We start from the raw sequence: 217,913 nt of genomic DNA on the forward strand, positions 1-217,913 counted from the left end.
ATGAGTCTGTCGAGATTTATAACGGTCAGCGGCCACACCTAGCGCTGAAATACAAAACGCCCAATGCAGTGCACTGGGCGTTTGAGATGAAATAAGTGTCAATCTATTTTAGGACTAGACAGTCTCTTAACTTAATTTCGACCACTTTTAGACTAGCTGTTTTGACTAGTTGTTTTAACCACTGAAACACGCTTTTTAGACGCAGCATTAGCGCATAGATTGATGCCCAACCAACCAATGTTATATCATAACTAAAATATCTTATTGAGCGGCATAGCAAACGATGGTGTCAATGTGCAGCGACCCAGTGTTATCCGTGCGTGATCTGCGCATCAAAATCGGCCAGCTACAGGTTGTTGATGGACTCTCGTTTGATGTCATGCCCGGCGAGCGTGTTTGCCTCTTGGGCGCTTCTGGCTCAGGCAAATCGTTCACAGCTAAAGCAGTGCTCGGCTTGCTGCCACCCAATGCTAGAACTCAGGGAAGCATACGTATTCAAGGCCAAGAGGCGATTGCAACACCTGCCACACAGCGGCCGAAAAACTCACGGGTGTCGATGGTGTTTCAGGATTCGCTCTCGGCACTTAATCCCTTAGTTTCTATCGGTTCCCAGCTGCGAGAACCCTTTTTGCGCCACCATGGCCTATCGCGCTCTGCCGCGAATGACGCCACAGTGGCACTACTCGCGTCACTGGACCTTCCAGACCCTCAACGGTTAATCAAGCGCACGCCAGCAGAGCTTTCTGGTGGGCAACGCCAACGGGTCTGTATTGCCTTGGCTATGGCTTGTAAAACGTCGCTAATGGTTGCCGATGAACCTACGACTGCGTTGGACGTCGTCACTCAAGCCCAGGTACTGCGCGCCTTACATCAACATACCGACAGCTCAGCATCTGCGCTGCTATTCATTACTCATGATCTACACGCGGCAGCACAGCTATGCCAGCGGGCAGTCATTATTGAACGGGGCATGATGATCGAAAGCGGTGAGTTAGACACCCTAATCACCTCCCCGCAGCACCCATTCACTCAAGCGCTCGTAGCGGCGGCGCATAATGTGCAACCGCCTGAAGTAGTCCCAACTGACTATTTGAAGAGTGCCTAAATGCAGAGCCATCCACTTTTCAAGTGCCAGGAAGCCTTCCTCTCAGCAAACGGGCTCTATAAAAGCGTCTCGTTACCCCGCACTGTTTTTTGGCGGGCGGGTGAACGCAAACAAGTCATGAATAACATCAACCTGACGCTTTATCCGGGTGAACGGGTGGGGCTAGTAGGTTTGTCAGGATCGGGGAAAACGACATTACTGCGCTCGCTGTTAGCGATTGAAGCGCCCGATACTGGTTCGATTACTTGTCTGCATAAAACGGTACGTCCCGCCTCCACGGCCAAGCTTAGATGGTACCGTCGGGCTGTTCAGTATATTCCCCAAGACCCCGGCGCCTCCCTTGATCCTCGCATGAGTGTTCGAGCGCTAGTGGCCGAGCCATTAATAAGGCTGAACGTTGATTGCGCCCCGGGAGAACGTGCCAGAGAAGCGCTGGAGCTAGTTGGCTTGGATGCACGTTCTTTGAACCGATTGCCTCATGAGCTTTCCGGCGGCCAGGCTCAACGGGTCGCCATTGCCCGTGCGATTGCTACGCGTCCACGCTTTTTGCTCGCCGATGAGCCACTGAGCGGCCTAGATCTACCGGTGCGCGCGCAGGTGATTAGTGTGCTGAAAAAGCTATGCGATGAAAGCGGCACAGGGCTATTGATGGTGTCCCATGATTTATCGGTGGTCACCCAATTGTGCCAACGCACGCTGGTCATGGATGACGGCAAAATAGTTGAAGACCGTTCAACGGCAGCGCTTTGGCGCACACCCCATCACCCGACTACGCGCTCGCTAATCAATGCCGTTGCGCAACTACCTACTTGTGCGCATCCAAACTGCAATGCAGCTGAGTTAGAAGCACTTTAATAACGTATCTGTGACTTTTTTATTTTTTCTACGCATTTTTCCTGCCCGTCACTTCAACCGGAGTTGTTACGATGTTACCCCGTCCGCTGCGCCTTTCCCTGCCCATTGCCCTTGCCGCCCCGTTACTGCTTGCCGGTTGTTTTGATGAACAGCGTGACACCACACCTTCAGAGGCTGGTGAACGAATCAGCCTAGCGATGCTGCAGCCACCTCGCTCGGGATTAACGCCACTTTCCGATGATGCTTTCAAACTGTCGCGCTGGAGCACGGCGGAAACGCTCATTCGGTTGGATGCCAGCAGCGACCCACTGCCCTTTCTAGCCACCGAGTGGGAGCAACTCGATGGCCATACATGGCGGTTTGTGATTCGCGATGGAGTCACCTTTCATGATGGCACGACACTGACAGTTAGCGACGTAGTGAACGCTCTCACTGCGGCCACCCAGGCCGCCCCGAAACCACGCATTTTAGATGGCGTGAACATGGCCATCGAAGCCGATGGTGATAATGCGGTGATTGTGCGCACCGATACCAATGACCCGCTGATTCCCAATCGCCTTTCAAGCCCCCAGCTAGCGATTTTAGCCGCCAGCGCCTATGGCGAGGATGGCCGGGTTAACCCCATCAAAGCAGGTACCGGCCCGTTCGTATTAACAGAGATCAACAGTACTAGCAGCGCACATCTAGACCGCTTTGATGACTACTGGGGCGAGCCCGCCAAAGTGGCCGGTATTGATGCTGATTATGTCCCCGACGGCACCGCTCGGGCGGCAGCCTTAAGAACCGGTGTGGCCGATGTGGTTGAAGCGATTCCGGTGTCTCAGGTGGCGCTGCTTGACCCTGAGTTAGTCCACGAAGTGCCCATGCCACGCACCAATACGCTTTACCTGAATACCGAATCAGGCCCAATGACCGACCCCGGCCTGCGCGCAGCCGTTCGTGAAGCAATAAACCGCTCCGCTATTGTAAATACCGTTTACGAAGGGCGCGCGGATATCGCTGAAGGGTTACTCGGCCCGGCACTAGCGTGGGCAAGCGACTACCGCACCCCGCTTGAAGATCGCACTGCACCCACCGAGCCAAACGGCACTGACATCACCCTGGCGACTTTTACTGACCGCGCCGAGTTGCCCGAAGTGGCTGTACTGCTTGAACAGCAGCTGACCCGTGCGGGCTTTAACGTGAACCAAGAAGTGCGTGAGTACGCGCATATAGAAGCAGACGCCTTAGCCGGTGAGTTTGACGCCTTTATTCTTTCGCGTGCCACCGTCCTCGATTCAGGCGACCCGGTGGCCTATATGTTCAGCGACTTCGCTTGTGCGGGCTCTTTCAACATCGCCCAGCTATGTGACCCCGCCGTCGATGAAGCGTTAGCCAATGCCGCCATGCTGCCCACCGGAAATGAGCGTCGTCAGGCAATTAGCGAGGCGGAAGCGGCTATTTTACGCACCGATGCGGCTATTCCGATGCTCCACGAGCGCGTTATTCAGGGCGAGTCGGCGCGGGTCTCTAACGCCGAGCGTGACCCCCGCGAACGTGCGCTGATCACTGAACAGACAACCATCGACGCCGACAGTGACTCCTAAGGGTACGCCACGCATGACAACCGCAATACCGCTGCGCCTATGGCGCAGCTTGCGTATCACGCCCTTTATTCCGCTGCTCTCACGTTTGGTTACACTAGCCAGCGTGGTGGTGCTGGTGGGACTACTGCCGTGGTTATCCGGCCGGGACCCTGCACTGAGCATTTTGCGGGCACGCTCTGCCGAGCAGGAAGCCACCCCCGAAGCCTTAGCAGCCATTCGTGCTCAGTTAGGCTTGGATCTTGGCCCCTTCGAGAAGCTACAGAGCTGGCTGGTGGGCCTGCTGCATGGCGATGCAGGCAATTCCTGGATCTCCGGCGCACCCGTGCTACCGGGTATGTTAAAAAGCGCCCAGGTATCACTTACGCTAATGACCTTTGGCATGCTGGTAGCGGTGGTTACCACTACGCTGATCTGCATCCCCGTGGTACGGCGTGGTTTGCGAGGTCAGGTCAGCCGCTCTTCCGGCGCGATTGGCGCAGCATTGACGGCCCTGCCTGAGTTTCTACTCGCCTCACTACTCCTAGTGGTGTTTGCGGCATGGCTAAACTGGCTACCGCCTTACGGTTGGCGAGGTTTTAGTTATGCCCTATTGCCCGCCTTTGCGCTTGGCCTTCCGGCAGGCGGTCTGTTGGGCCGCTTGTTTAGCGATGGCCTTGCGGCCACCTTCAGCGAGCGCTGGGTCGCTACCTGGAACGTAGCAGGCTTTTCACGCTGCCGAATTGTCATGGCCGCACTACGACGCACCTTGCCCAGCCTGATGCCTCAGGTCGGCATGGTGATGGTGGGGCTGACGGGAGGAGCCATTGCCGTCGAACAGGTATTCTCTATTCCAGGCCTGGGTCGAGCAACGCTTGGCGCAGCATCGGCCCAGGACCTTCCCGCGCTACAAACCGGCATTCTGATTCTGCTGATTATCGCCATTATATTAGGCAGCTTGGCCAATATTGGTCGCGTGCTGTTACTGGGCCGTGCTTTTCAGCTTGGGGCTCTGCCCGTGGCGCATAGCGAACAAAATATCCAACGTAGGGCATGGGTCGTGCCCGCCATCGCGATGCTGCTGCTCTTTGTGCTAATCGTAGCGGGGATGGGGCGTGACCCGTTTAGCTCCGCGTTTATGCGCTTAGAGTCACCAAGCTTTGCGTTACCATTAGGCGCCGACGGCACTGGGCGCGATATTTTGGCGCGAGTAGCTCACGGAGCGCTGTCCACCATGGGCATGGCAACGGTCGTCGTATTCTTTTCGCTAGTCATAGGGCTACTGATTGGACTAGCCCCCAAGCTAGCCACTGGCCCTATTGAAATCACCAAGGCAACGCCACCCACCATTGCGGGGTTGATTGTCGCGGGGCTAATAGGGCCAAGTGCTAGCGGCGCGATCATTGCGGTAACAGCCGTCGCTTGGGCTCCGCTTGCAGCGCACACAGCGGCACTGGTGGCGGAAGTGAAAGCCCAGCCCCACGTTCGCATTACGCCGATGCTAGGCGTGGGGCATTTACGCTTAATGAGCCGCTACATCTTGCCGGCGGTGCTTGGCCCCGTGTTTCGCCACGCCATGCTGCGCCTACCCGGCGTGGCGCTGGCCTTGGCGGCACTTGGCTTTCTCGGCCTGGGCCCCCGCCCGCCTTCGCCGGAGTGGGGGCTGATCCTTGCCGAAGGCATGCCCTATATTGAGCGAGCCCCCTGGGCAGTGCTGATTCCGGCGCTAGCACTGATTTTGCTATCGGTACTGGCGGTGTCACTTTCAAGTATTGTGGGCTTGCGCAAGCTACCTCGCTAAGATCATCAAGCGCAAAAATAGAAGACGTAAACAGCCCCAAACAAAACGGGCAGCCATTTGGCTGCCCGTTTTGCTTTAATCCAGTTAAGCGGTGTTACTCTTCGTCAGTCGCCAACTGCATATGTTTTTGCAGGTAGTTCTGGATACCCACTTTATCGATCAGACCAAGCTGCGTTTCGATATGGTCGATATGGCTTTCTTCATCGGCAAGCAGGTCGCGCAGTAGATCACGAGTCACGTAATCTTTAACGCTTTCACAATAGGTAATCGCTTCGATGTAGTCGTTGCGGCCGTCATGCTCGATTTTCAAATCACTTTCGAGCATTTCTTTTACATTTTCGCCGATATGCAGCTTACCTAGATCTTGAAGATTAGGAATGCCTTCAAGGAACAAAATACGCTCAATTAGCTTATCGGCGTGCTGCATCTCCTCAATGGACTCATCGTATTCCCACTTGGCAAGCTCTTTAAAGCCCCAGTCTTTGTACATTTTGGCATGCAAAAAATACTGGTTGATGGCTACCAGTTCATTGCCGAGGGCGATATTGAGATGCTGAATAATCTTGGGATCACCTTTCATGACGTCACCTTTCTTAGTGTGCGATTACGCTAACTAGAGAGTATAGGCCATAAATAGGCTTACTCCCAACGATGCTGGGAGTATATAGAAAATGACTAAAAACTCAAAAAAATCATATATTTGCTAACGATAAATTTAACAATAGTGATTCGCGTCACACAGCGTAAGCGAGACTCATATCCGCTTCGCAACGAGCCTCCTGAACCGCTTCGCGGGTTAGCGATTTAGCAAAACAAGCGCATTTTCCGCACTGGGTTCCGCAACCTGTGGCCTCGCGTACTTCTCGCCAGCTGCGCGCTCCATCGCTAACGTGCTGGCGAATCTGATGGTCGGTTACTCCCTTGCACACGCAAACGTACATGGCAACACCTCATAAAGATCATGAGATGAATGTAAATGATTCGCATACATCTTTTCAAGTAGAAATGGATGCTTTTTGGTATCCATTCATCTTAATAAAAATGAGCCATATGATAACGCCTTGTCATAGCAATATTTTTAGCAAAACAGGCGGTAAAATTATTTTTTCGGTAGCACCACGGTTTGCGTATTCGAGGCGATATCTGGCCAACTTCTGCGCTGCCGATCAAACAAAACCCACCAGTAACCAATGCCAAACGCGGCCAGGGACAGCCAGGCAGTCACACAGCGAATTAGGCTTTGCTTAAGAGTAATCGCATGACCATCGGTGGTTTGCACCCGCAGCCGCCACGCCTGCATCCCTAACGTCATGCCACCACGCCGCCACGAGTAGATAAAGAATAGCGTGACAAAGAACAGCAACATCAGCCTAAGGCTCCAGATATCAAACGGAGTTGTGCCTATCTCGTCAGCCTGCTGCCCCAACACAAAGCGAAAAAAAGCCAGATGAGCTACTGTCACCATGATCCAAATGGCTGTGACCAAAAATCCGTCGTACAGCATCGCGCCTAAACGGCGGCTTAACCCAGCAGGCCAGACGCTATCTAATTGGGTAAAGCGCCGGGGGCTCGTCACCTTGCTCGTCACTATGCTCATCCTCATTCACGTGTCGCCGCCGCAACTAGCCGTTGCGGTGTAAGAAATAAATACCTACCGCCGCACAGGCAAGAGTTGGCACCAACACCGCCCACACAGGCGAAAAACCAAAAATGGTTGATGCAGGTGCCAGCAAGTCTTGTACATACTTAAATACAAGGCCGGTCACCACGCCATAAAACACTCGCGTACCTGCGGCCACCGTGCGCAATGGGCCAAACACAAAGGAAGCGGCGATTAATACCAGTGACCCCATCGTTAGCGGCATCAGCACCTTTTGCCAGAAATAGAGCAGCGGTTGGTCAGCTTGGAGGTTTTGGCTTTGCAAAAAGTTGGCGTACGCCCACAGCTCACTAGGCGCTTGGCTCTCGATATCACGCAGCAAACGTTCCAATTGGGTGGGCGTTAACGCTGTATCCCAACCCGCGTGTTGCTGATACTCCGACTCTGTATGGTCATCAAAAATACGCGTAGTGGTAACATCTTCCAGCTGCCATGCCCCCTCTTCCCAATGCGCACGATTCGCATGGGTAGCCTCAATTAGCCGACGCTCATCAAAACGATAGCGTGTTAAATCCAGCACCACGTTATCCGCACGAATAGCGCCAAAGCGATACACGCTTTCTCCTTCAAACTGCCAACCACTTCGGCTAGTTAGCAGTGCCCCTTCCCCCTGGCGCTGCTCTAAACGCCATGCCTCGGCAAATTGCTCCGTACGGGGAGATACAAATTCGGCGACCAGCAGTACCACCACGACCACTAATAGCACCGGCTTCATGACACCCCAGACAATCCGCGCAAGCGATCGGCCAGCGGCACGCATGACGGTTAACTCGTTGCTGGATGCCATGCTCCCCATGCCAATCAGCGCGCCAATCAACACCGCCACCGGAGCGTATTGATAGAATCGCCAAGGCAGACGCATGCCCAGATAAATCAACACATCTAACGCGGTATAGTTACCTTGGGTGTCGCCTAAATCACCGATATAGGCGATGGTGATGTCCAAGCCAAGCAGGACGAACTGGACGACAATGATGGCCGCCAACACATTGCGGGCAATATAACGATCAAGACGATCAGCAAGCATGAATTAGCCCCTTCATTAGCGCATTCCTTTACGTTGCGAGTGCCATAGCAGCAGGCAGCCAAGCGCCAAGAACAGCCCGTGTACCGGCCAAACCCCCAGCGCAACTTCCAGCACGCCCTTACCGACCGCATCCACCGCGGCCAATAGCAGGCTTAAATAAGCGACGTAAAGAAAAACGGCAGGCAGTAGTTTGGCAAACCGCCCCTGACGAGGGTTTACTCTGGAAAGCGGCTGGGCTAGTAATGCCAAGACAAACACCATTAGCGGCAACCCCGCTCGCCACTGAAATTGCGCTTGGGCACGAGGACTGGGGTCGTTCCAAAGTTCAGTCGTGGTCGCGTACTCTAATGAATCCAGCTCTTGTCGATTCCGACTCAAGCCCAGGCGCAATGTGTAGCGCTCAAACGTTAACCGTTCGGCAGCTTGTTTACCTGGCGTTACACCATAGCGCTCGCCATCCTCCAGTACTAGAAAACGGCTGCCGGTTTCCAAACTGGTTTCTTGATAACCAGAACCTGCCCGGGTCACGTAGCTATGAGTCTTTTCCGCCCCAGCTACGGGCTGCTCATGAACCAGCACCTCCTGCATTTCAGTGCCATCGCTGCTGAAATCGCTGATGTAAGCGGTACGCCCTCCACCGAAATCCTGGAAACGCCCAGGTGCCAGTACTGACACATCCAATCGACTGCGCTGCTCTTCAAGCGCGGCCTCAGTTTGTAACGCGCCCGCAGGTGTTAGCCACAAACTACAAAGCCCCACCAGCACTGCCACGACCGAAGCAGGCAACAGCGTTACTCGCAACAGCCGCATAGGGCTCATACCACAAGCCACCATCACGGTAATTTCACTATTCATATAAAGCTGACCATAGGCCAGCAATATCCCCAGGAAAAAAGATAGCGGTAGAATCAGTTCCATAAATCCAGGCAGGTGAAAAACCATTAGGCTGCCTAAGATAGTGACCGGAATGTCGCCCTCTGCCGCATCAGAGAAATAGCGAATAAAACGGCTGCCCATGATGACCAGCAGCAAAATTCCAGCCACCGCTGACATCGTCAGTAATACTTCGCGAGTTAAGTACCGAAATAAAATCAACGCACTCTCCGGCTAGTAGCGCAGGTTGCAATGCAATGCGCCCATGGCTTGGGTACACTAATCAAACTGCTATCAAAAATTTGTTATCAAAAACCGATTATCAAAACCTAAGTAACGGGGCATTATCCCGAATCACTCGATGCTTGTCTTGTTGGAGACGTCATGGAATTTTCCGTTCAGACCGCGAACCCAGCCAAAGCCGAAACGGCTTGCCTCGTTTTGCCTGTCTTTAAAGGTAGCGACTTATTGCCCGCCGTCGCCAAATTAGATGACGCGAGCGAGAGGCTAATTGGCCAGTTGCTTGACCGTGGCGACTTTGATGCCTCGCTGGGCAATGTGCAGCTTGTCCCCTTTGCGCCGGGCTTAGGCGCCGAACGTTTATTGCTCGTTGGCTTGGGCGAACGTGCCAAATGCCAGGAAGCGGCGTTTATTAAAGCCTTAGACGCCGCCATGGCAGCGTTGACCAAACTGCCCATTGATGAAGCTAGTGCTACGTTTACAGACGTTCCTCTAGAAGATCGCGACACTGCTTGGAAAGCTCGTAAAACACTCGAAGCAGCTCAACGCGCTATTTATCGCTTTGACCAGTTCAAATCATCTCCCGCAAAAGCCCCCAGCCTGGCCAAGCTGAACCTGATTGTCAGCGATGCCGACGAAGCACCAATGGCCAAACAAGGGGCAACACTGGGCACTGCCATTGGCCAGGGTATCAACCTCACCCGCACCTTGGGTAACTTGCCGGGCAACGTCTGTACACCGCGCTATTTAGCCGAACAAGCCGAGCAGTTGGGCCGCGATTCCCAAGGCGCCCTCGAGGTTGAAATTTTAGATGAAGAGGCGCTGGAAGCGCTGGGTGCTGGTTCACTGCTTTCTGTTGGGCGCGGTAGTCAAGAACCAACACGCCTGATCGTGATGAAATACCAGGGGGCGGAAGATTCTGAAGAAGCGCCCCATGTGCTAGTGGGCAAAGGCATTACCTTCGATACCGGCGGTATTTCGTTGAAGCCCGGCGAAGGCATGGATGAAATGAAGTTCGACATGGGCGGTGCGGCGAGCGTATTCGGCACCGTAAAAGCAGTGCTCGCCATTAAGCCCAAGCTAAATGTGGTGTTTATTGTTGCTGCTGCTGAAAACATGCCTGACGGTGCGGCCACCAAACCCGGCGACATTATCAAAACCCTGAAAGGATTGACGGTTGAAGTGCTCAACACCGATGCCGAAGGCCGCTTGGTGCTGTGCGATGCGCTTACCTACGCAGAGCGTTTCACCCCGGCCAGCGTGGTTGATATTGCCACCCTGACCGGTGCTGTCATTATTGGCCTTGGCCACCACGCAACGGGCCTGCTTTCCAACGATGATGACCTGGCACTTGACCTGCTGGACGCTGGCGAAGCGGCTTGGGATCGTGCTTGGCATCTGCCGCTATGGGATGAATATCAGGAACAGCTAGATTCCAATTTTGCCGACTTGGCCAATATTGGTGGCCGCCCGGCAGGCACCATTACGGCAGCCTGTTTCCTATCGCGCTTTGCCAATCACTTCCCCTGGGCGCACCTGGATATTGCCGGTACCGCCTGGCACTCCGGCAAACAAAAAGGCGCTACCGGCCGCCCGGTTGGGCTGCTAACCCAGTACTTGCTTGATCGTGAGGCCGATGCACAAGTAGAAAATAGCGATGGTTAACATCACAATCAGACGATCAACGGTTGCCTTTCGTTGACGTAAACGTTACATCTAAGGGCATTAGCGTGCGTGCTGCTTTCAGGGCGCACGCTACACCATATAAACACTAACACTTGCCCTTCGGGGCCAGGCTATAGCGGAGAGAATACGCCGTGCCCACAGCTTCAGATACCCAACATGAATCACATTTTGAAATACTGCCGTCCAACCAACCGATGGCCGATGAGATTCGTGACAACATTCTGCAGAATCCAGGTTTTGGCAAGCATTTCACTGACCATATGGCCCACGTCCGCTGGACAGTCGACGCTGACTGGCACGGCCATCAAGTGCGTCCCTATGGTCCGTTAACCCTCGACCCAGCGGCCTCGGTGCTGCACTACGGTCAGGAGATTTTCGAAGGCATTAAAGCGTATCGCCATGCCGATGGCTCTATCTGGACGTTCCGCCCAGAGAAAAACGCCGAGCGTTTTCGCCGCAGCGCCCGCCGATTAGCGTTGCCGGAGCTTTCCGATGAAGATTTCATCGGTTCACTGAAAGCGTTGCTGTCCCAAGACCACACCTGGGTACCTACACCTTCCAGCGATGCCGACGAGTGCAGCCTCTACCTGCGTCCATTCATGATCGCTTCCGAAGCCTTCCTAGGCGTACGTCCTGCCCATGAAGTGGATTACTACGTGATCGCCTCACCGGCGGCGGCTTACTTCAAAGGCGGCATTGAGCCGGTGTCTATCTGGCTCTCTTCCCACTACAAGCGCGCAGCCCCTGGCGGCACCGGCTTTGCCAAGTGCGGCGGTAACTACGCAGCCTCTCTGGCAGCCCAGAAAGAAGCCGCCGCGAATGGCTGCAGCCAGGTAGCGTTCTTAGACGCCGCTGAAAACAAGTGGATTGAAGAGCTGGGCGGTATGAACCTGTTCTTCGTTTATAAAGATGGTCGCTTAGTGACACCCCGTCTCACCGACACCATCCTTGAAGGCGTTACCCGCAACTCAGTGCTTACCCTGGCAAAAGATGCGGGCCTAACACCGGAAGAGCGTCCCATCAGCATCGATGAATGGCGCGAAGGCGCTGCGTCTGGCGAGATTACCGAAGTGTTCGCCTGCGGCACAGCAGCGGTAATTACCCCAGTCGGCGAACTGGTCACTGAAAACGAGCGTATTCGTTTACAAGGCGATGGCAACAACGAAATTGCCAAGCGCATCCGTAAAACACTGCTTGATCTGCAATATGGCCGCAGTGAAGATAAATACGGCTGGCTCACCCGGTTGGTATAGATCAGTTGGTATAAAGCAACTGGTATAACCTAGCTCCCTACCGCCGCTAGCCGCGGTGGTAGGGACGGGTTTTGAAAAAAGCGGGAACCGCTGGAGCCTTTAATGGCACGTATCGATTTTTATATTCTTCCCGACACTACCCTGGAAGCGCGTCTGCAGTTTGCTTGCAAGCTAGCCGAAACTATTCACCGCAAAGGCTATCGGTTGCACCTGCACTGCGAAGATAAAGCCCTGGCCGAACAGGCCGACGAGGCCCTTTGGCAGTTCCGTGAAGATGCCTACCTCCCCCACGCATTGGAAGACAGCGATATGGCCGCCAGCGTGCCGATAACGCTAGGCTGGCAGCAACTCCCGGTGCCAACGCAAGAAACCGCTCTACTGAACTTGCACCCCGACATTCCCGACGGCGTGGAGCGCTACGCCCGCATTGCCGAAATTATCAATCAGCACCAACAAGTACTGGTCGCCAAACGTGCCTGCTGGCAACGCTATAAAGAAATGGGTCATGAAGTGGTGCCGCATAAGTTGGGGTAATCTTTCTACCATCTGGCCACTGATGCATAACCACTTACACTAGCGCCATACATAACAACAACTCAGCGGAAGAGTCACTCAATGCGCTTTCCCACTCGGCTTGCATCCATCCAATCTTCCCATGCTTTTTTAGCGCGCGCCCCGTTGGCGGTGATTGTCATTGCCCAGCTGTTTGGAACATCGCTCTGGTTCAGTGTTAACGGCGTTGGGCTGGCGCTTCAACAGGCTGTTGGCTTGAGTGAAAGCGACCTGGGGCTGCTCACCATTGCAGTGCAAGCAGGTTTTATTACCGGCACGCTGTTAATTGCCACCACCGGCCTTGCCGACCGCGTACGCGCCAGCCACTTGTTCGCTATCTCTGCGGTAGCAGGCGCGCTGATTAACGCCGCGTTTATTGGTGTCGCCGAGAGCGTCAGCTTAGCGGTAGCAGCACGCTTTTTGGTCGGGCTGTGTCTTGCCGGTATTTATCCGCTCGGTATGAAATTGGTGGTGAGCTGGACACCCAACAACGCAGGCTCGGCGCTGGGCTGGTTGGTCGGCATGCTGACACTGGGCATTGCCTCGCCCCACTTATTGCGCGGGCTAACGCTGCACTTGCCATGGCAATGGCCACTGTTGCTGTCCTCTGCCCTGGCACTGCTCGCCGCACTGATGATTTTTAAACTAGGCGTGGGTTCACACCTGCCTGCCACAGCCAGCGGCGGACGCCCCTGGGCAGGACTGGCTGCCTTCAGGCAAAAGAACTTTCGCGCCGCGGCGCTGGGCTACTTTGGTCACTGCTGGGAGCTATACGCCCTATGGGCGCTGGTGCCTTTTTTAGTTGCTAGAGAGCTGGAACGCCTAAGCGCAGCGCCGGGCCTTCAGCCATGGCTCAGCTTTGCGGTGATTGCGTTGGGCTTACCTGGCTGCGTTTGGGCTGGCCGCTGGAGCCGCCGAGTGGGCAGTGCGCGAGTGGCCGTTGTGGCGCTAGCGACCTCCGGCACGCTTTGTTTGCTCTATCCACTCTTAGGTGGCACTTCACCCTGGCTACTGCTAACCCTGTTAGGGATTTGGGGTATTAGCGTAATTGCCGATTCCGCGCAGTTTTCCGCGCTGGCGTCAGCCGCCGCCCCACCTGAGCGCCTCGGTGCAGCACTTGCCATGATGAATGCTATTGGCTTTGGCCTAACGATTCCTTCTATCGCTCTAGTCACTGCCCTATGGGCCAGCCAAGGTCCCTGGGTGATCTGGTGGCTCCTGCCTGGCCCAGTGCTTGGATTAATCGCCATGCGTGGGCTCTCTTCAAGTAAATGATTAACGCGTGTTCTTGGTAAGGTGGCCGCCCTAACACCGACACCACAAAGGTTTTCCTATGGCCCACACTGCCCACTGGGTGCCGCTTAACGTTAAGCACCACGGCGGTTTGATGTGGCAACGTTTTACTGCCTACCACTTTGCTCAGCACATTACCCAGGCAAGCCTAGCAGAGGGTGAATTACGTCATGCGGCCGCCAGCTTTCCTATTGGGTTTACCCAAACAGCATCAGGCTGGCAGGCCGTCGCACTACTGGGGCTGCGCGATGAGCAAAATCTCATCGTCGATAGCCAAGGGCGCTGGCGCGCGGCGTATGTGCCCGCCGCCCTGCGAAGCCACCCCTTCGGGCTGCATGCTGAATATCCTGAAAAGCTATGCATCGACCAACATTCACCCTTTGTGGTGGCGCGCCTGGATGCCGAGCCTTTCTTTAACCAACACGGCGAGCTAGCCAGCTTCCCCCAACAAGTACTGGCTTTTCTCCAGCAGCGGGAAGCAGGTTGCCAGCGAGTTGCACAGCAGCTTGATGCATTGGCCAATGCCAAGCTGCTCACGCCTTGGCAGCCAGAAAGCTATCAAGGCAGCGCGCCGCTATATCAAATTGATGAGCCCGCTTGGAAGGCGCTATCCGCTGAACAAATGGGGCTTTTCTGGCAATTGGGTGCCGTTCCTTTAGTGTACGCTCAGCTCATATCCCAACGGCAGCTTGGCGTACTTCGCAGCCTCCTTCAGCGGCCGACAACATCGCCGCCAGAAGCAAACGCTTCCCGCCCCCTTTCCGAGTGGCAAGAAGCGTTTAGCAGCGAAGAACGCTATCAATGGCCGGATCCCTCTTAATTGGGTGCCAAGCACCGACGTTATTCAGGAACGTGAATGTCTTTTAATGTTGATACGCGGCCACGCAAACGGCTATTACTAAGCAGCGTGGCCGCTGCGTTTTTGCTGGCAAGTCCATTACTGGCCGCTCAAACGGCGCTTGATGAACCGCTTCCTGAGGCTGCGCCACTGCCCGCCTCATCGCTGGAAGGCCCGGCATTTTCGCCGGAACTAACGCAACTATTAACGCGCTTTCGCTGGCAAACGGGTCAGCCAATGGAAGCCACCCCTGCGCTAGGTGCGCTACGCCAAAAAATCCAACAGGCGCTAGAGCAACAGCCTCGAATTCTGGCACAACGCTCGCGTGAGCGTGAGTCGGTGCTGCAAATTGACGAAGTGCGCGCCGTGCGTCGCCCTCAGGTAAACGCTGGGCTTGAGTACCGTAACGACTTGCAGCGCACTGAATCACTGCCCGACCGCGGCTCACGTGTTGACGCGGTCATTACGCTCAGCCAGCTGTTGGTAGATTTTGGCGCCAGCGGCGAACGCATCCGCGCGGCCGACCTTAGCGCTGAAGCGGCTTACTGGCAGTCCCACGCCAGTGTCGAAGAAGAAGTCCTCTACGCCTTGAATGCCTACTTGGATGTTGCCCGTGTTAGCGCTCAGCGCCAGCTAGCTGAGCACAATCTGCAGCAGCATCAGCGCATTTTTGAAGACGTTCAACTTCGCCGCGAGGCAGGCGCCGGTTCGCGAGCCGATGTACTGCGTGCCCAGAGCCGCTTAAGCGACGCCAACTCGCGGCTAATCTCTTTAGAAGGTGAGTTAGCCAGGGCGATTAACGTCTACCAAGAAGCGTTCTTTACCCAGCCCGACGAGCTGGCCTTGCCCCAAGGCGGGGCGCTACTAAGCGAGACCAGCGCCGACCAACTGCTGGATAACGCCCTTGCACGTAACGCCTCGCTGCGTAGCCAAACCCTGGCCAGCGAGGCCAGCGAAGCCGACGCTCAAGCTACCCGTAACGCCCGCTTGCCTAGCCTGAGCGTAGCCGTGGAAGGTCGTCAATTCGATGTGAATGAGTTCAACGAATCGGATAATGACGTGGCGCTGCTATTTAATCTTGATTACACGCCCTATAGCGGCGGCGCGACCTCATCGCGCATTGCCCAAGCGGTTGAACGTCAGCAGCAGAGCCAATTTGAACGCCAAGCCTTGCATCGCGAGCTGGAGCGGGAAGTGCGCTCTGCCTATACCGACACGCGCACCCGCCTAGCGGAGCTTGAAGCGCAAACCGCCACGCTTGCCGCTGAAGAAGAAGCGCTACTGGCCTACCGCGATCAGTTCGCCGTAGGAAGAAGCAGCATTAACGATTTGTTGGACGCCCAGCGGGATCTGTTCCAAACCGCGCTAGAGCTGATTAATCGCCGTGTGCGCTGGGAGCAAGCTAGCTTTCAACAGCTCGCGGTAACCGGGCAGCTACTCGATGTGATGGAGATTTACCTTGAACGCCGCTAATCCCCACACGGATGCCCTTGAGCAATGCCTGACCTTTGTGGCGGCTCGGCTTGAGCTGCCGGTCTCAGAAGCTGCTATACGCGCCCAACGGGTAGGCGCAAACACCCCGCTCACCCCCGACGGCTTTATTGATGCTGCCGAGCGTCACGGCATGGTCGCGGCGCTGGGTGAACATGCGCTGGCAACGCTAGGTAACTCGCTGCTGCCAGCGGTCGCGCTGCTAAAAAACGGGCGCGCCGTGGTGATCATTGAGCGCATTGATGATGAGCGTTTTGCGCTGTTCGATCCGGCATTAGGCAAACAGCCGGTCGAAACCGCGTTAAGTGCCCTTCAAGCAGAGTACATCGGCCATCTGATTGCAGTGCGTGCCCGCTACCGGCCGGTAACGCTGAATAGCGAGCCAGCCATACAAGGCGGCCACTGGTTTTGGAGCGCACTCTCGTCTAATCGTTGGGTGTACACCCAAGTGGTGATTGCCGCTGCGCTAACCAACTTCCTTGGGCTAGCCACCTCACTGTTTATTATGGTGGTTTACGACCGCGTATTGCCCAACGAGGCCATTGAATCGCTCGTCGCGCTAACCGTGGGTGTGAGCATCGCATTGCTGTTTGATTTTGCGGTAAAAACGTTGCGCCAACTGTTTATTGAACGGGCGGGACAAGAAGCTGACCTGCGCATGGGCAGGCGCATTTTTGACCATGTGCTCAACCTACAAATGAGTGCCAAGCGGGGCTCTACCGGTGGGTTTGCCAATACCCTGCGAGAATTTGAGTCGCTGCGCGATTTCTTCGCCTCAGCATCGCTGGTAGCCCTCGTCGATTTGCCGTTTATTTTCCTGTTTATCGGCGTGATTTATCTGATTGGGGGCCCACTCTTTATGGTGCCGCTGATTGCCGTGCCGTTGGTACTGCTGATTGGCCTGGCGGTGCAGCCATTTCTTAAACGCCTTTCCGGCCAAGCCTTTGAAGAGAGCCGTTCCAAGCAGGGCGTGCTGATTGAAGCGGTAGCCGGGCTGGAAACCATTAAAGCCAGTGGCGCTGCGCCAATGATTCGTCAGCGCTGGGAAGAGAGCGTTCAGCAGCAATCTAACGTGGGTCGTAAAGGCCGTGCTATTCAACAGTTTGCTCTTAATGCCACCGCGTTCGCCCAGCAGGCCGCTCAGGTGAGTATTGTGGTGTATGGGGTGTTTTTAGTCGGCGACGGAGTGATTTCCATGGGCGCAATGATTGCCTGTGTGATTCTCACCGGACGGGCACTCGCGCCGCTGGCGCAGCTGGCTCAAACCATGACCCGCATTAACCAAGCCCGCACCTCTTACCGTGCGCTCGACCAACTAATGAATATGCCTTCCGAGCGCCCCGCTGGCCGTCACTACTTAAGCCGCTCTTCTCTGGAAGGCAAAATCAGCCTGCAAGATGTGAGCTTCCGCTACCCAGAGCAAACCACTGCGGCACTGGCCAATATCAACCTGACCATCGAGCCTGGAGAAAAAGTTGCGCTGTTGGGCCGTGTGGGCTCTGGGAAAAGCACCCTAGCGCGGCTACTGCTCGGCATTTACCCGCCCGAAAAAGGCGCGGTACTGGTAGACGACACCGATATTCGCCAAATTGACCCTGCGGATTTACGTCACAATATTGGTAGCGTGTTGCAGGAAGCGTGGCTGTTTTCTGGCACCGTTCGCCAGAATATTGCGATTGGTGCCCACCACCCTACCGATGAACAAATTCTCCAGGCCGCCAAACTGGCCGGTGCCCACGACTTTATCGCTCGCCACCCCCAGGGCTACGACATGCCTATTGGTGAGCGCGGCGAAGGGCTTTCCGGTGGCCAGCGACAACTTATCTGCCTTGCCCGCGCGCTGCTGGGTGCCCCGCCGATGCTACTGATGGATGAGCCGACCAGCGCAATGGATATTCAAACCGAAAAAGAGGTGATCTCACGGCTAAAAGCCGCTAGCCAGTCGCAAACTCTGGTCGTCGTAACGCACCGTACCAGCCTACTAGCACTGGTTGATCGGGTGATTATTGTTGATCAAGGGAAGATTATTGCCGATGGCCCCAAGACCCAGGTGATGCGCCCCGTTGAAGCAGCACCTCACCGCGCGCGTGAAGGAGCAGCATTGTGAGCAGCCCGACGTCCCAGCTTGATTTTGAACACTTTGTTCGCCACGGCCGCGCCAAGCGCCCGATTGGCAGCAGCTTACTCCTGCTCACCATTATTGGCTTTTTACTGATTGGCTTCTTGTGGGCTTATCTCACGGAGGTGGACGAAGTGACCCGAGGGCAAGGCAAAGTCGTGCCCTCGCGCAGCCTGCAAGTAGTAGAAAGCCTGGAAGGCGGCGTGGTGACCGAGATTAACGTACGCCGTGGGGATACGGTCGAACAAGGCGACACGCTGATGGTGCTTAGTGGCGGCACGCTGGAAGGTGACTACGAAGAGAGTTTACAGCGCCTGCGTTCGTTACAACTGCGCTTGCAACGCCTGGAAGCCGAAATCAACCAAACGCCGCTGGCACTCGATGATGCACTCAGCCAAGGCGCACCTAGTGTGGCTGCGAGCGAAACCCGTCTGTTTCATGGGCGGCAGTTGGAGCTAAGCGCCGAACTTCAAGTATTAGAACAGCAGGGCTATCAGCGCAGTCAGGAGAAAGCTGAGCTCGAAGCCGCGTTAAGCACCGCCCGTTCCGGCGTACAGCTGGCCGAACGAGAGCTGGCCATCATTCAGCCACTGGCTCAGCGCGGTATTGAACCAGAAACCTCGCTGCTGCGAGTGCGTCAATCACTCAACGAGCTGCGCGGCGAGGTAGCCCGTCAACAAAGTGCCGTTGCCCGCGCTGAATCTTCCATCGCTGAAATTGAAGACCGCAAAGCAGCCGCTCGCAATGCCTTTGAAGCCGATGCACTCACTCAGTTGGCCGAAGCGACCTCACAGGTCGCAGAGCTACAAAAGACGCTTCCCGGCCGAGCAGACCAGGTGGCACGCACCACCATCCGCTCGCCAGTCGCGGGGGTCGTGAATCAAGTGCATATTAGCACCGTAGGTGGCGTAGCAGGCTCCGGTGAGCCGCTGGTAGAAGTCGTTCCTGCCGATGACGCCTTGGTCGTAGAGGCGCATATTCGCCCCTCGGATATCGCCTTCCTCTACCCCGGCCAGCCAGTAAAGGTAAAACTAACGGCCTACGACTTTGCCCGTTACGGCGGCCTGGATGGCGAGCTGGTCACTATTGGCGCCGACGCTGTTCAGATGCCCGAAAGCGGTGAGTTGATGTACCCCGTTGAGGTGCGCACCGACGGCTATCTCTTCGACGCTGACAATGAACCGCTGACCATAATTCCTGGTATGGTGGCGGAAATCGATATTCTCAGCGGTAAGCGCAGCGTATTGGACTATCTCATGGAGCCCGTGGTGAAAGTACGCGACCGCGCCCTACGCGATTAACCGCTGTGCGGTTTCATCAACGCCCCTGACGCCAGGGGGTCGTTCGCGGTATACTTGCCACCATTTTTTTGCAAGCCGTGAGCCGACTCCCCATGGAAAAGACCTACCAACCCGAACAGATCGAAACCCGCTGGTACGAACGCTGGGAAGCCGACAACCGCTTCGCCCCAACAGGCCGCGGTAAGCCGTTTTCGATCATGATTCCGCCGCCTAACGTGACCGGCAGCCTGCACATGGGCCACGCGTTCCAGGACACCATTATGGATACCCTGACGCGCTGGAAACGGATGCAGGGCAACAACACCCTGTGGCAGGTAGGCACCGACCACGCCGGAATCGCCACGCAAATGCTGGTTGAGCGTAAAATTGCCGCGGAAGAAGGCAAAACTCGCCACGACCTGGGCCGCGATGCGTTTATCGACAAGGTATGGGAGTGGAAAGAGGAGTCCGGCGGCCACATCACCCGCCAGTTGCGCCGCATGGGCGCCAGCGTTGATTGGTCCCGCGAGCGCTTCACCATGGATGACGGCTTCTATAAAGCCGTGCAAGAAGTGTTCGTGCGCTTGCACGAAGAAAAGTTGATCTACCGTGGCAAACGCCTGGTGAACTGGGACCCTACCCTGCACACCGCCATTTCCGACCTAGAAGTGGAAAACAAAGATCAGCAGGGCAGCTTCTGGCACTTCCGCTACCCACTAGCCGATGGCGTCAAAACCACCGATGGTAAAGATTATCTGGTCGTGGCAACCACTCGCCCCGAAACCTTACTAGGCGATACGGGTGTCGCGGTTAACCCAGACGATGCTCGCTATGCCTCGTTGGTCGGCAAATTTATCGAATTGCCGCTAGTCGGCCGCCGCATTCCTATCGTTGCCGATGAACACGCCGATATGGAAAAAGGCTCCGGCTGCGTGAAGATCACCCCGGCCCACGACTTCAATGACTACGAAGTCGGCAAGCGCCAGAACCACTTGTTGATCAATGTGTTCACCAAGGATGCCACCATCCTTGAGCGCGCTGAAATCTTCGACCTAAAAGGCACTCCCCAGCCCGACGAAGACGCCAGCCTACCCACCAAGTACGCAGGGTTGGACCGTTTTGAAGCGCGTAAGCAGATTGTTGCCGATATGGACGCCCTGGGCCTTTTGGAACAAGTGGAAGCAGTCAACAACACCCTGCCCTATGGCGACCGTTCTGGCGATGTAATCGAGCCGTTGCTCACTGATCAATGGTTCGTTGCGGTAGAAACGCTAGCCAAACCCGCCATTGAAGCGGTGGAAAACGGCGATATCCAGTTCGTGCCGAAGAACTACGAAAACATGTACTTCGCCTGGATGCGCGACCTGCAAGACTGGTGTATTTCTCGCCAGCTGTGGTGGGGCCACCGCATTCCCGCTTGGTACGACGCGGAAGGCAATGTGTACGTTGCCCGCAGCGAAGAGGAAGCTACCGCGAAATATTTAGAGGAATTGTCAAAAACCAGCGGCAGTCACTCTTTAGCCATAAACTATCTTAAGAACAACAACCTACTAGTTGATGGAAAAGTTACAGAAAAGGGAATAACACAGTTAACCGATACTTTCGGAATTAACAGACTGCACCAAGACGAAGACGTCCTCGACACCTGGTTCAGCTCGGGCCTGTGGACGTTCGGCACGCTAGGCTGGCCGGAAAAAACCCCAGAACTGGAAACCTTCCACCCCTCCAGCGTGCTGGTGACCGGTTTTGACATTATCTTCTTCTGGGTCGCTCGGATGATCATGATGACCCTCAAGTTCACTGGCGAAGTACCGTTCAAAACCGTTTATGTACACGGTTTGGTACGCGACGGTCAGGGTCAGAAAATGTCAAAATCCAAGGGCAATGTGCTGGATCCCATCGACCTGATTGACGGCATCAGCCTGGATGCGCTGCTGGAAAAGCGCACCGGCAATATGATGCAGCCGAAACAGGCCAAAGCCATTGCCAAAGCGACCAAGGACGAGTTTAAAGATGGCATTGAAGCGCACGGCACCGATGCCCTGCGCTTTACGTTCCTTTCCCAGGCAACCACCGGGCGCGATATCAAGTTTGATATGAACCGCCTGGATGGCTACCGCAACTTCTGCAACAAGCTGTGGAACGCTTCACGCTACGTGCTAATGAATGCCGAAGGTGAAGATTGCGGCACAGAGGGTGGCGACGTTGAGCTTTCACTGGCCGACCGCTGGATTATTTCCCAGCTGCAGAAAACCGAAGCCCAGGTCACCAAAGCGATGGACGAGTACCGCTTCGACCACGCCTCCCAAGCGCTGTATGAGTTTGTCTGGAACGAGTACTGTGACTGGTACCTGGAGCTTTCCAAGCCTGTTTTATGGGACGAAAGCGCCAGTACGGAAGCCAAACGTGGTACGCGGCGAACTCTGGTGCGCGTACTGGAAGTGATTCTGCGCCTCGCCCACCCGATGATGCCCTACATCTCAGAAGAGATCTGGCAGCGCGTTGCGCCGCTGGCAGGCACCTTCGTCGGTGATGGCGCGTCGATCATGCTCCAAGCTTGGCCGGAAGCCGACGAAAGCAAAATCGACGAACAGGCCACTCGCGATATCGAATGGCTAAAAGGCGTGATTATCGCGGTGCGTAACATCCGCGCCGAGATGAACATCGCCCCTGGCAAACCGCTGGACGTACTGCTCACCAAAGGCAAGCCGGAAGATGCCCAGCGTCTGGAAAGCAATCGCCACTTCCTCGCCAAGCTGGCCAAGTTGGAAAGCGCCACCTGGCTATCCAACCCAGACGACGCACCGCTCTGCGCAACACAGCTAGTGGGCGATATGGAAGTGCTGGTACCGATGGCGGATCTAATCGATAAAGACGCCGAACTCAAACGCCTGGCCAAAGAAATTGACAAGCAGGATAAGTTGATCGGCGGCATCGAGAAGAAGCTCGGCAACGAAGGCTTTATCGCCAAAGCCCCCGAAGCCGTGGTGGAAAAAGAGCGTGGCAAACTCGCTGAATTCCAAGCTGCCAAAAAGCTGCTGGAAGAGCAACAAGTGAAGATCGCGGCGATGTAAGTCAGCGCTGACGGCAGTATCTCAACGGCACCTATTGGGTGCCGTTGTCGTTCATACACCTCTCTACTGACCGCCGCGGCCCCCATCGTCATCGTTTTTTATGACGAACCGTGTAAGGTTGGTCATGATTCTGCCACTGAGTACCAACACTGAACGCTCAGCCCCCGTTTCTCACACTACGGAATGCTCTATGCCCACACTCTCTGAGGCTCGACTGCAGGCATTAGACAACACTCTGCAACAGGCGGAGATCGCTTACCAATCGCTTTCACCGATGGCGGACACTGGGCTTGCCCACGATCATGTGTGGGTGCATCGCGATGGCGATGATTGGGTCGCACGGCTGCCCAAGCAGAGCCAAATGAACTTGGCCCCGGCCGATAACTTGGCATATGAAGCTGCGTGCTACGAACGCGCCAGCGAGAGTGGCCACGTGCCCCGTTTGCATGGCATCTTACCTGTGAGCGACGCCTTACCCCGTGGCGGGCTGCTGGTCGATGCCATTGAGGGACGTTTAGCGCAGCTGCCGGACGATTTACCACGTATCGCAGAGACCCTAGCAAGCCTACATCGCTTACCGCTACCTGAGCATCCCAAACCACTACTAGCGCCTGCCGACTCATGGCAGGCCATGTGTGAGGAAGTTAGCCGCCAGGCTGAGTGGCTGGAAAAAGCCGACTTGGCGCCCAATGTCATTGCCCGTGTTCGCGATGAGCTAGAGGCACTGCCCACCACGCTGCCCGATGCCGAGCGCTGCTTGATCAGCTTTGATACCCACCCTGGAAATTTTCTGATCACTGCAGATGGTAGCGCGATGCTGGTGGACTTAGAGAAGTGCCGCTACGGTCTGCCAGGGATCGATTTAGCCCACACCTCGCTTTACACCTCGACCACCTGGGACGTTAACAGCCAGGCAGTGCTTACTCTGGAAGAGGTCGTCGCTTTTTATCAGCGTTGGCAAGCGCATGCGGGTAAATCACCCAGCGCGGAAACGCTGGTCGCCTGCCGACGTGCCACTTGGCTGTGGTCATTAACATGGTGTGCCAAGTGGCGCGCCCAGTATTTGCAACGTAAAGATACCGAGCACCGCGGCCAGGATTGGTCAGCAGAACTCACCGATGCTGACGTCATTGCCCATGTCCGCGACCGGGTCGAGCACTATTTATCACTGCCGATAATTGAGCATGTCCATAATGAACTTCTCCACCTAAAAGAATCTCTATAACCAACTGATTTTACAAGGTGTACCATGAAACCACGCCCCCCCCTAACGACCGCTATCGCCACTGTCATGTTGTCACTGGCGCTGCCCGCCATGGCTGCCCCAGATCCCAATAATTGGAATGCCGTACTGCAAGCCGCCGAGGGTCAAACCGTTTACTGGAACGCCTGGGGCGGTGACAGTCGCACCAACCGCTATATCGCTTGGGTGTCCGAGCAAATGCAGTCCACGTATGGCGTCGATGTAGAGCACGTAAAGTTAGATGACACAGGTAGCGCCGTTGCTCGTGTACTGGGTGAAAAGCAGGCTGGTAACATGGATGATGGCCGCATCGACCTGATCTGGATTAACGGCGAAAACTTCGCCGCCATGCGCGACCAGGACCTCTTATTTGGCCCCTTTGCCGAATCTCTGCCTAACTTCGCCTTGACTCACCCAGACGAAAACCCAGAAGTGGTGACCGATTTCACGCTGCCGACTGAAGGCTATGAGTCTCCTTGGGGAAAAGCGCAAATCACCTTCTACTACGACAGCGCTCAAACCGAAACACCGCCACAAAGTATTGCGGATCTGCTGGAGTGGGCCAAAGACAACCCTGGCCAGTTCAGCTATCCACGTATTCCCGATTTCACCGGCAGCACCTTTTTAAAACAGGCGTTAATTGAATTATCTAATCAAAATGACGCCCTTTACGCACCAGTGGTTGAAGCGGAGTTTGCGGAGATCACCGCGCCATTGTGGGATTATCTAGATGAGTTACACCCACACCTATGGCGCAGCGGCCGCAGTTTCCCGGAATCAGGCCCTAACCTGCGCGCATTGATGAGCGATGGCGAGCTCAGTTTAGCCTTCTCCTTCTACCCGACAGATGCCGCTGTCGCGGTGATGGAGTATGAACTTCCCGAGAGTGTGCGCAGCTACGTGCTGGAAGACGGCACCCTAGGAAACGTTCACTTTGTCGCTATTCCCTATAATTCTCCCCATAAAGCAGGCGCGATGGCGCTGGCCAACTTCCTGCTCTCACCTGAAGCTCAAGCCCAAAAGCAGTCGCTTAATATGTGGGGCGATCGCACCGTATTGGCAGTCAGTCGGTTAGATGAAAACGACAAGGCACTCTTCGAACAAGGGGAAAGCCATCCATCTGCGCTGCCTGCCGATGCCCTTTCCAATACCCTAGCCGAACCTCATCCCAGCTGGATGACGGCGCTACAGGATGCGTGGCTTCAGCGTTATGGCGTTAATTAATTGATCCTGCGGCTAGCCCCTATACTGCTTATTGCACTTTTGGTTATTCCAGTAAGTGCGGGGCTTGGCATGGTGTTGTTGCCTGCCTTTGGCTATTTACCGGTGCTCGGGGAGAACACATTTCATCTGGAAGCATGGCAAGCCCTATGGGCGCACGCTGGTCTCCACCGCTCCGTACTGCTGAGCTATTTTAGCGGTCTGATCACCGCCTTGGTGGCACTGTTCATTGTGGTGCTGTTTCTGGCGGCTAGCCAAGGCACCTGGATTGACCGTGCCATTCGGCGACTGGTCTCACCGCTACTGGCCATTCCCCATGCAGCCGTGGCCTTTGGCTTAGCTTTTTTGATTGCGCCCTCCGGGTTGCTGGTGCGCTGGGCGTCTCCTGGGCTCACTGGGTGGGAGCGCCCACCTGATCTGCTGATCATCAACGACCCGTTAGGGCTGGCGCTAATGGCGGGTTTGATACTCAAAGAAGTGCCCTTTTTGCTATTGATGAGTTTAGCTGCGCTACCCCAGCTGCGTCCTGAACAACGAGTCACCCTGGCGCGCTCGCTGGGCTACGCGCCCGGCATTGCCTGGCTGAAATGCGTTTTCCCTGCACTTTACCCACTGATTCGCTTGCCGGTTTATGCCGTAATTGCCTACGCCACTTCGGTGGTGGATATGGCGTTGATTCTTGGCCCCACCCTGCCACCCACGTTGAGCATTTCGGTGCTCACTTGGTTTAATGACCCCGATTTAAACCGTCGCTTTATGGCGTCTGCCGGTGCTGTGCTGCAGTTCGGCGTTACCCTGGCGGCACTACTGACTTGGTGGCTTGGCGAACAAGGAATCAAACGTCTCTGCCAACGCTGGTTGGCCAACGGCTCGCGGGCATCAGGGGCAACGGCGATTGCGTTTGGCGGCCGTGCTTTGCTGCTAGCTGTCACTTTGCTAGCGGTCAGTGCGCTGGCCGGGTTGGCACTGTTTTCAGTAGCGGGCTTTTGGCGCTTTCCGGATACGCTACCGGGTACATTCACACTGGATCATTGGCAGCGCATTCTGCCCAGCGTGGCAACACCGCTGATCAATACGCTGAGTGTGGGGCTAACCGCGACGCTAATCGCCGCGGTACTGGTCGTGGCAACATTGGAGCATGCAGCGCGCTGCCACTTGCCCGCATGGCGTGCTCAATGGCTACTTTATTTACCGCTCATTGTGCCGCAAGTGGCCTTTCTGTTTGGCTTAGTGGTGGCCGCTGAAAGCGTTGCCATTCGACCTCAGCACGCGTTAGTCGTAGCCGGTCACCTGCTGTTTGTAGTGCCATATCTCTATTTATCGCTGTCAGAAGCCTACCGGCGGCTGGATCCACGCTGGTTTCAGGTGGCACTATCGCTGGGTGTGCCCCCCTGGCGCGCTTTCTGGCAGGTACGGCTGCCACTGTTATTGGCCCCGCTACTCACCGCCTGCGCAGTCAGCTTAGCCGTCAGTATTGGCCAGTATTTGCCAACACTGCTGCTAGGGGGTGGTCGCATCCCCACCATCACTACCGAAGCTGTTGCCATGGCATCTGGCGGCAATCGCAGGCTAGTGGCGGTATTGGCGCTGTTGCAGGCGCTACTGCCGTTTATTGGCTTTAGTCTGGCACTCATGATTCCCCGCCTTGTATGGGCAAAACGCCGCCAAATGCGAGGAGTTGCATGACCCCAAACCTTCAACCGCTGCACATCAAACAGATGACGATCACGCTGGCAGGCGAAACACTGCTGGCAATGCACCGTGACATAGCGCCTGGCGAAGTATTAACCGTGATGGGCCCTTCAGGCTCAGGCAAGTCTACCTTGCTGGCCTATTTGGCGGGCTTTTTGTCGCCGGCCTTTCAGGCTCAAGGTGAACTCTATCTGGGCGATAAACGCCTGGATACCCTGCCCGCCGAACAGCGTGGCATTGGCCTGCTGTTTCAGGATCCGATGCTATTTCCCCATTTAAGCGTGGCGGGGAATTGTCGCTTTGGCCTGCCACACCATGCCAACGACAAACGCCAGCAGGTCGCCCAAGCGCTGGAACAGGTGGGGCTGACGGGCTTTGAAAACCGCGATCCGGCGACCCTTTCCGGCGGCCAGCAAGCTAGGGTGGCGCTGATGCGTCTGCTGCTTTCACAGCCCCGCGCGGTGCTGCTGGATGAGCCGTTCTCCAAGCTGGACACCACACTGCGCCAGGAAATGCGTACGCTAGTGTTCGGCCAGCTTCGCGAAGCGGGCTTACCCACCCTGCTGGTTACCCATGATGAAGCCGATGCCAATGCTGCCGGAGGGCCAATCATTGCCCTTGGTTAACCCTGGCGTGGAATCGCCTATGCTTAGCATTGTGATACCAGTGCTGAATGAGTCTGCAGGGATTACAGAGGCGCTAGCCGCGCTGCAGCCACTGCGAGAGACCGGCACAGAAATCATTGTGGTCGATGGAGGCAGTACCGATGACAGCGTGGCGTTAGCCACTCCGCTAGCGGATACGCTACTGACGAGCGCCCCTGGTCGGGCACAGCAGATGAACCTGGGCGCAGCACACGCGCGCTCAGCAGCGCTGCTATTTTTACATGCTGACACTCGGCTTCCCGAAGAGGCAAACAAGCTGATCTGCCAAGCGCTGAACACGAATTGCTGGGGGCGGTTTGATATTCACCTTGAGGGAAAAAGCCGCTGGTTGCCGCTCGTTAGCTTGCTGATGAATCTACGCTCGCGGCTGAGCGGCATCGCCACTGGCGACCAAGGCATGTTCCTTCGCCGCGCTACTTTTGAAGCGGTCGGCGGCTTTCCCGAACAACCGTTAATGGAAGATATTGAGCTAAGCAAGCGGCTAAAGGCAGTTTCTCGCCCCGCCTGCCTACGTAGCAAAGTGATAAGCTCAGGCAGGCGCTGGGATCAGTTCGGCGCCTGGAAAACGATTTGCCTGATGTGGCGACTACGTTACCGCTACTGGCGCGGCGTCAGCGCCACCCAACTGGCCAAGGAGTATCGCAATGCCCGCTAAGTCAGCCGTGCAGCCCCATCTACATCTACTGGCCAAAGCGCCACTGCCGGGGCAGGCGAAAACGCGCTTAATTCCTTGCCTAGGGCCAGAAGGTGCGGCGCAAGCCCATGCCACCATGGTTCGTCACTGCGTTGCCACCGCCTGCCAAGCACTGGGATCGCAACACGTCACGCTATGGACCTCCTTAGAGCATCAGCATCCGTTGTTTGTGGAGCTGCAGGCTCACTATGGCATTTCGCTCGCCATTCAACGGCAGGGCGATGTGGGAATGCGCGTCCGGCATGCACTGAATAGCACACAAGGTCCGTCGATGGTGATGGGCACTGATTGCCCGAGCATCACCGTTGCCATGCTTAGGCAGTGCAGTGCAGCGCTTAAAAACGTGCCCGTGGTGATTTTACCTGCCGAAGATGGCGGCTATGGGTTGATCGGCACTCATGACGATCATCCTAGCCTCTTTGAGGGCATTCCTTGGGGTACCGAGCAAGTGCTCCAAGTCACTCGTCAGCGGCTTGCTGCACTGACATTAGACGCCATCTTTCCCGACACCATGTGGGATATTGACCGCCCAGAAGACTGGCAGCGCTGGCAACAAACGCTGAAGCACGCAAACAGCCTGTAAGGATTCCGCTCTTTACGCCACTGTTACTGAACGAATGTTCTGCTTCTAACACCACCTTGCCCCAACGGAGCCTGCCATGAACCGCCAGCGCCTGCTGATTATCACCCTGCTGCTACTGGCCGTGTTTGGCTTTTACGTGAGCGGTGCCCATACGTTTTTCACCTTGGAAACCCTGCAAACCTATCGCAGCGATTTCCAGGCTGCATTTCAGCAATCCCCTTGGCAGGTTGCGGGCATTTTCTTTGCGGTGTATGTGGTCATGACGACACTATCGCTACCCGGCGCGACACTCCTCACACTGCTGGGTGGTGCACTGTTTGGTCTCGGTTGGGGGCTGTTAATTATCTCCTTTGCCAGCACCATCGGCGCAACGCTAGCCTTTTTACTCTCGCGGTTCCTGTTTCGACAGCCGATTGAAAAGCGTTTTCCGCGCCAGTTCGATACGGTGAATCGTGGCGTTGATAAAGATGGTGCGTTTTATCTCTTCACCCTTCGCTTAGTGCCGATATTCCCTTTCTTTATGATCAATCTGGTGATGGGCTTAACGCGGCTTAAAACAGTCACCTTTTATTGGGTAAGCCAGCTAGGCATGCTGCCCGGCACGGTGGTTTACGTGAATGCGGGCGGCCAATTGGGGGAACTTGAAAGCCTGGGCGGGATTATTTCTCCTGGGCTTTTGGCCTCGTTTGCGCTGCTGGCCGTATTCCCTTGGATAGCTCGCCGTATTGCGCTACAGGTGCAAAAGCGCAATGCCTATCGTGGTTTTAAGCGCCCATCCCGGTTCGATTACGACATTGTGGTCATCGGCGGCGGCTCGGCGGGTCTGGTCACTAGCTACATCGGCAGCGCCGTAAAAGCTAAAGTAGCGTTGGTAGAAAAGCATAAAATGGGCGGTGACTGCCTGAATACCGGTTGTGTACCTTCAAAGGCGCTAATTCGTGCCGCCCGTGCTGCTCACGACATGCGTACAGCACACCGCTTTGGCGTTAACGCTGGCGAGCCGGAGATTGATTTTGCCAAGGTGATGAAGCACGTACATCAAGCCATTACTGATATTGAACCCCACGATAGTGTCGAGCGTTACACCAAACTGGGCGTTGAGGTGTATCAGGAACACGCCACCCTGACATCTCCTTGGGAAGTTAAGGTCGGTGATAAAACCCTGACCGCCCGCCATATTGTGCTAGCCACTGGCGCACGACCCCGCGTGCCATCGCTTCCTGGCATCGAGCATGCACCACTGCTCACCTCAGAAAACCTGTGGTCACTCACGGAACTGCCTAAACGCTTGGTCGTACTCGGCGGCGGGGCAATTGGCTGCGAGCTCAGCCAGAGTTTTGCCCGCTTGGGCAGTCAGGTCACCTTGGTGGAAGGTATTCCACAGTTGCTAGGCCGAGAAGACCAAGACGTAGGCGAACACGTGGCGCGCACGCTCACCCAGGAAGGCGTTAACGTAATGACCGGCGCTAACGCCTTGGAAGTAAGCCAAGATGGCCCCGGACATCAACTGGTGGTAGAGCACAATGGCCAGCTCATCACCATCGAATTTGATTATTTGCTTGTCAGCGTTGGCCGCCAAGCCAATGTTGAAGGATTGGGGCTGGAAGCGCTGGGAATCACTACTACCAACGCTGGCACGCTGGAACTCAACGAGCGTCTGCAAACTCGGCTGCCCAACATTTGGGCCTGCGGCGACCTAGCAGGCCCCTACCAACTCACGCATGCCGCTGCCCATCAGGCGTGGCACGCAGCCGTTAATGCTCTGTTTGGTGAATTAAAAAGCTTCGCTGTAGATTATCGCTTTATGCCTGCTGTCACCTATATTCAGCCGGAAGTAGCGCGGGTCGGGCTCAACGAAAAAGAGGCCATCGCTAAGGGCGTGGCGTTTGAAGTCACCCGCTATGCCATGAGTGAAAGCGACCGCGCCATTGCCGAAGGCGCGACTGAAGGATTTATCAAGGTGCTTACCGTGCCCGGTAAAGACAAAATCCTTGGCGCGACCATCGTGGCTGAAAACGCCGGAGAATGGTTAGGAGAGTTCACCATCGCCATGAAGCATGGCCTGGGGCTTAACAAGCTATTGGGCACCATTCATCCCTATCCCACCCTTGGCGAAGCTGCCAAGGCCACCGCTGGCGTGTGGAAAAATGCCCACAAGCCCGAGCGTATTCTCACCCTATTGGAGCGTTATTTCCGCTGGCGGCGTGGTACGGAAAAATGATCTCCCCATGAAAAATCTCGTGCTGATTGGCGCGGGCCATGCCCATGCCTTCGTGCTGGAAGCCTTTGCTCAGCACCCAGATCCGTCAATCGCTATCACCGTGGTTAGCGACAGTGCGCTGTCAGCCTATTCTGGCAGCGTACCAGCGTGGCTGGCAGGAGAATGCACGCTACGCGAAACACAAATTGATGTAGCGGCGCTCTCTCAACGGGCAGGCGCTCGCTTAATCACTTCGCCTGCAGTGGCTCTCGATCCCACTAAGCGCCAGCTAGCGCTAGCGAACGGCGAGGCGATCCATTTCGATGTAGCCTCATTTAACGTGGGCTCCACGGTAAGGTTGCCTGAACAGCCATTTCTCGAAAAACATGGCAAACAAAACCCCTATTTGTTGGCGATGCGACCGCTCAGTTCACTGCACCACCGCTGGCAAGCGCTGAGAGAGAAAGTCGACCAGTGCCCTCAGGGGTCTACACAGCGGGTAGTAAGCGTAGGCGGTGGCGCGGCAGGCTGTGAGACCTTAATGAGTGTGTTGGCGCAGCTTCGTCAACAACGTTCAGACATTACTTGGCAGGGCGCGCTTGTCAGCGCATCAACAACACTGTTACCCGGCGCGGGTTGGCTACCTCGTTGGTTAACCCAACGTGCTCTGCGCCGGGCTGGCGTTACGGTGCTGCACGGTGAACGCGGCCAGGCGCTAATAGCTGGTGGCGTCCACACCTCTAAAGGCGAACTGATTGACGCGGATATCGTGCTGTGGGCTACCGGTGCCGTTGGCCAACCTTGGCTGCAAGACACCCCACTGCCGCTGGAGAAGCGGGGATTCATCCAGGTGAATAAGACACTTGAGGTAGCGGGCCAGCCGGGGCTTTTTGCCGCGGGTGACTGTGCAGCGTTCAATCAACCACGGCACTCCTCTCCACGGTCCTCTTCTCCACTGCTCTCTTCTCCACTACCCAAGGCCGGAGTTTACGCCGTGCGCCAGGGGCCAGTGCTGGCGGAGAACCTGCGCGCCGCCTGTCACAATGAACCGCTGGCCGACTGGAAGCCACCAAAACGTGTCCTGGCTCTAATTGGCACTGGCGACGGCCATGCGATTGCCAGTAGAGGTGCCATCGGTTTCTCAGGCCGCTGGGTATGGGAATGGAAAAAGCGGATTGATGCGCGCTTTATTGCCCGCTTCAACCCGCCTTTTAAGCACTAGATAACTGCGATCAGATGCTAACTGAAGGCTTAGTTTGCTTCGCGCCAGCCGCCTAATACACGGCTATCTGGTCCAAAAAACACTAGCCGATCATGGTCGATGAGGTAGCGATAGGCCGTATCGAGCATATCTGTTACCTGCTTGGCGTCTTCCATATTGGGGCAAGCCATGCGTGTCGAGGCGAGCTGGCTAAACTCGATACGTTGATTTTCACCCAACTCCACACTGCCGGTAAATCGGTTACAACCATCCGAACCGCTCACGCTGCCGTCGCGTCCAATTTGAAAGAATGGCGTATTGGGTAACGATACCCGTTCATCGGTACCTACTAGCAGTAAATTCCAACGCTGATCGACTATCGCGCCTGACAGCGACGCGCTTTCCGGCGCTGCCGTGCTCTCTTGCTCTGGTGTACTGCTACAGGCACTGATTAATAGCGCGGTAGCGACACCGGCTAGCATTGCTCCAAATTTGACCGTCACTGCCTCATGCTCCTTATTGACAAATTACCAGCTTCCGCTGTTTTCCATTGACGCCCATGGCTCCTGAGAGGGCAACGCATCGCCTTTTTGCAGTAGCTCGACAGAAATACCGTCAGGCGACTTCACGAACGCCATATGCCCATCCCGCGGCGGGCGGTTAATGGTAACGCCGTTATCTTGAAGCTTTTTGCATAGCGCGTAAATATCGTCAACGCGATAGGCCAAATGCCCGAAGTTGCGCCCGCCGGTGAGCTCTTCTGGATCCCAGTTATAGGTTAACTCAAGCTCTGGTGCCGCTAAGCGTTCGGAGCGCGCTTCATCTTCCGGCGCGGCGAGAAAGACCAGCGTAAAACGGCCCTTTTCATTTTCTTTGCGACGCACTTCTTTCAACCCTAAAAGATCGCAGTAAAAATTCAGCGATGCATCTAAGTCGCTTACCCTTACCATGGTGTGCAAAAACTGCATGTCATTCTCCCTCCATCATTACTGGGTATATTCGCTAAAGATAGCGGGGGTGCTGTCGTTGCGGGTCCAGCTGAGAACAGCGTAATCATCCACTCGGCCGGTTTCCATGCCCGGAGAGCCATGCGGCATACCTGGCACTGTTAACCCGATAACGTCTGGCTGCTCTTCTAACAGCCGCTTAATATCTGCAGCGGGTACATGGCCTTCTATCACGTAACCATCAACGATGGCTGTGTGGCAAGATGCTAGTTCTGCAGGAACGTTATTGGCTACTTTGACTGACCGGAGATCGCCGTCACGGTGATGGTTTACAGTAAACCCGGCTTCTTCAAGATGGCTGACCCATGCACTACAGCAGCCACAGTTAGGATCGCTGTGCACATCAATCGTAGGCGCTGCCAAAGCGCTTAGCGAATAGGCAGCAAGAAGACTGCCCACCAGACCTTTAACTAGACGATTTCGTGACATTTAAAAACCCTCTTCACCGACATGTACAATAATACCTAGCTTACTTGGAATACGGGGCCACCCCAAGGAGACCTACGTGGATTCAGTCACACAAGCAGCCCTTGGGGCCGCCATAGGTGGTGCAATATTAGGTAAACGACTGGGTCGCAAAGCCATACTGATGGGTGCACTGCTCGGCACGCTGCCCGATCTAGACGTGATGCTTGATTATGGCGATGCAGTGGCTAATGTGACTGAGCACCGCGGTTTTAGCCACTCCCTATTTGTGCTGACTGGCTTAGCCACGATATTGGCGCTGCTGTGCCAGCGTTTCATACCTGCGCGTGATATCAGCCTGGGGAGATGGTGGTGTTTTTTCGTTCTCTGTCTGACAACCCACCCGGTACTTGATTCATTTACTACTTACGGCACTCAGCTGTTCTGGCCATTGGATATGCCACCCATAGCGTGGCCTATCGTGTTTATTATCGATCCTTTTTACACCCTACCGCTGCTGGTTGCGTTAACCATCGCCATTGCCGCCAAAAAAGTGCGCAGAGCTTGTACAGTTGGCTTAGCGGTCTCCAGTATATATTTGCTACTGGCGGCAGGCGCGAAATGGAGCGTTGAACAACGCTTAACCCCAGCACTAGCGGACGCTGGCTTACAGGCAGCGCCGGTATTAATTCAACCAACGCCGTTTAATATTGCACTGTGGCGCGCAACGGTTATTGACGGAGATCGCTATTTTGAGAGTTTGATCAGCGTATTTGATAATCAGGACGCACCAACGCTTGAAGCTATAAAGCGCAACGTCGTACTTGAGGAAAGCGTGCTAGCCAGCCCACTTGGCCAACGGCTGACATGGTTTACTGGCCCCTTTCTACGCTATGACACGCTGTTGATCGATGGCCAGGAAACGCTAATCGCCACCGATATTCGCCTTGGCTTTCCAGGCTTTCATCCGTTCAGTTTTACCCTGGCAACGTGGAAAGATGGTTCTTGGCACCCTGCCGACATAAGCGAGCAACTAGAAACCTCCCGAGAGCCCAGACTGGAAATACTTTCAAGGCTCGCTGCCAGGGCTATCGGTGATAACACCGCACTGTGTGCCAGCGACTTTATTGAAGCACAATGGCGTGCCGAGCCTTCGCTTTACCGTTGCTGACACATCAGTGGACTCAAAAGACCGTACCAACTAAGGAGCGATGCCCTGACCACAGCCTTTGTACTGTTCCCCGCCGATTGTCAGCGTGACTCGAGCGGGATACGGCTGGCCTTTCATGTCATCAAAACAGGCGCCTGATTCAATGCGTACGCGGAAAAACTCCTCTGCGTTGGCATTTTCAATCACCACTCTGCCCGCCTCATTGTCCATGACGCTTACCATATAGGGCATGGTTTGCGTCTCGCTGCCGTAGTTCGTTGTCCAAGTCATCACCGGAGCATCATGAGCTAGCTCAATCGACCAGCCCGGCTCATTGCCACGCCCTAGAAACATCACGCCAGGATGGTCAGCGCGGGTTGCTGCGGCTCGGCGCTGCCCCTGTTGGCATTGCAACTGACCACGCGGTGTTTCAACCTGCGCTTGATCGCCACGATTCCAGAAGCTGATCTCACCATCTTGATAGCGCGCACCGCTTGCCACAATCGCTTCCGGTAAACGCCAGGCACCATGTAGTGACCAAAGGCGCAGGTTATCGTCGTTCACCGCGGTGACCAAGTTCTGGTTTGCGGGCTGACACTCCCAAGCGTCAAAATGGGCCGCGCTGCCTGGAAATAGCGTAGCAGGCAGTAGCGGTGCGCTGCTGTGTACGGTTGTTTTGGACACTCCAGCAGCAGAATTAGCAGGCGTTGTCCCAGTACTTGCACAGCCCGTCAATGCAAACGTGGCCGTTAACGCAATCAAACCGGTTAACCGATTAGGTGAGTAAGTCATGCATTCTGCTCCCTGTTGTCATCACTGTTGTTACCGTTACCGCTATCGATGTTATGCCTTTTATCATCATAGGCACCGTCAATGGCGTCTAGTTAACGCTCGGCGTCGCTCTTCTTAATAAATAAATTTCACTTCAGTTAGCGACGCTTAAATGCTTTTAAGTCCTGCGGGTCAAAACTGTCAACCTGGGCTGGCAGCCCCAGCTCTTCGCGCTTTAACTTTATCTGCATTTTTTCAGCTAGGCGTTCAGAATCATCATCGGTAGTACGGCCGTTAAGTTCAGCGAGCTGCGTCATGCCTTGATGGTAAAATGTCACAATATCCAGCGCTACACGATTATCTTCCTCCACGCCGCGGCGCAGTGGCTGTAGGTAGCCACTAATCTGAGAAAGGTGGTGTTTGAGCTGCCATACATAGCGCATTTCAGCCATCCATGGGCGATCCTTAAGCACCGCAAACAGTACGCTGGTGGCCAACAAGCCAAGGAAGACCCCCAGCCCATTGAGCCATAAGGTGCTGCCAAAAGCGGAAGTTAACAGCATCGAGAACAGTAACCCGAAGACAATTAATTGCCCTGCCATGGCAATACTGATCATTCGTGCCTTGCGCTGGTAACTACTGGGATTATGCTGCTCAAGGGTGAAAACCATGGCCAACCTCATCATAAAAAGTAGTCTCTTATGATACGGGGCTGGCCAGGGCAAACAAGAGATTATCCAGCTGCTGGAAGATGACTGGGTTAACTCATTCGCTCAGCAGCGGTTTTTAGCAATCGTTCCGTGGTTTCCCAACTCACACAGGCATCGGTCACCGATACGCCGTAGCGCATCGCGTTAGGCGACAGCGCTTGCTTACCTTCAAACAGGTGACTTTCGAGCATTAGCGCCACCAAGTTGGCATCGCCTGCCTTGCGCTGTGCCAACACGTCGAGCAGCACTTCGCTTTGGCGTCGGTGATCTTTTCGCGCATTGGCGTGGCTGCAGTCCACCATTAAGCGAGGGTTCTGTCCGGCGTCTCGTAGGGTATTCACCGCTGCTCGCACATGATGCGCCTGGTAGTTTGGCTCGCCATGACCACCTCGTAACACCACATGCGTATTGGGGTTACCAGCCGTTTCCTGCATGGTCGGGCGTCCTTCATTATCCATGGCGAAACGCTGGTGGGAATGAGCCGCTGCCTGCATGGCATCAATGGCAACCTGAACGTCGCCGCTCGTCGCATTTTTGAACCCCACTGCGGCCGCAAGATCACTTGCCAGCTCTCGGTGTAACTGCGACTCAGTGGTACGAGCACCAATGGCGACCCAGCTCAACAGATCATCTAAGTAGGGGGCTAGCATTGGCTGTAAAAGCTCTGTGGCCACCGGCAGCCCCCGCGAAGCAACCGCGTGCATAAGCTCACGAGAGAGAGCGATGCCTTTTGACATATCACCACTACCATCTAGCCCAGGGTCGTATGCCAACCCCTTCCAGCCAACGGTGGTGCGCGGCTTTTCTACGTAAACACGCATGACCGGTAATAGTTGCTCGCTAACTTCTTCGCTTAGCGCAGCCAACCGATCGGCATACTCTAACGCTGCTTCTGGATCGTGGACGGAACAGGGGCCGACAATCACTAATAAGCGCTTATCTTGACCATTCAGGATGCGCTGAACCGCTTGGCGCTGATAGGCAATTTGCTCACCTAGTTGGCTATTGATAGCGACACTGCGGCGTAGCTCTGCCGGCAAAGGCAATGGCTGCGATGAGCTTGAGGGGCCATTCGTTAATGACGCTAGGTTTGACAAGGTTGTGCAAGCAGGGCTGACATGGGCATTCATAATTTAACTCTCCGGAAGCGTGTGACATCGTGATAACAACAACTTGCCACCCTGGCTTGCACGGTCGGAGGTGGCAGCTTGCACCGACCGCGCGTCGCTAAATCGCCAGCCATAGCCATAACCGATATAGTTGGCAATATTGGCGAGCAGATTAGCGAGAGAGTTTGCGCGGTACATCATGATGCAGCTCCTTGATGAAATGTCTGTGAAACCTGACTAGTTAAGCTAAATAAACAGTTAAAACAAAAGAAGCCTCGGTTGGGCTACCAACCGAGGCTTCTTTGCATGCGGCAGGCAACCTAGTCGGTGTGCCTGATGGCGCGACGCTACTGGTCGGCCAGGAGCACACCGTGGCTAAACCAATAGGCAGCATAAAAGAATGCAGCAACGCACGCCCAAGCACTCGCCGCCGATACCGGCCTTGCTTGTGTGTGGCAAATGCATTGTGCTGTGTGCATGGCTACATCCTAATTTAGGATTCTAATTCACGTTGCGCATCGAAAACGATGACATCTGAGTGTTTAATCCTGCCTGCATAGAAACAAAATGGCAACCATCAGCCGCCAAATGCTTGTATCCAACCAATCGTTGCGGGCAGTGCACTCATGCTGACCAGAACCACAACGCCGAGCACAATAGAAAGTAAACCTGATTCATCTTTGAAGTTGTCGTCATGGTGGGCCATGAAAGCCTCCTTTTTTATCGGTATCGGTTATCGGCACATGCCGTGCGTCAGTTATCGGCCGATCATTTTAGTGAGGGCGAGGAGCGTAGGCAAATACATCCGAGAACATTCTCTCACTACTGATGTTTTTTCGCTCGAACACATCAACACAGGCGTAAACCATCCCCGGCGAGCCTGATAGGAAGATATCACAATCGCTGGGCGTCAACTGAGCCCTTGCAAGTTCGCTCTCAAGGGCACTTTCCAGCACTAGGTCAACGCGTCCTTGATGGTGTGATATGCGTTCACCAACCGCCAGCGGCTCGGTAAGCGGAAACTCTGTTACGGCTTGAAAAGCAACATTGGCATACTCTTGTGCCCATTCGCAGGCCAAGTCTTCGGCATACAGATCGCGGTGCTCGCGGTTTGCCCACCATAGCGAAATAGGCCTAGCGGGCTGCTGCCGTAACGCTGCTTCTACAATGGCTTTCATCTGTGCAAAACCGGTGCCTGCCGCGATCAGCAGTAGCGGGCGCTCGCTTTCGGCGTCCAGCACACAGTCACCACTGGGTAATCGTACGGTCAACTGGTTGGCCACCTGCAACAACTCTCTCAGACGAGCTGAGTTGTCCCGTTCAGGCCAGTGTTGAATATGCAATTCGATAATGCCATCGCCACGTTCAGCGCTGGCAATTGAAAACGGCACCCAGGTGTTATCGTCTAGTTTCAGCTCTAAATACTGACCAGGCGCATGCTGCATGGCTTCTGGCCGCCCTTCCAGAGTCACCCCAAAGACGTCGGGATTTAAATCCTCAACGGCGGTTACCTGGCAGGTTAACGTCTTGCAAGTTGACGTGCTTGCGCTCATGAAAGCCTCTTTATGAAGAATCGTCCGACCTGCGCCACTGGGTTAGCCGTGGCGAGGTGTGGGTAACGGGATATCAATGCCCAGCTCGTCCCAACGCTCGTCAACGCGGGTCTTTATCGAATCGTCCATCACGATGGGTATCCCCCACTCTCGATCCGTTTCTCCTGGCCATTTATTGGTGGCGTCGAGCCCCATTTTAGACCCCAACCCGGACACCGGAGACGCAAAGTCGAGGTAATCAATGGGAGTATTTTCCACCATCACGGTATCCCGTGCTGGGTCCATACGCGTGGTAATTGCCCACATCACGTCTTCCCAGTTACGCGCGTCGACGTCGTCATCCAGTACAATGACAAACTTGGTGTACATAAACTGACGCAGAAAGCTCCAAACCCCCATCATGACGCGCTTGGCGTGACCTGGGTACTGCTTCTTCATGGTCACGACGGCCATCCGATAGGAGCACCCTTCCGGCGGCAGGTAGAAGTCAACAATCTCCGGGAACTGCTTACACAGGATCGGGACAAATACCTCGTTAAGCGCGACGCCTAGAATAGCTGGCTCATCGGGGGGGCGGCCGGTATACGTGGAGTGGTATATCGCGTCCCGCCGCATCGTCATTCGCGTGACGGTAAAAACGGGGAAGTGATCGACTTCGTTGTAATAACCGGTGTGATCGCCAAATGGCCCTTCCGCTGCCATATCGTCGGGATAAATAAACCCTTCAAGAATGATTTCTGCAGATGCAGGCACTTCCAGGTCAGCATGGCCGCACTTAACAAGCTCTGTGCGTGAACCACGAAGAAGCCCAGCAAACGCATACTCGGAGAGAGAGTCGGGTACCGGAGTGACGGCGCCTAAAATCGTTGCAGGGTCTGCCCCCAGCGCCACCGCCACAGGAAATGGCTCACCGGGATGCGCTTTTTGAAACTCAAGGAAATCCAGCGCACCGCCTCGATGGGAGAGCCAACGCATAATCAGGCGGTTTTTAGCAATTTTCTGTTGGCGGTAAATACCGAGGTTTTGACGCTTTTTATGCGGGCCTTTGGTAATCACCAATGGCCAAGTCACTAGCGGCGCCGCATCGCCAGGCCAGCAGTGCTGGATCGGCAAACGATCTAAGTCAACCTCATCGCCTTCAAACGATAGCTCTTGTACCGGGGCCCGCTTAACGATTTTTGGCCCCATACTTAGCACTTGCTTGAAAATCGGCAGCTTGTCCCAGGCGTCTTTTAGCCCTTTGGGCGGATCGGGCTCTTTTAGAAACGCCAGTAGTTTACCCACTTCGCGCAGCGCCTCTACCGAATCCTGCCCCATGCCCAGCGCAACCCGTTTAGGCGTACCAAAAAGGTTGCCCAGCAGCGGCATGTCATGACCCTTCACATTCTCGAACAACAGCGCGGGGCCGCCAGCACGCAATGTTCGGTCGCAAATTTCGGTAATTTCCAGATAAGGATCAACTTCTGCTTTAATTCGCTTAAGTTCACCCTGCGCTTCAAGTGCCGCAATAAAATCGCGCAAGTCGTGGTACTTCAAGGCACTCTCCTCAAGGCACTTCTCCGGCTGTCAGACGTTTATCGCTAGTGCTTGGCCGTAATGCAGCGCCTAGCGGCGCTTCATTGCTTCAAAGAACTCCAGATTCGTCTTGGTATCCTTCAGACGATCAATCAGGAACTCTGTAGCAGCCGTGTCTTCCATCGGGTTGAGCAGCTTGCGAAGAATCCACATGCGCTGCATTTCATCTTCAGACGCCAATAGGTCTTCACGCCGAGTACCGCTGCGACGGATATTGATCGCGGGGAACACGCGTTTCTCAGCCAGCTTGCGGTCAAGGTGCGCTTCCATGTTGCCGGTGCCCTTGAACTCTTCGAAAATAACTTCGTCCATTTTCGAACCAGTATCGACCAGCGCAGTGGCAATAATCGTCAGGCTACCGCCCTCTTCGATATTACGCGCGGCACCGAAGAAACGTTTTGGCTTCTCAAGAGCGTGAGCGTCCACACCACCGGTTAGCACTTTGCCGGAGCTGGGCACTACGGTGTTGTAGGCACGTGCTAGACGAGTGATGGAGTCAAGCAGAATCACCACGTCCTTCTTGTGCTCTACTAGACGCTTGGCTTTTTCGATAACCATTTCTGCAACCTGCACGTGGCGGGCGGGTGGTTCATCGAAGGTAGAGGCAACCACTTCGCCACGCACGGTGCGTGACATTTCGGTCACTTCCTCAGGACGCTCATCGATCAGCAATACAATCAGATGGCACTCAGGATTGTTGCGCGTAATGGACGTCGCGATGTTCTGTAGCATCAGTGTCTTACCCGCTTTAGGCGGTGACACCAACAGACCGCGCTGACCTTTACCAATCGGCGCAGTCAGGTCAATGATACGCGCGGTAAGATCTTCGGTAGAGCCATTACCAATCTCCATGCGCAGCCGGTCGTCTGGGAACAGCGGCGTTAAGTTCTCAAAGAGAATCTTATGCTTGGCATTTTCCGGACGATCAAAGTTGATCTGGCTAACTTTGAGCAGGGCAAAGTAGCGCTCACCTTCTTTAGGCGGGCGGATTTTGCCGGAAATGGAGTCGCCTTTACGCAGATTGAAACGACGGATCTGAGACGGCGATACGTAGATATCATCCGGTCCAGCGAGGTACGAGCTGTCAGCGCTACGCAGGAAGCCGAAGCCATCCTGAAGGATTTCCAGCACACCATCGCCATAAATATCCTCTCCACTTTTAGCATGCTTTTTGAGGATGGCGAAAATGATGTCCTGCTTGCGCGAACGGGCTAAGTTGTCGATACCCATCTCGCGGGCGATATCGAGCAGCTCGGGAACGGTTTTTTGCTTGAGTTCAGTGAGATTCATCGGTGTGTTAGAAAGTTGCTCATGAAAGCTGGGCGACAAGCGCCGGGAATAAGACAGGAGGCGTGACCTAAAAGTAGGGCTAAGCGCCGAGTGATGCGTTCAGAACCCCATCTAGGCACACGCTCAGATACTGAAAGCTAGGCAGTCTTGAAGTAAATGCCAATAAAGGAGTAACGGCATCAACGACTGCTTAACGTGAGGGTGCTAATAAACTAGTTAATCTGATCGGCACAGAAAATGCTGTTTCAGCGGGTTATCTGACGACTTGGACATCTGGCTGATGCCATTGGATACGTACTGCTCGGAATACCCGAGTAATACGCCTGTTTAATAGGCAAACAAGTTAACTCGGATCAAGCCAGTAGTTCGATGGTAGTCAAGGCCCGCGATAAACGCAAGTGTTTGACAATTGACAATACTAATAAGGCACCGCAACCTTGGCATAGCCACTAGGAAGGAACGCCCATGCCCAAGGAAATTTCACTCCCTCTCACCGCGCCGTCGGCTGAACTGGATCACACTGAACCGCAGCGCTTAGCCGCCATCGACCTGGGTTCTAACAGCTTCCACCTGCTGGTCGCTAACTATCAAAACGAGCGCCTTCAAGTCGTTGCCAGGATGGGTGAAAAGGTTCAGTTAGCCGCTGGGCTAGACGAGAACGGCTATTTAAACGAGGCAGCCATGCAGCGCGCGTTGGACTGTCTAGGCCGTTTTGCACCCTTTCTCAACGACATTGAGGATGCCAATCTGCGCATTGTCGGTACGAATGCGTTGCGCGATGCCTATAACAGCCAAGCGTTTATCGAGCGTGCCGAAGCGCAGCTTGGCCACGCCATCGAAATTATTGCTGGCCGCGAAGAGGCCCGGCTTATTTATTTAGGTGCCGCCCACGCGCTAGCCGAAACTGGTCGCCGCTTAATTGTTGATATCGGCGGCGGATCGACGGAATTTATCATTGGCGAAGCCTTCGAGCCCAAAGCACTTGAGAGCTTACGCATGGGCTGCGTCACCTTCAGCAGCCGCTTTTTTCCTGATGGCGAACTTAGTGAAAAGCGTATGCGTCGTGCTGAGCTGTCTGCCCTGTCAGAACTGGCCAACATTCAGCGTCCCTACCTACGCCTTGGCTGGGATGACCCGGTGGGCTCCAGCGGAACGATAAAGGCTGCCGCAAGCGTGTTATATGCTTACGGCGATTCGCCCCAAGAAGGTGTTATCACCCGTAGTGGATTGAAAAAGCTGCGTGAACGCCTACTAAAATGCAAACAGCTGGAGAAAGTTGAGCTAGATGGTCTAAAACCTGACCGAGCAAAAGTCTTTCCGGCAGGTATCGCCATTTTAAACGCTATTTTTGAAGCCTTTAATCTTTCCCAAATGCGCTTTGCAGACGGCGCCCTGCGCGAAGGAGTGCTTTATGACATGGCGGGACGGAATAGCGCGGAAGATACCCGTTCTAAAAGCCTAGATGCATTGAAGCGGATTTATGATGTTGACTCTCGGCAGGCAGAAAATGTCGCCGACACGGCCCTTCGCTTATTCAATAAAGTAAAAAAAGCCTGGGGGCTAACTCAAGAGCAAGGCCATTATCTTGTCTGGGCAAGTCATGTACATGAAATTGGCTTGGCTATCTCTCATAGTCAATTCCATCGCCACGGCGCCTATTTGCTAGAACATTCCGACTTGGCTGGCTTTTCACGCCCTGAGCAGCGCCTACTGGCGTTTTTAGTGCGCGCCCATCGACGCAAGTTTCCAACTAAAGAGTGGCAGGCACTGCCTGCCTCACACCAGGAAGGTTGTGCCAAACTTGCTCGCCTGCTGCGCCTTGCCGTGCTTATTAATCACTCCCGGTCTGAAAATCCCCCGCCGCTACCAGAGATTAACGCAGAGGGTGAAGCACTGCTGATGACGCTACCACCTAGCGACGAACCGACGCTGTTAAGTACCGATATGGAGCAGGAACAGGCCTATATGACAGCGGCTGGGTTTACGTTTTCGGTGGTGTAGCTGTAGAGGCAAGAACAACGCCTTCAGCCTGCCACAATACGTTGGCAGGCGGCTGGATAACGCCCAAGCATGACTTACCTTCCATTACTACAATCAAACGCTCACGCTCCCAGGGCGGCACTCCCCGCTCTTGGAGTAAGCGTTTAACGTCGCGCCGTCCGCGCTCTTTTAACGCAACCACTTCACCACCACGTCGCCAACGCAAGGTTACGCGGCGCGGCGGCGCCAGCGATACTTCCAACCGGCCCAAAGGGGTTAGCTGCCCTGGCGCGCCCTCCCATTCGGCTTCCCACTTAGGCAGCGGCTTAAGCGGCCTCATGAGATAGAGATGGCGTTGCCAAATCCGCGCGTCTACTCCTGGCCATTCAACCTTCACCTGGGCGTCGTTCACTGCGCCTAACTGCGCTAGCAGGCTTTCGAGGCGTTTTTGAGGGGGTGTTGGGAGCGCTAGCTGCTTACAAAGCGTACGCACCAGCAGCCGCTGGCGAGGTAAGGAGCGTTGACTAAGCAGCGTAGCATCCATGCAGTACTCTCCGCGCATCAGCGTTGCCAGCTCTTCCGCGGCATAGGCCGCCAACAGCTGGTCTGCCTCACCGGCATGCTGGGCACTGTTGGCAAGGGCCCGTGCAGCGCCAGGCCAACGTAGCTGTAATGCTGGCATCACTTGATGGCGTAAGCGATTACGATCAAACGCGATGTCTCGGTTTGTCGGGTCTTCGCACCAACTGATTGATAATCCATGCGCGGCATCAGCCAACGTCTGTCGGCTGACACTCAACCAGGGCCGCAGCAGAGTGAGCCCCTGCCACTCGCGGCGAAAAGGCATGCCCGCCAAGCCACGCACACCACTGCCGCGCAACGCGGCCAGCAGTAGCGTCTCGGCTTGGTCATCTTGGTGCTGGGCTAGCCATAGCGTATCGCCAGCGGGAATATGCGCCATGAACGCCTGGTAACGCGCTCGCCGCGCCGCCCCCTCTACACCTTCGCCCTGAGCGTCCACAGCAACGTTTGCCGTCACTAGTGATACACCAAGCGTATCGCACAGCGTTTGACAATGCGCTTCAAAGGCGCTGGCTGCCGCCTGTAGACCATGGTTAATATGAATCGCCCGCAGCGGACGACGTGCATCCCGGCAAACCTGAGCGGACAGCGTCAGCAGCAGCGAAGAGTCTAGCCCACCGGAAAGCGCTATCCAAATAGTACGCCCCGGCGGGGTCTCCGCCAGGGCGTCATTCAGTAAACGTAACAGCGGCTTAGGCGGCTGGGGCGCCATAGCTCATTAACCGCTTATAGCGGCGCTCCAGTAACGCATCGCTATCAAAGCTTTGCAGACGCTCCAGACTATTAGCCAAAGCCTCTTTAACGCGCTCAGCCGTCGTTAGTGGATGGCGATGAGCACCACCTAGCGGCTCTTTAATCAGCTCATCAACAAAGCCAAGCTCTTTGAGGCGCTCAGCAGTAATACCCATGGCTTGAGCGGCGTCAGATGCTTTTTCAGCGCTCTTCCAAAGAATAGACGCACAGCCTTCCGGAGAAATAACCGAATAGGTGGAGTACTGCAGCATATGCAGCTCGTCGCACACACCAATCGCCAGCGCGCCACCAGAACCACCTTCCCCCACTACGGTGGAGATAATCGGTGTTTTCAGGCGTGACATCACCGCCAAATTATACGCAATGGCTTCCGACTGACCGCGCTCTTCCGCATCGATCCCTGGGTAAGCCCCAGGCGTATCGATAAACGTTAGGATGGGCATTTTAAAGCGTTCGGCCATTTCCATTAGGCGACAGGCTTTACGGTAGCCTTCTGGGCGCGGCATGCCAAAGTTGCGACGTACTTTCTCTTTAACATCGCGTCCTTTTTGATGCCCAATGACCATCACCGGCTGATCATTCAGACGCGCGACGCCTCCGACAAGGGCTGCATCATCGGCAAAGTTGCGGTCGCCGTGAAGCTCATCAAAGTCAGTAAAAATATGCTCAAGATAATCCAGCGTATAAGGGCGCTGCGGATGGCGAGATATCTGGGAAACCTGCCAGGGCGTTAAATCCTTGAAGATCGATTCGGTTAACTTACGGCTTTTCTCTTCCAGCCGAGATATCTCATCGGAGAGATTAACCTGGCTATCGGAGCTGACCAAACGCAGCTCCTCAATTTTTGCCTGAAGCTCGGCAATGGGCTGTTCAAAATCGAGATAGTTAGGATTCATCGGCTCTGCCTGTAAGCTGCCTATAAAAAAAGAAGCCTTGTCGAAACGGGCATGTATGAGGGGCATTATCGCACCCTGAACCTGCCACGCAAGGCAGTACCCTTTCAATTAGCGTGCCGCACCGCCATTTAGCACTCAATTTGACGGTGGCACGCGCACGTTTGTAGCGTTTGTTAGCGGTAACGTAGCTGAACGCCAACCTGCCCCTGCACATCACGAAGGGCCAACAGCAGGTCGTCGCTGGGAGCTACTTTCCATTCATCAGCCAGCGCCAGCCAGCCAACCGCTGCTGAGTGGCGATACTGTAGCCGTACCGGCAACCCGCCGGTATCGCGGTATGGCGCAAGACTCTCACGCAGGCTATCGACTAAACGCCCGTTGATCTGTTCAGCATCTAATGCTAATTCCACTGCTTCGCCATAGCGAATCCGCGCGGTCACCATCGGCGTAACGTCTTTACCCCGCAAGCGCAAACCGCCGGAGAAGTCATCGTTGGATACTTCACCTTCAACGATAATCACTTGGTCAGATTCGATTTGGCCTCGCAGTTGATCAAATAGCTCGCCAAATAGAGAGGCCTCGATACGCCCGGTGCGATCATCCAGCGTGATAAACGCCATGGTATCGCCACGTTTGGACTTCATGGTGCGCATGGCTACCACTAAGCCAGCCACCCGCTGCGGCTCACGAGAGGCCTTCAAATCACTAATGCGAGTAGAGACAAAGCGCTTTAGCTCACGCTCATATTCATCAATGGGATGGCCAGTCAGATAGAGACCCAGCGTATCTTTTTCACCAGAAAGACGCTCACGATCTGTCCATTCACGGGCGCTCTGATACTCAGCATAAGGATCCGTTTCTTCCTCTTCCGCTGTAAACGCATCGCCAAACATATCCAGCATACCCAGATTTTGGTTGGCATGGTTTTGAGCAGCCGCTTTCAAGGCGTCTTCCATCGCGGCGGAAAGCACCGCCCGGTTAGGGCCAAGATTATCCAGTGCGCCAGAGCGAATCAGCGCTTCTAGCGTTCGCTTGTTCATCCGTTTTGGATCAAGGCGGCGACAAAAATCGAAAAGATCTTTAAATGGACCATCGGTGCTACGGGCTTCAACAATCGCACCAATCGGACCTTCACCCACACCGCGAATGGCACCCAGGCCGTAAACCACGCGCCCTTCCGTATCAACGGTGAACTTGTAGCCACCGACATTAACATCCGGCGGTGTGACGGTAAGCTTGAGGTGGCGGCACTCCTCAATTAGCGGCACCACCTTGTCCAGGTTATCCATTTCCGTTGACATAACGGCGGCCATAAACGGGCCAGGATAGTGCGCTTTCAACCAGGCGGTTTGATAAGACACCAAGGCGTAAGCAGCAGAGTGCGATTTGTTAAAACCGTAACCGGCGAATTTCTCAACAAGATCAAAGATATTGCCAGCAAGATCTTTATCAATACCGTTGGCGGCACAGCCTTCCATAAAGCCTGAACGCTGCTTAGCCATCTCTTCGGGCTTTTTCTTACCCATGGCGCGGCGCAGCATGTCTGCCTGCCCCAAAGAATAACCGGCCATTACCTGAGCAATCTGCATGACCTGCTCTTGGTACAAAATAATGCCGTATGTCGGGCTAAGTACCGGCTTTAACAGGTCATGCTGATAATCTGGGTGGGGATAAGAGACTTCGGCACGGCCGTGCTTACGATTGATAAAGTCATCAACCATGCCGGACTGCAGCGGGCCTGGGCGGAATAGCGCCACCAGGGCGATCATATCGTCGAGGGAGTCTGGCAGCAGGCGCTTAATCAGCTCCTTCATACCACGAGATTCCAACTGGAAAACGGCGGTGGTTTCCGCGCGTTTAAGCATCTCAAACGTTTTGCTGTCGTCCAGCGGGATAGCGTCGATGTTAAGTGGCGCTTGACCGTTTACCCCCCGCACTTTATCGACCATTTCCAGTGCCCAGTCGATAATCGTCAGCGTCCGCAAGCCCAAAAAGTCGAACTTTACTAGCCCAGCGTCTTCGATGTCGTTTTTATCGAACTGCACCACCAGGCCAGAGCCATCTTCATCGCACAGCAGCGGCGAGAAATCGGTCAGTTTGGTGGGCGCAATAACGACGCCCCCCGCGTGCTTACCGGTCCCCCGGGTGGTGCCCTCTAGCTTGAGAGCCATTTCCCAGATCTCTTCGGCTTCGTCGTCATTGCCGATAAACTCTTTCAGTGCCGGTTCTTGCTCTATCGCTTTGGCAAGCGTCATACCCACTTCAAAGGGGATCAGCTTAGAAAGCTTATCGCCTAAGGAGTAAGGCCGCCCCTGAGCGCGCGCCACATCGCGCACCACCGCTTTTGCAGCCATGGTGCCAAAGGTGACAATCTGAGATACCGCATTGCGGCCATAGCGGTTAGCTACATACTCAATCACTTTGTCGCGTTTTTCCATGCAAAAATCGACGTCAAAGTCGGGCATGGAGACACGCTCAGGATTAAGAAAGCGTTCGAACAGCAGATCGTAGCCAATGGGGTCAAGATCGGTAATTTTTTGCGCGTAAGCCACTAATGAGCCCGCACCGGAACCACGCCCTGGGCCGACTGGCACGTTGTTATCCTTGGCCCACTGGATAAAGTCCATCACGATCAGGAAGTAACCAGGAAAGCCCATTTGGATAATAACGTTCAGCTCAAACTCAAGCCTGTCACGGTAACGTTGATCAATCTCGCGATATGCGTCGCTATCGCGGGGGTACTGTTCAACAGGGAACAGAAAATCTAACCGTTCAGTGAGGCCGTCATGGGAGACTTTGCGGAAAAACTCATCCTGAGTCATCCCTTCGGGAATTTCGAACTCAGGTAGGAAAATTTCGCCCAACCGTACATCAACGCTACACCGCTCGGCGATCATAACGCTGTTCTCAAGCGCCTCAGGAATATCAGCAAACAGTGCTGCCATCTCCTCAGGGCTTTTTAGGTACTGCTCTTCGGTGTAGCGTCTTTCACGGCGCGGGTCATCCAAGGCCTTGCCTTCGCCGATGGCAACGCGGGTTTCGTGTGCCCAAAAGTCCTCCCGCTCTAAAAAGCGCACGTCATTGGTCGCTACCACTGGGGTATTCGACTCAATCGCCAGCTTCACACTCGCGTGAACGCAATCTTCTTCAAGCGGCCGCCCGGTACGGATTAACTCCAAATAAAAACGGTCTGGAAAGGCGCGTTGCCACTCTTCCAACAGCTCCCGAGCTTCGCGCTCATGATCAGACAGCAAGTGACGACCTATCTCGCCTTCACGTCCGCCTGATAGCGCAATTAGTCCTTCGCTTTGCGCTAGCACCCACTGTTTGTCCAGAATGGCTCGCCCTTGGCGCTGGCCATCGGTCCACCCCTTAGAAATCAATTCGGTGAGATTGCGGTAACCAACATCGTTCATCGCCAGCAGCGTAATGCGATACGGATGGGCCTCATCATGGGGGTTGTACAGCCATAAGTCGCTACCGATGATGGGCTTGAGACCAGCGCCCTGCGCCGCTTTGTAGAACTTAACCAAACCAAACAAGTTAGCTTCATCGGTTAAGGCCAGAGCCGGCATCCCGCGCTCAGCGGTGGTACTGACCAGTGACTTGAGTTTTACCAAGCCATCAACCAGGGAGTATTCACTGTGCAAACGTAGATGAACAAACGGAACCGTCATGGGACTCTCAGCAACAAAGCTAGATAAATAGAAAATGCTTACAGCAGCGCTAACTGACGCTGAACCGGCGCAAAGCTCCGGCGGTGTTCGGCAAGTGGCCCGTGGGCAGACAATGCCGCTAAATGTTCTTTCGTTGGATAACCTTTATGGCGGGCAAAGCCATAATCAGGATAGCGCAGATCAAGCTCAGCCATCTGAGCATCTCTGGCCACCTTGGCCAAAATTGACGCAGCGGCGATCGCAGGATGGCGGGCATCACCTTTTACCACCGCTTGCCCAGGAAGCTCGTGCCCGGGCAACCGATTACCATCGACCAATAAATATTCAGCCGCGGGTGTTAAAGCATCAATGGCACGCCGCATAGCAAGATGAGTGGCATGGTAGATATTTAGCTGATCAACCTCAGCAGCACTGGCCTCGGCCACAGCAAACGCTAGCGCACGTTCGCGAATCTGCACATCCAGCGCTTCGCGTTTCTTAGCAGTGAGCTTTTTTGAATCCGTCAGCCCTTCAATAGGGCGACTAGGATCAAGAATCACCGCCGATGCCACAACACTGCCAATCAGAGGCCCACGCCCAACTTCGTCAACGCCCGCTAAGAAGTCACCACGATAGTCGATCACTAAGGGGGGATAGTCAGTCGGCTTAACGGCCATGATGATTCCCTTCTTGGGAAGCTATTTCGTTGCTATCCAATGGCTGGCCCGCCACCATCGCGGAAATTGCTTGTGCCGCCCGTTGGCTGGCATTGCGCTGTAATGCACGATGCATATCGGCAAAGCGTGCCTCCAGGGCGTTACGTTCTTGGGCATTATTAAGCATTTCATCGAGCCGATCAGCGATCGTTTCTGGTGAGGCAGCGTCCTGAATCAGCTCGGGCACAACGCCCTCTTGAGCAATCAAATTGGGTAGTGAAATCCACTCGGTTTTCACCAACCGCTTTGCCAGCCAGTGGGTCGTCGGTGCCATTTTATAAGCCACTAGCATTGACCGATGACATAGCATGGCTTCTAGCGCGGCGGTGCCCGAAGCCAACAACACAGCATCGCTGGCTACCATCGCCTCGCGAGCCTGCCCGTCCAAGAGCATGACACGCTCGCTTAACGTGGGGTAGCTTGCCAGGAGCTGGGTGATTTCTTGATAACGCTGGTGGGTCGCTGCGGGAATGACCACATGCAGCGCTTCATTACGCTGACAGAGCAGCTCAGCAGCGCGTAAAAACGTATCACCAAGAAAGCGTATTTCATTACCCCGGGAACCAGGCAATATTGCCAGAACAGGGGCTTGAGCAGGCAATGCGAGTGTTTGGCGAGCCGCTTGGCGATCATTCTCAAGCGGTAATTCATCCGCTAATGGATGACCAACAAAGGCGACCGGTACCTGGTGCTGATGGTAAAAGTCAGCCTCAAACGGCAGTAGCGTCAACATGCCATCAACCGCCTTGGCGATCTTTTTCACCCGCCCTTGCCGCCATGCCCATACCGAAGGGCTGACATAGTGAGCTGTCTTCAATCCGGCGGCACGCAGCTGTTTTTCAAGGCCGATATTAAAGTCAGGCGCGTCAATGCCAATCATAATATCCGGCTGCCAAGCGAGCGCTTCTTCACGCAGAGTGCGGCGCACGCGAATGAGCTCTGGCAAGTGCTTGATGACTTCAACAAGACCCATCACCGATAATGTTTCAAGGGGAAAGCGGCTCGTCAGACCCTGCGCTTCCATGCGAGGCCCGCCCAGCCCACGAAACTCAATGTTGGGGTGGCGCAGCTTCAGCTCGTGCATCAACCCTGCCCCAAGGATATCCCCGGAGAGTTCGCCTGCAACAATATAGACGCGCTGAAATGTCATGATGACGGGAGAAGTAGTGGCATTTGAATCCATCGTTGATGTCAGCTAGACATCAATGTCATTAGCGGACGATACCGCGCGTTGACCGCTCAATAGAGTCGGCAAACGTGGTGACTTCGGGCAGATCGAATCGGCTGCGCATTTCGCTAACCGCCTGTTCGACAGTTAAGCCCTGGCGGTATACCAGCTTGTAGGCACTGCTTAATGCATTAATCGCGTCTCGACTAAAGCCACGGCGCTTCAAACCAACAAGATTAAGGCCTCGCGCTTCAGCAGGGTTGCCATTGATCATCACATAGGCGGGCGTGTCTTTGGTAATAATCGACCCGCCTCCGGCCATCGCATGTTCACCAAAGTGACAAAACTGGTGAACAGCCGCTAGGCCACCCAAAATGGCGTGATCACCGAGAACCACATGACCTGCCAAAGTAACTTGGTTAGCTAGGATACAGTCGTTGCCAATCACACAGTCATGACCGACATGAACATACGCCATAAATAGGTTACGCGAGCCAATAGTAGTTTCGCCGCGATCCTGCACGGTACCACGATGGAGGGTAACGCCTTCACGGACAACGTTATCATCCCCCATCACCAACCGTGTTGGCTCGCCCGCGTATTTCTTGTCTTGGCAGTCTTCTCCTACCGAAGCAAACTGAAAAATTCGCGTACGTTCACCTAGAACGGTAGGCCCTTTAATAACCACGTGGGGGCCTATCACAGAGCCAGCGCCAATCGTGACGCTTGGCCCAATAACACTAAACGGGCCAACCTCAACGTCGTCAGCAAGCTGCGCTTTGGGATCAACCAGTGCAGTAGGGTGTATCAAGCGACCTTCCTCTCAGCACAAATAATTTCCGCCTCACAGGCTAATTCACCATTAACCGAGGCACGGCAGGCGAACTTCCAAATACCACGTTTCCCACGGATGACATTGGCTTCCAGGACTAACTGGTCTCCCGGCATAACAGGGCGTTTGAAGCGCACATTATCGCTTCCTACTAAATAGTACACATAGCCGTCAGCGGGCAGCTTATTGACTGTTTTAAACCCTAAAATACCGCACACCTGAGCCAGCGCCTCTAAGACTAAAACACCTGGCATAATGGGATGGTGCGGGAAATGGCCATTAAAAAACGGCTCATTAATACTGACATTTTTGTACGCAACGATGGATTCACCCACGGTTAATTGCGTTACTCGATCCACCAGCAAAAACGGGTAGCGATGAGGCAAGTATTCGCGAATTTCGTTAATATCCATAACCATCGTAACGACCTCTAAAATGACAAAAGGCCTGAATCATATCAGGCACGCGCCAGCAAAGTTGCTGGTTAAAAAACAGTGAATTATAACCTGCTGCTATGCAGCCTCAAGCTAGCTGTATCTATATTGCTGGCATAATTCTACTTGCTGCGATGGCTTTTCTCTAAACGAGATAAACGCTTGGCTATTTCATCTAGCTGTTTAAATCGCACCGCATTCTTGCGCCATTGGGTATTACTCATGGCACCAGTACCCGAAGAGTAGACACCTGGCTCATGAATCGAATTGGTCACTAGACTCATCCCCGTTACCTGCACACCGTCACAAATAGTAAGGTGTCCGGACAGTCCAACGCCCCCTCCGAGCATGCAGTGTTTACCCACTGTCGTGGAGCCAGCAATACCAACACAGCCCGCAAGTGCACTGTGATCACCAATGATTACGTTATGCGCAATCTGTACCTGGCTATCGATTTTTACGTCGTTGCCAATGACGGTGTCTCCCAACGCGCCACGGTCAATGCTTGAGCAGCTGCCGACTTCAACATCATCGCCTAGCACAACCCCGCCTAATTGAGCGATTTTGTGCCATCCTGCCCCGTCATGGGCAAAGCCGAAACCATCACCACCAATCACACAGCCGCTTTGCAAAATCACTCGCTTGCCCACAACAACACCGTGGCAAACAGTAACGTTGGCGTGTAGCCGAGTATCATCGCCAATCACACTATCGGCACCAATCACACTGCCAGCACCAACAACTACACGCTCACCTAACACAACGCCTGCCTCAATCACTGCATGTGCTTGAACAGAAACACCTTTGCCCAACATAGCGTCATCCGCTACAACAGCTGTAGGGTGAATACCTGTAACATCCCGAGCAGGTAACGGATCAAATAGCTGGGAAAGCTTTGCGTAACCTAAGTAAGGATTAGCCATCTCTAAACGCGGAACAGGGCAATTCTTGCCATGCTCAGGATGAAGCAGCACCGCCGCTGCTTTTGTGGTTGCTAGATCTTTTAAATACGCACGATTAGCGAGAAATGCGACTTGATCAGGCGCTGCCTCTTTAAGCGTTGCAAGACCCCGAATCGGCTGTTCGGCGTCGCCTTCAAAATCGACGTCCAAGTGACGTGCAATATCCGCAAGGGTAAGGTGATGAGGAGCGTGCGTCATAGAAGCCCAGAGAAACATGGGTGCGGGCTAGCCCGCACCAACAGTCCTAAAATTAGTTTAGCGAATCAAAAATCTGTGTGACTTCATTAGTCACATTAGGCAGGTCAGTTGATGAGTGCAACACCCCTTGAGGTTCTACCAGAACATCAATGTTGTGGCGCTCTAGCACCTGCTCTACCGCTTGTTCCAGCTTGGGCTCAGCGCCTTCAAGAAACCGCTGCTCAGATGCTTGCTGCGCTTGGATCACTTCACGGCGCAGCTGCTCAAAGCGGCTACCCTTTTGCTGAAGCTCAGCAATGAGCGGATCTCGCTGAGACTGAGACATCGTCTCACCTTCACGCTGTAAACGCTCTTGTAGGCGTTGAAGCTCTTCGCCCAACGCTTGAGCCTCACGCTGCTGGTTACCGATTTGGCCTTCCAGTTGGCTCAACGATGACTGAGCCGACTGTGTATTCATCAACGCGGCGCGCCAATCAAGCACTGCCACTTCAGCGGCAACGGCGTAGGCGGGTAGCGTCATTGCACCAAGTAGGCACACAGCTGCTGTCAGTTTACGCATCGTGTTAACTCCTTTTTATTAGGTAGGTACCAACGTATCCCACCATGTTAGAACGTTTGGCCCAGCGAGAACTGGAAGAACTGAGTATCGTCACCGCTTTTATCGCTTAACGGCTCTGCCACGCTGAAGGTCAACGGGCCTACCGGCGTTAGCCACGAAAGGCCGATACCAACGCTGTAACGCAAGTCACCCAAGTCGACTCCAGAACTGCATTGCTGGCGCCCAACATCTGCTTCCTGCACATCATAGCAAGAACTCAAGAAGGTATTACCCGCGTCGAGGAAGAGCGACGGTTGAATCGCACGCTGATCTTCCACAAAGGGCATTGGGAAGAGCACTTCTGCCGACCCTTCTACCAATATATTGCCACCCAACGTACGGTCACGACCACCATCTCGAGTCGGCGTTGTACGCTGTCCCAGGGTGTTTGAAGTAAAACCACGTACTGAACCTAAGCCACCCGCATAGAAGTTCTCATAGAACGGATAAGGATCATTGCTACCCAGCGTGTCGGCATAGCCTAGATTACCGGTAAACTTCAACGCCCAGGTCTGGTCATCATTGATCGGGAATAGCTGCTGGGCACGAGCACGCAGCTTGTAGTACTCCGCATCACTACCAGGGACACCTGTTTCTAGCGATACACGCTGATAGTTACCCGCTGTTGGCATAATGCCACGGTTCAAGTTATTACGTGTCCAGCTCGCAGTCAGCTTCAGGCTTTGTGCATTATCGCCTTGATCTTCGACGTAACGAATAATTTCTGAGGCAGAGTCGTTGTAGGTTTTAACCGTGATTTCTTCAAGACTGGCGCCGAAGTTCAGACGGGAAAGCTCGCTGATGGGATAACCGAAGTTAATACCAGCGCCGTAAGCATCGGTGGAGAACGTCGAAATATCGGAGTCGCCGTAATCAGTTTCCCGATAAAAGAGATTATAACCGCGCGAAATACCATCCAGTGTCCAATAGGGATCCGTGAAAGCAAAGTTAACACTGGTAAACGTATCACTACGTTGTGCACCTACGTTGACGCGGTTCCCGGTGCCCAGGAAGTTATTTTGCGCCAGACCAACGCCGTAAATCACACCTGCGCTTTGTGAAAAGCCGACACTGGCAGAAACTGAGCCAGACGGCTGCTCTTCAACGTTATACGTTACGTCTAGTAAGTCAGGCTGTCCCGGGACCGGTTGCGTATCAACCTCTACTTGGCTAAAGAAGCCAAGACGCTCTAAGCGTTGACGCGACTGAGTAATCGACTCAGTCGAGGCAGGTGCACCTTCTAACTGGATCATTTCGCGACGCAATACTTCGTCTTGCGTTGTGGTATTGCCGAAAAACTCAATGCGACGTACATAAGTTCGCTGACCAGGGTTGACCGCGATCACTAAATCAACCGTTTCACCATCACCGGCCATTTCAGGGATACCTTGAACTTCAGCAAACGCAAAGCCTTCCGCACCAAGTCGCTGGCGAAGCGCTTCAGTAGACGCATTAAGATCGCCACGAGAGAACGTATCACCACGGCTAATGGTCAGTAGTTCGTTCGCTTCGTTTTCGCTGATTTGCAGATCACCTGCAAAACGAATGTCACCTACTTGGAACTGATTGCCTTCATCAATATTTAATGTGATGAAAATTTCTGACTTTTCGGGACCAATCGATACCTGCGTTGAGGTGACATCAAAATTAACGTAACCACGATCCAGGTAAAAAGAGCGTAGTCGCTCAATGTCACCTGCAAGCGCTTCACGAGAGTAATCATCCTTAGAGAACCAACCAAAAACACGCCCTGGCCGATCATTTAGCTCGAATACGTCGCGCAGCGTCTCGTCGTCGAATGCCTCATTACCAACAATATTGATCTGTCGGATTTTAGCGACTTCGCCTTCATTAACATTGATATTAACCTGGACGCGGCCCTCATCAATTTCATCAACTTCAACATCGATGCCTGCGCTGTAGCGTCCCTGAGCTTGATAAACCCCTTCAAGCTCACGTTGAATCTCTTCCAATGTGGAAAGCTGAAGCACCTGCCCTTCGGAAAGGCCTGATTCGCGTAGGCCATTGCGCAGATCCTCATCAGAAATCTGCTGATTCCCTTCGATGTTCAAGCGCGCGATGGTCGGCCGCTCAACCACCTGAATAACCAACACATCCCCCTCTCGCGCGAGGGAAACATCTTCAAACAAGCCTGTGGCAAACAAATCTCGCGCAGCAGCAGCAAGCTGCTGTTCGCTAACGCGATCATTGGCATTGACGGGAAACGCATTAAAGACCGAGGCGGCAGATACCCGCTGCAGTCCTTCCACACGAATGTCGGAAACATCAAAGGATTGTGCTTGGGCACTGCTGGTACCTACCAGCAACAATGCCGCCATTCCAAGGGTCTTGATTTTCATGCAGTCAGTTCGCTCGCGTTGGTCTGCCCATCATTCCAGATAGGCACCATATACATTTGTGCAGGCAGATGACAAGGCATCCAGCGCCCTACACGCGTCATTACCACAGGCGCATCAGATCAAAATAGAGAGCCATTAACATTAGGGTGCCTACCATGGCAAGCCCAATACGCAACCCTACTGCTTGCGTTTGCTCAGAGACCGGCCGCCCACGCACGACCTCTATAAAATAATAAAGTAAATGCCCACCATCGAGCACAGGTATTGGCAGTAGATTAAGCACGCCAAGGCTGATGGAAAGATACGCTAGAAAGCCTACGAACGCTTCCATCCCCGCACGAGCAGAGTCACCTGATATCTGCGCGATGGTAATCGGCCCCGAAAGGTTCGACGGTGAAATAAGCCCCACCAGCATCTTACGGATAGCATCTACCGTCAGTAGCGTCATCTCACCTGTACGTGATAACGCCTGACCTACCGCTGCTACAGGCCCGTAACGAATTTCACGTTGAAACTCTTCAGGCCATGTTACCTGCTGCGCTCCGGCACCAATGTACCCAACCTCACCGCCACTCTCCAGCGTATTACGACCAGGCGTTAAAGAGAGGCTGCCCTGCTCATCACCACGCTGGTAACTCACCACTAGGGTTTGGCCTGCACTCTCACGAATAATCGAGACAAACTGCATCCAATCATCAATTGGCTCGCCATCCAGTGACAAAATACGATCACCTGCCCGCAGGCCAGACTGTGAAGCCGCCTGGCCATCAATCACTTGGCCTAGCACCGCGGGTACGTTGGGGCGCCAAGGAGTAATACCCAAACTCTGCATTGGCTGGGGCGGGTCCTGGCGAACCATGTAGTCAACAACAGGAAGCTGATAAACCCGTGAGGCATTCGCCCCTTCAGGCTGCGCTTCAAGCATCAAGTCACCATTAAACCCGATCATGGAGACAAGCTTTAAGTTAATCTCTTCCCAGGAGCGCATAGCATCCCCCTGGATAGAGGTAATCTCTGCACCGTGAGAAAGCCCTGCCTCTGCCGCAGGAGAGTTAGGAGCAACATCGCCCACTACTGGGGCAACGGTTGTGGTGCCAGCAACAAACAGTGCCCAATAGGCCACAATCGCGAGTAAAAAATTTGCAATCGGGCCAGCAGCAACAATAGCGATACGCTGCCACACATTTTTACGATTAAATGCTTGATCTAATTGCTCTTCAGGTACAGGCGCTTCACGCTCGTCAAGCATTTTCACATAGCCGCCTAGCGGTATGGCCGCCACCGCAAACTCTGTGCCGTGACGATCAACGGTCGACCACAGCGGCTTACCAAAGCCAACCGAGAAGCGCAGCACCTTTACACCGCAGCGCCGCGCCACCCAAAAATGGCCAAACTCGTGAAAGGTTACCAACAACCCCAGTACCACGATCACCGCTAATATGTTCTGAATCAGGCCCACTCTTCGCTCCTTTACATAACTCGCTGATCAACGATGGCTGATGCCAAGCGAATTACTAGCATACTATTAGCGCCGCCTGCTCCCGTGCCCACTGATCTGCAGATAATATCTGCTCAAGCGTGTCCGCACGTCCTTCAAACGGTAGAGCCATCACTTTTGCCACTACATCAGCAATCGCGCTGAAGCCAAGCTGTCCTTCCAGAAAAGCTTCCACGGCGACCTCATTCGCCGCATTCAAAATCGCCGGTGCAGCGCCGCCCTTGTGCATAGCATCGCGGGCGAGCGACAAGCAGGGGAAAAGCGCTTCATCAGGGGCTTCGAAATCCAGACGCGCCACCTGAAAAAGATCCAACGTCTCAACACCCGCATCAATCCGTTCCGGCCATGCCAATCCATAAGCAATAGGCGTACGCATATCAGGATTACCCAGCTGCGCAATCACCGAACCATCATCATAGGCAACCATAGAGTGAATAACGCTTTGCGGATGAACTACAACCTGTATCTGATCAGGCGTTGCATCAAATAGCCAGCACGCTTCGATAAGCTCTAAGCCTTTATTCATCAACGTCGCGCTGTCGACGGAGATTTTGCGCCCCATTGACCAGTTAGGATGATGACAAGCCTGCTCGGGGGTCACATTAGCGATATCTTCTGCCTGCCAGCCACGAAAAGGGCCGCCAGAGGCGGTGAGCAGCAGCTGGCGAACACCGTGCTGACGCAATCCACCTCTATGCTCGGTAGGTAGACATTGGTAAATAGCATTATGTTCGGAATCAATCGGCAATAAAGTTGCACCTGAGCGAGCAACAGCGTCCATAAACAGGGCGCCACTCATCACTAAAGCTTCTTTATTGGCCAACAGTACGCGCTTACCTGACTCGGCAGCTGCTAGCGCAGGTAGCAGGCCCGCTGCGCCAACAATAGCGGCCATAACGGTATCCACCTGCCTGTCTCGTGCCACCTGGCAAAGCGCCATAGCCCCTGAAAGAACATTGGTAGTGAGGCCTGATGTTAAAATTGCTTGCTGCAACCAGGCCGCATCCTCAGGATCATCTAACACAGCAACAACTGGACGATGAACACGACATTGCGCTAAGAGCGCTTCTTTTGAGGTATGAGCCGTTAAGGCATAAACGCTATAACGATCTGGATATTGAGCAATGACATCAAGAGTACTTTTACCAATTGAGCCTGTTGAACCAAGCACTGTAATACGTTGAACAGCTGGTGGGCTCATAGGACGCTCACCTGGAGATGGATCACCTGCAGATAGAACAGCGCAAAAATAGGCACTGCTGCCGTCAAGCTATCAATACGATCCAATACGCCACCGTGGCCTGGCAAGAGCTGGCTTGAATCTTTAATATCCCGATAGCGCTTAAGCATACTTTCGAGAAGATCACCAAGCACTGAAACTAGCGTAACCAATCCGGTAATCACTACCAGTGCAACACCGCCCATAAGATTAATGGGCTGCCACACAGCGAACACAATCGCTAGCAATAGTGTGGCCGCAAGGCCGCCATAAACACCTTCCCAGGACTTACCTGGGCTCACTTTTGGAGCAAGCTTATTTTTCCCCCAACGCCTGCCAGCAAAGTAGGCGCCAATATCAGCGGTCCAGACCAGCAATAGCACAAACAGCAGCCATACAGCACCACTATCGCGGAGCACATTGAATCCTACCCAGCACGGCAGCAGCACCCACACACCCATGAGCAACCGACGAGAAGTGGCTTGCCATTGGTTGGCAGTATCAGGGTAGTGAGTCACCCAATAAAGATTAATCACCCACCCCACAGCTGCCAGCCAAAGCGGCCAAGCGGCTAGCGCTGCCTCTGCCAGCCACATCGCCAGCATTAATACTCCCATAACAACCACCAGGAAAAATCGCGCTCCCTGGCGGGCTACACCGGCTAAGTTGGTCCACTCCCAAGCACCTAGCAGCACAATTAGTGCTGTAAACAGTGCAAAGGCTCCACCTTGTAGTCCGAACAAGCCGATCAGCGTCAGGGGCGCTAACCAAGCTGCTGTAATCATCCGCTGTTTAAGCACCTTGCGCCTCTATTTGTGCGTCGGTCATACCAAAACGACGGCGACGTAGGCAAAAGTCGTCCAGCGCTTCATCAAGCGCCGCCCCGTTGAAATCTGGCCAGAGCAGTGGCGAAAAATGCAGTTCTGCATAAGCCAACTGCCATAACATAAAGTTAGATAGCCGCTGCTCCCCGCTGGTGCGGATGCATAAATCTACCGGCGGTACATTGTGCGTATTCATTGCCGCATCAAGACGCGCCTCATCAATATCGGAAGCCACTAACTCACCTGCGGCTACTTGCTCCGCCAACTGCCTAGCCGCTCGCGCAAGGTCCCATTGGCCACCGTAGTTGGCCGCAATCACCAGATGCATGCCAGTATTCTCTGCGGTTAACGACTCGGCACGCTGAATATGCTTTTGGATCGCATAGGAGAAACCACGCTGTTCGCCAATAATTGACAGGCGAATATTACGCTCATTGAGCTTTTTGACTTCACGCTTAAGCGCCATCAAAAAAAGCTCCATCAAGGCATTCACCTCAGCTGCTGGACGCTTCCAATTTTCACTAGAAAAAGCAAAAAGACTCAGTGTCTGAACGCCTCGCTGCGCAGCGCGTTCAATAACCGCCCGCACGGCTTCAACACCGGCTCGGTGACCGCGTACTCCGGAAAGCCCACGTGCACGCGCCCAGCGGTTATTACCATCCATAATAATAGCAACATGGGATGGCGGTGCCTCCTCGGATCGAGAAGGCGGTGTGCCATCCTGCTGCGCTTGGGGAAGCTGCGGAGACGTCATGGGTTCTCGCACCAAAGATCAGTCATAGTAAAGCCAAGCGATGGCCCACGGGCAGCCAAGCTCCCCGTGGTTGATTGAAAGCAGGTAGCTATTTTTACACTAATAACTATACCTGCATGAGATCTTGTTCTTTTGCGGCAAGCGCTTTATCAACCTCAGCAATATACTTATCCGTCAACTTCTGGATTTCGTCTTCGCCCTGGCGCTGATCGTCTTCAGTAATTTCTTTATCCTTCAGCAAAGACTTAAAATCACCGTTGGCATCACGACGTACGTTACGCACCGCCACGCGCGCATGTTCAGCTTCGCTACGCGCCTGCTTGATGTAACCTTTGCGCGTTTCTTCGGTCAGCATCGGCATCGGCACACGAATGACATTACCGGCGCTGGCAGGATTGAGCCCCAGATCAGAGGTCATAATTGCCTTTTCAATCTTAGGCACCATGCCCTGCTCCCAAGGCGTCACTGTCAGTGTACGAGCATCTTCCACGTTAACAGAAGCCACTTGATTTAGCGGCACCTGGCCACCGTAATAATCAACGGTAACAGCGTCGAGAATACTGGGATGAGCACGCCCCGTACGGATCTTGTTGAAGTTACTGTGCAGCGCTTCAACGCTTTTCTTCATGCGAGATTCTGCATCTTTCTTGATGTCATTGATCACGATATTACCCTCTGTCTATCAGCGTGCCTTCCTTGCCCCCTACTACCAAATTCAGCAGGGCACCAGGCTTATTCATATCAAATACCCGCACCGGCATATTATGGTCACGTACCAGGCAGATTGCGGTCAAATCCATAACGCCCAATTTTTGGTCTAGGGCATCGTCGTAGGAGAGCTGGTCGTACTTCACGGCATCGGGATGCTTAACCGGATCTTTATTGTACACGCCGTCCACTTTGGTGGCTTTGATCACCACGTCAACATCTACTTCAATACCACGTAAGCAGGCTGCAGAGTCGGTCGTAAAGAAAGGGTTACCCGTACCAGCTGAAAACAGCACCACGTCTCCGGACGTTAAGTAGCGGATGGCGGTGCGGCGGTCGTAATGCTCCACCACACCACTCATGGGAATCGCTGACATTACCCGCGAGCGAATATTGGAGCGCTCAAGTGCATCCCGCATTGCTAGCGCATTCATCACTGTTGCCAGCATTCCCATGTGGTCACCCGTCACCCGATCCATGCCGGCTTCATTAAGCGCCGCGCCACGAAATAGGTTTCCACCACCAATCACGATACCCACCTGAACGCCAATACCAACCAATTGGCCGATCTCTAGTGCCATACGATCCAGCACTTTCGGATCAATACCAAAATCGTGCTCACCCATTAGCGCTTCGCCAGACAACTTCAGCAAAATACGTTTGTATTTTGATTTCGACTTTTCAGCCTTGCTGGCAGCAACTGCGGGGGCGGACTCTTGAACTTCACGTGACATGGCATCTCTCCTGAGGCAGACCTGAACACAGGCGGGCGAGACGACCCCAGTTTTTCACAGGGGCCGGATACACAAAAGCGTGCGCTCGCGCGCACGCCATCTTCTTTCTGAAACCTCTGACCTTAGCGACGGCCAGCCTGTTCCATAACTTCTTTAGCAAAGTCGACTTCTTCTTTCTCGATGCCTTCGCCCACTTCAAAGCGAGTGAAGCTAACCACTTCGCCACCCGCCGCTTTCACGAACTCGGCAACGGATTGGTTCGGGTCTTTAACGAACGGCTGTTCGGTCAGGCTGTTCTCGGCCAAGTACTTTTTCAGACGGCCTTGAACCATTTTCTCAGCGATCTGCTCAGGCTTACCGGCCATGTCCGGCTGGGCCAGAATAATCGCTTTTTCTTTATCCAGCTCTTCCTGCGGCATATCTTCTGGGTGCGCAACCGACGGATTGATCGCTGCTACGTGCATAGCAACGTCTTTAGCAGCTTCCGTGTTACCACCTTTCAGAACGGTCAAGACGCCGATACGGCCGCCGTGAACGTATTCGCCTACAAGGCCACCTTCAACAGCGTTCACAACAACGGCACGACGCACACCGATATTCTCGCCGATTTTCTGTACCAGCTGCTCACGAGTAGACTCGAGGTCGCCAGCCATTACCGCTGCAACGTCTTCATTTTTCGCCGCAAAGAACGCATCCGCGATCTTGTTGGTGAAAGCGATGAAGTTGTCGTCACGGGCAACGAAATCAGTTTCGGAGTTGATCTCGACCATTACGCCGTAGCTGCCGTCTTCTGCTACGCGAGTAACAACGGCACCTTCTGCAGCGGTACGACCCGCTTTTTTCGCGGCTTTAAGGCCGGAGCTTTTACGCAGGTTCTCGATTGCAACTTCGATATCACCGTCGGCTTCAGTAAGTGCTTTTTTACACTCCATCATGCCAAGACCGGTACGTTCGCGCAGTTCCTTAACCTGAGAGGCGCTGATAGCAGCCATGAGTTTTCACCTCGGAAATGGTTCTAGCTGAAAGTTAAACGCGCTACAGAGTATAGGCTCGGTAGATGACCGTTGCGTATCACTTTGTAGAGCATTCGCCGGCATTAAGCGTCCGGCATAATCGGCCCACTTGAGCGAACTCAAAGCGGGAAAAAGGGGGCATAAGGCCCCCTCTTAAACATGATGCGGCTTATCTGGCCGCCGCACCACTGCAACCGTTACTCGGCAGCAGCGTCAGTGTCGGCAGAAGCGGCTTCTTCAGTCACTTCAACAAACTCTTCCGGACGACCTTCTTTTGCACGACCACACGCGTCAGCAATTGCTTTCACGTAGATCTGAATAGCGCGGATGGAGTCGTCGTTACCCGGGATAACGTAATCAACGCCATCTGGGTTTGAGTTGGTATCTACCACACCAATAACCGGGATACCCAGTTTGTTGGCTTCGTTGATCGCGATGCGCTCGTGGTCAACATCGATAACGAACAGCGCGTCAGGAAGGCCGCCCATGTTCTTGATACCGCCGATAGAACGCTCAAGCTTCTCTTGCTCGCGAGTTGCCATCAAGACTTCTTTCTTGGTCAGCTTCTCGAACGTGCCGTCTTCGCGCATGGTTTCAAGATCACGCAGACGCTTGATGGACTGACGAATGGTCTTGAAGTTAGTCAGCATACCACCCAACCAGCGATGGTTGACGAACGGCTGGTTAACGCGGTTTGCTTCTTCTTTGATGATCTTGCTAGCGCTGCGCTTGGTGCCAACAAACAAAATTTTGTTGTTGGATGCCGCCATCTTCTCAACCACGTCGATCGCTTCGTTCAGCGCCGGCAAAGTGTGCTCGAGGTTGATGATATGAATCTTGTTGCGCGCGCCGAAGATGAACTTGCCCATCTTCGGATTCCAGTACTTGGTTTGGTGACCGAAGTGAGCGCCTGCTTTCAGCAGGTCACGCATATTAACGTGAGACATGATAAAACTCCTGAAACTCGGGTTAGGCCTCCACGCACCCCATGGATCCGACCAGTGGCATCGTCAAACGCTGCCAGCGGCACCCGGGACCATGTGCCGGTGCATGTGTGTTTTCAAGGCTTGCTGTTTAGTAACACAGATTTCTGCATTACGTTTAAATAGCCTTTCTGCAGATGACCAACTGAAAAAGAAGCATCGGATGGCGATTGCAGGAAAGCGCGCGGCTTTATACCATAGATCATTACCAAGATGAAGTCACAGCGCATGTAACGGTCTTAATTTACCGCTCACCATTGCCGTTCACCACTTACTTTAGAACCCACATCGAGAATTCATGAACGTTCCTATCAAGACGCCTTCTGAAATCGAGAAAATGCGTGAAGCCGGGCGCCAAGCCGCCAGCGTCATTGAAATGATCACCCCCCACATCAAGGCGGGGATCTCTACGGGTGAAATTGATCGCCTGTGCCACGATTTTATTGTTAACAATTTGGGCTCTACACCTGCCCCGCTGAACTACCACGGTTTTCCGAAAGCAACATGTACATCAATCAATCACGTGGTCTGTCATGGCATTCCTGATGATGCCAAAAAATTGAAGAACGGCGATATCATGAATTTGGATATCACCGTCAAAACAACCGACGGCTACCACGGTGATTCCAGCGTGATGTTCGTCATCGGCGATACGATCCAGGGCGAGCGCTTATGTCGTATCACCCAAGAGTGCCTGTACAAAAGCATTGAGCTAGTAAAGCCAGGCATACACCTTTCGGAACTTGCCCGCGTCATTCAGCAACATGCTGAAGCACACGGCTACTCCGTGGTGCGCGACTTCTGCGGTCACGGCATCGGCGCCGATTTCCACGAAGATCCGCAGTTTCTTCACTATGATGGCTATGCACCCGATGCCGACATCTCGCTGGAAGCTGGCATGTGTTTTACTATCGAACCAATGATTAACGTAGGCGGCTATAAAACCAAGGTGCTACGCGATGGTTGGACAGCGGTCACTAAGGATCGAAGCTTATCTGCCCAGTGGGAGCACACGCTGCTGGTCACAGAAACCGGTGTTGACGTGCTGACTGCACGCAGCGACGAAGACTTCAGTTTTCTAAATCGCTGATGCTTCTTCATCACTACCGGTTCGAGCCGGACACCACGCTGTACGATCTCGCTATGTTTCGCACCGAACTCGCCGGATCACGCTCCCCCATTGCGCCGTTTAAGGCGGCGCTTCGGGAGCTACAAGCCAAGCTGGATGAGCAATTTCGCTCTGGGGCTGATATACGCGACCTAGTCCGCGGGCGAGCGTGGTATCTGGATCAGTTGCTAGCCATTGCCTGGGCCCAGCACGACTGGCCTGACGATGGCGTTGCCCTGGTGGCAGTGGGTGGTTACGGCCGAGGCGAGCTACACCCGCACTCAGACATCGACCTCCTACTGCTACTGGAGCATGATGATGACACCCCTTATCGCGAGTCGCTAAGCGCTTTCATTACCTTCTTATGGGATATCGGTCTCGAGATCGGCCATAGCGTGCGCTCGCTTAATGACTGTGAGCGGGAAGCTGAAGCTGATGTCACAGTGATGACCAACCTGTTGGAATCGCGACTCATTGCTGGCCCCGAACATCTTCGCCAAAAGATGCGTGAACGCCTTAGCGCCGAGCATATTTGGCCTGCTGACCGTTTTTTTGAAGCAAAGTGGCAAGAACAAATTGCCCGCCACTATCGCTACAACAACTCGGAATACCACCTAGAGCCAAACCTGAAAAGCTCCCCAGGCGGCCTACGTGATATTCAAATGATTGGCTGGGTAGCTAAACGCCATTTCGACACTGAGCACTATGCTGACATCGTCGCGAATGGCTTTATGAATGATGCCGAACTGCGCATTCTAAGCCAGGGCCAAGCCTTTTTATGGCAGGTGCGTTATGCCCTGCACATGCTAACAGACCGCGCCGAAGATCGATTACTTTTTGATCACCAACGTACCATTGCCGAAATGTTTGGCTTTAGGGATACCCCTGAGCGCTTAGCAGTTGAACAGTTCATGAAGCGCTACTACCGGCATGTGACCGCCCTGGCTGGGCTTAACGACATGCTGTTACAGCACTTTGATGAGGTTATTCTGCGCGGCAAAGAGGCCTTGGAAACCGTTAAGCTAAACGAGCGCTTCGAAACCAAAGGCGGCTACATCCAAGCGCGCTCACGCAATCTGTTTCGTGAGCGACCTGCGGCCATGCTGGAACTGTTTCTGCTGATGGCAAAGCACCCGGAAATAGAAGGGGTACGCGCCGACACCATTCGCCTGATCCGTGACCATCGCCATCAAATTGATGACCACTACCGCGAAGACCCTCGCCATCAGCGACTATTCATGTCCATTTTGCGGGCTCCCGGCAATGTCCCTCGCCAATTAAGACGCATGAACCGTTACGGCATCTTGGGCAAGTATCTGCCAGAATTTGGTCGCGCGGTCGGGTTGATGCAGCACGACTTGTTCCACATTTACACGGTAGACGCCCACACCCTTCGCTTACTGAAGTTTTTACACGGTTTTCGCAAACCGGATGCCAAAGACGACTTCCCCGTCGCAGCCACACTGATTCATCAACTGCCTAAAATGGATCTGCTGTGGATTGCCGGGCTGTTTCACGATGTTGGCAAGGGCCGCGGCGGCGATCATTCTGAGATTGGTGCGCGTGATGTTGAGCAATTCTGTCATCGTCACCATGTCTCTCAACACGACACCAACTTACTGCGCTGGCTGGTGGAGCATCACCTATTGATGTCTATGACCGCCCAGAAGCGCGACATTAGTGATCCGGACGTGATTCGCGACTTCGCTCTAACAGTGCGCGACGAGACCCGCTTAGACTATCTCTACGTGCTCACCGTTGCCGATATCAATGCAACCAACCCCACCCTGTGGAACGGCTGGCGTGCGTCGCTGTTGCGCCAGCTTCATGCTGAAACCAAGCGAGCACTGAGACGAGGGCTAAAAAACCCGCCTGACCGAGATGACTGGGTGCGCGAAACTCGTACCGAAGCCCGTTCGTTACTGCAAACAGTCGGCGTAGACAGCGCTCAGATTGATCAACTGTGGGAGTCCCTCGGCGAAGACTATTTCCTTCAGTACGCACCCAGCGAAATTGTCTGGCAGACCCAAGGCATTCTTGCCCACCAGCCGTCTGTTTTGCCGCTAGTCTTAATTAGCGCACCCACCGCCGATATGGCCGAAGGCGGCACCAAGGTTTTTATCCATACCCGCTCGGTAGACGACCTATTTGCCGCGACCGCCGCCGCCATGGAGCAGCTAGGTCTATCTATCCATGATGCCCGCATCGCCACCTCGCACAACGACTGGACGCTAAATACGTTTATTGTGCTAGATCATTACGGCCAACCTATCCGTGATCCTGAGCATATTGAGGAGATGCGTCGGCATCTCGTCGAAGAGCTGGACGATCCGGATGACTATCCAGAGATCGTCACGCGCCACACACCGCGCCAGCTTAAGCACTTCAAGGTACCCACCGAGGTGGTCATTGAGCAGGACCCAGCCAACGAACGTACGCTGCTAGAGCTAACTGCCCCAGATCGCCCCGGCCTGCTGGCTCGTGTCGGGCGTATTTTTATGGAACAGGATATTGCCTTATCGGCTGCGAAAATTGCCACGTTGGGGGAACGGGTTGAAGACGTTTTCTTTATCACCACGAAAGCGGGCGAGCCGCTCACCGATCCAGAACGGCAACAGCAGCTTCGCGAACGGCTTATCGAAGTATTAGGCGTGTAAGCGCTTAAATGAGCGACGCCTTGGTGGTTAAGTTTGAGGTGGCACCAGGGGTTGCCTATAATCGGCGGTTTAGTTGGCCGTTTTTACAGACATCCAGCACCGCCTTTAGGCTATCAACGGACATGCCATGAATCCTGATCTAAACCTTCTGCACCCCTATCCGTTTGAAAAGCTAGCCGCCCTAAAGGCAGCGCTTGTGCCACCGGTGGGGCTTGCACATATTCCCCTCACTATTGGGGAGCCTCAACACGCCCCTTACGCAGGGGCGTTAGAGGCGCTGGTTGCCCATCAATTAGAGATGGCTCGCTACCCGGCAACCAACGGCCTACCCGCCCTACGCGAAACCATTGCCCACTGGGCAATCCAACGCTTTTCGCTTGCCGGGCTAGATGCCGAACAGCAAGTACTCCCCGTTAACGGCACCCGCGAAGCAATTTTTGCCTTTGTGCAAGCCGCCTTGGATCGCCAGCGCCCCGCTAAGGTGGCTGTCCCTAATCCCTTCTACCAAATTTATGAAGGGGCCACACTACTGGCAGGTGGCGAGCCGCTCTATTTGGATTGCACGGCTGACAACGGTTTCCGCCCTGATTTTTCGGCCGTGAGCGCGGCAACCTGGCGCGATGTACAAATGGTATTCATTTGCTCACCTGGCAACCCCACAGGGGCCGTCACGCCACTTTCTGAATTCAAGGAGCTCATCGCACTGGCTGATGAGCACGACTTTATCATCGCCTCCGATGAGTGCTACTCAGAGCTATATCTGGATGAAAGCACGCCCCCTCCCGGCCTGCTACAAGCCTGCGCAGAGCTTGGACGCGACGACTATCAACGCTGCGTAGTGTTTCATTCGCTATCTAAGCGCTCTAACCTGCCAGGGCTACGCTCCGGCTTTATAGCGGGTGACGCGAACCTTCTCGCGCCGTTTAAGCGCTACCGCACCTATCATGGCTGTGCAATGTCGTTGCCGCTTCAGCACGCCTCTATCGCCGCCTGGCAGGATGAAACCCACGTACGTGCCAACCGGGACGCTTACCGCGAAAAATTTAGCTCTGTCACCAACGTGCTGGCACCCGTAATGGACTTCCCTACGCCGGAAGCTAGCTTTTACCTGTGGCCAGCAGTGCCCGACGGCGATGACATCGCCTTTACTCAGCGGCTATTTAGTGAGCAACACGTCAGCGTGTTACCTGGCAGCCTCATGAGCCGCCCAGGGAAAAATGGCCATAACCCCGGTTCGGGTCGACTACGTTTAGCATTAGTGGCGGAGCTTGCGCCCACCCTCGAAGCAGCTGAGCGACTTCGTCAACTGCTTGAGCGCGGCTAGACACCGTAGACTTGTTTAAGGAGGTTATATGCTGACACTCTATATCATCAACACATGCGACACCTGCCGCAAAGCACGCAACGTACTTGAAGAGAAAGGTATCCCTTTCAAGACCCATGACCTGCGTAAAGATGGTCTTTCAGCCGGCTTACTTGAGCACATTCTTGAGCGCGTACCGCTATTAGAAGCGCTTAATAAGCGCAGCAAAACATGGCGTGATTTACCCCAGGAAGAAAAAGACAGCCTGGATGCTACCTCTGCCCGCAGGCTAGTGCTTGAACAGCCCACGCTGCTCAAAAGACCACTGCTAGAAGTTGATGACGACACTATTTTAGTGGGCTACCGCGACGGCGATTACGACTCTCTCAGCGGCTAACATACCACTGAACCCTAACAACTGATTGTTATTCAAAACTTTAAAGGAAGACGCGTTATGCTGAGCTTCGCGCTTGGAATCGGCACCCAAAACACACAGGGCGACTGGTTAGAAATCTACTACCCAGCACCACTGTTTAATCCTGCAGACAGCTTGGTAGCCGCAGCCAAAGAGGCGTTAGACGCCCCCGCTGGCAATACGGCAATCAGTTTCCTGCCCGAAGATTGCACGCGCTTGGCCAAAGCATTGGAAGCTGCTGGTCACTCTGAGCAGGCAGCACTCGCCGAATCATTCGCCGCCAGCCATCGCCCCCTGGTCGCGATGTTTTTAGAAAGCGATCAGGCACCGCAGACCGTTCCTGAAGTTTACTTAAAGCTGCACTTGCTCTCTCACCGCTTAGTGAAGCCTCACGGCTTGGATCTGACGGGAATGTTTGGCCTGCTGCGCAACATCGCCTGGACCAACGAAGGCGCGATTGATATTGAAGAGCTGCCCGCCCGCCGTCTTAAAGCGCGTTTAGCGGGTCGCGCGCTGTCAGTCGACTGCGTCGATAAATTCCCCAAAATGACCGATTACGTGGTACCCACCGGCATCCGCATTGGCGACACTGCTCGCGTGCGCCTGGGCGCTTACCTGGGTGAAGGCACCACGGTAATGCATGAAGGCTTCGTCAACTTCAACGCAGGTACTGAAGGCCCCGGCATGATTGAAGGGCGCATTTCTGCTGGCGTCATGGTCGGCAAAGGCTCCGACCTGGGTGGCGGCTGCTCCACCATGGGAACGCTCTCTGGCGGCGGTAATATCATTATCAAGGTTGGCGAAGGCTGCCTGATTGGCGCTAATGCAGGCATCGGTATTCCGCTAGGTGACCGCTGCACCGTAGAAGCGGGCTTATATATTACCGCGGGCTCGAAAGTTACTCTGCTCGACGATCAGAAACAAGAAGTTAACACCGTGGCAGCACGCGAGTTAGCAGGCCAAGATGACTTATTGCTGCGTCGCAATTCACAAAATGGCCGTATTGAGTGCCTGACGAATAAAAGCGCCATTGCGCTGAACGAGGCACTGCATGCCCATAACTGAGCCTGAAACGCTGTCGCCCACGTTGCAGCTCGCGTTTGAGCTACTTAGCCGGGCGTCAGTAACGCCGGATGACGAAGGCTGCCAGGAACTCATGATCGAGCGCTTAACAGCGCTCGGTTTTCATATCGAGCAACTGCCGTTTGGCGATGTCAAAAATTTCTGGGCAATAAGAGGCCATCATGGCCCCGTATTAGCCTTTGCTGGCCACACTGACGTTGTGCCCAGCGGCCCCCACACGAACTGGGAATTCCCACCGTTTGAGCCGTGTATTGATGAGCACGGCATGCTCTGTGGGCGAGGCGCAGCAGACATGAAGGGCAGCCTAGCGGCGATGCTCACTGCCGTTGAGCGCTTTGTGGCCACCCATCCAGAGCACGATGGCCGCATTGCGTTTTTAATCACATCCGATGAGGAAGGCCCTGCCATCGATGGCACCAGCGCAGTGGTTGAGCATTTACGCGAACGCAACGAGCGCTTGGACTACTGTATTGTCGGTGAACCCTCGTCGACCTCACGACTGGGCGATATGATTAAAAACGGACGCCGCGGGTCATTGGGCGGCGTTCTACATCTCAAAGGGATTCAGGGTCATGTGGCCTACCCACACCTTGCGCGCAACCCTATTCACCAAGCGATGCCCGCACTGGATGCGTTGGTTAACGAGCACTGGGATGCGGGCAATGACTTCTTCCCTGCCACCAGCTTCCAGATATCTAATTTTCGCGCGGGCACCGGGGCCACTAACGTTATTCCAGGTGAAGTAGAGGTCGTGTTTAACTTCCGCTATTCCACGGAAGTTACCCATGAGATGCTAAGAAGCCGCACCGAGTCGATTTTGGATCAGCATGGCCTTGAGTACCACATCGATTGGACGCTCAATGGCGAACCATTCCTGACCGCAGAAGGCGAATTAGTCGATGCTGCCATTCGCGGTGTAGAAGCCGTTACCGGCGAGCGCCCTGCACTTTCGACCAGCGGCGGCACCTCGGATGGTCGCTTCATCGCGACACTTGGCGCCCAAGTGGTCGAGCTTGGCCCGCTTAATGACACTATTCATAAAGTGAATGAGCGCGTGCGCGCCAGTGACTTGGATGAACTAAGCCGCATTTATGAGGCAACGCTTCAAGCCTTGTTAACGGACGACGAGGTGAGCGTATGATGGAGCGGTTTCCGGATATCGAGGTATACCTTGCCAGCGTAGCGATAGATAAGCTCAATGCGTGGCTAAGCGAAGCTCTCGATGCACCGCCCCTTAGCCCAGCCGGCAAGGGTAAATGGAAGACTCGCGGCCACCATCAAGGTGAAGCTGTGCCCGTACTATTGGTGGACAAAGCAGCCGATGGTTTTGCCAGCTTGTGGTTTGATAGCCACCACACCCCGTGGCACACCGACCAAGAGTGCGCTCAGCACGCCGCCGAAGCTTTACAGACCGAGGTTCGCTGCTCGTTAGGTGGCTGGCACCCCGGCGATGACCCTGACCGCTTCTGGCAAGTATTGCCAGGGGGCCAGGAAAGAGCCATTGAATGGCCTGATTCAGGCCGTTAAACGCACAAGACCCCGCTTAGCGGGGTCTTGTTTTTCAGCAGTTGACGATGCTAGCGCGATTCAATCAAAGCGATTCAATCAAAGCGATTCAATCAAAGCTACTCAATAATACTAACGTCGTCTGCCTGAAGGCCACGGTCATTCTTAATCACGTGATAGCGAACAATCTGTCCTTCAGCAAGCATACGCGGGCCACGACCACGAATAGCACGAAAGTGAACAAACACATCCTCGCCATTATCCCGGGTAATAAAGCCGTAACCTTTATTGGTGTTAAACCACTTTACTTCGCCCTCTTCGCGACCATCATTGGGGTCGATGATATCTTCCTCTTCATCATCTTCCACTTCAGGTACCGCTTGAGGCTGACGCGGCGCAGATTTAGCTCGAGAAACATCAGCTTTCACTACCATAGGCGGCGCCAGAGCAGCAGCGGCTAAAGTACCTATAAATAACGCAATAAAACATCCCAGAGCAGCGGCAATATACACACCACTTACCCCGCTGATGGCAAGCTCAGCCAGCCACTGCTCAGCAAGCGGTGCATTCGTTAAATGAACAATCCCCGCCAGAAGAAGTGGCGTGGGGGCGGCAAGTAAAACACTGATGAAGAAACAGCGAAAAACAACTTTTGGATTCATAGATGATAAAAGCTCTCTTGTTGTATGGGTAACAGACGAAGGACAATACTCGGCCAACTAGGCCCATTCCTAACAGTACCGAGCATACTACACAAGGTCACGATGTTATCATGACAAACGAATTATCGCCTGCAGAGCTAACTCAACTTCTTGAATCTTTAGAGAGTCGACTGGCTTACCAAGAGCATTGGCTAGACACCCTTGACCAAGCGGTTGCTCAGCAAGAGCGTCGGCTAGAAAAGCTGGAGCAACTGAGCACGCTGATGCGTGACCGCTTGCGCGAGCAGTATCAGGCACTCCAGGCGGGTGACTCACAGGGAGATACCCGCCCAGAAGACGAAGTGCCCCCTCACTATTAGCACCACCACTAGCAGCACCACCCGGGTAACAGTAGTATCACCTACTACTAATTGACGTACCGATTATCATGCCACTGCACTCGCTGGGTCGATGCTCTTGAGTCCAAAAGCATCGGCAACAGCCTGATAAGTCACTTGACCATTATGGACGTTGAGCCCGGGCAGGAAGTGTGGGTCGTCTTTAAGCGCCTGTTGCCAGCCTTTATCAGCCAGCGCCAGTACAAACGGCAAGGTGGCATTGGTAAGACCCAAAGTAGATGTCCGCGCCACCGCGCCAGGCATATTGGCCACACAGTAATGAACGATGCCATCCACAATATAGGTCGGCTCGGCATGCGTCGTAGGCTTGCTGGTTTCAAAACAGCCGCCCTGATCGATGGCTACGTCTACCAATACACTGCCCGGCTTCATATCGGCCAGCATGGCACGGGTAATCAACTTGGGAGCAGCGGCTCCGGGGATAAGTACGGCGCCAATGATCATATCGGACTCTTTAGCTGCCTGATCAAGGGCGTCCGCCGTTGAGTAAACCGTTTTGATGCGCCCCTGGTAACGATCGTCCAGCACCTCTAAGCGAGCAATCGACTTGTCCAGAATGGCCACCTCAGCACCCAACCCTAACGCCATACGGGCGGCGTTTTCACCAACAACACCACCGCCAATCACGGTAACTTTACCCGGCGCAACGCCTGGCACACCAGGCAATAGCACGCCGGAGCCACCTTGGGCTTTTTCCAGGCTATGCGCACCTGCCTGGACGGCCATGCGCCCAGCAACCGTGCTCATCGGCGCGAGCAGCGGTAGCCCACCTTTTGCATCGGTGATGGTTTCATAGGCAATGCAGGTAGCACCGCTGGCCATCAGCCCTTGGGTTAATTTTTCCTCAGCGGCCAAGTGCAAGTAGGTGAACAGCGTTTGGTTGGCGGTTAGACGCGCCACTTCTTCGGCCTGAGGCTCTTTTACCTTGAGAATCAGCTCGGCGCTTTGCCACAACGCATCTACATTAGCTTCCACCTGGGCGCCTGCGGCTTCATAGTCGCTGTCGCTAAATCCGGCTCCTTCTCCTGCAGCTGCCTGCACGCTTACCGAGTGGCCACGCCCTACTAGCTCCCGTGCACCTGTCGGAGTGAGTGCCACCCGATACTCGTGGTTTTTGATCTCTTTTGGGACGGCGATTTTCATTAGCGTTTTCCTTCTCTATTGATTGTTAGTGCTAAATCTCAACTGCTAGATAGTCAGCGCCTCATCTTTACTACCTATCTTTACTACCTATCTTTACTACCTATCTTTACCACCTATCTTTACCACCTAGCCGTTAGAGCCAGGCCATCAATAAGCGCTATTAAGCAAATTACAGCACAGCTGGCACTAACCACCACCTCAAGCAAGAAAAACAAAAAAAACGCCGGCTAGGGCGTTTTTTGGGAGAAGAATCTAGCGTTTAACGAAAATCAGCGAAAAAATCGACGGCATTTTAGCATTAGCTACTCCGCCACCACCGCACCACCGTAAATGCGCTGGTACTCATCAGGCAGCCGCGTGGGCCGCCCGCTGCTAAGCGCCACACAGGCAAACCTGGTGCGAGCATTTAGCAACGTCTTGCCACTCCCCACGCGCTTAAGCTGGAACCGGCGGGTCAAACTAAAACGGCCATCGCAGGCAACAATCCACGTCGCCAGTTGCAACTTATCGTCGACAAAGGCGGGTGCCAGATAGTCCAACTCATGACGATGGACGACCATGGCACGGTCTAGGGACTGATAGCGCTCAAGGGATAGCCCCAAGGCTTCGGAGTGGGCCCAACTGATCTGCTCAACCCAGCGTAAATACTCGCTGTTATTGACATGCCGGTAAGCGTCAATGGCCTCCGGCGTCACCTGAAGATCGATCACAAAAGGGTTTGGCAGTGCCCACTCCATAACGCTACTCCTTGCGGTGACTCCTTGATGCTACTTCTTGCCTTGCAAATGTTTGCCAAGCAGCGTCTTTGGCCTAGTCGCGGAATACCCGCACGCCCAGCGCCTTCAGATACGAGGTTTCCGGGATAGCCGGATGAACGGGGTGATCGGGGCCCTGATGCCCCTGAAAAATCACCTGGCCATGACGGTCTTGGTGGCGAACGGCACCACGAACCACATCCACCAAACGCTCAGGAGCGAGGTGCATGGAACACGAGGCTGACAACAGCAAGCCATCGCGGCCCAATAGCCGCATCGCTTCACGGTTTAGTCGTGCGTAAGCACGCTCACCATTAGGGATATCCTTGCGCTTTTTGATAAACGCAGGCGGATCAAGAATGACCACATCAAATTGTTCGCCGTCGGCTTTCAGTGCCGCTAACGCTTCAAAGGCATCGCCTTCGGCTACTGCGACCTGCTCCTGCACACCATTTAACTCAGCATTGCGTGCCACCTGATCTAGCGCTGAGGCAGAAGCATCGACACACAACACTTCCGAGGCACCGCTCGCAGCCGCCTGAACACCCCAGCCGCCCACGTAACTGAACACATCCAGCACGCGCTTGCCCGCCACTTGGCTGTTCAGCCATGCGCGGTTGACGCGATGGTCGTAGAACCATCCTGTCTTTTGGCCATTCAGAACAGGCACTGCAAAGGTAACCCCATTCTCTTCCAGTAGAACCTCGTCAGGAAGTGTGCCTTTGACCACTTCAACGTGGGCTTCTAGGCCTTCCTGGCGACGGCCGCCCGTATCATTACGGAACACGATGGCATTAGGCTTAACAACTTTTTCCAGCGCATCGACAATATCTTCCGCCAACGCTTGCATACCTGCGGTATTCAACTGCACCACCAGCACATCACCGAAACGGTCAATCACCAAGCCCGGTAACAGGTCACCTTCACCGTGGATCAAACGGTAAAAAGGTTTATCGAACAGACGCTCACGCAGCGCCAACGCTTGGTTGAAGCGGTGTACGAATAACGAGCGATCTAGGCGCATTTCTGGGTCACGCGACATCACCCGACCACAAATCAGCGAGTGCGGATTAATGTAAGCGACGCCAAGGGTTTTGCCATTGGAAGCTTCAACTAACGCAGGCTCACCAGCCGCAAAGTTTTTTAGTGGCGTCTCTTTGATATCTACCTCGTTGGAGTAGATCCATAGATGGCCCGCCTTCAGGCGGCGATCGGCATTTTTATTCAGGCGCAGGCGTTGAGTCACAACAATCTCCAAAAGAGCAATCTTACAAAGCACATAGACTCTGAAAGCATAGGCAAAACAGTTAATATCAAAGAGCGGCCGCTAACGCTGACAACCAGGGCAAAACACGCTGGCCCGCTGGCCTAGAGTGATACGACGCAGCTCAACGCCACAGCGCAGGCAAGGCTGCCCATGGCGCCCATATACATTCAGTTGCTGGGCAAAGTAACCTGGCTCGCCCTGCCCACTGACAAAATCCCGCAGCGTGGTGCCACCTTGGGTAATCGCTGCCGCCAGCACCTCTTTAACCGCCGCGGCTAGCTGCTGGTAACGGGCCAGGGAAATTTTCCCAGCGGCACGTCGGGGATCAATGCCCGCCATAAATAGCGCTTCGGCAGCGTAAATATTACCCGCACCGACCACCACGCGGTTATCCATTAAAAAAGGCTTTACCGCAACGCGTTTATTACGCGATGCGTTATAGAGCCAGCGACCGTTAAACGCGTCATCCAACGGCTCAGGACCAAGGTGCGCAAGGCGCTTATCCAAGCTGCCATCGCCCTGCTGCCAGTCAACAAAACCAAAGCGACGCGGGTCATGGTAGCGCAGCACATTTCCCTTGGCCGTCACCACGTCAACATGATCATGCTTTTTAGGCAAATCGCCGACGTTTGCAATCCTTAGGCTGCCCGACATGCCCAGATGCCACAACAGCGTGGCCTCACCTTCAAGTGTCGCCACGGGAATTTGTAGGTACTTAGCGCGACGCTTTAATACGCCAACCCTAGCTCCTACTAGCCGCTCGGCTAGATCTTCGGGCACCGGCACGCGTAACCGGGTCTGGCGCACCAGCACCTCGGTAATCTCTTGCCCTTCTAAATAGGGGGCAATGCCGCGTCGCGTCGTTTCAACTTCAGGCAATTCGGGCATGATGAAAGTCTATGATGACAGCACCGTGACAACCATTCTGTCGCCTAAGCGGTGCCGAAGCGTAGGGACAGATACCGCCAACCTACAAAGTAAGCGGCTAAATACCGGGCATGCAAAAACCCGGCTTAGGGCCGGGTTTTTCAACAGGCGCTCGCCTGCGGTGAAAGCCGATCATTGTAATCGCGATTACTTGATCTTAGCTTCCTTGTAGATAACGTGCTTACGGACGACCGGGTCGTATTTCTTGAATTCGAACTTATCCGGTGTATTCCGCTTGTTCTTATCAGTGGTGTAGAAGTGGCCTGTACCGGCACTAGACACCAGCTTGATCTTATCGCGCATGGTTTAACTCTCCCAAAATGCTAGCTTAGATGGCGTCGCCGCGTTTGCGGATATCAGCCAGAACCGTTTCGATACCTTTCTTGTCGATGATACGCATTCCTTTAGAGGAAACGCGCAGCTTGACGAAGCGGTTTTCAGATTCAACCCAAAAACGATGGGTGTGCAGGTTCGGCAAGAAACGACGACGCGTCTTACGCTGGGAGTGAGAAACGTTATTACCAGTTACCGGACGCTTGCCGGTAACCTGACATACTTTGGACATGAGAGCCTCCAACCGCTTGGCGAGTTGTTCAAAACTGTCGGGCAAACCGGAGCAGGGAGGGAGTCGACGCAGTTAACTGCCTAGCTGTACCCAAATCCGTTATTCAACCCAAGTTTAAAGGTGGCACTTTATACCAGAGCACCCGGCTACCAGCAAGCAAAAACGCCCCAAAATGCCAAAAAAGGCATCTTTTGGACAATTTACTTAGGTAAACGACGAGATTTTGACGTCGCACCATTTTGATTAATTGCTATAGCCAACCGCGCTCGGCAAACGAAACCACGTTACCGTCCCCCACCACGAAATGATCAAGCACTCGCACATCGAAGAGTGCAAGGGCATCTTTTAGACGTTCAGTAATACGTCGATCAGCATCGCTTGGTTCAGCAACACCCGATGGGTGGTTGTGAGCCAGGATGACAGCACCAGCGTGTAATTCAAGTGCACGCTTGGCTACTTCGCGGGGGTAAACGGATGCGCTGTCTAGGGTACCGCGAAACAGGGATTCATAGCGAATAATTCGATGCTGTGTATCTAAAAAAAGCACGGCAAACTCTTCATGACCCAGATGACGAAGCTGGGAGCTTAAGTAATGACGCACAAGCGACGGCGATGTGAGCGCATTGCCACGGGCAAGCTGGCTCGCCAAATGACGCCTAGAAAGCTCCAGGGTCGCCTGAAGCTGGGCAAATTTCGCACTACCAAGCCCTCGAGCCGCACAAAACTGATCCTGATCCGCCTCCAAAAGCTGCCTCAATCCACCGAAACTGGCCAACAGATCCCGTGCCAGATCCACTGCAGAGCGCCCCTGCACGCCTACTCGCAAAAAAATGGCCAGTAGCTCGGCATCTGAAAGCGCCTGCACCCCCATGTTCAATAACTTCTCGCGTGGCCGCTCACCTTCCGGCCAGTGATTAATCCCCATCGCCGCCTCCTTGCCCACCTCTGATAGCACCGTCCGCGTTTGCTACTACGCCCACCCAAACTGGCTTTTCCAACTGCTGCTTGAGCATGCCAAAATAACCCGTCAAATGGTATGGTACTCACCTTTAACAAACGCTACATGGGACTACCCATCATGGCCTTATTATCGCCATCCCCGTTAACGTCACTTGCTGGTAAGCGCCTGCTGCTTGGCATTAGTGCCGGCATTGCGGCTTATAAAAGCGCGCTGATTGTTCGGTTACTTAAGCAAGCTGGCTGTGAGGTTCGCGTGGTAATGACCGAGGGTGCTCAAGCGTTTATTACGCCGTTAACGCTTCAGGCGCTTTCAGGGGAGCCGGTACGCACCTCGTTGCTTGATCCTGAAGCAGAGGCTGGCATGGGGCATATTGAGCTGGCCCGCTGGGCAGATGCCGTATTGATTGCCCCAGCAACGGCTGATTTGATCGCCCGATTAGTGCATGGCATGGCTGACGACTTGCTAACCACTCTGTGCCTAGCCTGTGAAGCACCCAAGTTGATTGCACCGGCCATGAATCAGGCCATGTGGCGACACCCTGCAACCCAACGCAACGTCTCTCAGCTAGACAGCGATGGCTGGCAGTTGATCGGGCCAGCGGCTGGTGACCAAGCTTGTGGCGACATCGGTCCTGGGCGAATGAGCGAACCAGAGGTTGTTGTTGATTTCTTAGCACAGCATTTTGCTTCTGCTGCCAAATCACCAGCATCAGCCTCTGCGCCGCACGTAGTGATTACTGCAGGTCCCACCCGCGAGGCGCTAGATCCCGTGCGCTATCTATCCAATCACAGCTCAGGGAAAATGGGTTATGCACTGGCCGCTGAAGCTGCCGCCCAAGGAGCACGGGTGACGCTGATAAGCGGCCCAGTTAATCTCCCCACTCCTCTCGGCGTTGAACGCATCGATGTGGAAACCGCTGCACAAATGCATCACGAAGCGTTAACACTCGCCCCCCATGCTGGCCTATTTATTGGCTGCGCTGCGGTCGCTGACTACCGCGCTGCCAGCGCTGCCGAGCACAAAATCAAAAAAACCGACGACAGCGATACGCTAACGCTTACGCTGGTCAAGAATCCTGACATTATTGCCGATGTTTCCGCACTGCCTACTAACCAACGCCCTTTTGTGGTGGGCTTCGCCGCCGAGACTCAGGATGTCGCTCGCTATGCAGAAGATAAATTGACCCGCAAAGGGCTAGATATGATCGTAGCCAACGACGTTTCCCAGCAGGGGCTCGGTTTTGGCAGCGATAACAATGCCGCTCTGCTGCTGTGGCGCTCTGCGACGGGAACCAATCAACGGGAAGCCCCACCTCAGCCTAAAACCCAGCTAGCCGCGCTAATTATTCGTCACGCACTATCACTACTGCCTTCTCAACGGCCATCTCAACCACCTTCTCAATTATCCTCTCAATCCTCCGGAGAATTATCATGAGCGGTTCTCGCCCACGCCTGCAGTGCAAAGTATTGGATGAACGCCTGCACGACTACCTCCCCTCTTATGCAACAACAGGCTCAGCGGGGATGGATTTGCGAGCACTGCTAGATGAACCACTGGTGCTTGCACCTGGTGACTGCCAGTTAGTGCGAACAGGCCTTGCCATTTACATAGAAGACCCTAGCTTGGCGGGTATGATTTTGCCTCGCTCCGGGCTAGGTCATAAGCACGGTATCGTGCTAGGCAACCTCGTCGGGCTCATCGACTCTGATTACCAGGGCGAACTGATGGTATCGGTTTGGAACCGTGGTCAAAGCAGCTTTACGTTATCGCCCTTTGAGCGTCTCGCTCAATATGTCGTTGTTCCTGTCGTGCAAGCAGAACTTACCATTGTTGATGCCTTTGAAGACTCCACTCGCGGCAGCGGTGGTTTTGGCAGCACAGGCAGCCAATAAGCCAAGCGTTGTTTTAGCGCATATCTAGGAGCGACAATGAACGTACCTGCGTCGATATTTCGTGCTTACGACATTCGCGGCATTGTGGGCGATACGCTGAGCGAGGCCACCACCGAACTCATTGGCCGAGCTATTGGTTCTGAAGCCGCCGCTCGAGGCGAGCAAACGGTCATTGTTGCCCGTGATGGACGACTTTCCGGGCCCCACCTGCAAGCAGCGCTGATTCGCGGCCTAACAGCCTCAGGACGAGACGTTATAGACATCGGCATGATGCCTACCCCCGTGCTTTATTTCGCCACCCACACACTGCCTGAAAGCTGCTCTGGGGTAATGCTAACCGGCAGTCACAATCCACCTGACTACAACGGCTTCAAAATCGTCTTAGCGGGTGAAACGCTCTCCGGTGATGCTATCACCGCCCTCTATGAGCGCATCCAAGCAAACGACCTAACCAGCGGCCAAGGCAGCGTTCGCCAGCATGACCTACGCACGGCGTATCTTGAAAGAATTATTAACGACATCCATATCGAGCGCCCACTGAGCGCAGTTGTGGATTGTGGCAACGGGGTCGCCGGAGAGTTGGGCCCGCAGCTTATTGAGCGCCTGGGGGTAAAAACCACCCCATTATTCGCCGACATTGATGGGCGCTTCCCGAACCACCACCCCGACCCAGGCAAACCTGAAAACCTACGCGACTTGATCCACAGCGTTAAGGAAACAGGTGCCGATATTGGCTTGGCTTTTGACGGCGACGGCGACCGTTTAGGCGTTGTCACGCCAAGTGGCCGTATGATCTACCCTGACCACCTACTGATGGTATTTGCAGCTGATATGCTGTCACGCACCCCCGGTGCCAAAGTGATCTTCGACATCAAATGCACGGGTAACCTGGCGCGAGTTATTAGCGACGCTGGCGGCGAGCCTGAAATGTGGCGCACCGGGCATTCACTAATCAAGGCACGCATGCGGGAAACCGGCGCTGAACTGGGCGGTGAAATGAGCGGGCATATTTTCTTCAAGGAGCGCTGGTATGGCTTCGACGACGGCCTCTACGCCGCGGCCCGCTTGCTTGAAATTCTAGCCCGCCACCCCGGCAGTGCCGATGAACTGTTTGATCAATTTCCACAAGATATCAGCACGCCTGAAATTAATATCGCGGTCGCTGATGAAGAAAAATTTCCGCTTATCAAGAAGCTTGCTAGAGAGGGCGACTTCGGCGAAGGTATCAAAACCACGATTGATGGCATTCGCGTGGACTATGCCGATGGCTGGGGACTGTGCCGAGCCTCTAACACCACTCCTGCGCTAGTACTGCGCTTTGAGGGTAGCGATGCCGCGGCACTTAGCCGAATAAAACAGCGCTTTGCCAATGCGCTGGAGAAAATTTCACCAACGCTGATGATTCCTGAACCTCAATAACGTGGATAGATACGACAGGGTGAACAGAAGAAAAGTGATTGTGCCAATCGAATGCGCGACACAATAAGAATGCTAGACAACACGCCGCATGGAAAAGCCAATGCTCGCGCTGTAATAACGGTCGCGATAAAAAAGTAGCGACGGAAAAAATCAAAAGGGACAACGTCATGAGTTCAACTAGCCGCGACCCTCAGGTCGTTGTGGAGGTATTGTCAGAAGCCCTCCCCTACATCCAGCAGTTTTCGGGCAAAACGGTCGTCGTTAAATATGGCGGCAACGCCATGACTGAAGACACCTTGATCGATTCATTCGCGCGTAACATCGTGCTAATGAAAGAGGTCGGTATTAACCCGGTTGTCGTCCATGGGGGCGGGCCACAAATTGGCAGCCTGCTAGAAAAACTGAATATCGAATCTCGCTTTGTGAACGGCATGCGAGTGACCGACTCTCAAACCATGGACGTCGTGGAGATGGTTCTAGGGGGCTTAGTCAATAAAAGCATTGTTAATCTAATCAATCAAAGCGGCGGCAAAGCCATTGGTTTAACCGGCAAAGATGGCGCGCAAATTCGCGCCCGCCAACTAAAAGTAGAGCACCAAAGTCCTGAGATGACCGCTCCGGAAATTATCGACATTGGCCACGTAGGTGAAGTGGAGTCTATCTCCACCGACCTCATTGAGATGCTCGCCGCCAGAGACTTCATTCCGGTAATAGCACCTATCGGCGTTGACGGTGAAGGCCACAGCTATAACATCAACGCCGACTTGGTGGCAGGCAAACTGGCCGAGGCACTCAACGCTGAAAAACTGATGCTATTGACCAACGTCGCGGGCCTGATGAACAGTGAGGGAGAGGTATTAACTGGACTAAGCACTGCTCAAGTTGACGCCTTAATCGCCGACGGCACGATTTATGGTGGCATGTTGCCAAAAATACGTTGTGCACTAGATGCGGTAAAAGGCGGCGTTAACAGCGCCCACATTATCGACGGCCGCGTTCCCCATGCGGTCTTGCTGGAAATCTTTACCAATGCTGGGGTAGGCACCCTGATTACTGACGCAGGTTAACCGCGACGGAGGGCTAACGTCATGAGTGACGAACAAAAACCTCGCCGCCGCGAGCAAATCCTGCAAGCGTTAGCCGTTATGCTGGAAGAGGATAGCGGCAAGCGTATTACAACCGCTGCGCTTGCCCGCCAGGTTGGCGTCTCAGAAGCAGCGCTGTACCGGCATTTCCCCAGCAAAGCGCGCATGTTTGAGGGGCTGATCGACTTCATTGAAGAAAGCATCTTTGCGCGTATTACCCGCATCCTAGAAGATATCCCCGATGCGGCGTCTCGATGCGGCACCATCTTGGCCTTGCTTCTAGGCTTTGCCGAAAAAAACCCTGGACTTGCCAGGGTACTGGGAGGCGATGTACTGACTGGCGAAACGGCCCGGCTGCGCCAGCGCGTTCACCAACTGTTTGAACGGCTGGAAACCCAGCTAAAACAGATACTGCGGGAGGCCGAGCTGCGCGAGGGGCTGCGCACCAGCATATCGGCTTCAGCAGCAGCCAACCTGCTGATCGCTCAGGCTGAAGGGCGTATTTCTCAGTATGTGCGCAGTGATTTCAAGCGCTTACCAACCGAGTACTGGGAAGACCAATGGGCGCTGCTGTCTAGCCAGCTGTTACGAGCAGCCGTACAACCAGCTTAGAAAGCGGTGACACAACATGCACGCCCAATAAAAACGCCCCGAAGGCAGAGCTTTCGGGGCGTTTATCTTATGCTTAACCGATATGTGTACGTGATTAAGCAGCGATAGCTTCGCCCATTTTTTGGCGCAGTTTTTTCATCGCATTCTTTTCGAGCTGGCGAATGCGCTCAGCGCTGACACCATAAACATCGGCCAGATCGTGCAGTGTCGCTTTGTTATCAGTGAGCCAGCGACGCTGCAAGATGTCTCGCGAACGCTCATCAAGGCCTTTCAAGGCTAGCTGTAAGCGACGCGTTGAATCTTCCTCAAAGTTGCTGTCTTCCAGCAGCGTCGCTGGATCAGCGGAAGCGTCATCTAAAAAATACGCCGGTGCTTGATAGGTGCTCTCTTCGTCGTCGCTAGGAGACGCATCAAAACCCGCATCGTAAGCCGACAGACGTCCTTCCATATCGCGCACTACTTCTGGCTTTACGTTGAGGTCTTCCGCAATCGCGTTAACTTCATCGTTGTTTAGCCAGGCTAAGCGTTTTTTGGCGCTACGCAGGTTAAAAAACAGCTTGCGCTGAGCTTTCGTGGTGGCAATTTTGACAATACGCCAATTACGCAACACAAACTCGTGAATTTCCGCTTTGATCCAATGCACGGCAAATGAGACCAAGCGAACGCCCTGATTAGGGTCGAAACGCTTAACGGCTTTCATCAGACCGACGTTACCTTCTTGAATCAGGTCAGCCTGTGGCAGACCATAACCCGAGTAACTACGAGCAATATGCACAACAAAACGCAGGTGCGATAGCACCAAACGGCGTGCTGCTTCCAAGTCACCTTCATCGTGGAGGCGGAATGCAAGCTCACGCTCTTCATCAACGCTTAGTACGGGGATGCCGTTAACCGCTTGAATATAGCCGCCCAGATCGTGACCTGGAGAAAGCTGACCCACCGGTAGAAGACTAGTGCTCATGTGCAGGTGGTCTCCCTTAAAACCTATCGTGGTTGGTGTTCCGTTAACTCTAAGACCTTAGCCTAAGCATAAGGTTCAAATGACCGATGCATTCACTGCATAAGACACAAAACGGGGTGGAAATTCCCGCTACTGACCGCATAACAAACATAATCAACGCGGGCGTATGCTAGAGAGATGGCGTGTAACAGCCAACCAAGCTCCCAGCCAGCCCAATAGTGTACTGCAAGATAGCAGAATTGTAGAGCCTGTCACATCTAACTGCGGCAACACAAAGTTCGCTCCGTAGCTTGCCGCCAAGGCGGCAACAGGCATCGACAGCCAGTGGTTGCCAAATCCCAACAATCCCAGCGCCAGCAGACCGCCCCCCACGCCGTACCAAGCCCCGCTATAGAGGAAGGGGCGACGGACAAAGGCATGGGTCGCGCCAATGAGCATCACTACTTCGATTTCTCGTCGTCGGCTCTCAACCGAAAGACGGATAGTGTTGCCCACCACTAGCAGCACACCACAGCCAAACAACACCCCAAGCGCGAGCGCCACCCGTCGCCCAAGATCCGCCAAATGACGTAAACGCTCTACCCACGCCAAATCCACGCGCACCTCGTCTACCCCAGAGAACTCCTCCAAGCGCTGTGCCAGTTGTGCCATAGCTGCAGGTTCAACGCTCTGTGGATAAATCACAATACTGGCCGGCAGTGGATTATCTTCCAGCCCTGCCAGGGTATCTTCAATACCAAGGGACTGCTGAAACTCAACCATACCTTGCTCGGCACTGATAATGCGGGTCGTTTCGACACCTTCGTCCGCGATGACAGCCTCCTCAATGCGAACGGACTGTGCAGCGTCTACGGTCGTTTCCAAATAAACGGTGAGGGTTGCACTCTCATCCAGTTCTGCGTCTAGCAGCTTAGCGCTGTCCAAGGTTAACCAAAGCGCCGCAGGCAAGACTAACGCAATGGCGATGGCCAGCATGGTTAGCAAATTACCCACAGGATGACGTACCAAGCGATAAAGGCTATCCAGTGCCATTGCACGATGATGGCGTCCCCAGGCGCGTAAGCGGCTGCTAAAACGTGTTTGCTGTGAACGTGCGCCACGCCGCTCGGCGTGTGGCTCACTGGGAGTTCTGGCCGATTGTCGCTTACCTTTGGGCGCTGCGCCTATAGGACGGGGTGTCGCGGCACGTTTCATACGGCCCCCTCATCTGCCACCAGACGACCATCTTGCAAACGCAAAATGCGGTGACGTAGTCGCGCAATCAGCGCTAAGTCGTGACTGGCAATCATCACGGTGGTGCCAATACGATTGAAGTCTTCAAACAGCGCCATAATATCGGCAGAAAGCTGTGGGTCTAAGTTACCGGTAGGTTCATCAGCAAGCAGCAGAGCTGGCTTATTAACCACTGCGCGCGCAATGCCCACTCGCTGCTGCTCACCACCGGAAAGCTCTACTGGCAGCGCTTTTTCGCGGTGTAAAAGCCCGACCTTATCCAGTGCTGCACGAACGCGCCGCGCCGTTTCACGCGGCTCTACCCCCTGGATTTCTAGCGGCAGAGATACATTGCGGAACACACTGCGATCAAACAGCAATTGGTGATCTTGAAACACCACGCCAATTTGCCGACGATAAAACGGCACTTGGCTGGCGTGGAGCTCGGCAATGTCGTGCCCAGCCACCACTACCCGGCCACGGCTAGGCCTTTCGAGGCGCATAATTAGTCGCAGTAACGAACTTTTACCAGCACCAGAATGCCCCGTCAGGAACACCATTTCGCCTCTTGCAACGCGAAAGTTGAGGTGTGCCAGCGCATCAAAGCGCCCTCCATAGCGCTTACCCACATGTTCAAAAGCGATCATGCGCGGCCATCATCCCCTTGCCGATCAAACAGCGCGTTAACAAAGTCATCTGCCTCAAAGGGGCGGAGATCATCCAGACCTTCGCCTACACCAATAAAGCGAATCGGTGTTTTTAGCTGCTTCGCCAATGCGAAAATAATCCCGCCCTTGGCGGTACCGTCCAGCTTGGTCAGCGTAATGCCACTGATCGGCACGGCGTCATTAAATGTGCTGGCCTGGGAAATGGCGTTCTGCCCTGTCCCCGCATCCAGCACCAACATCACCTCATGAGGAGCGGTGCTATCCAGCTTCTGCATGACCCGATGAACTTTTTTCAGTTCTTCCATCAGATGACTCTTGTTGTGCAGCCGTCCTGCTGTGTCGGCAATCAGCACATCCACGCCACGTGATTTAGCAGCCGCCACCGCGTCGTAAATCACTGAAGCGCTATCAGCACCAGTATGCTGCGCAATTACCGGCGCGTTGTTACGCTCACCCCACACCTTAAGCTGTTCAACCGCCGCTGCGCGGAAGGTGTCGCCTGCAGCGAGCATGACGCTTTTACCCTCACGTTGAAAACGCTGGGTCAGCTTGCCGATAGTCGTTGTTTTACCTACGCCGTTAACCCCTACCACAAGAATGACAAAAGGCCCTTCACTCTCTTTTTCAAAACTTAGCGGCGTCGCTACCGGCGCCAGCATCAACGCCAACTCTTCTTGCAACCCGCGATAAAGCGCTTCTGGGTTATTCAGTTCTTTGCGCGAAACGCGCGCTTCAAGGCGCTCAATAATCTCGCTAGTGGCTTCAATGCCTACATCCGCCATCAGCAGCTGGGTCTCAAGATCTTCCAACAGCTCATCATCAATCTGCTTTTTGCCCAGAAACAGATCGGCAATACCGTCAGTTAGATTGGCGCGGGTTTTGCCTAACCCTGACTTAATACGAGCGAACCAGCCTCTCTTTTCGCCTTTTTCGGCCACGGGCTTCTCTTGAAGGGCCGGTTTAGGGGCAGATATTGTGGCCGGTTCTGGTTCTGGTTCTGGTTCTGGTTCTGGTTCTGGTTCTGGTTCTGGTTCTGGTTCTGGTTCTGGTGAAGAGGCTAGCTCAGGCGCTAGTTCTGATTCACTTGTTTGTGACTTTTCAGCGGTTTCTTCAACGGATGTACTGTGTTCCGCTGGCTCGGTTTCAGGCACTGACGTTTCTTGCACAACAGCTTCCGCCGTTGGCAAGGCCTGCTCTGTTTTATGCTCTAGCGCTGGCTCTTTGGTAGCCTCTACTTCGCCATGCTCCTCCTGAGACAGCGCCTGCTGATCTTGCTGCTCCTGTTGGGAGTCGTGCTTTTTCTTACGTTTGAAAAAACCGAACATAGGTGTCATCCGACTAAATAGGTGAACATTGCGATTATCCTACCATCGCAGACCAAGACTTTGGATAAGTAGCCCGCTACAATCCGCGTTATGAAACGACAACGCTCTTCTCGCCCTTCTACTTCTCGCTCATCGACAGCGCGGCGCGGGCCTGCCAAACCGCCGGGTAAGCTACGCATCATCGGCGGCGACTTTCGCCGCCGTCAGTTGCCTGTACTCGACCACCCAGGGCTACGGCCCACCCCTGATCGCGTGCGTGAGACCCTATTCAACTGGCTAGGCCAACACCTGTTTGGCAAACAAGTGCTGGACCTCTTTGCAGGCACAGGAGCACTAGGCTTTGAAGCCCTTTCCCGCGGCGCCAGCAACGTTACGTTTGTCGAGCGCGATTCCCGGGTAGCCGCGCTAATTAGTGAAAATATTATCACCCTTAGCACCAGTAATGGCCGAGTGGTATCTACCGATGCACTCGCTTTTCTCAACCAACCCTGCCAACAGCCTGCGGATGTCGTCTTTCTTGATCCACCGTTTCATCAAGGCTTAGCCGCTTCCTGCTGTTCCGCATTAGAAACCGGCGGCTGGCTTGCAGACGATGCCATGATCTACCTGGAAACTGAAAAGTCCCTATCTCCAAGCGTGCCCACTAACTGGCAGCTTTATCGGGAAACCCAGGCGGGCGAAAGTGCGGCTCGCCTCTATCTTCGTAAACCCGTGTAAACTGCGCTTGCCGCAATCCTGCAGCGGCGTTACGCTCGCCCAACTGAATTACGTTTTTGTCCCCGTTATGACAGGTAGTGTGCCTGTCGACGTTATTGGAGGTAGGCATGAGCCTTGAGTTATTTAACCAGCTGGAACAAAAAATTACCGACACCGTTGAGGCGTTGGAATTGATGAAGCTTGAAAACGAAGAGCTGCGTGGCGAAAACGCGCTGCTAAAGCAAGAACGTGAGGAGTGGGAGCGCCGTTTACAGGGTGTACTCAGCAAATTTGAAGACATCGAAAGCGATAGCGTGTCTTAAAGTAAGCGCGACATCAGTAGCGCATCTTCTCGCCCGGCGGCACCCTGTGCAGCCGGGTAGTAACCTCGGCGCCGACCATCTTCATTAAACTCGTAGTGCTGATAAAGCGTTATCGCACGTTGGTTACTTGCCCGCACTTCAAGCAGTAAGCGTTCGCTTTGCCACTGCCTAGCACAGGCGACCACTGCGCCAAGTAGCTTGCCACCGATTCCCTGGCCTTGCTGCTGTGGAAGCACTCCAATCGCTTGAAGCTCTGCCTCAAATGGCAAACGCACCACGATGGCATAACCAAGCAGCACACCGCCAACGGACACATGGCCAACCGAAGCTGATGGTTGCCAGTAACCAATCACCTGTGAATTAGGATCGTCTAACGCGTCATGGAGATGCTGCGAACTTATGCCACTGTTAGCTTGCGCTTCTAACGCCTGTAACGCAGCACTGTCAGCAACGCTTAATGGGCTTATCACCGGGTGGCAACCTCAGCACGCCACTGCTGACCAAGCGACACCAGCGCAGACCAAAGCTTACGCTTGGCACTCCCGTGCTCGGCAAGTGTCCTCAATGCAGGGCCCTGCCACACGGGCAGCGACAACGTTTGGCTGCGTTGCTGGCTAACAGCCATGACCCGCGCTAAGTGGGAATCATCGGCTAGTTCGTCAGCTCCCCACCACAACAGGCGTTCCAACTGCCAGCCCTGCCTACCCGCCGCGCCAGCAATAAAGGCAGCCACTCCGTCTTGCGCTTCTTCCAGCGGCTCCTCCGGCGTGAACGTGTTGGCCATTGGCGGCCATTTAAAATACGTCACCGCGGGCATTTCACCGCTCAACACGCCTGCTGCCCGCAGCATATTAGCCAGCAATTGCTGTTCAATAGGCGTTATTTCCCCCTCATGAAGGCTTAACCAGCGCCCACCAACACACATACAGGAAAGACTGAACGTAAGCGGCTCAACTTTGCTAACCGGCTTTTTTTCCTGAGTAGAATTTTCCAGTGTAGAAGCAACGGGGGCGTCGGCTGGCTTACTGGCAGGAACAGGAGGTTGGCCCAGCAGCGCGCGCACTGCCGCCGGGGCCGAAGAGGATGCCGATGCCGTGTGAGTGGCAACGGGAGCACTATCACCTTTCGGTGACTGATTACGCGGGCGAGGTGCAGGTGCATCGTCCAATAGCGCGTGAAGGCGCTCTCGCGGCGGAGTAACAGCAGGCGCATCTTCCCATTCGCACGCCTCCGTAGGTCGTGCGTTAGGCAGTTGATATTTGGCTGCCCAGGCTGTTATGCCCATTGCATCCAAATACTGCCGGCGAATAACGTCTGGCGTCACTGGCCGCCGCCCCGACAGTTAGGCGAATTCGGGCGCTCGCCGCCACGTGTCTGCCACTCTTTTGGGGTGTACAGATGCAACGCCAATGCATGCACGGGCCCAGACAGCTCATCGGCGAGCAGCGCATAAATCTGCTGATGGCGCTTCACCGGCATGATGCCATCGAAGCTATCGCTTACCAGGGTGACTTTAAAGTGCGTCTCAGCGTTAGCCGGCACGTTGTGCATGTGGCTTTCATTTTCTACGTGCAGCACGTCGGGCGTTAACGCCGCTAACTTCTGCTCAATCTGTGTCTGCATCGCCATGAGTACTTTCTCCTTCAATCAGCAACCAATTTATTGTACGCCCTTACTTGCTAACAGACGATGCCCGCCGCTCAATGAGAGCACGCTGGGCTAACGCCACCCGGGAAAGACTAGCCACCAGCGCTAGCAGCGTGGTGCCAGCCCCCAGCCATAGGGTTATCTGTACAGGTGAACCCAACGCCAAGGCCGCCCCTACCAATGCCACCCCAACTGATTGTCCAACAGTACGGGTAGTGCTCATCACGCCGGATACATTAGCGCTTCGCTCAGGCGGAAGACTGCCCATCATTTCGCGGTTGTTAGGTGGCTGAAACAGACCAAAGCCGATGCCACACAAGGCGGTGCGCCACAGACTGCCTGCCACGCCGGTAGATTCATCAACGAGTGCTAGCGCTACTAATCCCATAATCAGCAGTATTAAGCCTGCGCTTGAAAGAAGACTCGGGTTGATTCGGTCAGCTAAACGACCCGCTAGGGGGCCAACCACCATAATCGCTAACGGCCAAGGGGTGAACAGCCAAGCTGTCTCCAGTGGCGAGAATCCCATCTGCTCCTGATAAAAAAACGACAGCGCAACAAACGTTAACCCCTGACCGATAAAGGCCAACCCTGACGCTGAAACAGCCAGCGTAAAGCGTTTTTCAGCAAATATACTCAGCGGCAGCAGCGGATAAGGCGCGTGACGCTGGCGTCTAATAAACAGCGCGCAAGCCAGCACCGCTATCACCGACCAGCCACCGCTTTGCCATAGCGGTGCGGCATGGCCGACTGCATCCATTGCGAGAAAGAAACTGGCTAGCATCAACATAGACAGCAGTGCACCCAGCACATCAAAGCTGCCCCGGCGTGGTTTATCTCGGGGCAACGCACGACTAGCCAACCATAGCGAACACACACCAAGCGGAACATTAAGCGCAAACAACCAGGGCCAGTCGGCAAACGAGAGGATGACGCCGCTCAACGTTGGGCCAGCTGCATAGCCACCGGCCACCACTAACGCGCTAAGGCCTAAAGCGCTACCCAATAGACGTGACGGAAAAATTGCCCGATACAGCGACGGACCGATGGACAGCGTGGCCGCTGCCCCCAACCCCTGCAAGGCGCGAAATATCAGTAGCGTTTCTAGATTACGCGAAAGCGCCGCCCCTAACGCCGCGAAAACGAAGGTGGCCAAACCAAATAAATAGAGCCGCCTGCGGGTGATCAGCTCACTTATGCCTGCGAACACTAATAAGAACGCCGCGCAGACCACTTGGAATAAATTGGTGATCCATACCGCTCTGGAGGCAGGCACATTAAGATCTGCGGCAATCGTCGGGAGGGCCAAATTAATCATGGTGGTGTCGACTACCGCCATTAGCGTGCCGGTGACGAGTGCCAGTACGGCAAGCGCGCGCGCGGGTCCTGGCAAACCATCGTCACCCGCCCGAGTTTCAAACAATCGCATGGTGGTTCGTTCCTAAACTGCACCATTAAAAACAATAAAACCGGCCTGGGCCGGTTCCACAATACGCATACATCAAGATGGCAATGCGCTAATCTTGCTCATTGTCGAGCAGGAGTGCGTCATCAACCTCAGAAATTTCAAGTGCGGTTTCGTCGTCAAGATCAATCGCAAGGTAGCTATGTTCAATGCGTAAAAAGTCTTGGAACAGTGACCAATCAAGCTTTTCTGGCCATTGGCGCTCATCCTCTTCCCAGGCACGCAGCTCAGTCTCTAGGATTTCTGCATAGCGCTCACGAACAAAAGTCTCAAGCGCTTCAGGGGTATCCATCTCTGGGATAAGGTACACCGTACTTTCACGTTCGACGTCGTCCAGGGTCAGGTCGTCGTCTCCCATGGTGGGTTCGAGCGCATTGATCCAGTCCACGAAGGTCTGGGTCGGCCTGACGCTCAGGGCAGAGCGATTTAGCAGTTTCATGGGATTCTCCTCGCCGTCGAAACGTTGACCATTATGGGTGCTAACGGATTAGTTTGCCATCGGTGCAGACGCAATATCGATTGATTCGGTAAAATGCTGAAGAATTTTTAGCTAGCAACTCCGTTACTCACCGGCACGGCTGTTACAGTCCTATGTACAGCCCTATGCAGGATAGACCATTAGGATACGCTCAATGAATACACAGACACGACTTGAAGCGATTAAACACAGCGTAGAACAGAACGAGCTAAACTGGCCTAACGCTGACATCACTCTCGACCAAGACAACGATTCGCTGGTGTTTACGCTAAAGGACTACGGCGACTTACCTGTTACCCTGACGCATTGCGAGCAAGAGTGGTTGGTGATGACCGAAGTGGCTCCCACCAGCGCGGTTGAGAATATCCATACCTTCAACGATGCTTTGTTGCGCTTAGGCATGACCCTACCGCTAGTCAGCGTTGGCATCCACACCCTGGGTGACGAAGATTACTATGTGGTCTATGGCCAACTGTTTGCAGATTGCAAACTTGAGGCCATCAGTGCTGAAGTCGAAGCTTGCGCTCAGGCTGCATTGGAAATTGCCGATTTAATCGGTTGATTCAAATACTCACGAGTTAACGTGATCCAGGCACCAGCCAGATATCGCCTGTTGTTAAGTATCACCCTGTTGTAAGCCCCACGCGCAAGCGTCGGATTGGTTCGATTTAAGGAGTTACCCGATGTTACTACGCAAAATGTTTACCGCCCTGCGCGGCAAAGCCACTGAAACCGGCGAAGCGATTGTCGATAGTCAGGGGATTCGTATCATGGAGCAGGAACTGCGTGACGCTAAAACAGCAATGAACCGGGCCAATGAAGAACTCACAACCATCATGGCCAGGCGCAACCTTGCCGCCAAGGAAGTGGATACGCTGTCGGATAAAATGGCAGAGTATGAAAAAAGCGCCATGGCCGCGCTTGAAAAAGGCGAGCAGAGCTTAGCGGAAGAAGTCGCTGGGGAAATTGCCCGCCTGGAAAGCGAGCGCGAAATCGCTCAGGCCAATGTCACCCAATACGATGGCACTATCGAAGCACTGAAATCGACCATCGCTAAATCGAAAAGTGAAATTCGCCGCGTTGAGCAGCAGATGTCCCACGTCAAGGCCACTGAAGCCGCGCAAAAAGCACAGGCTGCCGTGGCATCTCAACATGCTGGCCAAAATGCCAGCATGAACAGCGCCGTTGCCTCCCTTGAGCGTATTAAAGAGCGCCAGGCCCTCCAGGCTGAAAAGCTTAAGATCGGTGAATCAATGCAAGCGCAAGACTCCGGCGCTGACTTGGAAGCGCGCCTTTCCCAGGCAGGTATCGGCAAACAGCAGACGTCAGGAAGCGATGTTCTGGCTCGCCTAAAAGCCAAGCAAAATGCTGGCAATTGAGTGCTAGCGTTATTACTACCGCCTGAACGCAAGGAAGACTGACGCCATGCCAGTGCTACAACGGCTACTAAAAGTTTTAAAAGCCTCTACGATTAACGTCAGTTGGACGTTTCTGTTACTGCTGGCACTGGCACATATGGCAACCTCTTGGCTACTCATAGGGCTCTCTGGCGAAGAGGTTGCCAACTCACTGCCGTTGTGGCTGTATTTTTACGTTGTTACGGCTTCCACCGTGGGCTATGGGGACTTCTCGCCGAGTTCAACTGCTGGGCAACTGATCGCTGTGTTTTACCTGATCCCAGGCGGTATTTCGCTATTTGCTGCCCTGATTGGCAAGGCAACCGTCACGGTGGGCAACTTTTGGAGGCAGCAAATGCAAGGAAAAGGCGATTACAGCGACCTTACTGGCCACACGGTGGTGCTAGGCTGGCATGGAGAAACCACTGAAAAGATCATTGATATTCTCAAAGCTGACCGGCAGCTCCCTGATGAAATCGTGCTGTGTGTCACCAAAGACATCAACAACCCACGTCCGGGCGACTTAAAATTCGTCAAGGGTGATAGCTTCGCCAACATGGAGCTTCTCAAGCGCGCCGGCGTTGAAAACGCCAGCCGTATTATTATCTATGACGGCAGCGATGAACGCGTGGCGACTGTGGCGCTTTCCGCTTATAGCCTAAAGTCTCCTGGCTGCCATATCGTTGCCCACTGCGAAAACCCTAATACCGCAGCGATGTTGCGCCGAACATTGCCGGGCATCGAATGCACCGAGGCCCTGGCACTGGAAATGCTAGTGCGTTCAGCCACCGATGCAGGCATTAGTCGCGTCGTGAATGAGCTGCTCGCCGTCAATCATGGTGCCACTCAGTACCAAACGCAGCTGCAAGATATTCCCAAAGGCAGCACGTTTGGCCAATTATTCGCCCTAGCCAAGGAAGCGCATAATGCCACCTTACTTGGCGTCACTTCCATTAGTGGCGAGGCGAATATGCTCAACCCACCCTCCGCCCGTGAGTTGAGTGATGGCGATGTGCTGTATTACATGGCCTATGAGCGCCTGACGTCGGCATATTTTTCATCACTGCTGACATGACACCCATCCGTTTCGTGGAGGTCCATCACCATGCTTGGTTCACTTAAATCACTGTTTCGTGCCAACAGTAAAAGCGTGCAGCAAAAGCACGCCAGCGAAACCGCCCAACGCTCTAGCGGACTACCCGTCGGCATGACCCCAGACGACTTCAACGGTCTTCGACTTGGCGGTATGGTGTCGCTCAATATGCTGTCGCTGAAGGCGTTCGACAGCCTGAATTTTGATGCCAGCTGGAGTGGCGCTGCGCAGGAAATAGCCGCGATTGGCGTCGTCGAACTCGGCCAGGGCGAACAGCTCGCGCGCTTTTATCTGGAAAACGACACCTGGATTCAAGCCTCCATTGCTAACGGCAAGGTGTTTGAATACAAACTGTTCGATTTCCTGTCGTCACAACATGTTTCTAATCTTGAATTTGATGGTCTGATCAATCAGCCGGATAGCCAGGCACCCGCTCATCCACTCGGCCAGAGCAGCTTTACGCTGGAAGCAGACGACGACATTCCAGACGACCTTAAACGCTATCAACGCGTATGGGGCGCTGAAAGCAGCGCATGGTCAGCCCCGGTAGTGCTTGAGGAAACGGTGACTCGCGCTAATGGCAGCGGAATTTCCCAAGTCACGCACCACTGCATGCTCTATGAGCGCCAAGATCAGGCCTCAGAGCGCTTTGAATATATCCTACTCAGTGCTGAAGCCGATGAGCTGGAAGGCAGTTATCAATTAGTCACCAGCCTGGGAATCGATATCAGCGCAGTGATTATCGAAGCGCATTGATGGTCACCTGAAAGACTCACTGATCACTATTCCCAGCTTCTGCTCACCACGTACGATTTACCACTCACGATTAACGACTAAAAAAGGAAACGATAATGGGCAATATCGGTATGTACTTGGCAGGCCTGCCAGCGTTTTTCGCCTACCTGATCACCGCCGCCATCCTACTGGTAGCGTTCATGGTCGCGTACAGCAAGATTACCCCGCATCATGAATGGAAGCTGATCCAGGAAGGCAACGCCGCAGCGGCAACCGCTTTTGGCGGCGCCACCTTAGGCTTTACCATACCGCTTTACAGCGCTATGGCGAACAGCGTGAGTTTCATTGATTTTATCGCCTGGGGCATCATCGCCTTTATCGTGCAGATCGTTACCTTCTTTGCCATCAAACTGGTGTTGAAAAGCAAAGGGCAGAGCCTTTCCGGACATATTACCGATGGCCACGTCGCATACGGCATTTTCGCGGCAACTATCGCTATCGCGGTTGGCCTGCTCAACGCCGCGTCCATGATCTGGTAAGGGGAGACTCTCATGCAATCATCTAACCAGCCACCGCGCCGCAAGCGCAGTTCTCGGCTAACCCTGGCCTTGATGGGCGCGGCCGGTACAGCCGCGTTAGCCGGCTGTGGGCAGTCATCTCCGCCGCAGGACACTCTATCGGACATCAACTTCTCCGAGCCCAAGGCCTACCAGAACATAGACGAGTGCGTAGCAGACGAGCTTTACACGCGTACCGCCTGTGAAGCGGCGTTTACGGCAGCCGTTGAAGCGGTTCCGCGCTTTGACTCCTTAGAAGCTTGCGAACAGGTACATGGCGAAGGTGCCTGTGAGCCCCCTCCCCAATCAGCTCAACAGGGGCAAGGTGGCAGTTGGTTTGGTCCCGCGCTGATGGGCTATATGGTTGGCAACATGATGGCCAACCGCAATGGCGCACGGGTACAAAGCCTGTATCAGGAACCGGTCTACCGTACCCGCCAGAATCGCGGCGACTGGAATGCTGCGTCGTCCTCTGCTTCTACACGGGTGGACCAACGTAACCAGGCCTTCCGCTCATCGGTTATGCAGTCCAACCAACGGGCAACTCAACGCTCTGGGTTCGGTTCGCGCTCCAGCGCACGGGGTGGATTTGGCTCCTAAGCTAACCTCCGTTCGCTTACTATCTTTCGACGCACTCACCTGCGCCAGCAAGGAGCCGTTTTATGTTGCGCGTTGCCATTACTGAACGCCCTCAATGGCGCGAACTGGCGCACCAGCTAGGGTTTCACTTCCATACCATAGAAGGGGAGCCCTACTGGACCGAGGATGCCTATTACCAGTTTACGCTGGCCCAGATCGAACAAGACATTGAAGATCCCACCGAGGCGCTACACGAGATGTGTATGGATGCCGTTGACCGGGTCTGCCAGTCTGATGCCCTGCTTCACCAGTTAAATATCCCTGAACAGATGTGGGGTGTTATTCGTGCCTCCTGGCGTAATGGCCAGCCCCACCTCTATGGGCGGATGGATTTTGCCTATAGCGGTAATGGGCCTGCCAAACTGCTAGAGCTTAACTACGATACGCCCACCAGTATTTACGAGGCGGGCTTCTTTCAGTGGCTGTGGCTTGAACAGGTGATCGAACAGCGCCTGCTGCCTGCCCACGCCGATCAATTCAATTCGATTCAAGAACGCATGATTGCTGCTCTCGCCCACATCGGGCAGCGCCTTGAACGCGATCCACCAGCCTCTCCGGCACTGCACTTCGCCTCCATCAAAGCCCATGAGGAAGATCGCGCCACTGTTGCTTACCTGCAGGACTGTGCCCTACAGGCGGGACTGAATGCCCCCTTTATCCATATCGAAGACATCGGCTATCAACCCAACACCGACCACGGCTGTTTTGTTGACCTGGAAAACCGGCCCATCCGCGCACTGTTTAAGCTCTACCCCTGGGAAGAAATGAGCGATGACGCTTTCGGTGAGCTGCTGCCCATGATGCAAACCCACTGGTTCGAGCCTCCGTGGAAAGCCATCCTCAGCAATAAGGGCATCCTGCCGTTGCTATGGCAGTGGCATGAAGGCCATCCCAACCTGTTACCGGCGTATTTTGACACCAGTGATGGCACGTCGCTGACACCCGGCTGGGTGCGCAAACCATTTTTCTCTCGGGAAGGTAGCAATATTGAGCTGATAACCACGAGTGGCCAGTACGAAACCGTTGATGGCCCCTATACCGACAACCCGCGTATTTTGCAGGCCTACCACCCGCTGCCGCGCTTTGGCGAGCGGCATGCCCTGATCGGCAGTTGGGTAGTCGGTGACAAGGCGTGCGGCATTGGTATTCGTGAAGACGTTGGCAAAATCACCAAAGACTCCAGTTGCTTCGTACCGCACGCAATTGTCTAGAGCTTGTCAGCGTTACTCGCTGGCTTCGGGGCGCATCGCTGGGAACAGCAGTACGTCCCGAATAGAGGGGCTGTCGGTAAACAGCATTACTAAACGGTCAATACCAATTCCTTCACCCGCCGTTGGCGGTAAGCCATACTCCAACGCGCGCACGTAGTCGGCGTCAAAATACATCGCTTCCAGATCACCGGCATCTTTTTCGGCGGCCTGTTCGCGGAAACGTTCAGCCTGATCTTCGGCGTCATTAAGCTCCGAGAAGCCGTTGGCAATTTCTCGGCCACCGACAAAGAACTCAAAACGGTCGGTAACAAACGGGTTAGCATCGTTACGACGCGCCAGCGGGCTAACTTCTGCGGGGTATTCAGTAATGAACGTCGGCTGGTCCAGCTTGTGCTCGGCCACTTCTTCGAAGATCTCGGTCTGAACTTTACCCAGCCCCCAGCTCTCCTTCACTTTAATGCCCAGCTTTTCTGCAACCGCTTGTGCGGCTTCCAGCGTATCCAAATCCGCATCGGTGATGCCGTCGCCATGATCAAGAATCGCTTGGCGTAGTGTTAGGCGTTGGAACGGCTTCCCGAAGTCATAGCTAGCGCCTTGGTACTCGATCGTCGTGGTGCCCAGCACTTCTTGGGCCGCCGTGCGCAGCATGGCTTCGGTCATATCGAGCAGATCACGATAATCCGCGTAGGCCCAATAGAATTCGACCATGGTGAACTCAGGGTTATGTCGCGTAGATAACCCTTCGTTACGGAAATTACGGTTGATTTCAAAAACCTTCTCGAAACCACCCACCACCAGACGCTTGAGGTAAAGCTCTGGTGCAATACGCAGATACATATCAATATCCAGCGCATTATGGTGAGTAATAAATGGCCGCGCTGCCGCACCGCCGGGGATCGGCTGCAGCATCGGCGTTTCAACTTCCATAAAGCCGCGAGCTTCAAAGAAGCGGCGCATGGAGCTGATTACCGCCGCGCGAGTTTCAAATACCTTACGCGACTGCGGGTTCATGATCAGGTCTACGTAGCGCTGGCGATAACGCGCTTCCTGATCGGTCAGGCCGTGGAACTTATCCGGCAGTGGACGCAGGCTCTTGGTCAACAGCTGCGCTTCTACCATCATCACGTACAGGTCGCCCTTACCCGACTTGTGTACTGGGCCACGGGCAGCGACGATATCACCGATATCCCACCCTTTGATGTCCTCAAGCACGTCAGCAGGCAAGCCCTTTTTATCTACGTAGAGCTGGATTTGGCCGGCCACATCTTGGATCACGATAAACGGGCCACGCTTACGCATGACGCGACCAGCCACCGATGCTTGATGATCAAGCGTTTCAAGCTCCGCTTTATCCTTTTCGCCCAGCAGGTTGTGTAGCTCAACCGTGAGGCTGTCACGGCGAAAATCGTTCGGGAAAGCACTCTTACCTTGCTCAGCGGCGCGCTCACGGCGAGCCGCAAGCTTGGCACGGCGCTCGGCGATTAGGTGGTTTTCGTTATCGAGAGAAGACGCGTCTTGGTTAGCCATCGGGCACCCTGTTCAATGTTCAAACGCTAAAAAGATGACGAACCCCCTGATTAACTATTGCGCTTGGCCATACTGCGTTAAAAATCGCCTCAAAATGCTCATTTACAACCCGTAAACTGCGCTTTTTCGTTGATTTTTGCCTTGTCTGGTCTGCGCTCATCACATTAATCAGAGGCTTCTTACAAACCCTGCTTCAGGCTGGCGACGATAAACTGATCTAAATCGCCGTCGAGCACTTTGTCGCAGTTGCTAGACTGAACGCCGGTGCGCAGGTCTTTGATGCGTTGATCGTCCAGTACATACGAGCGAATTTGGCTGCCCCAGCCGATATCGGCTTTAGAGTCTTCCGCTTCCTGCTTGGCCGCATTGCGCTTTTGCATTTCGTGTTCCCACAACTTGGCCTTCAACTGCTTCATGGCGAAGTCGCGGTTGGCATGCTGGCTGCGTTGATTCTGACACGCCACCACAATGCCGGTCGGCTCGTGGGTGATCCGTACTGCTGAGTCGGTGGTGTTAACGTGCTGGCCACCCGCACCGCTAGAGCGATAGGTGTCTACCCGCAGGTCAGAGGGATTAATTTCAACCTCAAAGCTGTCGTCAATTTCCGGCGACAAAAATACCGATGCAAACGACGTATGACGGCGGCCGCCGGAATCAAACGGGCTTTTACGCACTAGACGGTGCACACCAGTTTCAGTGCGCAACCAGCCAAAAGCATAGTCACCTTGAATATGCAGCGACGCCGATTTAATGCCTGCTACTTCACCAGCAGAAATTTCGATAATCTCTGCTTTGAAACCGTGGCTCTCCGCCCAGCGTAAGTACATACGCAGCAGGATATTCGCCCAGTCTTGAGCTTCGGTACCGCCCGACCCAGACTGAATATCCAGATAGGCATTATTCTCGTCCATTTCACCGGAAAACATGCGGCGAAACTCAAGCTTTTCCAGTGCCGCTTGCAGACCATCGAGCTCTTTGCGCACTTCATCGACGGTGCCTTCGTCATCTTCCATTTCCGCAAGCTCAAGCAAGTCGCGACTATCAGCCAAGCCTTGGTCGAGCTCATCGATGGTGGCCACGATGGCTTCAAGCGATGCCCGCTCTTTACCCAGTTTCTGGGCATAATCTGGATCATTCCAGACATTAGGGTCTTCAAGTTCGCGGGAGACTTCTTCTAGCCGATCTTTGCGTTCGGCATAGTCAAAGATACCCCCTAAGAACGTCTGTCCGCTCAGACAGGTCCTTGATCTGGTTATGAATCGGGTTAGTTTCCAACATGGATCGCCTAGCCTTGGTCAGTATCGCACGGTTCAAAAGAGACAGGCGCCGCTGGGGCAGCTAAGCGCCTAGGCTTACAAATGCCAACGCTAGCCGCCCCAGCGGCGAAATTCTGAGACGCATTGTAACGAAAGCCAACGCTTACCGCACCCACCCTGAAAAACGATCGCCACGCAAAAAAACCCGGCGTAAGCCGGGTTTATAGGTAAAACGATTAAAGCAGACAGCTTATCATCAGAAACGATAGGTAAGCTGAGCACCGAAGCCATGGGCTTCGTTTTTGTAGTCCGCTGAGTAGTTAGAGGTAATCGGCGGTGTTTGCTGACCGGCCACGGTGAAGCTGTCGGTTTTGCTCTGATCAACCTGGGTGCTGCGCTCGGTAAGGTACGAGTAGGCAACGTCCAAGGTTAAATCAGGCGTGGGGCTCCAGCCTGCACCAATCGAGAAAATCCGACGGTCGTCAGAGGGAATACGCACGCTGCGAGTTTCATCCTGGGTGGGCGTAAAGTCCAGCGCTACCCCAGCGCGTAGTGCTACTGTTGGTGTTAACTGGTACTCGCCACCGGTAGAGAATGCCCACGCATTGGAGTAATTCTGCTGTTCGTTGGTAATTTCACCACGCTCGGTGCCGGTGACCAAAATCTGGTCAAAGCGACTCCAGCGTGCCCAGGAAACACCGAACATCAGCTTCAGCTTGTCGCTCATTTCCTGAGTCAACGAGAAGTTGACTGTTTCAGGCGTTGTTAAATCCAGCGCTGCCGTATCTGTTACTGTGCCGATCCCTAGCTGATCCAACACAGGTGAGTTAGCCGCAAAGCTACCTTCCAGATTAAAATCTACTTTTGAGCGGTACGTTAAGCCGAACGTAGTTTCAGGTGCTGGCTGATAAATGACACCCAAGTTATAGCCCCAGGCCTCATCATCGCCTTCCACACGCGAATCCACTTCAGAAAGGCCTAGCGGAGTTGCCACAGGCACCTGACGACGCAGTTCACCCTCTACTCGGTTATAGGTGAGGCCTGCGCCGACAGACCACTGCTCGTTAAAACGATACGAGACCGTTGGCTGAGCCGTCATCACTTTTACTTCGGTGTAGTTGCCCTGGTTACGCCCCTGAAAACCATTTTCGTATTCGGTTTTAGAACCGAATGGCGCGTAGACCCCAAAACCGAATGCCAGCTTTTCATTAACAGGGTGCGCATAGAAGGCAAAGGGAATTAGCGTACCTGGCACCATGTCACCATCGTTGGTGCCCGCCACTGGCAACGTATCTGTCGCCCCCCCTGTCGCTTGTAGGAAAGCAGGGCTACTCTGTGAGGCACGTACATTAGAAATGTCGCTATTTACGTTGAGGAACGTGCCACCTACCGTAATTTGGGCACGATCAAGAAACGACATACCTGCCGGGTTACCGTACACAATGGTTGCATCATGCACATTTGAGCTGCGCCCGGCATGACCATATCCCTGTCCGCTGACGCTCTGCTCATTGATTTGATAACCGCCTGCTTGCGCCTGACTAACAAAAGCAACTGATGCTACTGCGGCCGCCAAGGTGAGCTTTTTAAATTTATTATGCATAGTGGGCCTCTCTTCCCAATGATCCGATGGATACTTCCATCCACCCTCTTTGTTCTAACACCTCAGTTTTCGCCTAATGACCGCTTGGGATCAAGGGCAAACGAGCGTTTTATTTCGGTTTTGACTTATACATTAGTCGAACGAGTGTTTTAAATCAGTGTTTTAGTCATTTCGACTGAAGGTCACAATATCGCTTGACCTATGTGTTACCCATAGGTTTTACACTTAAAAACATCAAAACTTCCACGCAGAGGACGTTATGCAGCCTGGAGAGATGAAGGTCGGCGAACTTGCCAAACGCGGTAGCGTTACCGCAGAAACGGTTCGCCATTACACCCGTGAAGGGTTGCTGGCACCAACACGCCACCCTGAGAACGGTTACCAGTTATTTTCAACTACTGACTTAGAGCGACTGCACTTTATTCAACGAGCACGCAAGCTCGGCTTTAGTGTGGCTGAGATTCGCGACATCCTGGCTCACGCCGATCAAGGCGACTCCCCATGCCCATTGGTGCGCGATCTACTTACCCACCGACTACCACAAATACGGGCACGCATTGCCGAGCTTGAAGCGCTCGCCCAACGCATGGAACAGGCATTAGAGAGCTGGCAGCACATGCCAAATGGCATGCCCGATGGTCATAGCCTATGCCGTTTAATTGAGAGTTTTCCCGAGGAGACACCATGCAATCACGCACCATGCAGCCACAAACACTGAGTCGCACCGTGCCGGGCATGAATTGCCAGGGCTGCGTAAAGCGTATGCGCGAGGCGATTCAAGCCGCAGACCCCAACGCCCTCGTTGAAGGCTTTCCCGCAGAAAAACGCTTGGAAGTTACCAGTACGTTAGAAAACGATGCGCTGGACAGCACATTAAGTGAAGCGGGCTATCCGCCGGGTGACTCCAACAGCGAGACTCAACCACCGACGGAAAGTGATACTGCGCCAACGGTCGATAACGGTAACGACAAACTGACGGCTGAAAATGAGACGCCCACCAGCGCGCCTCAACAGAGGCTATTGATTAGTGGCATGACCTGCGCAGGCTGTGTGAATAGCGTCGAAAAAGCGTTGGTCAACACCCCGGGCGTTACCGACGCCTCGGTGAACTTTGGCACCCACACCGCCCAAGTAACCGGTAGGGTTGAGCGCGAAGCTCTGATTAACGCTGTGGCGGCAGCAGGCTACCGCGCCGAGCCCATTGTCGACATGCGCGAGGCCGAACGCATTCGTGAGTCCCAAGAGGCCGCAACCTATCGCCAGCGCCTGCGCGGCAGCATGCTGTCATTAGCGCTGGCTATTCCGCTCATGCTGAGCATGTTCGTTTATCACCCGCACCCCATGGGAATGGGCCGTCTTTATTGGCTGGTCATTGGCCTGCTTACCCTGGCTATTTTGGCATTTCCAGGGCGGCACTTTTTTACCAACGCTTGGAAACAGTTCAAGCTCCATCAGGCCAATATGGACACGCTCGTGGCCATGGGTACGGGTACCGCCTGGCTCTATTCGATGATGGTCGTGGCGTTTGCTCCTTGGCTACCAGAGGTCGCTCAAGGCATCTACTTTGAAGCATCGGCCATGGTGGTGGGGCTCATCCTGCTCGGCAATGCCATGGAGTTACGTGCCCGTGGACGCACCAGCAGTGCATTAAAACGCTTGCTAGACCTGCAGGAGAAAACTGCACGCGTGATCCGTAATGGCCAAGAGCAGGAGTTGCCTGTTGACGACGTAGCGATAGACGATCATATCCGCGTACGCCCCGGCGAACGACTGCCAGTGGATGGCATCGTACTCGATGGTCAAAGCTATATTGATGAATCCATGCTGACCGGTGAACCGCTGCCCGTTCATAAAAACGCGGATGACGATGTCAGCGCTGGTACTGTTAACGGCAATGGCAGCTTGGTCTATCGCGCCACTCGTGTGGGCATCGATACTCGCTTGGGTCGTATAACCGAACAGGTCGCCAGCGCTCAAAACTCCCGTCCGCCAATTGGCGAATTGGCCGATAAGGTATCGGGAATTTTTGTTCCCAGCGTGATGATCATCGCCGTACTAACCGCGCTGATCTGGTTTAACATCGGCCCCGCTCCCGTGGTGATCCATATGCTGGTGACCGCCACCACGGTACTGATTATCGCCTGTCCCTGCGCATTAGGGCTGGCAACACCCATTTCCACCATGATTGGGGTGGGTAAAGCCGCCGAGCACGGCGTGCTGGTAAGAAGCGGTGAAGCGTTACAAACCGCCAGCCAAATCACCACCTTAGTGGTGGACAAAACCGGTACTTTGACTGAGGGCAAGCCTCAAGTGACCGATGCGACGGTGCTACATAATGACTCTTCGCAAGTGCTCTCCTGGGTAGCCGCACTGGAAAGTCGTTCGGAACATCCGTTAGCCAATGCATTAACAGCTTATGCGGAAGCGCATAATGCCACCGCTGAAACACTGGATACGTTTGATAGCGTCACCGGTGGCGGTGTGAAAGGTAGCACCCAAGCAGGCGACTCACTGCTGCTGGGCAATGCTCGCCTACTTGAAGAGGCTGGCGTGGACCTAACCCCTGCCGAAGAGAGCGTACGCCAGCTAGAGGCGAAAGCACGCTCATTGGTATACCTGGCAGCCAATGGCAAGCTAGCCGCTCTATTCGGCATCAGTGACCCGCTGCGTGCTGACGCGGCTGCCGCAGTGAAACGCTTACAAGAAGATGGCTTAACCGTCGTCATGCTTACTGGAGATAATCAACAAACCGCGGCCGCCGTGGCACGAGAAGTGGGCATTAGCGAGTTTAGAGCTGGCATGACGCCAGATGATAAACACGCGGAAATTGAGCGTCGTCAGCAGGCAGGAGAGGTTGTAGGCATGGTTGGAGACGGCATTAATGATGCCCCAGCACTGGCTCGTGCCAACGTTGGCTTTGCCATCGGCCAGGGCACCGACATCGCTATGGAGAGCGCTGGGATTACCTTAATGCGCGGTTCGCTACATGGTGTGGCTACTGCTATCGAGTTAAGCCGGGCGACGCTCACCAACATCAAACAGAACCTAGTCGGAGCCTTTGGCTATAACGTACTGTGCATCCCGATTGCTGCCGGCGTGCTTTACCCGTTCACCGGCATGCTACTGTCACCCATCATTGCCGGTGCGGCCATGTCGCTATCGTCAATCACCGTGGTGAGCAACGCCAACCGCTTACGGCTTTGGAAAACCGCCCAACAGGAGGCCTCATGAGCCTATTGATCAACCTGGTAGGAATCGGTCTTATCGCCGCTATCGTATGGTGGTTTTGGCTTAGCGCCTGATAAGTCATTTCATCGTGGCTGTAGCATCATGGGTAGGCCGCCTTGTGGGCGTAATGTCAGTCGACATTCAATGCTTACTTGGTGGCCTTTCACTAGTTTAGGCGTGAAATGTTGTGCCAATGTTGCCAAGCAGAGAACACCTTCGTAAAGCCCAAAGCGTTTTCCGAGACAAACACGTGGCCCCACGCTAAAGGGTAGATAAGCAAATTTGTCTGGACGTGGAGCATCTGGAAGAAAACGCTCTGGAACAAAATGATCGGGCGCCTCCCACAATTTACGATGCCGGTGCAGCAGCCAAGGGGATACGAGCAAAACGGTCCCTTCACGCACATCGCGATTGCGCACCTTATCACCTCCTCGCGCTTGCCGGCTCAGCATGGGTACCGGCGGATATAGCCGCATGGCTTCCTCAAATACCGCCATTGTATAAGGCAGCTTAGCGACATCTTCATAGCACGGCGTTCTACCACCGAGCACGTCATCAAGTTCATGCTGCAGACGCGCCATAGCCTGAGGGTCATAATCAAGCAGGTACCAGCACCACGCCAATGCGTTAGCAGTCGTTTCATGGCCTGCCATAAACATGACAATCGCTTCATTACGCACTGCTTTTCGGCCCATCGGGCAGCTATTATCTCCGCCATCTTTCATAGACGTCATAAAGCTCTCAATCAGGCTATGCTGTCCTTGCCCTGATCTGTGCGTATGACGATCAATAATACGGTCTATAATTTCATGCACTTGTTTTGCTGAATAGCGCGTACGTGCTCTTCGCAGTGGATTACCTAGCAAACTTAAAAATGGCAATCCCAGCATATTGGCCATATCTAAATGCTCAGAATGACGCTGATATTCGGTAAAACCAGCCACCACCTGCTCAGCTTCTTCGTCGGTGGTATCATCCCCAAAAATCGTTCGGCCAATGATACGCGCTGTTAAATGAGCCATCTCAGTCAGCATATCAATGGGCGTATCTGATGGATGCTGGGCCCATCGCTTGGCAGTTTCCTCCGCCGAGGCGGTCATGGTGGTACAGAAACCGGGTAACAGAGCGTTGGTTAGCGATGGCGCGCACTGGCGGCGGCGCTGACGCCACAAATCGCCATCGCTGACAAACAACCCATCATCAAGAAGCGGTTCCAGAGCACGGCGCATTTGCGGACTTTTACGATCATAGTTGTCGTGCTGCTCAAGGAAAACGCGACGAACCGTATCGGGGCTATTACACAGAACATAGTCTTGCTTCATCAGCGCCATGCGCGAGGTACGTATTGAGTAGTCTTCCTCCCGCCAGACAGAAAGCAGATTGTGCTGCGCTAGACGCAAGCGATGCACGATGCCTTTACTGGCTGAAACAGGCGTTACCTTGACCGGAGGTTCCAAGCCCTTAGCCCGGTTCAATGCCGCAGAAAGCCCCTGATGGTCATTCGCACTTTTTGTTGTTACTGCTTTGCATAAAACACTATCTTGGTGCATTGTCCCCTGCCCTACTATTTATATGTTTGGAAGCCGACTCTTATTCACGGGACATACTTTTTAACTAAATTTAACGACGTCTACCTTAACAGGAACAGCCGGCTTGGCGCATCGACGGTTAATTACCCTGCTTGATAAGAAATCTCTAGCGACCTGTCTCGTTAGTTCTATTTAACTAACACCGATATACCGCCCTGGTTTGTGATTCAAGGCAATAATCAAATTCAGCGTCAGTGCCCCCAACACGGAGTAACCCACGCGGTCTAGCGGTAGCTGGGTCAGTGCCACCAGCAAAATTACCCCGTCGATCCCCAGCTGCACATAGCCTGCCCGCAGGCCATGCTTTTCTTGCAGATAGAGCGCGAGAATATTAATTCCCCCAAGGCTGGTTCGATGCCGGAACAACATCAACATGCCTATGCCCATTAAAGCGCCTCCCATCAACGCAGCGTACAGCGACGGAACATTGGCGAACTGTACCCAACCTTGGGTGAGTTCAGAAAACAACGACACGAGACCGATAGCGGCAAACGTGCGCAGCGTAAAACTCCACCCCATGCGCTTAATGGCCAAATAGTAAAATGGTACATTGATGGCAAAAAACCAGAAGCCAAATCCCCACCCAGTCACGTAATTCAGCAGTAATGCCAGCCCAGCGGTGCTGCCAGTGATCAATACCGAATGGGTATAAAATGCCACACCTAAAGCAACAAACAGCGTGCCAAGTACCATGGCCATCATATCTTCATAGTATTTATGCGGATCTTTAGGCAGATCGTCCCGCATGAGGATGTCCTTTTGTAGAATTATTCGAGCACTTCTTCCAAGAGACTCTGCAACGTCAGTGTCTTTACAGAGAATCACCGGGGAGGGAGAACGTATTTCCGACGCTCAATGGCTCTTATTTCATCAGCGCCCCAGCGCACTCTCTAGTATATTGGCTGCATTGGCTGCCCCATTTGCTTTCTGCACGGCGCTTGAAAAACGCTGGGCAGATTGACGAAATACGGGCTCATGCATTAGTCGCTCTAGCTGTCGCACCAATTTATTGGGGTTAATTCTACGCACTGACATCTGCAAGCCGAATTTTTGGCGCACGCCAATTTGAGCATTGAGACGCTGCTCATAGTGGGCAGGCAGCGCCAGCATTGGCACACCCGCCGCTAATGACTGATACATACTGCCATTGCCACCGTGATATAGCATTGCTCGGGCATGCGCCAAGAGCTGTGAGCCAGGCGCATAGCGCGTAAAACGAAAATTACTCGGGGCAGCGTTCATCACCTCTTCGCTTACCTGACCACCGGTGGTCACCATAAAACGGTAAGGCAGCGCTCCCAACGTGGGATACGTGCTGCGCAGGAAATGCTCTAACAACCCTGTTGACCCCATGGTGATATAAATATTGGGCGTGCCATCTTGGAGCTCATCAAACCATTCAGGTAACGGGGCCGTTAGATCTGGGGAGATCGGCCCTACCATATGATAATCGCGAAACCGTTTAGGCAAGCTGTAGAGCCCTGGTAAATCAGGCGAAATCATTGGCATGTGATAGAGCATGTCAAAGGCATTTCGGTCTGGCCGCTGATACTTCTGATAAAGTCGCCGTCGGATACCAGACAGTAAATAGCGGTCTAAGCCTTTAGCAGCGTAGTAAGTAGGTGTTGGCGGCGTTAACAGTCTTGCGGCATAGCCATTCATGATGCCAGCACACGGGACGCCGGCAATGTACGCGGCAGTACTGGCACTTACCGTGGCATCACCCACCACTAAATCAGGTTTGGCCTGTTCGATAGCCTGCAACTGGGACTCAATAATCTTGGTTAGAGGCGCCCAATAGCGTAGGTGCACCATATCCCAAAAGGAGGCTTTCCAGCCAAGACGTTGGAAGCGTATCCATATATCGGGAAGATTCGGCTCTCGAGCATAGATAAGAGGGAACCCTGCTTCCTGAACAAGGCTCAAGCGAGAGCTGGGATGGTTAGGATCATCACCCGCGAAAATCACTTCGTGCCCACGTTGGCGCAGTACGTTGGCTATCTCGATACAACGCACTGTATGCGCAAGCACCCACCCCAGAGGGAAAAACAGGATACGTGACGGTCTGGCAGCCACATTGCTACCACTAAGCGAGTCTGACATACCAGGTTTCCTGTCTTATTCAACCATCAAACGATGTTGTCCACTGACTAAAATCCGCGAATAGCAAAGAGAATTAGACAGGGCTGGCGTGCTCTACCATCAACTGCAAGGACTCTCGTCCTCGCCAGCGGTTGCGATTGAGCTTATAGGCGCAGTGCAGCGTGTCGCCCACGCTAAATGAGGGGAGCTCCCCCGGCGTTAACGCCCGGAACCAAATCGCTTTGCTAGTCACCGCGCCCATGGAAAGTTCCATCATCAGGTGAGAACCTTCAGCACCTACTGGGCGTAGTGCTTCAACAATAAAGCGCCCTTCAAATAGTGGCGGGTCAAACTCACGCCCGTAAGGGCCAAGCGCTTCAACTTCGCTTAGCGTTAACAGAGATAGCTGCGACGTAGAGAGCTCGCCATCTGTCCATAGCCGCGGATAAAGCGGTGTATCGCCCAGTTGCTCACCAACGGCCTGTAAAAAAGCAGCTTTAAAGGCCGCTAACTGTTCTCTTGGTACGCCGACACCCGCCGCCCCACTATGGCCGCCAAAGCGCGGTAGCGACTCAGGAGCTAGCTCAAAGGTACGTTGCAGCGCATCCCGTAGGTGCAGGCCATCAATCGAGCGACCAGAACCGGTCAACATATTGGGCGCCGCCGCGCGGGTCAGCACCAACGCGGGGCGGCCATAGGCCTGCACTAACCGCGAAGCGACAATACCTTGCACGCCAGGGTGGCCATCTTCCAGCAGTACCACCACAGCAGGCTCATTAGCCTCCAGCGACGAAACGGCAAGTGCACGCGCTTCTTCCGCCATGTCCGCTTCAATCGCCTTGCGAGACTGGTTGTCTTGATCAAGCACCTCTAGCTGACGATTGGCGACACTATCACTTTCCGCGAGCATAAAATGTAACGCCGCATAGGGGTCATCCAGCCGTGAGCGAGCGTTAATTCGTGGCCCCATTTGGAACGCCAGCGTTTCAGCGTTAAATGGCACACTATCTGCCCCAAGCCGCGCCGCCATGGCGCGCCAACAGGCAGCGTCCATACGGTTGATCAGCGTTAATCCGTAGTTGACCACTGCGCGGTTAGCCGGACTACCGCCCAGCGAAACACAGTCCGCTACGGTGCCCAGTGCAACGTAAGAAAGCCACGGTGATAGCTTAGGTGTCGCATCAGGCATTGCCCCCCATTCAATCAATACGCCACGGGCAAGTGACATCAAAAGCCATGCCACCATGCACCCGGCGATCGTTTTATCGGGATAGTCACAATCACTGCGTGTCGGGTTAACGCAGGCATAGGCAGAAGGCGGTGGGCCTTCCAACGGCAGCGCGTGGTGGTCGCTGACTACCACATCAATACCAGCGGCTTTCAAGCGTGCAATTCGCGGCTCATCTGAGCTGCCGCAGTCGGCGGTAATCACCAGCGAGGGCAGCGGTTTTAAACCAAGTGTGCGCTCCACCAGCGGCAGGCTAATGCCATAGCCATCGTGGATACGGTGGCCAATCAAACTATGTAACTTGTGTTCGGATACGCCAAACAGCTCCACCAACGTACGCCGAATCACCACATGGGAGGTGATGCCGTCCACATCGTAGTCGGTGAGTATGCCGATGGATTCCCCTTCTGCCACTGCCTGGGCAATACGTTCAGCGGCACGGCGGCCATCGGCTAGCTTTTCTGGATGCGCCAAGTAACGCAAACTCGGCGCCACCAGCGGTGCGAGCTCGCCCTTATAGCCCGGCAATCGTGAGGCCAATAGCCGTGCCTGTAGCTCGCTTAAGCCTTCCGCTTGGGCACGCACATAGATAGCCTCGTCCAGTGGACGAGGCTCTAAGCGTGGCTGATTGGCGTTCTGCTGCGTAAGTGCGGGTTCGTCGGCCATTACGCCTCAGCGCCGATTGTCAGCGACAAACTGCTGCACGGCGCTCAGCTCAGCGGGCAGCACCGTGTAACGCTCTTCGCGCTCAAGCAAATCATCCATATGAGTGGGCAACGGCACACCCTGGAAACCTGCCTTGACCACGGCTTCAGCGAATTTCGCCGGATGCGCGGTAGCAAGCGTAATCACCGGCGTCGTGGTATCCACTCGTGCGCGCTCTGCAGCGCGATAGCCAGTGGCCGTATGGGGGTCAAGGATCTCCCCAGTACGGTGATGGGCTTCACGAATGACTTCCAGAATGGTCGCATCATCAACGCTATGGCTGGCGAATTTTTCGCGCAGCTTGGCCAGCGGTGCATCGGCAAGCGCCGTAGGCTCTTGCTGGAAGCGTTCTAGTAGCGCTGCCACAGCGGCACCATCGCGGTCGTATGCATCAAACAGCAAACGCTCAAAGTTTGACGAAACAACGATGTCCATTGACGGCGCGAGGGTCGCTGCCAACTCTTTCTTGGAGAAATCATTGGCGGCAAGCGTGCGATGCAGAATGTCGTTGGCATTAGTGGCAATAATGAACTGCTTCACCGGCAGCCCCATCTTAAACGCCATGTAGCCTGCGAAGACGTTACCGAAGTTAGCCGACGGAACGCAGAAGCTCACTTCTCGCTGAGGCGCGCCCAATGCAACACCAGCGGCGATGTAGTACACGATCTGCGCCATAATGCGCGCCCAGTTGATCGAGTTCACCGCCACTAAGCGCGTGCCATTCAGGAAATCCTGATTAGCAAAGCTCGCCTTAACCATTGCCTGGGCATCATCAAAATTGCCTTCGATAGCAATATTGAAGACGTTGTTGGCGAGCACAGACGTCATCTGGCGGCGCTGCACTTCAGACACGCGGTTATGCGGGTGGAGAATAAAAATATCGAGGTTATCGCAGTGGCGACAGCCTTCAATAGCCGCGGAACCGGTATCCCCAGAGGTCGCGCCCATAATGACGGCACGTTCACCACGCTTTTTCAGGAAATGATCCAGTAGCCGCCCTAGCAGCTGCAGCGCGACATCTTTAAACGCCAGCGTTGGGCCATGGAACTGCTCTAGCAGAAAGTGATTGGCATTCAACTGCTTTAACGGCACAACGGCGTCATGATTGAACGTGGCGTAAGCTTCTGTCACCAAGCGACGGAAGGTATCGTCGTCAATTTCACCATTTACAAACGGCTTCATGACCCGAAAAGCAATCTCGGCGTAGGAAAGGCCAGCCATGCTGGCCAGCTCTTCCTTAGAAAACTCGGGCAGCGTTTCCGGCACATAAAGTCCGCCGTCGCTGGCCATTCCGGTTAGCACAACCTCTTCAAAGGAGAGCGCGGGCGCTTGGCCACGCGTGCTGATATAACGCATGAGTTACTCCCCTTCGCTCAGACTTTCAACGCGAATACGGGTAACCGGCCCAGCAATATCCGCCATGGACTCGATTTCACGGATAGCATCGTTCATCTGTTTCTCTTTTGTGCGATGCGTCAGCAAAATGATCGGCACCAACTCACCTTCAGTAGCCTCTTTCTGGATCAGCGCTTCAATAGAGATGCCCTGCTCGGCCAGAATGGTGGCAACACGCGCCAACACACCCGGGCGATCCACCGCCAACAGACGCAGATAATACGCTGTGGTAATATCTTCCATCGGCATAATAGGCAGTTGACTGGCATCATCGTCGATGCCGCTAAACGCTAGGTAAGGCACCCGGTAGTGGTGATCCGTGGCGATATCACGGGCAACATCCAGCAGGTCGGCTACGACGGCAGACGCTGTCGGCTCAGCACCGGCGCCAGCGCCGTAGTAAAGTGTTGGACCAACCGCATCGCCCATCACAGCAATCGCATTTTTAACGCCGTGCACATTCGCCAGCAGGCGCTCTTTAGGAATCAACGTCGGGTGAACTCGGAGCTCTAGCCCTTGATCAGTCCGTTTAGAGATGCCCAGATGCTTAATCACGTAACCCAGGTTATCGGCCTGCTCGACGTCTTCTGCAGTAATGCGAGAAATACCTTCGGTGAAGGCTTTATCAAACTGCAGCGGCACGCCATAGGCAATTGACGCCAGGATGGTCAATTTATGGGCAGCGTCGATACCTTCCACGTCGAAAGTGGGGTCAGACTCCGCGTAACCTAGCGCTTGGGCTTCGGCCAACACGTCTTCAAACGCGCGACCTTCATCACGCATATGGGTGAGAATGTAGTTACCGGTGCCGTTTATGATGCCCGCTACCCACTCGATACGGTTAGCACCAAGGCCTTCGCGTAGCGATTTGATGACCGGAATACCGCCCGCCACAGCCGCCTCAAAGGCAACAATGACGCCTTTCTTATGCGCGGCGCGGAAAATTTCATTACCGTGAACAGCAATCAATGCCTTGTTGGCAGTCACAACGTGTTTGCCGTTTTCAATCGCCGTTAGCACCAACTCGCGGGCGATATCGTAGCCACCAATCAGCTCTACCAGCACATCCACGTTAGGGTTATTAGCCACCTCAAACACGTCAGAGGTCGCATTAATGCCGGTAATATCGCAGTCAGGGTGAATACTGCGGTGGGCAACCTGTTCAATCACAATCGGGCGGCCAGCACGACGGCTAATGTCATCAGCGTTACGTGTTAAGACGTTAAATGTACCGCCACCGACCGTACCTAACCCACAAATGCCTACTCTTACCGGTTTCAAAATACTTCCCCTTTCGTGATGGGCACCCATAGGTGCCGCCTCTTAAATCAGTGTCTCAGCGCTATCGTTCGTCACTGCACGTGACGTTATTCGTCTTCCAAGCCTAACATGCTAACGAGCCGGTCGGGGGGTACAAACCCTGGCACCATTTTCCCGTCGGGCAACACAATCGCAGGAGTACCCTGCACGCCCACAGCCTTACCTAATTCGTACTGATCGGCAACGGGGTTATCGCAGTTTGCCGATGCAGCAAGCGTTTGGCCTTGTTTAGCTTGAGTCATGGCCTCGCTACGGTTATCCGAACACCACACTTGCTCAAGCGTCGTCGCAGCACCACTGCCCATGCCTGCGCGTGGAAAGGCCATATAGTGCACTGCAATGCCGCGCTCGTTAAGCTCAGGCACCGTTTCATGTAGCCGCTCGCAGTATGGGCAGGTAGGATCCGTAAACACAATTACCGTAGCTTTCGGCTCACCCACACCTTGAAAAACGACTCGCTCGCTCGCTGGAATGGCAGCAAGCACTGTAGCCCTTTCCTGGTTACGCGCCTGCTCGGTTAAGTTAACCAAACCATTATCCGCGTTTTGATAGAGGTCCCCTACCAAAAAGTGGCTACCATCGGCATTGGAGTAAAAAGATTCACCACTTTCCAGAACAACGTGGTACACCCCGTCCATTGGCGTTGCGTTTACCTGCTCCACCGGCATTGACTGGCCGTTAACTTGCAAGTTCTCCGTCAGATACTCGGAAACGGAGTCAGCACTGGCAACAGCAGGCAGTAAACACCCCGCAAGCGCCAGCCAGGGAACACAGGATTTAGCAACTAAAGACATACGTTGATGCATTGTATCTTCAACCTCGCGGATGGTGTTCGGCATGCAATTGCTCCAGGCGCGCCTGGGCAACATGCGTATAAATTTGCGTTGTAGATAGGTCGCTATGACCTAACAACAGCTGTACGACCCGCAAATTAGCACCATGATTCAATAAATGAGTCGCAAATGCGTGGCGTAACGTGTGAGGCGACAAGGGCCGAGTAATACCCGCAGTGATAGCGTGGGCTTTAATGCGGTGCCAAAACGTTTGCCGCGTCATGGCTTTATCTGCTCGCCCAGGAAACAGCGCGGGCCGTGTAGGATCTTGCATCAGCGCAGGCCGAGCCGTCTTCACATAATGCCCTATCCACTCGGCAGCCTCTTCACCCATTGGCACCAGCCGATCTTTATCGCCCTTGCCTCTTACGCGAACAACCCCTTGGCGAAGATTGACCGCATCGCCAGTCAATCCAACCAGCTCCGACACGCGTAGCCCGCAGGCATACAACAGCTCAAGCATGGTGCGGTCGCGAACTCCAAGCGAGGTGCTGATATCAGGGGCGAGCAACAGACGCTCAACCTCTTCCTCTTCCAGGGTATTCGGCAAGCTAGGGCGTACCCGCGGCAGCGACACATTGGCCAATGGGTCACTGGCGATATGCCCATAAAGCCGTGCCCAACGGTAAAAACTGCGCAGCGACGAGAGTAGCCGTGCATTACTGCGTAGTTGATAGCCCTGTTCTCGACGTAATTCCAACCACTCGCTAAAACGCTCTGATGAAGGAGTTAACAGTGTTTCTCCCGCACTTTCGAGCTGCTGTTGCCAAGCAGTTAAGTCATGCCGATAGGCCGCTAACGTATGGTCGCTTGCCCCTTGCTCTAACCATAAGGCATCTAGATAGGCATCTATCACGCTCATAGGCTAACGGTCTCTTGACGGTGGTACCACACAAACAAAAACCCCGCCCCGCAAAGCGGTGACGGGGTCTTGGTATCCGAGCGCGACGCATGTCAAAAACTACGCATTTCAAAAACTACGCATGTCAAAAACAGCGTGCGCCCGTGAAAAAGTGGCAGTTAAGCCAGCTTTTCCTTGATACGCGCCGACTTGCCGCTGCGCTCGCGCAGGTAGTACAGCTTGGCTTGACGAACGTCACCGCGACGCTTGACTTCAATAGAGTCAACCAACGGGCTGTAGGTCTGGAAAGTACGCTCAACACCAACACCGTGAGAAATTTTACGTACGGTGAAAGCGGAGTTCAGGCCACGGTTACGCTTACCGATGACCACACCTTCAAACGCCTGCAGGCGCTCACGAGTACCTTCCTTTACTTTAACCTGAACGACGATGGTGTCGCCCGGTGCAAAGGCCGGAATCTCTTTGCCCATTTGCTCGGATTCGATCGCCTGGATCACCTTGTTCTTGCTGCTCATTTTCATACTCCTAAATAACGTAATGGCTTGCCACGCAGTTGTGGAAGGGGCAAACCGTGATCCCGGCGCTCGAAGCGAGCTACGCGGGAGTCGTTATGGGTGACGCAGGTGCGTAGGCTAAGTCTCGTAGACTAACTGTCTCACAGACTATCTGCCTAATTTGCCCTGCACCGCCGCTCGGTTCTATGCAATTGAAGAACAATCACTTAGTTGACAGAGCGTGTTCCTCGATAAACTCGTCTAGAAGCCGCTGTTGCTCGGCATCAAGCGTACGCCCTGCTAATAAATCAGGACGGCGCTGCCATGTACGGCCTAACGACTGTTTTAACCGCCAGCGCTTGATGGCCGCATGATTACCGCTTAACAGCACATCAGGCACTTGTCGCCCGTCAATCGTCTCAGGACGGGTATAGTGCGGACAGTCTAACAAGCCATCATTGAACGAGTCTTCGATAGCGGAATCCTGGTGACCCAACACACCGGGTACCAGCCGTGCCGCCGCGTCAATTAGCACCATTGCTGGCAACTCACCACCGCTCAGCACATAGTCACCAATTGACCATTCTTCATCAATGTCACTTTCCACCACGCGCTCATCAATGCCTTCATAGCGCCCAGCGACCACTACGAGAGGGCCTGCTGAGGCGAGCGCTTGAACACCCTGCTGATCCAACTTACGCCCTTGGGGCGAGAGATAGATCACGGTAGGCGATTGTCCCGTCGCTTGCTCTGCTCGTTGCCGAGCATCAAAGATAGCAGCACGCAGGGTGTCTACCTTCATCAGCATACCGGGGCCGCCGCCGTAAGGGCGATCGTCCACGCTGCGGTGGCGGTCGGTGGCGTAATCGCGCGGATTCCAAAATTCCAGGGCAATACGCTGTTTCTCTACCGCTCGACCAACCACACCTTGTTGGGTAATCGCATCGAACATCTCTGGAAACAGCGATACCACGCCAATCCACATCGCGGGAGCATCCATTAAGCTGCTTTCTTCACCGTTTGCTGCAGTAACAGTTGAATCAGTTACTGTGAGCTCGCTCGACAACTGCTTACTCAAACCTGTTTTCAAAACTCAGGATCCCAATTCACGACCATACGGCCATCTTCGAGGCTGATTTCAACAATTACATCATCGGGTAAGAAAGGTAGCAGCCGCTCACGCTTATCAATTGCGTCGTTATCACCGCGCACCACAATGACATCGTTTGCGCCGGTTTCAAACAGGTAACTGACCTGCCCTAACCGCTCGCCTGACTGAGTGAAGACAGTTAAGCCTTCAAGCTCATGCCAGTAATACTCATCATCGGAAAGCGTAGGCAGTACCTCTTTCGGCATCAGAATGTCCGTTTGCGCCAGCGCTTCGGCTGCCGTTCGGTCATCAACACCTTTTAGCTGCACCACAAGACCCTTGCCTTGCCGACGTCCCTGAATCACGGTCATGCGCGTAAGGGATTCCCCTTGGCGCACCCACCATTCTGGGTATTCCATGATGCTGTCTATGGGATTGGTATAGGAGTAGACCTTAAGCCAACCTTTAATCCCGTGAGGGCTAGTTAGCTTACCAAGCACCACATGTGCGTCGTCTGTATGGCTAGTTTCAAAACGCGTCATCGACGACCGCTCCAACAAATTACAACGACAACATCACCTACTATCACTTACTGACAGTCACGCATTAACCGGCTTAAGCCTGTTTACGCGCTTCTTTAACCAGCTCAGCAACACGACCAGACAACTGGGCGCCTTGGCTCTGCCAGTGAGTAACACGCTCAAGATCAACGCGCAGACGCTCTTCTTGACCACGGGCAACCGGGTTGAAGAAGCCGATACGCTCGATGAAACGGCCGTCACGGGCGTTGCGTGAATCAGTAACAGTCAGGTGATAAAAGGGACGCTTTTTGGCGCCACCACGTGCCAAACGAATGGTAACCATACGATAACTATCCTTCGGTTGAGGTTACGAGAGTGTGCAATAGCGCAGATCGCTAACAGAACACTCGTCATACTATTTTCTCGGCACTGCAGACTAAAATCAGTGATTTGCTGCGTACCATCAGGTTCTTCACTGGCAGATGGTAAGGCGATGCTCGCGCATTTTTGCCAACACCCACGCATGAAGAGGCCGCATTCTACGCAAATGCGCTCTGCTTGGAAAGCCTGACAGCCAGAAAACTCTTAAGCCGTCAACCTTGCCAAGCACGTTACAAGGTTGCTAACAATGGCTTAACGCCAGGGAAGACCGCCGGGGCCACCCATACCGCCCATTCCACCGGCACCGCCAGGACCACCCGGCCCGCCGCCGCCCATCATGCCAGACATGCCGCGCATCATTTTCTGCATCCCGCCTTTTTTGCCTGCTTTTTTCATCATTTTCTGCATCTGCTTATGCTGTTTTAGCAGGCGATTCAGGTCAGGTACTTGCAGGCCAGCACCCGCTGCAATACGGCGTTTGCGCGAACCATTGATGATATCGGGCTTGCGGCGCTCTTTAGGGGTCATTGAGTTAATCAATGCCTCCAGCTTGCCAAGCTCTTTCTCCGGACCAGGGCCTTGTGCCATTTCAGCCATTTGCCCCATGCCGGGCAGTTTGCCAAGTAGGCCACCCATGCCGCCCATTTTCTTGAGCTGCTGTAACTGATCGCGGAAATCTTCCAGGTCAAAACCGTCACCCTTCTTGACCTTACTGGCCAGCTTGGCGGCTTTGTCTTTATCCACCGTGCGCTCGGCTTCTTCGATCAGCGACAGCATATCGCCCATACCCAGAATCCGTGATGCCACACGGTCCGGATGGAAAGGCTCTAGGGCGTCTACTTTCTCACCAACCCCCATAAACTTAATGGGCTTACCAGTGATATGGCGTACCGAAAGAGCTGCACCACCACGGGCATCACCGTCAGCCTTGGTGAGAATCACCCCGGTAAGCGGCAGTGCATCGTGAAATGCTTTCGCCGTATTCACCGCATCCTGGCCGGTCATGGCATCGACCACAAACAGCGTTTCTTCCGGCGAAATTGCTTTATGCAGCGCCTGGATTTCGGCCATCATCGCTTCATCGATGGCCAGCCGCCCGGCGGTATCGACTAATACGACATCATGGAACTGAATCTTGGCGTGTTTGATTGCCGCCGTGGCAATATCCACTGGCTTCTGATCGGAACGAGACGGAAAGAAATCCACCTGAACTTCTTTTGCCAGCGTCTCTAGCTGATCAATCGCCGCTGGACGATAAACGTCGGCGGAGACCACCAGCACTTTTTTCTTTTCGCGTTCACGCAGATAACGCGCCAGTTTAGCAACAGAGGTGGTTTTACCCGCCCCTTGCAGGCCTGCCATCAACACGACCGCAGGTGAGCCTTTTAGGGATAAGCCTTCATTGGCTTCGCCCATAATCGCTTCCAGCTCTTGCTGGACGATTTTAACGAATTGCTGGCCTGGTGAGAGACTCTTCGAGACTTCCTGGCCAACAGCACGTTCACGAACACGCTCAATAAATGCCTTCACCACCGGCAAGGCGACATCTGCCTCTAACAGTGCTTTACGCACTTCGCGCAGGGTGTCTTTGATATTGTCGTCAGTTAGCCGCGCTTGGCCTTTGATCGACTTCAACGTCTGGGAAAGACGCTCACTCAGATTCTGAAACATGGGGCCTCTGCCTCCGTCGTTGTCGCCGGGCGGTCACACCGGACGAATGTAGAATCGATTATACGCGCTCGCCGCGCGAGTCTCCATGGTCGTCAACATTGGTTATCGATGGCTGTGCGACGCCGCTATGATTGGTTATAGTAGGCAAACTGTTCTAGCTTGAACGATTTAGCACCGCTGACTTTCACAGCGTTGATTAAATGACACTGGATTCAACAACGCGCTGCAAGGCGCACGGATAGCATCATGCAGGCGCTCCCTTTCGCCACGATCGCTTTTATACTCTATGTCGCCGCTGCCATCTGGCAGGGCATGACTTTATTTCGTCGCGTGCCACCACGCCAGGGCATGGTGCGTCTACTTGGTGCGCTTGGGCTTTTACTGCATATCCCAGTGGTTGTGGAGCTTGTTAGCTCAGCCCCAGGGCTACTGCCTGGTTTCACAACCAGCGCAACGCTTCTGATGGCCGTGGCCGTCAACGTTGTGCTCGTCGCCAGCCTGTTTAAGCCGGTGCTCAACGCTGGCATCGTGCTATTCCCTCTCGCAGGTATCGCGCTTATTTTTGCCACTTGGTTACCGAGCCAGGGGAGCCAAAGCGGCTTAACGCTCGGCATTTTACTGCATGCCGTCAGCTCTGCGCTGGCGTTTGCCGTCTTGGCAATTGCCGCGATTCAAGCGGTGCTGGTCGGTCTGCAGAACCAAGCACTGCGCCATCACCATATTCGTGGCATTGTGCAATCGTTACCACCGCTCACCACCATGGAAAGAGTGCTGTTTGAACTGGTATGGTCGGGCATTATATTGCTGACACTTTCGATCATCAGCGGGCTGATCTTTCTCGACAATATGTTCGCGCAGCATTTGGTGCATAAAACGGTACTTTCGCTGGGAGCGTGGATTATTTTCACCACACTTTTAGTGGGTCGATATCGTTTTGGCTGGCGTGGCATGCGCGCTGTGCGCTGGACGCTTGGCGGGTGCATACTGCTACTGCTGGCTTACTTTGGCAGCAAGTTTGTACTGGAAATCTTGCTCAATCGCTAAACCTATACTCACCGTATTATCAGCACTGATTTAATTTGGCGTTGATAACAGTGGCCTTGACAGGCCACTTCCATACTTCTAAAAATCGAGCCTAATACGCCATAAAGGAACTTTCGACTTGAGCGACGACTTCCCCCTGGGGTTACTGTTCGGCCTGCTAGCTATTTTGATATTGCTGTCTGCCTTTTTCTCCAGCTCTGAAACAGGCATGATGTCGATAAACCGCTATCGACTAAGCCATCAAGCTAACAGCGGTGATCGCCGCGCAAAGCGTGTCATGCGGTTATTGACGCGTCCCGATCGACTGATTGGCGTTATTTTAATTGGCAATAACTTCGTCAATAACTTAGCCGCCTCGATTGCTACCATCATTGCCATTCACTTCTTTGGTGACGTCTCCGGCCCAGCTATTTCAACGGCGCTACTGACGATTACAATCCTTATTTTTGCCGAAGTGACACCGAAAACCTACGCGGCTATCAAGCCTGAGCGGATCGCTTACCCTACTTCCCTGGGCCTGGAGCCACTGCTCAAACTACTTTACCCACTGGTATGGCTAGTCAACGTCATCTCAAATGGCCTATTACGCCTAATGGGCGTTAAAAGTGTTGAGAACGGCGGCGACAGTTTAACCCGCGATGAACTGCGCACTGTCGTTCACGAAGCAGGCACGCTAATTCCCTACCGACACCGCGCTATGCTGCTGTCGATTCTTGATCTTGAGAATGTCACGGTTAACGACATCATGGTGCCGCGACACGAAGTTCTTGGCATCGACCTTGACGACACGCTGGAAGATATTCTTACCCAGATCCGCACCAGCCAACATACCCGTCTACCGGTCTATAAAGGCGATATCAACAATATTATTGGCATGCTGCATCTACGCAATGCAGCGCGCTTTCTATCGCGCAGCGAAGTCACCAAAGCAGCGATTGTTCAAGAAGCACGGGAGCCGTATTTCATTCCCGAATCCACACCGTTACATACACAGCTACTGAACTTCCAAAAGCAGAAGCGGCGTATTGGTATTGTGGTGGATGAGTACGGCGACGTGGAAGGCTTGGTAACCTTAGAAGATATTCTTGAGGAGATTGTCGGGGAATTCACCACCGATGTCTCAGAAGATGATGAAATTCATCAGCAAGATGATGGCAGCCATGTCATTGAGGGCACTGCCAATATTCGTGAAATTAACAAAATGCTTGGCTGGCAACTGCCCACTGACGGCCCCAAAACCCTGAATGGCTTAATCCTTGAGCACCTGGAAGCGTTTCCGGAAGGGCCTGCCTGCTTGCAGATTGGTAATACGCGGATGGAAATTTTAGAAATCCGTGACAACCTGATCACTTCAGCACGCTGCTGGCAAAAGCTGCGCCTTGCACGCCGAACGTAGCGACTAACCGTCTAACCAATTTGGCGGTGGGTGATTTCGCTATCACCCGCCGCTTTCAGCGCCCTCACGCGGGCCTCTAAATAGCGACGCAAGGCGATATCCTCCACCTCATGAACCAACACCGGCGGCCCGAAGTGTAAGCTAACCCGCGCACGAAAACGTGACGGCCATTTTTTAAGTGCCTTGCCACCGTAGTGTGATGTCCAAGACCCCCACAACCCCGCCAAGCCAGCCGGAATGACGGGCACATTATCGCGAGCAAGAATGGTTTCGAGCCCGCGCCTAAAGGCGTGGATATCGCCATCTGGAGTGATACGCCCTTCAGGAAACACCATTACGATATCACCTGCGCGAAGCGCGCGACTCACCTCATCCAGCGTTCGACGCAGCGCACCAGGACTATGCCGCTCTGATTCAATCGGAATCGCGCCCACAAGCTGGAACCACCACTTTAGCCAGCGGGACTCAAAGATAGGCTGATCCATCACAAACCGCAGCGGCCTGGGGCTACCGCCGCCTAACACCAACGCATCCATAAAGCTGACGTGGTTACAGACTACCAGGGCAGCGCCGCGCTTAGGCACGTTCTCTTGGCCATGTACAGAGAACCGATAACACACACGCATAATGACATAAATGACGCGACGCAACGCGCAACGAACCATTTTCAACCACCACGTCACGTCGCCGTCTCCCGATGGCGCAGGCCAGCCAGCACCGTGCTCATTAGCTGATCCAGCAGTTCATCCACCTTCAACTGCTGACCTTGCCAATAGCCTAAGCGCTCGTTTAATCCAAGCTGCACCAAGCCGTGTACGCTTCCCCAGAGGGTGCGCCCAAGGCGTCGCGCTTCAAGATCATCCAATGCTGGCTGATACCGTTTCAACGACGTTTCCACCTGAGTGAACAGCGCTTCAATAAGATCACTCTGGCGCTGATCCAGCTCGCCTTCTTGGGCCAGTGGATAATCAAATAGCAGCTGCCAGCGGTAGCAGCCTTGCTCAGCGAAGCGCCAATAAGCGAGCGCTAGCGAGCGCAGCCATGGCTCAGGATCATCTTCTGCCAGGCTAGTAATGGTATGCTGTAAGCGTGCCAACGTTTCAACGTTGACGTGCTGCAATAAGTTATTAAAGCTGCCATATAATTTAAGCAGCGTACTTGGCGCGCAGCCCACTTCTCTGGCCAGGGCACGCAGTGACAAACCATGGACTGGCTGCTTAGCCAACCACTCATCACAAGCGTGCATGACCTGCGCGTGGAGGGCATCGGGCGCATGCTGTCTAGGACGGGCCATGGCGATCTCTTAAGGTCAACGGCAAACAGGAAGAATGCCTCATCGCGCTTTAGCGTGAGCAAGGGATACGCTAGGATACCTTACATCGAACACTGTTTTCGACACTAAAACACGACATTTAACCTATTGTTGCGCTACCCCGCCATTTTGCACGCTCACTACCCCCCATTTCGCATAAGGAGACAGGCATGACGGGACGCCTTCACGTGCAGCGCCTCACGCTATCACGCCTTGTGCCCTCGCTGACTGATTCTGAACCACTTATCGAATCGCCTAACTTAGCGCCCAGACAGCCTGTATCGGCAATACGCCTTGAACAGGGACGCTTGCGGCTTCAGCCATTATTTTGGGGACTAACGCCTCCTTGGCTGAAGGTACTCGATCACGCGCCCCATTGCGCTAGAGCAGAAACGCTTAATCAGCGCGCCATGTTTAACGAGGCGTTTAGTGCTCGCCGCTGTGTCATTCCAGTCAGTGGGTTTTACATCTGGAAGATACAAGCACACAGCAAGCAACCCTATCTCGTTACCCACGTTAACCGAGGGCCACTGTTACTGGGTGCTTTATGGTGCCGTTACCACACAACGCTCACCGCATTTACTGACTCGACGGCGCTGATCAGCGTACCTGCCAACGCCTGCCTTTCTTCACTGACTGACCGATTACCTGTTGTCATCCCTCCAGAAGCGTTAACGCGCTGGCTGGACCCGACGACCGACCTTGAAGCACTCAATGCGCTATTAATACCTGCGCCATTGGAACTGTTGGGCGCTTTTCCGGTATCAAAACATGTTAACAATCCTGCCTATCAGTCATCGTCCTGCGCCCACCCGGTGGGGCCGATGCTGCGCTGGGCTGTGCCATAGGAACCGTAATGTTACGATCTAATGAACCTCTGCCTAACCGTTACGCTGCACGGCAGGCCGTCATCGGCGTCGTGATTGGCGTCGCTTGGTGCACTCCTTTTTTCGCCTTCGCTCAAGACACCCCTGTAAAGGACGCCATCACGCCTATCGTCAGCCCATTTGACGAGCGCGATTACCGCGTACTGACGCTGGAAAACGGTCTTCAGGCGCTGCTTGTTAGCGACCCAGAGGCCGATAAAGCCGCCGCCTCAATGAATGTTCGTGTAGGCAGTGCTCAAGACCCTGACGACCTGCAGGGGCTAGCCCACTTTTTAGAGCATATGCTGTTTTTAGGTACCGAACCGTACCCTCAGTCTGATGCCTATCAGCGCTACATTTCTGATAATGCGGGCTCCCACAACGCCTTTACCGCCCAACAAGACACCAACTATTTTTTTGATATTGAGCCTTCGGCCTTGCCAGGCGCGCTGGACCGCTTTAGCGAATTCTTCCTTTCACCGCTATTTAACGCCGATCATTTAGAAAGCGAACGGAATATTGTTCACTCTGAGTACATGGCACGCATTCGTGATGAATCCCGCCGTGAAAACGATGTATTGAATCAGCTACTAAATCCAGGCAACCCCACGACGGGCTTTGCAGTAGGTAGCCGTGACACCCTCGCTAACCCACCCGAGGGTGAAGCTACTCTTCGCGAGCGGGTGATTGATTTTTATCATCGCTACTATGATGCCAACGTCATGAACTTGGCCATTGTTGCCCCCCAGCCGCTTGATACCCTTGAAGCACTGGTAGTAGAACGCTTTGCCCCCCTTCCAGATAATGGCCTAAGCGTTCCGACCATAGGCGCGCCACTGATCGATCCAGACACGCTGCCCCGCTACATTGAGCGCCAGTCATTACAGGATCGCCGTCAACTACGTTTCTACTTTCCGATTCCCGATCCCACCGATGAATACCGTACGAAGCCGACCCAACTGATCTCTCACCTAATTGGCGATGAAGGCGACGGCAGCTTGCTGGCAGCGCTACGCAAAGCGGGTCTTGCGGATGCACTTTCAGCCGGCGTAGGCCGAGGAGACGGCAATGAGGCGCTGTTTACCATCTCGATTAGCTTAACGCCAGCCGGAGCAGAGCGGCTGGACGATATTGAGGCCACTCTATTTGCTGCCATTGAGCAGATGCGCGAGGAAGGGTTAGCTGAGTGGCGCTACGAGGAACAAAAAAACCTGAATGAACAGGCGTTCCGTTTTCAGCAACATGGCGCACCGCAGCAGGAAGCTACCCGCTTAGCCATGAGCCTTTCTCGTTATCCGGTAGATGATGTGCAGTATGCGCCTTACCGGATGGATGGCATGGATAGTGAGCGGCAGCAGCTGTATCTCGACGCACTAACCCCAGATAACATGCTGCGCTTCTACTCTGCACCGGACGTAGAAAGCGACACCGTCTCACCCTGGTTCAACACCCAGTGGAAAGAGCAACCACCCGCTCAGCCAGGTCAAGCACTAGGCGGCCTAGCGCTACCTGAGCCCAACCCCTTTATCGCCAGCGACCTTACTCTCAAAGCGGGGCAAGATGAGCGCCCAGAGGTGTTAATTGATGCGCCTTCATTTACCGCATGGCACATGCAAGACAGCCGCTTTAGCACGCCAAGCGTTGAGTGGCGGGTAAGCCTCCAGCACCCCAGCGCCAGCTATTCGCCGGAAGAAGCGGTACTCACACGCCTCTTAGCGAGTTGGCTAAATGACAGCCTAAACGAGTCGTTATATCCAGCCTGGCTGGCTGGTCAGTCGTTCAGCGCTTACGCTCACGGACGTGGTATGACGCTGTCGTTTTCAGGCTGGCGCGATGGACAAACGCCTCTGATAGAGCAGGCGATTGAACAGCTTAAGCGCGCCGACATTTCCCCCAGCGCCTTTGAACGTGTGCGCTATCAACTCCAGCGCGAGTGGCGCAACGCCCCCCAAGCATCGCTTTATGGCCAGGCAAGCCGTGCACTGGGCGAAGCGCTTCTGACACCCCAATGGTCAACGGCTGAGTTATTTGACGCCAGCCAGCGGTTAGAGCGTCACCACTTAGAAAACTTCCGCAAACGGTTTTTAGACGCGCTTTACATCGATGCAATGGCCGTTGGCAATTTGGATAAAGAGCTGGCTCGTGAGCAGGCCAGTGTAATACGCGGAGCGTTATCACCGCGTCTCACTCGTGAGGATATCCCCGAGCTTGAAGCGCTACAGGTGAGCAATCAGCCTGAGGTGCTTCACCCGCACAGTACCCGCGAAGAGTCGCTTGTGTTGCGTTATTTACAGGGTCGCGACAAATCCACTGAAGAGCAGGCGCGCCTCAGCGTATTGGCGCAATGGTTGGATACGCCCTTTTATCAGCAACTACGTACCGAGGAGCAGCTTGGCTACATCGTTAATGCAGGTTACTCCCCGCTGCTAGAAGCGCCGGGGATTGCCTTGGTGGTTCAGTCGCCGGATGTTGAGAGCAGCATGATCGCCGAGCGCATGGACGCCTTTATGGCGGCAGCGGGCGAGCGCCTGAATACGTTAACCGAGGAGGAGCTAGCGCCGCATCGTCAAGCCGTTCATTCTCGCTTGACCCAGCGAGACACGAGCCTACAGGGCATGGCAAACCGCTACTGGCAAGCCACAGCACTGGAGGACGTGCACTTTGATCGCCGTGAACAACTCGCCACACTAGCGTTGGATGTTAGCGTACAAGAACTGCAGGCACTGTGGCCGACGCTTCAATCACACCAGTTAGACATTCGCTACAACCCTGGCGACTCACCAAGTGATATCGCCCCCTACCGAGAAGCACGCGTGCCGTTTACCGACGCACGCTAAGTGCTAATTTGCGAAACGAATTAGCTAGACTCACCAGCTCAGGCATCAAACGCCTGAGCTGGCATCATCGACTCAACGTACATCACCAACTCTTCCAGCACTTGGCGCTCGCGATCCGATAGGATCTGCTGGTTATAACGCTCTATCTCTCGCGCAAAGGCTTTCAGCGTAAAACCCGACAAGGCCGGATCATTGATACGCATCCAGCGAAACGCATCCCACTGCTCGCGCTCTTCGCCCTCCAGCGTGTCTGGATAACTACGCGCACGGTAGCGAAACAACATTTCCTCCAGGCGAGGATCTTGAAAGGCAAAGCGCTGGCCGACTAAATCCCAGGGATCCATTGCCAATGCTCGCTCCATTTGCTGGCGATCAGCCGCAGAGAAAAAGCTGCCGGAATAGAGCATTAAGTCAGGGTCTTGAGGCACATCTTCGTAGGCTGCGTTAAATACCTCAGCTACTTTTTGCGCCACACCGCTAGCCTCTCGCAACGTTTTCCAATGGCCGCGACAGGCATCAATATCAATCGTTAACCGTTCAATGATCGTGCCGTATTCACCTTTATGGGGGCCATCCACATCTTTTAACACCGTCGCTGGAAAGATGACTGGGCAGCGATTAATGTGGATCACTTTCAGCGGTATACGCACTTCCCCCTCGGAAAGGTCCTGCTGGCTTACGAACACACGTTCTCTGATTTGCTCGGCACTCATGGTCAGCAAATCACTAGGATCAACGCTTAAATCGTAAACAATAACGCCATTAGGATTCGTCGGATGCTCGGCCAGTGGCATGACTAATGCACTACAGCCACGGCTGGCAGGGTAACGACGGGAAATATGCAAAAGCGGTTTAGCGCTAGGCAAGTCTAACTGCTTGGCCACTGCACGCTTGCCACGCATGCCCAGTAAATAGTCGAATAATTTTGGGTTTCGAGCTTTTAGCAGACGCGCCAGCGCAATGGTGGCACGTACATCAGCCACCGCATCATGAGCACCTTCATGGGCAATGCCATTGGCCGCCGTTAAGTGCTCAAGTTTGAAGCTAGGCGCACCATCTTCCCGCTGCGGCCACTCAATGCCGTCGGGGCGCAAGGCGTAAAACGCGCGCACCACATCAATCAAGTCCCAACGGGAATTGCCGTTTTGCCATTCGCGGGAATAAGGGTCAAGCAGGTTGCGATAAAACAAGTGGCGGGAGATTTCATCATCGAAGCGAAGGCTGTTATAGCCCACCACGCAAGTGCCTGGCTCACTCATAAAGCCTTGGACCTGGCGGGCAAACTCCCCCTCAGGCAAGCCTTTCCGCTGCGCTTTTTGCGGTGTAATACCGGTAATGAGGCAAGCAGCAGGGTGAGGCAGGTAGTCATCAGCAGGTTTGCAGTAGAGCTCTATCGGCTCACCGATTTCATTAAGCTCGGCGTCAGTGCGTAATGCGGCAAACTGAGCGGGCCGATCGCGACGCGGATCAGCACCAAATGTCTCATAGTCATGCCAGAGAAAACTGGCAGGGGCAGCATTAGGTGGCGCCATTGATGAAATCTCCTTGAGCATAGCTTCCCGCCTACAAGCCAACGAACCACTTGCCGAAGCGGGTACAAAAGCCCAAGCCTAGCATAACCGCAACGCCTCTCGCCGCCCCTCTTAGCGAATAGCCATGCTTAACGACTGGCTATGCTGCTTCCATATGCAAACGTCAACCTTTCGGTAGCGTAACGTTGAGCTCCAACACTGAGCAATTGTCTTCGCTATCAAGTGAAATTTGAATGGCATCATCATCGACCTGTACATAACGACGAATGACTTCCAACAGCTCGCGCTCGAGCAGCGGCATATAATCTGGCTGACCGCGCTGGCCGCGCTGATGCGCCACGATAATTTGCAAACGCTCCTTAGCCACCGAGGCGGATTTCTTGCGCTCACGCTTCAAGAACTCCAGCAATTTCATCGCCGACCACCCCCGAACATACGGTTCAACAATCCCTTACGCTGTACTTCATGAAAGCGCAGAGGCATATCTTCACCTAATAGGCGCGATACAGTATCTGAATACGCCTGACCTGCATCGCTCGCCGCATCGTGAGTAACGGGAACACCCTGGTTCGATGCACGTAATACCGCTTCGGATTCAGGGATTAAGCCAAGCAGATCGATAGACAAGATTTCACGAATATCATCAAGGGTCAGCATGTCCCCAGACGTTACGCGAGAAGGGTTATAGCGCGTAATCAGCAGATGCTCTTTAACAGGGTCTAAGCTTTGTTCAGCGCGCCGCGTCTTGGAACCAAGCAATCCCAAAATGCGATCAGAGTCACGCACTGAGGAAACTTCAGGATTCGTGACAACAATCGCCTCGTCAGCGAAGTACATAGCGAGTTGAGCCCCCCTCTCAATACCTGCGGGGGAGTCACACAAGATAAAATCAAAATCTTGTTTGAGCTGCTCAAGGATTCGCTCTACGCCTTCCTGCGTCAGTGCATCTTTATCACGCGTTTGAGAGGCTGGAAGAATAAACAAGTTTTCAACGCGTTTATCGCGAATCAGCGCTTGGTTAAGCCCTGCTTCCCCTTGGATAACGTTTACCAAGTCATAAACAACGCGGCGCTCACAGCCCATGATTAGGTCGAGGTTACGTAGACCAACATCGAAATCAATGACGACTGTTTTTTTACCGCGCAGGGCAAGTCCTGTTGAAATAGCGGCAGCGCTGGTGGTCTTACCAACCCCCCCTTTACCGGAGGTCACTACAATAATTTTGGCCAAGAGTTACTTCCTTCTTGAAGTCGTTCATCGCGAGCGCGTTTAAAGGATCGCACTGCGCATAACGGGAACATCAATGTCAACAACATGACATACTGTAACGTATAGCGCTTGCGACGTCGCTAGGCATTAAGCACCAACACACGCTCATGCGTTTGAATTAACCCAGCGGCTTAATTTCCAGCTGCTCTTTAGCGAAATGCACCTCTGCAGCACGGCCAAGCAACTGTGAATCAATATCTTCTAACCGTTTGTAATTGCCTGCCACAGAAAGAAGCTCTGCTTCCAATTCTCGACAGTAAATACCCGCCTGGGTATTGCCATGAATACCCGCCAAGGCACGTCCGCGAAGCGCTCCGTAGACGTGGATACTACCAGCCGCCAGGACTTCAGCGCCCGCATTTACTGCCCCAATCACCACTAGATCGCCTTCTGATGCGCTTACCTGCTGGCCAGAGCGCACCGTACCGCGAAATAAGCGTGTTGCTACCGCAACCACTTCCTGGTCGGCAGCTTCCACCTCATCTATGGCGTCATCAGGGGTAGCAGTAGTATCAACGCTCTCTAATAGCCTAGACCGCCCTTCTTCAACAGGGGCAAACCAGCCTAGCCCTAATGCCCAGGCAGATTGACGTACTGGCTCAGCTCCGCCACGTACGGCGACCGGCAGTAATTTATGATCGCGACATACCGCGCAAATGCGCTCAAGCGCCAAGTGAGGTTCATCGAGTTTTTCCACGCTCAGCACAACCGGTGTATGCTGAAAGAACGCGGGGGATTGCGACAACTTGCCAGCTAGCTGACTTCGTATATGTTCCGGGTCAGCACTGCTCAATTCCATGACGGTCATTGGCAGCATGCCACCTTTAAAGGTGAAGGCAATGTCGGCACTATTGGCGTTGAGGCTCATGGCCGAACTCCATGTCATGTTCAGGTAAGATAAAGGTAGCGCAATCTCGCGCTGGGTGTTGTGAAGAAGTATTAATCATCACAGCGCCTACAGCAAAGCTAAGCGACAGCGCCGATGACTGCAACTATCTGTCATCGGTAGTTGATTTTTTTTCACGCTACGCACCTCTCTGCAGGATGATCCATGCACGGACTGTTAAGACGCCTGTTCGCTCCTCGGTGGCAGCACCCTGATCCCGAGGTGCGTCTCAAGGCACTCGACCAGCTTGACCCTCAACAACCAGAACAGCAACAAGCGCTAAAGCAATTAGCACAGGATAAAGAGAGTAACATCCAGCTTGCTGCTCTACTGGCCCTTGATGACTTAGCGGAGCTTGTCAATGCGCTTCCAGAGCATCGTCAAGACGAAGCTTGGTTTAACGCGGCTTGCCAGCGCTTATGTGGCTCACAGGGCCACACCGACCTGCAAAAACGGCAGGCTATTGTGGCAGAGCTATCGGAGCCTCGGTTGCTCAACGCCATTGCACTTCAGGGAGACAACCTTAATCTGCGGCTCGCTGCGTTAGAGCAATTAACCGTTGAAAGCGACTTCGTCCACCAAGCCTGCCATAACGGCGTGGCAGCGGTGCGCCATCAAGCGGCTCAACGAATTGAAAGTGAAGAGAGCCTCAAAAAGCTATTAAAAGAAGCGCGTCGTGACCGCCAGGTCATTCGTCTGGCGCGAGAAAAGCTCACCCAACTGCGCAATGATGCTGAGTGGCTAGCGGATCAACAAGCCCAGCGTGAGCATCTGCTTAAACAGTTAGAACAGCACGCCAGGGCTCCCTGGGAGCCGCTGTATGGTGGTCGCTTCCGTCATTTGGAGCGTGAGTGGCAAAGCCTTTCCCACCCGCCCAGCGTGACGCAAGAGCAGCGTTTTCATCAGGCAGCGCTTAGCTGCCGAAAAACACTGCATCATCATGAAACGCAAGAACAAGCGCGTCAGCAGAGCATTGCTCATCGCGAAGAGATTGAACGAACTCGCGATCAACTGCTTGAAGGCATTGAAGAAACGTTAGAGGGCCTGGCACATGCAGAGCAGCTAACAGTTCAGGATATCGATAGCCTACGGGCTCAACGCCAACTACTCGGCCAGCGTTGGCAATCCCTGTCAGATCAACACCCGCCTGGCGAGAGCGTTCAACAACGCTATAGCCAAGCACTGAAACGCTATGAAGTATGCATGGAAGCATGGCAGCGCTGGCAAGCCATCAGCACAGATATAGAAACAGCCATTGCCAACCAAGATAACGTGGCCATTGCCAAGTACGTTAAGCAGTGCGCTTGGCCTAAACACATAACGCCTCCAGAGCTACTCAAGCATGCACAAGCGTTAAAAGATGCTGACGTTTCTACCAAACCCACTCCTACCGCGTCACTTAACGCGCTTAGTGCCGACGTGGATAACTTTGAACACTTGTTAGAGCGTGGTGCCTTTAAAAGTGCCAGCCGCCTCTATCAACGCCTCAAGCCCTCCATCGACGAACTGACAGGGGAAGACGCCAAGCCGCTAAAAGCACGCGTGAAACAGCTAGGCGCACGGTTAGCAGAACTACGTGATTGGCGCGGTTTTGTGGCCGGCCCTAAACGCGAGCAACTCTGCGCTAGCATCGAAGCGCTGGCTGACGATCAACACATGGCAGACGTTGCTCTTGATCGCCATCATCGCCAGTTGGTAAAAGAGTGGAAATCGCTCGGCGATGCCGCTGCTAATCGCGAACAGTCGGCACGCTTTCGCGCGGCCTCTGATCGCATTCACGAGCGTTTGACTCCCTGGCGAGAACAGCTTAATCAAGAGCGTGATGCCAACCTAAAAGGCCGTGAAGCACTCTGCGAACAACTTGAAACGTTGCTTGATCAGCCAGCAGAGGATGCCGACCCCGATGTATTGCGCGAGATCCGTGACAAAGCCCGCCACCAGTGGCGTCACTACTCTCCGGTTCCTCGAGACCAATCAGAAACCGTTGGCCGTCGTTTTGGAGCTATCCGTCATCGCCTCCAGGCGCTTATTGACCAGCGAGCAGAGCAGATCGCTAGTCAAAAGCGCATGCTTATCGAACAAGCGAAAAGCTTACAGGATGACCACGAATCACCCTTAGCCGCCCGCATAGCGAGCACAAAGCAGCTACAGCAGCAGTGGCGCGCGCTGGGTCGTGCTCCAAAAGGCGAAGAGCAAGCCCTATGGAAAGCCTTTCGTCATACCTGCGATCAGCTCTTTGCTCAGCGTGACGCCCACAAGCATGAACAGGCAGCTCGCCAACAACAGAAGCTCGATCAGTTGCAAACATTAATTGACGAAATGGATAGCTGGCAGCCGACGCAAGCCGAAGAATCTGCCACCCTTGCGTCTTATCTAGAAAGCATTAGCCAGCTTGAGCCGTTGCCACGTAATCGACGAAGTGACGGCATGCAGAAACGCCTTAGCGGCATTGTAAGGGCTAAACGTGAGCGCTTAAGCCGCCTGGAAATTGCTCATACAGTGCAGCAATGGCACAGCGCCTTACCGCTGGTAAATGCGCATATCGCCGCAGACCAACAAGCACTAGCCGGCGAAGAGCCACAAGCAGTTGATGCGAAAGAGGTATTGAGTGACGGGCTGCCTGCTATTTTTATGAAGGCTCACCAGCAGCGCAATCATGCGCGGCTCACCACTTCCACTCCCCTCTCAGCCGAAAAACTTGCTGAGCTAGAAGATGGACTGGCTCGCCTGAGAGTGCATTTGTCTTTGCTAGCGTTAGGTAGCGTCAAGCAGCGTGATGAACCTCTCCGCCTGGCGATTCAAGTAGAACGGCTAAATGAAGGGATCAGTAACGAACGTAGCCGACCAGATGAGATTATCGGCATATTAGCAGCACTTATGGCGCTTGGCCCCATGCCTAACCAATTGTGGCGCAAGGAAGCAGAAGAGTTTGACAATCTTTTTAGTCGCCTAGCGCGAGTGCCTCACCCTTAAGCCCTTTATATAAGTACGTTACACAAGTACTTCTCCCCCCCCAACACTAGCAACGGGAGGCGAATAGCCTCCCGTTTACGCTTTTCCGTGATTGAATAAATCTGCTTATCGCGTTGGGCGATTAGCCCATAAACTGACCGCCGTTAATATCAATATTGGCGCCAGTAATAAAGCCTGACTCTTTATCTGCTAAGAACGTTACCAAGCGACCGATCTCCTCCGGTGTACCGTAACGCTTCACTGGAATGGTTTCACGAATGGCTTCACGCACCTGCTCGGGAATTTTCATGATCATATCGGTGGCAATGTAGCCAGGCGACACGGTATTCACCGTAATGCCTTTGGTTGCCGTTTCTTGTGCCAGCGACATGGTCAACCCATGCATACCTGCTTTGGCAGCCGCATAGTTCACTTGCCCGAATTGACCTTTACGGCCATTGATAGAAGAAATATTGATGATGCGACCGTAGCCCTGCTCCAGCATCATTTCAATAACGCTGCGGCACGTGTTGAAGACGCTATTAAGGTTGGTATCGATCACTTGATACCACTGCTCATAGGACATCTTCTTCATGGTGCCATCGCGAGTAATGCCAGCGCAGTTAACTAACACGCTGATAGGCCCATATTTTTCTTGGATTTCGCGAGCACCTTCTAGGCAGGCATTGTGGTCGGAAAGATCGACACCCGATAACGCGATGTTGTCATAACCAGCGGCTTGCTGAGTTTCCAGCCAGGTTTTGGCTTTCTCAGGATTATGATATCCCGCGACTACCAAATAACCCGCATCCGCCAATGAGTGACAAATTGACGTTCCGATTCCACCAGTTCCACCAGTTACCCAGGCGACGGGGGCTTGATTGGCCATTGACTACCTCCCTGATATGACAAATGGCTTGGACGCTAAGCATTATCATGATGTCGCAAGCCATCCTAAATAAGCGCCGAAGCGCCTCAGCATTTACAGCATGTCGTATTAATAGTTGGACGACATACTGACAGTAAGCTTTTTATTATCCCTATTGGAAGCATAGCTTTACTCTTCCAATGTTGCAGCACGATGAAGGTCGCGACTAGCAATATAAGCGTTTTATGCAGGGGGTTGACTTCGCGCAAAAAATGCGTAGAATACGCCACACGTTGATGCGGGGTGGAGCAGTCTGGTAGCTCGTCGGGCTCATAACCCGAAGGTCATCGGTTCAAATCCGGTCCCCGCTACCAAACATAGAAAAAGCCGTTACCGAAAGGTGGCGGCTTTTTTGTGTCTGAATTTTGTGAAGAAAACGCGCAAAGACATCAACTTAGCCCTTCATCATTCCACGCAGGTCATCGGTTCGCTTTTGTTTTAACGTCGGCGGTCCCCGCTACCAAACATAGAAAAAGCCGTTACCGAAAGGTAGCGGCTTTTTTGCGTCTGAATTTTGTGAAAAAAACGCGCAAAGACATCAACTTAGCCCTTCATCATTCCACGCAGGTCATCGGTTCGCTTTTGTTTTAACGTCGGCGGTCCCCGCTACCAAACATAGAAAAAGCCGTTACCGAAAGGTAGCGGCTTTTTTGCGTCTGAATTTTGTGAAGAAAACGCGCAAAGACATCGACTTAGCCCTCCATCATTCCAAGCAGGTCATCGGTTCGCTTTTGTTTTAACGTCGGCGATCCCTGCTACCAAACATAGAAAAAGCCGTTACCGAAATGAACTGCACCCCAAAAGTTGGACACTCATCCAACGATTGGGGTGTTTTTTACAATGAAGCGTTCGAACTGTTAGTAGTACAAAGCTACAAAGAAGAATTATTAGGAGAGACTTCGCACCATAACCACTAAAATCATTAATGGGCAGACCACACGGATATACCATGGCCACAGCCGCCAAAATAGAGTGTTCTCGATCTCCGGAGCGCCTTGACACAACTCTTTAAGCTTAGCATTTCGAGACATTAGCCAGCCTACATAGAGGCAAACTAAAGCGCCAATCACCGGCATGCTATTAATGGTGAGGCCGATCACTAAACCAAACAACAGATCAAAATTAAGCAGGATGAGCGTCGATCCTGCAAACGCAATGCCGCCAATCAGAAGTGTTGAAAAACGACGTGACAAACTGCCTGTTTCCTCCAGGGTCGATACTGGCACCTCCAGCGCAGGAAACATTGATGTCAGTGCCGCAACCGCTAATAACCCAAAAAACAGCACTTCCATCACGCCACCTATGACACCCAACCGAGCAAACATCGCCGGCATCACATCGAACAGCAACGTCGCAGAGCTGGTCAGCTCCCCCTGCTCATTCAAAACCTCAACTCCAACAGCCTTGGCCACATAGAGCGACGGAATAATCAAAAGGCCCGCGATAAACGCCACACCCATATCAATAAACATCACCTGGGCCCCCACTCGGGGTAAGTTCGCATTGCGACTCAGATAAGAACCATAGACCACCATGGCACCAATGCCGATGGACAGTGAGAAGAAAGCCTGCCCCATGGCATCTAGCATCAGCTCGGCATTAATTTGTGAAAAGTCAGGCAATAGATAAACAGTTAACCCTTCTATCGCCCCGTCGAAGGTGAGAATAGTTAAAATCAATACCAGCATGGTAACGATCAATAGAGGCATCAGACGTTTGGTCCAGCGCTCAATGCCGCGATTAACCCCCAGTAGCACCACGCAAATCGTCATGGCCATAGCCACCAATGCCAACCACCAATCGCGTCCGATGCTACTCTCCGCCAACCAGCTCTCCACCGTGCTCATTCCAAGCACATGTGCTACAGGCCCTAATGCTTGGCTAATTAGCCATCCTGTAACAATGGCATAGAAGGTCAAGCCTAACGTAGCCACACAGATGGCTCCCAGGCCAATCAGTTGCCCCGCTCGTCGCGGCACTCCCTTTCCTCCCAGCTGCCCCATGGCATTTATAACGCCACTTTGGGCATAACGTCCTAAAGTCAACTCCGCCATCAATGCGGGGTAAGCGAGGACAAAGGCCATCCCGACATAGATCAACAGAAAAGCGCCACCACCGTTATTGGCGGCCATTGAGGGAAAGCTCCATACATTGCCAAGGCCCACCGCCGCGCCCGCAGCAGCCATTAAAAAGCCGAAACGGCTTTTGAACTGGGCACGACCACTAGGAGCAGCTTTATTATCTGCATTTTCAGTTTGAGATTTTGTCATTGGAATTATCTCATCACGTTAAGAAATCAGCTCAAAAAGGTAGTGCCTCGAGCCGTTCGAGAATGTCGAAATGATCACAATTGGGCAGCGGACATAGCTCTGCCGCCACACCCGCTGCTAAAGCGCGCTCATATAGCGCCTCTCCCTGGCTACGAAAGCTCGGTGGATCAAATTCACCATGCACAAGCATCAGTGGCGGCAGGCCCTGCAAGTCATGGCATAAAGGACTAAGCCGTTCAGCCTGTGCGCCATCCAACTGAAGAGGTTCATCAATATAGGTTCCTGCCAGTGGGCGCAGATCATAAATACCGCTGATCAACCATAGAGCTTCAATCCCCTCCAGACGTCCATTCCCCAGGCAGCTCATGATAGCCAGTTGAGCACCGGCACTATGGCCTCCCAGGTAGATACGACCATTTAGCCCAAGGGTGCTGGCTTCGCGTTGCAAATACCTCACGCCCTGCTGGCAAGCCGCCACCATGGTCTCGATATTGACCTCTGGGGCCAGTGGATAGTCCAGTGAGGCAAAAGCCCATCCTCGCGACAGCCATGACTCAGCCATGAAATCAGTCGCCATCGCGTCCAACTGCTGCCAATAGCCACCATGCAAAAAAACCATCAACGGCCAGGGACCCTGGTTTTCGGGAAGAAAGAGATTGAGTCCCTCCAATGCGTGGGCTCCGTAGACCAAACGCCTCGGCTGATGACGCGCCCGTAAACAAGCCCCTCGTTCAGCTTGGCGATCCAGAGTCGCTTCGAAGTCCCGTGCCCAAAGGCTCGGCGAATAGGCCCGTCCTCGTGCGTCACGTTCCTCGCAGAAACTCACCTTAGGTGACCTCTGAGCGCACTTGGAAACGAGGCTCTAGATATTCACGGTGCTCCACCACCTCACGGAAATGGCGTGCGGCCTGCCAAACGTCTTCATAGCTAAGATAGAGAGGAGTAAAGCCAAAGCGCATTAACCCAGGCTCCCGGTAGTCACCGATTACACCCCGAGCAATTAACGCCTGGACGATGGCATAACCATGCTCAGGGTGAATTAATGCCACCTGACTACCGCGTTCAGCATGAGGCGGGGTGATGTCTTCAATACCCTCGGCTTTAATGAGATCGGCTAGGCAGTCGCGGAACAAATCCCCCATGGCTAAGCTTTTTTGCCGCAGGGCATTCATATCGACCTCCTGCCAAAGCCGAAGTGAGGCTTCTAGGGGAGAGTAAATAAGTGCCGAGTGGGTGCCACTGCGAAATCGAGTGATGCCCTGAGCCGGCACATAGTCACCATCGAAGGCAAACGGAGCAGCGTGGCCGTGCCAGCCGGAGAGTGGCTGCCAGCCGCCATCCTGATGATCTTGATGCACATAGATAAAGGCAGGCGCTCCAGGCCCTCCATTGAGGTATTTGTAGGTGCAACCAACTGCGTAGCGGACGCCACAACCGTTCAGATCAACCGGTATCGCTCCAGCGGAGTGAGCCAAATCCCAGATGACTTCGGCGCCCTGCTTATGCACTTCAGCGGTAATAGCAGCCATATCGCGCTGGCGCCCGGTGCGATAATTGATTTGGCTCAGCACCACGGCGGCTACTTGCTCATCCACATAGTCCGACAGCGCTGCCCCCTCGGGAAGAACCCGATGCTCGAAACCGGCAAGGCGGCATAACCCCTGTGCGATATAGCCATCGGTCGGGAAGTTGCCACCCTCGCTTAAAATCACTGGGCGTGAACGCTCTTGAGAATCAGCGATGTAGCCTAATAACTTAAATATATTAATCGAAATGTTGTCATTGATAATGACCTCTCCTGCCTGAGCACCGATCAGCGGTGCCAGTAGATCCCCTAAGCGTTCAGGCGCATCAAACCAACCTTGGTTCCAGCCTTTAATCAGCTCATCACGCCACTGGTCCAAGGTGGCTGCCAACGCATCTCTGGCAACTGCTGGCTGGGCACCTAGAGAATTACCGTCCAGGTAGATCATGCCCTCCGGAAGGGCAAAGCGAGCCTTAAAACCGGCCAAAGGATCACGGCGATCCATTTCATGCACGTTATCAAGGGTTGGTGTCATCGTGTGCTCCAGGTAATTGAGTTGGATACCTGTGCAAAATTCTAAAAGGAATACGTGGGGAAAGGTTTGCGTAATTCAGCGATAAAGGGCCAATATGTGCAATATTTTTGCACTAAACCAAGGATAAATACATTGGAAAACTTAGATCGCTTTGATCGACGAATTCTTCACGCTCTACAGCGTGATGCGCGCCTGACCCTGACCGCTCTGGCCGAGACGGTAAATCTCTCTCCCAGCCAGTGCTCACGACGTATCGTCCGACTGGAGGAAAATGGAGTTACCCAGGGGCACGCCCTGCGCCTCGACCCGGAAGCGCTAGGGCTTAAAGTCACCGCCTTTATTTTTCTCTCGATGGATAAAGCCCGCATGGCTTCACCCAGCGACGCTGTGGCAGAGTTATTAACAAGGGATGAAGTTATCGACTGCCACGCAATTACCGGCAACCACGACTTTATTCTCAAAGTCATGGTGGAAGATTTGAGCGAGCTATCGCGCTTTCTTTCCACCGCAGTAACCAGCTTGCCCGGGATACGTGACATTGCCACTCAGGTGGCCATGAATACCCTTAAGGTCAACGGCCCCCTCAAAGTTCTACTCTGAAGGAGCCGTTGTGTTTTTAGTAGGCGTTGGCAATGAGTGCTAGCGGATTTCAGAGCAGCGCCAGGGTCAGCCAGGGCTGCCAGGCCAGGAGTACCAGCGCGATTAAGCTCATCGCCAAGAACGGTAATAGCGCACGAAAGATCTGCATCGGTGGCACGCCGGTCATGGAGGAACTAATAAACAGCCCCGCCCCTACCGGCGGCGTCAGAAGCCCCAGCACCAGGGTCAAGGAAACCACCACGCCGAACTGGTAGGGGGTGATATCAAACTGCTGGGTGGCGATAGGTAACAGAATCGGCACTACCAGGATGAGCGCAGCGATACCGTCGATGATCATTCCCACTAGCAATAGCACACCGATTACCAGCAGCAGAAAAATAAAGGGATCCGTGGTCAGTGAGGCGATCCAAGCGGCAGCCATCTGCGGCAGTTGCTCATAGATGATCACCCAGCCGAAGACACCGGCAGCAGCGATCAACATAATCACCAGGCCAGCATTAAAGGCCGTACGCCGCAGAATATCGGGTAAGCGCGCGAAAGTTAGGTCGCGGTAGACATAGCGGCCAATCAGTAGGGCCGCCAGGGAAGCGAGGGCTGCCGACTCGGTAGGTGTGGCCAAACCGCTTAGGATGCCACCGATGATGATCAGCGGAATCGACATCGCCGGCACTCCCATCAGCAGGTAGGCGCGCGCTTGGTCACGACTTGGCCAGTCACCTTTGGGATACTGTTCCACTAAGCCGATGACAGTGATGGCAATAAAGAACAGTAGCCCCATCAACAAACCAGGCAAAATGCCAGCGACGAACATATCGGCGATGGGCACCTGGGCGATCACTCCATATAGCACGAAGAGCATTGATGGAGGGATAATCGGTGACATCAGCCCACCTGCAGCGGTAATCGCGGCGCTAAAAGGTTTGTCGTAACCCTCCTGCTCCATGGCAGGCACCATGGCCCGTGACATGATGGCGATCTGCGAAGCCGCTGAGCCAACAATGGCCGCCATCATCATATTGGCCACCAGGTTGATATACACCAGCCCCCCGCGAAAGCCACCGACAAGGATTCGCGCCAGGTCTATTAGCCGCCGTGTCAAACCTCCTTCATTCATCAGCTCACCTGCCAGCATAAAGAGTGGAATCGCTAGCAAACCATAGTGCTCGATGGCACCGAATAACTGTTGGGGATAAGAAACGAACAGCAGGGTGTTGCCGGAAGCGACGATATACCAAGCAGCGGTTAACGCCAGCACCAGAGCAATCGGTACCGCTCCCAGTAGCAATAAGGTAAATACGGCGAGCGTCATGCCAGACTCCTTTTTCCAGACAACAGCCCCTTCAGGCTGTCGATCAAGTTAACCAGCCCGTGCAGTCCCAGCGAGATCGAGAAGACCGGTATACAGAGCCAAGACAAGTATTTGGGCAGCCCTAGGGTTCTTGTTCGCTCGGAGTAAATGAAATTAAAGCTTTCCGCCTGGAAGGCACTGGTATCGAAGCCCACCCTCCATAACGTTAGTGGGTCATACCAGCGCCAGCACAACCACAGCATCAGTGCGGCAAACAACAGCACAATGGCATCTACTGTGAGTCGGGAAAGCACCTGAAACCGGAGTGGAAGCGAATCAGTGAGTAGTGTCACCGCAATGCCTTCGCGGCGCTTGAGCACTACCGAGGTAGTCAAAAAAGTCATCCATACCATGGCATGAATGGCCAGTTCTTCGACCCAATAGAGCGGGCTGCCTAGCATCCGGGTCACGATATTGAGCAGAATCAACCCGGTGACAGCTGCCGCCAGCAGCGCCGCGACAGCGACCTCGAGCCGAGCCAGTCCATGGGAAATTTGCTTGAGCATAGATGGCTCCAACCCCAGGCTACCCTGGGGCACTTATTAACACGTCAAGAAGAATTACTCAGCCTTCAGCTGAGCAGCCGTTTCACGCAGCTCCAATAGGACCGGAGCCTTATCAGCCCAGATACCCTCCCAGCGCTCAACAGCCTCCTGGAAGAAGCTTTGGTCAACCTCGACCACGCGGATGTCTTGCTCGCGTAGCGAGGCTTCCTGTGCTGGCTCACGCTCTAACACGCTGTCAATGACGCCGCTCAGGTGCTCTTGCATAGTGGTTCTGATCAGTTCCCGATCGGTTTCTTCAAGCTCACGCCAGACGCGCCCAGACACTACCCCTACCATCGGAAACATCATGTGGTTGGAGATCAGCAGATGCTCTGCCTGATCATAGAATTTAAGTGCCTCGATAGCCTCGAAATCCATATCGATGGCATCTACTTGACCGTTTGCCAGAGCGTCGTAAACATCCGGTAAGGGCAGCGGTGTTGGCGCTGTTCCAGCCGCTAAGTAGAAGTCACGAATCGGCTCGAAGGGGGTGATGCGCAGTCGCAGTCCCTCGAGATTCTCAGGCGAGTCGATGCTATTACGGCTGAGGATTTGACGCATGCCGGACATGCCATAGCCAATGCCGACTAATCCCGTTTGGGCTGGCAGTAGTTCAAGCAGGTCGGTTGCGGTATCGGAGCGAAGCAGGCGCGCGGCATGTGCCACATCCTCTACCAGGTAGGGTGCATAGAGAGCGCCAAAGTCAGGCGCTCGGTTAGACATTTCGGCAATGGTTAGAAAGGCCATATCCAGCGATCCCGCTTGCAGCTGCTGCACCATTTGTGCCTCGTTTCCCAACTGCTGAGAAGGAAAGACGCTAACGCTATGCTCACCGCCACTAGCAGCGGCCAGATCATCGCCAAAGGCTTCGGCTGCTTGCGTCCAAAGATGGGAAGGCGGCGTAATCATGCCCAAGCGAAAATCCCGCGCCTGAGCGCTCCAGGAAACCATGGTCAGGCCAATGGCAAAGGTAGCAGATACCAGTTTGTTGACGTTATTCATGAGGATATCTCAGCTTTTTTATGTTGTTAGAATCACGCCTGGATCTATCCCAAACGCGGCAGGTGGATGCTTAAGAAGTCTAGCCAGGGCAGCTATTATTTATAAATCAACCATTCCTCCTCAGATATTGATTTATGGAATACCTGAGGCGTATGCGCTTTCTGTACGGGCGCTAAATTCCAAAAAAGTCGCGGGCATTACCGGCCAGGATTCGCGACTTATCCTCTGCCGCCAGTGTTGGGTGTTCACTAACGCCTGCGCCAATAGACTGCTCTCCCAGGGGGAAAGGAGCATCCGAACCGAGCATCACCCGATCACTGCCCATCACGTCGACTAGCAAACTCAGCGCGCCATCATCGAAAACCGCCGAGTCCACATAGAAGCGTTTTACATAGCTGGAGGGCAGGCTAGGACAGTCTTCGCGCACGATGTCGCGATGGCGCCAAGCGTTGTCGGCCCGCCCCAGCAAATAAGCAAAGCCACCACCCCCATGGGCAAAGCAGAGTTTTAGCGACGTAGGGATACGCTCAAAGGCGCCGGACAGGATCAGTGACAGAATCCCCAGCTGGGTCTCCGCTGGCATTGCCACCAGCCAGGGCAGCATCCACTTTTTCATGCGCCCATCGGTCATCATGTCCCAAGGGTGCACAAGCAGCGGTATGCCCTCCGCGGCACAGTGCTGCAGAAAGGTAACCAAGCCCTCCTCGTCCAGATCTTTAGGGCCGACATGGTTGCCAATCTGCACACCTAAGTGGCCATCCTTCTTGGCGCGGCTCGCTTCCCGGCAGGCAGCATCAATGTCCTGCAACGGAACCTGGGCGAGAACCTTGAGGCGATCCGGTGCCGTGGCTGTCATCTCAAGGGCTTTATCATTCATTAGCCGAGCCCAGGGCATCGCTCGACTCACCGGTTGGTCGTAGCCGAACATCACCGGCGTGGCACACATGACCTGCACGTCGAGGCCCTGTTCGTCCAGATAGGCCAGACGCTGCTCAGCATCCCAGAGGAGATCGTTGACCGGCCGGAAAGGCTTATCACCGACCATGATCTGGCCACTACGCCCCTCGGTTTTCAGCCAAGGCGCTCGCTCGGGATCAAGCTGTGCCGCTTCGGCCTGACTGATCCGCGGCATGAAATGAGAGTGAATATCAATTTTCATTGACCGTGCACCTCGCTGAGCATGCGATGCCAGGTTTCCCAGTCACGTCCGGGATGAATTTCGCCACAGTTGCTGCAACGACGCTCCTCCTCACTCGTGGCATAGAAGCGCTCGTAAACCGGCGGCAAGTCCGTGACGATGCTCTCCAGCTGCATTTCGTAGCGCTTGATGAGGTTGCCACAGCGCGCGCAGGACCATTGCAGCGCGTCATGCAGCCCCTGGGGCCGAGTCTTTTCGATAACCATGCAGAGACTGCCGGGCTCTGGACGCTGGGGAGAATGAATCACATGAGGGGCCATCAGGTAGATATCTCCTTCCTTGAGATCAATTCGCTCATAGCGACCATCGTTCCAAATGTTCAGGTAGGCATTGCCCTTGAACTGGTAGAAGAACTCTTCTACCGGGTCATCGTGGAAGTCGGTTCGCTGGTTGGGGCCACCCACCACGGTGATCATATAATCGCTGTCTTTCCAGACCTGCTGATTGCCTACCGGCGGCTTGAGCAGATGGGCATGCTCTTCAATCCAGCGATTAAAATTGAGCGGTGCGCTGTAGTGATGCTTATCCATGGAAGTCACCTCACTGAGTTGGGGCGTAAGCGATCGCTTTGATCTCGATACGCAAATGGGGATGGGGGAGCTGATGCACGGCCACCGTCGTCCGGGTCGGGCCCTGCTCGTCAAAATATTCGGCATAAACGGCGTTGTAGCCGCCAAAATCGTTCATATCGACCAGGAAGGTGCTGATCTCCACCACGTTAGCCAGGCGCGCTCCTTCGCTAGCAAGGATGTCGCGAATATTCTCAATCACTGCCCGCGTCTGAGCGCGAATATCAAGCTGAGTGGTCCCCATCTCATCGACGTCGACGCCTTCGAAACTGTTATCTGGGCGACGCGAGCTGGTACCAGAGACGAACAAAAAGTCTCCGGCGCGTTTGATATGAGGAAAGGCGCCCCGGGGTTTGGCCTTACCCTCAACCAGGGTGGCACGGCTGGTATGCATGACATGCTCCTTGCTATTGAATTAGCGGCAGGTGAACGCGGATTCACCGAAACCGGCAATTTCTACACTGACGTGGACGCCTGGGCGCAACGCTTCAGCGGCAGTGGCGGCTCCGGCCATGATCAGGCTGCCAGCGGGCAGGCTGAGTCCCGCCTCGCTAACCAACTTGGAGGCCTCAGCCACGCTGCGCAGCGGATTACCGAGAATCGCGGCGGTGGAGCCGACCTGCGCCAGTTGACCATCCAGGCGCATCAGCACTCCGGCGTTGTCCAGGCCCGAGAGGTTCCGGGACCAGGGCCCCACCACCAAGCCAGAGGAGGAGCAGTTGTCTGCCACCACGTCTTCAAGACTAAATTTGAACGCCTCATAGCGGGAGTCGATAATCTCGATGGCCGGCGCGACTGCCTCAATATGCTCGGCAGCCTCCAATAGGGTCAGTGGGCGGTCGATAGCGCGACCAACCAGGAAGCACACTTCCGGCTCGGCACGAGGGTGGATATAACGCGACAGCGCCACTTCGCCACCGTCCTCTTCCAGCATGGCATCGGTAAGCCAGCCCCAGATCAGGCTGTCCACACCCATTTGCTGCATTTTGGCGCGGCTAGTGAAGCCCAACTTGATACCAATGCTGCGCTCGCCGTCTGCGTAGCGGCGCTGCATGGAGACGCGCTGGATCTCATAGGCCTGCGCCAAAGAAAAAGGCGTATGGGTGCTGAACTGAGCCAGTGGTTCGGCATGTCGAGCAGCCTGATCCAGTGCCGTGGCGATGGTGGAAATATTGATGCTCATGCGGGCTCTCCCTGTTTAGCCAGAAGATCCAGCGCCACGTCGACGATCATATCTTCCTGGCCACCCACCATCTTGCGGCGGCCCAGCTCCACTAAAATATCAATCGTTTTCAAACCATAACGCTCGGCGGCAGCCTCTGCGTGGCGCAGAAAACTGGAATAAACGCCCGCATAACCTAACGCCAGGGTCTCGCGATCTACCCGCACTGGACGGTCCTGCAGCGGTCGCACTATATCGTCGGCGGCGTCTATCAAGGTGTAGAGGTCAGTGCCGTGATTCCAGCCCATGCGTTCGGCAGCGGCAATGAAGACTTCCAAGGGAGCATTGCCAGCGCCGGCCCCCATGCCTGCAAGGCTGGCGTCGACCCGGTCACAGCCTGCTTCCACTGCAGCCATAGAGTTAGCCACGCCGAGACTCAGGTTATGATGGGCATGGATGCCTAGTTGAGTCGCTGGATTGAGCACTGCTTTCATGGCGCTTACGCGATCATGCACGCCATCCATAGTCAGGGCGCCGCCAGAATCCACCACGTAAATGGTCTGGGCACCGAAGGACTCCATCAGCCTCCCCTGCTCGGCCAGCCCCTCGGGCGTCTGCATGTGGCTCATCATTAAAAAGCCCACGGTATCCATACCCAGCTTGCGAGCATGCTCGATGTGCTGGCGGGAGACATCCGCTTCGGTGCAGTGGGTAGCAATCCGAGCCCCCCGGGCACCAGCAGCATAGGCGGCGTCCAGGTCATGTACGGTGCCAATTCCAGGCAACAACAGGGTGGTGATCATGGCATGCTCGACCACCTCGGCCACTGCGGCAATCCACTCCAGGTCACTGTGGGCTCCAAAGCCGTAGTTGAAGCTGGATCCTTGCAAACCGTCACCATGGGCGACTTCAATAGAGTCCACTTTAGCTGCGTCGAGCGCGCGGGCAATTTGCTGGACATCCTCAATGCTGTACTGATGACGCACTGCATGACTGCCATCACGCAAGGTCACATCAGAGATATAAAGTTTCTTGTTCATCATGAAGCTCCTCAGGCAATGGCGGCCAGCAAGCGGGTTTCAGCGAGGCGCTCAGCACAGCTCTTCGCAGCGGAGGTCATAATGTCCAGGTTGCCGGCATAGGCGGGTAAATAGTGGGCAGCCCCTTCGACCTCCAGAAAGATCGAGGTTTTGAGACCGTGAGTCAGGCCAAGGCCGGGTAAGTTAACCGGACACTCCACGGGCACTGACTCGAACTGCACCTGCTGTTTAAGGCGATAGCCCGGCACATAGGCTTGCACCGCAGCCACCATTGCATTGATAGAGGCTTCAATGGCGTTTCGGTCTGCCTCCTCAGAGAGTACGAAAACGCTATCGCGCATGATCAATGGAGGCTCGGCAGGATTGAGTACGATGATTGCCTTACCCTTGGCAGCACCGCCACAGGATTCGATGGCCTGGGAGGTGGTCTCGGTAAATTCATCAATATTGGCGCGGGTACCCGGGCCAGCAGACTTGCTGGAAATAGAGGCGACAATCTCGCCGTAGTGCACCCTGGCAACCTGGGCAACTGCTGCTACCATGGGGATGGTGGCCTGGCCGCCACACGTAACCATATTGATATTCGGGGCGTCCAGATGCTCATCCATATTGATCGACGGAATCACATAGGGACCAATGGCTGCCGGGGTCAGGTCGATGACGTTGATGCCACGATCTTGTAGCATCTCGTTGTGACGCTTATGGGCGCCAGCAGAAGTGGCGTCAAAGACGATTTTGATGTCGTCAACATTCTCCATGGCCAGCAGACCATCAATTCCCTCGGCAGTCGTAGGGACGCCGAAGCGCTGGGCGCGCGCTAAACCGTCTGAGGCCGAATCAATTCCCACCATGGCTCCCATTTCAAGGTACTGGCCGTGCCGCAGAATTTTAATCATCAGGTCGGTGCCGATATTGCCGGAGCCAATGATGGCCACTTTGACTTTTTTGCTCATGATCTTTTCTCTCATTGTGGCTTGGCGAAAGCAGCGGTCACACCACCCAGGCCTTGTATTTCGGCGTGAAAGATATCGCCTGCTGCTGCGGGCACCATGGGGCCAAGAGCACCGGTAAGCAGAATGTCACCAGCGCGCAACGGCTCCCCAAAGCGGGCCATGGTATCGGCCAGCCATACGGCGGCATTCAAGGGATTGTCGAGACAGGCAGCACCCGCACCCACTGACACTGGCTCACCGCGCAAGGTCATCTTCATACCGCAACGCACTAAGTCGAGAACCTCCAGCTTCACTGGACGGCTGCCGAGTACAAAGCAGCCCGATGAGGCGTTGTCGGCGATGGTGTCCTCAAGGCGGATATCCCATTTAGCGATGCGACTCCCCACCACCTCAATGGCAGGTAAAGCGAAGGCGGTAGCCCGAATCAGATCCGCTAAGGTATGGCGCTCGTGATCCAGGTCATGCGCCAGCACCAGAGCGATCTCCGCTTCCACTTTGGGCTGAAGCACGGCATCCACTGCGATAGGCTGACCGTCACCCACCGCCATATCGGCGAAAAGCACTCCGAAATCAGGCTGATTAACCCCTAACTGCTGCTGTACGGAGCGAGAAGTAAGCCCTACCTTAAAGCCCACTTGGCGGCGCCCCTGCTCCCGGGCTAGGCGAGTGTTGTGCTGTTGGACGGCGTAGGCTAAGACCACCGGGTCAGCGGCGTTCTCCTCCACCTGGGCACGGGCAATCAGCTCACGCACCGGCTTACAGGGCTGTCCTGTCGCCTGGGCTTGGCTGAGGCGCTCTGCGGCCTCGATCAGGGCAGTATGCATAGCAATCTCCTCGCTCACGGGTTAACGCAGATGGTGGTCAGTTCGGAATAAAAATCGAGGGAGTGGCGGCCGCCCTCGCGTCCAAGGCCAGAAAGCCGCGCTCCTCCGAAGGGCGTGCGCAAGTCGCGCAGGAACCAGGTATTGACCCATACCATGCCCACATGAAACTGACGAGAAACTCGGTGGGCACGGCCCAGATCCTGGGTCCAAAGCGCTGTTGCCAGGCCATAAACGGTATTGTTAACCCGCTCGATCACCTCATCCTCACGGTCGAAGGGGGCGATATGGCAGACAGGCCCAAAGACCTCCTCCTGGACACAGCGAGCATCGTCGGCTAGGCCGGTCCAGATAGTTGGCCGTACATAAGCCCCCTGATCGCGAGCATCGCCAAACGTTGGCACTTCGCCGCCAGTCACCACAGTGGCGCCCTCTTCCCGAGCTAATTCAAAGTAGCTGAGTACCTTCTCGCGATGCTGGCGAGAGATCATTGACCCCATATCAACACCGGGCTCATCCGGATAGCCGATTTTGAGCCCTTCGGCTTTCTCTTTGAGAGCGGCCACGAAACGCTCAAAAATAGGACGCTCTACATAGACTCGTTCGGAGCAGAGGCACACCTGACCGGCATTGGTGAAACTGGAGCGGGCCACGCCAGCCACCGCCGCCTCAAAATCACAGTCAGCAAAGACCACGGCGGCATTCTTGCCGCCCAATTCGAAGGAAACGTCACGAACACCCTCGGCGGCCACCTTCATGATTTCACTGCCGGTGCGAGACTCACCGGTAAAGGTGATAGCGTCTACGTCGGGGTGTTTGGTCAAAAACTCACCGGCGGAGCCTGGGCCAAAGCCATGGATCAGGTTGAATACGCCTTCGGGCAGCCCTGCGTCATGAATCACTTCGGCCAACAGAGTAGCTGTGGAGGGAGATTCTTCAGAGGGCTTAACCACTACCGAGTTACCGCAAGCCAAGGCGGGTGCCACCTTCCAGGTAAGCAACAGCATCGGTAGGTTCCAGGGGGAGATAATCGCAACCACACCATGGGGTTTACGCACCGAGTAGCTGAACACATCACTGCCATAGGGAGCACGCATCTCGAAGTAATCGCCGCCAGACTGGCGGATAAGCTCGGCAAAAGTGCGGAAGTTGTGCACACCACGCGCGATATCCAGACGGCGAGCCTGTTCCACCGGGCGACCGGTGTCGGCCACCTCTGCGGCCACAAATTCTTCAAAACGGCGCTCGATACCCGCGGCGATACGCATCAGCACATCGGCTCGTTCACTGGCACTGGTGCGGGCCCAAGGGCCAGATTGGGCGGCTTTGGCGGCACTAACGGCGCGCCCCACCAAAGCTTCGTCGGCTTCGCAGACCTGACTCAGCAAACGGCCATCGATGGGTGAGATATTGGGGAAAGTCTGTTCGGTGGCAAGAAATTCACCGCCGACATAATTGAGAAGCTGGGGGGCTATGGTCGACACGGTTGTCTCCGAAACGTTGTTTTAATTCATTTCGGAAGAGTGTAGGCAGGGCAGGTATCATTGCATAATCAATAAAAACCAATCAGGTATTTAAAAAAAGAATACCTGACCCTGTCAGCGCCCGGCCCCTCCCCATCAAGCCGCCAATCCAAAAAGGGCACCTGGTTATATAAGCGTTGTAAACTCATAGCCGTAGAACTCTGAGCGCAAAAATGCACTGAAGTCACGCCTCCTTGAGGCATTCACGAAACAGTTTTGCGGCAGGGCCTAGCTCTCGACCAGAAGCGGAAAAGCAACCGATATCGCCAAAAGCCAGCGACTTTCCGAGCTTAAAAACCTTGAGTAGCCCCGCCTCTGCGAAAGGCGAAGCCGCCTCGTAAGGCATCAAAGCAACGGTTTCTTGATCTTGCATCAAGGTTAAATTCGTCAGAATGGATAAAGACTCGACAACATTGGAGGGAACGGTCAAACCCTCTTCGGCAAAAAGTTTATCGGCAGTACGTCTTAATAATGACTCTCGAGTAGGCAGGACCCATGGAAAGGGATGTAACTTCTCAAGGGTTAACGATTGGCTTTCGTGCAGGGGATGTTTCGCACCGGCGACAATGCATAACTCTTCACTGTAGAGGGTTTCCACCGTAAGACTATTAGCCTCATCTCGCCAACGCCAGTCATCAGGAACACGTCCAACCACCAAGTCAACGTCGCCCACTTCCACTGCAGGAAACAGTTGATCCATCTGACCGACACGTAAAGACACCATGACGTTGGGTGCTCTTTGCTTAAGCAATCGGATTGCTTTTGGAAGCAAGGAAACTGACGCCGAAATCAACGTGCCGACGACGACATGACCACTGGTCCCCTCCTGAAAAGCATTCACTTCGTCTGTCAAGCTGCGCAGCTCTGCCATCAGCAGCTTTGCACGTTTCAAAACAAGCTCACCTAACTCAGTGGGAACGACCCCACGGTTCCCCCTGACGAGTAGCGGGCTGTCAAAATATACTTCTAAGTCATGTATCACTTTGCTAACGGCTGGCTGTGTCAAATTGAGCATCTGGGAAGCTCGTAGCATTGAGCCGCTTAAAACCACCTGCTCAAAGACCATTAGCTGATGAAATTTCAACTTACGTGTAATAGAGGAATCTGTGTATTTCATAGCTTTATGGCATACCGAGTGGTTGGCAATCTTTAGGTGAGCAAAACTCCATGGAATAGATCACGTAGTGCAGAACAGTGCTGCCAGCGTTAGAACCAGTCACGTTTCCATGGAGCAACCACTCAAAAAGTGGGTAACCGTAAGTACACCCTACTAGTGGTATAAGTATCAATAATTTCTCAAGTATTGTTGGAAAAGCTCATAGTGCAACACTCCAACACACAGAAAAGCCGCTACTAAAAAGTAGCGGCTTCATACTTGCCAGCATGGCACTAACGTTTTAGAAGCTGAATACAGGAATGGCGGGATCGCGCATCATTTCTGCCATTGGTCCTGGCGCCGCAACACCAACGCCTTCAAGTAGATCTTCTTGGGTGTAATCGGTGTTAGGCATTCCGACAATGAAGCGCACCCAAACGACTGATGATTTAACCACCCTGCCGGATACATTAGCGATTAACATTCAATAGCATTGACGGCCAGTCCACCTTTGGATGTTTCCTTATATTTATCAAGCATGTCTCTCCCCGTATCGCGCATAGTGCGAATGACCTTATCCAACGATATAAAGTGAGTGCCATCACCATGCAACGCCATTTGCGCTGCATTAATGGCTTTTATGGTGGCAATAGCGTTGCGCTCGATACACGGCACCTGAACCAGCCCTCCCACCGGGTCGCAGGTTAACCCTAAATTGTGTTCCAGGCCGATTTCGGCCGCATGCTCTACTTGCTCGGGCGTTCCTCCCATCACATCCGCTAAGCCAGCTGCCGCCATGGCGCACGCCGAGCCGACTTCCCCTTGGCAGCCCACTTCCGCCCCCGATATCGACGCGTTCTTCTTACAGAGAATGCCAATCGCACCTGCCGCTAGCAGAAAATCCACGACGTTTTTCTCGCAGGCGTTGGGCTGAAATTTCATATAGTAGTGCAAGACGGCAGGAATAATGCCTGCAGCGCCGTTGGTGGGCGCCGTTACCATCCGCCCACCCGCTGCATTCTCTTCATTAACCGCGAGGGCAAAAATATTGACCCACTCCATCGCTGAAAACGTCGATGCGATTAGGCAATCATTCTGTTCAGCCGCTAAAAGCCGCTGATGCAGCAGCTTAGCTCTGCGTTTTACGTTTAACCCACCCGGCAATATCCCTTCATGGGCTAACCCATTGTCAATGCATTCACACATGACTTGCCAGATTCGCCACAACTCATTTCTGACCTCGTCTTCCGTCCGCCATACTTTCTCATTCTCTAGCATTAAGCGGCTAATACTCAGCTGCTCTTTTTTACATAATGCTAGCAGCTCTTCAGCTGTATCGAAGTTGTAGGGAATAGTTGCCCCATCAAAATCCTCTAACGGCATATCTACCTGGGCTTGTTCAACAACAAAACCGCCCCCCACCGAGTAGTAGATATTTTCATGCAGCAATTCACCTTGATGTGTGAAGGCAGCAAGCCGCATGGCATTAGGATGATGAGGCAAACTCTCTTCATGAAAATAAATATCGCGATCCCAATCAAAAGCGATTGTTTTTTGGCGTCCAAGTTCTAATAACTGACTCTCTTTAAGCGACGCAATAGATGGCCTAATAATCAAAGGGTCAATCGTGTCGGGGCGCTCACCCATCAGCCCCATAATAATCGCGTGATCCGTTGCGTGCCCTACGCCCGTCGCTGACAGTGAGCCATAAAGATGAACGTCTAGATGGGCCACTTCATCAAGAAGGTCGGCGTCGCGTAGTGATGTAACATACTTAAAAGCGGCCTGCATGGGCCCGACGGTATGGGAACTGGAGGGGCCTACTCCAATCTTAAAAAGGTCGAAAACACTGATAGGCATTGGAGCACCTCTTGACGTATAAACAGGGGAAAATCAGGCGATGCCTGAAAATTTCAATAAGTTATTTATGTGATAACAAATAAAACCAATCTATCTTTTATTGAAGATATTTTTATATTTATAAAATATATACTTTTAAACACGATTTCTCACACATAACAAGGGGTTACATATCGCTCTGGCAAAAGCTTAGCAGCGACAGCAACCCAACTATAAAAGCGTGTTCGAACTGTTTGCGTTTACTAACAGTAGAATTAGGTAAAAAGCATTAGTTACCAAAAACCACCGTGCGCCCCGAGTAAAAGAACACACGACGTTCTAAATGATAGCTAATCGCTCTGGCCAGGGTGAGACACTCAATATCCCGCCCCTTGGCCACCAGATCCTCGGGATAATGGGTATGGTCGACGGGCTCGACTCCTTGAGCAATAATTGGCCCTTCATCAAGGTCATTATTAATATAATGCGCCGTTGCCCCCACCAACTTAACTCCTTTTTCGTATGCCTGATGGTAAGGCTTAGCGCCTTTAAAACCGGGCAGTAGAGAGTGATGAATATTAATAGCTCGGCCGGCTAATAGTTCACACATTGAGGGGGAAAGTACCTGCATATACCTTGCCAGCACCACCAGCTCAGCGTCAGTATCCGCGATGATTTCGCGTATCTGCGCTTCCTGCTGCAATTTCGTCTCGGGCGTGATCGGCAGGTAGTGATAGGGCAAATCGTGCCATGCTGCCAACGGCTCCAGATCAGGATGGTTGGAAATCACCGCTTTGATATCCAGCGGAAGCTGGCCCGTCCGATAACGGTAGAGCAGATCATTCAAGCAGTGATCGGCCTTGGAGACCATAATCACGGTGCCTGTGCGTTTGCCCGGCGCCGTCAGCTCAAACTGCATGTCGAATTCGCTTGCCCGCGCTACAAAATCGGCGTGAAAGCGCTCTTCATGGAACTCATCTCGCTCTGGACGAAACTCGGCACGAATAAAAAAGCGCCCGCCCAGTCGGTCATCGAAAGAGTTAAGTTCAGTGATATAGCACTGCTGCTCTTTTAAAAAGCGCGTGACGACGTCCACCGTTCCCAAACGGCTTGGGCATTGGGCGGCAAGTATCCAGGTATCACTCATTCGGCTCATAGTGCATGTATCTCTGTTAGCGGCAGAAGATAGCGGCTGAAACAGCGTTTCGGCCTGCCTGCTTATTGTTCTACGTTCACGCCATACTCTGCTGCTGCATCCAGTAGCCAGCGGTAGCAGTAGTCGGCAAAACTGCGCCGCACGACTAACTCCCAACGCTCCTCACTGGGCCGACGAAGGATGGTCGTGGCCTTGGCGAAAACGGTAGTAACGCCTTTGCCCACGGGAAAATGGCGGGGATGAACGTCGTAGATCACCGCTTTCATCAACAGCTCGCGGGCCGCCTCTCCGGTAATCTCTAACACCGTCTGCCCACCGCTGACATCGCTGATGGCGTAATGGGAATCCCCTAAACGCTCCCGCAACTGCGTCTCTAGCGGAAACTCCTCACCGCCAGGCACAATCACCAGCCACTCGTCAGGAGAAAGCCACTGAATGGACCGCTCGCCGCTGGCATCCTGCACCAGCGCCTGGGGCTTACCAGGTAAGCTAATCCCCAGCACGTCGCGCACCGCCTCATCGAGAACGATAGCACCGCCTCGTAAGATCAGATGCCCTAGCATTGCCCGCTCGCGTAGCTGAACCCGACTTGAACTACCAGTACGAGGAGCACCGCTATGACGGTAGCTAAAGGCTAACGGAGACTCTACTGGGATAGCGGTATCAGTACGGGTATCGAAAGTGGCCGCATTAGACATTTTGGCGCTCTCCCTTGGGATCATAAAAAATGGTGCTGACGATTTCGGCTTCGTGAACTTGGCCGTCTGCCATGGGCAGATAGACGGTTTCGCCCATTTTCTTGAGGCCGCCTTTCACCACCGCTAAAGCAAATCCAGAGTCCAGAATTGGGCTGTAGTAGCTTGAGGTCACATGCCCCACCATGGGCATTGGGATCGCATGCTTGGGATCAAACACAATCTGGGCGCCCTCTTCCAGCACCACCGTTGGATCCTTCGGTTTGAGACCCACCAGCTGCTTGCGGTTTTCGCGCTTGGTATCCGTTCGCGTCAGGGCTCGCTTACCAATCCATGAGAAAGGCTTGTCGTAACCTACGCACCACTGCATGCCCAGGTCTTCCGGCGTTACCGAGCCGTCGGTTTCCTGGCCAACGATAATAAAGCCTTTTTCAGCACGCAGGACGTGCATGGTCTCTGTGCCGTAGGGCGTTAAGCCATACTTTTCGCCATGCTTGAACAGGGTCTGCCACACGTGCATGGCGTAGTTGGCTTGAACGTTAATCTCAAAGGTCAACTCACCGGTAAAAGAGATGCGATAGACACGCGCAGGCACCCCGGCCACTTTCCCCGCACGCCACTCCATAAACTTAAAGCTATCGCGGTCGAGATCGATATCCGTCATCTCAGCCAGCAGCTTGCGCGCTTCGGGGCCAGTGATCGTCATGGTGGCCCAGTGGTCAGTCACTGAAGAGAAGTAGACATCCAGTTCTGGCCACTCGGTCTGATGCCATAACTCCAACCATTCCAATATCGCTGCTGCACCACCGGTGGTGGTGGTCATCAAAAAGTGATTTTCAGCAAGACAGCTGGTCACACCGTCATCCGTGACCATGCCATCATCTTTACACATCAAGCCATAACGGCACTTACCAACTGCCAGCTTCTCCCACTTGTTGGTATAGACACGCGCCAGGAATTCACGCGCATCCGGCCCTTGAATGTCGATCTTGCCAAGCGTAGAAGCATCGAGAATACCCACTTTCTCGCGCACCGCTAAACATTCGCGAGCTACAGCTTCGTGCATAGTCTCGGTCTTGCCATTCACCTTCTGTGGGTAGTACCAGGGACGCTTCCACTGGCCGACATCCTCAAACTCGGCGCCGCGCTCAACGTGCCACTGATGAAGAGCGGTATAGCGCTCGGGATCGAACAGATCACGGCAGTGGCGACCCACGATGGCGCCAAAGGTCACCGGCGTATAATTTGGCCGAAATACCGTGGTGCCCACCTCGGGGATGGAGCGATTCAGGCAGCGAGCTGCAATGGCCATACCGTTAATATTGCCCAGCTTGCCTTGGTCGGTACCGAACCCCATCGCGGTATAGCGCTTAATATGCTCGATAGACTCAAAGCCTTCCCGGGTAGCCAGTTCGATGCCCGCCGCGGTGACGTCGTTCTGCAGGTCGACAAATTGCTTCGGCCCGCGTAGCGTGGATTTCTCATGGGGAATCTGGAAAAGCGCCACCGCTGGCCCCTGCTGGAGACGCTCAACGCTAGGCAGATTAACCGGCTGAGCCGCGTGGCCTGTGGCTGCGGCTGCTTTAACACCAGCCTCAACACCCTCGGCAAGTACGTCTCCCAACGCATAGGTGCCATTAGCGCCACCGCAGGCATGAACGCCTTTCACTAGCCCTGGCACAAAGCCGAGGATATCGTCACGCCAAGTAGGCCGCGCGCCGGTATGGGAAGCCAAGTGGATGACCGGACTATAACCACCTGAGCTAGCAATAGTGTCGCAGGCCAACTCCTGGACTGGGCCGCTGACTCGGTAAGCGCCAATATCGATCTTGGCCACCCGAGCGGCAGTGACTCGGTTGCTGCCTTTCGCCTCGATAACGGCACTGCCGGTGATGATCTTGATACCTTGGGCGCGGGCGGCATCGACCCAATCCCCTGCAGGTGCTTCGCGGGCATCAACAACTGCTACCACCTCGCAGCCTGCTTCCTTCCAGTCTAAGGCGGCGCGATAGCCATCATCGTTGCTGGTGGAGAGCACCAGTTGGCGACCTGGCACGACACCATAGCGTCGAATGTAGGTAGAAACAGCGCTTGCCAATAGATTGCCTGGAACATCATTTCCCGCATACACCAATGGCCGCTCGTGAGCGCCTGTGGCTAGGATCACCTGGCCAGCGCGAACTCGATGCATGCGGGAGCGTACCGGGCGGCGGCCATTGACGACAGGCGCCGTTTCGCCCAGATGCTCAGTACGCCGTTCGTGCAGTGTCACAAAATTGTGATCGTGATAACCGTTAGCCGTGGTGCGTGCCAGCAGTGTGACGTTCTCACATCCGGCTAGCTCTTCAAGCACCCAAGCAACCCACTGGTCTGCCGACTTGCCATCCAGAGTTTCGCGGCTACCCAACAGTGATCCGCCCATCTCTTCTTGCTCATCGGCAACGATCACCCGCGCACCGCCACGGGCAGCAGCCAATGCTGCAGACAAGCCAGCAGCGCCAGCGCCAACGACCAGCACATCGCAGTGTTGATGAAGGTGGTCATAGCTGTCTGGATCGGCTTCCATAGGGCTGCGGCCCAGGCCTGCCGCCTTACGAATGTACTTTTCGTAGGTCAGCCACATCGACGCCGGTGCCATAAACGTCTTGTAGTAGAAGCCCGGCGGCATAAATTGCCCACCTAACTTGCCTATCAAGCCCATCAAGTCGCGCTGTACATTAGGCCAACCGTTGGTGCTACAGGCGGCTAATCCATCAAACAGTGCTTGTTGGGTAGCGCGAACATTGGGTACCTGTGCCGCTTCAGTACTGCCTAATTGAACAATGGCATTGGGTTCTTCGGCGCCTGCGGCAACGATGCCTCGGGGGCGCGAGTACTTAAAGCTGCGGTTAACGATATCCACACCGTTAGCCAGCAGCGCCGAGGCCAGGGTATCTCCAGGGTGCCCTTGGTAACGCTGACCGTTAAAGGTAAAGCTCAACGTGCGAGAGCGATCGATTCGGCCACCTGTCTTTAGGCGGAACACTTGTTGCTTAGACTGACTCATGCCCGCACTCCTTCTTGATGGCTTACCGCTGCCGCCTCGCGAGGCTGCTTTTGGCTGTCGGCGGTAATCGTCGGCTGCTCGCCCATTTTGTAGGTCTCAAGAATCTCGTAGCTCACCGTGTGGCGCGTCACGTTGAAGAACTTGCGGCAACCCACCGCATGCACCCACATTTCGTGATGCACCCCTCTGGGATTGTTGCGGAAGAAAAGGTAGTTCCCCCACTCTTCATCGCTACACGCCTCGGGCTCTTTGGGTCGCTCAATATGCGCCTGGCCCTTGGGGTGAAACTCCTCTTCCTCACGGTGCTCGCCGCAGTAGGGGCAATAGATATAAAACATGGCGGATACTCCTCTCGTATTTACCCTAGTGGGCCACGCCGGCGGCGCCGTGCTCATCAATCAGCGCACCGCTATGGAAGCGGAACATGGAGAACGGCTCAGCAATGGGGTGCATCTCACCCTTAGCCAAGCTGGCAGCGAACACGTGACCCGATCCTGGAGTAGCTTTGAAGCCACCCGTGCCCCAACCACAGTTGAAGAACAACCCCTTCACCGGTGTTTTAGAGATAATCGGACAGGCATCCGGACAGGTATCGACAATACCGCCCCACTGACGATTCATACGCACCCGAGAGAAGATCGGGAACATCTCGACGATCGCCTGAAGGGTGTGTTCCACGGTAGGATAGCTACCGCGCTGACCATAGCCGTTATAGCCGTCAATGCCAGCGCCGATGACTAAGTCGCCTTTATCAGACTGACTGATATAGCCATGCACGTGATTAGACATCACCACGGTATCGAGAATCGGTTTGATCGGCTCGGAGACCAGGGCTTGTAGCGGGTGGGATTCCAAAGGCAACTGAAAGCCGCCCATATTGGCCAACACGCCAGAATTACCGGCGGTCACACAGCCCACTGTCTTGGCCTCGATATCGCCACGGTTGGTGTGCACACCGTAGATCCTACCGTCACGGATTTTGAAGCCGGTAACTTCGGTCTGCTGGAGAATATCCACCCCGTGAGCATCAGCACCGCGCGCATAGCCCCAGGCCACAGCATCATGACGCGCTACCCCAGCACGCGGCTGCCAGGAAGCGCCCATCACTGGGTAGCGAGCATTCTTGGAGCAGTCCATGATTGGCACCAGCGCCTGCACACCCTTGGTGTCCAACACTTCGCCATCAATGCCATTTAGGCGATTCGCGTTAACCCGGCGCTGGATATCGCGCATATCCTGCAAGGTATGCCCCAGGTTGAGCACCCCTCGCTGGGAGAACATGACGTTGTAGTTAAGGTCTTGAGAAAGCCCTTCCCACAGCTTCATGGCATGTTCGTAAAGGGCTGCCGATTCGTCCCATAAGTAGTTCGAGCGCACGATGGTCGTATTACGGGCGGTATTACCACCGCCCAACCAGCCCTTCTCGATCACCGCGACATTCTTGACACCGAACTCTTTGGCCAAGTAGTAAGCCGTGGCCAAACCGTGGCCACCACCACCGACGATGATCACATCGTACTGCTTCTTAGGCGTGGGATTGCGCCATTGGCGCTCCCAGTTTTCATGGTGGCTCAGCGCGTGCTTGACCAGGCCGAAGCCGGAATAGCGTTGCATAATGGTCTCCTTAGTTCAGCCGCGCCGGGCCTTGCCGGCAAGCCGATTCAAGCAATAGATTCGACGGCTTCAGCGACAGCTTCAGCATAGACAGGGTGCCGGGCACACACGTCACTCACTTTAGCCAGCACCTCGGCCTCGATGGCAGCGGTATCACTCCCAGCAGCTAATACGTCTAGGATGTCGCAAATCCAGCCAGCTAGTTCGCCACACTCTTGGGCATTGAAGCCACGCGTGGTAACCGCGGGGGTACCAATACGTAGACCCGATGTCACGAAGGGGCTCTGCGGGTCGTTGGGCACCGTGTTCTTATTAACGGTGATATGCGCGCGGCCCAATGCGGCATCCGCATCCTTACCCGTGACGCCCTGCTGGATAAGCGAGACTAAGAAAAGATGATCTTCGGTACCACCCGACACAACATCATAGCCGCGCTTCATGAATACGTTGGCCATGGCTTGGGCGTTGTCAATCACCTGCTGCTGGTAACGCACAAACTCCTGGCTCATGGCTTCCTTGAACGCCACCGCTTTCGCCGCGATAACATGCATCAATGGGCCACCTTGCTGGCCTGGGAAGACCGCACCATTAAGCTTTTTGTAGAGCGCCTCGTCGCCATCCGCAGACAGAATCAGGCCACCGCGGGGGCCACGCAGCGTTTTGTGGGTAGTCGTGGTGACGACGTGGGCATGAGGCAGCGGGCTCGGATAAAGGTTAGCTGCCACTAAACCTGCAACGTGGGCCATGTCGACCATTAAGTAAGCACCCACTTCATCAGCGATAGTGCGGAAACGACGCCAATCCACCACGCGAGAGTAGGCAGAGAAACCGGCAATGATCATTTTCGGCTGATGCTCACGGGCCAAACGCTCAACTTCTTCGTAATCGATCTCACCGGTTTCCGGCTTGAGGCCGTACTGAACAGCGTTGTAATGTTTGCCCGAGAAGTTAGGAGCGGCGCCGTGGGTTAAATGGCCGCCGTGGGCAAGGCTCATACCTAGAATCGTATCGCCAGGTTTGACCAGCGCCATAAACACAGCGGCATTTGCCTGGGCACCGGAATGCGGCTGCACATTGGCATAATTGGCACTAAATAAGTTGCAAGCACGCTCAATGGCTAAGGCTTCAACCTTGTCGACGAACTCACAGCCGCCGTAGTAGCGACGGCCTGGATAGCCTTCCGCATACTTGTTGGTCAGCTGAGTGCCTTGCGCTTCCATGACAAGTTGACTGGTGTAATTTTCGGAGGCGATCAGCTCAATATGCGCTTCTTGGCGTACCGTTTCTTCAGCAATTGCTTCTGCAAGCAAACTGTCGTAACTGGCCAAACGTGCTTTTGGGGAAAAATTACTTTGAAGCATTATCGCCTCCTGATGAGTGACTTTTTTATTAAGTGCTGGACGTTCTCTTTAACGCTGACAAACCAAGGTTTCTATCAACCAAGGTTCCTATCAACGTTTTCTTACCGCGATACTATCGTTGGTTTCCTGGCCCAAGATACTTGTTGACGTCACCACTCGATGCATTTGCGACATCGACATCAATTAGCCAGGCTGCGCAGATAGACCGTCATTGATTACCCATAAAAAAGCGCCCTAAACGGCAAAAGCCATAAAGGGCGCTTTACTGAAGTATTAAAAAATGACTGCGTTAAAAATCGACGACGAGGTCCCCTTTAGGACGACTGCAGCAAGATAGAATGTAGCCTTCTGCGACATCCTCATCCGTAATGCCCCCGTTATGCTCCATATCCACCTCCCCCGACTTGAGCTCTACGCGGCAAGTACCGCATATCCCCATACCACATGCTTTGGGGATATGCAGACCCAACTTCGCCGCTGCTGCATGCACTGTTTCGCCTGGCTGAATGCGCACACTTTTGCCGGTCGATGCGAACTCAATGCTGTGCAAGTCATTGCTATCAACATTTTCAGCATCGACTTCTGCTTGCTCGGCCAGCTCACGCACATCATCACGAACGTCGATAGGCGTGGCGCCAAACGACTCTTCGTGATAATGGCTCATATCAAAGTTATGGTGCTGCAAAATACGCTTGATGGCGTTCATATAGGGAGTTGGGCCGCAACAAAAGATCTCCCTCTCCATAAAGTCCGGCACCATTAATTCGAATAACGGCTCGGTGAGATAACCCCGGTAGCCAGCCCACGCCTCTCCAATATCCTCTTTACTCTCACAGATAATATGCAGTTTGAATTCAGGGATACGCGAAAACATATGCACCAATTCACGATGATAAATGACATCGCGGGGAGCTCGAGCACTATGTATAAATTCAACATCCACAGCGGCATTAGTATCAAAAAGCCAACGTGTCATGGACATTAAAGGGGTAATGCCAACACCGCCTGAGAGGAACAACACTTTCTCGGCGGGAAAGTCGATCGAGTTAAAGTTACCGACCGGCCCATGCACCACCAGCTCGTCGCCTATTTTTAAATTGGCATGCAGCCAATTGGAAACCTTGCCTCCCGGCACCTGCTTAACAGTGATCGAAAAGCTGTAAGGAATAGAGGGTGAGCTTGAGATTGTATAGGAGCGCATGATCGGCTGATTATCGATCTCAAGCTCAAGGGTCACAAACTGGCCAGGCTTGAAGAAGAACAGTACGGGTTGCTCCGCCATAAAACAGAACGTGCGTACATCTTGGGTTTCTTGGATCACCTTAACGCAACGTACCTGGTGGCGGCCGTTAGTCCAGGTTTGGGTCGTGACCGGGTTAAAGAAATTAGTTGTCATTATCGCCTCTGCCTGACCAGCCTTCATCGCTATGCATTACCGAACCGTATTCGCTATACAGCCCAGCACCGTTGATGTGCATTTTGGGGACGCTCCTCTTAGCCGACTTACCTGACAACGACGCGCACTTACCTCGTGCCACTCTTTATTGCTTAGAAAGCTCTTCTTTAGTCGCCGCTACGCCACCTGATGTCGCGGGCAGATAATTGGCAAGGATGTGCCTGCAACACAATCAGACACTGGCATCAGGCCCCATTCGAATAAAACGCCAGGTTACGCAACAGAACAACAAGATAAACAATCTTGACTAACGGCCGCCACGCAGCCCTTGAGGGGAAAGCGGAGGTTTACGAGGATACTGGTATGGAAAAAAGTGTTTCTAATATGATGGACGACCCACTCGCTGCGGCTCGTGAGTCAACGACCCATATGCTGCAGGAAAGGGCGCGTACCTTTTCTCTTCCGCAACCGTTTTATAACGATGCCCGCCTGTTTGCTCTTGATATGCAAGAGATTTTCGAAAAAGAGTGGTTGTTCGCAGGCATGACATGCGAGATCCCCTCCAAGGGTAACTTCATCACCTTGGATATTGGCGACAACCCCATCGTTATTGTGCGCGGTAGTGAAGGCGTTATTCATGCGTTTCACAATGTGTGCCGCCATCGCGGTTCGCGTCTGTGCGTAAAAGATAAGGGCAAGGTGGCAAAACTCGTCTGCCCGTATCATCAGTGGACTTACGAGCTTGATGGCCGCTTGCTGTTTGCCGGTAGCGACATGGGCACTGACTTCGACCTCAACCAGTTTGGCCTCAAGCCGGTCAACGTCCAAACAGCTGGCGGCTTCATCTTTATCAACCTGAGCGATGAACCACCTGCAATTGACGATTTTCTGACAACGCTTGAGCACTATCTCGAGCCGTACCAGATGGACAGCGTCAAGGTTGCCACGGAATCCAGCATCGTCGAGCAAGCCAACTGGAAACTCGTGATCGAAAACAACCGCGAGTGCTACCACTGTAACGGCGCGCACCCTGAACTGCTTAATTCGTTGCAGGAGTTTGATGATACCGACGACCCCCGCGCAACACCCGCTTATAAAGCGCTGGTGGCACGTAAACAAGCAGACTGGGATGCCGAACAGGTGCCCTACCAGTTAAAGCGGTTTGGTAAACGCAACCGCCTGACGCGTACGCCACTGCTGGATGGCATTGTCTCCATGACAATGGATGGCAAGCCCGGCAGCAAGAAACTGATGGGGCGTTTATCAAGCCCCGACATGGGCTCACTGCGTATCCTTCACCTGCCCAACTCATGGAACCATTTCATGGGCGATCACGCAGTGGTATTTCGCGTGTTGCCAATTGGTCCGCAGCAAACCGTGGTAACTACCAAGTGGCTGGTTCACAAGGATGCCGTGGAAGGCGTCGACTACGACCCCGAACAGCTTCGCCGAGTATGGGATGCCACCAACGACCAGGATCGCCAGCTCGCCGAAGAGAACCAGCGCGGCATCAACTCAAAGGCTTATCAGCCTGGGCCTTATTCTGAAACCTATGAGTTCGGTGTTATCGACTTTGTCAATTGGTACGCCGCCCGCATGCTTGAGAATCTAGGCCACGAGGCTCCCACGTTACAGCTAGCGCAAGGCTGACGTTTGCAGAGTAATTTCCCCATCCATCTGGCCCGCTTATGCGGGCCAGACTTGTTTAGCGGCGCGCATAGAGACATTGATCGTCACCTTCACCAGAACTCAGCCGAGAGCGCTAACCACGTGTACACATAAAAGACACATGTGTACACTGTATCGCAACATTCCTAAAGGTTAGCCCCATGCCCTCCCCCAATACGTCCGCCACCAAGGGCTCCCAAGACGTCTGGCTTGATGCGGCGTTTGAGACGCTACTGGAATCAGGCATCGATAGTGTACGCATTCTGCCCCTGGCCAAGCGCCTAAAGCTTTCTCGGACCAGTTTCTACTGGTTCTTTAAGGATCGTGAGTCACTGCTGGAAGCACTGATCGCACGCTGGCGTGAAAAGAACACCCAGGGACTGGTGCATCAGACTGAAGCTTATGCCGAGAATATCGTCGAGGCGATGCTTAATGTCTTCGACTGCTGGTTAGATCCTAACTTATTCGACTCCCCGCTAGAATTCGCCATGCGCAGTTGGGCACTACAGTCGGCGCCGGTGGTGAGTGAAATCGAGACTGCCGATGCCACACGTATCGAAGCCCTGACACGCATGTTCCAGCGCTACGGTTATGATTCACTGGCGGCCAACGTTCGTGGCCGCACGATCTACCTAACCCAGATCGGCTATATCTCGATGAAGACGCAGGAGCCGATCAAAGTGCGTATGCAGCGCATCCCCGCCTATGTCGAAATATTCACCGGCCAGTCTCCTGACGCAAGGGAACTGCAACGCTTCCATGCCCGCCATGGGTACATAGAAGAGTAGTCGGCCGATACGATAAGCGACGGGTTTATGTCAGTTACCGCCCCGCCAACGTACACTAATGAACATTAAATTGACATACATGAACATCGGCACCTAACTTTGTTAAATACACAACAAAATAGAGTGCTATCCATGGCTAACGATCCGCTGTTGCAGCCCTTCCAACTCAAACACCTGACCCTAAAAAACAGGCTTATGATGACAGCTCATGAGCCCGCTTATCCTGAGGATGGGATGCCCAAAGCACTCTACCGTGCCTACCACGTCGAACGGGCCAAGGCAGGTCTTGGCCTGACCATGACGGCAGGATCCGCGGCGGTAGCAAAAGACAGCCCGCCGGTGTTCAACAATATTCTCGCCTATAAGGATGAAGTCGTACCTTGGATGCGTGAGCTGACCGATGCCTGCCACGAGCACGGTACCGCGGTAATGATCCAACTGACTCACTTGGGCCGACGTACACGTTGGGACAAAGGTGACTGGTTGCCAGCGGTGTCGCCTTCTCATCGCCGCGAGGCGTCCCACCGCGCCTTTCCCAAACAGGTCGAGGACTGGGATATCGAACGTTTGATCCGTGACTACGCCGATGCTGCCGAACGCATGCACGCTGCCGGACTCGATGGCATCGAGCTGCAGGCCTACGGCCACTTGATGGATCAATTTTGGTCGCCACTGACCAATACCTTAGAGGAACCTTATGGTGGGGATCTCGATAACCGACTGCGTTTCACCTTTGACGTGCTGCGCGCCATTCGCCAGCGAGTTGGCGAGGCGTTCATCGTCGGCGTTCGCTATACCGGCGACGAAATGCTATCGGGTGGACTGACATCCAGTGATGGGCTGGAGATCTCACGACGCTTAAAGAGTAGCGGCCTGATAGACTTCCTCAACGTGGTTCGCGGCCACATCGACACCGACGCAGGGCTCACCGACGTGATTCCCATCCAAGGCATGCCCAGCGCCCCGCACCTGGATTTTGCCGGAGAAATACGCCGTGAGACCGATTTCCCCACCTTTCATGGCGCCAAGATTCAGGATGTCGCCACTGCCCGTTACGCCATCGCTTCCGGCAAGGTCGACATCATCGGCATGACCCGTGCCCACATGGCCGACCCGCACATCGTGCGCAAGATCGTAGAGGGGCGAGAGGAAGAGATCCGCCCCTGCGTTGGCGCCAACTACTGCCTTGATCGCATCTATCAAGGCGGTGCCGCCTACTGCATCCATAACGCGGCCACCGGGCGTGAAACCAGCATGCCCCACACCATTTCCAAGGCGGCACAGCAACGGCGAGTCGTCATTATCGGCGCAGGTCCAGCAGGATTAGAAGCTGCTCGTGTTGCCGGCGAGCGTGGCCATTCGGTGGTGGTATTAGAAGCCGCCAGCGATGCTGGAGGACAGATACGGCTCACGGCACAGAGTGAGCGACGTCGCGAGATGCTAGGCATCATCGATTGGCGCTTGGCACGCTGCGAGGCGCTTGGCGTCGAGATCCGTTACAACGTCTGGGCCGAGGCCGAGGACGTGCTCGCCGAAAAGCCTGATGTGGTGATCGTGGCCACCGGCGGCTACCCCATGGAAGACCAACCCACCGTCGGCCACGACTTAGTGATCAACACCTGGGACATTCTTTCCGGACACGTGCCGCCGGGCAAGCGGATATTGCTGTTCGACGATGCCGGCGACCATGCCGCTCTGCAGGCGGCAGAGATCATTGCCGCCACGGGAGCAGAGCTTGAGATTATGACGCCGGACCGCACCTTCTCCGCAGAGATCATGGCCATGAATCTGGTGCCCTACATGCGCTCCCTACAGCGCGCTAACGTCATATTCACGCCGACTTATCGACTGAAGTCCGTGCAGCGCGACGGCAACCAACTGCTCGCCGAGATCACCAGCGATTATGTTGTTCACGGCCAGCAGGATAGGGAGCATGCACGGCAAATCGACCAAGTGGTGGTCAACTACGGCATTACACCGATGGCCGAACTCTATTTTGAGCTAAAGCCGCACTCCAGCAACCGCGGCGAGGTGAATTACGATGACCTAATCGTGGGCGCCCCCCAGAGCATAACGCGCAATCCGGATGGCAGCTTCCAACTGTTCCGTATCGGTGATGCCGTCGAGTCCCGTAATACTCACGCGGCCATCTACGACGCGCTTAGGTTGGTCAAAGACCTTTAGTTTTCACATCAAACCGGCGCGGTAAAAACGCTGTTTGGGCTTAGTCGGGAGAGAGCCCCCGCAGACGCTCACTGCGCCGACGTAGCAGCTCAAGCGTAGTGAGTAGCAGCATCGAAAGCAGCACCAGTAGGGTCGCCACAGCGAGGATCGTTGGGCTTATCTGCTCGCGAATGCCCGACCACATTTGAATCGGCATGGTACGTTGCTCGGGCCCGGCGATGAACAGCACCACCACCACCTCGTCAAATGACGTAATGAAGGCGAACAACGCCCCCGACACCACCCCCGGCGTGACCAGTGGCAGAACCACCTTGAAGAAGGTCCGCGTGGGATTGGCGCCGAGGCTATGCGCCGCGCGGATCAGCGTGGTGTCGAAGCTCGATAGCGTAGCGGTCACAGTGATGACCACGAAGGGAATGCCGAGCGCCGTGTGGGCCAGGATCACGCCTACGTAGGTCTGGGCGAGATTGACCTTGGAAAAGAAGAAGAACATCGCCGCCGCAGAGATGATCAACGGCACGATCATCGGTGAGATCAATAGCGCCATAATCGCGCCACGCGCAGGCATATGCCGACTCGACAACCCTAACGCCGCCACCGTCCCTAGCACTGTGGCTAGCAGCGTGGACGCAATACCGATGATAAAGCTGTTCTTGATGGCATTGAGCCACTCGCTCGATGTAAAGAAGTCCTGATACCAGCGCAACGAATAACCGGCTGGGTCGAAAGTCAGCATTTCCTTACTGAAGGTGAAGTAGGGCTGCGCGTTGAATGACAGCGGTATGATCACCAATAGCGGCCCGATCAGGAATAGGAACACCAGGCCACAGATAGCCAGAAAGATGTAATGCCAAATGCGCTCGCCACGGGTGGCGTAGGAAGGAATAGCCATCGTTTACCCCAGCTTGACCTTGTCGACGCCGATCAGACGATTGAATACCAGATAACAGATAATCACCACGAACAGCAGGATGGAGGCAATCGCAGCCGCCAGTCCCCAGTTGAGCGATGTCTGCATATGGTAGGCGATGTAATTGGTGATGAAGCGACCCGACTGCCCACCCACCAACGCCGGTGTGATGTAGTAGCCAATCGACAGTATGAATACCAAGATGCCACCAGCGGCAATGCCTGGAATCGTCAGAGGGAAATAGACCCGGCGGAAACTGAGAAACGGCTTGCCGCCCAACGAGCGGGCGGCGCGCATATAGCTGGGTGGAATGGTCTTCATCACCGAGTAAAGCGGTAGAATCATAAAAGGCAGCAGAATATGCGTCATGGCGATGATCGTGCCCATCTTGTTGTGGATCATCTGCCACCGCGCCTCATCGGCGATCACGCCAAGAGCCACCATCACGTCATTGAGCACCCCCTGTGACTGCAGGATGGCAATCCAGGTGGTGGTGCGCACCAGCAGCGAGGTCCAGAACGGTAGCAGTACCAGGATCATCAGCAGATTGGAGTGGCGCGTTGGCAGGTTCGCCAGCAGAAAGGCCACCGGAAAACCGAGCGCAAGCGTCAGGCCCGTGATGACAGCGCTCATCCATAGCGTGCGCCAAAACAAGGTGGCGTGGATCTGCATATGTTCCGGCACTTTGGCGATCTCGCCGTCCGCGTTCAACTGACGGTCGACCGCTGCCAGATAATACGAAATGGTGTAGGGCGACGCCTCACGCTGGATCAGCTTCCAGGTATCGAGTTCTCCCCAGGTATCGTTGACCTCGATCAGAGACTCGCGATACGGCGGTTCCAAGGTACCGACGCGGCGCGCCGTGCGGCTAATGGTCGAACGCATGCCCGACTTTTCATAGTTCAGCCGGCTGGACAACAGCCCTAAGTTGCGTTCCTGCTGTCCGACGCGAAGGTCCTCAGCCAAGGCGGCAAAGGCGGCTTCATCGGGTAATGACTCCCCATTCCAGCCTTCCAGCGCTGAAACGGTTCGTGATAGATGGGTAGACACTTCAGGGTTATCGACACTGCGCCACAGCATTTCGAACAAGGGCATCAGAAAGGCGATAAACAAAAATGCCAATAGCGGCGCAACCAGCAACAGTGCCTTGATTTTCGAGCGTCGCACGGTGCGACGCAGGCTAACCTTGAGCGGCACGCCATCGGCCGTTGTCAGAGGAGCTGCAGGCGGTTCGGACACTTAGATCTCTCCGTCAGGCAAGAAAAGCGATCAACAACGATCGGCTATCGGTATGCCGCCGCCCGATTGTCGACGGACGGCGGCAGCGCCTTACTGGGATAGCCAGGCGTTAAAGCGCTGGGTCAGCTCATCGTTGTAGTCAGCCCAAAACAGGTCATCTTTTTGCAGTGCCGTTGCGAAGTTCGGTTCGTGGGTTGGCATGTGCGGCGTCATATCGATACCAGTTTCGGCATGGGTGGACACCAGCTCAGAGGAAGAAAGACGTGCCGGGCCATAGGAAATGTACTGAGCCTGGTCGGCGAGTCGCTGGGTATCGGTGGCGAAATAGAGATAATCCTTCACCTTGTCGAGCTTGCCGGTGGGCACAACCCAGCCATCCAGCTCGAACACCTGCGCATCCCAAATGATTTCGAAGGGTTGGTCTTCAGTGACCATGGCATTGAAGATCCGACCATTGTAGGCGGAGGCAAAGGCGACTTCCTGATCGGCCAACAGCTGAGGTGGCTGGGCGCCCTCTTCCCACCAGATGACTTCATCCTTGATGGTATCCAGCTTGTCGAAGGCACGCTGCACGCCTTCTTCGGTCTCAAGCATGGCGTAAACCTCATCACGTTCGACACCATCGGCGATCAAGGCCCATTCCATATTGTTAATCGGCTTGCGCAGCAGAGCCCGCTTGCCGGGGTAGTTTTCCAGGTCGAAGACATCCTCGATGGTGCTGGGCTGAGCGTCCTCTGGGAACATCTCGCTATTGAAGGCGACAATATTGGAATAGACGATGGACGCCACAAAGCAGTCCCCCAAGCCCCCCTCGACGAAGTCCTCACTTGGCGGCGTGCCATCCGGGGCGTCGGCCAGCAGCTCATCGTGGTCGAGAGGCTCGATAAGCCCTTCGTCACAAGCGATCATGGCATCGGCGGGGAGCATGTCGACTAAATCCCAGGTCACGTTGCCAGCCTGAGATTGAGCACGCAGACCGGCCAAAGCGTTACCACTGCGGTCGATATTGACAATCTCGTCACCCGTCTTCTCTATCCACGGCTTATCGTAAGCCTCGTGCTGGCTCATGCTGTAAGCACCGCCCCAAGAAACAATATTCAGCGTCTGCTGAGCATGGGCACTAACCGCCACGGCAAGTGCCGACATCCCCACGGCAGCGATACTTGTCTTAACAACGCGATTGCTGATTTTCATAGAGATTCTCCGTTTACTGTTGTCATCGCCGTCGACACCATCGGATACCGAGAAACGGCGCACTTGACTGCCGTCCGGCTCATGCATCCAACGCGCGGCAATCGGCACTCGACCAACCAACCTGAATTTGCTGGCCGGGGCGCATCACCCCACACCCTTGGGCATTGGGCGTTTTCAAAATAAAGTCCTCGTTACCGCACACCGACACCCGCGTGCGTAGATGGTCGCCAAGGTAGATAACCTCCTGCACCGTGGCAGTGAACTGGTTGTCGAACTGCGCGCCGTCGGTATCATCCGGCAGGATGCTGACCCGCTCGGGTCTCAGTGATAGCGTCGTACGCGAGCCTACATCGCCCGCCGCCACCGTTTTGGCAATCACCATGTCGCCGCTATCCAGGCGCACCTTGCAGTCACTACCGAGGTGCTCGATAACGTCACCCACCAAGCGGTTGTTCTCGCCGATGAAATACGCCACAAAGGCATTTTCCGGCCGTTCGTAGAGTTCGTCCGGAGAGGCCAACTGCTGCACAATGCCATCGTTGAAGACCGCGATCCGGTCAGACATGGTCAGTGCTTCGGTCTGGTCGTGGGTGACGTAAATCATGGTTACCCCAAGACGGGCGTGAATGCGCTTGATCTCGTACTGCATCTCTTCGCGAAGATTCTTGTCCAGCGCGCCCAGCGGTTCGTCCATCAGCACCAGATCAGGCTCAAAGACCAGCGCACGAGCCAATGCCACCCGTTGTTGCTGGCCGCCAGAGAGCTGCGCCGGGCGGCGATCACCAAACTCTTCCAGGCGTACCATGGCCAGTGCTTTAGCCACTTTCTCCTTGATCTCCGCTTTGCTGAGATGACGAACCTCAAGCGGAAAAGCAAGATTCTCGGCCACCGTCATGTGCGGGAATAACGCATAGTTCTGGAAGACCATGCCAATGCCACGCTTGTGCGGCGGCAAGCCGCTAATTGGCTCGTCGTTGAGTAGAATTTCACCATGGGTGGGGGTTTCGAAGCCTGCCATCATCATCAGACAGGTGGTCTTTCCAGAGCCCGAAGGGCCTAGCAGGGTGACGAATTCACCCTTGCGGATATCAAGATTGAAGTCCTTGACGACCAGCTCAACACCGTCATAACTCTTTTGGACATTGACGAAGCGGGCAAAACTCGACGGCGCTTCTGTCGTTGCCGCCGTCGTCCCCCCAGCATCTGCAAGGGTCTCATTCATGCACATTCCCCGTTAAAAGCCCTGTTGCGCAAAGGTAAGTGCACAATTCAACACATGCCTCCACACATCCCCGGGCCCCCTATTGGTTTATATTTTTTTCCTAATACTTATTAATGACCATAAGGTGAGTTTGTAGCGCATTACAATTTCCGGGGAGGACAATTAGCGTTGAATATCAACCTAACATAGGCATAGCAAAGTCAACTATGGGAGATATCTTTTGGCATCGAGACACAGCAATGCCCATGGAGGATTCCCCCATGGACAGGAGCAGCGCTATCGGTTAGGTCATATTCAAGCGGCAAGCGGCAAGCGGCAAGCGGCATACTTAAACGTACAATGGCATCGTTGCGTTCATCTTCGCACCATTCTTCGCACTATGTATTGCTCTTCGCACTATGTATTGCTTGCCTGTCAGTTTCTGTCCATCTGCAGCTCTTTTACGACAATATCACCATCAATCACGATGGGTTCATCATCAAGAAACAATGAGCAATTACGCATCGGGATATCCAAGTGGCAGGCGGTATCATTTGTGCCACCTAGCTCGCTGTTCGGGCCGGTGGAGAACATCACGTTGCCATAAAAGCTGCGCGGCTCCATCCCCATACCCCCCGGGAACTCCCCCGGCACCATGCGGTGCCATTTGGCGTTTGGGTTCATGCCCCAGCCCACATGGCTCATGCCCATGCCGCGCGGATCGTTAAAGCTATCCATATAGGATTTCACTAGCTCCGCATCCAAGCCACCACGTATGTCGGTAATCCAACCCTTTTCAATAGTGTAGGTAATCGGCTCTCTGACATATATGTTCTGGGGTAGCAGAATATCGCCCGGCGCCACCACAATGGTGCCATCAACGCCATCGTCATCTCCTCCGGTAAACACAAAGCCAGAGGGCCAGTGATCCCAACGCCCCGGTTCGTCGGTACAGGCATATTCAGCAACCGTCTCATAAGTATTCAGTTGGTAGGTGACATCAGTGCCATGGCGCGAGGTGATGCGCATCACTTTGGCTTTTTCCAGCAGCGCGGCGGCCAGTTCAACCTTTTCCCTTAGTTCCTTGGTGGGCAACATTCTGGCCAGCAATTCTGGCGGTTCAACCGCCGTCAATATACGCGTACCCGCGGCTTGGATCGCCATTTGCTCGGGAGAAAACAGCAGGAAAATACAATCGATCAACATGTCGCAGTTTTTCAGCGCTTCCACCGCATCGGGCATGCTAGCAAGCCCCGTTGTTCCCACGGCCCAGCCACCGGTAGGTAACGGCGCGGGTAACCGCATGTGGTAAATATTGGCGCCTAAACGCTGTCCCGCCGCCATAAAGGCATCCGCATAATCAAGGCGTTCGCTACCCTGGGTCAGTACGACGAGTTTTTCGCCTTCATGTACGCCGGACATTTTTAGCTGATGGAGGCAAATTTCGGCAAAGCTTGCGTGATCCATACATACTCCTAACTCCCCAGGCGAAAGCACAGCTATAGCATACCGGGGAGTGTTAGCTGAGAGCGCTCGTGCTCACCTTTGGGCACACCAAGCGCTCTGTGGTGTTATCGGTTCAAAGCTGAACGTCAATTAGGCAGCCGCTTCTTTCGTCGCTTGATCGGTGGTAGTACGGCGCTTTTTACTCAGCTCTTCCGAGATGGCGGTAAAGAAGGCGTCCGAAGAGGCTTGATGAGGTTTGGTCATAAGGCTAACGCCAACAAACAGCACACTAGCGACCACAATTCCCCAAACGCCTGCGGGTAGGCCCAACAGCGAATTGCCAGTGGCATACATCAACAGCACAAAGGCGCTGGTGCCCACTACGCTTACCAGTGCACCGACGCCAGTACCGCGCTTCCAATAGAAGGCACCGATAAGTGCTGGCACCATCGCTACCAAACCCGAGGAAGCGGCCACCGACAGCACTGCAATAAGGTCAAGCTGCAGCTCGGCAAAGGCCAGCGCCATCAGTGCGATCACTGGCACCACGAACTTGCCCACCAGCAGTTGGCTCTTTTCACTGACGTTCGGTTTGACGTTGGCATAGACGTCGCGGGAAACCATAGAGGCCAAGGTCAGCATGATCGAATCGATAGTAGAGACGGCAGCAGCCATGATGCCGATCATCACAATCACCCCTAATACTGGCGGTACAAACTCCGAGGCCAGCAGCGTAGGCGTGGCTAAATCTGCACTTGCAAGACTTGGGAATGCGGCTAAAGCAGAGAAGCCCCAAAGCACAGAGACCATGGTGTAGATAAAACCAAATACCAGGAAGCCAATCAGCATGTGGCGCATGGAGCGCAGCGAGGAAGGCATAAACAGGCGTTGACTGACCTGCGGGTTGGAAATGCTAAAGAAGAACCAGGGAATAGTAAGCCCCAGGAAAGTGACAAAGCTGAACAAGCCAGGGCCGGGCACCGTCAGCGACTGTGGATGTTCCGTTGCCAGCGTATCGAATAGTGCGCCGAAACCACCCAAGCCCTGGATCACCAAGAAGGCCACTAGGGTTGAGGCAACAATCATCATGATGGCCTGGAGCGAGTCGGTCCACATCACCGAACGAATACCCGCGATATAGGAGAAGAAGATGGCAATGACAGTGGCCAGCACCACCCCAGTCGTAAAGGTAATCGCGCCATCAGTAATACCCTGCAATAGGTAACCGACACCTGCGAGCTGAACGGCTGAATAGGGAATCAGGAAGATGCAACTGGCAATCGAGACAGCCATGGCCACATGTTTGCTGTTGTAGCGATGGCCCAACATTTCGCTGGGGGTGACAAAGCCAAACTTCTTGCCCACCGCCCAGAATTTTGGCCCGAAGATAGCCACAAGCGACACACCGGCAAAATAGATGATTTCAAAACCGAGCGCTCCCACGCCGCCGGCATAGGTAAGACCTGCCAAGCCCACCATCATAAAAGCACTGTAGGTAGTGGCACTGTAACTCAGCGCCGAGACAAAGCCGTTCATTTGTCGGTTACCCAGGAAGTATCCCGACATACTTTCGGAAGGGCCTTGGCGAGACATGATCGCAATGCCAATAGCGATCAATAAATAGATGGCAATGGACCACCAGATGAGTGACTCAGTCATTGCTGTGCTCCTCAAAATCTTTAGTGATAAACACATTCAGCGCAATGATGATCAGCCCTGCCAACATCCAAAACAGGAAGCTGCCGTACCAGAACGCGACACCGCTTAGAAGGGTGTAAGGCACTAGATAGCTCAGCAGGACAACTGCCCATACTAGCCATATCCATTTACTGCGTTTCATAATCCACCTCGTTTTATTACGTCAGGGAGTAGAGTGAGTGTTGTTGTAGTGAGGCTGGCGTAACTCTGTGATGCGTTGTTTTACTTGTTGCCAAGGTGCTTTCTCTGGGGCAAAGCGCGCTCGGAGATAGGTCGTCAAATCAGCGACCTGGGTATTACTAAAGCTGTCGGCAAAGCCTGGCATGCTGCCGATACCGGGGACGTGTTCGGCATGAACACCGCCCAAAATTGACTGAATAACGTTATCGGGATGGTCGCTGTGCAAATTGGTATTCAGCGCCAGATTAGTGCTCGCCCTCGAAAAGGTAGGAACGCCAGAATTGACATGGCACGCCGCACAGGCGCCCTCGAAGAGCCGCTCCCCTGCCTCCAGCCCTGTTGAGCTAACGGCTGCACTGGTTACGCGCTGCGTAGCGTCCGCCACAGTCGCATCGCTATTACCTGCTGGCGCCTGCATCTGGGCGGCCACATAGTGAGCAATCGCCCGCACATCGTATTCAGGTAGCTCCGCCAGCCCCGCTACCACCGGGGCCATAGGGCCAGAGGCAACGCCATGAAGCTCAGATTCACCGTGGCGCAGATAGTCGTAAAGCGATGTTTCACTCCACGGGATGGGCGCACGCGACAGCCTATTAAGCGGCGGTGCTTCCCAACCATCTACAAAGGCACCGGCAAAATACGCCTTGCCGTTTTTCTCAGCCCCCATAGCATTGCGGGGGCTATGACAGGCGCTGCAGTGGCCCAACCCTTCGGCGAGATAGGCTCCCCGGTTATACAGCTCGCTTTGCATGGGGTCAGGCTGGAAAGGAGTTGCATCGTGATAAAGCGTATTCCAGCCTGCCATTAAGCTACGCACGCTGAAGGGGAACGTGAGCGCATTGGCGTTTTTTTCAGTCGCGACAGGAGGTTGAGCCATTAAGTAGGCGTAAAGCGCCTGTAAATCGGCACCACTGGTCTTGGCAAACGCCGTATAGGGAAACGCGGGATAAAGGTGGCTGCCATCACGGCTAATGCCGTGGCGCATAGCGCGTTCAAAGGCTGCGTAAGACCACTGACCAATCCCCGTCGCCTCATCCGGAGTAATGTTAGTGCTATAGAGCGTCCCGAAAGGGGTTTCAAATTCACGCCCACCGGCATTGGTCACGCCACCCTCTGTGGTATGACACGCCGCGCAGTCGCCTGCAGCCGCAACGAGCCGCCCGCGCTCAATGGTCTCGGCGGAATAAAGGTTGGCGGCTGGCCGTGAGACAGGCGCAATAGCCCCTTTCCACGGCCACGCCACGGCCGCAGTGCCCGCAATGGTGGTAAACGCTGCAGCGGCTAACCAGCGACGTTTCACTGACCGCGGCGGTTTCAATGTAGATGGGCGCCCTGCCTCCTCGATGGACGAAGCTTCAAGTGCCTGGCGAACACGCTTGGCGTTAAACGGTGGTTGGCGAAAACGCAGGCCGGTGGCATCAAAAAGTGCATTGGCGATTACCGCAACACCTGGCGATAGCTCCGCACCGCTTAACACATCTTCGCTGACGCTGTGATTAACACCCTCCTCAGCAGGGCTTAGCGAAGAAGCACTGGCTGGTAAGCCCGCTGAATAGTCACTTTTCGTTAGCGTACGACTGCCGTCACCCCACTCGTCGAAACTGGGCGCTTGCCCCAAAAGGGGGCGCGCTTCACCCAATACCCGGGCCTGTAGCGTTTGCTGAAGGCGATCAGTATCCACATCAGGGCCAGCGTCCTGCCCCACCACCAAACGGGTAAGCTGAACATCGCCGGTAACAAGATTGACCTCAACATCGGCAATCCAGGCCGAGCGCACTCCCGATTCCACGCGCTGATTCCGATCGGGCAACTGCGAGTAGGCAAAGCCCCGCCCGCGCAGTAGATCCTGGGGTAAAGCGTCCGCTGGTGGATTGGATGCCTTTTGCCAATCGGCCTGTTTAGCAACGGACTCAATCAGCTCTATGCCACGGGCATCGTCAAGATGGCGAAGCCGCAGCGCGACAGGGTCTTGGTCGCTCTCGCGGGCAACCTCATCTAAAAAGGATTCCCGCGCAAACGTCTGCTGTATCCCCATCAAAGTGGCGTTAGTGGAGAGCGACACTGGCTGGGAGCGTGCGGCAAGATATTGATCGCGAAATACATAGGGCGAGAACGGCGTGGTGTCTTGCCCGCCAACGCGGGCCTCAGCGCTAGGCGTTGCTATCGTGGCCCTGCCACTTAACAACAACCCTATGGCAGCCACCTCACCTGTGAGATTGGCCTGCTGATAATGATAACGGGCTATCTCACCACTACTGGCAATGTCCGCGTTTAGGCTAATTCGCTGCGCTTGGCCCAATGCCTGAGCATCCTTGGCGTAGCGGGCATCGAGCCAAACGGCTACCGGGCCGCCCACCGTCCTCGACATCAACGCCGCATCCACAGCGGCATCGTCACCGCAGTGGCGACCTAGCCCTGAGGCCTGATTTGATGCGTGCTTACCATCGGCGCTGTAAAGCTCAATCTGGCTAATATCCAGCGCGGTTAACCGGCTTAAATCCTGTTTCAGCGCCGCTGGTGTGACGGTTTGCCCCCACACGCTCAATTGTTGGTCGCGACAATCGGCAATTACCCAACAGGGGTGACTGCCCCAGCGCATGCGACTCGGCCAGCCATACTCATGGTTCGAATGCATGGACGACTGATTAGGCTTTACAAGAGGCGACTCAGAGGGCCCTTGACCTCCTTCAGGCACTTTTTCGGATGCTTGATGAACGGCCTGCCACTCAATCTTCAACTGTTTAGCGGCGTCGGTCGCCAAGGCCAAACTATCGGCAACCACCGCCACAAAATTCCCGTCCACCACGACTTCAATAGAGCCAGAGAGTGAGGCAATGCTACTTTGATCGACGCCAACTAAGCGATCACTCTCAAAACGCTCGCCATTCCACCGGTAGTAAGGTGGACGCACGACGACACCAAAACGTGCCTTCGCTAGCAGCGCGGGGATGCCGGCCTGTTTTTGCTTACCATGGAGCATCGACCCTTCACTCATGAGAAGCCTCCTGCAACGCGGCCGCGTTAATAACCACGGCACGCTCCGCTGCCTGGAGAATTTCAACATGGGTGCCACATCGACAGAGGTTATGCTCTAAAGCGGTGCGAATCTGATGCGCAGAGGGTTGGGCATTATGATTTAGCAACGCACGAATAGTGATGATCATACCGTTCAAACAGTAGCCACACTGAGCTGCCTGAGCATCGATAAAGGCTTGCTGTACAGGGTCAAGCTCATCGCCATGGGAAAGACCATCAAGGGTGGTTACCTCATGACCAACAGCAGCAGACACGGGCAGCACGCAGGTGCGGGCGGCCATGCCATCAATCAATACGCTGCATGCCCCACACTCACCCAAACCACAGCCATACTTAGGCCCATTGAGCGCTAGGTCGTTACGCAACACATTGAGCAATGGTGTCTGTGGCGGCACGGCCAACTCGTGTTCGTGCCCATTGATAGTTAGCTTTAGCGTCATAGGGGATCATCATCGTTATTGTTAAGCCCGCCCTCTTGCTCTGAATAGGGCTTGGATATGACTTAGATATTACTAATAAGTACTGCCTGCCAAACACGCTTCGTAGCACCTTAATCCAGCCTATTTTCATCTCCCTTTCATATACGGCCAATCGACTTGCACCAGCTAAGTGCAGAGCTAACACCCATCGAGCATTAAAGGTGCATACGCTATAAAAACAAGCCTAATAAACGTATAGCACTCAATGGATGCGTTTTTCAAGTTTTTGCATAAAACCAAAAAAACAGCCGTGAATTCATTAAATTCATATATTTAAATAAAAACAGCGCTTTTTTTTCGTTTAAAAATAATTTCAAAACTAATTCTTGACCAAAAAATAAATGGTGTATACGTTGTTTTATAGCATTCGCGAACGCATGCAGAAACGAGTGATAGGCGAATAAAACAGCGAGGAAACCAGAATATGAACAATAAACCCACCATAGCCGTTATTGGCGCGGGCCTTGGCGGCGCCGCTGCAGGCGCGCTACTGCAGAAAGCGGGTTACCCCACCAAGGTGTACGAACAGGCACCCGCGTTTGCGCGCCTTGGGGCAGGCATTCACCTTGGCCCCAACGTGATGAAAGTAATGCGCCGCATTGGCATTGAAGAGAAGCTCAATACCATGGGCTCACACCCCGATTACTGGTTCAGCCGCAATGGCATGACCGGCGAGTACCAGTCTCGTATCCCGCTAGGCGAGTTTGCTCGCGAAAACTATGGCGCAGCCTATATCACCGTACACCGTGGCGATCTGCACGAATTAATGGTCAGCAAGCTCGACCAGGACAATCTTTATTTCGATAAGCGCCTGGTCGATGTCGACGACAGCGGCGACAAGGTCGTCATGACCTTCGCTGACGGTACGACAGAAGAGGCCGACCTGGTGATCGGCGCCGATGGGGTCAATTCGCGACTGCGCGAGAAGCTGCTGGGTCCGGAGGCGCCAATCTATAGCGGCTGGGTTGCTCACCGAGCCATTATCTCTGCCGAAAAACTCAAGGCATACGACCTGGATTTCGAAGCCTGCGTGAAGTGGTGGTCGGAAGACCGCCACATGATGGTCTACTTCGTGACCGGCGACGAGAAGGAGTATTACTACGTGACTGGCGTGCCTGAACCCGATTGGAACCACGGCACTTCCTTCGTCGACAGCTCCCGGGAAGAGATGCGCAAAGCATTCGAGGGTTACCATCCCACCGTACAAGCACTGATTGACTGCACTGAAACCGTTACCAAATGGCCCTTGCTGGAGCGCAACCCGCTGCCACTGTGGCATGAAAATCGACTGGTGTTGCTGGGCGATGCCTGCCATCCGATGAAGCCTCATATGGCCCAGGGCGCGGCCATGGCCATTGAGGACGCCGCCATGCTGGTACGCTGCCTGGAAGAAGTGGGCGCCGAAAACTACCAACAGGCTTTCGAACTTTACCGCACCAACCGTTTTGAACGCGCTTCGCGGGTTCAGCAGGTTTCCCACGACAATACTTGGTTACGGGAAGACGAAGACCCAGCATGGGTATTCGCCTATGACCCCTTTGAAGTACCGCTGAAGCAACCCACCAGTCAAGGGAGCCCGGCATGAGCAGCACCTATCTCTATGGCGCCAACGTACACGCCAATGGCATTCGTCAGCACTACCTGCGCTTTGGTGACAGCGCCGAGACAGCACGCCAGCCGCTGGTGCTAATACCCGGCATCACCAGCCCGGCGATCACCTGGGGCTTTGTGGCCGAGCGCCTGGGCCAGCACTTCGACACTTATGTACTGGATGTCCGTGGGCGTGGCTTGTCGTCCACCGGGCCTGAACTTGCTTATGACACCGACACCTGTGCCAACGATGTGATCGCCTTTATCGATGCGCTCGGCTTAAACAACGTCATTCTGACGGGCCACTCCATGGGGGCGCGCTTTGCTCTGCGCGCCATGAATCGCGGCGCCAAGGGCATCGACAAACTGGTACTTATCGACCCACCGGTTTCAGGGCCAGGGCGCCGTGAGTACCCCAGCAAGCTGCCCTGGTATGTAGACTCGATTCGCGACTGCACCCGGGGCGCAGACATCGAAACCATGCGCCACTACTGCCCCACCTGGAGCGACGAGCAGCTGCGGTTACGCGCCGAGTGGTTACACACTTGCTTTGAGCCCGCCATTGTTCAGGCGTTTGAAGAGTTCCACAGCGTCGATATCCACCAGGACTTCCCCGCTATCAAAGTGCCCACGCTGCTGATGTGTGCAGGCAAGGGCGGGGTTATCCAGGATGAAGACCGCACCGAAATACGCGCCCTGCTACCGACGATTCGCGTTTCTACCGCGCAACAAGCGGGTCACATGATTCCCTGGGATGACTTCGACGGTTTTTTTGCCGCCTTTGAAGACTTCCTGTGCACACAACTCTAACCAAGGCCAATAATCATGACTCAGAGCACCAAGACCTACCGTATCGGCCAGATCGTCCCCAGCTCCAATATCACCATGGAGACGGAGATACCTGCCATGCTCGCTGCACGCCAGTTGATTCGTCCGGAACGCTTCACTTTTCACTCCAGCCGCATGCGCATGAAAACCGTTAGTAAGGACGAGCTGGCCGCGATGGATGCGGAGTCTGACCGCTGTGCCTTGGAACTCTCCGATGCAGCAGTGGATGTGATGGGGTATGCCTGCCTGGTTGCCATTATGGCGATGGGGCCCGGCTACCACCGAGCGTCGCAAAAGCGTTTGCGCAGCCGCACTGAAGAGAATGGCTGCGACACGCCGGTGGTCACCAGCGCCGGTGCGCTGGTTGATGCCCTGGGTGTGATGAAAGCCAAACGTGTGGTGGTAGTAGCGCCTTACATGAAGCCGCTGACCGAAATGGTGGTCGACTACATCCGTCAGGAAGGCATTGAGGTGCTCGACTACCGGGCGCTTGAGATCCCCAATAACCTGGATGTCGCTCGCCACGATCCCGCCAATCTCCCCGAAATCGTCGCCAGTCTCGATTTAAGTAACGTGGATGCGATCGTCTTGTCAGCCTGTGTACAAATGCCATCGCTACCGGCCGTCGCCAAGGTTGAAGCCCTGACCGGTAAGCCAGTGGTGACCGCAGCTATCGCGACCACCTACGCCATGCTCACGGCACTCGACCTGGAACCCATCGTACCGGGCGCGGGTGCTCTCTTGTCAGGGGCTTACTAACGAGATCAGGTGCTGATTAACGATCTAGAGTGCTGATTAAGGAGACGACCATGTCGCAGCACAATACTGATAATACTGTTGTTGATAGCTCTGTTGTTGACAGCGCAGCTGGTGATAATACGGCCTCGGACAACTACAAGGGCGTGTGGGATGGACGCATTGGCTTTGGCAAAAGGCCCGCACTGCTGGTGGTTGATTTTATGCAAGGCTACACCACGCCAGGCTCGCCGCTATTTGCCCAGGGCGTGGTGGATGCGGTGGCCAATATGCCACCGCTACTCAATACCGCACGGCGTACTGGCACGCCAGTCATCCATACCAACATCCTTTATCACGCCCCGGATCAAATCGATGGTGGCATTTGGGTCAAGAAGTCGCCGGTAATGCGGGCGATGGTGGCGGGCAACCCTTACGCCGAGTTCTGCCCCGAGGTGGCCCCCCATCAAGATGAGCTGATAATGACCAAGCAGTACGCCAGCGCCTTCTTTGGCACTTCGCTTGCCTCCACGCTGGTCGCCATGGGTATCGATACACTGATCATTACCGGCTGCTCCACCAGCGGCTGCATTCGCGCCACCGCCGTTGACGGCGTACAGCACGGCTTTCGGGTGATGGTGGTACGTGATTGCGTGGGCGATCGCCACCCCGCGCCCCATGAAGCCAACCTGTTTGATATCGATAGCAAATATGGGGATGTAATTAGACTGGATGAAACACTGGGTTACTTAATGAAGCGTTAGGAGTGCCCGAAAACGCAAGTGAAGCGGGCACCTTTGTTGTGTCATCCGTCCGCGTTCATTTTTTCCAGCAGGTGCATTAAGGCAACCCGCTCTGCCGGGTTGAGATTTTTCATGGTCTGATCGCTAATTTGCTTGGCACTGGGCACCATGCCCTCGACTAATGTCTCCCCAGGCTCGGTGATCACCACCATGACTTTGCGTTGATCATTTGGGTCGGTGGTGAGCGAGATCCACTCACGTGCTTTAAGGCGTTTAATGACGCCACGGATGGTGGCTGGATCAATCGCCGTGGCGTTAACGATGTCGGTTAACGAGCTGGGGCCTCGCTCCATCACCGTACACAGCGTGACAAACTGAATGGCCGTAAGCTGTTTATCACTGCTGTAGCGCTGAAAAATAGCCGTATGCCGCTGGTAGGCTTTACGCAGTAGATGGCCTACTTGCTCAGAAAAATCATACCCCTGCTCTGAAGGCGTGGGGTGCTCGCCGGAAGACGAGTGTTTGAGCGCACTATCCGTTGTCATTCCATCTCCTTAATCTATTAGCGACGACGTGTATCGAGTATGGCACTGGTTAACAAAATGATGCATCAACGTATTAAATACGGCTTGCGTTGGATCAATTCACCATGCTTTTATGGTGTACGCGCTACAATTTTACCTTAGTTATTGCTCGTTGATCACCTCAAATTCATCTGCACTGATTACTTAAAACGCTAGCGTGGGAGGCAAGCATGGTCGATAAATCAGACTATAAAAGAGAGTCACTGCTGTATGGGTCTGATGTTTTGGTGATCTATCGCGATCCGGTTACGCCTCCTAAGCCCGCGCCCGGACAGCCAGGTACACACTCAAACTTCACCCCCCATGAGCCAGAAATATTTATTGCCGTACTGAACGATAGTCACATCGTGGCTTTCAACGGCCACGTAGACTTGGGCACAGGGATACGCACGGCGCTCGCTCAAATTGTTGCGGAAGAGCTTAGCGTCGCGTTCGACAGCGTTACCATGGTGCTGGGCAACTCTGTTGAAGCTCCCAACCAAGGCCCCACCATTGCCAGTGCGTCGATTCAAATCACTGCCGAACCTCTACGCCGTGCGGCGGCTCAAGCGCGGGAGTATCTATTAACACTGGCAGCAAAGCACTTTGACACTGAGCGCTCACTACTTAGCTGCCAAAACGGCGCTATTATGCCCAGTGATGATAACCACTCATCCGTGAGCTTTGGAGAGTTGTTGCGGGGCGCCCGTCATGCATTAAAGCTTGCCGATGAGGTACCGCTTAAGCCGGTCAGCCACTATACCCTGGTCGGCCAATCGACCTCTCGCGTGGATATACCCGCCAAGGCCACCGGGCAATTGACCTTTATCCACGACCTACGCCTGCCCGATATGCTGCATGGGCGAGTGATTCGCCCGCCTTATGTAGGCCATGATAACGGCGACTTTATTGGTAACAGTTTAATCGCGGTTGATGAAAGCTCTGTGGCACATTTGCCGGGCGTGGTAAGCGTCGTGGTGGTCGGTGACTTTGTTGGTGTGGTGGCCGAGCGTGAAGAGCAGGCTGCTGCCGCAGCCAGACAGCTAAAGGTCCAGTGGCGACCCATCGAAGGCTTACCTCAGTTGGACAACATAGAGCAAGCACTGCTCGACCTACCCAGCAAGCAGCGCATACTCCTCGATGAAGGCGGCCTCGACAACGCGCTGGCCGCCGCACAGCATTCGCTCAATCGTCACTATGTGTGGCCTTTCCAGCTGCATGGCTCCATTGGCCCTTCGTGCTCTGTCGCCGATGCCAACGAAAATGGCCTTCACGTGTGGTCGGGCACCCAAAACCCACACAGTCTGCGCGCCGACCTCGCCCGCCTTACCGGTTTAGATGAAGGCGTTATCACCATTACCCGCATGGAAACCTCGGGCTGCTATGGCCGCAATTGCGCTGACGACGTTGGCGCGGATGCTGTGCTGCTGTCTCAGGCGGTTGGCCGCCCTGTCCGTGTGCAACTCACCCGTGAGCAGGAACACACCTGGGAGCCTAAAGGAGCTGCTCAGTATATGGCGATCCAAGGCGGTTTAAATGCCGATGGCAGCCCAGCAGGCTATCGCTTTAATACGCGCTACCCCTCTAACAGTGCACCCACCCTGGCACTACTGCTAACCGGTAATGCCTCACCAATTGATATCCCCTTTGAGATGGGAGATCGAACGTCGGTGCCACCCTACCGCTACCCTCATCGCCAAATAGTCTGCGACGACGTGCCGACTCTGGTTCGCGCCTCCTGGCTACGTGGTGTCTCGGCGCTGCCCAGCACCTTCGCCCATGAAAGCTATATTGATGAGCTTGCCTATTTGGCAAATGAAGATCCGGTCACCTACCGGTTGCGCTATTTAGCCGATAATCGCGCTTGCGAACTTGTCGAAGCATTAGCCGAACGTACGAACTGGAAGCCCTGCGTCGCTAACACCAACCCAAAAAGCGAGGGTGAGTGGCGCTACGGCCGAGGCTTCGCTTACGCCCAGTACGTGCATAGCAAATTTCCCGGCTTTGGCGCCGCGCTCGCCGCCTGGGTAATTGAGCTTAAAGTCAATGTGAAGAGTGGACGGATTGTCGTCGAGAATTTATATGTAGGTCAGGATGCGGGCTTAATGGTCAACCCCGCTGGCGTTCGCCATCAGGTGCATGGCAATGTGATCCAAATGCTCAGCCGCACGTTAAAGGAGCGGGTGACCTTTGAGGATGGTTTACCAACCAGCAAAGAGTGGGGCGGCTACCCTATTCTGCGTTTCTCGGAGCTTCCTCCCATCAACGTCATGCTGCTTGATCGCCCTGAACTGCCCCCACTCGGCGTTGGAGAGTCTGCCTCACTACCCGGCGCTCCTGCGATTGCCAATGCGCTTTTTGATGCCACGGGAGTACGCTTTACCCATCCCCCTTTTACCCCTGACACCATTCGCGACTCACTGAAGGCCACCCATCGACTTCCCATGGAGGCGGCTAGTTAATGCAACACCTTGATCTACAGGTTATCGAACGCGCGCTGAAATGGGCCAACCAGGGGCGAACTATTTGGTTGTGTACGGTGCTAAAAACCTTTGGCTCGGCCCCCCGAGAGCCAGGTGCCATGCTAGTAGCATGTTCAACAGGCGACTATCTGGGATCACTGTCGGGCGGCTGTGTCGAAGATGAGTTTATCGCTAGGCTTCAAGCGGGTGAGTTTAGCGAGCCGGTTCAACGGGTGCGCTATGGCGGTGGCGGTGGCAGTGACGCTGGTTCAGCGAATATTCGTTTACCCTGCGGTGGCAGCCTTGAAGTGCTGGTTGAACGGCTAGCGCCCAACACCGCAAACCTTACTCACTTAGAAGTGGTGCATGCCACGCTACTGGGTCGCCAACCGCTAACCCGCTGTATCAAGCTGGATGGCAGCGGCAAGCGCTTTACCCCCTCGAAAAACACCGAGCCCACCGTTATTGTTGATACCGCTAGCGTCAATATTCGTATAGGCCCTGCGCTACGGCTGGTTATCGCGGGGATCTCTTCAATCTCTTCACCCTGTGCGCTATTTGCCCAAACGCTGGGGTTTGAGGTGATTGTCTGTGACCCCAGAGACGAGGCTAGGCGAAATTTTGCGGTCGCGGGAGTGGAAGTTCAGGCAGTTCTACCTTCGGTGTTTATTTCATCAGGTGGCTGCCATGCCAATACCGCCGTTGTGGCCTTGACCCACGACCCACGTATCGATGATTTAGCGATGATCGAAGCTGTCCGAACGGAAGCCTTTTATATTGGCGTTATGGGCTCCCAGCAAACCTCACAGCAGCGCGCAGAGCGGCTGCTGCGTTCTGGCGGCTTAACAAGTGCCCAAGTAGCACGCATTAACATGCCCATTGGGCTTAATTTAGGCAGCAAAACACCGGCTGAAATTGCGTTAGCCGTCATGGCCGATATTCATCGTATTTATCGTGGAAAAAAACGTCATGAGTTGTAGTGATATCATCGTGATTGTCATGGCAGCCGGCCAGTCTCGTCGTTTTGGTAGCGATAAAAGAATTGCTCAATTAAGCAATGGAAAGACACTACTGACCTCCACGTTGTTAACTATTCAGCAACACTTTCCAAACATTACCGTTGTGCTTAAAGAAGGTGATAAGGCTCAATCACTCGGTCTTTCTCCAATCACCCCAACGCTGGTTAGCCAGCGCAGTCATTTAGGGCTTGGATACAGCATTAGCGATGCTTTCAAATATCTATGTTCAGACGAAAAATTTAATCATTACCGATCCGCGGCGGTTTGGCTTGCCGATCTCCCTTGGGTGACTCAAAAAACGTGTAAGTTATTAGCAGACATGTCTAGCGCAGAAAATATCGTTCAACCAACACACCTACAGGTTCCTGGCCACCCGGTTATTTTTGGTAGAAAATTTTGGAAACATATCGCTGATTTACGTCATCCCAGTGGCGCATCCGCTATTCTCCAGCGGTATAGTGATCATATTGTAAAAATCTCACTCAATGATCCTGGCGTATGCCATGACATTGATACTCCAGACAGCTTATCTCCCCCCTTCTGACATACTAACTATGACGATATTATAAAAAGAGACCGTCAGCTAAGACGGCCTCCCTTTCCGCTATTGAAGCTGCTGATCTAGCCGTCATAACAATGGCTTTTCACACCATATTTAAGCGATCGTAGATCTTTACTGACTCTAAAAATTTCGAGGCAGACAACGCTACAACCTGGCTCAACCGATCATTTCGAGTCGCTGATTGATAAGCGATCTTAAGTGAGCGCCTGATCAATCGCTACTTCCTCCAGTAAATGCTGACTAACTAACTCGCTTTATATGGGTTTCCGAGCGGCTCAAACGGCAAGCGGCGTACTTGAACTCTGGAATCTTTCCATACGGATCCAGCGCCGGGTTAGTGAGTAGATTCGCCGCCGCTTCCTCGTAGCAGAAAGGCACAAAAACCATCCCCTCAGGCATGCCCGGATCCGTCCTGACCTTGAGGGTGATGGCCCCTCGCCGGGTGGTGATCGTCAGGTCATCGCCTGGCGCCAATCCCAGCCGGATAAGCTCAGCGGGCGCCAAGCTCGCCACGGCTTCCGGCTCCAAGTCATCGAGCACTTTGGCACGGCGGGTCATTGATCCGGTATGCCAGTGTTCTAACTGGCGGCCAGTGGTCAGCACCGTCGGATAGTCGTTATCGACTGGCTCATCCGGTGGCAGCGGGCGCGTAGGCGCAAACTTCGCCCGGCCACTGACGGTTGGGAAGGACTCGCTGAAGACTACGTCTTGTCCCGGTACATCCTCCGCTGGGCAAGGGTAGGTCACCGACTGCTCGCGCTCCAAACGCTCCCAGGAAATATGGTCGAGAGAGGCCATACCTTGCTTCATCTCGGCGAACACGTCCTGCGGGTGCTGGTAATTCCAGTCGAGGCCGAAGCGTTTAGCCATTTCCTGGATGATCCACCAGTCCGGCTTGGCCTGGCCCGGTAGCGGCAAGGCCGCACGCCCCATCTGCACTTGCCGATTGGTGTTGGTGACGGTGCCATCCTTCTCAGGCCAGGCGGAGGCCGGCAAGATAACATCGGCGAATTGAGCGGTTTCAGTGACAAAAAGATCCTGTACCATCAGATGTTCCAGCTTGGCCAACGCGGCCCGCGCATGGGCCAGATCCGGGTCGGACATCGCCGGGTTTTCACCCTGGATATACATGCCGCGAATGGTGCCCGCAGCGATAGCATCCATAATTTCCACCACGGTGAGACCCGGTGTGGGATCCAGTTTGGTATTCCACAGCTCTTCGAAAGCACTGCGTACCTGAGCATCGCTAACCGGCTGGTAGTCCGGCATTACCATGGGAATAAGGCCGGCATCAGACGCCCCTTGAACGTTGTTCTGCCCCCGCAGAGGGTGCAAGCCAGTCCCAGGGCGACCGGTTTGACCGCAAGCCAGCGCCAACGAAATCAAACAGCGGGCGTTGTCGGTCCCATGGGTATGCTGAGAAATGCCCATGCCCCAGAAAATCATTGCCCGCTCGGCGTTGGCATAAAGCCTGGCCACTTCGCGAATGGTCTCTGGCTCAACACCGCACAAACCGCTCATCGCTTCGGGGGTCATGTCCACCGTATGTGTCTTCAGTGCCTCAAAGCCCTCGGTATGCTCGGCGATATAGGCCGTGTCATAGAGCTCTTCGCTGATGATCACATTGAGCATGGCATTAAACAGCGCCACATCCGTACCCAGTGAAAAGCGAACGCTGCGATGGGCGTAGGCATCCAACGCCTGACCACGGGGGTCAAGAATCACTATCTTGGTACCGCGCTTGGCGGCCTGTTTAAAGAAGGTGGCCGCCACCGGATGATTTACTGCGGGGTTACAGCCGGTAAGAATCACTACATCGGCCTGACTGGCCTGCATAAAGGAAGCGGTTACTGAGCCTGAGCCGATACACTCCATGAGCGCTGCCACCGAACTGGCGTGGCACAAACGGGTACAGTGATCTACATGGTTGGAGCCAAAGCCGGTACGCACCAGCTTCTGGAACAGCCACGCCTCTTCGTTGGAGCACTTGGCACTGCCGAACCCCGCCAAGGCATCAGGGCCATGATTCACTTTAAGGTTTACAAGCCCGCTGGCGGCCACTTCAAGGGCTTCGTCCCAGCTCGCCTCGCGGAAATGCGTCAGGGGCTTGGCGGGATCGAAGTCTGGGTCGATTCCCTTTGCGACGCCCTCACGACGAATCAGCGGGGTAACAAGCCGAGATGGATGGCGCGGATAGTCATAGCCGAAGCGACCTTTAACACATAGTCGGTTCTCGTTTGAAGGACCATCGCGGCCCTCCACATAAAGGATCTTATCGTCTTTGATATGGTAGGTAAGCTGACAGCCAACCCCGCAGTAGGGACATACTGAGTCAACCTTACGGTCAGCCACAGCAGAGTCTCCGCACCCTTGCTCATCCACCAGGGTGGCAGGCATTAAAGCACCCGTGGGGCAAGCTTGAACACACTCGCCGCAAGCAACACAGGTGCTGTCCCCCATGGGGTCGTCGAAATCAAATACGATCTTAGACGCCGCCCCACGGTGAGCCATACCGATAACATCGTTAACCTGCACTTCGCGACAGGCACGCACACACAGATTGCACTCAATACAGGCATCAAGGTTAACGCGCATGGCAGAGTGACTGCTGTCTTGCTCCAGGCTACCCGCCCTAGGTGCCACATGATGCACGGTAGCCGTCTCACGCTCTTCGCGCTTGGGCAGCTTGCGGCGCACCGCCGTGGCATCAATGGCCAGCTGGTCAGCCATGGCCCAGAAATGGCTTGAGCTGTCGGGGCTCTCTTCGCGCTCAGGCTGGTCGACTAGCAGCATTTCCATGACCATCTTGCGGGCCGTGTGCGCGCGTTCAGAGCTGGCACTATTAACCACCATACCGGGTGCCGCTTCGCGCAGACAGCTTGCGGCCAAGGTGCGCTCGCCCTCGATCTCCACCATACAAGCACGGCAGTTGCCGTCGGCGCGATAGCCGCTGGCATCCTTGAAACACAGATGCGGAATGGTCTCGCCGGCGCGCTTGGCGACTTGCCAGAGGGTTTCACCGGGGTAAGCGCTGACGTCAACGCCATCCAGGGTCAGGGTAAAGCTTTGGTTTAAGCTCTGTTCACTCATGCTGATCTCCCTTATCCCTTGACGATAACGTTCTGGGCAGCCAGTTCACTGCGAAAATCCTTGAGCAAGCCCAATACTGGGTTCGGTGCCGCCTGACCCAGCCCGCAAATAGAGGCATCTATCATCACTTGGGAAAGCTGCGTCATAAGCCCAGCGTCCCATTCATTACGCTCGAGCAGCGTCAGCATTTTTTCTGTTCCCACCCGGCACGGCGTGCATTGACCACAGGACTCATCGGCAAAGAAAGCCAGTAGGTTGGTAGCAACCCCGCGCAGATTGTCCTGATCAGAAAGCACGATCACTGCAGCGGAGCCAATAAAACAGCCGTGCTCCTGGAGGGTATCGAAGTCGAGAGGAATATTGGCTTTAGTAGCGGGCAGAATGCCACCAGAGGCGCCACCAGGTAGATAAGCCGCCAAGCGTTGGCCTTCCGCCATGCCGCCACAATACTCGTCAATTAACTCGTTTAGCGTGATGCCAGCAGGCGCCAGATAAACGCCAGGCTGCTTAACTCGCCCCGAAACCGAGAAACTGCGCAGCCCCACGCGGCCATGGCGGCCCTGGCTGGAGAAAGCCTCAGCGCCGCGCTGCCAAATCATCGGAATCCAGTAGACGGTCTCGACGTTATTGACCAGCGTTGGGCGGTCAAAGAGCCCTTTCTGAGCCACAAACGGAGGACGATGGCGGGGCTTGCCCGGTTTGCCTTCCAGGGACTCAATCATCGCCGACTCTTCGCCGCAGATGTAAGCACCCGCGCCGCGGCGCAGCACGATATATCCCGGCGCCACTAGGCCAGCGGCCTCAAGCTCGCCAATCGCCTCGCGCAGCACGACATGTAACGCTGGATACTCGTCGCGTAGGTAAATATACAGCGCCTCGGCGTCTACCGCCCAAGCACTGACCAAGGCACCTTCAAGAAACTGGTGCGGTGAGCGTTCCAGATAATAACGATCCTTAAAGGTACCGGGTTCGCCTTCGTCAGCATTAATGGCACAGTAGCGAGGGCCAGCCTCCTGACGCACAAAGTGCCATTTCTTAAAAGTAGGAAAACCCGCGCCCCCTAAACCGCGAAGGTTGGCCTGCTGCACCGCTTCCATCAATGCTTCGACCGTTACTTCCCCGTTGCGGCAGGCCTGGAGCAATGCAAAACCACCCTCGCTGCGATAGCTATCAAGTCGTTGCCAATCGATAGGCTCAGGGTGAGTGTTATCGCCATCGATGGCTGCCTGAACTTGAGCCGCATCGGCTCGACCTAAGTGGTGATGGCCGACCTCCACTACGGGTGCTGTGTCGCAGCGCCCCATGCATGGCGCGCGCAACACCCGCACCTGCTCGATATCGACGTTTGCTTCCAACTGCGCTTTAAGCGTCTCAGCGCCAGCTAACTGGCAAGCCAGAGAGTCACAAACGCGGATTGTCAACGCTGGGGGCACGTCCTGATCGTCATGGATGACGTCGAAGTGAGCATAAAAGGTAGCTGTCTCATAGATCGCTGCCATCGGCAGGTTCATATAAGTTGCCAGGGCACGCAGGTCTGCCAACAACAAATGCCCTCGGGCATCCTGAAGAGCATGCAGGTGTTCGATTAATAAATCGCGTCGACGCAAGGTGGCATCGTTGCGTTCATCGCCCAGCAGCTCACGCAATCCCTCAAGACGGATGGGATCGAGTTCACGGCCGCGGGGCTTGCCGCGAAAGCGGCGCTTGGGGGTCACGGTCTGGACGGTCATGGGTCACTCATTATTATCTTGATCGGCGGTATACCGAATGAACGAAGACGGCACCCCGCGGGGTGCCGTCTAGGGTCTTACTATCTATCCTGAACTATCTATACCGAACTATCTATTTCTAACTATCTATCTCGTATCCCCTCCCTGCGGGCGGGCAGGTGCTTCCGGCTTATGCAGGCACACTGCCGTGGGGATCAATGACAAATTTCTTGGCGGCTCCACCATCGAAGTCGGCATATCCTTGGGGCGCCTGATCCAGGGTGATCATCTGTACATTTACCGCATCGGCGATCTTAACTTTTCCGAATAGAATAGCCTGCATCAGCGGGCGGTGGTACTTCATTACTGGGCACTGTCCAGTATGAAAACTGTGGGATTTGGCCCAGCCGAGGCCAAAGCGCATACTCAAAGCACCCTGCTTAGCGGCATCGTCAGCGGCACCTGGGTCTTCGGTCACATACAGGCCAGGAATACCGATTTGGCCACCCGCGCGAGTTAGCGACATCGCCGAGTTAAGCACGGTCGCAGGTGCTTCTTTACCATGGTTGCAGCCGCAGGCGTGGGCCTCGAAACCAACACAGTCGACAAAGGCATCGACTTCGCGCTCGCCGAGAATCACCTCAATCTTGTCGGCCATGTCGCCGTCCTGGGTCAGGTCAATGGTCTCGCAGCCAAAGCTTCGCGCTTGGGCTAAACGGTCTTCGACCATATCGCCGACAATCACACAAGCCGCGCCAAGCAACTGCGCAGAAACTGCCGCCGCCAGGCCCACAGGGCCAGCACCTGCAATATAGACAGTACTGCCGGGGCCAACACCAGCAGTAACACAACCGTGGAAGCCGGTGGGGAAGATATCGGAAAGCAGGGTTAAATCTTTGATTTTCTCCATCGCTTGATCGGTGTCCGGGAACTTCAGCAAATTAAAGTCCGCGTAGGGAACCATGACATACTCGGTCTGGCCACCCACCCAGCCACCCATATCGACATAGCCATAAGCAGCCCCTGGACGAGAGGGGTTCACATTCAGACAGATGCCGGTACGACCTTCTTTACAGTTACGGCAGCGACCGCAGGCAATATTAAACGGCACAGAGACTAGATCGCCGGGCTGGATAAACTCGACGTCGCGACCACACTCCACCACCAAGCCGGTGATTTCGTGACCCAGCACCAAGCCGGATGGCGCAGTGGTGCGGCCGCGCACCATATGCTGGTCGCTGCCACAGATATTGGTGGTGACGACTTTAAGAATGACGCCGTGCTCACACTTTCGATTACCGATGGCGAGCTCAGGATAGGCAATAGATTCGACGGCGACTTCACCCGGCCCTTTATAGACCACTCCGCGGTTGGCTGCATTCATGGCTAGCTCCTGTTGTTTATTGTTGTGCGCTTGATGGTGGATTGCGCTTTCCCACCCTATCCCCTCCGTGCCTAAGGACTTACCCCACAAAGGCACTCACATATCTATTCAAGACATCCTAGCCAAGACGAATAGCTAGAGGTCGCTTTCACGACACTCTTACCCTGAAACAGGCCCAACAATCCGTTGTGTCGGCGATGCGGGCGCATAGCCGATATCTAACAATAGCCACCAAGGACATCTAATGAAGAACAATGACGATCCTGTCCTGTCGCCCGGACAGGACAATACTCAGATAATGGGGTTAGATTTTCATAACCCCGTATTCCCACTCTCTGCTCTCGCCATTCTGCTATTCATTCTTTACGCACTGGTTTACCCGGATGCTGCTAACACGCATCTAGGGCTTGCCAAGAACTGGTCAATTGAACACTTTGACTGGCTGTTTATGATTGCAGGCAATACCTTTGTGGTGTTCTGCCTCGTACTGATTTGCTTGCCGCTCGGGCGAATTCGTTTGGGCGGCAGCGATGCCAAGCCGGAGTACTCGCGCACGTCCTGGTTCGCCATGCTTTTTGCGGCGGGTATGGGTATCGGCCTAATGTTCTGGAGCGTTGCTGAGCCAGTGGCCTACTACACCGACTGGTACGGTACGCCCCTCAATGCCCCCGCAGGCACGCCGGAAGGCGCTAGTGCTGCCATGGGCGCGACCATGTTTCATTGGGGGCTGCACCCCTGGGCAATCTACGCAGTCGTCGCACTCTCGCTGGCTTTCTTTGCCTATAATAAGGGCCTGCCACTCACCCTTCGCTCCGCATTTTATCCACTTCTAGGTGAGCATACCCGCGGCTGGGCAGGTCATATCATCGATATTCTTGCCGTACTCGCCACCATTTTTGGCCTAGCCACCTCGCTTGGCTTTGGCGCTACCCAAGCGGCAGGTGGGCTCGCCTATCTGTTCGGCACCCCCAACACTATTGGTACTCAGCTGGCGATTATCCTAGTAGTCACGGTGATTGCACTATTCTCGGTATGGCGGGGTATCGACGGGGGCGTAAAGCTATTCTCAAACATTAATATGATCATCGCAGCGATACTGCTTCTATTCGTTGTGATAGCAGGCCCGACCCTGATGATATTGACAGGGATTGGCACCACAACGCTAGACTATGTAAGCCACCTTTTGCCGCTATCGAACTGGATTGGACGCGAGGACGACACCTGGTACCACGGCTGGACCATCTTTTACTGGGCGTGGTGGATTTCCTGGTCTCCGTTTGTCGGCATGTTTATCGCTCGCGTATCGCGTGGACGTACCGTTCGGGAGTTTCTAATTGCCGTACTGCTGGTACCAACGCTAGTCACCTTGGTTTGGATGAGCGCCTTCGGCGGCACAGCGCTTTTTCAGGCGACTAACGGCGTAGGCGAACTGGCCAACGGCATCGGTGATGTCTCGCTTGCCATGTTCCATATGCTGGAACAGTTGCCTCTCACCAGCATAACGTCAACACTAGCCATTATCCTGGTGCTGGTTTTCTTCATCACTTCATCAGACTCCGGCTCGTTGGTAATCGATAACATCACCGCTGGTGGCAAAACCGATGCCCCTAAGGGCCAGCGTGTTTTCTGGGCCGCACTTGAAGGTGTCATTGCAGGAGTGCTGTTGTATGGCGGCGGTAGCACCGCACTCAGTGCGCTTCAGGCGGGCGCGGTAGCCACGGGGCTGCCCTTCACACTGGTACTATTAATGATGTGCGTCAGCCTTTACGTAGGCCTTAATAAGGAGTGGCAACAGCTTAACGCGATACCCAAAACCGCCAAGTAACCTCCCCCGCAACCGCCCGCTCAACTAGCGGGCGGTTGCTCTCTTTTACCGACCAGGAACCAAGACAATGCAGTCAAATTCTTACCAGCGCGGTCTGGCCATGGTGATACTGGGCGTGGTGTTCCTCAGTTTCGACGGTCTGCTGATCCGCCTAGCCAATACCGATGGCTGGACTATCGTATTCTGGCGCGGTTTTTTGATGTTCTGCGTACTGGGAGTCCTGTGCTGTGTGGGTAATCGATTAGGGGCACTGAGAAGCCATCCGTTTTCGTCACTCGCCTCAGCGCTGCTGCTGGGTCTAATGTCGAGCCTCTTCGTACTCGCAGTGATGAACGCCAATGTGGCCAACGTGGTAGTAATACTGAGCACAGCGCCACTGTTTGCCGCACTGTTTTCACGAGTTTTCCTACATGAAAAGGTGCCGCTAAGAACGTTGGTAGCCATTGCCGTCTGCATGCTGGGTATGGGTTTGGTGTTCTTGGGCGAAGGAGCCATGGGAATGCTGGCGGGTAACCTGTATGCCTTAACGGCTGCGGCGGCCATCGGCGGTAACCTGACCTTGCTACGCCGCTATCCAGCCATTGACCCCATGACGGTGATTGCTGGTGGCGGACTGCTCTCAGCAGCAATTGCTCTGCCCATGGCCTCACCGCTGGCGCTTGATGCCGAGCGTTATGGCGTGCTGGCACTGATGGGGCTAGTGCAGATGCCCCTGGCCACGGTGCTGATCAATAGCGCCACCCGCTACCTGCCGTCTACCGAGGTGGCACTGTTTTACCTGGTGGAAACCGCATTGGGCACACTATGGGTTTGGTGGCTACTAGGCGAGACGCCGACGGCATCAACGCTACTGGGCGGGGCCATCGTCATCACGGTACTAGTACTACACGCCTGGATGGGTTTACACCTGGAAAGACAGCGCCTGCGGCTTTATCCAGGCTTTACTGGCAAGTAGGTCATAACAACATAGAAGAAGATAACGACAGAGAACGTAAAGACTTAAAACGTAAAGGCTTCGAAAATAAAGACTCAGAGATTAAACAATAGATAACAAGAAGCCCGCCAACAGAGGGCGGGCTTTAAGATTGCTAACATGCCGTGATCAAAAAGCTTCAGCGCAGCACGCCCTCTTCCTTGAGCAGCTTGTAGATCGCCTCGGCGCCCTGCTCAGGGGTAACGTCGGTAAGCACTTGCCCGCCCTTGCCCTCGGCTTTGGAAGCCGCCGCCTTGAAGCGGTCTCTTGCAGAGGCGGCTTTGATGATTTTCAGACGCTTAGGCCGTTTACGTGCGGGGCTCAAGTGCCACTGGGCCAACTCACTGTCGGCTTCAGAGGTAGTGGGCGCCACCAAGAAGGTGGCTCGACGAGCCGGGCCGAAGGCGCTCTGACGCGCCGCCGGCGCTGCTTCATCCACGCTGATGATGGCGGGCAAGCGCACCTTGAGACGGCGACGCTGGCCCCGTGGCAACGCCTGAAGCAGCGTTATCACACCATTCTCCACTGTCTCTATCGACGCCAAGCTATTCACTAACGGCCAACCGAGATGCTCCGCCAACGCATAGGGCAAAAGCCCAGAACCTTCTCCGCGCTCGGCCCGGGCACCGGTGATCACTAGTTGGGGCGAGGTAGCGGCTAAATGTTCCACCAGCGGCAGAATAGCATCGCTGCCTTCAGGCTGCTCCAGCAAAGTCATGGACTCAAGCCCCATACCAACGCCTGTGGCCATACCCAAGTAACTGCGCAGAGCTGCCTCGCTGTCGACATCCTGAGAACCAGCGTGCAGTACGTCAATTCGACTACCCGGCAGTTCTGCTTCCATGGCTAGAGCAAGTTCCAGACCCCGTGCATCCTGCTCGGCGCGCCTCGCACGACCGGTTGTGGGGTGACGGCCTATGGAGACCAGCACCGCCACGTCGATACCCGGCTTTTGTTGTTTTTGCTGTTGTTCAGGCCGCATCGCGCTGCCCTCCTCGCTGCTGTTCCACCATCGCCACTAACGCAGCAAGAATTTGCGTGCTGTCGCCTATCACCGCCAGGTCTGCGCGTTTGATCATGTCGCACCCCGGATCGAGATTGATTGCCACCACCTTGTCGCAGCGCTGAATGCCCTGTAGGTGCTGGATCGCGCCTGAAATACCCACCGCCATATAGACTCGGGCGGTTACCCAGGTGCCGGTTGCACCTACCTGCCGATCACGAGCCATAAAGCCGTCATCCACCGCGACACGCGAGGCCCCTTCGGTAGCGCCTAGTACTTTCGCAGCATGGTGGAAGGCGTCCCACTGTTTAACACCATTGCCACCAGAGAGGATGAATTCAGCCTCGGCCAACGCCACGCCAGCGGGATCCACCGCCACCTGCCCCAGATCTTCAATGCGCGATAGAGTGATGGGAATTGGCGCCGCCAAGGTCTGGCACTCGGCCGCATGCCGCGTCTCATCCATCGGCTCAGCGCACTCGGCCAGTGCCAGGGCAACCCGCGGCAGAGGGCGCTGGATATCCAGGCTTCCAGCGGCGCCACGGGTAGTGCAGCGCCAACCCAAGGAGGCCTCATTATCAACTTCCACCTGCCACACCCCCGTGGCAGCGCGCTCACCCAGGCGTAAGGCAAGCCGCCGCCCCAGATCAGCTCCGCCTAGGGGGGAGTCCGGCAACAGCCAGAAGCGCGGCGTCATCTCACGTTCGACGGCACTTAACACCGCCAGCCGTGCCTCGGGAGCAAACCCAGCGTAAAGTTCATCATCAAGATGCACGACGCGATCGATCCCGGCGTCGCCAAGCGCTTCTTCCTTATGCTCGCCGTCCCCCTCGCCCTTATGCTCACCAAACAGGATCGCCACCACGGCACCAGGCTGTTCGGCGTCGGCATCCGCCACGCGTCTGGCTAGTCCTAACAGATCCTTATCATGGCTTGAAAGGCGGCCACCGGTCAGGTCAGGTACTACTGCTACCAGAAAAGCGGGCTGATCAATAGTCACCCTACGGCGACTATCGCGGGCCGCCGTGGTGGTCGCGGCGGCCTGTCTACCTTGCTGGAGGCCGCTACGATCAATCCGTTTGACGCCATTCGGGCCGATAAAACCAATGGCGCGAGGATTCTTACGCACCACACCGTTGGGCCCCAGCCACTCACTGGCTGCTCCGCCGCCCTCACTGTTTACACCAAGAGCGGCGAGCACACTGGCGTGGTCTGGATGAAGACGGTTCCGGGCGATCCACTCGCGACGCGGATCGCGGCGAATAATCTCACTCATAAGGTCACCTCTTCAGCAGTCGTCACTGCAGTGGTTCGGCGGGATACCCCAGACACATCGCCAGCAGGACGCTCAACCAGGGCATCAGCTACCAGTTCGGCGATATCGCGCACTTCAGCACTGGCATCCACCACACCTTCCAGCATGGCAGTGCACTGTGGACAGCCCACCGCCACTAGCTCGGCGCCGCTCTCTTTAACATCATTCATGCGCATATCGGGGATTCGGCGCTCACCAGGGATATCCGTGATTGGCGCCCCACCGCCGCCGCCACAGCAGCGCGAACGGAACCCAGAGCGCTCCATCTCGGCCACCTGGATGCCCAGCGCTTTAAGCACTCGCCGAGGGGCTTCGTATTCACCGTTATAGCGTCCCAAATAACATGGGTCGTGATAAGTAACGCTGCCACCTTTCCAGGGAGCAAAGGTCAGCCGTCCTGCATCATACAATTCAGCAATAAAGGTACTGTGGTGACGCACCTCGTAGCTGGCATTGAAATCGCTGCCACCCTGCCCTTCTTGAAGAAAGTCGCCGTACTCATTGCCCAGCACATGAAAACTATGCGGATCACAGGTGACAATCTGCTGGAAGCGATACTTGGCCAGGGTGGCAATATTGCGCTTAGCCAGGGATTGGAACGTCGCTTCATCGCCCAATCGTCTTGCCACATCACCGCTGTCGCGCTCTTCAGCACCTAACACGGCGAAGTCTACTTCGGCAGCACGCAGTACTTTAACCAGGGCACGTAGGGTTCGCTGGTTACGCATATCAAAGGCGCCATCCCCCAACCACAACAGCACATCAACCTGCTTTAGGTCAGCCATTAGCGGTAGGTTAAGATCCGCCGCCCAGTTGAGCCGTGAGCCTGGGTCGAAACCGCCGGGGTTGTCGGTAGCAATCAGGTTGTCGAGCACCTCAGCACCTTTATTGGGTGTCTTACCCCGCTCCAAGGTCAGGTGGCGGCGCATATCGACAATCGCATCCACGTGCTCAATCATCATTGGGCACTCCTCGACACAGGCACGGCAGGTCGTGCACGACCAGAGAGTCTCGGCGTCAACCAACGCCTTTCCCTCTTTCATAACAACAGGCGCCACGATAGGCGCATGGGGAGCGCCTTGGTGCTCTCCCACTGGCTTACCAGGATAAGGAGAACCGGCATAGCCAGCATCGCTACCACCGGCAAAACCCACCACCATGTCTTGAATCAGCTTTTTAGGATTGAGCGGTTGACCAGCAGCAAACGCAGGGCACACTGCCTCGCAGCGACCGCACTGCACGCAGGCATCGAAGCCCAGCAGTTGATTCCAGGTAAAGTCAGTTGGCTTTTCCACGCCCAGAGGCGCCGCTTCATCCTCCAGGTTCAGCGCTTTGAGCCCCGTTGACCGGCCGCCACCAAAGCGCTCAGCCCGACGGTGAAAGGCGAGATGTAAGGCGCCAGCGAAGGCGTGCTTCATTGGGCCGCCCCAGGTCATGCCAAAGAACATTTCGCCCAGACCCCAAACCACAACGCCCGCCAACACCAGCGCCAGAAGCCAGCTACCGCTGCCTTCTACTAACCCGTCAGGCAACAAACCTACTGTGGGCAGTGTGATCAGGAAGACGCCTATCGAAAACGCCATCAGGCTCTTTGGCAGCCGCATCCAGGGGCCTTTGGAGAGCCGTGCAGGAGGGTTAAGCCGCCGACGCGCTACAAAGAGGCTACCGACGAACATGGAGGTGCTAGCCAGTAACAGCAACCCGCCTAGCAATGGGTTGGCGATACCAAGACCATGCACCAGGATCATCAGCACGGCGGCAGCCACGAAGCCTCCGGCGGTGGCTACGTGGGTATTGGAGATCATTTTGTCGCGCCCCACGACATGGTGCAGATCCACCAAATAGCGGCGCGGCAGGGCCATCAACCCCTGGAGCAGGTTCACCCGCGAGGGGCGCCCCTGACGCCACAGGCGTATACGGCGTACAGCGCCGATTACTGCCAGGGCCAGAGCAGTAAAAATCAGTATCGGCAAGAGCGTTTCGAGCATGGTACTCACCTCATCTTTCGCGGCGGGGCTGCTCCGGCGGCAGACCTCTGCGAGGGCGCTGTAAACCCATCCCTGGGCGCTACATTTGCCATCTGACCGCCATGGAGGGCGGAAATGCCGTAAACGTATGGAACTGTTTTACGGCCATGGCAAATGACCCTCGCTACTGTCTACCACCGGCACCCCGGCTCTCGCTCAGGTCAAAAGTCCTTGCAGATTCGCAGGGCGTCGTAGATGGCCGCATGGGTATTACGCGGAGCCGTGCAGTCGCCCAGGCGGAAGAGTAAAAAGTCGTCCCCTTCTTCGCTCAGGCTAGGCTGAGGCTGGATGGCATAGAGCGCCTCCAGATCCACCTGCCCTTTGTTGCGAGACTGCTCTTTGAGGGCGTAATAAAGCGCCTCGTCAGGACGCACGCCGTTTTCGACGACCACCTGATCAACCACGCGCTCTTCCAAGGCACCGGTGTACTCATTTTCGAGCACTGCCACGAGACTGTCGCCCTCGCGGTAGACCTTATGCAGCATCAAGTCAGAGGACATGATCACTTCTTTCTCGTATAGGCTGCGGTAATAAGTGGGGAAGGTGGTGCCGCCCACCGCCGCGCCGGGCTTGATATCGTCGGTGACGATCTCGACCTTGGCGCCCTTATCAGCTAGAAAATCTGCCGCTGAGACGCCGGAGAATTCGCAGATGGCGTCATAAATCAGCACGTTTTTACCTGGCGCCACCTTACCTGAGAGAATATCCCAGGTGCTGACCACCAGGCTCTCCTCAGCATTCTCTGAATAGCCCCACTCCGGGTGCTGGCTAAGGAAGGGTTGGCCACCGGTGGCTAGCACCACGATATCGGGGCGTAGATCAAGCAAGGTTGCCTCATCGGCGCGAGCCCCTAGGCGCAGGTCAACTTTCAGCCGCGCCAACTCCAGTTGGTACCAGCGAGTGATACCGGCGATTTGGTCGCGCTGCGGCGCCTGAGCAGCGATAGTGATCTGCCCGCCCAGGGCGTCAGCCGCCTCAAACAGAGTGACATCATGGCCGCGCTCAGCAGCAACGCGAGCTGCCTCCATGCCGCCGGGGCCACCGCCAACCACCACAACTTTACGCTTAACGCCCTCGGTCTTTTCAATGATATGCGGCAGGCCCATGTATTCCCGGGCGGTGGCAGCGTTTTGAATACACAGTACATCCAGGCCCTGGTATTGGCGGTCGATGCAGTAGTTAGCCCCCACGCACTGTTTAATCTGATCTATCTGCCCCATCTTGATCTTGGCGATCAGATGAGGGTCAGCAATATGCGCCCGGGTCATGCCCACCAAATCCACGTAGCCCCCTTCGAGAATACGCTGGGCCTGATTGGGATCTTTAATATTCTGGGCGTGGATCACCGGCACATTCACCACTTCCTTGATCCCCGCCGCCAGATGTAGAAAAGGCTCCGGCGGGTAGGACATATTAGGAATGACGTTGGCGAGGGTGTTGTGAGTGTCGCAGCCAGAACCGATAACGCCGAAGAAATCGACCATTTTAGTGGCATCGTAGTAGGCGGCGATCTGCTTCATGTCTTCATGCGAGAGACCATCCGGGTGGAATTCGTCACCACAAATGCGCATACCCACCACGAAGTCATCGCCCACTTCGGCACGCACCGCTTTGAGTACTTCCATGCCGAAGCGCATGCGATTTTCGAAACTACCGCCCCACTGGTCCTCGCGCTTATTGACCCGCGGGCTCCAGAACTGGTCGATTAGGTGCTGGTGAACGGCGGATAGCTCGACGCCGTCGAGGCCGCCTTCCTTGGCCCGGCGCGCGGCCTGGGCGAAGTCGCCGATGATGCGCCAGATCTCCTCCTCCTCGATGGTCTTGCAGGTGGAGCGGTGCACCGGCTCGCGGATACCAGAGGGGGATACCAGGGTCGACCAATCGAAGCCGTCCCAGCGTGAGCGGCGTCCCATATGGGTAATCTGGATCATGATCTTGCCACCATGCTTGTGCACGGCGTCCGCCAGATTCTGAAAGTGTGGAATGATGCGGTCAGTGGAAAGGTTCACCGAGCTCCACCAACCCTGAGGGCTATCAATGGACACCACTGATGAGCCACCGCAGATACATAGGCCACAGCCACCCTTGGATTTTTCTTCGTAATACCTGACGTAGCGCTCAGTCGTCATACCACCGTCAGTGGCATGCACCTCGGCATGGGCGGTACTGACCACACGGTTACGGATAGTCAGCTTGCCGATCTCGATTGGCTCAAAGATTGCGTCAAATGCCATGGTTATCTCTCCTCACACCCAGGGTTAGTGGGCAGCATCGGGCAGCGGTTTGACAGCAAAGACGCCGACATCACAGCCGGGTTCGGCAGCGCTCTGCTTCTGCTCAGCAACGGTGCGCAGCGAACTACCCCGTGCAGCGAGAATTTGATTCATGGCCCCAGCAAACCAGCCAGTGAACATGTACTCGACCTTGCGCCCAACCTTACCCAGTTGGTAAACGAAGGCGCTATGTTCTAGCCGCACCTGAGCCGTGCCAGCGTCAAGATCAATCTGTTCGGTGATGAAGTGGCCCCAGCCACGCTGAGAGAGACGCAGCATGTAATGCTCAAAAACGGCTTCACCTTCGAGGCCATGGCACTCGGCTTCTTTCTCACACCAGTGCCAGGCGCTCTTATAGCCAGCGTGATAGAGGATTTCAGCGTACTTTTCAGCACCTAGCGCCTCTTCGACGGCCACATGGTTGTTGATAAAAAAGTGCCGTGGTACATAGAGCATCGGCAGCGCATCAGTCGTCCAGACGCCGGTTTCACTATCGACTTCGATAGGCAGTGCGGGGGCCAGTTTGGTCACGGGTATCATCCTCTACATCATTATTCTTGGCTAAGGAGCAGGCTCATCCCATCGCTCCTATCAATCTTATGGAGCAAGCGTTTAGGCGCCCCAGACATCCTTGAGGACGCGCACCCAGTTCTCACCCATGACCTTCCTTACCTGAGTTTCACTAAAGCCGCGCTTAAGGAGCGCCTCGGTGAGATTGGGGAACTCTCCGATGGTGCGAATGCCTTTGGGATTAATGATCTTGCCAAAGTCTGTCAAACGACGGGCGTAGCCCTTGTCGTGAGTCAGCCACTCGAAGAACTCTTGACCGTGCCCTTGAGTGAAATCAGTGCCAATGCCGATAGCATCTTCGCCAACGATATTCATGACGTACTCGATCGCTTCGCAGTAGTCTTCGATGGTGGAGTCGATGCCCTTTTTGAGAAAAGGCGCGAACATGGTGACACCGACGAAACCGCCGTGATCAGCAATAAACTTGAGTTCTTGATCGGACTTGTTGCGCGGATGCTCTTTGAGGCCGGAGGGCAGGCAGTGGGAATAACAGACCGGCTTTTTGGATTCGAGAATCACCTCTTCAGAGGTTTTCGCACCAACATGAGAGAGGTCACACATAATGCCGACACGGTTCATCTCGGCGACGATCTCACGGCCAAAGCCAGACAGGCCGCCGTCACGTTCGTAACAGCCGGTTCCCACTAGATTCTGGGTGTTGTAGCACATCTGCACGATGCCTACGCCCAGTTGCTTGAAGATCTCTACGTAGCCGATTTGATCCTCAAAGGCATGCGCATTCTGGAAACCAAAGATGATCCCTGTCTTGCCCTCTTCTTTCGCACGCGTGATATCAGAGGTGGTGCGTACCGGGCGTACCAGGTCGCTACACTCAGCCATCAGTTGGTTCGACTTGACGATATTATCGACCGTGGCCTGAAACCCTTCCCACACCGAAACAGTGCAGTTAGCAGCTGTCAAACCACCGCGACGCATGTCCTCAAGCAGCTCACGATTCCATTTGGCGATAATCAAGCCATCGATGACGATAGCGTCATCGTGCAGTTCTGAGGGTGTCATAGCTAAGCTCCAACATTGATTTATGTAGCGAGCATAGCGCTGACGTTGGGTTGGGCTGCTCTTGGAAACGACGACGGAAATTCCAAAAACGTCATTGTGTCGTGAACACGACAGCTACTTGGGATTTTTTGATATTTGCAGCAGCGAGGCATCGATATAAAAAAACGTGCTACCCGCCGCGGGATAGCACGTTCTCATTGTCGGCTGCGTAGGAGATATCAGTTCAACAGCGTCACGCTGGCAAAGGTAGGCTCTCCCTGAGCACACGCCAGTGCCTGCTGAGCGCTTGAGAAAGGCTCATTGGTATTGGGTTCGCCCCCCCACCGCTTGATCAGCGGTAGCGACTTGGCGTGATTATTTCCTTGCCGATCGTGCACCCCGAGGCGCTCATTTCTCGGCGGTACGCCAAAGTATTCACGGTAACACTTAGAAAAATGGGGCGTAGAAACGAAACCACAAACGGAAGCAATCTCGATGATCGATAAAGGCGTCTGCTTGAGCAGCTGCCTAGCGCGCACTAAGCGCAGTTTGAGATAATAACGCGATGGCGAGCAGAGCAGGTAGCGCTGGAACAGACGCTCTAACTGACGACGCGAAACATTAACATAACGAGCGAGTTCATCGAGTTCGATCGGTTCCTCAAGGTTGGATTCCATCAGTGCGACAATTTCCAACAGTTTAGGCTGGGTAGTGCCGAGTACGTGTTTAAGAGGAACGCGCTGCTGATCCTGCTCGTTACGCACACGCTCATAGATAAACATCTCGGAGATACCTGCCGACAGCTCGCGTCCATGATCATGAGCAATCAGGTTCAGCATCATATCGAGCGGCGCTGTGCCGCCAGACGCCGTGAAGCGATCTCGGTCAATCGAAAACAGGAAGGTCGTCAGAATGACATTCGGGAAAGCTTCCTGCATGGAAGCCAAACACTCCCAGTGGATGCTGGTTTCATAGTGATCAAGCAGCCCCGCCTGGCCTAGCGCCCAGCTGCCGGTACACACCGAGCCTAAACGTCTTAGTTGACGCGACTGCGACTGAAGCCAACGCACATGCTCGCGAGTAACACTATGTTGAGGCCCCACCCCTCCGCACACAACGACCCACTCTAGCGATAAGGGGGTATGCATAGAGGCGTCAGGCGTTACCTGCAACCCATCACTGGCACGTACCGGCAAGCCGTCTTGGGTCAGGGTATACCAGCGGTATAGTTCACGGCCGGCCAATTGATTGGCCATCCGCAAAGGATCAATGGCTGAAGCCAGGGAAATTAGCGTGAAATTATCTAACAGGAGAAAACCAAGGGTTTGCGGTTCGCCCGCACGATGGAGATTTGCTGTCAGGTCTTTTGCTTTGTCTGATGTCATCGATTTACCCTCCGTCACCTTTAGATCATCAGTTTTTCTTTTTATTAGTATAGGTGGCGCTGGCGCTTCTTAGTTTCCCATTACTGCAGTGAACACTCACTCGTGCCGGGGTGGCATTACTCTTGAGTCGCATTCTGGCACGAATACGCCGAATAGCGACAAAACCATCTTGCAAACTAAGCGATACGTCGCAAACGCAACAGTAGAGGTCGCTATTAAAACGCCGGATAAGTGCCCCAGATTTCGATTCATGGGGAGCACTTTTTGTGGTGGGTACTTTATTTACTACTATTTCCTTGAATCCTTACCTGATTGCCTGCATATCATGACGTAATCCACTTCAAGCGATGCAGAGCTTAGCCATGTCCATTATTGACCCCCGTACCGGCAATCCGTTGACCACGGAACCCGCTAATACCAGCAATGAAGAAGCGGGCACAGTTCGCCCTTCCGTGACACCTGAAGAAGTTATTATTGAGCTTAACGCTGGCAATATTCAGCAAGTGCTCGAAGCATCGATGCAAGTGCCAGTGCTACTGGGCTGTTATTCGCCTTCAAACGCCAGTGGCAACGCTCTGCTAGCGGTGTTGGAAAAGTTAGTTGTCGAATACGCGGGGGCTTTCCTGCTTGGCAAGCTGGACATTGAAGCCAATCCGGAAATCGCTAGCCAGTTAGGCGTGCGCTCGGCTCCCGATGTTAAGCTCGTTAGCCAAGGCGGCTTGGTCGATAGCTTCCAAGGCGTATTACCTGAAAAGGAAGTGCGCGAGTGGCTAAACCGTTACTTCCCAGCCCCAGGTGATGCTCCGCCTAGCCCAGAAGATCAAGCCGAAGAGGCATTAGCAGCGGGCAATGCTGCAGGCGCGCGCGAAATCTATCAAACCTTGATTAGCCAGTATCCAGAGCATTACGCCTACCAGATCGGCCTTGCAAGGGCGCTCGTGGCTGAAAAACGCGGAGATGATGCCCGCAGTGTACTCGACAACTTACCCCCCGAAGAGCGCGATGCGGCACCTGCCCGCGGCGTGCGAGCCAGTATCGAATTTAGCGAGCAGGCTCTTTCTGTTGAAGAAGTCGCCGCGCTGGGTGATCGCAACGACAGTGAAGCAAGGTATCAGCGTGCACTGCGCTATGTTGCCGATGGCCAATACGAAACAGGCCTTGAGGGACTGCTTGATTTGATGAAGGATGACCGCGCCTATAACGACGACGCGGCCCGTAAAACCTTATTGCAAGTATTCGACGCTCTGGGTGCCGACCATCCGCTAACCGTTACCTATCGGCGCAAGCTATTTGCTCTGCTGTACTGATTTAGTACTGATCAGGCTTTCAGTAGCTTATCCATTCTTGCTAATGCCGCTTCCAGTTGCGAAGCGGTAGTACCGAAATTAAGCCGCACGAACCCAGGACAGCCAAACGCAGCCCCATCAGAAAGTGCCACGCCCGCCCGTTCCAGTAATGCTTTGGCGGGCGAATCGCCTAGTCCCGCCTCGCGCATATCTAGCCATGCCAAGTAGGTAGACGCTGGCTCACTCATGGCCACTCCCGGCCATAACGCTACCCGTGCCTGCAGCGTAGCGCAGTGATCACGCAGTACCGCTAACAGCGCTTGACGCCAGGGTTCACCTTCCCGATAAGCCGCTTCAGCAGCAACGAGCCCCAGTACATTGCCATCCGGCAAAAAGCCTTTTGTGGCCTCAGCAAAGCGCTTACGCAGCGCAGCATCAGGAATAACGGCACAGGCACTGGTCAGCCCCGCAAGGTTGAACGTTTTTGACGGCGCCCACAGCGTTATCGTTCGTTTAGCCAGTTCCGGGAACATGGCAGCCAAGGGGCGATGTTGGGCTCCCTCGTTTAGCAGCAGATCGCAGTGCAACTCATCAGAGACCACCCATAAATCATGCCGCCCAACGACCGCGGCCAACTTGGTAAGCTCCTGGTCACTCCATACACGCCCTGTTGGGTTATGCGGGTGGCACCACAGCAGTAGACGGGTTTGCGGTGTTATAGCGGCTTCCAGCGCGTCAATATCCAACTGCCAAGGCTCGCCAGGGGACGCAGGCTCAGCTAACATCGCTTGCTGGGCCAGCCGTCCTGTACGTTCTGCAACGGCCAGGAAAGGTGGATAAATCGGGGCAATCGTGAGAATCCCTTCACCGGGCTTGGTTAGCGCCATCGCCGCAAAGTGCAATGCGGGTACAACCCCAGGCAGCCACTGTTGCCAATCGGGCTGAATAGACCAACCGTAATGGTGGGCGCTCCACTGGCAGAGGGTTTCGGTTAACGTATCGGGCACTTCACCATAGCCATAGACACCGTGCTCCACTCGGGCACGTAGCGCCTCAATCACGGCGGGCGGTGAGCAAAAATCCATATCTGCCACCCACAACGGCAGTACGTTGGCATCATAACGGTGCCATTTTTGCGAGGCATAATCCCCTTTTGGAGAGCGTCGCTCGACGGGCGTGGCAAAATCAAACGCCATAATTAATCTCACTTATGTTCTTGGGAGTAACTATTGAGCATGCCGCAAGATGACTTTTATACCAAGATGCGCGCGGGACTATCGGCGTTGTTGCGGCAATGGCGTTCTCTTGGCCAAGCCGATACTGACCAACTGGCACTCATTTTGGCTGAAACGGCACGGGTCGCCAAACTAGGCACCCCCGATGAGACGCCAAGCGGTGCCATACTTGAGCAGTGGAGCCGCGAAGAGCATGGCGAGATACCGCTCTGGGCACCTCGCACCGCGGTATTTTTGCTCAACCAAATGCCTGCTCGCCCCACCCCACAAAGTGATGCGGAGGCCTGTGCCTGGGCTTACTGCTGGCTGCGCAACCGAGCATTTGATTCGCTGCAAGCCGCCCATGATGCATTGCCGCCCCACTTAAAAGTGCCGCTCGAAAATGCCTTAGAGGCTGCTTGGCGCGACCAACAAGGCCTACGTCTGGTGTAGCTAGCGAAAATCTCCACTGGCGATGTGTGTCACTAACGGCGTTTGCGCACTGGCGACTTTGGCTTAAAGCCAGCGGGCTTGGTGGCTAGCCAATCGACAAACGCGCGAATGTCATCATCACTCATTAGTGCTTCTAGGCTGGCAAAACGATCTGCTAACTCGCGCTCGCTGTACAGCCGATGAATATGCTTATGGCAAGGATGACAAAGCCAAACAATCGCGGTTAGGCGCTCTTCACGGCTGTAACGTTTTTGATAGCGCGGCTTATTATGCAAGGAGCGCGGTATCAAGTGATGTTTTGTCAACGAAGCTGACCGCTGGCACAGTTCGCAACCTTCAGGCTTTGGGGGCGGGGAAAGCGCATGGGTGCTTGAGTCAATTGAACGCGTCACGGTTTAGAAAGCCTCGTACGCTGGCAACACTTGAGACGATTTAAACACTAAAGCTGCTCAATAAAATAGCCGTGCAACACTAATAACGACTTAATAACAGCAAGGAAAACACCGCATGATAGAGGTTCCTCTCACTTGGCAACTGGCAAAACTAGGTCTCTCAATTGGGATGGTGCTCGGGCTTGGTGCCATCGCGGTGCGTGCCAGTCCGCGTATGGCGGGGCTACTGGCGGGTTACCCATTAGGAACGGCATTAGCGCTGTTTTTTATTGGTTTAGAAATTTCCCCGCTTTTTGCAACTCAAAGCGCGGTACATACACTGGCGGGCTTTACCGCAACGATGGCGTTAGTTGCAGGCTATTTAGTGGCAGGTCGCCAGCCAGGATTCAAAGGCATCGCTGGCGGCTTAGCAGGCGGCTTTATTGCGTGGTTCGCGGTTAGCACCGTACTTGCCCAATTCAATTTTACGCGGCTTAGCGGCACGCTACTGACACTCTGTGCTATCGCTGTATTCAGCCTGTTATTCCGCAGTATTCCTGATGTAAAAAGTCCCGCCAGTCGTGCCTTTTCGCTTCCTGCACTTGCCGCGCGAGCATGCTTAGCCACCGCCATCGTTTTTGTGATTACCTGGCTCGCTCATTGGCTGCCACCTGCTTGGGCGGGCACGCTAGCGGCTTTTCCAGTCACCATGCTGCCATTTCTGCTCATCCTGCATCTAAACTATGGGTTCGCGCCAGCGGCAACCGTGATCAAACACTACCCCATGGGGCTTGGCTCATTGCTGAGTTATACGCTATGCGTTTCTTTGACTTACAGCACGTTAGGCCTTTTCTGGGGAACATTGGCGGGGTTCGCAACTGCCACACTGTGGCTACTTGGCTGGATGCAGTTCTCAGCATGGTATCAACGTCGCGCCACTTGACCAAGCGCTCGCTAGGGGTAATTCTGGTTAGCCTAAATTGCTAATAAACAATAAGGATATCCTGATGTTCACCCGTATGATTGAGCCAGCTTTCTACGACACCGATGCGCTAGGCCATATTAACAATACCCGTCTGCCAGCTTGGTTTGAGTTGGCACGTAACGACTTATTCAAACTATTTACGCCAGACCTAAACCCTAAACAGTGGCGTTTGATTATGGCGCGGATGGAAGTCGATTACCGTGCTGAACTGTTCTACGGCCACGACATCGAATTACGTACCTATTTGACACGTTTAGGTACCAGCTCGTTTACAGTGACTCAGGAGGCGCGCCAACATGGCACGCTGACCAATGTGGGGCATACCATACTGGTGCAATACGACCATCAAGAGAAACGTGCGGTACCTATTGAAGGTGATTTGCGTGATGCGCTATCCGCACACTTACACAGCGCGCCAACGCCGGCTTAATTCACTCCCCTCCGTTTGGCGGGGCGCTGGGAGATCCCCATGGCAATCCGTTATAATCTTTGGATCGATCCGGATAATACGGCGCAGCATCGCGCCGTTGAAGCCGACCTTGAGCGCTATTTTATGGAGCGCTTTGCTGACTACCCGCATATCCGCTTGTTCGGCGCAGACCCTTACGATTATGATGCCCCGTTCAATCGGCTTTACGATGTGTTAATGGCGCGGGCCGCAGAGTACTGCGAGCGGACATGGTGCTATGTGGCGTCTCCCGAACAGCTGAACCGCTGCTTCTTCCGTGCTGTTGGCCGCTCAAATAAGTTTATTCAAGATGACCGATAGTGGGATACCAACGTAATGGTAATTCGTACCGACCAAGCGCCCGATGAGCGCCAGCTAGCTATTATCACCCAACAGCTCGGGCGCGCTCCCCGCGGTATTGAAGCCGTTGCGGCTACCGATGCCTACGGCACTCCGCTTGTGCTACGTATGGCGCCGATTGTCGATGGCAAACCATTTCCCACCCTTTACTGGCTATGCTCCGATCTGCTCAAAATTGAGATCTCACGGATTGAAGCCGTGGGTGTCATTAAGTCGCTGGAACAACGCCTTCAGGAAGAACCTGAATTTCTAGATGCTTACCAACAAAGCCATCACGATTACGTTAAAGCACGCTGGGCGTATATGAGTGATGCCCAACGCGATGAAGTCGCTAAGCTTGGCTATAGCGATGTTCTCACCGAGCGTGGTGTGGGCGGCATTAGCAACTGGCAACAGGTACGCTGCCTGCACACTCAGTATGCCCACCATTTATGTGGCAATAACGTGATCGGGCAATGGATGGATGAACACTATAACGTTCAGAGCTGCCTAAGCTAACGGCACATTCATGGCTTGATAACTCACCGCTCATTTATAAGCAGCTGATCTGTCATAAGGACGCTTACCATGGCACGAATTTGTGTATATCTCGGCTCGCGTGAAGGGAACACACCCGCTTTTCGCCAAGCCGCCAACACGCTTGGCACCGCCATTGCCGACCGCGGGCACACGCTTGTTTATGGCGGTGCACGTATTGGTTTAATGGGGGCACTCGCCAATGCGACGCTGGATGCAGGCGGCAAAGTGGTTGGCGTGATGCCAGATCACCTTGTTGAGCGCGAGCAGGCACACTTTGGCTTGACTGAGCTTATACGCGTGCCAAATATGCACGAACGCAAAGCGACTATGGCCGCCAATGCTGACGCTTTTATTGCCCTGCCTGGCGGCATAGGCACCTTTGAAGAGCTGTTTGAAATCTGGACCTGGGGCTATTTAGGGCTTCACGAAAAACCCATGGGTCTACTCGACACCGATGGCTTTTATGCTCCACTGCTTACCTTTTTGGATAGTACCGTCAGCCACGGCTTTTTGGCCCAAACAACACGCGATATGTTGATGGATGCGCCCACGCCCAACCAACTACTGGCTGCATTAGAAACACAGCTTGATTCAGCGTAAACCGGCTGTATTAAAGAGATATAGTAAAGGCAAGCACTTAAGGGCAGCGTTTAAAACCAGTACTTAAGACCCGTCTAAGAACACTCCCAGCATCAGCGCTTAGTGCCTTCAGTTAGCATAAAGGTACGCTGATAAGTGAGCTGTAACAGACGAGCATCTTCGCCCGCGCGATGACGGTGTATACCACGTTCAGCGATGACAGCTTCCTTTGTGTTACTCCACAATGCTTGCTGCTCTTCGCTGAGCAAAATCCGTAATGCTTCTAAACGAAAGCGCGGCAGCATTCCCGCATGGTGAAACAGCAGCGATAGCCAGGTGTTATCGTATCCCCAACTATCACTATAGGCTTTGCCTATCTCACGCAGTTCGTCGTTTAACCACTGTGCCACTTGGCGCACAGGGTGGCCTTCTCGCTGTAAGCGAGCTCGGGAAATTCCGTGTAAAAGTTCAGCTTTGGAGTCCCAATGCGTCCACTCCTCCAACGGCTGAATGAGAAACGCGCAGCAGCTACCGTCGGCACGAGCAATGCCAACTTCAATAGGATAGCTGCCGCGCCCAAATCCGGACGCTTCAATATCTAGCACTGTCGGTAGCGTCTCGGACACTGATTTCCTCATTCACTGATCTCAGCGGCCAAACCACTGACTTATCTTCTAGGCTGCCGCCATTTCCGTCGTTGACTGACGATCAGCCAAGCGTTGCCAATAGGCTGCTTGTTCGCCGTCTACTGCCAAGCCTAGCTCACCTAACCGATAGGCGCGCGCTAGTCGCTCTGCGGCCAAATAATGGCCTGATTGGGCAGCTCGGGCATACCACGTCACCGCGTAATCCTCGCGCCGCGGATACTGAACACAGCCATGCTCATGAATTTGCGCTGCTTGATACTGTGATCTGATATCGCCAGCCTGAGCCGCCTCTAACACATAACGCGCGCCACGCGCCTTATCCTGCGGTGACAGGCTGCGATGAAACAGCATGTGACCGTAGATCGACTGCGCGTCCGGATGCCCCGCTTCTGCACAGCGTTTAAACAAGCGCATCGTCAAACGTTGGGTACGCGGCGAACGCGGCAATAACCAGCGAGTATGAAACAGCTGTTCGGCTAGGCGAAACTCTAACCGGGTAAACAAAGTTGATGCCTGCGGCATGGCAAACCACCCTGCCTATCTGTTGAGATCTTCGGCTAGCCATCGTTCCTGCGATTTGACCGCTAACCATACGATTAACCAGCGCTAGGCTGGTCGATGGGCTGGCAAGCATACGCCTGCCTTTGCGCTTACTCAACCCTATTGATTTGCTGCTTTTGTAGCGCCTCGCTAACATGCCTCTCACGCGCCGTTATTAGCGGCGTTCATCACCGAATATCCTGAGGCAATTTCGCTTCATTGAGGAGACGATAATGCAAACGCGCCCACTGGGTAGAACCGGGATGGAGGTCAGCCGACTTTGTTTAGGCACCATGACCTTCGGCGAACAAAATAGTGAAGCAGAAGCCCACGAGCAGCTTGATCGCGCAGTCGCTTTTGGCATCAACTTTATTGACACCGCTGAAATGTATCCGGTTCCACCAAAGGCTGAAACGCAAGGGCTTACAGAGTCTTATATTGGCAGTTGGCTAAAAGCCCGTAGTGCCAGAGACGATGTCATTATTGCCACCAAAGCCGCAGGCCCTGGCTTAGAGCATATTCGTGGTGGTCCAAGAATGACTCGCGACCATCTACATCAGGCTGTTGAAACCAGCCTTGCACGGCTCAACACTGACTATATCGATCTCTATCAATTGCACTGGCCAGACCGCAAAACCAACTTTTTTGGCCAACTGGGTTATGCCCATGAAGAGCAAGAAGACGCAACGCCGCTAGAAGAAACACTCTCAGCACTAAAAGAACTTGTTGATGCCGGAAAAATACGCGCCATAGGCCTTTCTAATGAAACGCCGTGGGGAGTCATGCGTATGCTGCAGTTATCAGAGCAGTTGGGGCTGCCTAGGGTCGCGTCTATTCAAAATCCCTATAACTTGCTTAACCGTACGTTTGAAGTCGGTCTCGCCGAGATCGCCCACCGTGAAGATGTGGGCTTGCTCGCTTACTCGCCGCTGGGCTTTGGTGTGCTGTCAGGTAAGTATCTTGATGGTGCGCAGCCACCGAAAGGGCGCTTGACGCTCTATGAGCGGTTTAAACGCTATACCTCGCCAGAAGCAGAAGCTGCAACACAGGCGTACGTTCAACTGGCCAGAGAGCATGACTTGGATCCCGCCCAAATGGCACTGGCATTTGTGAACTCTCGTCGTTTCCTGACCAGCAATATTATTGGCGCCACCACGATGGATCAGCTTGAAAGCAACCTCGACAGCGAGAGCCTTAAGCTGGATGAAGAAGTACTCACTGCGATCGACGACATCCATCGTCGGATGCCTAACCCCTGCCCCTAATCACGTTTTCACTATCAAACCGATAGCCTCGGCCATCGCCGAGGCTTGGTATAATCGCATCAGTTACTTCTTCCTCTTTTCTGTCACGGCATAAGGAGCACGCCATGCTGAGCGTTATTTCCCCCGCCAAAACGCTAGACTTTGAAACACCCTCAACAACCGATAAAGTCACTCAGCCCGACTTTCTCGACCATAGCAAACCGTTAATTGAGATTCTGCGCGATTATTCACCACAACAACTCAGCGATCTAATGGGCATTAGCGATAAATTGGCAGGTCTTAACGCTGCGCGCTTCGCTGACTGGCAACCACCGTTCACCTTGGATAATGCCAAGCCAGCGGTTCAGGCCTTTCAAGGAGATGTCTATACAGGGTTGGAAGCCAACACCTTTAGCGATGACGACAACCTGTTTGCCCAGCAACATCTGCGTATTCTATCCGGGCTATACGGCTTGCTGCGTCCGCTGGACCTGATCCAGGCCTACCGGCTGGAGATGGGCACCAAACTGCCCAATGACGCTGGCAAGGACCTTTACGCCTATTGGAAACCAACGTTAACGCAAGCACTTAATAGCGCCATTGAAGAAAGTGGCTCAAACGTGCTGGTCAACCTTGCATCTAACGAATACTTCAAGGCGATCGATACGAAGAAGCTAGACGCTCGGGTCATCACCCCCGTTTTCAAAGACGAGAAAAACGGCTCGTTCAAAATCATTAGTTTTTATGCAAAAAAAGCCCGCGGCTTGATGAGCGCATGGATTATCCAACAACAAATCAACGATCCCGAGCAACTCACTGCTTTTGACGTGGCTGGGTATCGGTTTGATCCTGCGGCCTCTCAAGGAGACACATTAGTGTTCACCCGTAACGAAAGTGCTCGTCCATGAACGCGCTCATTAGAAAAAAGTCACAGCGCGCGGCGAGCGCGGCTTTAGAAAGCGTTGGTGGACATCTTTGAACAGTGCCGTATCACAGCGATATAGCCATTCATAGGCAACCATGTCTGCTGTCACCGCCACCGCTCCGTTAGCACAAGCGCGCTCCCGAGCAAGGCGGGCCTCATCACTGCGACGGCTCGCCGTCGCTTCGCTCAACCAAAACACTTGATACCCCGCTTCTAACAAGCCAAGCGCACTTTGCAAAACGCAGATATGAGCTTCTGTGCCGCAAATGATCACTTGCTTGAGCCCCTGTTCTGCAAGCGCTTCAGCAAACGCTGTCTCTTCCATTGCGCTGAAATGATGCTTTTGCCAAATGCGATGATCGCCTAGTGCATTTAATAACGCAGGGGCAGTACCACCGAGCCTCTCTGGATACTGTTCAGTTAGCCAAACAGGTACTTTTACTGCATTAGCAACACCAGCCAACCAGGTAGCTTCTTCAATCGCTGATTCGCCTCCATCAATCACGGGCAAAAGTCCCGCTTGAAAGTCGACAATTAGTAACAAACTTTGAGCTTGATGTAAGCGCACGTTTTCACCCTCTTTTTGTCGTTATACACAACAACACCTTAACCCGTTTCCCCACTTACACGGTAAACTTGTCACTGCTTATTTCCTATACGCCTCTCCCGAGGTGGATAACCTTAATTCCTGCATCTCTCATGGAGAATCAGAATGTTACGACAGTTTTTTGCCATGTTCCTGGTCAGCGCCATGGGCATAAGTGCCGCTGTTGACTATGCCGAAGCACGACGCTTAGGCGGTGGTAGCAGTATGGGTAGTGTTTCTCGCTCGGCGGATAAGCCCACCAGCACTCCGGCACAACAACAAGCTCAGAGCATTCAGCAACAAGGCCAAGTTACTGCCGCTCGTCGTGGTGGTATGGGCGGCATGGTGGGAGGCCTGCTGGCCGGAGGTTTACTAGCAGCGCTTTTCTTTGGCGGCGCCTTTGATGAGCTGCGCCTTATGGACATATTGCTAATGGCTGGAATTGTTGCCTTAGCAATCTTCGCTTTCCGTGCCTTTATGCGACAACGACGCCCAGCATCGGCCACGGTGGCAGGCTATCAGCGTGAACGCCAGGAGACTCAGCACACACCGAGCAGCTTCACCGCAGCACCTGGCAGTTTGGCGAGCAGCTTACAGAGCACGCCAGCTTGGTTCGATAAAGAGCGCTTTTTGGGCGGTGCCAAAGAGCACTTTATGACGCTGCAACGTGCCTGGGACAATAATGATTTGCCCCAGATTCAAGAGTATGTAACGCCAGAATTTTACAACTTGCTACGTAAAGAGCGTGCCGAGCAGCCTGCCAATAATCGTACCGAGGTGGTACGCCTGTTTGCTGAACTAGGCGATATCAATGAGTACGATGGCTATGCCGAAGCCAGCGTTATTTTCCACGGTATTTTGGAAGAGAACGGCGAGCAAACCGAGTTCAACGAAACATGGCACCTGACTCGCAGTCTGCGCGATCAAGCGCCCTGGTACCTACAGGGTATTGAGCAAAATCCGGGCTCATAGCCATTTAAGACAACAAGCGCAGTACGCCTGATCAGTCAGCATGACTGTCTTAAAACGCAAAACAGCCGCTAAGAAGCGGCTGTTTTTGTATCGGTAGGGTATCGATACACGGCGAAGAGGCGCTCGCTTACTCCTCAGCAGACTCTTCGATATTCTCGCCCATCTCTTCTAGGCTTTCGCCCGCATCTTCCATGCTCTCATCAATATTTTCACCTGCTTCTTCAGCAGGGCCCTGATTATCACAGGCAGCCAGACCGCCCATCATCATGACCATCAGTAGCGCAACCGCAAGCTTCTTCATCAACGGGGTACTCATATCGCCTCTCCTCCTGAGATGCTGCTTGAATGATAGGTATCCGCTCATACTAGTTGCTAGGCAGCACTTCCGCCACCAAGGACCAGTAACTCCCTGTTATTTAATTTATTAAAACGGTTGCTTTAAGGAAGTTCTATGCACTTCTCCGCGCAGCCTTCGTCATTCCCGCAGGCCCTTAGCGGGAATCCATGTTGAACTGAGGGGGTTCGGCCTGCTGCAGGTCAAGGTGGATTCCCGATAACCTCACTCGGGAATGACTGTGCGGTGCACGCTTCGGCAGGTGGCCATTTTGTGATAGGGGTAAGGGAGTGCTTTTCTTCCGCGCAAACAAAAAACCCAGCCGGTTGGCTGGGTTCTTTGTTAAATAAGTGCCTGACGATGATCCGGGCGGCGTTCCGCTACTCTCCAGGGGAGACCCCTAAAAAGCAAAACCCCGACCAAATGGCCGGGGTTTCTCAATAAGTGCCTGACGATGACC

199 protein-coding genes and 1 tRNA gene are annotated in these 217,913 nt (G+C 54.4%); 76 read left to right on the top strand and 124 right to left on the bottom strand.

The annotated features are described in order from the left end of the window. The first annotated feature begins 292 nt into the window (after nucleotides 1-292). The 4 genes from K7H08_RS13450 to K7H08_RS13465 all read left to right on the top strand — a co-directional run bounded on the left by K7H08_RS13450 (nucleotide 293) and on the right by K7H08_RS13465 (nucleotide 5,323). Nucleotides 293-1,105 carry an ABC transporter ATP-binding protein gene (locus K7H08_RS13450; RefSeq protein WP_231658237.1) on the top strand — a complete coding sequence of 271 codons (813 nt, stop codon included), beginning with the start codon at nucleotides 293-295 and terminating at the stop codon, nucleotides 1,103-1,105. Continuing rightward, the gene (locus tag K7H08_RS13455) at nucleotides 1,106-1,960 is read left to right on the top strand and encodes an ABC transporter ATP-binding protein (RefSeq protein WP_231658238.1); all 855 of its coding nucleotides are present in this window, start codon (nucleotides 1,106-1,108) and stop codon (nucleotides 1,958-1,960) included. 71 nt (nucleotides 1,961-2,031) lie between these two features. After that, nucleotides 2,032-3,546, top strand: coding sequence for an ABC transporter substrate-binding protein (locus K7H08_RS13460; protein ID WP_231658239.1), 1,515 nt, complete (start codon nucleotides 2,032-2,034; stop codon nucleotides 3,544-3,546). A 13-nt stretch (nucleotides 3,547-3,559) separates the two neighbouring features. Further along, nucleotides 3,560-5,323: an ABC transporter permease subunit gene (locus tag K7H08_RS13465; protein ID WP_231658240.1), complete on the top strand. Its 1,764-nt coding sequence runs from the start codon at nucleotides 3,560-3,562 to the stop codon at nucleotides 5,321-5,323. A gap of 94 nt (nucleotides 5,324-5,417) precedes the next feature. Here K7H08_RS13465 and bfr read toward each other — a convergent pair whose 3' ends face one another. The 5 genes from bfr to lptF all read right to left on the bottom strand — a co-directional run bounded on the left by bfr (nucleotide 5,418) and on the right by lptF (nucleotide 9,105). Continuing rightward, nucleotides 5,418-5,903, bottom strand: coding sequence for a bacterioferritin (gene bfr, locus K7H08_RS13470; protein ID WP_231658241.1), 486 nt, complete (start codon nucleotides 5,901-5,903; stop codon nucleotides 5,418-5,420). A 154-nt stretch (nucleotides 5,904-6,057) separates the two neighbouring features. Then, complete coding sequence (locus K7H08_RS13475; RefSeq protein ID WP_083001105.1) at nucleotides 6,058-6,264, bottom strand: (2Fe-2S)-binding protein; 207 nt, start codon at nucleotides 6,262-6,264, stop codon at nucleotides 6,058-6,060. A gap of 158 nt (nucleotides 6,265-6,422) precedes the next feature. After that, nucleotides 6,423-6,827 (bottom strand): RDD family protein, encoded by a 405-nt coding sequence (locus K7H08_RS13480; protein ID WP_231658335.1) that lies wholly within the window; start codon nucleotides 6,825-6,827, stop codon nucleotides 6,423-6,425. 118 nt (nucleotides 6,828-6,945) lie between these two features. Then, nucleotides 6,946-8,010 carry an LPS export ABC transporter permease LptG gene (lptG, locus tag K7H08_RS13485; RefSeq protein ID WP_038481292.1) on the bottom strand — a complete coding sequence of 355 codons (1,065 nt, stop codon included), beginning with the start codon at nucleotides 8,008-8,010 and terminating at the stop codon, nucleotides 6,946-6,948. A gap of 15 nt (nucleotides 8,011-8,025) precedes the next feature. After that, nucleotides 8,026-9,105 (bottom strand): LPS export ABC transporter permease LptF, encoded by a 1,080-nt coding sequence (gene lptF, locus K7H08_RS13490; protein WP_231658242.1) that lies wholly within the window; start codon nucleotides 9,103-9,105, stop codon nucleotides 8,026-8,028. Between the two features lie 162 nt (nucleotides 9,106-9,267). Here lptF and K7H08_RS13495 point away from each other — a divergent pair, with 162 nt between their 5' ends. From K7H08_RS13495 to K7H08_RS13575, 17 genes are all read left to right on the top strand, one after another. Continuing rightward, nucleotides 9,268-10,788: a leucyl aminopeptidase gene (locus K7H08_RS13495; RefSeq protein WP_231658243.1), complete on the top strand. Its 1,521-nt coding sequence runs from the start codon at nucleotides 9,268-9,270 to the stop codon at nucleotides 10,786-10,788. A 152-nt stretch (nucleotides 10,789-10,940) separates the two neighbouring features. Then, a complete protein-coding gene (locus K7H08_RS13500; RefSeq protein ID WP_231658244.1) occupies nucleotides 10,941-12,062 on the top strand; it encodes a branched-chain amino acid aminotransferase in 1,122 nt (373 codons plus the stop codon). 102 nt (nucleotides 12,063-12,164) lie between these two features. Next, a complete protein-coding gene (locus tag K7H08_RS13505; RefSeq protein ID WP_083001094.1) occupies nucleotides 12,165-12,596 on the top strand; it encodes a DNA polymerase III subunit chi in 432 nt (143 codons plus the stop codon). Between the two features lie 81 nt (nucleotides 12,597-12,677). Then, nucleotides 12,678-13,889 (top strand): MFS transporter, encoded by a 1,212-nt coding sequence (locus K7H08_RS13510; RefSeq protein ID WP_231658245.1) that lies wholly within the window; start codon nucleotides 12,678-12,680, stop codon nucleotides 13,887-13,889. A gap of 58 nt (nucleotides 13,890-13,947) precedes the next feature. Further along, nucleotides 13,948-14,727 carry a SapC family protein gene (locus K7H08_RS13515; RefSeq protein ID WP_231658246.1) on the top strand — a complete coding sequence of 260 codons (780 nt, stop codon included), beginning with the start codon at nucleotides 13,948-13,950 and terminating at the stop codon, nucleotides 14,725-14,727. A gap of 36 nt (nucleotides 14,728-14,763) precedes the next feature. After that, nucleotides 14,764-16,218 (top strand): TolC family protein, encoded by a 1,455-nt coding sequence (locus tag K7H08_RS13520; RefSeq protein WP_038481276.1) that lies wholly within the window; start codon nucleotides 14,764-14,766, stop codon nucleotides 16,216-16,218. Then, nucleotides 16,205-18,343, top strand: a complete 2,139-nt coding sequence (locus tag K7H08_RS13525) for a type I secretion system permease/ATPase (RefSeq protein WP_038481273.1) — start codon at nucleotides 16,205-16,207, stop codon at nucleotides 18,341-18,343. Before K7H08_RS13520 ends, K7H08_RS13525 begins: the two co-directional genes overlap by 14 nt. Further along, nucleotides 18,340-19,656 carry an HlyD family type I secretion periplasmic adaptor subunit gene (locus K7H08_RS13530; RefSeq protein WP_231658247.1) on the top strand — a complete coding sequence of 439 codons (1,317 nt, stop codon included), beginning with the start codon at nucleotides 18,340-18,342 and terminating at the stop codon, nucleotides 19,654-19,656. The genes K7H08_RS13525 and K7H08_RS13530 overlap by 4 nt, the downstream gene beginning before the upstream one ends. Nucleotides 19,657-19,748: 92 nt before the next feature. Then, a complete protein-coding gene (locus tag K7H08_RS13535) occupies nucleotides 19,749-22,709 on the top strand; it encodes a valine--tRNA ligase (protein ID WP_231658248.1) in 2,961 nt (986 codons plus the stop codon). A 190-nt stretch (nucleotides 22,710-22,899) separates the two neighbouring features. Beyond that, on the top strand, nucleotides 22,900-23,934 hold the full coding sequence (locus tag K7H08_RS13540; protein WP_231658249.1) for a phosphotransferase family protein: 1,035 nt from the start codon (nucleotides 22,900-22,902) through the stop codon (nucleotides 23,932-23,934). A gap of 24 nt (nucleotides 23,935-23,958) precedes the next feature. Next, nucleotides 23,959-25,176, top strand: coding sequence for an ABC transporter substrate-binding protein (locus tag K7H08_RS13545; RefSeq protein ID WP_231658250.1), 1,218 nt, complete (start codon nucleotides 23,959-23,961; stop codon nucleotides 25,174-25,176). Continuing rightward, entirely contained in the window at nucleotides 25,177-26,859 is a 1,683-nt protein-coding gene (locus K7H08_RS13550) for an ABC transporter permease (RefSeq protein ID WP_231658251.1), read from the top strand. Continuing rightward, nucleotides 26,856-27,491, top strand: a complete 636-nt coding sequence (locus K7H08_RS13555; protein WP_231658252.1) for an ATP-binding cassette domain-containing protein — start codon at nucleotides 26,856-26,858, stop codon at nucleotides 27,489-27,491. Before K7H08_RS13550 ends, K7H08_RS13555 begins: the two co-directional genes overlap by 4 nt. Nucleotides 27,492-27,510: 19 nt before the next feature. Next, nucleotides 27,511-28,185, top strand: a complete 675-nt coding sequence (locus K7H08_RS13560; RefSeq protein WP_231658253.1) for a TIGR04283 family arsenosugar biosynthesis glycosyltransferase — start codon at nucleotides 27,511-27,513, stop codon at nucleotides 28,183-28,185. Continuing rightward, the gene (locus K7H08_RS13565; protein ID WP_231658254.1) at nucleotides 28,175-28,807 is read left to right on the top strand and encodes a TIGR04282 family arsenosugar biosynthesis glycosyltransferase; all 633 of its coding nucleotides are present in this window, start codon (nucleotides 28,175-28,177) and stop codon (nucleotides 28,805-28,807) included. The genes K7H08_RS13560 and K7H08_RS13565 overlap by 11 nt, the downstream gene beginning before the upstream one ends. Nucleotides 28,808-28,883: 76 nt before the next feature. Beyond that, nucleotides 28,884-31,028 carry an FAD-dependent oxidoreductase gene (locus K7H08_RS13570; protein ID WP_231658255.1) on the top strand — a complete coding sequence of 715 codons (2,145 nt, stop codon included), beginning with the start codon at nucleotides 28,884-28,886 and terminating at the stop codon, nucleotides 31,026-31,028. Between the two features lie 7 nt (nucleotides 31,029-31,035). After that, entirely contained in the window at nucleotides 31,036-32,229 is a 1,194-nt protein-coding gene (locus K7H08_RS13575) for an FAD-dependent oxidoreductase (RefSeq protein ID WP_231658256.1), read from the top strand. 29 nt (nucleotides 32,230-32,258) lie between these two features. Here the strand turns inward: K7H08_RS13575 and K7H08_RS13580 are convergent, their stop codons facing one another. Genes K7H08_RS13580 through K7H08_RS13590 form a run of 3 tightly spaced genes read right to left on the bottom strand, consistent with a single transcriptional unit; the run spans nucleotide 32,259 to nucleotide 33,644 of the window. After that, entirely contained in the window at nucleotides 32,259-32,690 is a 432-nt protein-coding gene (locus K7H08_RS13580) for an META domain-containing protein (protein WP_269438914.1), read from the bottom strand. A gap of 45 nt (nucleotides 32,691-32,735) precedes the next feature. After that, nucleotides 32,736-33,176 carry a lactoylglutathione lyase gene (gene gloA / locus K7H08_RS13585; RefSeq protein WP_231658258.1) on the bottom strand — a complete coding sequence of 147 codons (441 nt, stop codon included), beginning with the start codon at nucleotides 33,174-33,176 and terminating at the stop codon, nucleotides 32,736-32,738. Nucleotides 33,177-33,194: 18 nt separating this feature from the next. Continuing rightward, nucleotides 33,195-33,644, bottom strand: coding sequence for a DUF411 domain-containing protein (locus K7H08_RS13590; protein ID WP_231658259.1), 450 nt, complete (start codon nucleotides 33,642-33,644; stop codon nucleotides 33,195-33,197). A gap of 76 nt (nucleotides 33,645-33,720) precedes the next feature. Here K7H08_RS13590 and K7H08_RS13595 point away from each other — a divergent pair, with 76 nt between their 5' ends. Further along, a complete protein-coding gene (locus tag K7H08_RS13595) occupies nucleotides 33,721-34,791 on the top strand; it encodes a metal-dependent hydrolase (RefSeq protein WP_231658260.1) in 1,071 nt (356 codons plus the stop codon). Between the two features lie 30 nt (nucleotides 34,792-34,821). On the opposite strand, the gene K7H08_RS13600 is transcribed toward K7H08_RS13595, so the two are convergent. From K7H08_RS13600 to rho, 8 genes are all read right to left on the bottom strand, one after another. Beyond that, the gene (locus K7H08_RS13600) at nucleotides 34,822-35,562 is read right to left on the bottom strand and encodes an MliC family protein (protein ID WP_193067852.1); all 741 of its coding nucleotides are present in this window, start codon (nucleotides 35,560-35,562) and stop codon (nucleotides 34,822-34,824) included. A 137-nt stretch (nucleotides 35,563-35,699) separates the two neighbouring features. Next, on the bottom strand, nucleotides 35,700-36,212 hold the full coding sequence (locus K7H08_RS13605; protein WP_089039212.1) for a DUF3087 family protein: 513 nt from the start codon (nucleotides 36,210-36,212) through the stop codon (nucleotides 35,700-35,702). 89 nt (nucleotides 36,213-36,301) lie between these two features. Beyond that, complete coding sequence (locus K7H08_RS13610; protein ID WP_231658261.1) at nucleotides 36,302-37,381, bottom strand: 3-deoxy-7-phosphoheptulonate synthase; 1,080 nt, start codon at nucleotides 37,379-37,381, stop codon at nucleotides 36,302-36,304. Between the two features lie 3 nt (nucleotides 37,382-37,384). Beyond that, the gene (locus K7H08_RS13615; protein ID WP_167457095.1) at nucleotides 37,385-37,561 is read right to left on the bottom strand and encodes a hypothetical protein; all 177 of its coding nucleotides are present in this window, start codon (nucleotides 37,559-37,561) and stop codon (nucleotides 37,385-37,387) included. A gap of 376 nt (nucleotides 37,562-37,937) precedes the next feature. Further along, on the bottom strand, nucleotides 37,938-38,066 hold the full coding sequence (locus K7H08_RS18425) for a hypothetical protein (RefSeq protein ID WP_264177150.1): 129 nt from the start codon (nucleotides 38,064-38,066) through the stop codon (nucleotides 37,938-37,940). Between the two features lie 67 nt (nucleotides 38,067-38,133). After that, on the bottom strand, nucleotides 38,134-38,913 hold the full coding sequence (locus K7H08_RS13620) for an NAD(P)H-flavin reductase (protein WP_231658262.1): 780 nt from the start codon (nucleotides 38,911-38,913) through the stop codon (nucleotides 38,134-38,136). 42 nt (nucleotides 38,914-38,955) lie between these two features. Then, nucleotides 38,956-40,449 (bottom strand): 4-hydroxy-3-polyprenylbenzoate decarboxylase, encoded by a 1,494-nt coding sequence (gene ubiD, locus K7H08_RS13625; RefSeq protein ID WP_038481225.1) that lies wholly within the window; start codon nucleotides 40,447-40,449, stop codon nucleotides 38,956-38,958. 69 nt (nucleotides 40,450-40,518) lie between these two features. Continuing rightward, nucleotides 40,519-41,778 (bottom strand): transcription termination factor Rho, encoded by a 1,260-nt coding sequence (rho, locus tag K7H08_RS13630; RefSeq protein ID WP_038481222.1) that lies wholly within the window; start codon nucleotides 41,776-41,778, stop codon nucleotides 40,519-40,521. Between the two features lie 465 nt (nucleotides 41,779-42,243). Here rho and ppx point away from each other — a divergent pair, with 465 nt between their 5' ends. Then, the gene (ppx, locus tag K7H08_RS13635; protein ID WP_231658263.1) at nucleotides 42,244-43,779 is read left to right on the top strand and encodes an exopolyphosphatase; all 1,536 of its coding nucleotides are present in this window, start codon (nucleotides 42,244-42,246) and stop codon (nucleotides 43,777-43,779) included. On the opposite strand, the gene tilS is transcribed toward ppx, so the two are convergent. The 18 genes from tilS to rpsB form a co-directional block, all read right to left on the bottom strand. After that, nucleotides 43,760-45,052, bottom strand: a complete 1,293-nt coding sequence (tilS, locus tag K7H08_RS13640) for a tRNA lysidine(34) synthetase TilS (RefSeq protein ID WP_231658264.1) — start codon at nucleotides 45,050-45,052, stop codon at nucleotides 43,760-43,762. The genes ppx and tilS overlap by 20 nt on opposite strands. Continuing rightward, the gene (locus K7H08_RS13645; RefSeq protein ID WP_038486504.1) at nucleotides 45,033-45,989 is read right to left on the bottom strand and encodes an acetyl-CoA carboxylase carboxyltransferase subunit alpha; all 957 of its coding nucleotides are present in this window, start codon (nucleotides 45,987-45,989) and stop codon (nucleotides 45,033-45,035) included. The genes tilS and K7H08_RS13645 overlap by 20 nt, the downstream gene beginning before the upstream one ends. Nucleotides 45,990-46,162: 173 nt before the next feature. Then, on the bottom strand, nucleotides 46,163-49,666 hold the full coding sequence (gene dnaE / locus K7H08_RS13650; RefSeq protein ID WP_231658265.1) for a DNA polymerase III subunit alpha: 3,504 nt from the start codon (nucleotides 49,664-49,666) through the stop codon (nucleotides 46,163-46,165). A gap of 38 nt (nucleotides 49,667-49,704) precedes the next feature. Then, nucleotides 49,705-50,322 carry a ribonuclease HII gene (rnhB, locus tag K7H08_RS13655; RefSeq protein WP_231658266.1) on the bottom strand — a complete coding sequence of 206 codons (618 nt, stop codon included), beginning with the start codon at nucleotides 50,320-50,322 and terminating at the stop codon, nucleotides 49,705-49,707. Next, nucleotides 50,312-51,511: a lipid-A-disaccharide synthase gene (gene lpxB, locus K7H08_RS13660; protein ID WP_231658336.1), complete on the bottom strand. Its 1,200-nt coding sequence runs from the start codon at nucleotides 51,509-51,511 to the stop codon at nucleotides 50,312-50,314. Before lpxB ends, rnhB begins: the two co-directional genes overlap by 11 nt. A 61-nt stretch (nucleotides 51,512-51,572) precedes the next feature. Continuing rightward, nucleotides 51,573-52,340 (bottom strand): acyl-ACP--UDP-N-acetylglucosamine O-acyltransferase, encoded by a 768-nt coding sequence (gene lpxA / locus K7H08_RS13665; RefSeq protein WP_095602775.1) that lies wholly within the window; start codon nucleotides 52,338-52,340, stop codon nucleotides 51,573-51,575. Continuing rightward, nucleotides 52,337-52,780 carry a 3-hydroxyacyl-ACP dehydratase FabZ gene (fabZ, locus tag K7H08_RS13670; RefSeq protein WP_038481200.1) on the bottom strand — a complete coding sequence of 148 codons (444 nt, stop codon included), beginning with the start codon at nucleotides 52,778-52,780 and terminating at the stop codon, nucleotides 52,337-52,339. Before fabZ ends, lpxA begins: the two co-directional genes overlap by 4 nt. Nucleotides 52,781-52,917: 137 nt before the next feature. Further along, complete coding sequence (gene lpxD / locus K7H08_RS13675) at nucleotides 52,918-53,955, bottom strand: UDP-3-O-(3-hydroxymyristoyl)glucosamine N-acyltransferase (protein ID WP_038486502.1); 1,038 nt, start codon at nucleotides 53,953-53,955, stop codon at nucleotides 52,918-52,920. A 52-nt stretch (nucleotides 53,956-54,007) separates the two neighbouring features. Then, nucleotides 54,008-54,514 carry an OmpH family outer membrane protein gene (locus tag K7H08_RS13680; RefSeq protein ID WP_038481196.1) on the bottom strand — a complete coding sequence of 169 codons (507 nt, stop codon included), beginning with the start codon at nucleotides 54,512-54,514 and terminating at the stop codon, nucleotides 54,008-54,010. 47 nt (nucleotides 54,515-54,561) lie between these two features. Next, nucleotides 54,562-56,913 carry an outer membrane protein assembly factor BamA gene (gene bamA / locus K7H08_RS13685; protein ID WP_370687195.1) on the bottom strand — a complete coding sequence of 784 codons (2,352 nt, stop codon included), beginning with the start codon at nucleotides 56,911-56,913 and terminating at the stop codon, nucleotides 54,562-54,564. Nucleotides 56,914-57,013: 100 nt separating this feature from the next. Then, on the bottom strand, nucleotides 57,014-58,372 hold the full coding sequence (gene rseP / locus K7H08_RS13690; RefSeq protein ID WP_231658267.1) for an RIP metalloprotease RseP: 1,359 nt from the start codon (nucleotides 58,370-58,372) through the stop codon (nucleotides 57,014-57,016). A gap of 55 nt (nucleotides 58,373-58,427) precedes the next feature. Then, nucleotides 58,428-59,612 (bottom strand): 1-deoxy-D-xylulose-5-phosphate reductoisomerase, encoded by a 1,185-nt coding sequence (gene ispC / locus K7H08_RS13695; RefSeq protein ID WP_231658268.1) that lies wholly within the window; start codon nucleotides 59,610-59,612, stop codon nucleotides 58,428-58,430. Further along, the gene (locus K7H08_RS13700; RefSeq protein WP_095602778.1) at nucleotides 59,609-60,430 is read right to left on the bottom strand and encodes a phosphatidate cytidylyltransferase; all 822 of its coding nucleotides are present in this window, start codon (nucleotides 60,428-60,430) and stop codon (nucleotides 59,609-59,611) included. The genes ispC and K7H08_RS13700 overlap by 4 nt, the downstream gene beginning before the upstream one ends. Then, entirely contained in the window at nucleotides 60,423-61,208 is a 786-nt protein-coding gene (gene uppS / locus K7H08_RS13705) for a polyprenyl diphosphate synthase (protein WP_038481184.1), read from the bottom strand. Before uppS ends, K7H08_RS13700 begins: the two co-directional genes overlap by 8 nt. 106 nt (nucleotides 61,209-61,314) lie before the next feature. Then, nucleotides 61,315-61,872 carry a ribosome recycling factor gene (gene frr, locus K7H08_RS13710; protein ID WP_038481172.1) on the bottom strand — a complete coding sequence of 186 codons (558 nt, stop codon included), beginning with the start codon at nucleotides 61,870-61,872 and terminating at the stop codon, nucleotides 61,315-61,317. Between the two features lie 4 nt (nucleotides 61,873-61,876). Continuing rightward, nucleotides 61,877-62,650 carry a UMP kinase gene (gene pyrH, locus K7H08_RS13715; RefSeq protein WP_038481158.1) on the bottom strand — a complete coding sequence of 258 codons (774 nt, stop codon included), beginning with the start codon at nucleotides 62,648-62,650 and terminating at the stop codon, nucleotides 61,877-61,879. Between the two features lie 122 nt (nucleotides 62,651-62,772). Beyond that, nucleotides 62,773-63,642 carry a translation elongation factor Ts gene (tsf, locus tag K7H08_RS13720; RefSeq protein ID WP_038481144.1) on the bottom strand — a complete coding sequence of 290 codons (870 nt, stop codon included), beginning with the start codon at nucleotides 63,640-63,642 and terminating at the stop codon, nucleotides 62,773-62,775. 218 nt (nucleotides 63,643-63,860) lie between these two features. Continuing rightward, a complete protein-coding gene (gene rpsB, locus K7H08_RS13725) occupies nucleotides 63,861-64,610 on the bottom strand; it encodes a 30S ribosomal protein S2 (RefSeq protein WP_038481130.1) in 750 nt (249 codons plus the stop codon). A 334-nt stretch (nucleotides 64,611-64,944) separates the two neighbouring features. On the opposite strand from rpsB, the gene map reads away from it, so the two are divergent. The 7 genes from map to K7H08_RS13760 all read left to right on the top strand — a co-directional run bounded on the left by map (nucleotide 64,945) and on the right by K7H08_RS13760 (nucleotide 72,739). Continuing rightward, nucleotides 64,945-65,736, top strand: coding sequence for a type I methionyl aminopeptidase (map, locus tag K7H08_RS13730; RefSeq protein ID WP_038481127.1), 792 nt, complete (start codon nucleotides 64,945-64,947; stop codon nucleotides 65,734-65,736). Continuing rightward, nucleotides 65,736-68,411, top strand: coding sequence for a [protein-PII] uridylyltransferase (locus K7H08_RS13735; RefSeq protein ID WP_120385809.1), 2,676 nt, complete (start codon nucleotides 65,736-65,738; stop codon nucleotides 68,409-68,411). Before map ends, K7H08_RS13735 begins: the two co-directional genes overlap by 1 nt. 127 nt (nucleotides 68,412-68,538) lie before the next feature. Further along, the gene (gene dapC / locus K7H08_RS13740; protein ID WP_231658269.1) at nucleotides 68,539-69,735 is read left to right on the top strand and encodes a succinyldiaminopimelate transaminase; all 1,197 of its coding nucleotides are present in this window, start codon (nucleotides 68,539-68,541) and stop codon (nucleotides 69,733-69,735) included. A 28-nt stretch (nucleotides 69,736-69,763) separates the two neighbouring features. Continuing rightward, nucleotides 69,764-70,111, top strand: a complete 348-nt coding sequence (locus tag K7H08_RS13745; protein WP_038481117.1) for a Spx/MgsR family RNA polymerase-binding regulatory protein — start codon at nucleotides 69,764-69,766, stop codon at nucleotides 70,109-70,111. A gap of 57 nt (nucleotides 70,112-70,168) precedes the next feature. Beyond that, nucleotides 70,169-71,194 carry a 2,3,4,5-tetrahydropyridine-2,6-dicarboxylate N-succinyltransferase gene (gene dapD / locus K7H08_RS13750; protein WP_038481114.1) on the top strand — a complete coding sequence of 342 codons (1,026 nt, stop codon included), beginning with the start codon at nucleotides 70,169-70,171 and terminating at the stop codon, nucleotides 71,192-71,194. Next, nucleotides 71,181-72,353 (top strand): succinyl-diaminopimelate desuccinylase, encoded by a 1,173-nt coding sequence (gene dapE / locus K7H08_RS13755; protein ID WP_038481111.1) that lies wholly within the window; start codon nucleotides 71,181-71,183, stop codon nucleotides 72,351-72,353. The genes dapD and dapE overlap by 14 nt, the downstream gene beginning before the upstream one ends. After that, nucleotides 72,350-72,739: a hypothetical protein gene (locus tag K7H08_RS13760; protein WP_038481108.1), complete on the top strand. Its 390-nt coding sequence runs from the start codon at nucleotides 72,350-72,352 to the stop codon at nucleotides 72,737-72,739. Before dapE ends, K7H08_RS13760 begins: the two co-directional genes overlap by 4 nt. A gap of 98 nt (nucleotides 72,740-72,837) precedes the next feature. Here the strand turns inward: K7H08_RS13760 and K7H08_RS18430 are convergent, their stop codons facing one another. Continuing rightward, entirely contained in the window at nucleotides 72,838-73,380 is a 543-nt protein-coding gene (locus K7H08_RS18430) for a cold-shock protein (RefSeq protein ID WP_269438908.1), read from the bottom strand. Nucleotides 73,381-73,490: 110 nt separating this feature from the next. Here K7H08_RS18430 and K7H08_RS13770 point away from each other — a divergent pair, with 110 nt between their 5' ends. Next, nucleotides 73,491-73,739 (top strand): SlyX family protein, encoded by a 249-nt coding sequence (locus tag K7H08_RS13770; protein ID WP_038481102.1) that lies wholly within the window; start codon nucleotides 73,491-73,493, stop codon nucleotides 73,737-73,739. 66 nt (nucleotides 73,740-73,805) lie between these two features. Here K7H08_RS13770 and ald read toward each other — a convergent pair whose 3' ends face one another. From ald to radC, 7 genes are all read right to left on the bottom strand, one after another. Further along, nucleotides 73,806-74,921 carry an alanine dehydrogenase gene (gene ald, locus K7H08_RS13775; protein ID WP_231658270.1) on the bottom strand — a complete coding sequence of 372 codons (1,116 nt, stop codon included), beginning with the start codon at nucleotides 74,919-74,921 and terminating at the stop codon, nucleotides 73,806-73,808. A 302-nt stretch (nucleotides 74,922-75,223) separates the two neighbouring features. Next, on the bottom strand, nucleotides 75,224-75,658 hold the full coding sequence (locus K7H08_RS13780) for an acyl-CoA thioesterase (RefSeq protein ID WP_231658271.1): 435 nt from the start codon (nucleotides 75,656-75,658) through the stop codon (nucleotides 75,224-75,226). A gap of 73 nt (nucleotides 75,659-75,731) precedes the next feature. After that, on the bottom strand, nucleotides 75,732-76,922 hold the full coding sequence (locus tag K7H08_RS13785; RefSeq protein ID WP_038481093.1) for a class I SAM-dependent rRNA methyltransferase: 1,191 nt from the start codon (nucleotides 76,920-76,922) through the stop codon (nucleotides 75,732-75,734). Nucleotides 76,923-77,003: 81 nt separating this feature from the next. Next, nucleotides 77,004-77,831 (bottom strand): bifunctional DNA-formamidopyrimidine glycosylase/DNA-(apurinic or apyrimidinic site) lyase, encoded by an 828-nt coding sequence (mutM, locus tag K7H08_RS13790; RefSeq protein ID WP_231658272.1) that lies wholly within the window; start codon nucleotides 77,829-77,831, stop codon nucleotides 77,004-77,006. Between the two features lie 186 nt (nucleotides 77,832-78,017). Next, nucleotides 78,018-78,173 carry a 50S ribosomal protein L33 gene (gene rpmG / locus K7H08_RS13795; protein ID WP_009098622.1) on the bottom strand — a complete coding sequence of 52 codons (156 nt, stop codon included), beginning with the start codon at nucleotides 78,171-78,173 and terminating at the stop codon, nucleotides 78,018-78,020. A gap of 25 nt (nucleotides 78,174-78,198) precedes the next feature. Beyond that, a complete protein-coding gene (gene rpmB / locus K7H08_RS13800; protein ID WP_038481085.1) occupies nucleotides 78,199-78,435 on the bottom strand; it encodes a 50S ribosomal protein L28 in 237 nt (78 codons plus the stop codon). 250 nt (nucleotides 78,436-78,685) lie between these two features. Beyond that, nucleotides 78,686-79,360, bottom strand: coding sequence for a RadC family protein (gene radC / locus K7H08_RS13805; protein ID WP_089039238.1), 675 nt, complete (start codon nucleotides 79,358-79,360; stop codon nucleotides 78,686-78,688). A gap of 153 nt (nucleotides 79,361-79,513) precedes the next feature. Here radC and coaBC point away from each other — a divergent pair, with 153 nt between their 5' ends. From coaBC to slmA, 5 genes are all read left to right on the top strand, one after another. Further along, nucleotides 79,514-80,830: a bifunctional phosphopantothenoylcysteine decarboxylase/phosphopantothenate--cysteine ligase CoaBC gene (coaBC, locus tag K7H08_RS13810; protein ID WP_231658273.1), complete on the top strand. Its 1,317-nt coding sequence runs from the start codon at nucleotides 79,514-79,516 to the stop codon at nucleotides 80,828-80,830. Further along, on the top strand, nucleotides 80,827-81,288 hold the full coding sequence (gene dut / locus K7H08_RS13815) for a dUTP diphosphatase (protein ID WP_038481077.1): 462 nt from the start codon (nucleotides 80,827-80,829) through the stop codon (nucleotides 81,286-81,288). The genes coaBC and dut overlap by 4 nt, the downstream gene beginning before the upstream one ends. A 36-nt stretch (nucleotides 81,289-81,324) precedes the next feature. Beyond that, a complete protein-coding gene (locus tag K7H08_RS13820) occupies nucleotides 81,325-82,707 on the top strand; it encodes a phosphomannomutase/phosphoglucomutase (RefSeq protein ID WP_231658274.1) in 1,383 nt (460 codons plus the stop codon). Nucleotides 82,708-82,874: 167 nt separating this feature from the next. After that, complete coding sequence (gene argB / locus K7H08_RS13825; RefSeq protein WP_009724121.1) at nucleotides 82,875-83,774, top strand: acetylglutamate kinase; 900 nt, start codon at nucleotides 82,875-82,877, stop codon at nucleotides 83,772-83,774. A gap of 21 nt (nucleotides 83,775-83,795) precedes the next feature. Continuing rightward, complete coding sequence (gene slmA / locus K7H08_RS13830) at nucleotides 83,796-84,404, top strand: nucleoid occlusion factor SlmA (protein WP_095602789.1); 609 nt, start codon at nucleotides 83,796-83,798, stop codon at nucleotides 84,402-84,404. A gap of 94 nt (nucleotides 84,405-84,498) precedes the next feature. On the opposite strand, the gene rpoH is transcribed toward slmA, so the two are convergent. The 4 genes from rpoH to ftsY form a co-directional block, all read right to left on the bottom strand. Then, nucleotides 84,499-85,365: an RNA polymerase sigma factor RpoH gene (gene rpoH / locus K7H08_RS13835; RefSeq protein WP_038481065.1), complete on the bottom strand. Its 867-nt coding sequence runs from the start codon at nucleotides 85,363-85,365 to the stop codon at nucleotides 84,499-84,501. Between the two features lie 153 nt (nucleotides 85,366-85,518). After that, entirely contained in the window at nucleotides 85,519-86,559 is a 1,041-nt protein-coding gene (gene ftsX, locus K7H08_RS13840; protein WP_038481062.1) for a permease-like cell division protein FtsX, read from the bottom strand. Beyond that, the gene (gene ftsE / locus K7H08_RS13845; protein ID WP_231658275.1) at nucleotides 86,556-87,224 is read right to left on the bottom strand and encodes a cell division ATP-binding protein FtsE; all 669 of its coding nucleotides are present in this window, start codon (nucleotides 87,222-87,224) and stop codon (nucleotides 86,556-86,558) included. Before ftsE ends, ftsX begins: the two co-directional genes overlap by 4 nt. Next, the gene (ftsY, locus tag K7H08_RS13850; RefSeq protein ID WP_231658276.1) at nucleotides 87,221-88,570 is read right to left on the bottom strand and encodes a signal recognition particle-docking protein FtsY; all 1,350 of its coding nucleotides are present in this window, start codon (nucleotides 88,568-88,570) and stop codon (nucleotides 87,221-87,223) included. The genes ftsE and ftsY overlap by 4 nt, the downstream gene beginning before the upstream one ends. Nucleotides 88,571-88,660: 90 nt before the next feature. On the opposite strand from ftsY, the gene rsmD reads away from it, so the two are divergent. Continuing rightward, a complete protein-coding gene (gene rsmD / locus K7H08_RS13855; protein ID WP_038481054.1) occupies nucleotides 88,661-89,287 on the top strand; it encodes a 16S rRNA (guanine(966)-N(2))-methyltransferase RsmD in 627 nt (208 codons plus the stop codon). 107 nt (nucleotides 89,288-89,394) lie between these two features. Beyond that, a complete protein-coding gene (zapB, locus tag K7H08_RS13860) occupies nucleotides 89,395-89,589 on the top strand; it encodes a cell division protein ZapB (RefSeq protein WP_038481051.1) in 195 nt (64 codons plus the stop codon). On the opposite strand, the gene K7H08_RS13865 is transcribed toward zapB, so the two are convergent. From K7H08_RS13865 to K7H08_RS13885, 5 genes are all read right to left on the bottom strand, one after another. Then, a complete protein-coding gene (locus tag K7H08_RS13865) occupies nucleotides 89,586-90,059 on the bottom strand; it encodes a GNAT family N-acetyltransferase (protein WP_198348674.1) in 474 nt (157 codons plus the stop codon). The two genes, zapB and K7H08_RS13865, sit on opposite strands and share 4 nt — an antisense overlap. Next, nucleotides 90,056-90,913 (bottom strand): hypothetical protein, encoded by an 858-nt coding sequence (locus K7H08_RS13870; protein ID WP_231658277.1) that lies wholly within the window; start codon nucleotides 90,911-90,913, stop codon nucleotides 90,056-90,058. Before K7H08_RS13870 ends, K7H08_RS13865 begins: the two co-directional genes overlap by 4 nt. After that, entirely contained in the window at nucleotides 90,910-91,218 is a 309-nt protein-coding gene (locus K7H08_RS13875) for a BolA family protein (protein WP_038481041.1), read from the bottom strand. The genes K7H08_RS13870 and K7H08_RS13875 overlap by 4 nt, the downstream gene beginning before the upstream one ends. A 43-nt stretch (nucleotides 91,219-91,261) precedes the next feature. Next, nucleotides 91,262-92,665, bottom strand: coding sequence for an MFS transporter (locus K7H08_RS13880; protein WP_231658278.1), 1,404 nt, complete (start codon nucleotides 92,663-92,665; stop codon nucleotides 91,262-91,264). A gap of 88 nt (nucleotides 92,666-92,753) precedes the next feature. Next, complete coding sequence (locus tag K7H08_RS13885; protein WP_038481035.1) at nucleotides 92,754-93,140, bottom strand: hypothetical protein; 387 nt, start codon at nucleotides 93,138-93,140, stop codon at nucleotides 92,754-92,756. A 193-nt stretch (nucleotides 93,141-93,333) separates the two neighbouring features. Between K7H08_RS13885 and K7H08_RS13890 the strand changes: the two genes are divergently transcribed. From K7H08_RS13890 to K7H08_RS13920, 7 genes are all read left to right on the top strand, one after another. Next, on the top strand, nucleotides 93,334-93,741 hold the full coding sequence (locus tag K7H08_RS13890) for a DUF2170 family protein (RefSeq protein ID WP_038481032.1): 408 nt from the start codon (nucleotides 93,334-93,336) through the stop codon (nucleotides 93,739-93,741). Between the two features lie 121 nt (nucleotides 93,742-93,862). Beyond that, on the top strand, nucleotides 93,863-94,558 hold the full coding sequence (locus K7H08_RS13895) for a PspA/IM30 family protein (protein ID WP_038481028.1): 696 nt from the start codon (nucleotides 93,863-93,865) through the stop codon (nucleotides 94,556-94,558). A gap of 46 nt (nucleotides 94,559-94,604) precedes the next feature. Further along, nucleotides 94,605-95,651 carry an ion channel gene (locus K7H08_RS13900; RefSeq protein WP_231658279.1) on the top strand — a complete coding sequence of 349 codons (1,047 nt, stop codon included), beginning with the start codon at nucleotides 94,605-94,607 and terminating at the stop codon, nucleotides 95,649-95,651. A 30-nt stretch (nucleotides 95,652-95,681) separates the two neighbouring features. Then, entirely contained in the window at nucleotides 95,682-96,425 is a 744-nt protein-coding gene (locus K7H08_RS13905; RefSeq protein WP_231658280.1) for a DUF2491 family protein, read from the top strand. Between the two features lie 95 nt (nucleotides 96,426-96,520). Next, entirely contained in the window at nucleotides 96,521-96,943 is a 423-nt protein-coding gene (locus K7H08_RS13910; protein ID WP_009724104.1) for a DUF350 domain-containing protein, read from the top strand. A gap of 12 nt (nucleotides 96,944-96,955) precedes the next feature. Further along, on the top strand, nucleotides 96,956-97,561 hold the full coding sequence (locus K7H08_RS13915; RefSeq protein ID WP_231658281.1) for a DUF1190 domain-containing protein: 606 nt from the start codon (nucleotides 96,956-96,958) through the stop codon (nucleotides 97,559-97,561). Between the two features lie 62 nt (nucleotides 97,562-97,623). Further along, nucleotides 97,624-98,811, top strand: a complete 1,188-nt coding sequence (locus K7H08_RS13920; protein WP_231658282.1) for a glutathionylspermidine synthase family protein — start codon at nucleotides 97,624-97,626, stop codon at nucleotides 98,809-98,811. Nucleotides 98,812-98,823: 12 nt separating this feature from the next. Here K7H08_RS13920 and lysS read toward each other — a convergent pair whose 3' ends face one another. From lysS to K7H08_RS13935, 3 genes are all read right to left on the bottom strand, one after another. Next, the gene (gene lysS, locus K7H08_RS13925) at nucleotides 98,824-100,338 is read right to left on the bottom strand and encodes a lysine--tRNA ligase (protein WP_038481011.1); all 1,515 of its coding nucleotides are present in this window, start codon (nucleotides 100,336-100,338) and stop codon (nucleotides 98,824-98,826) included. A gap of 179 nt (nucleotides 100,339-100,517) precedes the next feature. Then, a protein-coding gene (prfB, locus tag K7H08_RS13930) for a peptide chain release factor 2 (RefSeq protein ID WP_174412712.1) occupies nucleotides 100,518-101,616 on the bottom strand; the annotation gives its coding sequence in 2 pieces (ribosomal slippage) (nucleotides 100,518-101,540 and nucleotides 101,542-101,616; 1,098 coding nt in all). A 234-nt stretch (nucleotides 101,617-101,850) separates the two neighbouring features. After that, on the bottom strand, nucleotides 101,851-103,197 hold the full coding sequence (locus K7H08_RS13935) for an OmpP1/FadL family transporter (protein WP_038480993.1): 1,347 nt from the start codon (nucleotides 103,195-103,197) through the stop codon (nucleotides 101,851-101,853). Between the two features lie 274 nt (nucleotides 103,198-103,471). On the opposite strand from K7H08_RS13935, the gene K7H08_RS13940 reads away from it, so the two are divergent. Together K7H08_RS13940 and K7H08_RS13945 are read left to right on the top strand one after the other, a co-directional pair. After that, nucleotides 103,472-103,915 (top strand): MerR family transcriptional regulator, encoded by a 444-nt coding sequence (locus K7H08_RS13940; RefSeq protein ID WP_038486497.1) that lies wholly within the window; start codon nucleotides 103,472-103,474, stop codon nucleotides 103,913-103,915. Next, nucleotides 103,882-106,428: a heavy metal translocating P-type ATPase gene (locus K7H08_RS13945; protein ID WP_231658283.1), complete on the top strand. Its 2,547-nt coding sequence runs from the start codon at nucleotides 103,882-103,884 to the stop codon at nucleotides 106,426-106,428. Before K7H08_RS13940 ends, K7H08_RS13945 begins: the two co-directional genes overlap by 34 nt. A gap of 80 nt (nucleotides 106,429-106,508) precedes the next feature. Here the strand turns inward: K7H08_RS13945 and K7H08_RS13950 are convergent, their stop codons facing one another. The 13 genes from K7H08_RS13950 to ffh all read right to left on the bottom strand — a co-directional run bounded on the left by K7H08_RS13950 (nucleotide 106,509) and on the right by ffh (nucleotide 120,596). After that, nucleotides 106,509-107,975 (bottom strand): cytochrome P450, encoded by a 1,467-nt coding sequence (locus K7H08_RS13950; protein WP_038480990.1) that lies wholly within the window; start codon nucleotides 107,973-107,975, stop codon nucleotides 106,509-106,511. A 171-nt stretch (nucleotides 107,976-108,146) separates the two neighbouring features. Then, nucleotides 108,147-108,761, bottom strand: coding sequence for a YitT family protein (locus K7H08_RS13955; protein ID WP_231658284.1), 615 nt, complete (start codon nucleotides 108,759-108,761; stop codon nucleotides 108,147-108,149). A 123-nt stretch (nucleotides 108,762-108,884) separates the two neighbouring features. Then, on the bottom strand, nucleotides 108,885-110,117 hold the full coding sequence (locus K7H08_RS13960) for a glycosyltransferase (RefSeq protein ID WP_231658285.1): 1,233 nt from the start codon (nucleotides 110,115-110,117) through the stop codon (nucleotides 108,885-108,887). 73 nt (nucleotides 110,118-110,190) lie between these two features. Further along, nucleotides 110,191-111,990, bottom strand: a complete 1,800-nt coding sequence (locus K7H08_RS13965; protein WP_038480982.1) for a single-stranded-DNA-specific exonuclease RecJ — start codon at nucleotides 111,988-111,990, stop codon at nucleotides 110,191-110,193. A 6-nt stretch (nucleotides 111,991-111,996) separates the two neighbouring features. Beyond that, nucleotides 111,997-113,385, bottom strand: a complete 1,389-nt coding sequence (gene thrC / locus K7H08_RS13970; RefSeq protein WP_038480979.1) for a threonine synthase — start codon at nucleotides 113,383-113,385, stop codon at nucleotides 111,997-111,999. Between the two features lie 3 nt (nucleotides 113,386-113,388). Further along, nucleotides 113,389-114,705 (bottom strand): homoserine dehydrogenase, encoded by a 1,317-nt coding sequence (locus tag K7H08_RS13975; protein WP_038486493.1) that lies wholly within the window; start codon nucleotides 114,703-114,705, stop codon nucleotides 113,389-113,391. 86 nt (nucleotides 114,706-114,791) lie between these two features. Further along, a complete protein-coding gene (locus tag K7H08_RS13980) occupies nucleotides 114,792-115,583 on the bottom strand; it encodes a DsbC family protein (protein WP_038480976.1) in 792 nt (263 codons plus the stop codon). Continuing rightward, complete coding sequence (gene xerD, locus K7H08_RS13985; RefSeq protein WP_231658286.1) at nucleotides 115,558-116,439, bottom strand: site-specific tyrosine recombinase XerD; 882 nt, start codon at nucleotides 116,437-116,439, stop codon at nucleotides 115,558-115,560. The genes K7H08_RS13980 and xerD overlap by 26 nt, the downstream gene beginning before the upstream one ends. Before the next feature lie 158 nt (nucleotides 116,440-116,597). After that, nucleotides 116,598-116,954 (bottom strand): 50S ribosomal protein L19, encoded by a 357-nt coding sequence (gene rplS, locus K7H08_RS13990; protein WP_009724084.1) that lies wholly within the window; start codon nucleotides 116,952-116,954, stop codon nucleotides 116,598-116,600. Nucleotides 116,955-117,156: 202 nt separating this feature from the next. Then, on the bottom strand, nucleotides 117,157-117,918 hold the full coding sequence (gene trmD, locus K7H08_RS13995; RefSeq protein WP_038486491.1) for a tRNA (guanosine(37)-N1)-methyltransferase TrmD: 762 nt from the start codon (nucleotides 117,916-117,918) through the stop codon (nucleotides 117,157-117,159). Between the two features lie 101 nt (nucleotides 117,919-118,019). Continuing rightward, on the bottom strand, nucleotides 118,020-118,565 hold the full coding sequence (gene rimM / locus K7H08_RS14000) for a ribosome maturation factor RimM (protein ID WP_231658287.1): 546 nt from the start codon (nucleotides 118,563-118,565) through the stop codon (nucleotides 118,020-118,022). 73 nt (nucleotides 118,566-118,638) lie between these two features. Further along, nucleotides 118,639-118,887, bottom strand: coding sequence for a 30S ribosomal protein S16 (gene rpsP, locus K7H08_RS14005; RefSeq protein WP_009724081.1), 249 nt, complete (start codon nucleotides 118,885-118,887; stop codon nucleotides 118,639-118,641). A 290-nt stretch (nucleotides 118,888-119,177) separates the two neighbouring features. After that, nucleotides 119,178-120,596: a signal recognition particle protein gene (gene ffh, locus K7H08_RS14010; protein ID WP_009724080.1), complete on the bottom strand. Its 1,419-nt coding sequence runs from the start codon at nucleotides 120,594-120,596 to the stop codon at nucleotides 119,178-119,180. Between the two features lie 246 nt (nucleotides 120,597-120,842). Between ffh and K7H08_RS14015 the strand changes: the two genes are divergently transcribed. Both K7H08_RS14015 and K7H08_RS14020 read left to right on the top strand, forming a co-directional pair. Next, the gene (locus tag K7H08_RS14015) at nucleotides 120,843-121,640 is read left to right on the top strand and encodes a cytochrome C assembly family protein (RefSeq protein WP_038480965.1); all 798 of its coding nucleotides are present in this window, start codon (nucleotides 120,843-120,845) and stop codon (nucleotides 121,638-121,640) included. A gap of 118 nt (nucleotides 121,641-121,758) precedes the next feature. Then, complete coding sequence (locus K7H08_RS14020) at nucleotides 121,759-123,036, top strand: HlyC/CorC family transporter (protein WP_038480964.1); 1,278 nt, start codon at nucleotides 121,759-121,761, stop codon at nucleotides 123,034-123,036. An 11-nt stretch (nucleotides 123,037-123,047) separates the two neighbouring features. Here K7H08_RS14020 and K7H08_RS14025 read toward each other — a convergent pair whose 3' ends face one another. Together K7H08_RS14025 and K7H08_RS14030 are read right to left on the bottom strand one after the other, a co-directional pair. Beyond that, the gene (locus tag K7H08_RS14025) at nucleotides 123,048-123,701 is read right to left on the bottom strand and encodes a 1-acyl-sn-glycerol-3-phosphate acyltransferase (protein WP_269438917.1); all 654 of its coding nucleotides are present in this window, start codon (nucleotides 123,699-123,701) and stop codon (nucleotides 123,048-123,050) included. Between the two features lie 14 nt (nucleotides 123,702-123,715). Beyond that, on the bottom strand, nucleotides 123,716-124,330 hold the full coding sequence (locus tag K7H08_RS14030; protein ID WP_231658289.1) for a TetR/AcrR family transcriptional regulator: 615 nt from the start codon (nucleotides 124,328-124,330) through the stop codon (nucleotides 123,716-123,718). Nucleotides 124,331-124,518: 188 nt separating this feature from the next. Between K7H08_RS14030 and K7H08_RS14035 the strand changes: the two genes are divergently transcribed. Together K7H08_RS14035 and K7H08_RS14040 are read left to right on the top strand one after the other, a co-directional pair. Next, nucleotides 124,519-125,196, top strand: coding sequence for an SOS response-associated peptidase (locus K7H08_RS14035; protein WP_038480955.1), 678 nt, complete (start codon nucleotides 124,519-124,521; stop codon nucleotides 125,194-125,196). Nucleotides 125,197-125,204: 8 nt separating this feature from the next. Continuing rightward, a complete protein-coding gene (locus tag K7H08_RS14040; RefSeq protein ID WP_231658290.1) occupies nucleotides 125,205-128,051 on the top strand; it encodes an insulinase family protein in 2,847 nt (948 codons plus the stop codon). A 38-nt stretch (nucleotides 128,052-128,089) separates the two neighbouring features. On the opposite strand, the gene sbcB is transcribed toward K7H08_RS14040, so the two are convergent. From sbcB to minC, 4 genes are all read right to left on the bottom strand, one after another. After that, complete coding sequence (sbcB, locus tag K7H08_RS14045) at nucleotides 128,090-129,583, bottom strand: exodeoxyribonuclease I (protein WP_095602807.1); 1,494 nt, start codon at nucleotides 129,581-129,583, stop codon at nucleotides 128,090-128,092. 163 nt (nucleotides 129,584-129,746) lie between these two features. Then, nucleotides 129,747-129,998: a cell division topological specificity factor MinE gene (gene minE / locus K7H08_RS14050; RefSeq protein ID WP_038480946.1), complete on the bottom strand. Its 252-nt coding sequence runs from the start codon at nucleotides 129,996-129,998 to the stop codon at nucleotides 129,747-129,749. Beyond that, complete coding sequence (minD, locus tag K7H08_RS14055) at nucleotides 129,995-130,813, bottom strand: septum site-determining protein MinD (RefSeq protein WP_009724070.1); 819 nt, start codon at nucleotides 130,811-130,813, stop codon at nucleotides 129,995-129,997. Before minD ends, minE begins: the two co-directional genes overlap by 4 nt. A gap of 157 nt (nucleotides 130,814-130,970) precedes the next feature. Next, nucleotides 130,971-131,720 carry a septum site-determining protein MinC gene (gene minC, locus K7H08_RS14060; protein WP_038480943.1) on the bottom strand — a complete coding sequence of 250 codons (750 nt, stop codon included), beginning with the start codon at nucleotides 131,718-131,720 and terminating at the stop codon, nucleotides 130,971-130,973. 183 nt (nucleotides 131,721-131,903) lie between these two features. Here minC and K7H08_RS14065 point away from each other — a divergent pair, with 183 nt between their 5' ends. Next, the gene (locus tag K7H08_RS14065) at nucleotides 131,904-134,711 is read left to right on the top strand and encodes a DUF349 domain-containing protein (RefSeq protein WP_231658291.1); all 2,808 of its coding nucleotides are present in this window, start codon (nucleotides 131,904-131,906) and stop codon (nucleotides 134,709-134,711) included. A 121-nt stretch (nucleotides 134,712-134,832) separates the two neighbouring features. Here the strand turns inward: K7H08_RS14065 and phbB are convergent, their stop codons facing one another. Continuing rightward, nucleotides 134,833-135,579, bottom strand: a complete 747-nt coding sequence (phbB, locus tag K7H08_RS14070) for an acetoacetyl-CoA reductase (protein ID WP_038480937.1) — start codon at nucleotides 135,577-135,579, stop codon at nucleotides 134,833-134,835. A 276-nt stretch (nucleotides 135,580-135,855) separates the two neighbouring features. Between phbB and K7H08_RS14075 the strand changes: the two genes are divergently transcribed. Next, a tRNA-Met gene (locus tag K7H08_RS14075) sits at nucleotides 135,856-135,932 on the top strand. A 573-nt stretch (nucleotides 135,933-136,505) separates the two neighbouring features. Here the strand turns inward: K7H08_RS14075 and K7H08_RS14080 are convergent. The 3 genes from K7H08_RS14080 to kynU are packed head-to-tail and all read right to left on the bottom strand — an operon-like array spanning nucleotide 136,506 to nucleotide 139,948. Beyond that, a complete protein-coding gene (locus K7H08_RS14080; RefSeq protein WP_231658292.1) occupies nucleotides 136,506-137,888 on the bottom strand; it encodes a sodium-dependent transporter in 1,383 nt (460 codons plus the stop codon). 31 nt (nucleotides 137,889-137,919) lie between these two features. Continuing rightward, the gene (locus K7H08_RS14085) at nucleotides 137,920-138,714 is read right to left on the bottom strand and encodes an alpha/beta hydrolase (protein WP_231658293.1); all 795 of its coding nucleotides are present in this window, start codon (nucleotides 138,712-138,714) and stop codon (nucleotides 137,920-137,922) included. A gap of 1 nt (nucleotide 138,715) precedes the next feature. Then, the gene (gene kynU, locus K7H08_RS14090) at nucleotides 138,716-139,948 is read right to left on the bottom strand and encodes a kynureninase (protein ID WP_231658294.1); all 1,233 of its coding nucleotides are present in this window, start codon (nucleotides 139,946-139,948) and stop codon (nucleotides 138,716-138,718) included. Nucleotides 139,949-140,080: 132 nt separating this feature from the next. Between kynU and K7H08_RS14095 the strand changes: the two genes are divergently transcribed. Further along, the gene (locus tag K7H08_RS14095; protein ID WP_231658295.1) at nucleotides 140,081-140,548 is read left to right on the top strand and encodes an Lrp/AsnC family transcriptional regulator; all 468 of its coding nucleotides are present in this window, start codon (nucleotides 140,081-140,083) and stop codon (nucleotides 140,546-140,548) included. A 49-nt stretch (nucleotides 140,549-140,597) separates the two neighbouring features. Here the strand turns inward: K7H08_RS14095 and K7H08_RS14100 are convergent, their stop codons facing one another. The 21 genes from K7H08_RS14100 to K7H08_RS14200 form a co-directional block, all read right to left on the bottom strand. Further along, a complete protein-coding gene (locus K7H08_RS14100) occupies nucleotides 140,598-141,857 on the bottom strand; it encodes a TRAP transporter large permease (protein WP_095604646.1) in 1,260 nt (419 codons plus the stop codon). Then, entirely contained in the window at nucleotides 141,854-142,402 is a 549-nt protein-coding gene (locus K7H08_RS14105) for a TRAP transporter small permease (RefSeq protein ID WP_120385838.1), read from the bottom strand. The genes K7H08_RS14100 and K7H08_RS14105 overlap by 4 nt, the downstream gene beginning before the upstream one ends. Before the next feature lie 54 nt (nucleotides 142,403-142,456). After that, nucleotides 142,457-143,443 carry a TRAP transporter substrate-binding protein gene (locus K7H08_RS14110; protein ID WP_038480909.1) on the bottom strand — a complete coding sequence of 329 codons (987 nt, stop codon included), beginning with the start codon at nucleotides 143,441-143,443 and terminating at the stop codon, nucleotides 142,457-142,459. 172 nt (nucleotides 143,444-143,615) lie between these two features. Continuing rightward, nucleotides 143,616-144,602 carry an amidohydrolase family protein gene (locus tag K7H08_RS14115; RefSeq protein WP_231658296.1) on the bottom strand — a complete coding sequence of 329 codons (987 nt, stop codon included), beginning with the start codon at nucleotides 144,600-144,602 and terminating at the stop codon, nucleotides 143,616-143,618. After that, nucleotides 144,599-145,171, bottom strand: coding sequence for a 3-hydroxyanthranilate 3,4-dioxygenase (locus K7H08_RS14120; RefSeq protein ID WP_038480902.1), 573 nt, complete (start codon nucleotides 145,169-145,171; stop codon nucleotides 144,599-144,601). Before K7H08_RS14120 ends, K7H08_RS14115 begins: the two co-directional genes overlap by 4 nt. A gap of 10 nt (nucleotides 145,172-145,181) precedes the next feature. After that, entirely contained in the window at nucleotides 145,182-145,604 is a 423-nt protein-coding gene (locus K7H08_RS14125; protein WP_038480899.1) for a RidA family protein, read from the bottom strand. A 21-nt stretch (nucleotides 145,605-145,625) separates the two neighbouring features. Beyond that, complete coding sequence (locus K7H08_RS14130) at nucleotides 145,626-146,393, bottom strand: 2-keto-4-pentenoate hydratase (RefSeq protein ID WP_038480896.1); 768 nt, start codon at nucleotides 146,391-146,393, stop codon at nucleotides 145,626-145,628. Continuing rightward, nucleotides 146,390-147,412, bottom strand: a complete 1,023-nt coding sequence (dmpG, locus tag K7H08_RS14135) for a 4-hydroxy-2-oxovalerate aldolase (protein ID WP_231658337.1) — start codon at nucleotides 147,410-147,412, stop codon at nucleotides 146,390-146,392. Before dmpG ends, K7H08_RS14130 begins: the two co-directional genes overlap by 4 nt. 11 nt (nucleotides 147,413-147,423) lie before the next feature. Beyond that, nucleotides 147,424-148,365 carry an acetaldehyde dehydrogenase (acetylating) gene (locus K7H08_RS14140; RefSeq protein WP_231658297.1) on the bottom strand — a complete coding sequence of 314 codons (942 nt, stop codon included), beginning with the start codon at nucleotides 148,363-148,365 and terminating at the stop codon, nucleotides 147,424-147,426. An 11-nt stretch (nucleotides 148,366-148,376) separates the two neighbouring features. Then, nucleotides 148,377-149,189 carry a 2-keto-4-pentenoate hydratase gene (locus tag K7H08_RS14145; protein ID WP_269438909.1) on the bottom strand — a complete coding sequence of 271 codons (813 nt, stop codon included), beginning with the start codon at nucleotides 149,187-149,189 and terminating at the stop codon, nucleotides 148,377-148,379. Nucleotides 149,190-149,203: 14 nt separating this feature from the next. Then, nucleotides 149,204-150,670 (bottom strand): 2-hydroxymuconic semialdehyde dehydrogenase, encoded by a 1,467-nt coding sequence (locus tag K7H08_RS14150; RefSeq protein WP_231658299.1) that lies wholly within the window; start codon nucleotides 150,668-150,670, stop codon nucleotides 149,204-149,206. Nucleotides 150,671-150,893: 223 nt separating this feature from the next. Then, complete coding sequence (locus K7H08_RS14155; protein WP_231658300.1) at nucleotides 150,894-151,826, bottom strand: LysR family transcriptional regulator; 933 nt, start codon at nucleotides 151,824-151,826, stop codon at nucleotides 150,894-150,896. A 280-nt stretch (nucleotides 151,827-152,106) separates the two neighbouring features. Beyond that, the gene (locus K7H08_RS14160) at nucleotides 152,107-152,289 is read right to left on the bottom strand and encodes a hypothetical protein (RefSeq protein ID WP_231658301.1); all 183 of its coding nucleotides are present in this window, start codon (nucleotides 152,287-152,289) and stop codon (nucleotides 152,107-152,109) included. Further along, on the bottom strand, nucleotides 152,283-153,665 hold the full coding sequence (locus K7H08_RS14165; protein ID WP_231658302.1) for an L-serine ammonia-lyase: 1,383 nt from the start codon (nucleotides 153,663-153,665) through the stop codon (nucleotides 152,283-152,285). The genes K7H08_RS14160 and K7H08_RS14165 overlap by 7 nt, the downstream gene beginning before the upstream one ends. A gap of 268 nt (nucleotides 153,666-153,933) precedes the next feature. Further along, nucleotides 153,934-154,800, bottom strand: coding sequence for a formyltetrahydrofolate deformylase (gene purU, locus K7H08_RS14170; protein ID WP_095604658.1), 867 nt, complete (start codon nucleotides 154,798-154,800; stop codon nucleotides 153,934-153,936). A 62-nt stretch (nucleotides 154,801-154,862) separates the two neighbouring features. Further along, nucleotides 154,863-155,498 (bottom strand): sarcosine oxidase subunit gamma, encoded by a 636-nt coding sequence (locus K7H08_RS14175; protein ID WP_089039310.1) that lies wholly within the window; start codon nucleotides 155,496-155,498, stop codon nucleotides 154,863-154,865. Next, on the bottom strand, nucleotides 155,491-158,541 hold the full coding sequence (locus K7H08_RS14180; RefSeq protein WP_231658303.1) for a sarcosine oxidase subunit alpha family protein: 3,051 nt from the start codon (nucleotides 158,539-158,541) through the stop codon (nucleotides 155,491-155,493). Before K7H08_RS14180 ends, K7H08_RS14175 begins: the two co-directional genes overlap by 8 nt. After that, complete coding sequence (locus K7H08_RS14185) at nucleotides 158,538-158,879, bottom strand: sarcosine oxidase subunit delta (RefSeq protein ID WP_038480866.1); 342 nt, start codon at nucleotides 158,877-158,879, stop codon at nucleotides 158,538-158,540. Before K7H08_RS14185 ends, K7H08_RS14180 begins: the two co-directional genes overlap by 4 nt. Nucleotides 158,880-158,904: 25 nt before the next feature. Then, complete coding sequence (locus K7H08_RS14190; protein ID WP_083000851.1) at nucleotides 158,905-160,155, bottom strand: sarcosine oxidase subunit beta family protein; 1,251 nt, start codon at nucleotides 160,153-160,155, stop codon at nucleotides 158,905-158,907. A gap of 47 nt (nucleotides 160,156-160,202) precedes the next feature. Beyond that, complete coding sequence (glyA, locus tag K7H08_RS14195; RefSeq protein WP_231658304.1) at nucleotides 160,203-161,516, bottom strand: serine hydroxymethyltransferase; 1,314 nt, start codon at nucleotides 161,514-161,516, stop codon at nucleotides 160,203-160,205. A gap of 289 nt (nucleotides 161,517-161,805) precedes the next feature. Then, a complete protein-coding gene (locus K7H08_RS14200) occupies nucleotides 161,806-162,912 on the bottom strand; it encodes a hybrid-cluster NAD(P)-dependent oxidoreductase (protein ID WP_089040919.1) in 1,107 nt (368 codons plus the stop codon). Between the two features lie 363 nt (nucleotides 162,913-163,275). Here K7H08_RS14200 and K7H08_RS14205 point away from each other — a divergent pair, with 363 nt between their 5' ends. From K7H08_RS14205 to K7H08_RS14215, 3 genes are all read left to right on the top strand, one after another. Next, on the top strand, nucleotides 163,276-164,562 hold the full coding sequence (locus K7H08_RS14205) for an aromatic ring-hydroxylating oxygenase subunit alpha (protein ID WP_231658305.1): 1,287 nt from the start codon (nucleotides 163,276-163,278) through the stop codon (nucleotides 164,560-164,562). 179 nt (nucleotides 164,563-164,741) lie between these two features. Further along, the gene (locus K7H08_RS14210) at nucleotides 164,742-165,368 is read left to right on the top strand and encodes a TetR/AcrR family transcriptional regulator (protein ID WP_231658306.1); all 627 of its coding nucleotides are present in this window, start codon (nucleotides 164,742-164,744) and stop codon (nucleotides 165,366-165,368) included. Between the two features lie 132 nt (nucleotides 165,369-165,500). Continuing rightward, complete coding sequence (locus tag K7H08_RS14215; RefSeq protein ID WP_231658307.1) at nucleotides 165,501-167,552, top strand: NADH:flavin oxidoreductase; 2,052 nt, start codon at nucleotides 165,501-165,503, stop codon at nucleotides 167,550-167,552. A gap of 40 nt (nucleotides 167,553-167,592) precedes the next feature. Here K7H08_RS14215 and K7H08_RS14220 read toward each other — a convergent pair whose 3' ends face one another. The 9 genes from K7H08_RS14220 to K7H08_RS14260 form a co-directional block, all read right to left on the bottom strand. Continuing rightward, nucleotides 167,593-168,444: an ABC transporter permease gene (locus tag K7H08_RS14220; protein WP_089039316.1), complete on the bottom strand. Its 852-nt coding sequence runs from the start codon at nucleotides 168,442-168,444 to the stop codon at nucleotides 167,593-167,595. 3 nt (nucleotides 168,445-168,447) lie between these two features. Then, nucleotides 168,448-169,701, bottom strand: a complete 1,254-nt coding sequence (locus K7H08_RS14225; RefSeq protein ID WP_231658308.1) for an ABC transporter permease — start codon at nucleotides 169,699-169,701, stop codon at nucleotides 168,448-168,450. A 90-nt stretch (nucleotides 169,702-169,791) separates the two neighbouring features. Continuing rightward, complete coding sequence (locus tag K7H08_RS14230; protein ID WP_231658309.1) at nucleotides 169,792-170,895, bottom strand: extracellular solute-binding protein; 1,104 nt, start codon at nucleotides 170,893-170,895, stop codon at nucleotides 169,792-169,794. A gap of 79 nt (nucleotides 170,896-170,974) precedes the next feature. Next, nucleotides 170,975-172,117 carry an ABC transporter ATP-binding protein gene (locus K7H08_RS14235; protein ID WP_231658310.1) on the bottom strand — a complete coding sequence of 381 codons (1,143 nt, stop codon included), beginning with the start codon at nucleotides 172,115-172,117 and terminating at the stop codon, nucleotides 170,975-170,977. 414 nt (nucleotides 172,118-172,531) lie between these two features. Beyond that, on the bottom strand, nucleotides 172,532-173,563 hold the full coding sequence (locus K7H08_RS14240) for a leucyl aminopeptidase (RefSeq protein ID WP_231658311.1): 1,032 nt from the start codon (nucleotides 173,561-173,563) through the stop codon (nucleotides 172,532-172,534). A 129-nt stretch (nucleotides 173,564-173,692) separates the two neighbouring features. Then, entirely contained in the window at nucleotides 173,693-175,201 is a 1,509-nt protein-coding gene (locus tag K7H08_RS14245) for a sodium:solute symporter family protein (protein WP_231658312.1), read from the bottom strand. Continuing rightward, nucleotides 175,194-175,382: a hypothetical protein gene (locus tag K7H08_RS14250; RefSeq protein ID WP_089039321.1), complete on the bottom strand. Its 189-nt coding sequence runs from the start codon at nucleotides 175,380-175,382 to the stop codon at nucleotides 175,194-175,196. The genes K7H08_RS14245 and K7H08_RS14250 overlap by 8 nt, the downstream gene beginning before the upstream one ends. Before the next feature lie 21 nt (nucleotides 175,383-175,403). Next, complete coding sequence (locus tag K7H08_RS14255) at nucleotides 175,404-178,415, bottom strand: c-type cytochrome (RefSeq protein ID WP_231658313.1); 3,012 nt, start codon at nucleotides 178,413-178,415, stop codon at nucleotides 175,404-175,406. Beyond that, nucleotides 178,408-178,896 (bottom strand): (2Fe-2S)-binding protein, encoded by a 489-nt coding sequence (locus K7H08_RS14260; protein WP_125745261.1) that lies wholly within the window; start codon nucleotides 178,894-178,896, stop codon nucleotides 178,408-178,410. The genes K7H08_RS14255 and K7H08_RS14260 overlap by 8 nt, the downstream gene beginning before the upstream one ends. Before the next feature lie 463 nt (nucleotides 178,897-179,359). On the opposite strand from K7H08_RS14260, the gene K7H08_RS14265 reads away from it, so the two are divergent. From K7H08_RS14265 to K7H08_RS14280, 4 genes are read left to right on the top strand one after another with little or no spacing between them, the layout of a single operon-like run. Continuing rightward, entirely contained in the window at nucleotides 179,360-180,520 is a 1,161-nt protein-coding gene (locus K7H08_RS14265) for an FAD-dependent monooxygenase (protein WP_231658314.1), read from the top strand. Then, entirely contained in the window at nucleotides 180,517-181,335 is an 819-nt protein-coding gene (locus K7H08_RS14270; RefSeq protein WP_231658315.1) for an alpha/beta fold hydrolase, read from the top strand. Before K7H08_RS14265 ends, K7H08_RS14270 begins: the two co-directional genes overlap by 4 nt. A 15-nt stretch (nucleotides 181,336-181,350) precedes the next feature. Continuing rightward, nucleotides 181,351-182,112 carry a maleate cis-trans isomerase family protein gene (locus K7H08_RS14275; RefSeq protein WP_269438911.1) on the top strand — a complete coding sequence of 254 codons (762 nt, stop codon included), beginning with the start codon at nucleotides 181,351-181,353 and terminating at the stop codon, nucleotides 182,110-182,112. Nucleotides 182,113-182,162: 50 nt separating this feature from the next. Continuing rightward, a complete protein-coding gene (locus K7H08_RS14280) occupies nucleotides 182,163-182,852 on the top strand; it encodes an N-carbamoylsarcosine amidohydrolase (protein WP_231658316.1) in 690 nt (229 codons plus the stop codon). A gap of 41 nt (nucleotides 182,853-182,893) precedes the next feature. Here the strand turns inward: K7H08_RS14280 and K7H08_RS14285 are convergent, their stop codons facing one another. Then, nucleotides 182,894-183,376: a MarR family winged helix-turn-helix transcriptional regulator gene (locus tag K7H08_RS14285; RefSeq protein WP_089039328.1), complete on the bottom strand. Its 483-nt coding sequence runs from the start codon at nucleotides 183,374-183,376 to the stop codon at nucleotides 182,894-182,896. A gap of 209 nt (nucleotides 183,377-183,585) precedes the next feature. Here K7H08_RS14285 and K7H08_RS14290 point away from each other — a divergent pair, with 209 nt between their 5' ends. Genes K7H08_RS14290 through K7H08_RS14300 form a run of 3 tightly spaced genes read left to right on the top strand, consistent with a single transcriptional unit; the run spans nucleotide 183,586 to nucleotide 187,419 of the window. Continuing rightward, nucleotides 183,586-185,856: a xanthine dehydrogenase family protein molybdopterin-binding subunit gene (locus tag K7H08_RS14290; RefSeq protein WP_231658317.1), complete on the top strand. Its 2,271-nt coding sequence runs from the start codon at nucleotides 183,586-183,588 to the stop codon at nucleotides 185,854-185,856. Continuing rightward, entirely contained in the window at nucleotides 185,856-186,836 is a 981-nt protein-coding gene (locus tag K7H08_RS14295) for an XdhC family protein (protein WP_231658318.1), read from the top strand. The genes K7H08_RS14290 and K7H08_RS14295 overlap by 1 nt, the downstream gene beginning before the upstream one ends. Further along, the gene (locus K7H08_RS14300; protein WP_231658319.1) at nucleotides 186,826-187,419 is read left to right on the top strand and encodes a nucleotidyltransferase family protein; all 594 of its coding nucleotides are present in this window, start codon (nucleotides 186,826-186,828) and stop codon (nucleotides 187,417-187,419) included. Before K7H08_RS14295 ends, K7H08_RS14300 begins: the two co-directional genes overlap by 11 nt. A gap of 258 nt (nucleotides 187,420-187,677) precedes the next feature. On the opposite strand, the gene fdhF is transcribed toward K7H08_RS14300, so the two are convergent. The 3 genes from fdhF to fdhA all read right to left on the bottom strand — a co-directional run bounded on the left by fdhF (nucleotide 187,678) and on the right by fdhA (nucleotide 193,620). Continuing rightward, nucleotides 187,678-190,527: a formate dehydrogenase subunit alpha gene (gene fdhF / locus K7H08_RS14305; RefSeq protein WP_231658320.1), complete on the bottom strand. Its 2,850-nt coding sequence runs from the start codon at nucleotides 190,525-190,527 to the stop codon at nucleotides 187,678-187,680. Nucleotides 190,528-190,538: 11 nt separating this feature from the next. After that, nucleotides 190,539-192,257, bottom strand: a complete 1,719-nt coding sequence (locus K7H08_RS14310; protein WP_231658321.1) for an NADH-ubiquinone oxidoreductase-F iron-sulfur binding region domain-containing protein — start codon at nucleotides 192,255-192,257, stop codon at nucleotides 190,539-190,541. A gap of 169 nt (nucleotides 192,258-192,426) precedes the next feature. Then, nucleotides 192,427-193,620, bottom strand: coding sequence for a formaldehyde dehydrogenase, glutathione-independent (gene fdhA, locus K7H08_RS14315; protein ID WP_009724036.1), 1,194 nt, complete (start codon nucleotides 193,618-193,620; stop codon nucleotides 192,427-192,429). A gap of 244 nt (nucleotides 193,621-193,864) precedes the next feature. On the opposite strand from fdhA, the gene K7H08_RS14320 reads away from it, so the two are divergent. Together K7H08_RS14320 and K7H08_RS14325 are read left to right on the top strand one after the other, a co-directional pair. After that, nucleotides 193,865-195,445 (top strand): BCCT family transporter, encoded by a 1,581-nt coding sequence (locus K7H08_RS14320; protein WP_038480847.1) that lies wholly within the window; start codon nucleotides 193,865-193,867, stop codon nucleotides 195,443-195,445. A 67-nt stretch (nucleotides 195,446-195,512) separates the two neighbouring features. After that, a complete protein-coding gene (locus K7H08_RS14325; protein ID WP_038480844.1) occupies nucleotides 195,513-196,400 on the top strand; it encodes a DMT family transporter in 888 nt (295 codons plus the stop codon). A gap of 157 nt (nucleotides 196,401-196,557) precedes the next feature. Here K7H08_RS14325 and etfB read toward each other — a convergent pair whose 3' ends face one another. The 7 genes from etfB to K7H08_RS14360 all read right to left on the bottom strand — a co-directional run bounded on the left by etfB (nucleotide 196,558) and on the right by K7H08_RS14360 (nucleotide 205,990). Further along, nucleotides 196,558-197,400 carry an electron transfer flavoprotein subunit beta gene (gene etfB, locus K7H08_RS14330; RefSeq protein ID WP_198350090.1) on the bottom strand — a complete coding sequence of 281 codons (843 nt, stop codon included), beginning with the start codon at nucleotides 197,398-197,400 and terminating at the stop codon, nucleotides 196,558-196,560. Next, nucleotides 197,390-198,697 carry an electron transfer flavoprotein subunit alpha gene (gene etfA, locus K7H08_RS14335; RefSeq protein ID WP_231658322.1) on the bottom strand — a complete coding sequence of 436 codons (1,308 nt, stop codon included), beginning with the start codon at nucleotides 198,695-198,697 and terminating at the stop codon, nucleotides 197,390-197,392. The genes etfB and etfA overlap by 11 nt, the downstream gene beginning before the upstream one ends. Then, on the bottom strand, nucleotides 198,694-200,724 hold the full coding sequence (locus tag K7H08_RS14340) for a (Fe-S)-binding protein (RefSeq protein WP_231658323.1): 2,031 nt from the start codon (nucleotides 200,722-200,724) through the stop codon (nucleotides 198,694-198,696). Before K7H08_RS14340 ends, etfA begins: the two co-directional genes overlap by 4 nt. Before the next feature lie 200 nt (nucleotides 200,725-200,924). Then, nucleotides 200,925-202,997, bottom strand: coding sequence for a dimethylglycine demethylation protein DgcA (gene dgcA / locus K7H08_RS14345; protein WP_231658324.1), 2,073 nt, complete (start codon nucleotides 202,995-202,997; stop codon nucleotides 200,925-200,927). Between the two features lie 24 nt (nucleotides 202,998-203,021). Further along, nucleotides 203,022-203,567, bottom strand: coding sequence for a DUF5943 domain-containing protein (locus K7H08_RS14350; RefSeq protein WP_038486488.1), 546 nt, complete (start codon nucleotides 203,565-203,567; stop codon nucleotides 203,022-203,024). 81 nt (nucleotides 203,568-203,648) lie between these two features. Continuing rightward, the gene (locus tag K7H08_RS14355) at nucleotides 203,649-204,626 is read right to left on the bottom strand and encodes a dipeptidase (protein WP_038480829.1); all 978 of its coding nucleotides are present in this window, start codon (nucleotides 204,624-204,626) and stop codon (nucleotides 203,649-203,651) included. Between the two features lie 218 nt (nucleotides 204,627-204,844). Beyond that, complete coding sequence (locus K7H08_RS14360) at nucleotides 204,845-205,990, bottom strand: GlxA family transcriptional regulator (protein ID WP_038480826.1); 1,146 nt, start codon at nucleotides 205,988-205,990, stop codon at nucleotides 204,845-204,847. Between the two features lie 362 nt (nucleotides 205,991-206,352). Between K7H08_RS14360 and K7H08_RS14365 the strand changes: the two genes are divergently transcribed. Beyond that, nucleotides 206,353-207,297: a co-chaperone YbbN gene (locus K7H08_RS14365; protein ID WP_231658325.1), complete on the top strand. Its 945-nt coding sequence runs from the start codon at nucleotides 206,353-206,355 to the stop codon at nucleotides 207,295-207,297. 11 nt (nucleotides 207,298-207,308) lie between these two features. Here K7H08_RS14365 and K7H08_RS14370 read toward each other — a convergent pair whose 3' ends face one another. Continuing rightward, nucleotides 207,309-208,472: a MalY/PatB family protein gene (locus K7H08_RS14370; RefSeq protein WP_231658326.1), complete on the bottom strand. Its 1,164-nt coding sequence runs from the start codon at nucleotides 208,470-208,472 to the stop codon at nucleotides 207,309-207,311. Nucleotides 208,473-208,511: 39 nt separating this feature from the next. Here K7H08_RS14370 and K7H08_RS14375 point away from each other — a divergent pair, with 39 nt between their 5' ends. Next, a complete protein-coding gene (locus K7H08_RS14375; protein ID WP_038480817.1) occupies nucleotides 208,512-208,943 on the top strand; it encodes a hypothetical protein in 432 nt (143 codons plus the stop codon). A gap of 32 nt (nucleotides 208,944-208,975) precedes the next feature. On the opposite strand, the gene K7H08_RS14380 is transcribed toward K7H08_RS14375, so the two are convergent. Continuing rightward, nucleotides 208,976-209,218 carry a hypothetical protein gene (locus tag K7H08_RS14380; RefSeq protein ID WP_231658327.1) on the bottom strand — a complete coding sequence of 81 codons (243 nt, stop codon included), beginning with the start codon at nucleotides 209,216-209,218 and terminating at the stop codon, nucleotides 208,976-208,978. 232 nt (nucleotides 209,219-209,450) lie between these two features. On the opposite strand from K7H08_RS14380, the gene K7H08_RS14385 reads away from it, so the two are divergent. The 5 genes from K7H08_RS14385 to K7H08_RS14405 all read left to right on the top strand — a co-directional run bounded on the left by K7H08_RS14385 (nucleotide 209,451) and on the right by K7H08_RS14405 (nucleotide 212,226). Next, nucleotides 209,451-210,257: a hypothetical protein gene (locus tag K7H08_RS14385; RefSeq protein ID WP_038480815.1), complete on the top strand. Its 807-nt coding sequence runs from the start codon at nucleotides 209,451-209,453 to the stop codon at nucleotides 210,255-210,257. Nucleotides 210,258-210,321: 64 nt separating this feature from the next. Further along, nucleotides 210,322-210,729, top strand: coding sequence for an acyl-CoA thioesterase (locus tag K7H08_RS14390; protein ID WP_038480812.1), 408 nt, complete (start codon nucleotides 210,322-210,324; stop codon nucleotides 210,727-210,729). A gap of 39 nt (nucleotides 210,730-210,768) precedes the next feature. Continuing rightward, entirely contained in the window at nucleotides 210,769-211,068 is a 300-nt protein-coding gene (locus tag K7H08_RS14395) for a hypothetical protein (RefSeq protein WP_038480809.1), read from the top strand. A 15-nt stretch (nucleotides 211,069-211,083) separates the two neighbouring features. Next, nucleotides 211,084-211,605, top strand: a complete 522-nt coding sequence (locus K7H08_RS14400) for a DUF501 domain-containing protein (protein ID WP_231658328.1) — start codon at nucleotides 211,084-211,086, stop codon at nucleotides 211,603-211,605. A gap of 69 nt (nucleotides 211,606-211,674) precedes the next feature. After that, nucleotides 211,675-212,226: a TIGR00730 family Rossman fold protein gene (locus K7H08_RS14405; protein WP_231658329.1), complete on the top strand. Its 552-nt coding sequence runs from the start codon at nucleotides 211,675-211,677 to the stop codon at nucleotides 212,224-212,226. A gap of 92 nt (nucleotides 212,227-212,318) precedes the next feature. On the opposite strand, the gene K7H08_RS14410 is transcribed toward K7H08_RS14405, so the two are convergent. Together K7H08_RS14410 and K7H08_RS14415 are read right to left on the bottom strand one after the other, a co-directional pair. Continuing rightward, entirely contained in the window at nucleotides 212,319-212,831 is a 513-nt protein-coding gene (locus tag K7H08_RS14410) for a hypothetical protein (protein WP_231658330.1), read from the bottom strand. A 48-nt stretch (nucleotides 212,832-212,879) separates the two neighbouring features. Continuing rightward, complete coding sequence (locus K7H08_RS14415; protein ID WP_038480797.1) at nucleotides 212,880-213,374, bottom strand: tetratricopeptide repeat protein; 495 nt, start codon at nucleotides 213,372-213,374, stop codon at nucleotides 212,880-212,882. Nucleotides 213,375-213,625: 251 nt separating this feature from the next. On the opposite strand from K7H08_RS14415, the gene K7H08_RS14420 reads away from it, so the two are divergent. Both K7H08_RS14420 and yaaA read left to right on the top strand, forming a co-directional pair. Next, nucleotides 213,626-214,657, top strand: coding sequence for an NADP(H)-dependent aldo-keto reductase (locus tag K7H08_RS14420; protein ID WP_231658331.1), 1,032 nt, complete (start codon nucleotides 213,626-213,628; stop codon nucleotides 214,655-214,657). A gap of 104 nt (nucleotides 214,658-214,761) precedes the next feature. Next, on the top strand, nucleotides 214,762-215,544 hold the full coding sequence (gene yaaA, locus K7H08_RS14425) for a peroxide stress protein YaaA (protein ID WP_038480791.1): 783 nt from the start codon (nucleotides 214,762-214,764) through the stop codon (nucleotides 215,542-215,544). A 9-nt stretch (nucleotides 215,545-215,553) separates the two neighbouring features. Here the strand turns inward: yaaA and K7H08_RS14430 are convergent, their stop codons facing one another. After that, nucleotides 215,554-216,129 carry an isochorismatase family protein gene (locus K7H08_RS14430; protein WP_231658332.1) on the bottom strand — a complete coding sequence of 192 codons (576 nt, stop codon included), beginning with the start codon at nucleotides 216,127-216,129 and terminating at the stop codon, nucleotides 215,554-215,556. A gap of 144 nt (nucleotides 216,130-216,273) precedes the next feature. On the opposite strand from K7H08_RS14430, the gene K7H08_RS14435 reads away from it, so the two are divergent. Next, entirely contained in the window at nucleotides 216,274-217,119 is an 846-nt protein-coding gene (locus K7H08_RS14435; protein WP_231658333.1) for a Tim44 domain-containing protein, read from the top strand. A 127-nt stretch (nucleotides 217,120-217,246) separates the two neighbouring features. Here the strand turns inward: K7H08_RS14435 and K7H08_RS14440 are convergent, their stop codons facing one another. Next, complete coding sequence (locus K7H08_RS14440) at nucleotides 217,247-217,435, bottom strand: YybS family protein (RefSeq protein WP_231658334.1); 189 nt, start codon at nucleotides 217,433-217,435, stop codon at nucleotides 217,247-217,249. Nucleotides 217,436-217,913 lie beyond the last annotated feature (478 nt).

The sequence above is a fragment of the Halomonas sp. IOP_6 genome, from assembly GCF_021151565.1.
GTDB classification, from domain to species: domain Bacteria; phylum Pseudomonadota; class Gammaproteobacteria; order Pseudomonadales; family Halomonadaceae; genus Vreelandella; species Vreelandella alkaliphila.

Bases quoted from the DNA above. Each gene is read 5' to 3' on its own strand.
- K7H08_RS14040 (WP_231658290.1), top strand. From the start codon at position 125,205: ATGTTACGATCTAATGAACCTCTGCCTAACCGTTACGCTGCACGGCAG.
- K7H08_RS14160 (WP_231658301.1), bottom strand. From the start codon at position 152,289: ATGTTAATCGCTAATGTATCCGGCAGGGTGGTTAAATCATCAGTCGTT.
- K7H08_RS14165 (WP_231658302.1), bottom strand. From the start codon at position 153,665: ATGCCTATCAGTGTTTTCGACCTTTTTAAGATTGGAGTAGGCCCCTCC.
- bfr (WP_231658241.1), bottom strand. From the start codon at position 5,903: ATGAAAGGTGATCCCAAGATTATTCAGCATCTCAATATCGCCCTCGGC.
- kynU (WP_231658294.1), bottom strand. From the start codon at position 139,948: ATGACACCAACCCTTGATAACGTGCATGAAATGGATCGCCGTGATCCT.
- lpxD (WP_038486502.1), bottom strand. From the start codon at position 53,955: ATGACGCACGCTCCTCATCACCTTACCCTTGCGGATATTGCACGTCAC.
- sbcB (WP_095602807.1), bottom strand. From the start codon at position 129,583: ATGGCGCCACCTAATGCTGCCCCTGCCAGTTTTCTCTGGCATGACTAT.
- tilS (WP_231658264.1), bottom strand. From the start codon at position 45,052: ATGGCGCCCCAGCCGCCTAAGCCGCTGTTACGTTTACTGAATGACGCC.
- K7H08_RS14400 (WP_231658328.1), top strand. From the start codon at position 211,084: ATGGTAATTCGTACCGACCAAGCGCCCGATGAGCGCCAGCTAGCTATT.
- K7H08_RS13515 (WP_231658246.1), top strand. From the start codon at position 13,948: ATGGCCCACACTGCCCACTGGGTGCCGCTTAACGTTAAGCACCACGGC.
- K7H08_RS18430 (WP_269438908.1), bottom strand. From the start codon at position 73,380: ATGAATCCAAAAGTTGTTTTTCGCTGTTTCTTCATCAGTGTTTTACTT.
- K7H08_RS14440 (WP_231658334.1), bottom strand. From the start codon at position 217,435: ATGAGTACCCCGTTGATGAAGAAGCTTGCGGTTGCGCTACTGATGGTC.
- K7H08_RS13905 (WP_231658280.1), top strand. From the start codon at position 95,682: ATGCTTGGTTCACTTAAATCACTGTTTCGTGCCAACAGTAAAAGCGTG.
- K7H08_RS13760 (WP_038481108.1), top strand. From the start codon at position 72,350: ATGATGGAGCGGTTTCCGGATATCGAGGTATACCTTGCCAGCGTAGCG.
- xerD (WP_231658286.1), bottom strand. From the start codon at position 116,439: ATGAGCGTGATAGATGCCTATCTAGATGCCTTATGGTTAGAGCAAGGG.
- K7H08_RS13605 (WP_089039212.1), bottom strand. From the start codon at position 36,212: ATGGTTTTCACCCTTGAGCAGCATAATCCCAGTAGTTACCAGCGCAAG.
- K7H08_RS14360 (WP_038480826.1), bottom strand. From the start codon at position 205,990: ATGACATCAGACAAAGCAAAAGACCTGACAGCAAATCTCCATCGTGCG.
- mutM (WP_231658272.1), bottom strand. From the start codon at position 77,831: ATGCCCGAATTGCCTGAAGTTGAAACGACGCGACGCGGCATTGCCCCC.
- rimM (WP_231658287.1), bottom strand. From the start codon at position 118,565: ATGACGCGTTTTGAAACTAGCCATACAGACGACGCACATGTGGTGCTT.
- K7H08_RS14205 (WP_231658305.1), top strand. From the start codon at position 163,276: ATGGAAAAAAGTGTTTCTAATATGATGGACGACCCACTCGCTGCGGCT.
- K7H08_RS14155 (WP_231658300.1), bottom strand. From the start codon at position 151,826: ATGAAATACACAGATTCCTCTATTACACGTAAGTTGAAATTTCATCAG.
- K7H08_RS13540 (WP_231658249.1), top strand. From the start codon at position 22,900: ATGCCCACACTCTCTGAGGCTCGACTGCAGGCATTAGACAACACTCTG.
- K7H08_RS13900 (WP_231658279.1), top strand. From the start codon at position 94,605: ATGCCAGTGCTACAACGGCTACTAAAAGTTTTAAAAGCCTCTACGATT.
- thrC (WP_038480979.1), bottom strand. From the start codon at position 113,385: ATGCGTTATATCAGCACGCGTGGCCAAGCGCCCGCGCTCTCCTTTGAA.
- K7H08_RS14370 (WP_231658326.1), bottom strand. From the start codon at position 208,472: ATGGCGTTTGATTTTGCCACGCCCGTCGAGCGACGCTCTCCAAAAGGG.
- K7H08_RS13600 (WP_193067852.1), bottom strand. From the start codon at position 35,562: ATGACTTACTCACCTAATCGGTTAACCGGTTTGATTGCGTTAACGGCC.
- K7H08_RS14395 (WP_038480809.1), top strand. From the start codon at position 210,769: ATGGCAATCCGTTATAATCTTTGGATCGATCCGGATAATACGGCGCAG.
- K7H08_RS13940 (WP_038486497.1), top strand. From the start codon at position 103,472: ATGAAGGTCGGCGAACTTGCCAAACGCGGTAGCGTTACCGCAGAAACG.
- K7H08_RS14420 (WP_231658331.1), top strand. From the start codon at position 213,626: ATGCAAACGCGCCCACTGGGTAGAACCGGGATGGAGGTCAGCCGACTT.
- K7H08_RS14240 (WP_231658311.1), bottom strand. From the start codon at position 173,563: ATGGATCACGCAAGCTTTGCCGAAATTTGCCTCCATCAGCTAAAAATG.
- K7H08_RS13645 (WP_038486504.1), bottom strand. From the start codon at position 45,989: ATGAATCCTAACTATCTCGATTTTGAACAGCCCATTGCCGAGCTTCAG.
- K7H08_RS14035 (WP_038480955.1), top strand. From the start codon at position 124,519: ATGACGGGACGCCTTCACGTGCAGCGCCTCACGCTATCACGCCTTGTG.
- K7H08_RS13875 (WP_038481041.1), bottom strand. From the start codon at position 91,218: ATGGCGATGCAGACACAGATTGAGCAGAAGTTAGCGGCGTTAACGCCC.
- rsmD (WP_038481054.1), top strand. From the start codon at position 88,661: ATGAAACGACAACGCTCTTCTCGCCCTTCTACTTCTCGCTCATCGACA.
- K7H08_RS14265 (WP_231658314.1), top strand. From the start codon at position 179,360: ATGAACAATAAACCCACCATAGCCGTTATTGGCGCGGGCCTTGGCGGC.
- K7H08_RS13960 (WP_231658285.1), bottom strand. From the start codon at position 110,117: ATGTCAGACTCGCTTAGTGGTAGCAATGTGGCTGCCAGACCGTCACGT.
- K7H08_RS13745 (WP_038481117.1), top strand. From the start codon at position 69,764: ATGCTGACACTCTATATCATCAACACATGCGACACCTGCCGCAAAGCA.
- K7H08_RS13780 (WP_231658271.1), bottom strand. From the start codon at position 75,658: ATGGAGTGGGCACTGCCAAACCCTTTTGTGATCGATCTTCAGGTGACG.
- pyrH (WP_038481158.1), bottom strand. From the start codon at position 62,650: ATGTCACGTGAAGTTCAAGAGTCCGCCCCCGCAGTTGCTGCCAGCAAG.
- ftsE (WP_231658275.1), bottom strand. From the start codon at position 87,224: ATGATCGCTTTTGAACATGTGGGTAAGCGCTATGGAGGGCGCTTTGAT.
- K7H08_RS13575 (WP_231658256.1), top strand. From the start codon at position 31,036: ATGAAAAATCTCGTGCTGATTGGCGCGGGCCATGCCCATGCCTTCGTG.
- K7H08_RS13955 (WP_231658284.1), bottom strand. From the start codon at position 108,761: ATGCGGGACGATCTGCCTAAAGATCCGCATAAATACTATGAAGATATG.
- K7H08_RS13890 (WP_038481032.1), top strand. From the start codon at position 93,334: ATGAATACACAGACACGACTTGAAGCGATTAAACACAGCGTAGAACAG.
- fdhF (WP_231658320.1), bottom strand. From the start codon at position 190,527: ATGAGTGAACAGAGCTTAAACCAAAGCTTTACCCTGACCCTGGATGGC.
- K7H08_RS14290 (WP_231658317.1), top strand. From the start codon at position 183,586: ATGGTCGATAAATCAGACTATAAAAGAGAGTCACTGCTGTATGGGTCT.
- K7H08_RS13880 (WP_231658278.1), bottom strand. From the start codon at position 92,665: ATGCGATTGTTTGAAACTCGGGCGGGTGACGATGGTTTGCCAGGACCC.
- K7H08_RS13615 (WP_167457095.1), bottom strand. From the start codon at position 37,561: ATGATGTACCGCGCAAACTCTCTCGCTAATCTGCTCGCCAATATTGCC.
- K7H08_RS13950 (WP_038480990.1), bottom strand. From the start codon at position 107,975: ATGCACCAAGATAGTGTTTTATGCAAAGCAGTAACAACAAAAAGTGCG.
- bamA (WP_370687195.1), bottom strand. From the start codon at position 56,913: ATGAAAATCAAGACCCTTGGAATGGCGGCATTGTTGCTGGTAGGTACC.
- glyA (WP_231658304.1), bottom strand. From the start codon at position 161,516: ATGCTTCAAAGTAATTTTTCCCCAAAAGCACGTTTGGCCAGTTACGAC.
- K7H08_RS13820 (WP_231658274.1), top strand. From the start codon at position 81,325: ATGAACGTACCTGCGTCGATATTTCGTGCTTACGACATTCGCGGCATT.
- K7H08_RS14255 (WP_231658313.1), bottom strand. From the start codon at position 178,415: ATGAGTGAAGGGTCGATGCTCCATGGTAAGCAAAAACAGGCCGGCATC.
- K7H08_RS14435 (WP_231658333.1), top strand. From the start codon at position 216,274: ATGTTACGACAGTTTTTTGCCATGTTCCTGGTCAGCGCCATGGGCATA.
- K7H08_RS14015 (WP_038480965.1), top strand. From the start codon at position 120,843: ATGCAGGCGCTCCCTTTCGCCACGATCGCTTTTATACTCTATGTCGCC.
- tsf (WP_038481144.1), bottom strand. From the start codon at position 63,642: ATGGCTGCTATCAGCGCCTCTCAGGTTAAGGAACTGCGCGAACGTACC.
- K7H08_RS14230 (WP_231658309.1), bottom strand. From the start codon at position 170,895: ATGAAAATCAGCAATCGCGTTGTTAAGACAAGTATCGCTGCCGTGGGG.
- dapE (WP_038481111.1), top strand. From the start codon at position 71,181: ATGCCCATAACTGAGCCTGAAACGCTGTCGCCCACGTTGCAGCTCGCG.
- K7H08_RS14320 (WP_038480847.1), top strand. From the start codon at position 193,865: ATGAAGAACAATGACGATCCTGTCCTGTCGCCCGGACAGGACAATACT.
- lysS (WP_038481011.1), bottom strand. From the start codon at position 100,338: ATGGCTAACCAAGACGCGTCTTCTCTCGATAACGAAAACCACCTAATC.
- K7H08_RS14120 (WP_038480902.1), bottom strand. From the start codon at position 145,171: ATGGATAAGCATCACTACAGCGCACCGCTCAATTTTAATCGCTGGATT.
- K7H08_RS14415 (WP_038480797.1), bottom strand. From the start codon at position 213,374: ATGCCGCAGGCATCAACTTTGTTTACCCGGTTAGAGTTTCGCCTAGCC.
- K7H08_RS14185 (WP_038480866.1), bottom strand. From the start codon at position 158,879: ATGTTTTATATCTATTGCCCCTACTGCGGCGAGCACCGTGAGGAAGAG.
- K7H08_RS13545 (WP_231658250.1), top strand. From the start codon at position 23,959: ATGAAACCACGCCCCCCCCTAACGACCGCTATCGCCACTGTCATGTTG.
- K7H08_RS13770 (WP_038481102.1), top strand. From the start codon at position 73,491: ATGACAAACGAATTATCGCCTGCAGAGCTAACTCAACTTCTTGAATCT.
- K7H08_RS13915 (WP_231658281.1), top strand. From the start codon at position 96,956: ATGCAATCATCTAACCAGCCACCGCGCCGCAAGCGCAGTTCTCGGCTA.
- K7H08_RS13480 (WP_231658335.1), bottom strand. From the start codon at position 6,827: ATGCTGTACGACGGATTTTTGGTCACAGCCATTTGGATCATGGTGACA.
- zapB (WP_038481051.1), top strand. From the start codon at position 89,395: ATGAGCCTTGAGTTATTTAACCAGCTGGAACAAAAAATTACCGACACC.
- K7H08_RS14210 (WP_231658306.1), top strand. From the start codon at position 164,742: ATGCCCTCCCCCAATACGTCCGCCACCAAGGGCTCCCAAGACGTCTGG.
- K7H08_RS13945 (WP_231658283.1), top strand. From the start codon at position 103,882: ATGCAATCACGCACCATGCAGCCACAAACACTGAGTCGCACCGTGCCG.
- K7H08_RS13620 (WP_231658262.1), bottom strand. From the start codon at position 38,913: ATGAGCGCAAGCACGTCAACTTGCAAGACGTTAACCTGCCAGGTAACC.
- ald (WP_231658270.1), bottom strand. From the start codon at position 74,921: ATGAAAATCGCCGTCCCAAAAGAGATCAAAAACCACGAGTATCGGGTG.
- etfA (WP_231658322.1), bottom strand. From the start codon at position 198,697: ATGAGTGAGATTATTCGCCGCGATCCGCGTCGCGAGTGGATCGCCCGG.
- trmD (WP_038486491.1), bottom strand. From the start codon at position 117,918: ATGTGGATTGGCGTGGTATCGCTGTTTCCAGAGATGTTCGATGCGATT.
- rpmG (WP_009098622.1), bottom strand. From the start codon at position 78,173: ATGCGCGATAAGATCAAGCTGGTGTCTAGTGCCGGTACAGGCCACTTC.
- rplS (WP_009724084.1), bottom strand. From the start codon at position 116,954: ATGAGCAGCAAGAACAAGGTGATCCAGGCGATCGAATCCGAGCAAATG.
- uppS (WP_038481184.1), bottom strand. From the start codon at position 61,208: ATGACGTCTCCGCAGCTTCCCCAAGCGCAGCAGGATGGCACACCGCCT.
- K7H08_RS13590 (WP_231658259.1), bottom strand. From the start codon at position 33,644: ATGTCACGAAATCGTCTAGTTAAAGGTCTGGTGGGCAGTCTTCTTGCT.
- K7H08_RS13980 (WP_038480976.1), bottom strand. From the start codon at position 115,583: ATGCCGAACACCATCCGCGAGGTTGAAGATACAATGCATCAACGTATG.
- rpmB (WP_038481085.1), bottom strand. From the start codon at position 78,435: ATGTCCAAAGTATGTCAGGTTACCGGCAAGCGTCCGGTAACTGGTAAT.
- K7H08_RS14390 (WP_038480812.1), top strand. From the start codon at position 210,322: ATGTTCACCCGTATGATTGAGCCAGCTTTCTACGACACCGATGCGCTA.
- K7H08_RS14310 (WP_231658321.1), bottom strand. From the start codon at position 192,257: ATGACCGTCCAGACCGTGACCCCCAAGCGCCGCTTTCGCGGCAAGCCC.
- gloA (WP_231658258.1), bottom strand. From the start codon at position 33,176: ATGCAGTTTTTGCACACCATGGTAAGGGTAAGCGACTTAGATGCATCG.
- argB (WP_009724121.1), top strand. From the start codon at position 82,875: ATGAGTTCAACTAGCCGCGACCCTCAGGTCGTTGTGGAGGTATTGTCA.
- K7H08_RS13570 (WP_231658255.1), top strand. From the start codon at position 28,884: ATGAACCGCCAGCGCCTGCTGATTATCACCCTGCTGCTACTGGCCGTG.
- K7H08_RS13495 (WP_231658243.1), top strand. From the start codon at position 9,268: ATGGAATTTTCCGTTCAGACCGCGAACCCAGCCAAAGCCGAAACGGCT.
- K7H08_RS14295 (WP_231658318.1), top strand. From the start codon at position 185,856: ATGCAACACCTTGATCTACAGGTTATCGAACGCGCGCTGAAATGGGCC.
- map (WP_038481127.1), top strand. From the start codon at position 64,945: ATGAACGTTCCTATCAAGACGCCTTCTGAAATCGAGAAAATGCGTGAA.
- ispC (WP_231658268.1), bottom strand. From the start codon at position 59,612: ATGAGCCCACCAGCTGTTCAACGTATTACAGTGCTTGGTTCAACAGGC.
- K7H08_RS14200 (WP_089040919.1), bottom strand. From the start codon at position 162,912: ATGACAACTAATTTCTTTAACCCGGTCACGACCCAAACCTGGACTAAC.
- lpxB (WP_231658336.1), bottom strand. From the start codon at position 51,511: ATGACATTTCAGCGCGTCTATATTGTTGCAGGCGAACTCTCCGGGGAT.
- rnhB (WP_231658266.1), bottom strand. From the start codon at position 50,322: ATGGCCGTTAAGCCGACTGACTATCCCCCCTTAGTGATCGACTATCGT.
- rpoH (WP_038481065.1), bottom strand. From the start codon at position 85,365: ATGAGCACTAGTCTTCTACCGGTGGGTCAGCTTTCTCCAGGTCACGAT.
- slmA (WP_095602789.1), top strand. From the start codon at position 83,796: ATGAGTGACGAACAAAAACCTCGCCGCCGCGAGCAAATCCTGCAAGCG.
- K7H08_RS13450 (WP_231658237.1), top strand. From the start codon at position 293: ATGTGCAGCGACCCAGTGTTATCCGTGCGTGATCTGCGCATCAAAATC.
- dut (WP_038481077.1), top strand. From the start codon at position 80,827: ATGAGCGGTTCTCGCCCACGCCTGCAGTGCAAAGTATTGGATGAACGC.
- ftsY (WP_231658276.1), bottom strand. From the start codon at position 88,570: ATGTTCGGTTTTTTCAAACGTAAGAAAAAGCACGACTCCCAACAGGAG.
- K7H08_RS14030 (WP_231658289.1), bottom strand. From the start codon at position 124,330: ATGGCCCGTCCTAGACAGCATGCGCCCGATGCCCTCCACGCGCAGGTC.
- K7H08_RS13455 (WP_231658238.1), top strand. From the start codon at position 1,106: ATGCAGAGCCATCCACTTTTCAAGTGCCAGGAAGCCTTCCTCTCAGCA.
- K7H08_RS14235 (WP_231658310.1), bottom strand. From the start codon at position 172,117: ATGAATGAGACCCTTGCAGATGCTGGGGGGACGACGGCGGCAACGACA.
- K7H08_RS13560 (WP_231658253.1), top strand. From the start codon at position 27,511: ATGCTTAGCATTGTGATACCAGTGCTGAATGAGTCTGCAGGGATTACA.
- lptG (WP_038481292.1), bottom strand. From the start codon at position 8,010: ATGCTTGCTGATCGTCTTGATCGTTATATTGCCCGCAATGTGTTGGCG.
- fdhA (WP_009724036.1), bottom strand. From the start codon at position 193,620: ATGAATGCAGCCAACCGCGGAGTGGTCTATAAAGGGCCGGGTGAAGTC.
- dgcA (WP_231658324.1), bottom strand. From the start codon at position 202,997: ATGGCATTTGACGCAATCTTTGAGCCAATCGAGATCGGCAAGCTGACT.
- dmpG (WP_231658337.1), bottom strand. From the start codon at position 147,412: ATGAACAAGAAACTTTATATCTCTGATGTGACCTTGCGTGATGGCAGT.
- K7H08_RS14405 (WP_231658329.1), top strand. From the start codon at position 211,675: ATGGCACGAATTTGTGTATATCTCGGCTCGCGTGAAGGGAACACACCC.
- minE (WP_038480946.1), bottom strand. From the start codon at position 129,998: ATGAAATTGCTGGAGTTCTTGAAGCGTGAGCGCAAGAAATCCGCCTCG.
- radC (WP_089039238.1), bottom strand. From the start codon at position 79,360: ATGGGGATTAATCACTGGCCGGAAGGTGAGCGGCCACGCGAGAAGTTA.
- K7H08_RS14130 (WP_038480896.1), bottom strand. From the start codon at position 146,393: ATGAGCATCAATATTTCCACCATCGCCACGGCACTGGATCAGGCTGCT.
- K7H08_RS14110 (WP_038480909.1), bottom strand. From the start codon at position 143,443: ATGAATAACGTCAACAAACTGGTATCTGCTACCTTTGCCATTGGCCTG.
- dapD (WP_038481114.1), top strand. From the start codon at position 70,169: ATGCTGAGCTTCGCGCTTGGAATCGGCACCCAAAACACACAGGGCGAC.
- K7H08_RS13920 (WP_231658282.1), top strand. From the start codon at position 97,624: ATGTTGCGCGTTGCCATTACTGAACGCCCTCAATGGCGCGAACTGGCG.
- K7H08_RS14355 (WP_038480829.1), bottom strand. From the start codon at position 204,626: ATGACACCCTCAGAACTGCACGATGACGCTATCGTCATCGATGGCTTG.
- K7H08_RS14260 (WP_125745261.1), bottom strand. From the start codon at position 178,896: ATGACGCTAAAGCTAACTATCAATGGGCACGAACACGAGTTGGCCGTG.
- fabZ (WP_038481200.1), bottom strand. From the start codon at position 52,780: ATGGTTATGGATATTAACGAAATTCGCGAATACTTGCCTCATCGCTAC.
- K7H08_RS14215 (WP_231658307.1), top strand. From the start codon at position 165,501: ATGGCTAACGATCCGCTGTTGCAGCCCTTCCAACTCAAACACCTGACC.
- K7H08_RS13580 (WP_269438914.1), bottom strand. From the start codon at position 32,690: ATGCTAGCCGGTGTCGCTACCGCGCTATTAATCAGTGCCTGTAGCAGT.
- K7H08_RS14365 (WP_231658325.1), top strand. From the start codon at position 206,353: ATGTCCATTATTGACCCCCGTACCGGCAATCCGTTGACCACGGAACCC.
- K7H08_RS14025 (WP_269438917.1), bottom strand. From the start codon at position 123,701: ATGGTTCGTTGCGCGTTGCGTCGCGTCATTTATGTCATTATGCGTGTG.
- K7H08_RS13535 (WP_231658248.1), top strand. From the start codon at position 19,749: ATGGAAAAGACCTACCAACCCGAACAGATCGAAACCCGCTGGTACGAA.
- K7H08_RS14100 (WP_095604646.1), bottom strand. From the start codon at position 141,857: ATGACGCTCGCCGTATTTACCTTATTGCTACTGGGAGCGGTACCGATT.
- ppx (WP_231658263.1), top strand. From the start codon at position 42,244: ATGCCCAAGGAAATTTCACTCCCTCTCACCGCGCCGTCGGCTGAACTG.
- K7H08_RS13465 (WP_231658240.1), top strand. From the start codon at position 3,560: ATGACAACCGCAATACCGCTGCGCCTATGGCGCAGCTTGCGTATCACG.
- purU (WP_095604658.1), bottom strand. From the start codon at position 154,800: ATGAGCCGAATGAGTGATACCTGGATACTTGCCGCCCAATGCCCAAGC.
- K7H08_RS14220 (WP_089039316.1), bottom strand. From the start codon at position 168,444: ATGGCTATTCCTTCCTACGCCACCCGTGGCGAGCGCATTTGGCATTAC.
- K7H08_RS13610 (WP_231658261.1), bottom strand. From the start codon at position 37,381: ATGAATGCCCATGTCAGCCCTGCTTGCACAACCTTGTCAAACCTAGCG.
- K7H08_RS13680 (WP_038481196.1), bottom strand. From the start codon at position 54,514: ATGCGTAAACTGACAGCAGCTGTGTGCCTACTTGGTGCAATGACGCTA.
- K7H08_RS14285 (WP_089039328.1), bottom strand. From the start codon at position 183,376: ATGACAACGGATAGTGCGCTCAAACACTCGTCTTCCGGCGAGCACCCC.
- K7H08_RS14270 (WP_231658315.1), top strand. From the start codon at position 180,517: ATGAGCAGCACCTATCTCTATGGCGCCAACGTACACGCCAATGGCATT.
- etfB (WP_198350090.1), bottom strand. From the start codon at position 197,400: ATGCGGCCTGAACAACAGCAAAAACAACAAAAGCCGGGTATCGACGTG.
- K7H08_RS13565 (WP_231658254.1), top strand. From the start codon at position 28,175: ATGCCCGCTAAGTCAGCCGTGCAGCCCCATCTACATCTACTGGCCAAA.
- K7H08_RS13965 (WP_038480982.1), bottom strand. From the start codon at position 111,990: ATGGCCGACGAACCCGCACTTACGCAGCAGAACGCCAATCAGCCACGC.
- rho (WP_038481222.1), bottom strand. From the start codon at position 41,778: ATGAATCTCACTGAACTCAAGCAAAAAACCGTTCCCGAGCTGCTCGAT.
- dapC (WP_231658269.1), top strand. From the start codon at position 68,539: ATGAATCCTGATCTAAACCTTCTGCACCCCTATCCGTTTGAAAAGCTA.
- K7H08_RS18425 (WP_264177150.1), bottom strand. From the start codon at position 38,066: ATGGCCCACCATGACGACAACTTCAAAGATGAATCAGGTTTACTTTCT.
- K7H08_RS14145 (WP_269438909.1), bottom strand. From the start codon at position 149,189: ATGCATACTGCCCTGATCGAGGCCGCAGAGCGCCTCAGCCAAGCCCAG.
- K7H08_RS14180 (WP_231658303.1), bottom strand. From the start codon at position 158,541: ATGAGTCAGTCTAAGCAACAAGTGTTCCGCCTAAAGACAGGTGGCCGA.
- ftsX (WP_038481062.1), bottom strand. From the start codon at position 86,559: ATGAAACGTGCCGCGACACCCCGTCCTATAGGCGCAGCGCCCAAAGGT.
- K7H08_RS14140 (WP_231658297.1), bottom strand. From the start codon at position 148,365: ATGAGCAAAAAAGTCAAAGTGGCCATCATTGGCTCCGGCAATATCGGC.
- K7H08_RS13895 (WP_038481028.1), top strand. From the start codon at position 93,863: ATGTTACTACGCAAAATGTTTACCGCCCTGCGCGGCAAAGCCACTGAA.
- K7H08_RS13555 (WP_231658252.1), top strand. From the start codon at position 26,856: ATGACCCCAAACCTTCAACCGCTGCACATCAAACAGATGACGATCACG.
- K7H08_RS13460 (WP_231658239.1), top strand. From the start codon at position 2,032: ATGTTACCCCGTCCGCTGCGCCTTTCCCTGCCCATTGCCCTTGCCGCC.
- K7H08_RS14125 (WP_038480899.1), bottom strand. From the start codon at position 145,604: ATGCATACCAGCCGTGCCACCCTGGTTGAGGGTAAGGCCAAACCCCGG.
- ffh (WP_009724080.1), bottom strand. From the start codon at position 120,596: ATGTTTCAGAATCTGAGTGAGCGTCTTTCCCAGACGTTGAAGTCGATC.
- K7H08_RS14245 (WP_231658312.1), bottom strand. From the start codon at position 175,201: ATGACTGAGTCACTCATCTGGTGGTCCATTGCCATCTATTTATTGATC.
- K7H08_RS14250 (WP_089039321.1), bottom strand. From the start codon at position 175,382: ATGAAACGCAGTAAATGGATATGGCTAGTATGGGCAGTTGTCCTGCTG.
- K7H08_RS14080 (WP_231658292.1), bottom strand. From the start codon at position 137,888: ATGACAAAATCTCAAACTGAAAATGCAGATAATAAAGCTGCTCCTAGT.
- K7H08_RS13505 (WP_083001094.1), top strand. From the start codon at position 12,165: ATGGCACGTATCGATTTTTATATTCTTCCCGACACTACCCTGGAAGCG.
- yaaA (WP_038480791.1), top strand. From the start codon at position 214,762: ATGCTGAGCGTTATTTCCCCCGCCAAAACGCTAGACTTTGAAACACCC.
- K7H08_RS14175 (WP_089039310.1), bottom strand. From the start codon at position 155,498: ATGTCTAATGCGGCCACTTTCGATACCCGTACTGATACCGCTATCCCA.
- phbB (WP_038480937.1), bottom strand. From the start codon at position 135,579: ATGGCCAATCAAGCCCCCGTCGCCTGGGTAACTGGTGGAACTGGTGGA.
- K7H08_RS14105 (WP_120385838.1), bottom strand. From the start codon at position 142,402: ATGCTCAAGCAAATTTCCCATGGACTGGCTCGGCTCGAGGTCGCTGTC.
- K7H08_RS14385 (WP_038480815.1), top strand. From the start codon at position 209,451: ATGATAGAGGTTCCTCTCACTTGGCAACTGGCAAAACTAGGTCTCTCA.
- K7H08_RS14115 (WP_231658296.1), bottom strand. From the start codon at position 144,602: ATGAAAATTGATATTCACTCTCATTTCATGCCGCGGATCAGTCAGGCC.
- K7H08_RS14190 (WP_083000851.1), bottom strand. From the start codon at position 160,155: ATGCAACGCTATTCCGGCTTCGGCCTGGTCAAGCACGCGCTGAGCCAC.
- K7H08_RS13735 (WP_120385809.1), top strand. From the start codon at position 65,736: ATGCTTCTTCATCACTACCGGTTCGAGCCGGACACCACGCTGTACGAT.
- K7H08_RS14280 (WP_231658316.1), top strand. From the start codon at position 182,163: ATGTCGCAGCACAATACTGATAATACTGTTGTTGATAGCTCTGTTGTT.
- K7H08_RS13520 (WP_038481276.1), top strand. From the start codon at position 14,764: ATGTCTTTTAATGTTGATACGCGGCCACGCAAACGGCTATTACTAAGC.
- rpsB (WP_038481130.1), bottom strand. From the start codon at position 64,610: ATGTCTCACGTTAATATGCGTGACCTGCTGAAAGCAGGCGCTCACTTC.
- K7H08_RS13510 (WP_231658245.1), top strand. From the start codon at position 12,678: ATGCGCTTTCCCACTCGGCTTGCATCCATCCAATCTTCCCATGCTTTT.
- K7H08_RS13935 (WP_038480993.1), bottom strand. From the start codon at position 103,197: ATGCATAATAAATTTAAAAAGCTCACCTTGGCGGCCGCAGTAGCATCA.
- K7H08_RS14375 (WP_038480817.1), top strand. From the start codon at position 208,512: ATGCCGCAAGATGACTTTTATACCAAGATGCGCGCGGGACTATCGGCG.
- dnaE (WP_231658265.1), bottom strand. From the start codon at position 49,666: ATGACGGTTCCGTTTGTTCATCTACGTTTGCACAGTGAATACTCCCTG.
- K7H08_RS14325 (WP_038480844.1), top strand. From the start codon at position 195,513: ATGCAGTCAAATTCTTACCAGCGCGGTCTGGCCATGGTGATACTGGGC.
- coaBC (WP_231658273.1), top strand. From the start codon at position 79,514: ATGGCCTTATTATCGCCATCCCCGTTAACGTCACTTGCTGGTAAGCGC.
- K7H08_RS14275 (WP_269438911.1), top strand. From the start codon at position 181,351: ATGACTCAGAGCACCAAGACCTACCGTATCGGCCAGATCGTCCCCAGC.
- K7H08_RS14065 (WP_231658291.1), top strand. From the start codon at position 131,904: ATGCACGGACTGTTAAGACGCCTGTTCGCTCCTCGGTGGCAGCACCCT.
- K7H08_RS14300 (WP_231658319.1), top strand. From the start codon at position 186,826: ATGAGTTGTAGTGATATCATCGTGATTGTCATGGCAGCCGGCCAGTCT.
- rpsP (WP_009724081.1), bottom strand. From the start codon at position 118,887: ATGGTTACCATTCGTTTGGCACGTGGTGGCGCCAAAAAGCGTCCCTTT.
- K7H08_RS13885 (WP_038481035.1), bottom strand. From the start codon at position 93,140: ATGAAACTGCTAAATCGCTCTGCCCTGAGCGTCAGGCCGACCCAGACC.
- K7H08_RS14340 (WP_231658323.1), bottom strand. From the start codon at position 200,724: ATGCTCGAAACGCTCTTGCCGATACTGATTTTTACTGCTCTGGCCCTG.
- minC (WP_038480943.1), bottom strand. From the start codon at position 131,720: ATGAGCCTCAACGCCAATAGTGCCGACATTGCCTTCACCTTTAAAGGT.
- K7H08_RS13475 (WP_083001105.1), bottom strand. From the start codon at position 6,264: ATGTACGTTTGCGTGTGCAAGGGAGTAACCGACCATCAGATTCGCCAG.
- K7H08_RS13910 (WP_009724104.1), top strand. From the start codon at position 96,521: ATGGGCAATATCGGTATGTACTTGGCAGGCCTGCCAGCGTTTTTCGCC.